This window comes from Microbacterium sp. AC145 (genome assembly GCF_979258505.1).
Map to the genome: position 1 here is coordinate 1752207 of NZ_OZ409859.1, position 228461 is coordinate 1980667.

General features: G+C 67.6%; 212 protein-coding genes, 1 tRNA gene and 1 riboswitch (2 of these 214 cut by a window edge). Of the genes, 92 read left to right on the forward strand and 121 right to left on the reverse strand.

Annotated features, from left to right (window positions below; all coding sequences use genetic code 11):
* From ACZZZN_RS08630 to ACZZZN_RS08660, 7 genes are all read left to right on the forward strand, one after another.
* A protein-coding gene (locus ACZZZN_RS08630) for a class F sortase (RefSeq protein ID WP_463504747.1) crosses the window boundary here: on the forward strand, positions 1-614 show its 3' portion. The gene continues 10 nt to the left of window position 1, outside the view; the window shows 614 of its 624 coding nt (coding positions 11-624); the start codon falls outside the window, past its left edge; the stop codon is at positions 612-614.
* 21 nt (positions 615-635) lie between these two features.
* Complete coding sequence (locus ACZZZN_RS08635) at positions 636-1427, forward strand: polyprenol monophosphomannose synthase (RefSeq protein ID WP_463504748.1); 792 nt, start codon at positions 636-638, stop codon at positions 1425-1427.
* A gap of 92 nt (positions 1428-1519) precedes the next feature.
* Entirely contained in the window at positions 1520-2530 is a 1011-nt protein-coding gene (locus ACZZZN_RS08640) for an HAD family hydrolase (protein WP_463504749.1), read from the forward strand.
* Positions 2527-3642: an AI-2E family transporter gene (locus ACZZZN_RS08645; RefSeq protein WP_463504750.1), complete on the forward strand. Its 1116-nt coding sequence runs from the start codon at positions 2527-2529 to the stop codon at positions 3640-3642. The genes ACZZZN_RS08640 and ACZZZN_RS08645 overlap by 4 nt, the downstream gene beginning before the upstream one ends.
* Positions 3639-4946 carry an ion channel protein gene (locus ACZZZN_RS08650; RefSeq protein WP_463504751.1) on the forward strand — a complete coding sequence of 436 codons (1308 nt, stop codon included), beginning with the start codon at positions 3639-3641 and terminating at the stop codon, positions 4944-4946. The genes ACZZZN_RS08645 and ACZZZN_RS08650 overlap by 4 nt, the downstream gene beginning before the upstream one ends.
* Positions 4943-5644 carry a potassium channel family protein gene (locus ACZZZN_RS08655; protein WP_463504752.1) on the forward strand — a complete coding sequence of 234 codons (702 nt, stop codon included), beginning with the start codon at positions 4943-4945 and terminating at the stop codon, positions 5642-5644. The genes ACZZZN_RS08650 and ACZZZN_RS08655 overlap by 4 nt, the downstream gene beginning before the upstream one ends.
* 73 nt (positions 5645-5717) lie before the next feature.
* Positions 5718-7346 carry a SulP family inorganic anion transporter gene (locus ACZZZN_RS08660; RefSeq protein ID WP_463504753.1) on the forward strand — a complete coding sequence of 543 codons (1629 nt, stop codon included), beginning with the start codon at positions 5718-5720 and terminating at the stop codon, positions 7344-7346.
* Here the strand turns inward: ACZZZN_RS08660 and ACZZZN_RS08665 are convergent.
* Together ACZZZN_RS08665 and ACZZZN_RS08670 are read right to left on the reverse strand one after the other, a co-directional pair.
* Positions 7343-9052, reverse strand: a complete 1710-nt coding sequence (locus ACZZZN_RS08665) for a SulP family inorganic anion transporter (protein WP_463504754.1) — start codon at positions 9050-9052, stop codon at positions 7343-7345. The two genes, ACZZZN_RS08660 and ACZZZN_RS08665, sit on opposite strands and share 4 nt — an antisense overlap.
* 15 nt (positions 9053-9067) lie before the next feature.
* Entirely contained in the window at positions 9068-9697 is a 630-nt protein-coding gene (locus tag ACZZZN_RS08670) for a hypothetical protein (protein ID WP_463504755.1), read from the reverse strand.
* 145 nt (positions 9698-9842) lie between these two features.
* Between ACZZZN_RS08670 and ACZZZN_RS08675 the strand changes: the two genes are divergently transcribed.
* Positions 9843-10676 (forward strand): mechanosensitive ion channel family protein, encoded by an 834-nt coding sequence (locus ACZZZN_RS08675; protein WP_463504756.1) that lies wholly within the window; start codon positions 9843-9845, stop codon positions 10674-10676.
* Here ACZZZN_RS08675 and ACZZZN_RS08680 read toward each other — a convergent pair.
* The 6 genes from ACZZZN_RS08680 to ACZZZN_RS08705 all read right to left on the reverse strand — a co-directional run bounded on the left by ACZZZN_RS08680 (position 10673) and on the right by ACZZZN_RS08705 (position 16451).
* The gene (locus tag ACZZZN_RS08680) at positions 10673-12031 is read right to left on the reverse strand and encodes a coiled-coil domain-containing protein (RefSeq protein WP_463504757.1); all 1359 of its coding nucleotides are present in this window, start codon (positions 12029-12031) and stop codon (positions 10673-10675) included. The genes ACZZZN_RS08675 and ACZZZN_RS08680 overlap by 4 nt on opposite strands.
* A gap of 25 nt (positions 12032-12056) precedes the next feature.
* Positions 12057-12731 carry a GAP family protein gene (locus ACZZZN_RS08685; RefSeq protein ID WP_463504758.1) on the reverse strand — a complete coding sequence of 225 codons (675 nt, stop codon included), beginning with the start codon at positions 12729-12731 and terminating at the stop codon, positions 12057-12059.
* A 25-nt stretch (positions 12732-12756) separates the two neighbouring features.
* Positions 12757-13113, reverse strand: coding sequence for an SHOCT domain-containing protein (locus ACZZZN_RS08690; protein ID WP_463504759.1), 357 nt, complete (start codon positions 13111-13113; stop codon positions 12757-12759).
* Between the two features lie 39 nt (positions 13114-13152).
* Entirely contained in the window at positions 13153-13545 is a 393-nt protein-coding gene (locus tag ACZZZN_RS08695; RefSeq protein WP_463504760.1) for a DUF6325 family protein, read from the reverse strand.
* Positions 13538-15211 (reverse strand): SulP family inorganic anion transporter, encoded by a 1674-nt coding sequence (locus ACZZZN_RS08700; protein ID WP_463504761.1) that lies wholly within the window; start codon positions 15209-15211, stop codon positions 13538-13540. The genes ACZZZN_RS08695 and ACZZZN_RS08700 overlap by 8 nt, the downstream gene beginning before the upstream one ends.
* A 109-nt stretch (positions 15212-15320) precedes the next feature.
* Positions 15321-16451 (reverse strand): AI-2E family transporter, encoded by a 1131-nt coding sequence (locus ACZZZN_RS08705; RefSeq protein WP_463504762.1) that lies wholly within the window; start codon positions 16449-16451, stop codon positions 15321-15323.
* A 130-nt stretch (positions 16452-16581) separates the two neighbouring features.
* Here ACZZZN_RS08705 and ACZZZN_RS08710 point away from each other — a divergent pair, with 130 nt between their 5' ends.
* Together ACZZZN_RS08710 and ACZZZN_RS08715 are read left to right on the forward strand one after the other, a co-directional pair.
* Positions 16582-16968: an SHOCT domain-containing protein gene (locus ACZZZN_RS08710; protein WP_463504763.1), complete on the forward strand. Its 387-nt coding sequence runs from the start codon at positions 16582-16584 to the stop codon at positions 16966-16968.
* 26 nt (positions 16969-16994) lie between these two features.
* Positions 16995-17417 carry a DUF6325 family protein gene (locus ACZZZN_RS08715; protein WP_463504764.1) on the forward strand — a complete coding sequence of 141 codons (423 nt, stop codon included), beginning with the start codon at positions 16995-16997 and terminating at the stop codon, positions 17415-17417.
* An 11-nt stretch (positions 17418-17428) separates the two neighbouring features.
* On the opposite strand, the gene ACZZZN_RS08720 is transcribed toward ACZZZN_RS08715, so the two are convergent.
* Positions 17429-18598: a helix-turn-helix transcriptional regulator gene (locus tag ACZZZN_RS08720; protein WP_463504765.1), complete on the reverse strand. Its 1170-nt coding sequence runs from the start codon at positions 18596-18598 to the stop codon at positions 17429-17431.
* Positions 18565-19878 carry a MalT transcriptional regulator family protein gene (locus ACZZZN_RS08725; protein ID WP_463504766.1) on the reverse strand — a complete coding sequence of 438 codons (1314 nt, stop codon included), beginning with the start codon at positions 19876-19878 and terminating at the stop codon, positions 18565-18567. The genes ACZZZN_RS08720 and ACZZZN_RS08725 overlap by 34 nt, the downstream gene beginning before the upstream one ends.
* 299 nt (positions 19879-20177) lie before the next feature.
* Between ACZZZN_RS08725 and ACZZZN_RS08730 the strand changes: the two genes are divergently transcribed.
* The 6 genes from ACZZZN_RS08730 (at position 20178) to ACZZZN_RS08755 (ending at position 25287) form a co-directional block, all read left to right on the forward strand.
* Complete coding sequence (locus ACZZZN_RS08730; RefSeq protein WP_463504767.1) at positions 20178-20891, forward strand: GAP family protein; 714 nt, start codon at positions 20178-20180, stop codon at positions 20889-20891.
* Between the two features lie 56 nt (positions 20892-20947).
* Entirely contained in the window at positions 20948-23290 is a 2343-nt protein-coding gene (locus ACZZZN_RS08735) for an arylsulfatase (RefSeq protein ID WP_463504768.1), read from the forward strand.
* Positions 23291-23381: 91 nt separating this feature from the next.
* Complete coding sequence (locus ACZZZN_RS08740; protein ID WP_463504769.1) at positions 23382-23663, forward strand: MarR family winged helix-turn-helix transcriptional regulator; 282 nt, start codon at positions 23382-23384, stop codon at positions 23661-23663.
* A complete protein-coding gene (locus tag ACZZZN_RS08745; RefSeq protein WP_463506570.1) occupies positions 23582-23809 on the forward strand; it encodes a transcriptional regulator, SarA/Rot family in 228 nt (75 codons plus the stop codon). Before ACZZZN_RS08740 ends, ACZZZN_RS08745 begins: the two co-directional genes overlap by 82 nt.
* Positions 23810-23834: 25 nt before the next feature.
* Complete coding sequence (locus tag ACZZZN_RS08750; protein ID WP_463504770.1) at positions 23835-24257, forward strand: organic hydroperoxide resistance protein; 423 nt, start codon at positions 23835-23837, stop codon at positions 24255-24257.
* Between the two features lie 49 nt (positions 24258-24306).
* A complete protein-coding gene (locus ACZZZN_RS08755) occupies positions 24307-25287 on the forward strand; it encodes a zinc-binding dehydrogenase (protein ID WP_463504771.1) in 981 nt (326 codons plus the stop codon).
* Between the two features lie 92 nt (positions 25288-25379).
* On the opposite strand, the gene ACZZZN_RS08760 is transcribed toward ACZZZN_RS08755, so the two are convergent.
* From ACZZZN_RS08760 to ACZZZN_RS08780, 5 genes are read right to left on the reverse strand one after another with little or no spacing between them, the layout of a single operon-like run.
* Positions 25380-26456, reverse strand: a complete 1077-nt coding sequence (locus tag ACZZZN_RS08760) for a DNA polymerase IV (RefSeq protein ID WP_463504772.1) — start codon at positions 26454-26456, stop codon at positions 25380-25382.
* Positions 26457-26516: 60 nt separating this feature from the next.
* A complete protein-coding gene (locus ACZZZN_RS08765; RefSeq protein ID WP_463504773.1) occupies positions 26517-26909 on the reverse strand; it encodes a DUF1304 domain-containing protein in 393 nt (130 codons plus the stop codon).
* 28 nt (positions 26910-26937) lie between these two features.
* A complete protein-coding gene (locus tag ACZZZN_RS08770) occupies positions 26938-27831 on the reverse strand; it encodes a CPBP family intramembrane glutamic endopeptidase (RefSeq protein WP_463504774.1) in 894 nt (297 codons plus the stop codon).
* Entirely contained in the window at positions 27828-28553 is a 726-nt protein-coding gene (gene trmB, locus ACZZZN_RS08775) for a tRNA (guanosine(46)-N7)-methyltransferase TrmB (protein WP_463504775.1), read from the reverse strand. The genes ACZZZN_RS08770 and trmB overlap by 4 nt, the downstream gene beginning before the upstream one ends.
* Before the next feature lie 43 nt (positions 28554-28596).
* A complete protein-coding gene (locus ACZZZN_RS08780; RefSeq protein WP_463504776.1) occupies positions 28597-29436 on the reverse strand; it encodes a DUF3097 domain-containing protein in 840 nt (279 codons plus the stop codon).
* Positions 29437-29558: 122 nt separating this feature from the next.
* On the opposite strand from ACZZZN_RS08780, the gene ACZZZN_RS08785 reads away from it, so the two are divergent.
* The 4 genes from ACZZZN_RS08785 (at position 29559) to ACZZZN_RS08800 (ending at position 33757) form a co-directional block, all read left to right on the forward strand.
* Positions 29559-31613, forward strand: coding sequence for a TPM domain-containing protein (locus ACZZZN_RS08785; RefSeq protein ID WP_463504777.1), 2055 nt, complete (start codon positions 29559-29561; stop codon positions 31611-31613).
* A gap of 52 nt (positions 31614-31665) precedes the next feature.
* Positions 31666-32409 carry a PspA/IM30 family protein gene (locus ACZZZN_RS08790; RefSeq protein ID WP_463504778.1) on the forward strand — a complete coding sequence of 248 codons (744 nt, stop codon included), beginning with the start codon at positions 31666-31668 and terminating at the stop codon, positions 32407-32409.
* Between the two features lie 68 nt (positions 32410-32477).
* A complete protein-coding gene (locus ACZZZN_RS08795) occupies positions 32478-33281 on the forward strand; it encodes an arginase family protein (RefSeq protein ID WP_463504779.1) in 804 nt (267 codons plus the stop codon).
* Positions 33278-33757: a Fe-S oxidoreductase gene (locus ACZZZN_RS08800; protein WP_463504780.1), complete on the forward strand. Its 480-nt coding sequence runs from the start codon at positions 33278-33280 to the stop codon at positions 33755-33757. The genes ACZZZN_RS08795 and ACZZZN_RS08800 overlap by 4 nt, the downstream gene beginning before the upstream one ends.
* Here the strand turns inward: ACZZZN_RS08800 and ACZZZN_RS08805 are convergent.
* The 3 genes from ACZZZN_RS08805 to ACZZZN_RS08815 are packed head-to-tail and all read right to left on the reverse strand — an operon-like array spanning position 33715 to position 35426.
* Positions 33715-34185: an SIP domain-containing protein gene (locus tag ACZZZN_RS08805; protein ID WP_463504781.1), complete on the reverse strand. Its 471-nt coding sequence runs from the start codon at positions 34183-34185 to the stop codon at positions 33715-33717. The genes ACZZZN_RS08800 and ACZZZN_RS08805 overlap by 43 nt on opposite strands.
* A 33-nt stretch (positions 34186-34218) precedes the next feature.
* Positions 34219-34953, reverse strand: coding sequence for a tyrosine-protein phosphatase (locus tag ACZZZN_RS08810; RefSeq protein WP_463504782.1), 735 nt, complete (start codon positions 34951-34953; stop codon positions 34219-34221).
* Positions 34950-35426: a carboxymuconolactone decarboxylase family protein gene (locus tag ACZZZN_RS08815; protein WP_463504783.1), complete on the reverse strand. Its 477-nt coding sequence runs from the start codon at positions 35424-35426 to the stop codon at positions 34950-34952. The genes ACZZZN_RS08810 and ACZZZN_RS08815 overlap by 4 nt, the downstream gene beginning before the upstream one ends.
* Positions 35427-35597: 171 nt before the next feature.
* Between ACZZZN_RS08815 and ACZZZN_RS08820 the strand changes: the two genes are divergently transcribed.
* The 6 genes from ACZZZN_RS08820 (at position 35598) to ACZZZN_RS08845 (ending at position 41631) form a co-directional block, all read left to right on the forward strand.
* The gene (locus ACZZZN_RS08820) at positions 35598-36527 is read left to right on the forward strand and encodes an alpha/beta fold hydrolase (protein WP_463504784.1); all 930 of its coding nucleotides are present in this window, start codon (positions 35598-35600) and stop codon (positions 36525-36527) included.
* Positions 36528-36620: 93 nt separating this feature from the next.
* Positions 36621-38132, forward strand: a complete 1512-nt coding sequence (locus tag ACZZZN_RS08825; RefSeq protein WP_463504785.1) for an ABC transporter substrate-binding protein — start codon at positions 36621-36623, stop codon at positions 38130-38132.
* Between the two features lie 19 nt (positions 38133-38151).
* Positions 38152-39099: an ABC transporter permease gene (locus ACZZZN_RS08830; protein WP_463504786.1), complete on the forward strand. Its 948-nt coding sequence runs from the start codon at positions 38152-38154 to the stop codon at positions 39097-39099.
* Entirely contained in the window at positions 39099-39965 is an 867-nt protein-coding gene (locus ACZZZN_RS08835; RefSeq protein ID WP_463504787.1) for an ABC transporter permease, read from the forward strand. The genes ACZZZN_RS08830 and ACZZZN_RS08835 overlap by 1 nt, the downstream gene beginning before the upstream one ends.
* On the forward strand, positions 39962-40822 hold the full coding sequence (locus ACZZZN_RS08840; RefSeq protein ID WP_463504788.1) for an ATP-binding cassette domain-containing protein: 861 nt from the start codon (positions 39962-39964) through the stop codon (positions 40820-40822). Before ACZZZN_RS08835 ends, ACZZZN_RS08840 begins: the two co-directional genes overlap by 4 nt.
* Positions 40819-41631: an ABC transporter ATP-binding protein gene (locus ACZZZN_RS08845; protein WP_463504789.1), complete on the forward strand. Its 813-nt coding sequence runs from the start codon at positions 40819-40821 to the stop codon at positions 41629-41631. The genes ACZZZN_RS08840 and ACZZZN_RS08845 overlap by 4 nt, the downstream gene beginning before the upstream one ends.
* 3 nt (positions 41632-41634) lie before the next feature.
* Here ACZZZN_RS08845 and ACZZZN_RS08850 read toward each other — a convergent pair whose 3' ends face one another.
* The 4 genes from ACZZZN_RS08850 to ACZZZN_RS08865 are packed head-to-tail and all read right to left on the reverse strand — an operon-like array spanning position 41635 to position 44733.
* On the reverse strand, positions 41635-42252 hold the full coding sequence (locus tag ACZZZN_RS08850) for an N-acetyltransferase family protein (protein WP_463504790.1): 618 nt from the start codon (positions 42250-42252) through the stop codon (positions 41635-41637).
* 4 nt (positions 42253-42256) lie between these two features.
* Positions 42257-42967 carry a uracil-DNA glycosylase gene (locus ACZZZN_RS08855; protein WP_463504791.1) on the reverse strand — a complete coding sequence of 237 codons (711 nt, stop codon included), beginning with the start codon at positions 42965-42967 and terminating at the stop codon, positions 42257-42259.
* 3 nt (positions 42968-42970) lie between these two features.
* Complete coding sequence (locus ACZZZN_RS08860) at positions 42971-43753, reverse strand: SDR family oxidoreductase (RefSeq protein ID WP_463504792.1); 783 nt, start codon at positions 43751-43753, stop codon at positions 42971-42973.
* A gap of 26 nt (positions 43754-43779) precedes the next feature.
* Positions 43780-44733, reverse strand: a complete 954-nt coding sequence (locus ACZZZN_RS08865; protein WP_463504793.1) for a DMT family transporter — start codon at positions 44731-44733, stop codon at positions 43780-43782.
* A gap of 32 nt (positions 44734-44765) precedes the next feature.
* Between ACZZZN_RS08865 and ACZZZN_RS08870 the strand changes: the two genes are divergently transcribed.
* The 3 genes from ACZZZN_RS08870 (at position 44766) to metX (ending at position 48150) form a co-directional block, all read left to right on the forward strand.
* A complete protein-coding gene (locus ACZZZN_RS08870; RefSeq protein WP_463504794.1) occupies positions 44766-45356 on the forward strand; it encodes a TetR/AcrR family transcriptional regulator in 591 nt (196 codons plus the stop codon).
* A gap of 140 nt (positions 45357-45496) precedes the next feature.
* Positions 45497-46819, forward strand: a complete 1323-nt coding sequence (locus ACZZZN_RS08875; protein WP_463504795.1) for a bifunctional o-acetylhomoserine/o-acetylserine sulfhydrylase — start codon at positions 45497-45499, stop codon at positions 46817-46819.
* A 122-nt stretch (positions 46820-46941) separates the two neighbouring features.
* On the forward strand, positions 46942-48150 hold the full coding sequence (gene metX / locus ACZZZN_RS08880; RefSeq protein WP_463504796.1) for a homoserine O-acetyltransferase MetX: 1209 nt from the start codon (positions 46942-46944) through the stop codon (positions 48148-48150).
* Here the strand turns inward: metX and ACZZZN_RS08885 are convergent.
* The 4 genes from ACZZZN_RS08885 to ACZZZN_RS08900 are packed head-to-tail and all read right to left on the reverse strand — an operon-like array spanning position 48147 to position 50800.
* Complete coding sequence (locus tag ACZZZN_RS08885; RefSeq protein ID WP_463504797.1) at positions 48147-48356, reverse strand: hypothetical protein; 210 nt, start codon at positions 48354-48356, stop codon at positions 48147-48149. The genes metX and ACZZZN_RS08885 overlap by 4 nt on opposite strands.
* Positions 48329-48769 carry an NUDIX hydrolase gene (locus tag ACZZZN_RS08890; protein ID WP_463504798.1) on the reverse strand — a complete coding sequence of 147 codons (441 nt, stop codon included), beginning with the start codon at positions 48767-48769 and terminating at the stop codon, positions 48329-48331. The genes ACZZZN_RS08885 and ACZZZN_RS08890 overlap by 28 nt, the downstream gene beginning before the upstream one ends.
* A gap of 9 nt (positions 48770-48778) precedes the next feature.
* The gene (locus ACZZZN_RS08895) at positions 48779-50014 is read right to left on the reverse strand and encodes an MFS transporter (RefSeq protein ID WP_463504799.1); all 1236 of its coding nucleotides are present in this window, start codon (positions 50012-50014) and stop codon (positions 48779-48781) included.
* Between the two features lie 9 nt (positions 50015-50023).
* A complete protein-coding gene (locus ACZZZN_RS08900) occupies positions 50024-50800 on the reverse strand; it encodes a helix-turn-helix transcriptional regulator (RefSeq protein ID WP_463504800.1) in 777 nt (258 codons plus the stop codon).
* Between the two features lie 49 nt (positions 50801-50849).
* Between ACZZZN_RS08900 and ACZZZN_RS08905 the strand changes: the two genes are divergently transcribed.
* Entirely contained in the window at positions 50850-51305 is a 456-nt protein-coding gene (locus tag ACZZZN_RS08905; RefSeq protein WP_463504801.1) for a DUF2000 family protein, read from the forward strand.
* Positions 51306-51324: 19 nt separating this feature from the next.
* Here ACZZZN_RS08905 and ACZZZN_RS08910 read toward each other — a convergent pair whose 3' ends face one another.
* From ACZZZN_RS08910 to ACZZZN_RS08920, 3 genes are read right to left on the reverse strand one after another with little or no spacing between them, the layout of a single operon-like run.
* Positions 51325-51651, reverse strand: coding sequence for a thiamine-binding protein (locus tag ACZZZN_RS08910; protein WP_463504802.1), 327 nt, complete (start codon positions 51649-51651; stop codon positions 51325-51327).
* A gap of 3 nt (positions 51652-51654) precedes the next feature.
* On the reverse strand, positions 51655-52908 hold the full coding sequence (locus ACZZZN_RS08915; protein WP_463504803.1) for a hypothetical protein: 1254 nt from the start codon (positions 52906-52908) through the stop codon (positions 51655-51657).
* The gene (locus ACZZZN_RS08920) at positions 52905-53741 is read right to left on the reverse strand and encodes an NAD(P)H-hydrate dehydratase (protein WP_463504804.1); all 837 of its coding nucleotides are present in this window, start codon (positions 53739-53741) and stop codon (positions 52905-52907) included. Before ACZZZN_RS08920 ends, ACZZZN_RS08915 begins: the two co-directional genes overlap by 4 nt.
* 56 nt (positions 53742-53797) lie before the next feature.
* On the opposite strand from ACZZZN_RS08920, the gene ACZZZN_RS08925 reads away from it, so the two are divergent.
* Positions 53798-54865, forward strand: coding sequence for an NADH:flavin oxidoreductase/NADH oxidase (locus ACZZZN_RS08925; protein WP_463504805.1), 1068 nt, complete (start codon positions 53798-53800; stop codon positions 54863-54865).
* Positions 54866-54934: 69 nt separating this feature from the next.
* Here the strand turns inward: ACZZZN_RS08925 and ACZZZN_RS08930 are convergent, their stop codons facing one another.
* The 3 genes from ACZZZN_RS08930 to guaB1 form a co-directional block, all read right to left on the reverse strand.
* Positions 54935-55996, reverse strand: coding sequence for a hemolysin family protein (locus tag ACZZZN_RS08930; protein ID WP_463504806.1), 1062 nt, complete (start codon positions 55994-55996; stop codon positions 54935-54937).
* A complete protein-coding gene (locus ACZZZN_RS08935; protein ID WP_463504807.1) occupies positions 55993-57309 on the reverse strand; it encodes a hemolysin family protein in 1317 nt (438 codons plus the stop codon). The genes ACZZZN_RS08930 and ACZZZN_RS08935 overlap by 4 nt, the downstream gene beginning before the upstream one ends.
* 109 nt (positions 57310-57418) lie before the next feature.
* Complete coding sequence (gene guaB1 / locus ACZZZN_RS08940) at positions 57419-58873, reverse strand: GMP reductase (RefSeq protein WP_463504808.1); 1455 nt, start codon at positions 58871-58873, stop codon at positions 57419-57421.
* Positions 58874-59033: 160 nt separating this feature from the next.
* Between guaB1 and ACZZZN_RS08945 the strand changes: the two genes are divergently transcribed.
* A complete protein-coding gene (locus ACZZZN_RS08945; RefSeq protein WP_463504809.1) occupies positions 59034-62714 on the forward strand; it encodes a multifunctional oxoglutarate decarboxylase/oxoglutarate dehydrogenase thiamine pyrophosphate-binding subunit/dihydrolipoyllysine-residue succinyltransferase subunit in 3681 nt (1226 codons plus the stop codon).
* A 77-nt stretch (positions 62715-62791) separates the two neighbouring features.
* On the opposite strand, the gene ACZZZN_RS08950 is transcribed toward ACZZZN_RS08945, so the two are convergent.
* The 3 genes from ACZZZN_RS08950 to ACZZZN_RS08960 are packed head-to-tail and all read right to left on the reverse strand — an operon-like array spanning position 62792 to position 65055.
* The gene (locus tag ACZZZN_RS08950) at positions 62792-64102 is read right to left on the reverse strand and encodes a GNAT family N-acetyltransferase (RefSeq protein ID WP_463504810.1); all 1311 of its coding nucleotides are present in this window, start codon (positions 64100-64102) and stop codon (positions 62792-62794) included.
* Positions 64103-64144: 42 nt separating this feature from the next.
* Positions 64145-64390 carry a zf-HC2 domain-containing protein gene (locus ACZZZN_RS08955; RefSeq protein WP_053095677.1) on the reverse strand — a complete coding sequence of 82 codons (246 nt, stop codon included), beginning with the start codon at positions 64388-64390 and terminating at the stop codon, positions 64145-64147.
* Positions 64387-65055 carry a sigma-70 family RNA polymerase sigma factor gene (locus ACZZZN_RS08960; RefSeq protein ID WP_463504811.1) on the reverse strand — a complete coding sequence of 223 codons (669 nt, stop codon included), beginning with the start codon at positions 65053-65055 and terminating at the stop codon, positions 64387-64389. The genes ACZZZN_RS08955 and ACZZZN_RS08960 overlap by 4 nt, the downstream gene beginning before the upstream one ends.
* Before the next feature lie 70 nt (positions 65056-65125).
* Here ACZZZN_RS08960 and aroA point away from each other — a divergent pair, with 70 nt between their 5' ends.
* The 3 genes from aroA to bcp are packed head-to-tail and all read left to right on the forward strand — an operon-like array spanning position 65126 to position 68001.
* A complete protein-coding gene (gene aroA, locus ACZZZN_RS08965; RefSeq protein WP_463504812.1) occupies positions 65126-66451 on the forward strand; it encodes a 3-phosphoshikimate 1-carboxyvinyltransferase in 1326 nt (441 codons plus the stop codon).
* Positions 66448-67518 (forward strand): ribosome small subunit-dependent GTPase A, encoded by a 1071-nt coding sequence (gene rsgA / locus ACZZZN_RS08970; RefSeq protein ID WP_463504813.1) that lies wholly within the window; start codon positions 66448-66450, stop codon positions 67516-67518. The genes aroA and rsgA overlap by 4 nt, the downstream gene beginning before the upstream one ends.
* Before the next feature lie 9 nt (positions 67519-67527).
* Positions 67528-68001, forward strand: coding sequence for a thioredoxin-dependent thiol peroxidase (gene bcp / locus ACZZZN_RS08975; protein WP_463504814.1), 474 nt, complete (start codon positions 67528-67530; stop codon positions 67999-68001).
* Between the two features lie 12 nt (positions 68002-68013).
* Here bcp and ACZZZN_RS08980 read toward each other — a convergent pair whose 3' ends face one another.
* Positions 68014-68397 carry a hypothetical protein gene (locus ACZZZN_RS08980; protein ID WP_463504815.1) on the reverse strand — a complete coding sequence of 128 codons (384 nt, stop codon included), beginning with the start codon at positions 68395-68397 and terminating at the stop codon, positions 68014-68016.
* A gap of 233 nt (positions 68398-68630) precedes the next feature.
* Here ACZZZN_RS08980 and ACZZZN_RS08985 point away from each other — a divergent pair, with 233 nt between their 5' ends.
* Positions 68631-68879: a WhiB family transcriptional regulator gene (locus ACZZZN_RS08985; protein WP_017203224.1), complete on the forward strand. Its 249-nt coding sequence runs from the start codon at positions 68631-68633 to the stop codon at positions 68877-68879.
* Between the two features lie 70 nt (positions 68880-68949).
* Here the strand turns inward: ACZZZN_RS08985 and ACZZZN_RS08990 are convergent, their stop codons facing one another.
* Complete coding sequence (locus tag ACZZZN_RS08990; RefSeq protein WP_463504816.1) at positions 68950-70431, reverse strand: sensor histidine kinase; 1482 nt, start codon at positions 70429-70431, stop codon at positions 68950-68952.
* A gap of 24 nt (positions 70432-70455) precedes the next feature.
* The gene (locus tag ACZZZN_RS08995) at positions 70456-70842 is read right to left on the reverse strand and encodes an Rv3235 family protein (RefSeq protein WP_463504817.1); all 387 of its coding nucleotides are present in this window, start codon (positions 70840-70842) and stop codon (positions 70456-70458) included.
* An 80-nt stretch (positions 70843-70922) separates the two neighbouring features.
* Here ACZZZN_RS08995 and ACZZZN_RS09000 point away from each other — a divergent pair, with 80 nt between their 5' ends.
* Positions 70923-71573 carry a hypothetical protein gene (locus tag ACZZZN_RS09000; RefSeq protein ID WP_463504818.1) on the forward strand — a complete coding sequence of 217 codons (651 nt, stop codon included), beginning with the start codon at positions 70923-70925 and terminating at the stop codon, positions 71571-71573.
* On the opposite strand, the gene ACZZZN_RS09005 is transcribed toward ACZZZN_RS09000, so the two are convergent.
* The gene (locus ACZZZN_RS09005; protein WP_463504819.1) at positions 71561-71839 is read right to left on the reverse strand and encodes a helix-turn-helix domain-containing protein; all 279 of its coding nucleotides are present in this window, start codon (positions 71837-71839) and stop codon (positions 71561-71563) included. The genes ACZZZN_RS09000 and ACZZZN_RS09005 overlap by 13 nt on opposite strands.
* Before the next feature lie 97 nt (positions 71840-71936).
* Here ACZZZN_RS09005 and ACZZZN_RS09010 point away from each other — a divergent pair, with 97 nt between their 5' ends.
* Together ACZZZN_RS09010 and ACZZZN_RS09015 are read left to right on the forward strand one after the other, a co-directional pair.
* Positions 71937-72560: an SAF domain-containing protein gene (locus ACZZZN_RS09010; protein ID WP_463504820.1), complete on the forward strand. Its 624-nt coding sequence runs from the start codon at positions 71937-71939 to the stop codon at positions 72558-72560.
* Entirely contained in the window at positions 72557-73795 is a 1239-nt protein-coding gene (locus ACZZZN_RS09015) for an AAA family ATPase (protein WP_463504821.1), read from the forward strand. The genes ACZZZN_RS09010 and ACZZZN_RS09015 overlap by 4 nt, the downstream gene beginning before the upstream one ends.
* On the opposite strand, the gene ACZZZN_RS09020 is transcribed toward ACZZZN_RS09015, so the two are convergent.
* Positions 73719-74945 carry a pyridoxal phosphate-dependent aminotransferase gene (locus tag ACZZZN_RS09020; protein WP_463504822.1) on the reverse strand — a complete coding sequence of 409 codons (1227 nt, stop codon included), beginning with the start codon at positions 74943-74945 and terminating at the stop codon, positions 73719-73721. The genes ACZZZN_RS09015 and ACZZZN_RS09020 overlap by 77 nt on opposite strands.
* A gap of 70 nt (positions 74946-75015) precedes the next feature.
* Complete coding sequence (gene secA, locus ACZZZN_RS09025; RefSeq protein WP_463504823.1) at positions 75016-77823, reverse strand: preprotein translocase subunit SecA; 2808 nt, start codon at positions 77821-77823, stop codon at positions 75016-75018.
* Between the two features lie 163 nt (positions 77824-77986).
* Between secA and ACZZZN_RS09030 the strand changes: the two genes are divergently transcribed.
* Both ACZZZN_RS09030 and ACZZZN_RS09035 read left to right on the forward strand, forming a co-directional pair.
* Positions 77987-78589: a PadR family transcriptional regulator gene (locus ACZZZN_RS09030; RefSeq protein ID WP_463504824.1), complete on the forward strand. Its 603-nt coding sequence runs from the start codon at positions 77987-77989 to the stop codon at positions 78587-78589.
* 61 nt (positions 78590-78650) lie between these two features.
* Positions 78651-79979 (forward strand): coiled-coil domain-containing protein, encoded by a 1329-nt coding sequence (locus ACZZZN_RS09035; protein ID WP_463504825.1) that lies wholly within the window; start codon positions 78651-78653, stop codon positions 79977-79979.
* Between the two features lie 79 nt (positions 79980-80058).
* Here the strand turns inward: ACZZZN_RS09035 and hpf are convergent, their stop codons facing one another.
* The 5 genes from hpf to mtrA form a co-directional block, all read right to left on the reverse strand.
* A complete protein-coding gene (gene hpf / locus ACZZZN_RS09040) occupies positions 80059-80715 on the reverse strand; it encodes a ribosome hibernation-promoting factor, HPF/YfiA family (RefSeq protein ID WP_463504826.1) in 657 nt (218 codons plus the stop codon).
* A gap of 93 nt (positions 80716-80808) precedes the next feature.
* Positions 80809-81498, reverse strand: a complete 690-nt coding sequence (locus ACZZZN_RS09045; RefSeq protein ID WP_463504827.1) for a ComF family protein — start codon at positions 81496-81498, stop codon at positions 80809-80811.
* Positions 81499-81603: 105 nt separating this feature from the next.
* Entirely contained in the window at positions 81604-83322 is a 1719-nt protein-coding gene (locus ACZZZN_RS09050) for an LpqB family beta-propeller domain-containing protein (RefSeq protein ID WP_463504828.1), read from the reverse strand.
* A complete protein-coding gene (gene mtrB, locus ACZZZN_RS09055) occupies positions 83319-85001 on the reverse strand; it encodes an MtrAB system histidine kinase MtrB (protein WP_463504829.1) in 1683 nt (560 codons plus the stop codon). Before mtrB ends, ACZZZN_RS09050 begins: the two co-directional genes overlap by 4 nt.
* Positions 85002-85008: 7 nt before the next feature.
* Entirely contained in the window at positions 85009-85689 is a 681-nt protein-coding gene (gene mtrA / locus ACZZZN_RS09060; RefSeq protein ID WP_463504830.1) for an MtrAB system response regulator MtrA, read from the reverse strand.
* Between the two features lie 96 nt (positions 85690-85785).
* Between mtrA and ACZZZN_RS09065 the strand changes: the two genes are divergently transcribed.
* The 5 genes from ACZZZN_RS09065 (at position 85786) to ACZZZN_RS09085 (ending at position 91402) form a co-directional block, all read left to right on the forward strand.
* Entirely contained in the window at positions 85786-87231 is a 1446-nt protein-coding gene (locus ACZZZN_RS09065) for a glycerophosphoryl diester phosphodiesterase membrane domain-containing protein (protein ID WP_463504831.1), read from the forward strand.
* On the forward strand, positions 87212-87853 hold the full coding sequence (locus ACZZZN_RS09070) for a DUF4129 domain-containing protein (RefSeq protein WP_463504832.1): 642 nt from the start codon (positions 87212-87214) through the stop codon (positions 87851-87853). Before ACZZZN_RS09065 ends, ACZZZN_RS09070 begins: the two co-directional genes overlap by 20 nt.
* On the forward strand, positions 87850-89043 hold the full coding sequence (locus ACZZZN_RS09075) for a DUF4350 domain-containing protein (RefSeq protein WP_463504833.1): 1194 nt from the start codon (positions 87850-87852) through the stop codon (positions 89041-89043). The genes ACZZZN_RS09070 and ACZZZN_RS09075 overlap by 4 nt, the downstream gene beginning before the upstream one ends.
* A gap of 127 nt (positions 89044-89170) precedes the next feature.
* Complete coding sequence (locus ACZZZN_RS09080) at positions 89171-90094, forward strand: AAA family ATPase (RefSeq protein WP_463506571.1); 924 nt, start codon at positions 89171-89173, stop codon at positions 90092-90094.
* The gene (locus tag ACZZZN_RS09085) at positions 90095-91402 is read left to right on the forward strand and encodes a DUF58 domain-containing protein (protein ID WP_463504834.1); all 1308 of its coding nucleotides are present in this window, start codon (positions 90095-90097) and stop codon (positions 91400-91402) included.
* Between the two features lie 15 nt (positions 91403-91417).
* Here the strand turns inward: ACZZZN_RS09085 and ACZZZN_RS09090 are convergent, their stop codons facing one another.
* Positions 91418-92410, reverse strand: coding sequence for a stage II sporulation protein M (locus ACZZZN_RS09090; RefSeq protein ID WP_463506572.1), 993 nt, complete (start codon positions 92408-92410; stop codon positions 91418-91420).
* 16 nt (positions 92411-92426) lie between these two features.
* Here ACZZZN_RS09090 and ACZZZN_RS09095 point away from each other — a divergent pair, with 16 nt between their 5' ends.
* On the forward strand, positions 92427-93257 hold the full coding sequence (locus tag ACZZZN_RS09095) for an RDD family protein (protein ID WP_463504835.1): 831 nt from the start codon (positions 92427-92429) through the stop codon (positions 93255-93257).
* Here ACZZZN_RS09095 and ACZZZN_RS09100 read toward each other — a convergent pair.
* Positions 93232-93438: a DUF3499 family protein gene (locus ACZZZN_RS09100; protein ID WP_463504836.1), complete on the reverse strand. Its 207-nt coding sequence runs from the start codon at positions 93436-93438 to the stop codon at positions 93232-93234. The two genes, ACZZZN_RS09095 and ACZZZN_RS09100, sit on opposite strands and share 26 nt — an antisense overlap.
* Positions 93439-93519: 81 nt before the next feature.
* Between ACZZZN_RS09100 and ACZZZN_RS09105 the strand changes: the two genes are divergently transcribed.
* Positions 93520-93945 carry a hypothetical protein gene (locus ACZZZN_RS09105; RefSeq protein WP_463504837.1) on the forward strand — a complete coding sequence of 142 codons (426 nt, stop codon included), beginning with the start codon at positions 93520-93522 and terminating at the stop codon, positions 93943-93945.
* A gap of 33 nt (positions 93946-93978) precedes the next feature.
* On the opposite strand, the gene ACZZZN_RS09110 is transcribed toward ACZZZN_RS09105, so the two are convergent.
* The 4 genes from ACZZZN_RS09110 to manA all read right to left on the reverse strand — a co-directional run bounded on the left by ACZZZN_RS09110 (position 93979) and on the right by manA (position 99827).
* The gene (locus ACZZZN_RS09110; protein WP_463504838.1) at positions 93979-95361 is read right to left on the reverse strand and encodes a DUF5719 family protein; all 1383 of its coding nucleotides are present in this window, start codon (positions 95359-95361) and stop codon (positions 93979-93981) included.
* Entirely contained in the window at positions 95358-98366 is a 3009-nt protein-coding gene (locus ACZZZN_RS09115) for a glycosyltransferase (RefSeq protein ID WP_463504839.1), read from the reverse strand. Before ACZZZN_RS09115 ends, ACZZZN_RS09110 begins: the two co-directional genes overlap by 4 nt.
* 79 nt (positions 98367-98445) lie before the next feature.
* A complete protein-coding gene (locus tag ACZZZN_RS09120; protein WP_463504840.1) occupies positions 98446-98763 on the reverse strand; it encodes a WhiB family transcriptional regulator in 318 nt (105 codons plus the stop codon).
* Positions 98764-98912: 149 nt separating this feature from the next.
* On the reverse strand, positions 98913-99827 hold the full coding sequence (gene manA / locus ACZZZN_RS09125; RefSeq protein WP_463504841.1) for a mannose-6-phosphate isomerase, class I: 915 nt from the start codon (positions 99825-99827) through the stop codon (positions 98913-98915).
* A gap of 308 nt (positions 99828-100135) precedes the next feature.
* On the opposite strand from manA, the gene ACZZZN_RS09130 reads away from it, so the two are divergent.
* The 4 genes from ACZZZN_RS09130 to ACZZZN_RS09145 all read left to right on the forward strand — a co-directional run bounded on the left by ACZZZN_RS09130 (position 100136) and on the right by ACZZZN_RS09145 (position 104552).
* Complete coding sequence (locus tag ACZZZN_RS09130; RefSeq protein ID WP_463504842.1) at positions 100136-101551, forward strand: O-antigen ligase family protein; 1416 nt, start codon at positions 100136-100138, stop codon at positions 101549-101551.
* A complete protein-coding gene (locus ACZZZN_RS09135) occupies positions 101548-102846 on the forward strand; it encodes an O-antigen ligase family protein (RefSeq protein ID WP_463504843.1) in 1299 nt (432 codons plus the stop codon). The genes ACZZZN_RS09130 and ACZZZN_RS09135 overlap by 4 nt, the downstream gene beginning before the upstream one ends.
* Before the next feature lie 99 nt (positions 102847-102945).
* A complete protein-coding gene (locus ACZZZN_RS09140) occupies positions 102946-103902 on the forward strand; it encodes a glycosyltransferase (protein ID WP_463504844.1) in 957 nt (318 codons plus the stop codon).
* A gap of 5 nt (positions 103903-103907) precedes the next feature.
* Positions 103908-104552 carry a hypothetical protein gene (locus tag ACZZZN_RS09145; protein WP_463504845.1) on the forward strand — a complete coding sequence of 215 codons (645 nt, stop codon included), beginning with the start codon at positions 103908-103910 and terminating at the stop codon, positions 104550-104552.
* 27 nt (positions 104553-104579) lie between these two features.
* Here the strand turns inward: ACZZZN_RS09145 and ACZZZN_RS09150 are convergent, their stop codons facing one another.
* From ACZZZN_RS09150 to rfbA, 9 genes are all read right to left on the reverse strand, one after another.
* Positions 104580-105314: an ABC transporter ATP-binding protein gene (locus tag ACZZZN_RS09150; protein ID WP_463504846.1), complete on the reverse strand. Its 735-nt coding sequence runs from the start codon at positions 105312-105314 to the stop codon at positions 104580-104582.
* Positions 105314-106105 carry an ABC transporter permease gene (locus ACZZZN_RS09155; protein WP_463504847.1) on the reverse strand — a complete coding sequence of 264 codons (792 nt, stop codon included), beginning with the start codon at positions 106103-106105 and terminating at the stop codon, positions 105314-105316. The genes ACZZZN_RS09150 and ACZZZN_RS09155 overlap by 1 nt, the downstream gene beginning before the upstream one ends.
* 44 nt (positions 106106-106149) lie before the next feature.
* Positions 106150-108054, reverse strand: a complete 1905-nt coding sequence (locus tag ACZZZN_RS09160) for a glycosyltransferase (RefSeq protein ID WP_463504848.1) — start codon at positions 108052-108054, stop codon at positions 106150-106152.
* 11 nt (positions 108055-108065) lie between these two features.
* Positions 108066-109202, reverse strand: coding sequence for a UDP-galactopyranose mutase (glf, locus tag ACZZZN_RS09165; RefSeq protein ID WP_463504849.1), 1137 nt, complete (start codon positions 109200-109202; stop codon positions 108066-108068).
* An 89-nt stretch (positions 109203-109291) separates the two neighbouring features.
* On the reverse strand, positions 109292-111331 hold the full coding sequence (locus tag ACZZZN_RS09170) for an acyltransferase family protein (protein ID WP_463504850.1): 2040 nt from the start codon (positions 111329-111331) through the stop codon (positions 109292-109294).
* Between the two features lie 104 nt (positions 111332-111435).
* On the reverse strand, positions 111436-113556 hold the full coding sequence (locus ACZZZN_RS09175; RefSeq protein WP_463504851.1) for an acyltransferase family protein: 2121 nt from the start codon (positions 113554-113556) through the stop codon (positions 111436-111438).
* Positions 113553-114968 carry a sugar nucleotide-binding protein gene (locus ACZZZN_RS09180; RefSeq protein ID WP_463504852.1) on the reverse strand — a complete coding sequence of 472 codons (1416 nt, stop codon included), beginning with the start codon at positions 114966-114968 and terminating at the stop codon, positions 113553-113555. Before ACZZZN_RS09180 ends, ACZZZN_RS09175 begins: the two co-directional genes overlap by 4 nt.
* Before the next feature lie 6 nt (positions 114969-114974).
* On the reverse strand, positions 114975-115973 hold the full coding sequence (gene rfbB, locus ACZZZN_RS09185) for a dTDP-glucose 4,6-dehydratase (RefSeq protein ID WP_463504853.1): 999 nt from the start codon (positions 115971-115973) through the stop codon (positions 114975-114977).
* On the reverse strand, positions 115970-116842 hold the full coding sequence (rfbA, locus tag ACZZZN_RS09190) for a glucose-1-phosphate thymidylyltransferase RfbA (protein ID WP_463504854.1): 873 nt from the start codon (positions 116840-116842) through the stop codon (positions 115970-115972). The genes rfbB and rfbA overlap by 4 nt, the downstream gene beginning before the upstream one ends.
* Positions 116843-116951: 109 nt before the next feature.
* Between rfbA and ACZZZN_RS09195 the strand changes: the two genes are divergently transcribed.
* From ACZZZN_RS09195 to ACZZZN_RS09205, 3 genes are read left to right on the forward strand one after another with little or no spacing between them, the layout of a single operon-like run.
* Positions 116952-119030, forward strand: coding sequence for a hypothetical protein (locus ACZZZN_RS09195; protein WP_463504855.1), 2079 nt, complete (start codon positions 116952-116954; stop codon positions 119028-119030).
* 39 nt (positions 119031-119069) lie between these two features.
* Positions 119070-119807 carry a glycosyltransferase family 2 protein gene (locus tag ACZZZN_RS09200; protein WP_463504856.1) on the forward strand — a complete coding sequence of 246 codons (738 nt, stop codon included), beginning with the start codon at positions 119070-119072 and terminating at the stop codon, positions 119805-119807.
* Positions 119804-120205 carry a DUF2304 domain-containing protein gene (locus ACZZZN_RS09205; protein WP_463504857.1) on the forward strand — a complete coding sequence of 134 codons (402 nt, stop codon included), beginning with the start codon at positions 119804-119806 and terminating at the stop codon, positions 120203-120205. The genes ACZZZN_RS09200 and ACZZZN_RS09205 overlap by 4 nt, the downstream gene beginning before the upstream one ends.
* 5 nt (positions 120206-120210) lie before the next feature.
* On the opposite strand, the gene ACZZZN_RS09210 is transcribed toward ACZZZN_RS09205, so the two are convergent.
* Positions 120211-121218 carry a glycosyltransferase gene (locus ACZZZN_RS09210; RefSeq protein WP_463504858.1) on the reverse strand — a complete coding sequence of 336 codons (1008 nt, stop codon included), beginning with the start codon at positions 121216-121218 and terminating at the stop codon, positions 120211-120213.
* 102 nt (positions 121219-121320) lie between these two features.
* On the opposite strand from ACZZZN_RS09210, the gene ACZZZN_RS09215 reads away from it, so the two are divergent.
* The 3 genes from ACZZZN_RS09215 to ACZZZN_RS09225 are packed head-to-tail and all read left to right on the forward strand — an operon-like array spanning position 121321 to position 124355.
* Entirely contained in the window at positions 121321-122292 is a 972-nt protein-coding gene (locus ACZZZN_RS09215) for a glycosyltransferase (RefSeq protein WP_463504859.1), read from the forward strand.
* Positions 122293-122302: 10 nt separating this feature from the next.
* Entirely contained in the window at positions 122303-123604 is a 1302-nt protein-coding gene (locus tag ACZZZN_RS09220; RefSeq protein WP_463504860.1) for a lipopolysaccharide biosynthesis protein, read from the forward strand.
* The gene (locus tag ACZZZN_RS09225; RefSeq protein ID WP_463504861.1) at positions 123597-124355 is read left to right on the forward strand and encodes a glycosyltransferase family 2 protein; all 759 of its coding nucleotides are present in this window, start codon (positions 123597-123599) and stop codon (positions 124353-124355) included. The genes ACZZZN_RS09220 and ACZZZN_RS09225 overlap by 8 nt, the downstream gene beginning before the upstream one ends.
* Here ACZZZN_RS09225 and ACZZZN_RS09230 read toward each other — a convergent pair.
* The 4 genes from ACZZZN_RS09230 to ACZZZN_RS09245 are packed head-to-tail and all read right to left on the reverse strand — an operon-like array spanning position 124270 to position 129486.
* Complete coding sequence (locus tag ACZZZN_RS09230; protein WP_463504862.1) at positions 124270-125427, reverse strand: acyltransferase family protein; 1158 nt, start codon at positions 125425-125427, stop codon at positions 124270-124272. The genes ACZZZN_RS09225 and ACZZZN_RS09230 overlap by 86 nt on opposite strands.
* The gene (locus ACZZZN_RS09235) at positions 125424-126560 is read right to left on the reverse strand and encodes an NAD-dependent epimerase/dehydratase family protein (RefSeq protein WP_463504863.1); all 1137 of its coding nucleotides are present in this window, start codon (positions 126558-126560) and stop codon (positions 125424-125426) included. The genes ACZZZN_RS09230 and ACZZZN_RS09235 overlap by 4 nt, the downstream gene beginning before the upstream one ends.
* A 54-nt stretch (positions 126561-126614) precedes the next feature.
* Positions 126615-127505, reverse strand: a complete 891-nt coding sequence (locus tag ACZZZN_RS09240; RefSeq protein WP_463504864.1) for a glycosyltransferase — start codon at positions 127503-127505, stop codon at positions 126615-126617.
* 49 nt (positions 127506-127554) lie between these two features.
* Positions 127555-129486, reverse strand: a complete 1932-nt coding sequence (locus ACZZZN_RS09245) for a DUF6541 family protein (protein WP_463504865.1) — start codon at positions 129484-129486, stop codon at positions 127555-127557.
* Between the two features lie 186 nt (positions 129487-129672).
* Here ACZZZN_RS09245 and ACZZZN_RS09250 point away from each other — a divergent pair, with 186 nt between their 5' ends.
* Both ACZZZN_RS09250 and ACZZZN_RS09255 read left to right on the forward strand, forming a co-directional pair.
* Positions 129673-130542, forward strand: coding sequence for an ABC transporter permease (locus tag ACZZZN_RS09250; protein ID WP_463504866.1), 870 nt, complete (start codon positions 129673-129675; stop codon positions 130540-130542).
* Positions 130526-131260: an ABC transporter ATP-binding protein gene (locus tag ACZZZN_RS09255; protein ID WP_463504867.1), complete on the forward strand. Its 735-nt coding sequence runs from the start codon at positions 130526-130528 to the stop codon at positions 131258-131260. Before ACZZZN_RS09250 ends, ACZZZN_RS09255 begins: the two co-directional genes overlap by 17 nt.
* Positions 131261-131275: 15 nt before the next feature.
* Here ACZZZN_RS09255 and ACZZZN_RS09260 read toward each other — a convergent pair whose 3' ends face one another.
* Positions 131276-132349, reverse strand: a complete 1074-nt coding sequence (locus ACZZZN_RS09260; protein WP_463504868.1) for a glycosyltransferase — start codon at positions 132347-132349, stop codon at positions 131276-131278.
* A 107-nt stretch (positions 132350-132456) separates the two neighbouring features.
* Between ACZZZN_RS09260 and ACZZZN_RS09265 the strand changes: the two genes are divergently transcribed.
* Together ACZZZN_RS09265 and ACZZZN_RS09270 are read left to right on the forward strand one after the other, a co-directional pair.
* A complete protein-coding gene (locus tag ACZZZN_RS09265; protein ID WP_463504869.1) occupies positions 132457-134217 on the forward strand; it encodes a DUF4012 domain-containing protein in 1761 nt (586 codons plus the stop codon).
* A gap of 143 nt (positions 134218-134360) precedes the next feature.
* Positions 134361-134939: a hypothetical protein gene (locus ACZZZN_RS09270; RefSeq protein ID WP_463504870.1), complete on the forward strand. Its 579-nt coding sequence runs from the start codon at positions 134361-134363 to the stop codon at positions 134937-134939.
* A gap of 213 nt (positions 134940-135152) precedes the next feature.
* Here ACZZZN_RS09270 and ACZZZN_RS09275 read toward each other — a convergent pair whose 3' ends face one another.
* The 6 genes from ACZZZN_RS09275 to ACZZZN_RS09300 form a co-directional block, all read right to left on the reverse strand.
* On the reverse strand, positions 135153-136607 hold the full coding sequence (locus ACZZZN_RS09275) for an LCP family protein (protein WP_463504871.1): 1455 nt from the start codon (positions 136605-136607) through the stop codon (positions 135153-135155).
* The gene (gene purE, locus ACZZZN_RS09280) at positions 136604-137071 is read right to left on the reverse strand and encodes a 5-(carboxyamino)imidazole ribonucleotide mutase (protein WP_463506573.1); all 468 of its coding nucleotides are present in this window, start codon (positions 137069-137071) and stop codon (positions 136604-136606) included. Before purE ends, ACZZZN_RS09275 begins: the two co-directional genes overlap by 4 nt.
* A 118-nt stretch (positions 137072-137189) precedes the next feature.
* Positions 137190-138368, reverse strand: a complete 1179-nt coding sequence (locus tag ACZZZN_RS09285) for a 5-(carboxyamino)imidazole ribonucleotide synthase (protein ID WP_463504872.1) — start codon at positions 138366-138368, stop codon at positions 137190-137192.
* Between the two features lie 28 nt (positions 138369-138396).
* Positions 138397-138951 (reverse strand): PH domain-containing protein, encoded by a 555-nt coding sequence (locus ACZZZN_RS09290; RefSeq protein ID WP_463504873.1) that lies wholly within the window; start codon positions 138949-138951, stop codon positions 138397-138399.
* 51 nt (positions 138952-139002) lie between these two features.
* Positions 139003-139776 carry a biotin--[acetyl-CoA-carboxylase] ligase gene (locus ACZZZN_RS09295; protein WP_463504874.1) on the reverse strand — a complete coding sequence of 258 codons (774 nt, stop codon included), beginning with the start codon at positions 139774-139776 and terminating at the stop codon, positions 139003-139005.
* Positions 139776-141059: a CDP-glycerol glycerophosphotransferase family protein gene (locus tag ACZZZN_RS09300; protein ID WP_463504875.1), complete on the reverse strand. Its 1284-nt coding sequence runs from the start codon at positions 141057-141059 to the stop codon at positions 139776-139778. The genes ACZZZN_RS09295 and ACZZZN_RS09300 overlap by 1 nt, the downstream gene beginning before the upstream one ends.
* Positions 141060-141137: 78 nt before the next feature.
* Between ACZZZN_RS09300 and ACZZZN_RS09305 the strand changes: the two genes are divergently transcribed.
* Entirely contained in the window at positions 141138-142211 is a 1074-nt protein-coding gene (locus ACZZZN_RS09305) for a glycosyltransferase family 2 protein (protein WP_463504876.1), read from the forward strand.
* A 6-nt stretch (positions 142212-142217) separates the two neighbouring features.
* On the opposite strand, the gene ACZZZN_RS09310 is transcribed toward ACZZZN_RS09305, so the two are convergent.
* Genes ACZZZN_RS09310 through ACZZZN_RS09320 form a run of 3 tightly spaced genes read right to left on the reverse strand, consistent with a single transcriptional unit; the run spans position 142218 to position 146558 of the window.
* Entirely contained in the window at positions 142218-143654 is a 1437-nt protein-coding gene (locus tag ACZZZN_RS09310) for a CDP-glycerol glycerophosphotransferase family protein (protein ID WP_463504877.1), read from the reverse strand.
* Positions 143651-144904, reverse strand: coding sequence for a CDP-glycerol glycerophosphotransferase family protein (locus ACZZZN_RS09315; protein ID WP_463504878.1), 1254 nt, complete (start codon positions 144902-144904; stop codon positions 143651-143653). The genes ACZZZN_RS09310 and ACZZZN_RS09315 overlap by 4 nt, the downstream gene beginning before the upstream one ends.
* Before the next feature lie 55 nt (positions 144905-144959).
* Complete coding sequence (locus ACZZZN_RS09320; RefSeq protein ID WP_463504879.1) at positions 144960-146558, reverse strand: S1C family serine protease; 1599 nt, start codon at positions 146556-146558, stop codon at positions 144960-144962.
* Positions 146559-146656: 98 nt separating this feature from the next.
* On the opposite strand from ACZZZN_RS09320, the gene ACZZZN_RS09325 reads away from it, so the two are divergent.
* Positions 146657-147859: an aminotransferase class I/II-fold pyridoxal phosphate-dependent enzyme gene (locus tag ACZZZN_RS09325; protein ID WP_463504880.1), complete on the forward strand. Its 1203-nt coding sequence runs from the start codon at positions 146657-146659 to the stop codon at positions 147857-147859.
* Positions 147860-147875: 16 nt separating this feature from the next.
* On the opposite strand, the gene ACZZZN_RS09330 is transcribed toward ACZZZN_RS09325, so the two are convergent.
* Positions 147876-148688 (reverse strand): carbon-nitrogen hydrolase family protein, encoded by an 813-nt coding sequence (locus ACZZZN_RS09330; protein WP_463504881.1) that lies wholly within the window; start codon positions 148686-148688, stop codon positions 147876-147878.
* A gap of 79 nt (positions 148689-148767) precedes the next feature.
* On the opposite strand from ACZZZN_RS09330, the gene ACZZZN_RS09335 reads away from it, so the two are divergent.
* A tRNA-Met gene (locus ACZZZN_RS09335) sits at positions 148768-148841 on the forward strand.
* A 133-nt stretch (positions 148842-148974) separates the two neighbouring features.
* Positions 148975-149565, forward strand: coding sequence for a hypothetical protein (locus ACZZZN_RS09340; RefSeq protein ID WP_463504882.1), 591 nt, complete (start codon positions 148975-148977; stop codon positions 149563-149565).
* Between the two features lie 111 nt (positions 149566-149676).
* Here ACZZZN_RS09340 and ACZZZN_RS09345 read toward each other — a convergent pair whose 3' ends face one another.
* Positions 149677-152574, reverse strand: a complete 2898-nt coding sequence (locus tag ACZZZN_RS09345) for a UPF0182 family membrane protein (RefSeq protein WP_463504883.1) — start codon at positions 152572-152574, stop codon at positions 149677-149679.
* Between the two features lie 46 nt (positions 152575-152620).
* On the reverse strand, positions 152621-153715 hold the full coding sequence (locus ACZZZN_RS09350; protein ID WP_463504884.1) for a YlbL family protein: 1095 nt from the start codon (positions 153713-153715) through the stop codon (positions 152621-152623).
* Between the two features lie 118 nt (positions 153716-153833).
* Between ACZZZN_RS09350 and ACZZZN_RS09355 the strand changes: the two genes are divergently transcribed.
* Positions 153834-155240: a zinc-dependent metalloprotease gene (locus ACZZZN_RS09355; protein ID WP_463504885.1), complete on the forward strand. Its 1407-nt coding sequence runs from the start codon at positions 153834-153836 to the stop codon at positions 155238-155240.
* Between the two features lie 785 nt (positions 155241-156025).
* Here ACZZZN_RS09355 and ACZZZN_RS09360 read toward each other — a convergent pair.
* Together ACZZZN_RS09360 and nudC are read right to left on the reverse strand one after the other, a co-directional pair.
* Complete coding sequence (locus tag ACZZZN_RS09360) at positions 156026-157747, reverse strand: ATP-dependent helicase (RefSeq protein WP_463504886.1); 1722 nt, start codon at positions 157745-157747, stop codon at positions 156026-156028.
* A complete protein-coding gene (nudC, locus tag ACZZZN_RS09365; protein ID WP_463504887.1) occupies positions 157744-158640 on the reverse strand; it encodes an NAD(+) diphosphatase in 897 nt (298 codons plus the stop codon). Before nudC ends, ACZZZN_RS09360 begins: the two co-directional genes overlap by 4 nt.
* Before the next feature lie 96 nt (positions 158641-158736).
* Here nudC and ACZZZN_RS09370 point away from each other — a divergent pair, with 96 nt between their 5' ends.
* Positions 158737-160026, forward strand: a complete 1290-nt coding sequence (locus tag ACZZZN_RS09370; RefSeq protein WP_463504888.1) for a phosphotransferase — start codon at positions 158737-158739, stop codon at positions 160024-160026.
* On the opposite strand, the gene ACZZZN_RS09375 is transcribed toward ACZZZN_RS09370, so the two are convergent.
* Entirely contained in the window at positions 159972-163418 is a 3447-nt protein-coding gene (locus tag ACZZZN_RS09375) for a UvrD-helicase domain-containing protein (protein ID WP_463504889.1), read from the reverse strand. The two genes, ACZZZN_RS09370 and ACZZZN_RS09375, sit on opposite strands and share 55 nt — an antisense overlap.
* Positions 163415-166648 (reverse strand): ATP-dependent helicase, encoded by a 3234-nt coding sequence (locus ACZZZN_RS09380; protein ID WP_463504890.1) that lies wholly within the window; start codon positions 166646-166648, stop codon positions 163415-163417. Before ACZZZN_RS09380 ends, ACZZZN_RS09375 begins: the two co-directional genes overlap by 4 nt.
* A 185-nt stretch (positions 166649-166833) precedes the next feature.
* Here ACZZZN_RS09380 and ACZZZN_RS09385 point away from each other — a divergent pair, with 185 nt between their 5' ends.
* Together ACZZZN_RS09385 and ACZZZN_RS09390 are read left to right on the forward strand one after the other, a co-directional pair.
* A complete protein-coding gene (locus ACZZZN_RS09385) occupies positions 166834-167058 on the forward strand; it encodes a DUF3107 domain-containing protein (RefSeq protein ID WP_463504891.1) in 225 nt (74 codons plus the stop codon).
* Positions 167059-167065: 7 nt separating this feature from the next.
* On the forward strand, positions 167066-167353 hold the full coding sequence (locus ACZZZN_RS09390) for a hypothetical protein (protein WP_463504892.1): 288 nt from the start codon (positions 167066-167068) through the stop codon (positions 167351-167353).
* 114 nt (positions 167354-167467) lie between these two features.
* Here the strand turns inward: ACZZZN_RS09390 and ACZZZN_RS09395 are convergent, their stop codons facing one another.
* A complete protein-coding gene (locus ACZZZN_RS09395; RefSeq protein ID WP_463504893.1) occupies positions 167468-168181 on the reverse strand; it encodes a ferritin-like fold-containing protein in 714 nt (237 codons plus the stop codon).
* 167 nt (positions 168182-168348) lie between these two features.
* Here ACZZZN_RS09395 and ACZZZN_RS09400 point away from each other — a divergent pair, with 167 nt between their 5' ends.
* Complete coding sequence (locus ACZZZN_RS09400; protein ID WP_463504894.1) at positions 168349-169866, forward strand: DEAD/DEAH box helicase; 1518 nt, start codon at positions 168349-168351, stop codon at positions 169864-169866.
* A 100-nt stretch (positions 169867-169966) separates the two neighbouring features.
* Here ACZZZN_RS09400 and ACZZZN_RS09405 read toward each other — a convergent pair whose 3' ends face one another.
* Positions 169967-170842 carry a PHP domain-containing protein gene (locus tag ACZZZN_RS09405; protein WP_463504895.1) on the reverse strand — a complete coding sequence of 292 codons (876 nt, stop codon included), beginning with the start codon at positions 170840-170842 and terminating at the stop codon, positions 169967-169969.
* Positions 170843-170931: 89 nt separating this feature from the next.
* Between ACZZZN_RS09405 and ACZZZN_RS09410 the strand changes: the two genes are divergently transcribed.
* The gene (locus ACZZZN_RS09410; protein WP_463504896.1) at positions 170932-171954 is read left to right on the forward strand and encodes an endonuclease/exonuclease/phosphatase family protein; all 1023 of its coding nucleotides are present in this window, start codon (positions 170932-170934) and stop codon (positions 171952-171954) included.
* 37 nt (positions 171955-171991) lie between these two features.
* Positions 171992-173413: an aminopeptidase P family protein gene (locus ACZZZN_RS09415; protein WP_463504897.1), complete on the forward strand. Its 1422-nt coding sequence runs from the start codon at positions 171992-171994 to the stop codon at positions 173411-173413.
* 79 nt (positions 173414-173492) lie between these two features.
* Here ACZZZN_RS09415 and ACZZZN_RS09420 read toward each other — a convergent pair whose 3' ends face one another.
* From ACZZZN_RS09420 to ACZZZN_RS09430, 3 genes are read right to left on the reverse strand one after another with little or no spacing between them, the layout of a single operon-like run.
* Positions 173493-174158: an alpha/beta hydrolase family protein gene (locus tag ACZZZN_RS09420; protein ID WP_463504898.1), complete on the reverse strand. Its 666-nt coding sequence runs from the start codon at positions 174156-174158 to the stop codon at positions 173493-173495.
* Positions 174158-174889 carry a DUF4870 domain-containing protein gene (locus ACZZZN_RS09425; RefSeq protein ID WP_463504899.1) on the reverse strand — a complete coding sequence of 244 codons (732 nt, stop codon included), beginning with the start codon at positions 174887-174889 and terminating at the stop codon, positions 174158-174160. The genes ACZZZN_RS09420 and ACZZZN_RS09425 overlap by 1 nt, the downstream gene beginning before the upstream one ends.
* A gap of 53 nt (positions 174890-174942) precedes the next feature.
* Positions 174943-175692, reverse strand: coding sequence for a YflT domain-containing protein (locus tag ACZZZN_RS09430; protein WP_463504900.1), 750 nt, complete (start codon positions 175690-175692; stop codon positions 174943-174945).
* A 111-nt stretch (positions 175693-175803) separates the two neighbouring features.
* Between ACZZZN_RS09430 and ACZZZN_RS09435 the strand changes: the two genes are divergently transcribed.
* Genes ACZZZN_RS09435 through ACZZZN_RS09445 form a run of 3 tightly spaced genes read left to right on the forward strand, consistent with a single transcriptional unit; the run spans position 175804 to position 178714 of the window.
* Positions 175804-177069: a magnesium transporter MgtE N-terminal domain-containing protein gene (locus ACZZZN_RS09435; protein WP_463504901.1), complete on the forward strand. Its 1266-nt coding sequence runs from the start codon at positions 175804-175806 to the stop codon at positions 177067-177069.
* Complete coding sequence (locus ACZZZN_RS09440) at positions 177069-177599, forward strand: DUF1003 domain-containing protein (protein WP_463504902.1); 531 nt, start codon at positions 177069-177071, stop codon at positions 177597-177599. Before ACZZZN_RS09435 ends, ACZZZN_RS09440 begins: the two co-directional genes overlap by 1 nt.
* Positions 177596-178714: an Mrp/NBP35 family ATP-binding protein gene (locus ACZZZN_RS09445; RefSeq protein WP_463504903.1), complete on the forward strand. Its 1119-nt coding sequence runs from the start codon at positions 177596-177598 to the stop codon at positions 178712-178714. Before ACZZZN_RS09440 ends, ACZZZN_RS09445 begins: the two co-directional genes overlap by 4 nt.
* A gap of 38 nt (positions 178715-178752) precedes the next feature.
* Here ACZZZN_RS09445 and ACZZZN_RS09450 read toward each other — a convergent pair whose 3' ends face one another.
* Together ACZZZN_RS09450 and ACZZZN_RS09455 are read right to left on the reverse strand one after the other, a co-directional pair.
* Positions 178753-179367, reverse strand: coding sequence for a hypothetical protein (locus ACZZZN_RS09450; protein ID WP_463504904.1), 615 nt, complete (start codon positions 179365-179367; stop codon positions 178753-178755).
* Positions 179364-179750 (reverse strand): twin-arginine translocase TatA/TatE family subunit, encoded by a 387-nt coding sequence (locus ACZZZN_RS09455; protein ID WP_463504905.1) that lies wholly within the window; start codon positions 179748-179750, stop codon positions 179364-179366. The genes ACZZZN_RS09450 and ACZZZN_RS09455 overlap by 4 nt, the downstream gene beginning before the upstream one ends.
* An 89-nt stretch (positions 179751-179839) precedes the next feature.
* Between ACZZZN_RS09455 and ACZZZN_RS09460 the strand changes: the two genes are divergently transcribed.
* The gene (locus tag ACZZZN_RS09460) at positions 179840-180475 is read left to right on the forward strand and encodes an O-methyltransferase (RefSeq protein ID WP_463504906.1); all 636 of its coding nucleotides are present in this window, start codon (positions 179840-179842) and stop codon (positions 180473-180475) included.
* An 84-nt stretch (positions 180476-180559) separates the two neighbouring features.
* Here the strand turns inward: ACZZZN_RS09460 and ACZZZN_RS09465 are convergent, their stop codons facing one another.
* The 3 genes from ACZZZN_RS09465 to dapE all read right to left on the reverse strand — a co-directional run bounded on the left by ACZZZN_RS09465 (position 180560) and on the right by dapE (position 183099).
* The gene (locus ACZZZN_RS09465) at positions 180560-180733 is read right to left on the reverse strand and encodes a DUF3117 domain-containing protein (protein WP_017203323.1); all 174 of its coding nucleotides are present in this window, start codon (positions 180731-180733) and stop codon (positions 180560-180562) included.
* Positions 180734-180829: 96 nt separating this feature from the next.
* Complete coding sequence (locus ACZZZN_RS09470) at positions 180830-182047, reverse strand: hypothetical protein (protein WP_463504907.1); 1218 nt, start codon at positions 182045-182047, stop codon at positions 180830-180832.
* Positions 182029-183099 (reverse strand): succinyl-diaminopimelate desuccinylase, encoded by a 1071-nt coding sequence (gene dapE, locus ACZZZN_RS09475; protein WP_463504908.1) that lies wholly within the window; start codon positions 183097-183099, stop codon positions 182029-182031. The genes ACZZZN_RS09470 and dapE overlap by 19 nt, the downstream gene beginning before the upstream one ends.
* Positions 183100-183163: 64 nt before the next feature.
* Here dapE and dapD point away from each other — a divergent pair, with 64 nt between their 5' ends.
* Complete coding sequence (gene dapD, locus ACZZZN_RS09480; RefSeq protein WP_463504909.1) at positions 183164-184117, forward strand: 2,3,4,5-tetrahydropyridine-2,6-dicarboxylate N-succinyltransferase; 954 nt, start codon at positions 183164-183166, stop codon at positions 184115-184117.
* 234 nt (positions 184118-184351) lie between these two features.
* Complete coding sequence (locus ACZZZN_RS09485) at positions 184352-185752, forward strand: DEAD/DEAH box helicase (protein WP_463504910.1); 1401 nt, start codon at positions 184352-184354, stop codon at positions 185750-185752.
* A 70-nt stretch (positions 185753-185822) separates the two neighbouring features.
* Here ACZZZN_RS09485 and ACZZZN_RS09490 read toward each other — a convergent pair whose 3' ends face one another.
* From ACZZZN_RS09490 to ACZZZN_RS09520, 7 genes are all read right to left on the reverse strand, one after another.
* The gene (locus ACZZZN_RS09490) at positions 185823-186302 is read right to left on the reverse strand and encodes an SRPBCC family protein (RefSeq protein ID WP_463504911.1); all 480 of its coding nucleotides are present in this window, start codon (positions 186300-186302) and stop codon (positions 185823-185825) included.
* A gap of 17 nt (positions 186303-186319) precedes the next feature.
* Entirely contained in the window at positions 186320-187639 is a 1320-nt protein-coding gene (locus tag ACZZZN_RS09495; RefSeq protein WP_463504912.1) for a citrate synthase, read from the reverse strand.
* Between the two features lie 145 nt (positions 187640-187784).
* Positions 187785-188897: a succinyldiaminopimelate transaminase gene (gene dapC, locus ACZZZN_RS09500; RefSeq protein WP_463504913.1), complete on the reverse strand. Its 1113-nt coding sequence runs from the start codon at positions 188895-188897 to the stop codon at positions 187785-187787.
* A 3-nt stretch (positions 188898-188900) separates the two neighbouring features.
* Complete coding sequence (fdxA, locus tag ACZZZN_RS09505) at positions 188901-189221, reverse strand: ferredoxin (protein ID WP_463504914.1); 321 nt, start codon at positions 189219-189221, stop codon at positions 188901-188903.
* Between the two features lie 9 nt (positions 189222-189230).
* Positions 189231-189674 (reverse strand): histidinol dehydrogenase, encoded by a 444-nt coding sequence (locus tag ACZZZN_RS09510; protein WP_463504915.1) that lies wholly within the window; start codon positions 189672-189674, stop codon positions 189231-189233.
* A gap of 60 nt (positions 189675-189734) precedes the next feature.
* A complete protein-coding gene (locus ACZZZN_RS09515; protein ID WP_463504916.1) occupies positions 189735-190049 on the reverse strand; it encodes an AzlD domain-containing protein in 315 nt (104 codons plus the stop codon).
* Positions 190046-190756 carry an AzlC family ABC transporter permease gene (locus tag ACZZZN_RS09520; RefSeq protein ID WP_463504917.1) on the reverse strand — a complete coding sequence of 237 codons (711 nt, stop codon included), beginning with the start codon at positions 190754-190756 and terminating at the stop codon, positions 190046-190048. The genes ACZZZN_RS09515 and ACZZZN_RS09520 overlap by 4 nt, the downstream gene beginning before the upstream one ends.
* Before the next feature lie 92 nt (positions 190757-190848).
* Between ACZZZN_RS09520 and ACZZZN_RS09525 the strand changes: the two genes are divergently transcribed.
* The gene (locus ACZZZN_RS09525; RefSeq protein WP_463504918.1) at positions 190849-191397 is read left to right on the forward strand and encodes a helix-turn-helix domain-containing protein; all 549 of its coding nucleotides are present in this window, start codon (positions 190849-190851) and stop codon (positions 191395-191397) included.
* A gap of 2 nt (positions 191398-191399) precedes the next feature.
* Here ACZZZN_RS09525 and ACZZZN_RS09530 read toward each other — a convergent pair whose 3' ends face one another.
* The 4 genes from ACZZZN_RS09530 to typA form a co-directional block, all read right to left on the reverse strand.
* Positions 191400-193040 (reverse strand): MFS transporter, encoded by a 1641-nt coding sequence (locus ACZZZN_RS09530; protein ID WP_463504919.1) that lies wholly within the window; start codon positions 193038-193040, stop codon positions 191400-191402.
* A gap of 33 nt (positions 193041-193073) precedes the next feature.
* Positions 193074-194087: a glutaminase A gene (glsA, locus tag ACZZZN_RS09535; RefSeq protein WP_463504920.1), complete on the reverse strand. Its 1014-nt coding sequence runs from the start codon at positions 194085-194087 to the stop codon at positions 193074-193076.
* Positions 194088-194219: 132 nt separating this feature from the next.
* Complete coding sequence (locus ACZZZN_RS09540) at positions 194220-195101, reverse strand: aggregation-promoting factor C-terminal-like domain-containing protein (RefSeq protein ID WP_463504921.1); 882 nt, start codon at positions 195099-195101, stop codon at positions 194220-194222.
* Between the two features lie 170 nt (positions 195102-195271).
* Entirely contained in the window at positions 195272-197185 is a 1914-nt protein-coding gene (gene typA, locus ACZZZN_RS09545) for a translational GTPase TypA (RefSeq protein WP_463504922.1), read from the reverse strand.
* A gap of 76 nt (positions 197186-197261) precedes the next feature.
* On the opposite strand from typA, the gene ACZZZN_RS09550 reads away from it, so the two are divergent.
* The gene (locus ACZZZN_RS09550; protein WP_463504923.1) at positions 197262-198071 is read left to right on the forward strand and encodes a CPBP family intramembrane glutamic endopeptidase; all 810 of its coding nucleotides are present in this window, start codon (positions 197262-197264) and stop codon (positions 198069-198071) included.
* Positions 198072-198098: 27 nt separating this feature from the next.
* Here ACZZZN_RS09550 and ACZZZN_RS09555 read toward each other — a convergent pair whose 3' ends face one another.
* The 13 genes from ACZZZN_RS09555 to ACZZZN_RS09615 all read right to left on the reverse strand — a co-directional run bounded on the left by ACZZZN_RS09555 (position 198099) and on the right by ACZZZN_RS09615 (position 214471).
* Entirely contained in the window at positions 198099-198662 is a 564-nt protein-coding gene (locus ACZZZN_RS09555; RefSeq protein WP_463504924.1) for a PH domain-containing protein, read from the reverse strand.
* A 2-nt stretch (positions 198663-198664) separates the two neighbouring features.
* Entirely contained in the window at positions 198665-200338 is a 1674-nt protein-coding gene (locus ACZZZN_RS09560; RefSeq protein WP_463504925.1) for a dipeptide ABC transporter ATP-binding protein, read from the reverse strand.
* Positions 200335-201279 carry an ABC transporter permease gene (locus tag ACZZZN_RS09565; protein WP_463504926.1) on the reverse strand — a complete coding sequence of 315 codons (945 nt, stop codon included), beginning with the start codon at positions 201277-201279 and terminating at the stop codon, positions 200335-200337. The genes ACZZZN_RS09560 and ACZZZN_RS09565 overlap by 4 nt, the downstream gene beginning before the upstream one ends.
* The gene (locus ACZZZN_RS09570) at positions 201272-202198 is read right to left on the reverse strand and encodes an ABC transporter permease (RefSeq protein ID WP_463504927.1); all 927 of its coding nucleotides are present in this window, start codon (positions 202196-202198) and stop codon (positions 201272-201274) included. Before ACZZZN_RS09570 ends, ACZZZN_RS09565 begins: the two co-directional genes overlap by 8 nt.
* 102 nt (positions 202199-202300) lie before the next feature.
* Entirely contained in the window at positions 202301-203938 is a 1638-nt protein-coding gene (locus ACZZZN_RS09575; RefSeq protein ID WP_463504928.1) for a peptide ABC transporter substrate-binding protein, read from the reverse strand.
* Positions 203939-204164: 226 nt separating this feature from the next.
* Positions 204165-206993, reverse strand: a complete 2829-nt coding sequence (gcvP, locus tag ACZZZN_RS09580; protein ID WP_463506574.1) for an aminomethyl-transferring glycine dehydrogenase — start codon at positions 206991-206993, stop codon at positions 204165-204167.
* Between the two features lie 61 nt (positions 206994-207054).
* Positions 207055-207432: a glycine cleavage system protein GcvH gene (gcvH, locus tag ACZZZN_RS09585; protein WP_463504929.1), complete on the reverse strand. Its 378-nt coding sequence runs from the start codon at positions 207430-207432 to the stop codon at positions 207055-207057.
* The gene (locus ACZZZN_RS09590; RefSeq protein WP_463504930.1) at positions 207429-208613 is read right to left on the reverse strand and encodes a glycine cleavage system aminomethyltransferase GcvT; all 1185 of its coding nucleotides are present in this window, start codon (positions 208611-208613) and stop codon (positions 207429-207431) included. The genes gcvH and ACZZZN_RS09590 overlap by 4 nt, the downstream gene beginning before the upstream one ends.
* A gap of 244 nt (positions 208614-208857) precedes the next feature.
* Positions 208858-208952: riboswitch (glycine riboswitch) on the reverse strand.
* A gap of 126 nt (positions 208953-209078) precedes the next feature.
* Complete coding sequence (locus tag ACZZZN_RS09595) at positions 209079-209915, reverse strand: ATP-binding cassette domain-containing protein (RefSeq protein ID WP_463504931.1); 837 nt, start codon at positions 209913-209915, stop codon at positions 209079-209081.
* Complete coding sequence (locus tag ACZZZN_RS09600) at positions 209912-210775, reverse strand: ABC transporter ATP-binding protein (RefSeq protein WP_463504932.1); 864 nt, start codon at positions 210773-210775, stop codon at positions 209912-209914. Before ACZZZN_RS09600 ends, ACZZZN_RS09595 begins: the two co-directional genes overlap by 4 nt.
* The gene (locus ACZZZN_RS09605; protein ID WP_463504933.1) at positions 210772-211707 is read right to left on the reverse strand and encodes an ABC transporter permease; all 936 of its coding nucleotides are present in this window, start codon (positions 211705-211707) and stop codon (positions 210772-210774) included. Before ACZZZN_RS09605 ends, ACZZZN_RS09600 begins: the two co-directional genes overlap by 4 nt.
* A 37-nt stretch (positions 211708-211744) precedes the next feature.
* Positions 211745-212740 (reverse strand): ABC transporter permease, encoded by a 996-nt coding sequence (locus ACZZZN_RS09610; protein WP_463504934.1) that lies wholly within the window; start codon positions 212738-212740, stop codon positions 211745-211747.
* 39 nt (positions 212741-212779) lie between these two features.
* Positions 212780-214471 (reverse strand): ABC transporter substrate-binding protein, encoded by a 1692-nt coding sequence (locus ACZZZN_RS09615; protein WP_463504935.1) that lies wholly within the window; start codon positions 214469-214471, stop codon positions 212780-212782.
* A gap of 246 nt (positions 214472-214717) precedes the next feature.
* Between ACZZZN_RS09615 and ACZZZN_RS09620 the strand changes: the two genes are divergently transcribed.
* The 7 genes from ACZZZN_RS09620 to ACZZZN_RS09650 are packed head-to-tail and all read left to right on the forward strand — an operon-like array spanning position 214718 to position 222095.
* The gene (locus ACZZZN_RS09620; RefSeq protein WP_463504936.1) at positions 214718-215434 is read left to right on the forward strand and encodes an NUDIX hydrolase; all 717 of its coding nucleotides are present in this window, start codon (positions 214718-214720) and stop codon (positions 215432-215434) included.
* The gene (gene nadA / locus ACZZZN_RS09625; RefSeq protein ID WP_463504937.1) at positions 215431-216768 is read left to right on the forward strand and encodes a quinolinate synthase NadA; all 1338 of its coding nucleotides are present in this window, start codon (positions 215431-215433) and stop codon (positions 216766-216768) included. Before ACZZZN_RS09620 ends, nadA begins: the two co-directional genes overlap by 4 nt.
* Positions 216765-218276 (forward strand): L-aspartate oxidase, encoded by a 1512-nt coding sequence (gene nadB / locus ACZZZN_RS09630; RefSeq protein ID WP_463504938.1) that lies wholly within the window; start codon positions 216765-216767, stop codon positions 218274-218276. The genes nadA and nadB overlap by 4 nt, the downstream gene beginning before the upstream one ends.
* On the forward strand, positions 218276-219127 hold the full coding sequence (nadC, locus tag ACZZZN_RS09635) for a carboxylating nicotinate-nucleotide diphosphorylase (RefSeq protein WP_463504939.1): 852 nt from the start codon (positions 218276-218278) through the stop codon (positions 219125-219127). The genes nadB and nadC overlap by 1 nt, the downstream gene beginning before the upstream one ends.
* A 4-nt stretch (positions 219128-219131) precedes the next feature.
* Positions 219132-220271, forward strand: a complete 1140-nt coding sequence (locus ACZZZN_RS09640; protein ID WP_463504940.1) for a cysteine desulfurase family protein — start codon at positions 219132-219134, stop codon at positions 220269-220271.
* A 46-nt stretch (positions 220272-220317) separates the two neighbouring features.
* Positions 220318-221265, forward strand: a complete 948-nt coding sequence (locus ACZZZN_RS09645) for a glycosyltransferase family 2 protein (RefSeq protein ID WP_463504941.1) — start codon at positions 220318-220320, stop codon at positions 221263-221265.
* 20 nt (positions 221266-221285) lie between these two features.
* Positions 221286-222095 (forward strand): SDR family NAD(P)-dependent oxidoreductase, encoded by an 810-nt coding sequence (locus ACZZZN_RS09650; protein WP_463504942.1) that lies wholly within the window; start codon positions 221286-221288, stop codon positions 222093-222095.
* A 37-nt stretch (positions 222096-222132) separates the two neighbouring features.
* On the opposite strand, the gene ACZZZN_RS09655 is transcribed toward ACZZZN_RS09650, so the two are convergent.
* Positions 222133-224175, reverse strand: a complete 2043-nt coding sequence (locus ACZZZN_RS09655) for an ABC transporter ATP-binding protein (protein WP_463506575.1) — start codon at positions 224173-224175, stop codon at positions 222133-222135.
* 179 nt (positions 224176-224354) lie between these two features.
* Here ACZZZN_RS09655 and ACZZZN_RS09660 point away from each other — a divergent pair, with 179 nt between their 5' ends.
* On the forward strand, positions 224355-225833 hold the full coding sequence (locus ACZZZN_RS09660; RefSeq protein ID WP_463504943.1) for a DHA2 family efflux MFS transporter permease subunit: 1479 nt from the start codon (positions 224355-224357) through the stop codon (positions 225831-225833).
* Between the two features lie 24 nt (positions 225834-225857).
* Here ACZZZN_RS09660 and ACZZZN_RS09665 read toward each other — a convergent pair whose 3' ends face one another.
* Positions 225858-226001, reverse strand: a complete 144-nt coding sequence (locus ACZZZN_RS09665; RefSeq protein ID WP_463504944.1) for a hypothetical protein — start codon at positions 225999-226001, stop codon at positions 225858-225860.
* Between the two features lie 93 nt (positions 226002-226094).
* Between ACZZZN_RS09665 and ACZZZN_RS09670 the strand changes: the two genes are divergently transcribed.
* Complete coding sequence (locus tag ACZZZN_RS09670; protein ID WP_463504945.1) at positions 226095-226676, forward strand: 1-acyl-sn-glycerol-3-phosphate acyltransferase; 582 nt, start codon at positions 226095-226097, stop codon at positions 226674-226676.
* Between the two features lie 3 nt (positions 226677-226679).
* On the opposite strand, the gene ACZZZN_RS09675 is transcribed toward ACZZZN_RS09670, so the two are convergent.
* Positions 226680-226907: a hypothetical protein gene (locus ACZZZN_RS09675; RefSeq protein ID WP_463504946.1), complete on the reverse strand. Its 228-nt coding sequence runs from the start codon at positions 226905-226907 to the stop codon at positions 226680-226682.
* An 81-nt stretch (positions 226908-226988) separates the two neighbouring features.
* On the opposite strand from ACZZZN_RS09675, the gene ACZZZN_RS09680 reads away from it, so the two are divergent.
* Entirely contained in the window at positions 226989-227543 is a 555-nt protein-coding gene (locus ACZZZN_RS09680; protein ID WP_463504947.1) for a DUF6328 family protein, read from the forward strand.
* 24 nt (positions 227544-227567) lie between these two features.
* Here the strand turns inward: ACZZZN_RS09680 and ACZZZN_RS09685 are convergent, their stop codons facing one another.
* Positions 227568-228110 carry a Dps family protein gene (locus ACZZZN_RS09685; RefSeq protein ID WP_463504948.1) on the reverse strand — a complete coding sequence of 181 codons (543 nt, stop codon included), beginning with the start codon at positions 228108-228110 and terminating at the stop codon, positions 227568-227570.
* 102 nt (positions 228111-228212) lie between these two features.
* Between ACZZZN_RS09685 and ACZZZN_RS09690 the strand changes: the two genes are divergently transcribed.
* On the forward strand, positions 228213-228461 hold the 5' end (the start) of the coding sequence (locus tag ACZZZN_RS09690; protein ID WP_463504949.1) for a GNAT family N-acetyltransferase. 288 nt of this gene lie beyond the right edge of the window; only the first 249 of its 537 coding nucleotides appear in the window; it begins with the start codon at positions 228213-228215; its stop codon lies beyond the right edge, outside the window.

Consider the following 228461-nt stretch of genomic DNA (forward strand, 5'->3'; position numbering starts at 1 on the left):
GCAGCGCGACCCGATCCGTCATCGCCGCGGGAGCACTCGCGCTCGCGCTGCTTCTGAGCGCCTGCGGTACGACCGACGCGGCCTCCTCACCGTCCGCGACGTCGCCGTCGAGTGACGCGTTCTCCGCCGGTGGCCTGCAGGATCCTTCGATCCCGGAGCCGGCGTCCGATGCCGCACCCCCCACCCGGGTACAGATCCCCGCGATAGGCGTCGACACGACGTTGGAGAACCTCGCGGTCGACGCGAGCGGACGCCTCGCCGCCCCTGCCGACTTCGACCTCGCCGGCTGGTACGCCGGCGGCGTCGCGCCCGGGCAGGTGGGCCCCGCGATCATCGCCGGCCACGTCGACTCCCCGACGGCCCCCGCCGTCTTCGCCGACATCGGCGCGCTGGCCTCGGGAGACGAGATCGTCGTCACCCTGGCCGACGATTCCGCGCTCACCTTCGTGGTCAGCGGCACGACCCAATCCGCGAAGGCCGAGTTCCCCACCGACGAGGTCTACAGCAACGTGCCCACGCCGGAACTGCGACTGATCACCTGCGGCGGAATCTTCGACTCCTCCACCGGCCATTACCTCGACAACCTCATCGTCTTCGCGGAACTCCGCGGCTGACCCCTGGCGAAAGGATCCACCATGAACGAGACACTCGTCATCATCCCGACCTTCAACGAGATCGAGAACATCGAGGCGATCGTCGATCGAGTCCTCGCATCAGCCGACGCCGACATCCTCATCGTCGACGACTCGTCCCCCGACGGCACGGGAGAGGTGGCCGACGCGCTCGCCGAGCGTCACGCACAGGTCAACGTCCTGCACCGCACCGAGAAGAACGGGCTGGGTGGCGCCTACCTCGCCGGCTTCGCCTGGGGGCTCGAGCATGACTACTGGGCGCTCGTCGAGATGGATGCCGACGGTTCGCACCGTCCGGAGGAGCTTCCCAAGCTCGTCGACCAGCTCATCGACCACGATCTCGTGCTCGGATCACGATGGGTCCCCGGCGGCAGAGTGGTGAACTGGTCGCGCCACCGCGAGGTGCTGAGCCGAGGAGGAAACCTCTACGCCCGCCTCGCCCTGGGTATCGACGTACGCGACTCGACGGGCGGCTACCGGGTGTTCAGCGCCGCGGCACTGCGCCGCATCGACCTCGCTCACGTCGCATCGCAGGGGTACTGCTTCCAGGTCGATCTGCTCTGGCGGGCACTGGAACGCGGTCTGCGCGTCGTGGAAGTGCCCATCACGTTCGTCGAGCGCGTGCACGGTGAATCGAAGATGAGCGGCTCGATCGTCTCCGAGTCGCTCGCTCTGGTGACCTGGTGGGGACTGCGCCGGCGGCTGACCGCGATCGGCCTGTTCCTGCGTCACGGCCGCAGGTTGGGCTCGGTGCGCGCCCTGTCGCATCGGATGCTCCCGCCCGTCCGCCCCTGAGGTGGGATCCTCCCGACGTCGACGTGCTCGTGGCACGCCCTCGCCCGAAGGGGGTGACTGGCCTGCCTCCGACATCTCCGCGCGGTGTCAGGATGGCGGTCGGACGAGCCGCGAGGCGCACGGGTATCGAGAGGATCGAGATCGCGATGGACGAGTCGGAAGAGCTGCGATCATGGCGTCAGGGTGGCGCACGCGCCGCCATCGAGGACTTCGTGTCGTCCGTGGTGGCCGGGCCCGACTCCGTGCCTCCGGAAGAGCGCATCGCCGTCTTCGACAACGACGGGACGCTGTGGTCGGAGAAGCCGATGCCGACTCAGCTCCACTACGTCGTCGAGCAGTGGCGGGTCGCCGCAGAGCTCGACCCTGACCTCGCCCAGAAACAGCCCTATCGTGCGGCCGTGACCGGTGACCTCGCCTGGCTCGGATCGGCCATCGACAAGCACTACTCCGGCGACGACTCGGATCTGGGCGTCATCCTTCAGGCCCTCGGTGGTCTGACCGACGGCGTCAGCGTCGAAAAGTACGCCGAGTCGGTCGCAGAGTTCTTCGCCACGGCGACACACCCTCTGCTGCAGCGGCCCTACGCCGACGCGGTCTATCAGCCGATGGTCGAGCTGCTGCGCTACCTCGAGCGGCATGGGTTCACGTGCTACATCGTGTCGGGCGGCGAGCGCGACTTCATGCGGCCGATGACGCAGAGCAATTACGGCATTCCGCCGGAACGCGTGATCGGCTCGGCGTTCGGCCTCGGTTACGACGCCGAGAAGGCGGTGGTGCGCTATGCGCCGTCTCTGGCCTTCTTCGACGACGGGCCCGAGAAGCCGGTGCGGATCTGGAGTCGCATCGGGCGTCGACCGCTCTTCGCGGCAGGCAACTCCAACGGCGACATGCCGATGCTCGATTTCGCCCGCCGTGGCCCCCGCCCCGGTCTCGCCCTGCTGATCCACCATGACGACGATTCCCGCGAGGATGCCCCGTATGACGCGGGAGCTGAGATGGCCCTCGCCGGTGCATCCGATGCCGGATACCTCGTCGTGAGCGTTCGCGACGACTGGAAGACGGTGTTCCCCGGGTCCCCCGGATCAGCCGCAGACGTGCCGTGAGCACCACGCGCACCGCCGGAACCCACGTCCTCGTGGTGCTGGCGTGCGCGACCGTCGCACTCGTCGGAGTCTGGCTGCTCCGAGACGTGATCGCTCCGCTCGCCGTCGCGCTGGTCGTGGTCGTGATCTGCAGCCCGGCGAGCACCGCGCTCGTGCGGCGCGGCTGGCCGCGAAGCCTCGGCGTGGCCGCGATCATCGTGCTCGCCTATTCTGTGCTGCTCGCGATGGGCGCGCTGGTCTGGCTCGCGGGAGTGCAGTTCGCCCAGTTACTCGGCGATCTCTCACCTGGCGGAGACCTCACGCACGTCGCGTCGCAGGTGGACAGCTGGATCGCTCAGAGCGCGGGAGTGCCAGGCGCTGACGGCGAGGATGCCGCACGCACCGTCGTTCCCGCTCTCGTCGCTCTCGCCGGTGGCCTCGGCAGCGCGGTCTTCGGCATCGCGGTCGCTCTCTTCCTCGTCTGCGCCTATGTGGTCGTGATGGCGGTGGATGCCGGGCGATACCAGAGCGCCTCGACCGTCTTCGGCGCTCGCAAGGCCGAGACGATCGCAAGGATCTCGCGACTGAACACGAACATCCGCCGCTACTACGTGGTGAACACCGTCTTCGGCGCCGTCGTCGCCACGATCGACGGCCTCGCGCTCTGGTGGCTCGAAGTACCTGCCCCCGTGCTGTGGGCCGTGCTGGCCTTCGTGACGAACTTCATCCCCAACATCGGCTTCGTCATCGGACTCGTGCCGCCGGCGATCCTCGCCCTCGCGGTCGGCGGGTGGCCGCTGCTGCTCGGCGTCATCGCCGTGTACTGCGTCGTGAACGTCGTGCTGCAGGTTTTCGTCCAGCCCGCGTTCGTGAGCGATGCGGTCGGCCTGAGTGTGACTCTGAGCTTCTTCGCCGTCGTGTTCTGGACGGTGATCATCGGTCCGGTCGGCGCTCTGCTCGCTGTCCCGCTGACGCTCCTGACACGCACGCTGCTTCTCGAAGGCAGCGACGACACACTCTGGCTGCGATGGGTCTCCGGAGACCGCGGCGCCCGCCCTTCACCCGAGACATCGATTCCCCACGTGGTCCGGCGCATCCCCCGGTACTCAGAGCGCGTCAGGCGGCCGCGATGACCGACGGAATGTCCGGTGCCGCGAGGGAGCTGCCGCCCTGGACCCTTCGTCGCCTGCTCATCCTGTCGCTGCCCTGCGTGCTGATCGGCGTCGTCTCCGCGCTGATCCTCTTCGGTCTCGACGAGCTGGCGGCGGTGCTCCAGAGAGCACTGTGGACGGGGCTGCCCTCGCTCACCGGCATCGCCCCGGACTCACCGTGGTGGATCCTCTCCGTCCTGACCCTCACCGGACTCGCGGTCGGGCTGGCGATACAGCTGCTCCCCGGGCACGGCGGCCGCGACTCGGCGACGACCGATCTCATCGCGCCGCCGCTGCCTCTGACCGCGCTGCCCTCTCTGACCCTGGTGACTGTGCTCGCCCTCGCCGGCGGGGTGAGCCTGGGACCGGAGAGCCCCATCATCGCCATCAACACCGGCATCCTCGTCGCCGCATTCGGCAGCCTGTGGCCGGGCATCTCCCGCGAGCTCATCGTGCTGGTCACCGCGGCCGGCACGATCGGGGCGCTGTTCGGTACGCCGGTCGCCGCTGCACTGGTCTTCACCGGGGTCGTCGGCTCGATGGCGACCGGAGCGCTGTGGGACAAGCTGTTCCTGCCGCTGCTCGCCGCCGGGGCAGGGGCCGTGACGATGTCGCTGCTGCATCATCCGGAATTCGCGGTGCCGCTTCCCGCCTACGACACCGTCGCTGTGATCGACCTGCTGAGCGCGAGCGTCATCGCGCTCATCGCCGCTGCCATCGGCATCGGCGCTGCGGCCGTGTTCCCCCTGCTGCACCGCGGGTTCCGGCTGCTTCGGCATCCGGTGCTGTATGTGACGCTCGGCGGTGCACTGCTGGGCGTGATCGGAATCATCGGCGGTCCGATCACCCTGTTCAAGGGGCTCGAGCAGACGGCCGCCATCACAGAGAATCGAGCCGACTACAGCGTCACCGAGCTCGCCGTCATCGTCGCGGTCAAGGTGGTCGCTCTGATGATCGCCGCGGCCGCCGGGTTCCGTGGCGGGCGGGTCTTCCCCGCTGTGTTCATCGGAACCGCGATCGGCGTGCTGGCGAACGCTGTGCTCCCCGACATCCCCGTGAGTCTCGCGATCGCCAGTGGGGTGCTCGGGATGGTGCTCGCCATCGCCCGTGACGGCTGGATCGCGCTGTTCATCGCCGTGGCCGTCACCGGCAGCGTCACCGTGCTCGCCGTGCTGTGCATCGCTGTGCTTCCGACCTGGCTCCTCGTGTCGCGCGCGCCCGAGATGCTGGTCCACACGCTCCCGGAGGTATCGCCCGCGCAGGTGCGACCGGAGCCGGCAGGATGAGCGGGCCGATCGTCGCCGCCCCGGACCCGGCGGATGCCGAGACGGCGCTGGATCGCTGGGAGTCGGCCGCGACCGTTCCCCTGACCGTGCTCGGCATCGGGTTCATCGTCGCCTACTCCGTGATCGTGCTCGCGCCCGAACTCCCCTCCTGGGTACGCATCATGCTCGCCGTCGAGATCGCGATCACCTGGCTCGCGCTGGTCGTCGACCTCATCGTGCGAGTGGTGCTCACCCCCACCGGTGAGCGCACGGCCTTCCTCGTTCACCATCCCGTCGAGGTTCTGTCGGTTCTCATACCGCTGTTCCGAGCGTTCCGCGTGGTCGAGCTCGCCCGAGGACTCCCCTATTTCCATCGCCGCACCGGCAGTGCGGTCCGGGCCCAGATCATCACCTTCGCCCTCGCCTACACCGTGCTGTTCGTTTACTTCATCTCTCTCGCCACGCTGCAGGTCGAGCGAGGCGCTCGCGACGCGACGATCGTCGACTTCGGCACGGCGATCTGGTGGGCATGCGTCACGATCGCCACGGTCGGCTACGGCGACACCTATCCGGTGACGGCACTCGGCCGCGTCTATGCCGTGTGTCTCATGATCGGCGGCATCGCGATCGTGGGCACCACCTCGGCCCTCGTCATCTCGTACATCGGAGATCGCGTGCGGCGGATCACGCACCGCGATGACGGTCGGGAAGAGATCTGACTCTCGTGCGCCCCTCGCCCGCAGCGGGTGACACCATGATGAGCGCTCTGCTCGCCGATGCCAGCATGAGCACATGAGCGACCACGTCACCCGGCGCACCCCGCGTACCCTCCTGCCGAGCATGGCGGGATACCGTCGGGAGTGGCTCGTGCCCGACGTCATCGCCGGCCTCGCCGCCGGCGCGGTCGTGGTGCCGCAGGCGATGGCGTACGCGACCATCGCGAATCTGCCCGTTCAGGTGGGCCTCTACACCTGCATCATCCCGATGCTCGTCTACGCGCTGCTCGGTGGCTCCCGCGCGATGAGCGTGTCGACCACGTCGACCATCGCGACCCTCACGGCCACGACACTGGTGTCGGCATCGGTCGCGTCGAGTGCCGAGGATCCTGCCGGGAGCCTCATGACCCTCGCGATGCTGGTGGGTCTGCTGCTGGTGGGCGCGAGGATGCTGCGTTGGGGGTCACTGGTCGAGAACATCAGTGCGGCGACCATCCTGGGGGTGAAGATCGGCGTCGGCGGAACCGTCGCCGTGGGGCAGCTTCCCAAGCTTCTCGGTGAGACCTCCGAGGTGTCGGGAGAAGGGTTCTTCCGCACCATCGAGGCGGCAATCGCGGCCTCCGCGAGCATCAACCTGCCCACCGTCGCTCTCTCGGTCGGGAGCCTGATCGTGCTCCTCGTGCTGAAGCGGTTCGCACCCCGGATCCCGGGCACACTCGTGGTCGTCGTCGGCGGCATCATCCTGGTCGCCCTCGCCGATCTCGATGAGAGAGGCGTGGCACTGATCGACCCCGTCCCCTCGGGACTGCCGACGCCCGGCCTCCCCGACCTCACCCAGATCGGGGCGCTCCTGCCCGGCGCCCTCGCGATCGCGGTGATGGTGTTCCTCGAGACCGCCGCCGTCGCACGCAGCATGCGGCGCATGACCGAGCCCGCGATCGACGCCGACCAGGAGCTCGTGGCCGTGGGAGCTGCGAACCTCGCCGGTACCTTCTTCACCGTGCTCCCCGCAGCCGGCGGATTCTCGCAGAGCGCCGTCAACCGGGATGCCGGCGCGAAGACCCAGTTGGCCACTCTCGTCACGGTCGCGCTCGCGCTCGTGGTGGCCCTGTTCCTCGGCCCGGTCGTCTCGCTGCTCCCCCAGGCGACTCTCGCCGCGATGGTCTTCCTCGCGGTGGCCGGACTCATCGACATCCCGATGCTCGTGCGGTGGGCACGCATCAGCCCGACGGACTTCTGGATCGCCCTCCTCGTGGCTGTGCTCGGTCTGACCGTCGGGCTGCTGGCTGCGGTGGCCGCCGGTGTGGCGCTGACGCTCATCCTCGTGCTCCGAGAGCTCAACATCCCGAAGCTCGACATCGTCGGAGAACGCGACGGACGCATTGCGATCCACACCGTGCGCGGTCTCTACACCGCCAACGCTCTCGCGTGCGAGCGGGCCATCATCGAGATCGCGAGCAGCCGGCCGGAGCCGATCCAGGTGGTGATCCTCGATGCCCTGCGCCTCGACATCGTCACCATCACGGTGCTCGACACGCTCGAGGACCTCGATCGTGAACTGTCGTCGATGGGGATCGCCCTGCACATCGCCGCGCTTCCGGAGCGCGCCACCTCGGTGGCGGTCAAGACGGAGTGGTATCAGCGGATGATCGCCGAGGGCCGCGTGCACACGAGCGTCGACGAGGCATTCACCGCGACGGACTAGACCTCCTCGGGTCGTCCTGCATCGTCGAGTCGGCGGCGCGACACCTCGGCGAGCGCGTCCTGCAGCGCATCGCCGAGTCGGGGTTGCTCGACGAAGATGTTCTCCTCGCCGACGACGGCGCGCACGCCCGTCGACGCGAGCTGCGCCTGCACACGGGGTCCGACTCCCGCGACCATCAGGGTGGCGCCGGCCGCCGCGAGCTCCTGCGCATAGGTGCGGATCATCGTGAGGAAGGTGACCCCGAGCTCGTCTGTGCCACGAAGACGGATAATCACGAATGCTCCGGGGCTGCTGTGCTCGGCATCCGGCAGCTGCTGTCGGAACGAGGGCGCCGAGGCGAAGAAGAGACTGCCGTAGGGGGTCAGCACGACTGTGTCGCCGGGCTCGAGGGTCGCCGGCGGATCCTGCTCGATCGGACGCCCGTTCGGCTCGTCGAAGACCCACCGCCGCACCCGCACGCGATTCGACTGCCGAGCGATCTGCAGCACGACGGCGAGCCCGACCCCGGCGAGCACGGCGTACTGCAGAGGGATCAGGAGCGTGAGAGCGAAGGTGACGAGGAACACCGCGATCTGCACGGCGCCTGTCTTGAACACCATGATGATCTGGTGCGGCTTGACCGTTCTCACCCCGACCAGGATCAGCAGGCCCGCGAGCGCCGGCATCGCGATGTACCCGATGAGCGGTCCGAGCAGGATCATGCTGAGCACCATCACGACCGCGGCGATGAGGTTGCCTGCGGCGCTCTGGGCACCGGCCGCGCGCGAGAGGGCCGTCGCCGACATCGACCCCCCGACCGGGATGCCCTGGAGCATTCCGGTCGCGATGTTCGCGATGCCCTGTCCGCGGAAGTCCGCGGAGGCGTCGGGATATCGTCCGTCCGGGTTCGGCATGGATCCGGAGATGGCCGCTCCCTGCACGAGACCGACAAGCGCCAGCGACAGCGCGGGGACGATGAGGACGAAGAACGTCGACAGATCGGGCAGCGAGAGCGAAGGAAGACTGCGGCCTGCATCCGCCACGTCTGCGATCGTCGCGACCGCGCCGTCGGGCATCACCACGGCGAGCACGGATCCGACGACGATCGCGACGACCATCGATAGGGCACCGAGCGGAGTCCGCTCGAGCACGAGGATCAATCCGATCGTCACAGCGCCGACCAGGACCGACCACCAGCTGATCTGCAGCACATTGGCGACGATGTCGACCACCCTGAGCAGGCGAGCGTCGGCATCGCTGTCGAACCCCGTGAAGTTCTCCAGCTGGCTGAGCACGATGTTGACGGCGACCGCATTGACGAACCCGATCAGCACGGCGGTCGGGATGAAGCGGACGAGACTGCCCAGCCGCGCGATGCCGAGCACCAGCATCACGATGCCGGCCATGACGGTCAGCATCGCCATCGCCCCCATGCCGTCGTCGCCATGCACCTCGGGCACATCGGCGATGATCACCGCCATCGCCCCTGTCGCCTGCACCGACATGAAGACGGATCCTGTCGCGAGCGCGCCGGCGAAGGTCCCGACGATGTAGGCGTTCAGACCCATCACGGGGTTCACCCCGGCGAGCAGCCCCGACGCGAGACCGTCCGGCACGCTCTCGACGCCCAAGACGATTCCGGCCTTCAGATCGCTGAGGATGGTACGTCGTGAGCCGAATCGACGCCGATAGCGCAGCCAGCGCTGTCGCATCTCCGCCCTCGTCATGTGCAGAGCCCGGGATCAGATCTTGATCGGGAAGGTCAGCAGGATCACGAACCCGACGAGGGCTATCACACCGCTCAGTGCGAGGAAGGTCCTGCGACGCCACACTGCGCTCTGGTGCTGCGACAACGCGGCGAAGAACAACACCAGTGCGAACAGCACCGTCAGCAGGGAGTAGTCGTCCCCGCGCTGATTGTTGGCGAGAGCCTCCTCGAACTTCGCATCCGCCCGCGCATTGAGTTCTTCCGCCTCTGTCGTGCCCGGGGGCACGTACTCCTCCATCACGAACGGTCCCTGAGCTGACCGGTCTTCGGCGTTCCACGCATCGAAGGCGACCGCGAACTCGGGACTGAAACGTTGTTCGATGAAATGCACCAGCTCCTGCCTGCCGTCCGCCTCCGCCAGCACCCACTCCGTGTAGATCGTGAGGTCGTACTGCCGAGCGGCCTGCGCTGTCGACTCCGCCGACGCCGCCTGCACCCGCGCGCTCGACGCCTGGCTGAAGGCGATCGACATCTCGCCGCCCCACTTCGACGCCTCGAAGCCGCACCACGCGGTGATGACCGCGGTGACCGAGAGCAGCACGACCGTGACGACGTCGAGGATCCGTGTGGCTCTCGTGCGTTCAGGTGTCGAATCGTCCGTCATGCGCCCATCTTCGACGCGAATCGCGAACGAATGCGCGAATGCTCACCCGCCACGGGTGACCGACGCGCTGCGGACGAGCATGTCTGCGGCACCCTGAACTCATGAGACGGAGCAGCATCGCCGCATCGCCGTGTGTGGTGCACCGGTGAGCATCGACGACCTCTTCCCCGGTGGCATCACGACCTTGCAGGTCGTGATGGCCATCCTGGCGGTCCTCATCGGCTGGCTGGCCTCGCATTTCGCGCGTAAGGGCGTGCTGAAGCTCGCCGCGCGCACCCCGGGAATCACCGACTCGGTCGCACAGCTCGCCGCCCGATTCACCCAGTACATGCTGCTGCTCGTCGGAATCGGCGTGGGCCTGGCCTTCCTGGGCGCGAACGTGCAGCCGCTGCTCGCGATGACGGCGATCGCCGTGGTCGTGCTCATCCTCATCCTGCGCGGTGTCGCCGACAACTTCGCGGCGGGGGTGCTGATCCAGTCTCGCCAGCCTCTCAAGCTCGGAGAGGAGATCAGCGTCGAGGGGCCGGAGGGACCGGTCCGCGGCATCGTCATCGAGCTCACCGGCCGCTCGGTCATCATGACCACTTCCGACGGCCGCACGGCCCATGTGCCCAACGCGACCCTGCTCTCCGAGGTGCTGATCAACGACTCTCGCCACGGCGCGCGTCGAAGCACCGTGCAGGTGCGGATCGCTCGCACGCCCGATCATCAGCTCGACGAGGTCATCGCGCTGCTGACCGAGACGACCGCGACCGTGCAGGGGGTGCACTCGCGCGAGCACGTCACCGTGCTCGTCGGGTCGGTGTCCCCGACCCGGTGGGTTCTCGAGGTGCGGTTCTGGCATCACCCGCTGCACGGCGTCGAGGTGCTCTCCGACTCTGTGGCCACTGTGTCGGCAGCGTTGGAGGCAGCAGGCCTGGATGCCGTCGTCACCGACAACCCGGGCGCCCCGCCCCTGACCGCCGCGGATCCGCTCTAGCTCACCGCCTCCGGTGCCCTGTCCGGCTCGGCCACCTCATCCGATCCCGGTTGCTGTGCAGGCGCCGCGTGCTCTTCCTGTTCCTGCGGTCGTCGCAGCAGCTCGACGAGGATCGCGAGGACGAGCAGGCTCACTCCCGCTCCGACGACAGCCCCGAAGGAGACCGGCCTGGATGCGATCAGCAGAGCCATCACCACCAGCACACCGACGATGAAGATCGGCCCGCTGAAGCGATCGACGCCGCGGCCGAACGCGCCCGTCGTCACCCCTCGTCGCTCCGCCGCTCTTCGTATGGCCGAGAACCCGCTCTCGACCAGCCCTCTGAAGGCGACGGCCGTTCGACCGGACCCCGCAAGCCACGCCCAGATCGCGACGAGCACGCCGACGAGCGCGAGGGCGGCGATCGTCCCCGCGAGCAGAGAGGTCAGCTGTTCGAACAGCGCGGTCGCGGCCGCGGCCGGCATGATCGAAGGGCTCACGGCGCGGATGAACACGCCGCGACCGATCCCCATCCCCGCCGTGAGAAGCAGGAACACGAGTGCGAAGCCGGCGCTCGTCCAGAAGAGCGCCCGCGGACGATCGCGCATCAGCAGCACGCCGGCGATGAGCAGGCCCAGCACGAGCCAGGGCAGCCAGAAGCCGCCGATGTCCGCGACCCGGTAGACCGTGCGCACCAGCACGAGGGCATCCGCCTGGGCGATCGGAATCGATCTGTCGATCTCGGGGATGACCTCGGCCAGGCCGATGCCCCGCTCAGACATCGCCTCCTTGACGCGGTCGATCACGACGCCGAGCTCGATCGTGACCGCGCCGTCGTCACCGAGCTGCACGGCCGTTCCGGGATCGTTCTGCAGGATGGCCGTGGCTCGTTCATGCGTGAACCGCAGAGACTGCGTCCAGATGTCGGCGAACTGGTCGGAACGCACCACGTCGTTCACGACGCCGTCGATGAGCGAGATCGCGCCGTTCGCAGCGGGTCCCTCGAGCAGGGTGAGCGCCGTGTCGGCCCGGGGTGGAAGCCCCAGAGACCGGATCCCGTCGAACACCTCGCCGACCACCGCCGAGATGTCGACCTGTTCATCTATCGCAGCGGTCACCTGGTCGGCGACGAAATCCTGAACGTCGGGGTCGGACGCGAGCGGCGCGAACGTCGCGACGAATCGCTCGGTGTCGACCAGCTGCAGCCGAGCCCACGTTCCCATCGCCGCGACCGGCGCGAGGACCACCGCCAGCACGAGGAGGATCGCGCCGACGACGCTCTTCCCTCGGAATCGCCGCGTCTTCACCGTGCGGAGTTCGTCGTTCTCTCGCTCGAGCGCCGCCAGGCGTTCGCGGAGCTCATCCAGTTCACTCATCCGAGCCTCCTCCGTGTCGCATCGCTCACCCGAACGCGGCGATGCCCTTACCGATGATGACGACGCCCAGCACGAGCAGGAGAACGGTCATGATCACCGCGTTCTCTGCCTGCAGCCAGTCCCGCATCCGTCCGAGCGGCGTCCTCAGCCTGTCGGATGCGACCAGATACCCGACCACCGGGATCAATACGGTCGACGACGCGAGCACCGTGTAGATCACCACGACGATGACCATGTCGCCGACGCCTATCCCCGCGCTGCCCAGAGTGACGCCGGCGCTCGCCCCCAGCAGCAGATTCTTCGGGTTGAGCGCGGCGAGCAGCAGCCCGAGGCCGAGCGCCGCGAAGAACGTCATCCCGTCGATCTGCGCCATCCACTTGGGCATCTCGGGATGTGCGCCCGGCTTCGGCCGTCCGCGCCATTGGCGCGCCGCCATGAGCAGCATCAGCACACCGAGAACGAGCTGCACCACACCGAGGATCGGCGAGGCGCCGTCGTCGGACTGGTCGGGAAGGATCGATGAGAGCGCCACGAAGAGCACGGCCACGATCACGATCCCCCCGAGCCATCCGACGAGAAACCCGACTCCCGTCGAGCGCGCACGAGGAGACATCAGCATCAGGATGCCGGCGATCACCGGCAACGGGCTGATGGCGATGCCCACCGCGAGCGGCAGCAGCTGCCCGATCACCTGGCCCATGAATGCTCTCCTCGGTCCGGATCCTCTAGCTCAACAGCTTCTGTTTCGCAGCGGCGAACTCGTCATCCGAGAGCACACCGGAATCATGCAGCGACGCGAGCTGCTGGAGCTTGGCGATCAGGTCGTCCCCGCCGGGGGCCGCTGCGGGTGCAGGCGCGGCAGGTGCGGGCGCCGCATACTGCGCAGCGGCACTCTGTGCGGCCGCATCGATCTGCGCCTGCTGCTGAGCGGCTTCGTACTGCTGCTGCTCGTACTGCCCTTCCGCCTTCTGCTGCTGGTGACGCATCGATGCTCCGGACACCGCGGATGCGGTCCCCGCCACCACTGCTGTTCTCGCGGCGAGTCCGATGAGTCCCGGACGGCCGAATCTTCTCAGAGGCATGTCACTCTCCTTCCTGTTCGAGGATGTCCATCATGGCGTTCACGACGGGAGCGGGGACGCGGTCGGTCCGCAGCACCTGTCCCCCGCCGTCGCGAGCTTCTCGGCCAGCGTCCGCGCGAACGCGAGCTCGAGCACGACGATGGCAGCCGAGCTCCCCGGGGGCACGGTCTCGGCGAGCATCTCGATGTCCTCGTCGCCGGCCAGTCCGGCTGCGAGCGGCTCGAGTTCGTTGAGGCCGGGAAGATCTCCTTCTTCAAGGTCGAAGATCTCGATCTCGCCGTCGTCGGACTTGGCGAGGACGACGATGTCGAGCAACCGCACCGTCCCCGCGCTCATGAGGTCGTCCAGTGCTCCGAAGATGCTCGGATCCGGATGCCTCCCCTCGAACCCGACGAGGTAGTACTCCACGGGTCCGTAGCGGAAATCATTCATCTCGTGTTCCTCTCTCTGACGGTGCGCGCTCGCTGAGCTCTTCGATCGCCGCACGATTGGTGTCGAAGACCCTCTGGTCGTCGAGGATCCCCAGCCTCGTGAGGCGATCTTCGGCCGAGGCGCGCAGACGACTGAACGACACGGTCACGTCGTGGGATCGCATGGATTCCATGAGGCTCTCGAACGATTCCGCCGCCGTCACGTCGGCGTCGGTGACCGCTTCCATGTCGATGACGAGGTGTCTCACGGCTCCCGGTCCCGGGGCTTCGACGGCCGAGCGCACCGCAGTCGCGAAGGCATCCGCGTTCGCGAAGAAGAGCGGCGCCGCCATGCGTACGACGACGATCCCCGGTGCTGTCATCGCGCCCGGCTGGGCGGCGTCGAGCAGCGATGCCGTGGGCCGATCGTCGTCGGCGAGCACGTCGATGGCCGGGCTCGACGCGCGGCGCGCCAGGTTGATGAGAGCGAGCACGAAGGCGATCAGGATGCCGGGGATCGACCCCACGAACAGGGTCACGAGGAAGCACACGGCACCGATGGCGAACTCGAAGCGATCGATCCGCCAGAGGGCAGCGAACTCCTTGATGCCCAGCAGCGGGAGGATCGCCACCCCGACGATGGCCCCGATGGCCGGCGACGGGATGTCCTCGAGGAGCCCGGTGCCGAACAGCAGGAGCAGCAGGGTGCCGGCGGCGAGCACCAGCGAGGGCAGCTGTGTGCGCGAGCCCGACTGATCCATCGCGGCGGTGCGGCTGGTCGACGACCCCACGGCGAAGCTGCCCTGCGCACCCGCGGCGATGTTCGCGACCCCGAACGCGAGCAGGTCGCGATTGGGCGACGTGCGGTAATGCCTCTTCTCGCCGTACGAGCGGGAGACCAGCAGCCCCTCGGCCGTCGTCACGAGGGTCAGCGCCATCGCAGACGGCACGAGCAGCAGCCAGGTCTGCCAGTCGAGCATGGGCCAGGTCAGCGTCGGCGCTCCAGCGGGCACTTCGCCGAGAACGGCGACGCCGCGATCGGCGAGACCGGTGGCGAGCACCAGCACTGTGGCGACCACCATCACGACGAGCGCCCAGGGCACCGCGCTCAGCAGGCGTCGTCCGAAGACGAGCACGGCCACGGAGGCCACGGAGATCGCGAGCGACCACGGATTCGTGGTTGCGAGTCCGCCGATGAGCCCGGCCACCTTGTCGACGAACTCTCCACCGGAATCGATCGAGACACCGAGCATCTTGGCGATCTGCGAGACGAGGATGTCGAGAGCGAGGCCACCGACGAACCCGACCAGGATCGGCTTCGAGAGGAAGTTCGCGAGGAACCCCAGTTTGAAGACGGCGAGCAGCACGAACATGACGCCGCAGATGATCGCCTGCGCGAGAGCCATGGTGGCGTAGTCATCGGACCCGGCCGCGGCGAGCCCGCCGATCGACGATGCGACCAGCGCAGCCGCTGCCGCATCCGGTGAAGCCACGAGCTGTCTGGAGGACACGACGAGCACATAGACGATCGTCGGCACCACGAGGGCGTAGAGTCCGGCGGTCGGAGGCAAGCCTGCGATCTGCGCATAGCCGATGTTCAGCGGGATGGCGATCGCGAGAAGCGTGACACCGGCGAGCAGTTCACGCACGAGATTGTGGCGAGTGACGCCGGCCAGCGGTCTCTGCACCTCGTCACCTCCGTGCTCGCGCCCTCATCTGCGGGACGATGTGCCCATGCTGGCATCGGCGCTGCGGGGCGTACGTCGCCGCTCACCCCAAGCGGGTGAAGCGCGCTGATCACTCCAGCGGCGCCGCGGTCTCGCTGTCTCGGCGCGGTATCCACACCTGACGGATGACGATCAGGATCGACGCCGTGATCGGGATCGCGACCAGCGCGCCGAGGAGGCCCAGCAGCGTCGCGCCGATCATCGCGCCGATGATCACGAGCACGCTCGGCACCGCGGCCGCTCGGCCCATCACCCTCGGTGTGACGATGTAGGCCTCGATCTGGATGTAGGCGAAATACGCGATGACGAAGATCAATGCGGCGATCGGGCTGACGAAGAGAGTCGCCACTCCTCCGATCACGAGAAAGACCAGCGAACCGATCATCGGCACGAGCGTGACGAAGAACGCGACGATGGCCAGCACCACGGGAGCGGGCGAACCGACGGCGAGCTGGAGGACGAGCACCACGGCCGCATTGATGGACGACAGCGTCACTCCTCCGGCCACCACTGCGCCCACAGACGAGGTCACCTCGTCGAGCAGTCTCGAGAAGGTGTCCCTCCGGTAGGCGGGCACGAGCCGAGCGGCCGACTCCTTGATGCTCTCGAGAGAGGCGACGAAGTAGAGCGTGAGCACCGCGACCATCACGAAGCTCGACACCGCTCCGATGACGCCGAAGCCTGCTTTGAGGACTCCGCCAGAGATGGTCAGGAACGACGACAGGGTCGTGAGCGATGCGAGCCCCTCCGCGATGACGGCCGACAGATCGACTCCGAGACTGCGCTCGAGATCGAGGTACCACTCGCTCTGCTGCATCGATTCGACCGTCTCCGGGGCGCTCGCCACCACTGCTGCGAGCTGCCGAACGGTCGCGGGTACGACGACGATCAGGATGACGACGACGAGGAGGAGGAACGCGACCGCGACGATCGCGACGCCGATCGGCCTACGCACGCCGCGACGCTCCAGTGCCCGTACCGCTGGGTCGAGGCCCAAAGCGAGAAAGGCGCCGAGGAAGATCGACATCAGCACCGTCGAGATGCCCGCGATCGTCGCCGCGAGCGCGAGGGCGAGGACAACGCCGAGTGTGACCACGAAACCGGAACGGAGCGGATGAGCCGGAAGCACACGCCACAGGCTTCCCCACCTCGATGGAGTCGGCGCCTCCGTCGGCGGATCCGGCACACGCGTCTCGTCCATGCGGGGACTGTAGCGAGACGTCAGCATGGCACGCGGTGTCAGCTCGCCCCGTCCGGGTGAGGTGCCGACGAATTCGACGATCCGCGGTGCCAATATCACCAGGGACAAAACTCAACGAGAGGAGTCTGCTGTGTCCATATGGGATAGCTTCTGGGCCATCATCTGGTGGTTCTTCTGGGCTTTCGTGTTCATCTCCTACCTGATGGTGCTCTTCAACATCGTCGCCGACCTCTTCCGCGACCACGCGCTGAACGGATGGCTGAAGGCGCTGTGGATCATCTTCCTCGTCTTCGTGCCCTTCCTCACGGCGCTCGTGTACCTGATCGCCCGCGGCAAGGGCATGGGCGAGAGGACGGCGTCGTCGATGCAGGCGCAGCAGCATGCGGCGGACAGCTACATCCGCAGCGTCGCAGGCAGCAGTCCGAGCGACGAGATCGACAAGGCCGCCAAGCTTCTGGCGTCCGGAACGATCACCGAGGCGGAGTTCGCGTCCATCAAGGCGCGGGCCCTGGCCTGACGACTGTGACTGGGGTGGTCGGAGCGATGCCTCGCGAACTCGGGGATGTGCAGATCCTCGTCGTGAGGATCGGCACCGACCGCCCCAGTCCTGCGCTGCTCGAATCGCTGTTGCGTCAGGTCGAGGGCAGCACGCTTCATCTTCTGGACTTCTTCCTCCTGCACCGCCGCACAGCCAAGGGATACGACCTGACGGAGGTGGACGAGGCGGAGTTCGCACTCGCCGGACTGTCGCTCCAGGTGCCAGGACTCATCGGCACCGACGATGCTCGCCGCATCGCGATGGACCTTCCGCTCGATTCGTGGGCAGCTGTCGTGCTGGTGGAGCCGATGTGGTTCACCCGCCTGTCCACAGACCTGGCGAGACTCGGGCACCCGCTGATCGACACCTTCGCCGTATCGGCCCCGCAAGCCAACGCCGTCTGGGACCGCGCGCGCCGTCGACGCTGACGCGGGTTCCGTCACAACGTGGTTCGTACGGCCTCGCGCCGCGACGACACCCCCAGCTTGCGATAGATCGACCGCTGGTGGGTCTTCACCGTGTTGATCGAGAGGCCCAACTCGCGCGCCACCTCGGGCAGGGTCCGAGAGGTCTGCAGCTGTCGGAACACGTCTTTCTCCCGATCCGACAAGGATTCGGCGAGCGCCCCGACGGCATCCGACGCGAGGCATCGCCCGATGAAGTCCTCGAACTCGGTGCCATGGTGCACGTGTTCGCTCAGCAGCCGCCGCACAGCGGTCTCGCGGTGCCCGAACGGCAGACGGATGTTCTCGCCCGATGCGACGGCGACCGCCGCCTCGCAGAGGTCGTGAGCCGTGTCGTGATCGCCTGCATGGCGACGCATCACCGCAGCAGTGATCAGGGTCGATGACTTGACGTACGACACCTCGGCGAAGATCCGCATCGCCCGCAGCATCTCCAGCGCCGCGGCGTAGTCGCCTCCCCTCCGGAGCACTCCGGCGAGCGCGACGCCGATGACGGGGAGATCCGGGATCGGCAGATGTCGACGGGCGATTCGCAGAGCACGTTCGCCGTTGCCCACCGCCTCCTCGAGCAACGCGATGGCGGACTCACGGAACACCGGCCAGGCGACACCGTGCAGCGTCTCGAGGGGGATGTCCTGGATGCCGATCGCCGCTCGCCGGCACGCGGCGGTGTCGGCTCCCTCCGCGGCGGAATACGCCAGCATCATGCGGGCGATCGCCGTGAAGGAGGGATCGTGCCCGCCGCCGAGGAGCACGGACTCGAACTGCCGCACCGCCTCACCGGTCTCCCCCGCCCAGTATGAGACGAATCCGGCCGCAGCGGCGGTGCTGCCCCCCGCGTATCCGACACCGGCCCGCAGCGTGGCGCCCGGCGCATCGATGCGCGCCAGCACTGTCGCAGCATCTCTGAAGCGCCCGGCCCAGGTCTGTCCGAAGGCGAGGTGCCCGAGTGATCGCTTCCACAGTCCGATGTCGCCCGATGCCTCGATCTCTCTGGCCGCGGCCGCGAAGTACTCGGTGGGCAGCGTCGGATTGGTGGGATAGCGGATCTCCGACCAGCCGATCAGATAGTTGACCGCTGCGCGATCGCCCAGGAGCGCGTCGGATGTCGTCAGCAGGGAGCGCAGAGTGGCGGCCGCCGACATGGCGTGCTCACGGTCATCGGCGACGAACAGCTGTGCGATCGCGAGGGTCGTGGAGCATCCTCCCCCGCACTCGAGTGCGTCGCCTCGGCGCGGTCGAGAAGCTCACGGGCGAGGTGGTGCTCCCCCAGCACATCCGTCGCGCAGGCCCGCACCGCGAGGATCTCGGCGTCGTCAGGGAAATGCCCCAGGAGAGCGGTGGAGACCCGCTCGACCTCTGCCGCGCACGCCCCCATGACCAGGCGCATCCACTGCCTCATGAACGTGACCCTCGCCTGGGTCGGCTGTTCTGCGAGCAGGGAGTGCGAGACCGATGCCAGCGGGTCGCTCGCCTCCAGGAACCGCGCCATGCGGCCGTGAACCTCAGAGAATCGACGAGGATCCTTGCGCGCGATCTCGACGCACTGACGTGCAAACGATCCGTGCCAGCGGTACACGAGCCCCTGCGGGCTGTCGAACCGATCGAGGAACAGTCCGAGCCTCACGCACTCGTCGAGCATCGAGCCTGCGTCGGCGCGCCCCGTCGCCGCGGCAGCGAGCTCGGGTGTGAGCTCGCGGCAGATGGCGGCGTCGAGCACGAACTCGACGGTCTCACGGGGAAGAGCGCTCAGCACATGGTCACGCACGTAGTCGCCCAGGAACGCCGACGCGGTCGTCGCATCCGACGACGGGCGGGCACCGCCGATCGCCATGAGCTTGACGGCGATGGGCCACCCGTGGGTCTCCTGCAGAATCGTCTCGGCGTCGAGACCATCCGCGCCGACACCCTCGAGCTGATCGATCTCGGCCCGGGTGAAGCGGAGCAGGTCGGCGCCGACGAACGCCCCGGGATCCGTCACACGCTCACGCGACAGGGTGATGTCGAGCAGAGTCGTTCCGACCAGCACGAGGCGCAGGTTGTCCGGCGGCTGCTCGGCGAGCATCCCGAGCAGACCGTCGCGCCAGTGCTCGCCCGCACGCTGGGCGTCGTCCACGACGAGATGCACGATCCCGTCGATGCCATCGAGACCATCGCAGATCTCGGCGTAGGCACGCAGCGGGTCAGCAGGACCCCGGGTGAGGAAGCGGGGCCGGCCCGCCCGCTCGCCGCCGACGATCAGCGCATCGACCACTCCCTGCGCCAGCACACCCGCGTCGGCATCGGCCGCGGTGAGCGCGAGCCAGTCGACACCGACACTGCCAGAAGCCCATTCGGCGACCGCAGTGGTCTTGCCGTAGCCACTCGGCGCGCTGACGACGGTGAGATGCCTTCCGCTCGACGCGTCGACCAGCGCGTCGGTCACCCGCTCGCGTCGTAGACCTCCCGGTTGTCGTTCCGGCGGGCGGAATCGCACAGCGGGCATAGGACGAGACAGGCGCGTGGGGGAGGCCATGCGCTCAACATAGCGATGGCCGGTATATCGGACAAGAGGTGCTTTTCAGCCATTGCGGCAAAGGGTGGGAGCGTTTCCACGTCGACTCGATGCGAAGGCCCTCACCCGCATGGGGTGAGCGACCCACCGCCGGCGACGTCGACGGTGCACTCTGAGATCAGCACACCGGATCATGCACAGGGGGTTCTCGATGACGGAGGAGGGCGGCCATGGGTGAGCTGCTGATCACCCTCATCCCCGTCGCGCTCGGGGTCGTGCTGAGTCCGCTCGCGATCATGGCCCTGGTGGCTGTGCTGCTCTCCCGTCGCGCGCGGGCGAACGGCATCGCGTTCCTGATCGGCTGGGTGGTGGGTCTCGCAGGTCTGCTGACGTTGGCGCTCTGGCTTTTCGGCGTCTTCGAGGTGCACGGCCTTCGCGAACCCCCGCTCTGGGTGCCGATCCTTCGCCTGGTCATCGGCCTGTTCCTCATCGGCGCCGCCGTCTGGGTCTACCGCAAGGGCGCCGTGCGCATCCGACAGATGGCAGCCGCATCGTCGCCCCAACAGGTCGTCGCTGCCGCCCCGCAGCTGCCGGGGTGGTTGCATGCGGTCGAGACGTTCCGACCGGTGCGCACCGGGTTCCTCGGACTCGCGCTCTTCGTGCTCAATCCGGTCGATGCATCCTGCGCCATCATCGCGGCGCTCGACATCTCGCTCGCCCAGATCGGCGGCGATGCCGTCTGGGTCGCCCTCGCCTTCATCGTCGTCGGCACGTTGCCGATCGCCGTTCCGGTGATCTATGTCGCCGTCCGCGGCGAGAACTCGCAACCGATGCTCGACTCGGCCCGCCGATGGGTGGCCGGCAACACCCATGTGATGAACGCCGCGCTGCTCCTGGTGATCGGGGCGCTTCAGTTGCAGAAGGCACTTTCGGCGCTGCTGTGACCAGTTTTTCAGACCGCTCGGGATCACCGCGTTCCCGTGACATGAAGGAGGCAGAGATGGTCCGTGATTTCCAAGGGAAGATCGAGCTCGACGTCCGCGATTCGCAGGCGGACTGGGATGCGTTCCTGCCCACCGCACCGCCACAGGGCTCGCCGAACGTGCTGGTCGTCCTCTACGACGACACCGGCATGGCGGCCTGGTCGCCGTACGGCGGCAGGATCAACATGCCCACGATGGACCGCCTCGCGCAGAACGGTCTGACGTACTCGCAGTGGCACACCACGGCGCTCTGTTCCCCCACCCGCTCGACGTTCCTCACGGGTCGCAACCACCATCAGAACGGATTCGCGACGATCTCCGAGTCGTCGACCGGATTCCCCGGATACAACTCGCACATCCCCGACTCGAACGCGACCATGGCGCACGTCCTCCGTGACGCCGGGTGGGCGACGTTCTGGGTGGGCAAGAACCACAACGTGCCGATCGACGAGTGGACGGCCGGCGCCTCGAAGAAGCACTGGCCGCTGGCGCAGGGGTACGACCGCTTCTACGGATTCATCGGCGGCGAGACGAACAACTGGTATCCCTCCCTCGCCGAGGACAACCACTACATCGATCAGCCCTACCTCCCCGAGCAGGGCTATCACCTCTCGAAGGACCTCGCCGATCAGGCACTGACGATGATCCGGGACGTCAAGCAGACCGAACCCGACAAGCCCTGGTACATGTGGTTCTGCCCTGGCGCCAACCACGCTCCGCACCACGCGCCCGAAGAGTACATCGACAAGTACAAGGGACAGTTCGACGACGGCTACGAGGCGTACCGGGAGTGGGTGCTCGCCCGGATGATCGAGCGGGGCATCCTGCCCGACGACACCGACCTCACCTCTCTGAACCCGATGCCGGACGGCACCTTCAATCCCACCGACGAAGTGCGTCCGTGGGATTCGCTGAACGACGAGGAGAAGGCGATGTTCTCGCGGATGGCAGAGGTCTACGCGGGCTTCAGCGAGTACACCGACGCGCAGGTGGGTCGCATCGTGGACTACCTCGAGGAATCGGGTCAGCTCGACAACACGCTGATCCTGTACTGCGCCGACAACGGCGCCTCGGGGGAAGGCAGCCCGAACGGCTCGGTCAACGAGGGGAAGATCTTCGGCGGGTACCCCGACGACGAGGCGGAGAACCTGCGGATGGTCGACAAGCTCGGCTCGCCCGAGACGTACAACCACTACCCCACCGGCTGGGCGGCGGCATTCTCCACGCCCTACAAGATGTTCAAGCGCTACACGTACCAGGGCGGTGTCTGCGATCCTCTGGTCATCCACTGGCCGGCCGGAATGCGGGCGCGCGGAGAGGTACGGCACCAGTATCACCACTCGACCGACATCGTGCCGACCATCCTCGAGGCGTGCGGCGTCGAGTTCCCCGACGTCTACAACGGCGTCGGCCAGACGCCATTGGCGGGGGTGTCGATGAAGTACTCGTTCGACGCGGCACCGGACGGCCCGACCGAGAAGCACACGCAGTACTACGAGATGCTCGGACAGCGAGGCATCTGGCACGACGGCTGGAAGGCCGTCGCCGTGCACGGCCCCATGGCGGGCACGAGCGGATTCGAGAACGACGAGTGGGAGCTGTACCACACGGATGTCGACCGCGCCGAGGCCGTGAACCTCGCCGCCGAGCATCCGGACCGGCTCGAGGAGCTCAAGGCACTCTGGATGGAGGAGGCGAAGGCGAACGACGTCCTCCCGCTCAACGACCTGCAGATCATCGGCAACCCGAAGGACTTCGAGACGTTCGTGGCGATGGAGTTCCATCAGCCGGCGCCGCCGTCCGGACGTTTCGTCTACTACCCGGGCACGACCGAGGTGCCCGAGAGATCTGCGGCGAACACGCACAACGTGTCGTACAAGATCGCCGCAGAGATCGAGTTCACGCCCGAGACCGAGGGCGTCATCTTCGCTCACGGATCACGGTTCGGCGGACACGCGCTCGTGGTGAAGGACGGCGAGGTGCACTATCTGTACAACTTCCTCGGAATCCCGCCGGAAGACCGCGTCTCGGCGCCGGCGCCGACCTCGGGGAGGCACATCGTCGGCGTCGAGTTCATCAAGGAGGGCATGGGCGAGCACCGCGAGGGTGTCGGACCGGTGAAGCTCTACATCGACGAGGAGCAGGTCGGAGAGAAGCGCATCCGCACCGTGCTCGGACACTTCTCGCTCTGCGGTGAGGGCCTGACGATCGGACGCGACAGCGCCGACCCCGTCTCGTTGCTGTACGGCTACGGCTTCGACTTCACCGGCGGAGAGATCGCCCAGGTCGTGTTCGACATCGCCGATGACGCCTATCTCGACCTCGAGGCGCATCTCGCCGCCGCGATGGCCAGAGACTGACGACGCGCGCGCACCCGGGATCTCGATTCCGGGTGCGCGCTCTCCGGGCGATTCGATTGTGCACAACCTAATCGCGTGCAATACTTATGTCATGGCCGTGACCGATGAGATGGTGTGCTTCTCGCTGTACTCCGCCGCCCGCGCGACGACGCAGGCGTACCGCTCTCTCCTCGCACCCTGGGGACTGACCTACCCGCAGTACCTCGTGCTCGCCATCCTCTGGATGGAGGGCGAGCAGACGATCGGTTCGCTGGGCGATGCCATGCAACTCGACTCCGGCACGCTCTCCCCCTGGTCCGCCGTCTCGAGCAGGCGGGCTACGTCGCACGAGCCCGCAGCTCGGCAGACGAGCGCGTCGTCACGGTGGGCGTGACCGAGGCGGGCGCCGCCTTGCGCTCGGAGGTCGCTCCGGTCCACACGACGATCGCCGCCCTCGCCGGCATGCAGGACGACGACCAGCGTCACCGCCTGATCACCGAGCTGCAGCAGCTCACCGCACGCCTGCAGCACGCCGATTGACCCCAACCCGGAAGGAGTCCACACGATGGACGCTCTCTACACCGCCGAAGCACTCGCCACCGGAGCAGGCCGAAACGGCCGCGTCACCACGGGCGAGGGGCGACTCGACCTCGACCTCGCCATCCCTAAGGAGATGGGCGGCAGCGGCGACGGCGCGAATCCCGAGCAGCTGTTCGCCGCCGGCTACGCCGCATGCTTCCACTCCGCACTGCAGAGCGTCGCCCGCTCGCAGAAGGTGAAGATCACCGATTCGTCGGTCGGCGCGCGCGTGCAGATCGGCTCGAACGGTGACGGCGGCTTCGGCCTGGCCGTGCAGCTCGAGGTCGTCATCCCCGACCTGCCTCACGAGCAGGCCCAGTCGCTCGCAGATGCCGCCCACCAGGTCTGCCCGTACTCCAACGCGACGCGAGGCAACATCGACGTCACGATCACGGTCTCCGACGACTGACCTGATCCACACCCGCATCCCCCACGACCGATCCCACAAGGAGAACATCATGCGCGCCCTCACCCACGACACCTTCGGCGATCCCGAGCAGGTCCTCACCGTTTCCGAGCGTCCGACTCCGGAGCCTGGGCCCGGCCAGGTGCGGCTGAAGATCGTCCTCTCCCCCATCCACAATCACGACCTGTGGACCATCCGTGGCACGTACGGCTTCAAGCCCGAACTCCCGGGCGCATCCTCGGGCACCGAGGCACTCGGCATCGTGGATGCACTGGGTGACGGCGTCGAGAACCTGACCGTCGGTCAGCGCGTCGCCACCGGCGGCACGTTCGGCGCGTGGGCGGAGTACGTGGTCGCGAACGCCGCCGGCCTCATCCCCGTTCCCGACTCGCTCAGCGACGAGAGCGCCGCGCAGCTCGTCTCGATGCCGTTCAGCACCATCAGCCTGCTGCAGTTCCTGGGAGCTGCAGAGGGCGACTGGATCGTGCAGAACGCGGCCAACGGCGCCGTGGGCCGCATGCTCGCCCAGCTGGGCGCTGCGCGTGGTGTGAACGTTATCGGACTCGTGCGCCGCGCGGCAGGCGTCGACGAGCTCCGCGAGCAGGGCATCGACAACGTCGTGGCCACCGACCATGACGACTGGCGCGAGCAGGTGGCGCAGCTGACCGGTGGCGCACACATCGCCTTCGGCATCGACTCAGTGGGCGGATCCTCGGCGGGCGACATCCTCTCGCTCCTGGGCGAGGGCGGCACGCTCGTCGCCTTCGGTGCGATGAACTCCCCCACGATGGAGATCGCCTCGGGCGACGTCATCTTCAAGCAGGCCACTGTGAAGGGCTTCTGGGGCAGCAAGGTCATCCAGACGATGGATGCCGCCACCCGTGGCGCCCTGTTCGGCGAGCTGATCCAGCGTGTGAGCGATGGCACCCTCACGCTGCCGGTCGCGGGTGTCTTCGATGCGGCCGACGCTGCAGACGCCGTGCGCGCCAGCAACACCGCGGGCCGCGTGGGCAAGGTGCTCCTGAAGTTCTGACGTGGCACGGCCGCCAGGGCGGGCCTCCCGCTCGCCCTGGTGGTGTCTGTCGGAGACATGCGGCGCGCAAGCGTGATGCCCGGCCACTCGGCTCAGATCCTCCCGCGCACAGGCGTGCGTTCTGTCGAGTCACCGCCGTCCGGCATCGCCATGTCGGCGCGGACGCCGAGCAGTCGCACCTCGCGGTCTCGATCGAGTGCGATGCCGAGCGCCCGAGCGGCATCGATGACCGCTGATCGCTCGGTCGTCGGCTGAGACAGCTTCCGACCGAACGTCCTCGTCTCGAACGGCGCATATCGCACCTTCAGATGCACGCGAACGACCGGGCGCCCTTCGGCGGCGCAGTCGTCGAAGGCGTGCCCCGCCAGATCCGTCAGAGCATCCTGCACCTCTGCCGGTGTCGTGAGGTTCTGCTGATAGGTCGTCTCGCGGCTGTGACTCCGAGCCACCCACGGAGTGCTGTCGACCACGGCCGGGCCGATTCCCGACCCGAGTCCGTGATACCAGACGCCCATCCGAGGTCCGAACTCGGCGATCAGCAGGTCCTCATCAGCGTCCGCGAGTTCGCGAACCGAGACGATGCCATGTGTGGCGAGCCGCTTCTGCACCTTCGGCCCCACTCCCCACAAGTCGCGGGTGGACTTGTCGCCCATCACCTCGAACCAGTTCTCTTCGGTGAGGCGGAAGATACCGCGCGGCTTGCCGAACTCGGTGGCGATCTTCGCCCGCACCCTGTTGTCGCCGATGCCGACCGAGCAGTGCAGCGCGGTCGCCTCGAGCACTGCGGCCTGAGCAGCGCGTGCCACTGCCTCAGGGTCACCCGTCGTCACGCCCAGGAAGCACTCGTCCCAGCCGATCACCTCGACCACGACTCCGGGCACCGTGCGCAGCGCCGACATCACCTCCGCTGAGGCGGACTCGTACGCCTCGTGGTCGACAGGCAGGAACACCGCATCGTCCGGAGCCTTGCGCGCGGCGATCTTCAACGGCATCCCTGATCCGATTCCGAACTCTCGCGCCCGATACGACGCCGTCGAGACGACGGCCCTCTCGGTGGGATCTCCGCGACCACCCACGATCACCGGGCGTCCCGCGAGTTCTGGCCTGCGCAGCACCTCGACCGCAGCGATGAACTGATCCATGTCCACGTGCAGCACCCAGTCGGCCATGCAACGAGTGTGGCCGGTGTCGCTCGAGTTGTCACCCCCGCGACGGAGCCGTCGTGCGTCTCAGCCGATCGATACGCCGATCGCGGTCGCTATCACGGCCAGCAGCGGCAGCGTGCCCTGCATCGCCGCCGCCCGCAGCTTCGACGAGTCGGAGAGCACCAGCACGAGCGCAGCCGCCAGCATCATGCCCGTGCCCGCGAAGACGAGCGTCAGTCCGATGGTCGAGAGACCGACGATCACGAGGCCCACACCGAGCAGCGCCGTGAGCGCCAAGAAGAGGTTGTAGAAGCCCTGGTTGAACGCGAGAGCCTTCATCGTGACCGCATCCGCCTCGCTGGCGACGCCGAAGATCTTCCTCGTCTCGGGCTCGGTCCACTTCAGCGATTCGAGCGCGAAGATGAAGACGTGGAACGCGGCGGCGGCCGCGGCGAGAACGAGTCCGACGATGAGCATGTCTCGATCGTATCGGCGCCGCGACCCGTCAGATCAGGAAGATCGGCAGCAGCCCAGGATTGTGGGCGTGCACGAGCACCGCGAAGACGACCGCATCGAAGAGCAGATGAACCGTCACGACATAGGCGAGCGAGTGCGTGCGCATGAAGATGAACCCCTGCAGCAACGCGAACGGGATCGTCAGCAGCGGGCCCCACTCGCGGTAGCCGAGTTCCCACAGGAACGAGACGAACACGATCATCTGCAGCACGTTGGCGAGCGCGTCGGGGAAGTGTCGGCGAAGCAGGGCGAAGACGGTGCAGATGAAGAACAACTCGTCCCAGATGCCGACCGCCCCCACTCCCACGAACAGTCGCGCGATGAGATCCGGAGAGTCGACCACGGGCCAGTTCTGGTAGACGCCGCTGGTGATGAAGTAGAACGGCAGGATCAGCCATCCCAGCACCAGCACCGCGACCAACCACCCCCACTGCAGGCGACCCCAACGACGATGCGCACGCCAGGGGAAGCTGATCGCGCGGTCACGGAAGACGAACCGCGACACCGCGTACGGCACCGCGACCGCGCCACCCAGAGCGAGCGTGAACCGCAGCATGGCGAGATTGTCGAGCTCTGCGGCGAGCGGGATGACGCTGACGATCAGCATGCCCAGCGCGATCAGCGAGAGATCGCGGGCGAGAGAAGGGCGACGGTCGAGACCATCTACCCGGGCGGTCTCAAGGCGGGCGCCCATGCTCGCCGTCTGATCGGGCACGAGAGTCTGGCGGCGCTCGATCAGCCAGGCGCTCCCGACACCGAGCGCGAGCAGCGCCCAGCCGAGCCACGGGATCTGCGCCACGAAGAACGTCGGCGCGGCGGCGCAGACGAGCAGCGCCGCGACGACAGCCGGTGTGGTCACCGGCGTGCGCTGCGCAGTGATCACGCGCGCGACTTCCGCCGATAGACGAGGTCGCGGATGTCGCGCCCCTTCGCGATCCCCTTGCGCTCGAACGCCGTCATCACGCGGCCGTCGAACCTGTCGGCCCAGACGCCGTCGAATGCGCGCTCGAACAGGGGATCGGCGTCGAGCACGTCACGCATCTGCAGGGCGTAGTCCTCCCAGTCGGTGGCGAGGCGCAGAAGGCCTCCGTCGCGGAGGGCGCGGGCGGCAGTGTCACCGAAACCCTGGCGGACGAGACGACGCTTGGTGTGCTTCTTCTTGTGCCAGGGGTCGGGGAAGAAGATCCAGACCTCGGCGGCTGCGGCCTCGGGCAGGTAAGAGGAAAGCACCTCCGGGGCGTTGGCCTCGACGACGCGCAGGTTTCGGGCTCCCTCTCGATCGGCGTCGAGCATCGTGCGGGCAAGGCCTGCACGGAAGACCTCGACGGCGAGGAAGTCGTCATCCGGCCGCGTCGAGGCGGCCGACACGATCGCGTGACCCTGGCCCGAGCCGATCTCGACGTACAGGTCGGCATCCCGCCCGTACTCCGCCGCCGGATCGAGACGTGCTTCCGGGTGCACAGACGTCCAGGCGACGTCTCGCGGGACATCGAGCAGGTAGTGCGGACCCAGCTCGTCGAAGGCGCGCTCCTGAGCGTCGGACATCCGGCCGCTGCGGCGCACGAACGACACCGGTTCGTCACGGAAGGTGCGGGGTTCGGGCATGCTTCCAGGGTAGTCGGCGGCGTCCCGGGCCACCGACCGACGATCAGGCCGGTGGTGCGGTGACGAAGTCGATGAGCTCCTCGACCCGCCCGAGCAGGGCAGGCTCCAGGTCGCGGTAGGTGTGGACCTTCGACAGGATGTGCTGCCAGGCGCGACCGGTGTCACCCTGCGTCTCGTACGGCCAGCCGAACGCCCGGCAGATCCCGGTCTTCCAGTCGGTGCCTCGAGGTATCTCTGGCCACTTCGCGATGCCGAGCGCTCGAGGCGTCACGCACTGCCACACGTCGACGAAGGGATGTCCGACGATCCGCACGTGGCGTCCATGCGGGCCGCGGGCGACCGCCTCGGCGATGCGCGACTCCTTCGACCCCGGCACGAGATGATCGACGAGCACCCCGTAGCGGCGCGACGCCGTCGGGGGCTCAGCGGCGAGCAGCTCGTCGAGCAGATCGACGCCCTGCAGGAACTCGACGACCACTCCCTCGACCCGCAGGTCCGCTCCCCAGACCTTCTCGACGAGCTCGGCGTCGTGCTTGCCTTCGACGAGAATCCGACTCGGCAGCGCGATGCGAGCGCGCTGGTCGGCGACCACCAAGGATCCGGATGCCGTGCGCCGCGTGCCCTGATCCTTGGCTGCGGGCGGAGTCAGGCGCACCGGAGACCCGTCGATCAGGAATCCTCCGCCGAGGGGGAAGAGTCGTTTGCGCCCGAGACGATCCTCGAGCTCGACATTGCCGCCCTGCACGCGCGTCACTGCCCCGCAGTACCCGTCCTGCGCGACCTCGACGACCAGGTCGAGCTCGGCGGCGACCTGTGGCACCGGCTTCGCCGCTCGTTCCCTCCATCCCGAGGCGAGCACATCGGATCCGTACCTGTCTTCCATGCTCTCCAGCGTATGTGTCTCCGCTGAGGGCGAACGGCTATCCCCGTGCGGATGCTGTCGCGTGTCGGAGTGTGTGCATAGACTCGTGACATGGGGCTCGGCTGCCGGTCGGAGGGAACACGATGAAGACACGGTGGCTGGCGCTTGCCGCACTGACCGTCGCTACGGCGACGGGAGTCCTTTCCGCATCCGCCGCTTCCGCGACCGACCCGGTCACGCTCGACTCCGGGTATGTGACCGACGATGCCGATGCCCTCAGCGCGAGCGAAGAGGATGCCGTCGAGGCTCGACTCCAGACTCTCAGCGACAACTCCTCGGCAGATCTCTTCGTCGTGCTCGTCGATGACTTCACGTCGCCGTCCGACAACGTGGCCTGGGCAGACACGGTCGCCGAGAACAACAACCTCGGCTCGGAGCAGTATCTGCTCGCCATCGCGGTCGACGGACGCAGTTACTACATCTCGGCCGCGTCCGACGGCCCCCTCAGCGACAGCAAGCTCGATGATGTGGAAGACAAGATCCAGGGCCTCGCCGCGCAGGAGGACTGGGAGGGCATGATCGTCCTCGCGGCCGATGAGATCGAGGGTGACGGCGGCGCGGGCGCTCTGCGAACCACGGTGATCGTGGTCGCGGTCATCGCGGTCGGCCTGGTCGTATGGCTCGTGATCGCGCTCGTTCGCCGCTCCCGTCGGAATACCGAGATCCGCAGGCGCGGGGCGATGCCGGAGAAGCCGGATCCGAATGATCCGTTCTCCACTCTCACCGACGAGCAGGTGCAGACGCAGGCGGGTGCCGCTCTCGTGCAGGCCGACGATGCGATCACCTCGAGTCGGGAAGAGCTCGGCTTCGCGGTCGCGCAGTTCGGCGAAGCCGCCACCTCTGCGTTCACCGGTGCCGTCGAGTCCGCCAAGGCCAAGATGTCGGAGGCCTTCGATCTCAAGCAGAAGCTCGACGATGAGGTCGAGGACACCGTCCACGACCGTCGTGCCTGGCATATCCGCATCATCCGGATCTGCGACGAGATCGACGACATCCTCGACGAGAACACCGAGGCGTTCGACGCCCTTCGCAAGATCGAGCAGAATGCCCCGCAGGAGCTCGAGCGGGTCAAGGCCGAGCGGGCCGCAGTCGCGCCTCTTCTCGCCGGTGCGGCCTCTGCCCTCTCGGCACTCGCCGAGATATACGAGCCTGCCGCCCTGTCGACCGTCGTCGACAATCCGGCACAGGCGCAAGAACGCGCGCTGCTCGCAGACCGTTCGATCGACGCCGCTGGGCAGGCGATCGCCGCCGGCAGATCCGGCGAAGCCGCTTTCGCGATCCGCACCGCCGAGCAGTCAGCAGCTCAGGCAGCCCAGCTGGTTCAGGCGATCACGGCCCTGGGGGCGGAGCTCTCCGGGATCGAGACGCAGGCGCAGGCGCTGATCACCGAGCTGCAGGCCGATATCGCGGCCGCGCAGCAGCTGCCGGACTCCGGGGGAACGATCTCCGCGGTCGCGGCCGCGACTCTGCGACAGCTGCAGCAGGCGCAGACGGCTCTCTCCGGAACGAATCGGAGCCCCCAGCGCGCGCTGGAGGCTCTCACCGCCGCGAACACCCAGATCGACGCCGCGATCGCGCAGGGAACGCAGGCCGTCGAACGCGCTCGACGCGCGCAGCAGATGCTCGAGCAGACTCTCGCTCAGGCGGACTCCGAGATCCGCGCAGCGCGCGAGTACATCGAGACGCGCCGCGGCACCGTCGGATCGACCGCGCGCACCCGGCTGTCGCAGGCCGAGAGCACTCTGACCCAGGCGCTCAGCCTCCGCTCGTCGAACACCGAGGCCGCGCTGACCGAGGCCGGCCGTGCACTCGATCTCGCTCGGCAGGCGGCAGACTCCGCCCAGGCCGACGTCGCCGCGATGAACCCGAGCCGATACGAGAACGCAGGGTGGGGCGGTGGCGGCGGAAGCGTCTACGGCGGATCCACAGGAGGCTCCGGCCTCGGCGGCGACATCCTGGGTGGCATCATCGGCGGCCTGCTGTCCGGCGGCGGCGGCGGAGGCGGCTCCTCCCGGCGCAGCAGCTGGCGTTCCAGCGGCGGCGGAGGCTTCCGCAGCTCCGGCTTCGGTGGAGGCGGCCGTTCCGGCGGCAGTCGTTCCAGTGGCCGCAGTGGCCGCTCAGGAGGGCGACGCTTCTGAACGACGCTATCCACCACAGACATCGATCACGACCCTCTGAAAGGAACACAGCATGACCAAGCAGTCCATCTTCGGACGTATCTCGACCCTCGTCCGGGCGAACATCAACTCGCTGCTCGACTCCGCGGAAGACCCGCAGAAGATGATCGATCAGCTCGTTCGCGACTACACCAACAGCATCGCCGACGCCGAGTCGGCGATCGCCGAGACGATCGGCAACCTCCGTCTGCTCGAGCGTGACCACGAAGAAGACGTCCAGTCGGCCACCGAGTGGGGCAACAAGGCCCTCGCCGCGAGCCGCAAGGCAGATGAGATGCGCACGAGCGGCAACGCCACCGACGCCGACAAGTTCGACAGCCTCGCAAAGATCGCCCTCCAGCGCCAGATCAGCGCCGAGCGCGAGGCGACCGGTGCCGAACCGCAGATCGCCGCGCAGACCGAGATCGTCGACAAGCTCAAGTCCGGCCTCAACGGCATGAAGGACAAGCTGGGCGAGCTCAAGAACAAGCGCAGCGAGCTGCTCGCCCGCGCGAAGGTCGCCGAGGCTCAGACCAAGGTCCAGGACGCCGTCTCGTCGATCAACGTGCTCGACCCGACCAGCGAGCTCGGCCGTTTCGAAGACAAGGTCCGTCGCCAGGAAGCGCTCGCACAGGGCAAGATCGAGCTCGCTGCGTCGAGCCTCGACGCGCAGTTCGAGAGCCTGGAGGACCTCGGTGAGCTCACTGAGGTCGAGGCACGGCTCGCCGAGCTGAAGGCCGGCGGATCCGCTCCCCGTGGAGCGATCGAAGGTTCCTGACCCACCAGACGGATGCCCCGGACGCAGAGCGCTCCGGGGCATCCGCTCTTTCCCAGCTGGAGGCACCCATGGTGCGATTCCTCGTCGTCCCGCAGTGGCAGGGATCCCCCGCCACTCGAGCGATGCTCCTCGTCGACGGCGCGTCCGCGATCGCGGGCGATCTGCCTCGCGCATCCACCACCGTGCTCGAGGTGCCCGTCGAGGCGGGTGAGTCGCTCGGCACCGGTGTGCGTCGGCTGAGCTCGCTCCTGCGCACCCGTGAGCAGGTCGCAGCCGCACAGACCTCCGACACGGTCGTGATCGGCGGCGACTGCAGCGTGACCGTCGCTGCGCTCGCTGCTCTGCCGGGCGGGACGGAAGACATCGCCGTCGTCTGGTTCGACGCACACGGCGATCTGCACACACCGGAGACCTCACCATCCGGCGCGTTCGCGGGAATGGCCTTGCGGGCGGTCCTCGGCGAAGGCGAGCCGCAGCTCGCGCTGTCACCGGGTGTGCCGCGAGAGCGGGTCATCGCCGTCGGCATGCGCAACCTCGACGATGCCGAGGTCGCGGCGCTCGACGGCATCGCTCAGTTGTCTGTCGAAGGGCTCGAGCGCATCGATGCGCTCGCCGAGGCGGTCGTCGCCACCGGCGCCCGCAGAGTCTGGGTGCACATCGACGTCGATGTGCTCGATCCCGCAGAACTCAGCGGCGTGTCGTCCGCGGTGCCGTTCGGGCTCTCCCCGGCCGTCGTGAGCGCGGCGATCCGATCGCTGCGCGAACGAATGCCTCTCGCCGGGGCGACGATCGCGGGCTTCGCGCCACGGTCGCCGGCGGATGCCGTCGATGATCTCGGCGCGCTGCTGCGGCTGGTCGGGGCAGTGGCATGAGCGAGGACTGGCGTCCGACCGCCGAGCGCCTCCTCGCGGAGGGGCGGCGCTTCGACCGCCGCATCCCCGCCTTCCTGCTCCGCTCCCCCGTCAGCCGCCTCGGATATCTGTGGGGCACAGCCGTAGGTTGGGTCTGGGGATCGCTGTGGAGCACAGGGCCCGTCGAGCGTCGCGCAGGGTTGTGGATCTTCCGCGGAATGCCTCAGTGGACGTTCAACCGCGGTGGTGTGTGCGTGGGCGGATGCTTCCTCACCGGCGACTCCCGACCGAGCGAGGCGGTGCTGCGCCACGAAGCCGTGCACAAGGCTCAGTGGTTGCGCTACGGCATCCTGCTGCCCGTGCTCTACTTCGTCGCGGGCCGCGATCCGCTGCGCAACCGCTTCGAGATCGAAGCAGGTCTGGAAGACGGCAACTACGTGCGCCGCAGCAGCGGTCAGCGGTCGGCTGACAGAAGCCCGAACCGCTCCGGAGCGTAGATGGTCGCGGGGTCGATCCCGAGCGTTCCGGTGAGGTGGTCGACGATGTCGGCGGTACCGAGGTAGCCACCGAGAAGCGTCACGTTGGTCTCCAGCTCTCCGTCGCACAGCATCTCGTCGGCCCAGGCACAGGTAGCCCGCGCCAGAGCCTGACCCTGCGAGCAGGCACGTCCCGTGCCGACGGCCCCCGACCGCTCTGCCCGAGCGAGCCACGTCACCGTCATTCGAGCCGGCGCATCGATGGCGCGGATGTCGACCGTCTCGGCGACCTCGATGAAGACCCGACCTGAGGCGCACAGCGGCAAGGTCGCCAGGAACGTCTCGAGCTCGAGCAGCGAGTTCTCGTCGGCCGTCACCAGGTGATGTGCACGGCGACGCGCCGCACGGCGCTCTGCGCGCGTGCCGCGGGTGTCGAGGAAGGTGCTCATGATGCTTTCATCGTACACCAGGCAAAGGGTTGCCTAACCTTCGTCGCGCCGTGAACTCTCCGTGGGCTCGACGAGAGCCTCGCGCAGAGCTGCGAGCTCGGCATCCGTCATGCCGTTGTCACGCAGATACCCGGCCGCCGACCCCCAGCGCGCGTCGACCCCCTCGAGCATGGCCCGCATCACCGGAGCGGGTGACTGCGTCGCGAGCGCGACGGCGTGCACGGCCTCCGGGTGCCGCGACCGGAGATAGGCGATGATGTTCCTCGACCTCTCGGGCGGCAGCTGCGATTCGGTGAGTGCGTAGTCCGCGATGATCGAGTCCCGGTCCGCGTCGACGGCAGCGAGCGCGAGGGCGACGGTCACTCCTGTGCGGTCCTTCCCCACCGTGCAGTGCACGAGAGTCGGATCTCCCTGCGCGATGATGCGGATCGCTTCGACGAGTCGATCACCGCTCTCCTCGAGAAGATGCAGATAGAGATCATCGAGGCTGGTGTCGCTCTCGAAGAACGAGCGCACGGATCCGAGGAACAACGGCAGGTGAGTCGTATCCGGCCCGGGGATCTCGGTCGGCTCAGCGGCGACCTCCTCTCCGTCGCGCAGATCGACGATGTGCGCGACCTGCCGACGGATCGCCTCTGCTCCCGCGGTGGTCACGCCCGAGAGCTGGCCGGACCGGAGCAGGACTCCGGATCGGATGCGGCCGCCGCGCGCCGACATACCGCCGACGTCACGGACGTTGTTGACTCCTTCGACATCGATGACGGTCACGCCTGCACCTGTCGCTCGCGCGGCGGCACGGGATAGCGGCCGGCGACCACGATGCGGTTGAAGGCGTTGATCGACACGCAGGCCCAGCTCAGAGCCGCATACTCCTTCTCTGTGAAGACGCTGCCGACGCGGTCGTAGACGTCATCGGAGATGCCCTCCTCCGAGATGAAGGTGAATGCCTCCGCGAGCTCGAGAGCGGCCTGCTCGCGTTCGCTGAAGACACCGCTCTCACGCCATGTGGCGATCTGCATGAGCGTGTCGGTGTCGAGCCCCGCCGCGAGCGCGCGATCGACATGAAGGCGGGTGCAGAAGCTGCACCCGTTGAGCTGCGAGCAGTGGATCATCACGATCTCTTTGAGCCTGTCGTCGATGCCGTTCTCGGCGCAGATCGAACCCACCGTCCGCGCGAAGGCGTCGAGCGCCTGGTAGGCGGCCGGCTCGGTCTTGGAGAGGTGCACTCGCGTCTCGCTCATGCGTCAATGATATTCCGTTGTGCGAGTAGGACGCTGACTGACCCGAAGCGGTAGTCGGATCAGATCGACAAGCGTGGAGTCGATCACTCGGCACATACTGCCAATCCGGTTGATACATTACTGAGCGTTTTGCTCTGGCATTTCCTGACGCCCCCTCCACCAGAGCAGAATATGCAGGTGGCGATCGACATCTCCGAGTTCAGCTATCTTCCCGCGCAGGCCGAGCGACTCGGAGTGAACCCTCCGAATGCTGAGCGTGTGACTCACCGGCTTCCCGACGGACGTCTCCTCAGCGCGATTCACTACGGCGCTGGAGCACCGCGCATCACCCTCCTGCACGGTGCAGGCCTCAACGCCCACACCTGGGACACCACGATCCTCGCCCTGGGCATGCCCGTACTCGCGATCGACCTCGCCGGTCACGGCGACTCGTCGTGGCGTGACGACGCGGACTACGCGCCGCGCAACCTCGCGGTCGACATCGCGGATGCGTTGGACGAATGGACCGATTCATCTCAGCTTGTCGTAGGTCAGTCGCTCGGCGGCCTCACCGGCGCTGCGCTCGCGGCCGATCGCCCCGACCTCGTCGCAGCGCTCATCGTCGTCGACATCACCCCAGGAATCGACACCTCCGCAGGACCCGCGGCGCTGCGCGAGTTCTATGCCGGTCCGACCGACTTCGAGACGCGCGACGAACTCGTCGACCGCGCGATGTCGCTGGGATTCGGCGGCACGCGGCCCGAGACCGAGCGTGGGGTCTTCCTGAACACGCGTGTACGCGCGGACGGGCGGATCGAGTGGAAGCACCACTTCGCGCACCTTGCCGCGCAGACGCTCGCCGCGCACGATGCAGGCGACGTCGCAGCACCCTCAGCGCTGAATTCGACCGGATGGGAGGATCTGGCGCGGACTTCGGGCCCGCTGACCCTGGTGCGGGCGGAGCGCGGGTTCGTGAGCGCCGAGGACGCCCAGGAGTTCGCGCGCCGGCTGCCCGACGCCCACGTAGTCAGCATCGACGCCACCCATAACGTGCAGGAGACCGCCCCGGTGCAGCTCGCCGCGCTGATCACCACCGCAGCATCCGAAGCATCCGCATTGTGACGATTTCTTCCGGAACAGCGCTCCCCCACCCCGTCCTTACCTAGGCTCGATCCAACGGCACACAGCATCTGCCGCACCGAGAGGAAACACTCCATGTTCCGACGCACGCGACGTCTCGCGCTGATCTCCGCGATCGCGGCGAGCGCTGTCATCCTCAGCGCCTGCACCAGCACGGCCGAGCCCGAGGCCACTGCCCCGGTCGGAGATCCCGACCCTGACGCCACGCTCCAGGTGGGGCTCGTGCTCGAGCCGACCAACCTCGACATCCGACGCACGAGCGGTGCCGCGCTCGAACAGATCCTGATCGACAACATCTACGAGGGGCTGGTCAGCCGTGACGAGGCGAACGAGATCGTTCCGCGCCTCGCCAGCGACTACGAGGTGTCACCCGACGGACTCACCTACACGTTCACTCTGAACGAGGGCATCACCTTCCACAGCGGCACGCCGCTCACGTCGGCCGACGTGGTCTCGTCGTACGAGGCGGTCCGCACCGATGCCACGCTGCAGGGCAACGCGGAGTTCGCCTCGGTCGCGCAGATCACGGCTCCCGATGCGGCTACCGTCCAGATCTCTCTCACCGCGCCGAACCAGAACTTCCTGTTCTCTCTGACCGGCCCTGCCGGTCTCGTCTTCCAGACGGGCGACACGACCGATCTCAAGAACGCCGAGAACGGCACCGGACCGTTCACCCTGAGCCGCTGGAACAAGGGCAGCGCCATCACCTTCGCACGCAACGATGCGTACTGGGGAGAGGCCGCAGGAGTCGCCGAGGTCGAGTTCCAGTACATCCCCGACTTCTCCGCGGGCGTGAACGCGGCCCTCGACGGCGGTGTGCAGGTGCTCACGGCCGTCGACCCGAATCTCGCTCCCCAGCTGGAGGACTCGTTCACGCTGACGACGGGACGCACGACCGACAAGGCGACCCTCGCATTCAACAACGCCAAGGCACCGCTGGACGACGTCCGCGTGCGGGAGGCGCTCCGACTCGCGATCGACCACGATGCGCTCGTCGAAGCCGTCGGCTCGGGCACGACGCTCTACGGTCCGATCCCCGAGCTCGACCCCGGGTATGAGGATCTCTCCGACGTGATCTCCTACGACCCGGAGAAGGCGAAGGAGCTCCTCGCCGAAGCCGGCCAGGAAGACCTGGAGCTGACGCTCACGATCCCCACTTTCTACGGGACGACCGTTCCCAAGGTGCTCATCTCCGACTTCCAGAAGGTCGGCGTCACCCTCAAGGTCGACTCGGTGGAGTTCCCGACCTGGCTCGAAGACGTCTACACGAACCACGACTACGACCTGAGCTTCGTGCTCCACGTCGAGCCGCGGGACTTCGGCAACTTCGCAGACCCCGCGTACTACTTCGGTTACGACAACGCCGAGGTGCAGGCCCTGTATGCGGAAGCGCTCGCGGAGGTCGACCCCGATGCCTCGGCAGACCTGCTGGCAGAGGCCGCGCGCATCGTCTCCGAGGAGCACGCGGCAGACTGGCTGTACAACGGCGCGACCCTCACGGCCGTGAGTCCCCTCGTCTCGGGCTTCCCTCAGGACTCGATCAACTCGCGCATCAACCTCGCCGACGTGACCGTCGCGGCAGAGTAGTGCCGGTGATCCACCGCTCGTGATCCGCTATGTGCTCGTCCGAGGAGCCCTGCTCATCGCAGGGCTCCTCGCGTCGAGCCTTCTCATCTTCCTGACCCTGCGGGTCTTCCCCGGCGACGTCGCACAGCTCATCGCCGGCACTCAGGCATCCCCTGCCGAAGTACAGGAGCTGCGCGAATCCCTCGGACTCGACCGGCCACTGTCCGCGCAGTACGTCGAATGGATCGGCGGGCTGTTCCGCGGCGATCTCGGCACATCTCTGCTCTCGGGAGCCTCGGTCGGTGAGGAACTCGTCGAGAAGGCGCAGGTGACCGTGCCCCTCGGCATCATGTCGCTCGCCATCGCCGTGCTCATCGCCGTGCCCTTCGGCGTCATCGCCGCACTGCAGCGAGGCCGACGCGGTGGCACGGCGCTCAGCGTCGGTGCGCAGACCTTCGCGGCCATCCCCGTGGTGTGGGCGGGCATGATGCTGATCGTCGTCTTCTCCGTGTGGCTCGGCTGGCTGCCCCCGCAGGGTTTTCCCCGCACGGGCTGGAGCACCCCGTGGCAGGCGATCGAATCGCTGCTGCTGCCCGCGCTCACGATCGGGATCGTCGAGGGGGCGATGCTGATGCGCTTCGTGCGCAGCGCGACTCTTCAGGCGGCGAACCAGGACTTCGTCCGTACGGCGGCCGCGAAAGGGTTGACGCGGAACAGGGCGCTGGTCTCGCACGGAATCCCCGCGGTCGGTCTGTCGATCGTCACCGTGCTGGGGCTGCAGGTCGCGGGGATCATCGTCGGGGCCGTCGTGATCGAGCAGCTGTTCAACCTTCCCGGCATCGGCCGCATGCTCGTCGCCGATGTGGGAACGCGCGACCTCGTGAAGGTGCAGAGCGAGTTGCTCGTGCTCACCGGATTCGTGCTGATCGTCGGCTTCGTCGTCGACCTCCTCCACCGCACGATCGACCCCCGGCAGAGAGAGTCCTGATGCCCCGCTGGCTCCACCGACTCTGGCAGACCCCGACCGGACGTTTCGGGCTCCTCGTCGTCGCGGTCGTCGCGATCACGGCAGTCGTCTCGCTGTTCTGGACCCCGTTCGACCCTCAGTATTCCGATGTACGCGCCCGGTGGACGGCGCCGGGCTGGCCGCATCTGCTCGGCACGGACGACACCGGTCGCGACATCCTGAGCGTGCTCATGGCCGGGGCGCGCACCACCGTCTTCGTCTGCGTCGGCGCGGGTGTCATCGCCACGTTCGTGGGCATCGCGCTGTCTGCGCTCGGGGCCCTCACCGCCCGCTGGCTGCGCGAGACGGTCGCGGTGCTCGTCGACATCCTCATCGCCTTCCCTGTTCTGCTGATCGCCATGATGATCTCTTCGGTGTGGGGTGGCTCTCTGTGGGTCGTGATCTGGGCGGTGGGGATCGGCTTCGGCGTCAACATCGCGCGCGTCACCCGCCCGGAGCTGCGTCGTGTGCAGCAGAGCGACTTCGTACTGGCAGCCCGCGCATCCGGACTCACGAGCGGCCAGAGCCTGATGCGTCACCTCCTGCCGAATGTCGCGCCGGTGTTCATCGTGCAGCTGTCGTGGTCCATGGCCGTGGCGGTGCTCGCCGAGGCCGGGCTGTCGTATCTCGGATTCGGAGCATCCGTGGTCGAGCCGAGCTGGGGGCTTCTCCTGTCCGATCTGCAGCGCTACATCGGTGTGCACCCGCTCTCGGTGATCTGGCCGGGTCTCGCGATCACCGTCACCGTGCTCGCCCTCAACCTCCTCGGCGACGGGCTGCGCGAGGCGACCGACCCCACCCTGCGGCATCGCGCCGCCGAGATCCATACCCCGGCGGTGGTCGCATGACGCACTCATCCCCACCCGCAGCCGACGGACTCCGGGGCCCGGAAGGCACCCGACCGCCGCGGGCAGAGGGTCTGCGGGTTCGCGATCTCGTCGTGCAGATCGACGGGCGTCGAGTCGTCGACGGCGTGTCCTTCGACATCCCCGACGGCAGCCGCTTGGGGCTGATCGGCGAATCGGGTTCAGGAAAGTCGCTCACCGCTCTCGCCGTCCTCGGGCTTCTTCCCGAAGGAGCTCAAGCCTCCGGAAGCATCCGCTGGAACGGCACGGAGCTCATCGGGCTCCCCGATCGCGCGCTCGCGAGACTCCGCGGCGACGAGATCGGGATCGTGTTCCAAGAGCCCCGCACGGCGCTGAACCCCATCCGCACCGTGGGGAGGCAGATCGCCGAATCGATCAGGATCCATGAGGGCATCGGCCGGCGTGAGGCGCGCGAGCGCGCGATCCAGGAAGCCGAGCGCGTGCGACTGCCCGACCCGACGACGATCGTCGACCGCTACCCGCACCAGCTCTCGGGTGGGCAGCGCCAACGTGTCGCGATCGCCATGGCCCTCGCCCGCCGTCCGCGTCTCCTCATCGCGGACGAGCCCACCACGGCCCTCGACGTCACCATCCAGGCCGAGATCCTCACACTGCTGCTGCGTCTCGTCGAGGACGAGGGGATGTCTCTCGCCTTCATCACCCATGATCTCGCCGTGCTCGCGCAGGTGGCCACCGACGGCGTGGTCCTCGAGCACGGACGCGTCGTCGAACATGCACCGGTGAGCACCCTGCTGAGCGCACCGGGATCACCCGTCACTCAGGGTCTCCTGCGCGACGCCACCGCCACGCTGTGGCGCCCACGCGGAGGCGAGAGATGACCCTGATCGAGGCACGCGGTCTCCGCCGCGACTTCGTCGTGCCGAAGCGCGCGGCCTTCGAGCGCACCCGCGTGCAGACCGCGCTCGAACCCACGGATCTCGACATCGTGGAGGGGTCGTCCGTGGGGATCATCGGGGAATCGGGATCGGGAAAGTCCACGCTCATCCGCCTGCTGCTGGGCCTTGACCGTCCGACGGCCGGGAGCGTCGTCGTCGACGGCCGAGCCGTGGATGCCTCGTCCTCAGCGAGGTCGCTGCACTGGTTGCGTCGCCAGACCGGCCTCGTCTTCCAGGATCCCTACGCGTCACTCGACCCGCGGATGACGGCCGCGCAGATCATCCGCGAGCCTCTGTGGGCGCTCAGCATCGAGGGCGATCATGCCGCGCGCGTCCGAGAGGTGCTCGCCGACGTCGGGCTCGACCCGGATATGGCCGAACGCTACCCGCACGAGTTCTCCGGTGGCCAGCGCCAACGCATCGCGCTGGCACGGGCCCTCGTGCATCGTCCGCGCATCCTCGTCGGAGACGAGCCGCTGTCCGCCCTCGATGTGACGGTGCGCGCCCAGATCCTCGAACTGCTCATCGAGCTGCGGCGCACGACCGATCTGACCCTCGTGCTCGTGTCGCACGACATCGGCGTGGTGCAGAACCTGTGCGACACCGTCGTGGTGATGAAGGACGGGAGCATCGTCGAGCGAGGAGCGACGACCGACGTGCTGCTCGATCCCTCGCATGCGTATACGAAGACACTGCTCGCGGCGATCCCGGTCATCCCCGCCACGGAGGCCGGAACGCAGGAGGCCGAGTAGGCGTCAACGCCCCGCGACCGAGCCGAACAATCTCCGTCGACGCGCCGGTCGCAGGGCCCGCCGCATGTACACGGTTCCGAGATCGCGGCCGAACTTGTGGCCGACACGCCCCATCCGTCCGGCTTCGACGAAGCCGAGCTTCGCATGCAGACGGATCGATGCCTCCGCCTTCGTGTCGCTGATGACCGCGACCATCTCCCGGATGCCGAGCTTCTCACACGCTTCGATCAGCGCCTGCAGCAGCGCGACCCCGAGTCCCTTGCCTCCTGCGCCCGGACCGAGATAGATCGAGTCCTCGACGGTGAACCGATAGGCGTTCTTCCCCGCCCACGGCTGCGCGAGTGCGTAGCCGATGACGACGCCCGTCGGCGAGACCGCGACGAGGAACGGCAGCCCCAGTCTGCTCAGCAGTGCGAACTTCTCGCGCCAGTAGGGGATGCTGCTGCGCCGCTCGTCGAGCGTGACGACTGAGTTGCTGACGAAGTGATTGTAGATCTCGCGGATGTGCGGAAGGTCGGCCGATCTGGCGGTGCGGATCGAGTACGAGAACACATCGGGCGCCGGCTGCGGGCGCAGATGGCGCGGCAGCACACGGCGAAGATCCCCGGGCTCGAACTGCATGCGCTCAGCTTACGGGCAGCTCCCCGGCTACGCGCCAGTCCACGGGCGCTGCTCCGAGACCCTGCAAGAGCTCGTTCGCCCGCGAGAACGGCCGCGATCCGAAGAACCCACGCCGGGCGGAGAGCGGAGACGGGTGCGCCGAGGTGATGACAGGCGTGGTCCCGAGCATCGGCTGCAGGTTCGCGGCGTCCTTCCCCCAGAGAATCGCGACGAGCGGCTGCTCCCTGGCTGCGAGAGCACGGATGGCGACCTCGGTGACCTTCTCCCACCCCCATCCTCGATGCGAGGCGGCCTCCCCCGGGCGCACGGTCAGCACTCTGTTGAGGAGGAGCACGCCCTGATCGCTCCATGCAGTGAGGTCACCATGAGGGGCGGGGGCGATGCCGAGGTCGCTCTCGCGCTCCCGGTAGATGTTCACGAGGCTGCGAGGAAGCGGGCGCACGTGACTGTCGACCGCGAACGACAGACCGATCGGATGGCCCGGAGTGGGATAGGGATCCTGTCCCGTGATGAGCACGCGCACATCGGCGAGCGGTCGCCGGAACGCTCGGAGCACCTTCTCCCCCGCGGGCAGATAGCCGCGTCCCTCGGCCTGCTCGGCACGCAGACGCTCGCCCAGGTCGGAGATGATGTCCTGCACAGGGGTGAGCGCCTCGGCCCAGCCCCGATCGATCGTGCCGTCGTCCGCGAGCTCCGCCAGGGTTCGGACGGTCATCGCTCAGTCGACCGGGCGCACACGCAGCGGACCACGGGCGAGCAGATGGTTCGCCGACTGCGCGACAGGACGCATCGTGACGAGGTCGAGATTGACGTGCGCGGGCGCGTCCAGTGCGTAGGCGATGACATCGGCGACGTCTTCGGCGAGCAGCGGGGCGTCGACTCCCGAATACACCGCCTCCGCGGCGACCGTGTCACCGCGGAGCCTGTTGAGAGTGAACTCCTCGGTGTGCACGAGTCCCGGTGCGATCTCGGAGACGCGGATCGGCTCGCCGTTGAGCTCCAGACGCAGCGCGTGCACGAGCATCGACTGAGCAGCCTTCGCGGCGTTGTACCCGCCGCCGCCCGCATACGCGACCTGCGCGGCCGTCGACGTCACGAAGAGCGTGTCGGCGTGGCCGTCGGCCGACGCAGCGATCCGCAGCAGCGGCAGCAGAGCCGCGACGAGGCGCTGGCTCGACAGCACGTTCGCGTCATACATCCACTGCCAGTCGTCGATCGAACCGTCCTCGACACGATCGGTGCCTCGCGCTCCGCCTGCGACCTGCACGAGCGCATGCACCGGCCCCGAGGCACGAAGCTCCTCGACGAGGGCTGCGACCGCGTCGGAGTCAGTGAGGTCGCACGCGACGGTCGATGCACCGGTCTCAGCCGACAGCGCGGCGAGCCTCTCTGCACGGCGAGCCACGCCGACCACATCCCAGCCCCGAGCCCTGAGCGCACGAACCGTCGCCTCCCCGATCCCGGAGCTCGCACCTGTCACCACTGCACGCCTGTTAGCCATGCGTCCACCGTACGATGTTCCGACGCTCAACGCGCCTCTCCCACCGCCGGGTCGCACTCTTCGGAGGTCGGCGACGCCGTGTGCCGTGCCCCTCTCTCGCCCACGAGGACGATTGCGACACCGATTGCGCAGAGCACGAACCCCGCGGCCGTGACCGCGCTGACGGGTTCGCCGAGCAGGATGCCGCCGGCGAGCGACGTGACCGGCGCGATCAGGAAGAGCAGAGCCTGCAGCACGGTGATGCCGACCCGCCGCAGCAGCCACCAGTACAGCCCGTACGCCGCGAGGGTCGGGAACACGGCCGTGAGCACGACCGCGAGCCAGAACGTGGCGGATGCGGGCGGCAGCAGCGTTCCCGTCGACGCGGTGATCCCGATGAGCAGCACGGCGGTGACCGTCACGTGCACGGTCAATGTGACGGCCACACTGCTCACGACCTGCGACCTCCGCTGCAGGAGCGTCCCGACGATCAGACAGCCCATCGCCACCGCCGGCAGCAGGTACGCGGGAGGATCAGCCGATGACGTGCCCAGTTGGGAGCGCACCACCAGAAGTACCCCGATCGCTCCGGTCGCGAGCCCCACCCATTGCGAGCCGCGAACCCGCAGCCCGAGGAGCGGCCCGACGAGAGCGGCCACGACGAGCGGCTGCACGGCGTCGATCAGAGCCACCGTTCCGGTTGCGATGCCGGCGGCGACCGCGCCGTAGACGGCGACGCAGTACCCGAACTGGGCGAAGAGCCCGATCGTGGCTTGAGCGCGCAGATCACGAGCGCTCACCGACCTCGACTTCCCCGAGACCACGGCGATGGTGAGCAGCACGACGGCCAACGGGGCGAATCGCCAGACGAGCAGCGTCAGCGGCGCGACGTCTGCGGTTGCGAAGGCGGGGATGATGAACCCGGAGCTCCAGGTCGCGACGAACGCCGCGGAGGCGGCGATCGTCAACACCACCCGAGGTATACCGATCTGTTTACTCATGCCTCGACTATACAGACTGGTATAGTCGAGGCATGAAGACGCCGCTTCCCGAGCTCGCGCCCCTCACTCCCGGAGCGCGACGCGTGCTCGACGCCGCGTCGCGGCTCTTCTACGAGCACGGCATCCATGCCGTCGGCGTCGATACGATCGCCGAGTCCGCGGGCGTCACGAAGAAGACGCTCTACGATCGCTTCGGTTCGAAAGAAGCCCTCGTGGTCTCCTACCTGCAGCACCGCGATGCCCGCTGGCGCGACCACGTCGCCGCCGTGCTGACCCAGGTTCCGGACCCCGGCCACGACCGGGTGCTGGCGATCTTCGACGCCGCGATCTCCTGGTCGGATGAGAACAGCCCGAAAGGGTGCAGCGCGATCAACGCCCGCGCAGAGATCGGCGAGGGGAACGACGATCACCCGGTGTTCCCGGAGGTCTCCCGCCAGAAGCTCTGGCTGCTCGACCTGTTCCACGAACTCTGCGCCGAGGCAGGTGTGCGCGATCCCCGCAGGATGGCGCAGGCGATGATGCTGCTCTACGAGGGCGCGATCGTCACTGTGGGAATGGCCACATTCGCTGAACCTTTCTCAGCCGCTCGCGCCTGGGCGGCTGTTCTGCTGGCGCAGGGCTGAGCACGCGGGCCTGCTTGCCCTGCGCATCCCGGGTTCATTACGTCACATTTCCCCTCGGCTGTTGACAACCCCCGATATTCCGTACTCTCGCTGCAACGGCATCAGTCGTATCGACCTTCCAACAGTTCCAGGGGGAACACATGTCCGCACCCGAGACCTGGCGTTTCGAGACCAAGCAGATCCACTCCGGCGCTGCTCCCGACCCCGTGACCAAGGCCCGCGCCACGCCGATCTACCAGACCACGTCGTACGTGTTCGACAGCGCCGACCACGCGGCGAACCTGTTCGCCCTGGCCGAGTTCGGCAACATCTACACCCGTATCCAGAACCCGACCCAGGATGTCCTGGAGCAGCGCCTCGCGGCGCTCGAGGGGGGCACCGGCGCCCTCGTCCTCTCCAGCGGCCAGGCGGCCTCGACGTTCGCGGTGCTGAACATCGCCCAGGCCGGCGACCACATCGTGTCATCGAGCTCGATCTACGGCGGCACGTACAACCTGTTCAAGTACACCCTCGCCAAGCTCGGCATCGAGGTCACGTTCGTCGAGAACCAGGACGACCCCGAAGAGTGGCGTCGCGCCCTGCGCCCGAACACCAAGCTCTTCTTCGCCGAGACCATCGGCAACCCGCAGATCAACATCCTCGACATCCGCACCGTCGCAGACGTGGCACACGAGGGCGGTGTGCCGCTGATCGTCGACAACACGATCGCCACCCCGTACCTGATCCGCCCGTTCGAGCACGGCGCCGACATCGTCGTGCACTCCGTCACCAAGTTCCTCGGCGGACACGGCACCACCATCGGCGGCGTGATCATCGACGGCGGCACCTTCGAATGGTCGAAGAACGTCGAGCGCTTCCCGGGCCTCACCGAGCCCGACCCCTCCTACCACGGCGCCAGCTACACCACGGCGGTGGGAGACCCGCTCGCCTACATCATCAAGGCCCGGGTGCAGCTGCTCCGCGACCTCGGTTCGGCGATCGCACCCCAGAGCGCCTGGAACCTCATCCAGGGCATCGAGACCCTGTCGCTGCGCATCGAGCGTCACGTGCAGAACGCCCAGGAGATCGCCGAGTGGCTCGACGGTCGCGACGACGTCGCATCCGTCAACTACTCGGGCCTGCCCTCCTCCCCCTGGTACGCCAAGGCGAACGAATACGCCCCCAAGGGCGTCGGCGCAGTGCTGTCGTTCGAACTCAAGGGCGGAGTGGAGGCCGGTCGCGAGTTCGTCAACAGCCTCTCGCTCTTCAGCCACCTCGCCAACATCGGTGACGTGCGCTCTCTCGTGATCCACCCCGCGTCGACCACCCATGCCCAGCTCACGCCCGAGCAGCAGCTCACTGCCGGCGTCACTCCGGGCCTCGTGCGACTGTCGGTCGGCATCGAGAACGTCGACGACCTCAAGGCCGATCTCGACGAGGCGCTTGCTGCGGCTCGCCGAGTGACGGAGGCTGCTCGCGCCTGATCCGGCACGACGTGCGACACAGAGGTGCCCCGGACCCCGGTCCGGGGCATCTCTGCGTTCCGCATGCCGCACGGCGGCGTAACCTTCGTCCGAGCCACGACCGACCAGGCGAGAATGGAAGCATGGACTGGCAGACGACTTCCGAGGACACGGTGCCTTCGGCGCCCGTGACGGAGGCCGACGTGCGTCTGCTCCGCGCACGCCCACCCGCGACAGGCGCGTGGCGCGACGGAGATCCCGCCGGTCACCGCCGATTCGCGTCGTTCGGTGCTTTCCGCACCGAGCGCGGATCTGAGCTCCCGGGCATCCGGCTCGCCTTCGAGACCTGGGGCGAGCTGAACGAGGCACGTGACAACGCGATCCTCGTGCTGCACGCCCTCACCGGAGACAGTCACGTGCGCGGCGAAGCCGGCGCAGGCCACCCGACGGCGGGATGGTGGGAAGACGTCACGGGCCCCGGAGCACCGCTCGACACCGACCGCTGGTTCGTGATCGCTCCGAACATGCTGGGCGGATGCCAGGGCTCGACGGGGCCTGCGAGCATCGCGCCGTCCGGGTATGAATGGGGCTCGCGTTTCCCCTACCTGACGATCCGCGATCAGGTCGCCGCGCAGGTGCGTCTCGCCGACGCACTCGGCATCGGCTCGTGGGCAGCGGTGATCGGCGGATCGATGGGAGGCATGCACGCACTCGAGTGGTCGATCATGCACCCCGAGCGGGTGGAACGGCTCGCGGTGCTCTCGTCTCCCCCGATCACCACTGCCGATCAGATCGCGCTCAACACCGTGCAGCTCGAGACGATCCGCATGGACCCCCGTTTCCAGAGCGGCGACTACTACGACCTCGCAGACGGCGACGGTCCGCACCGAGGACTCGCGCTCGCGAGGCGGATGGCGCTGCTCAACTACCGCAGCCCGATCGAACTCAACCAGCGATTCCAGCGCTCCTGGCAGTCCGATGTCTCACCGCTCGGGCACGGGGGACGATTCGCTGTCGAGTCCTACCTCGATTTCCACGGCAACAAGTTCACCCGGCGCTTCGACGCGAACAGCTACGTCACACTCGTCGAGGCGATGAACTCGCACGACGTGGGACGCGATCGCGGCGGTGTCGAAGAGGCCCTGCGAACGGTCACGGCGACCACGCTGGTACTCGGCATCGACAGCGACCGCCTGTTCCCCGTCGACGGGCAACACCGCATCGCCCGCGGCGTTCCCGACACCCTCGACGGCAACGAGGCCGTCGTGCTCACCAGCGACTTCGGCCATGACGGTTTCCTCATCGAGACCGAAGCGGTCGGGGGACATCTGCGTCGACTGCTCGCCACCTAGCAGCCGGCCGGCTCTTCGCTGACACGCCAGGGCAATGCCCCGGTGTCGAGTCGAAGCGACTCCCAGGCGAAGACGGTGCCGGTCTCGCTGTGCTCGACCCGGGTCGAGTAGATCTCCGCCGTGCCTGCCGCCTCGAGAGCGGCGCCGGCGCTCGCGAACCGGCTCAGCCGGTGCAGCGTCACCCACGTCGGGGGAAGAGGATCCACTCCCCCGACCCGTGTCGTCGCAGTGCCGCCTCAGGAGTGATCCACTCGGCATCCACGACCTCGCCGGCCGAGGGCGTGAGCGCAGCGTCTGCCGCCCTGGCGAGGAAGAACCACGTACGGATCCGCACGGGCGCTTCCGGCGGCGGCTGCCAACGCGACAGCGCCCGCAGAGGACCGTCGACCGAGAGGCCGACCTCTTCGAAGGTCTCGCGGATGCCTGCACGGCGGGCATCCTCCTGCTCCCCCTCGCCCGGCGATCTGTCCTGGACCTCGACCTTGCCGCCGGGGAAGACCCATGCCCCGGCGAACGAGCCGCGGTCCGGGCGCCGGATGAGGAGCACCTCGAAGCCGACGTCCCTCTCGCGCAGCAGCACGACGGTGCCGGCGACCGGGAGCTCGTCGGTGTCGCTCATCCCGTCACTCTACGGCGCGACGGTCGGGACCGACTCCGGGACTGCACGCCGGGCGTCGACCCGGTACGAGACCATCGCGATGATCAGACCTGCGACGGCGAGCAGCGCACCGGTCCATGACGGGGCCGTGAATCCCCATCCGGCCGCGATCACGACACCGCCGAGGAATGCGCCCAGGCTGTTCCCGATGTTCAGCGCCGAGTGGTTGAGCGCCGCGGCGATGGACTGATTGTCGCCTGCGACGTCCATCAGTCGCGTCTGGATCGTCGGGCTGAGGACCGACGACACGAAGCCGACCACGAACACGAGGACGCTGAGCGTGACGATCCAGAACGAGAGCGCGCCGAGCAGACCGAGCACGAGCGCCAGCGTCGCGAGCCCGATCAACAGCGTGCGTCGCAGATCGATGTCGGCGAGGTGTCCGCCGACGATGTTGCCCGCTGTCATTCCCAGCCCCATGAGCACGAGCACGATGGGCACCGCCCACTCCGGAGACCCTGCGACGTCGGTGACGAGTGGCGCGATATAGCTGTAGACGGCGAAGAAGCCCCCGAATCCGATCGATCCGATGCCGAGCGCGAACCAGACCTGAGGAATCCGGAACACTCCCAGCTCCTCCCGCATCGTTCGGCCGGGTGATCCGGGATGCTCCGGCACGAAGAACCCGATGCACACCGTCGCGAGTGCGAAGACGAGCGCGACCACCGCGAACGCCGTACGCCATCCGAACTGTTGACCGAGGAAGGTCCCCAACGGCACCCCCACCACGTTCGCGATCGTCAGACCGGTGAGGATGAACGCGACACCCTTCGCGCGTTTCCCCGGCCCCATCACGTCTGCCGCGACCAGGGCGCCGATGCCGAAGTAGGCGCCGTGCGGCAGCCCGGCGAGGAATCGCGACGCTCCGACCAGTTCGAACGTCGGCAGCACGACCGTCAGCGCGTTGAACAGCGTCAACGCCACCGCGAGGCCGATCATCACTCGATGCCGAGGAAAGCGCGCGACGAATCCTGCGATCGTCGGCGCACCCACGACCACGCCCAACGCGTACAGCGAGATCAGCCAGCCGGCCTGACTCAGGGCGTCTTCGGGGCTGGCCGCCCACTGCGTGGGGAGGAGTTCGGCCGCGATGTCGGGCAGCAGACCCATGACAACGAACTCGGTCATGCCGATGCCGAAACTGCCGATGGCGAGGGAGAGGAGCGCCCACTTCGCCGCACCCCTCGATTCAGTCGAGGGATTCACCCATCGATTCTACCGGTCGACGAACATCCCCGGTGTCGTGCCGAGCACCCGTCGGAAGTGACGCGTCAGGTGTGCCTGGTCGAAGAACCCCGCTTCGGCGGCGGCCGTGACCGGCGACGCGCCCTCGAGGAGCAGTCGTCGCGCGAGATCGATCCGCCGACTCAGGACGTACTGATGCGGTGCCAGACCGTATGTGTGCGAGAACGTCCTCGTGAGGTGGCTGGGGTGCACCCCGAAGCCGGATGCGACCTCGGCGATCGTGAACGACTCGGTGAAGCGCTCGTCGAGCAGCGAATGCACCCGGCGGGCGAGCGGTGTGTCGTCGGAACGGCGAGCGTCCGAGCCGAGATGCGCGAGAAGCAATTGCTGCAGCGCGAGGGTCCAATGCTCGGCGGCCAGGAGGTCGCCGGGATCTGCGAGCGCTCCGTGGATCCTTCCGGCGGCTGTCAGGGCCGCTCCCCGCTCCACCGTCGGCCGCGACACGGAGCGCGCGGCCGCGCGCTCCGGCAGCCACGAGCTGTCGAGATACACGACGCGCTTCCGGTAGATCCGCCCGTCGATGGCGGAGCGCCCGTTGTGAGAGATTCCCGGTGGCAGGATCGTCAGGGCTCCGGGGGCCGCGACATGCGACGTGCGACCCAGGTCGTAGGTGACCGCTCCCTCGTCCACGAGCATCACCGTCCAGCCGTCGTGCGCATGTGGCGGATATGCGTGATCGAACGCCGCGTGATAGACCTCGCGCACCGACGGCACGGCGGGGTGCCACGCACGAAGAAGTTCCGGCATGCAAGAAACGTACAAGACGATCCTGTGGCGGACGGACGATCGTGGATCCATGAGCACCGCGACAGTCCCCGCCACCCCTTCCGAAGGCTCCACGCGATTCGACACGAAGGTCGTGGTCCTGCTGAGCGAGGGCCTCGCAGCGTGGCAGGAACTCAATGTGACCGCGTTCCTGATGTCGGGGATCGCTGTGAGCTCGCCCGGCATCACCGGCGAGCCGTACCGTGACGGCGACGGCACGGTCTATCTGCCGATGCTGCGACAGCCTGTGCTCGTGATGACGGCAGATGCCCTGCGTCTGCGCGCCGTGCGCGCCAAAGCCACGGCTCGAGACGACGTGTCGATCGCCGTCTACACTCGTGAGCTGTTCTCGACCGGGCACGACGACGCCAACAGAGCCGCCGTCGCAGCCGTCGCAGCCGTCGAGCTCGACCTCGTCGGCGTAGCCGTACGCGGACCGCGCAATGCGATCGATCGGATGACGAAGGGGGCGCGGCTCCACGACTGACGCGCAGCAGCGCCGACCGTCAGTCGGCCTCGTCGATCGCCGTCTCCAGCCGAGCGATCTTGGCGTCCAGTTCTCCCGAGTAGCCGGGGCGGATATCGGCCTTCAGCACGAGCGAGACGCGGGATCCGAACGGCATCACCGCCTCGGTCGCACGTTTGACGACGTCCATCACGGAATCCCAGTCCGGCCCCTCGATCTCGGTGAACATGCTCGTGGTCCGGTGCGGCAGACCGGAGTCGCGCACCACACGCACGGCAGCCGCGACCGCGTCGTGCACGGAGGCGTCCGACCGTTCGGGCCCCTCGGCAGGGGTCCCGCTCGGCGCGACGGAGAAGGCGATCAGCATGGGTCACTCCCTGGTGTTCAGTGCGGTGGAGACGGTGGGGCGGGGCGTCGGCACACGGACGAGGGCCCGGATGCCGAGGACGAGTCCCACCACGAGCAGGATATTGCGGATGCTCAGAATCACGATGGGAAGGGTCTCTCCGTGAAGCAGCGCGTCGTATGTCAGCGGGTACACGAGGCAGGTCAGCGCGCTGAGTGCCAACACGATCGTCGCGGGCGCCGAGGCCCTCGTCCTATCCAGCACGAACCAGACGACCAGCGGCGCGATCAGCCAGGTCTGGAACTGCGGAGACCCGACCTTGTTCATCACGATCAACGAGAGAACCAGAGACAGCGCGAGGGGCGGGAAGAGACGCGAGAAGGATGCTCCCCGCATGGCCTTGATCGCCCCCATCCCGGTCACGACCACGACGACGACGACCATGAGCGGTGTCAGCGCGGCGGCGACGGCATCCGCTCCCGGCGCGCCGATCTGGAAGGTGAGGATCTCGAAGCTGTAGTCGATCGTCGCTGCGCCGCCGACGACGAGCCAGAGGAAAGGAGTCGCCGCGACCGCCTCGATCTGCAGCCCTCGCCCGTTCTGCGCTGCGAGGAATCCGAAGATCTCGGTGTCGGCCCCGAGCAGCAGGAGCGCCCCGATCGTCCCCGCGGTGACCGCGGCCGCGGTGAGGAGAACGCGCATGCGATGCCGCGAGGCGACGATCGCCGCGATGACGAGGGCGGCCGGCCAGATCTTGATCCACGCGCCGATCGTGAGCAGCGCAGCGGCGATCCCGGGGCGGCGAGTCAGCCAGAGCCCCCCGATCACCGCGAGCGGCACCGCGATCGCATCGATGCGGTACAGCGCGATCGGCCCGAGCAGAAGGATCGCGGCGATCCAGAACCACGCCCCGGCACGACGCGGCGGCGACGGCGCTCGCCCGAGCAGCACCGCGAAGGCGAGCGCATCGACCACGATGACGAGCACTGCCCAGGCGATCAGATACGCTCCCGAGGCGCCCATCGAGGCGACGAGCGGCAGCGACATCAGCTTCGCGAGCAGCATGGGCACGAGGGCGAGCTGCGGATAGACCCACGTCTGCGTGATCCCCACCACAGGTCCGCCGCTCAGTGCCGACGACGACCACGGCTCGTACACGAGCACCACGTCGCCCATCGGCTGGCTCGGGAAGATCCACCCGGCGACGGCGACGGCCGCGTGCACGACGATGAACGCACACCACAGGGTGACGACATGCGTCGTCGTTCGCCGGCTCACGCGAGCAGGTCCGCGATCGCGCGCGGGAGCGCCTCCGCGACATCGAGTGCGACGATCGGATGTCCGGGGCCGGCGTCGTCGCCGAGCGTCTCCGACGCGATGCGGGCGGCGTGTCCGTGCAACCATGCGCCCGCTGCCGCGACCTCGGCGACGGGTTCTCCCGGATTCGCGGCGAGAAGGGCACCGAGCACCCCGGCGAGCACGTCACCTGTGCCCGCGGTCGCCAACCACCCCGTGCCAGACGGGATCCGGATCACGGCCCCCTCGGCAGAGGCGACGATCGTCTCGGATCCTTTGAGCAGCACGGTCGCCCCGAGCGCGGCAGCCATGCCGGCAGCCGCCCTCGCCCTGTCATCCTCGGGGTGAAGACCCAGCCGGTCGCGCAACCGCTCGAACTCGCCGCCGTGCGGGGTCAGCAGCAGTGGTGCGGCCGACCCCGGCGCGAGATCCAGTGCACCGGCATCCACCACCACAGGCAGGTGACCGTCGAGGATGCCGCGCAGTTCGCGCGCGTCATCAGCGGTCCTCTGCGTCGCATCCGTCCCTGACCCGATCACCCACGCGCCCACCCTCGCGCCGTCGGCGTGTGCCGCCACGACCGTCTCCGGGCGGCGCGCCATGACCGCATCCGCTGCTCGTCCCTCGCCGATGTAGCGGACGAATCCAGCGCCGGCGCGCCACGCCGCCTCGACGCCGAGCACAGCGGCTCCGGGGTACGCCGACGACCCCGTGCGCAGTCCCACGACCCCCCGGGAATACTTGTCATCGGATGCCCCGGGCACTCGCACGAGATGCGCGGAATCGTCTCGGGACCAATCACGTGCGTCGGGCATGAGTCAACGTTAGTCGGCCGACCCTCGCTCCCCTGCGCGACGGTAACGTCGAAGGGGTGAGCATCCTCTTCTCTCCGGTGAGCATCCGTTCGACCACATTCCGCAACCGACTCTGGGTCTCGCCCATGTGCATGTACAGCGCCGTGGACGGCGTCGTGCAGGAGTGGCACCACACGCATCTCGCACAGTTCGCGTCCGGCGGGGCCGGGCTGATCGTCGCCGAGGCCACGGCCGTGGTGCCGGAGGGTCGGATCTCGCCGCGAGATGTCGGACTCTGGAACGACGAGCAGCGCGACGCCTGGGCACCGATCGTCGATGCGATCCACGCTCGCGGGGCAGCCGTCGGCATCCAGCTCGCGCATGCCGGTCGCAAGGCGTCGACCTGGTGGCCGTGGGCAGAAGAGCGCGGATCCGTGCCCGTCGAACACGGCGGCTGGACCACGACGGCTCCGTCGCCCGTGGCGTTCGACGGCTTCGCCCTCCCCGAAGAGCTCGACTCCGACGGGATCGACCGGGTTGTGGAGGCGTTCTCCTCGGCGACGCGTCGTGCTCTCGACGCCGGTTTCGACGTGATCGAGATCCACGGCGCGCACGGCTATCTGCTGCACCAGTTCCTGTCCCCGCTGTCGAACCGGCGAGAAGACCTCTACGGAGGCTCGCTCGAGAACCGCGCCCGCCTGCTGCTTCGCGTGGTCGACGCGGTGCGCTCGGTCGCGGGCGATGCCGTGCCCGTCTTCGTCCGCATCTCGGCGACCGACCATGCCGAGGGCGGATTCACCGAGCAGGAGGCCGCCGTCGTCGGCGGATGGGCGACGGAGCACGGAGCCGACCTGATCGACGTGTCGAGCGGCGGACTCGTCGCACACCAGCAGATCAGCGTGTTCCCCGGTTATCAGGTGCCGCTGGCCGAGGCGGTCCGTCAGGGCGGGCGCATCCCGGTCTCGGCGGTCGGCCTCATCACTGCCGCTGAGCAGGCCGAGAAGGTGCTGGACGAGGGATCCGCCGACGCGATCTTCGCAGGCCGCGAGTGGCTCCGCGACCCGCATTTCGCCCTGCGGGCCGCGCACGAGCTCGGCGCCGAGGTCACCTGGCCGCCACAGTACGAGCGTGCGCACTGGCGCTGACGCGTCGCGCCACACGCAGAGAAGCCCTCCGTCCCGAACTCGGCACGGAGGGCTTCGCAGTCTGACTCGTCAGTGCCCGCGGACTCGTCGCGTCGCGTCCTGCACCTCGCCGACCAGCTCCTCCAGGATGTCCTCCAGGAAGAGCACGGCGGTGATCGCACCGGTACGGTCGCGCACCTTCGCGAGGTGACGGCCCGCTCGTCGCATGACGGCGAGTGCGTCTTCGAGATCGGTGTCCTCCTGCACCGGAACCATGTGGTGGATCCGCTTCGAGGGCAGAGGCTCGAAAAGCCTCGCCGCAGCATCCGGACCGTCGGATGCTCGGAGGATGTCCTTGAGATGCACGTATCCGACCGGGAGGTGCTCGTCGTCGACGATCACGTACCGCGAGAAGCCGTAGCGCGCCACGGCCTTCTCGATGTCGTCAGGCGTGGTGGTCTCGGGAAGGGTCACGAGATCACTCAGCGGCACCGCGACGTCACGGGCCTTCTTGTCGGTGAACTCGACCGCGGCTGCCACGGCACCCACCGTGTCGGCGAGCACTCCTTCACGCCGTGACTGGTCGACGATCGTCGCCACCTCCTCGAGGGTGAAGGTCGAGGCGGCCTCGTTCTTGGGCTCCACCCGGAACAGGCGGAGGACGCCGTTTGCGGCGGCGTTGAGCACCCAGATGACGGGCATGAACGCCTTCGAGACCCAGACGAGTGGCGGAGCGAGCAGCAGCACCGCGCGATCCGGGATCGAGAACGCGAGGTTCTTCGGCACCATCTCGCCGAACACCACGTGCAGGAACGACACGACCAGCAGCGCGATGGCGAACGAGACCGCGTCGACGACGCCGTCAGACCATCCGAGAGCGTGCAGCGGAGCCGCGAGCAGGTGGTGGATGGCGGGTTCCGACACGTTCAGGATCAGGAGCGAGCAGATCGTGATCCCGAGCTGCGAGGTCGCGAGCATGAGGGTCGCGTGCTCCATGGCATACAGAGCGGTCTTCGCAGCGCGCGACCCCTGCTCCGCTCGTGGCTCGATCTGCGAGCGACGCGCCGAGATCACGGCGAACTCCGCACCGACGAAGAAGGCGTTCGCGATGAGAAGCACCACGAGCCATGCGATTCCTGCCCAATCGTTCATCGGGTCACCCCCTCATCCGCGCTTCTCTGACTCGATACGTATCGCACCCGATCGACCCGGCGACCGTCCATGCGCACCACTTGGAGGATGCCGGTGTCGAGCGGAACCTCGTCGCCGACGACCGGCACCCTTTCGAGCACGCTCATGACGTATCCGCCGACGGTGTCGTAGACGTCGCCCTCCGGCACATCGACACCCGCTCTGCGGCGCAGTTCGTCCGGCCGCAGTTCTCCGGGGAAGGTCACGCCGCCCCGTCCGACGACGACTCCGGCCCTCATCCTGTCGTGCTCGTCGGCCACCTCGCCGACGATCTCTTCGACGAGGTCTTCCAGGGTCACGAGCCCGGCGGTTCCGCCGTACTCGTCGACGACCACCGCGAGCTGGTAGCCACGCGCGCGAAGCTCGGTGATCAGGCTGTCGACGTGTGCCGTCTCCGGAACCCGCAGCGGTTCGGTCGACAGCGCGCCGACCGGAACCTCCGCGCGACGCTCACGCGGCACCGAGATGGCAGCCTTCAGGTGCACCACCCCGGTGATGTCATCGAAGTCGTCGTCGTATACCGGGAATCGGCTGTGGCCGGTGCGACGTGCGAGCTGAATCACGTCGTCGGCCGAATCGCCGGCCGCGATCGCGTGCATGCTCGGACGTGCCGTCATCACATCGGCCGCGGACAGACGAGAGAAGGTGAGCGTGCGATCGAGCAGAGTCGCCGTATCGGCCTCGAGCACGCCCGCGCTGGCGGAGCGACGCACCAGCGACGACAGCTCCTCTGCGGTACGGGCGCCGGAGAGCTCTTCCTTGGGTTCGATGCCCATGCTGCGCAGCACGCCGTTCGCGCTGCCGTTCAGCACGACGACGGCGGGCTTGAACACCGTGGTGAACGCGACCTGGAACGGCACGACCAGCTTGGCGGTCGCGAGAGGGAGGGCGAGGGCGAAGTTCTTCGGGACGAGCTCACCGAGGATCATCGACAGAGCGGTCGCGACCACCATCGCCACGACCGTCGCGATCGGAGCGACGGCTGCCTCGGGGAACTTCCAGGCGACGAGCGTCGGCCGCAGCAGATTCGAGAGCGCCGGTTCCATCGTGTAACCGGTGAGCAGTGTGGTGAGCGTGATTCCGAGCTGAGCCGCGGAAAGATGCGTCGAGGTGTGCCGCAGTGCGCCGATCGTCATGGCAAGCCGTGACTCGCCTCGTGCCTGACGTGCCTCGAGGTCGGCTCGGTCCAGATTGACCAGAGCGAACTCGCTCGCCACGAAGAGTCCGGTGCCGATCGTGAGCAGAAGCCCCACGCCCAACAGGATGTAGTCCATCAGTGTGTCCCCTCAGAGCTGAGGGGCGGGCGGTGGGGCGATCTACTGCAACTGGGAGGGTCGTCCATAGTGTCCCGATTCTACGGGATCACCGCGCGAGGCGGGATGCTCACCAGCTGACCGGCAGCGCCTTGCCCTCTTCGTAGCCGGCTGCCGACTGCAGGCCCACGAGCGCGCGATCGTGGAACTCCGCGACCGAGTCCGCACCGGCGTAGGTGAAGGACGAGCGCACTCCGGACGTGATCATGTCGAGGAGGTCCTCCACACCGGGCCGCAGCGGGTCGAGATAGATCTTCGACGAGGAGATGCCCTCGGCGAAGAGCTCCTTGCGGGCGCGCTCGTATGCGTCGAGGCGCCCGAAGCGGGCCTGTACGGCCTTGGTGGATGCCATTCCCCAGGATTCTTTGAAGATGCGCCCGTCCGGGTCGGTCTGAAGCTCGCCCGGCGCTTCGATGGTGCCCGCGAACCACGACCCGACCATGACCGATGCCGCGCCGGCGGCGAGAGCGAGGGCGACGTCGCGCGGATAGCGCACTCCTCCGTCTGCCCACACGTGTGCACCGAGCTCGCGCGCCGCCTGAGCGGTCTCGAGGACCGCCGAGAACTGGGGCCGCCCGACGGCCGTCATCATGCGGGTCGTACACATCGCACCGGGCCCGACTCCGACCTTCAGGATCGACGCGCCGGCCTCGACGAGGTCCTTGACCCCGTCGGCGGTCACGATATTGCCCGCGACTATCGGAATACCGGGATTCAATGCCGCGACGTCGGCGAGCGCCTTGAGCATGCCCTCCTGGTGGCCGTGCGCCGTGTCGACCACCAGCACATCGACGCCCGCCGCCACGAGCGCCCGCGCCTTGGCGGCGACGTCTCCATTGATGCCCACGGCAGCCGCGACCGCCAGCCGACCGTCGACGTCGAGAGCCGGTCGATACAGCGTCGACCGGAGAGCACTGCGCGCGCTCAGCGTGCCGACCAGGTGACCGTGATGCACGATCGTGACCATCTCGACACCGGCGTCGGTGATCACATCGAAGGCATGTCGTTCCGAGCCGATGTCGTCGGCATCGAGCGATGGCGTACCCGCGTGCACCAGGTCGCCGAGCTGCGCATCGGGCAGAGCTGTCGCCAGGCGCGTCGCCGGGAGGACGCCGAGGATCCGCTCCACCGAGTACGGCGCCTCCCCCACTGCGACGACCACACCGTGTCCGGAGGCGGCGGGGAGAAGACGCAGCGCATCGGCCACCGAGGCGCCCGGTGCGAGCACGATCGGGGTGTCCCACAGCACCGGCTGCGCCTTGACATCGCGGATCGCGGCGTCGAGGGCCTGCAGTGGCATGTCCTGTGGCAGGACACCGAGTCCGCCTCGCCGAGCGAGCACCGCCGCGAGGCGAGGACCCGTGACGGAGTTCATGTTCGAGGCGACGATCGGCAGCGTCGCAGGCGTTCCGTCCTGCGGGGCGAGGTCCACCTGCAGACGGCTGGTGACGGCCGAGCGGCGCGGAACCAGGAACACGTCTGAATAGGTCAGATCGACTGTGGGTGACTCACCGGAGAACTCCATGCCCCCACGCTACTCAGATCGGCTGTGCGACGGCACTCCGCTTGGACGATTGCCCGGGGAAACACGTTAGGCTTGGTGACCGAGAGTGTGCGGACCCGAAACGCATCCTGCGTCGCGGTGTGCACATGTGGAATTCAGCGATGAAAGAGGGCGATCGAGCGTGTCGAACCAGGTGACCGGCGTCGGGGGCGACGGGGGGTTCGGAGCCAATTCGTGGCTCGTCGAAGAGCTCTACGAGCAGTTCAAGGTGAACCGTGACTCCGTGGACAAGGAGTGGTGGCCGATCCTCGAGAAGTACCAGTCGGATGCCGCGTCAGGCACGACCGCCACCGCTTCTCCCGCAGCGTCTGCAGACCAGTCCGCTCATCCGGTGACCGCTCCCATTCCCGTGATCGGAACCCAGCCGGTCGCCAGGACGACGACGAAGCCGGCTGTGGCGGCGCCCATTCCCGCGCAGGCTCCGAAGCCCGCGGCGAAGGAGGCGGAGGACTCCGCCGAGGAAGACAAGATCACGCCGCTGCGTGGTCTCCCCAAGACCCTCGCCGCGAACATGGACGAGTCGCTGACCGTCCCGACCGCCACCAGCGTCCGCACGGTCCCCGCCAAGCTGATGATCGACAACCGCATCGTCATCAACAACCACATGTCGCGCACGCGCGGCGGCAAGATCAGCTTCACCCACCTCATCGGCTGGGCGCTCATCCGCACGCTCGACGAGTTCCGCAGCCAGAACGTCTTCTACGCCGAGATCGACGGCAAGCCGTCCGTCGTGGCTCCGGCCCACGTGAACCTCGGCATCGCGATCGATCTGCCCAAGCCCGACGGCACCCGCGCTCTCATGGTCCCGAGCATCAAGCGTGCGGACACCCTCTCGTTCAGCGAATACCTCGTCGCCTACGAAGACCTGGTCACCCGCGCCCGCAACAACAAGCTCACGGCCGCCGATTTCCAGGGCACAACGGTCTCACTGACCAACCCGGGCGGCATCGGCACCGTGCACTCCGTGCCGCGCCTCATGAAGGGCCAGGGCTGCATCATCGGCGCCGGCGCCCTCGAGTACCCGGCCGAGTTCCAGGGTGCGAGCGAGCGCACGCTCAACGAGCTCGCGATCGGCAAGACCATCACGCTGACCAGCACCTACGACCACCGCGTCATCCAGGGTGCAGGTTCCGGAGAGTTCCTCAAGAAGGTCCATGAGCTGCTCATCGGCCAGCGCGGCTTCTACGACGACATCTTCGCCGCCCTCCGCATCCCGTACTCGCCGATCCGCTGGAACCCCGACATCGCGGTCGATCTCGCCGAGCGTGTCGACAAGCAATCCCGGGTGCAGGAGCTCATCAACTCGTTCCGCGTGCGCGGTCACCTCATGGCCGACATCGACCCGCTCGAGTACGTGCAGCGCTCGCACCCCGATCTCGAGATCGAGAGCCACGGGCTCACCTTCTGGGACCTCGACCGCGAGTTCGTCACCGGCGGATTCGGCGGCCGCAGGGTCGCGAAGCTCCGTGACATCCTCGGCGTGCTGCGCGACTCCTACTGCCGCACCCTGGGCATCGAGTACATGCACATCCAGGACCCGGAGCAGCGTCGCTGGTTCCAGGAGAAGGTCGAGGTCAAGTACCAGAAGCCCGGCCACGACGAGCAGCTTCGCGTCCTCCGCAAGCTCAACGAGGCAGAGGCCTTCGAGACCTTCCTGCAGACGAAGTTCGTCGGCCAGAAGCGTTTCTCGCTCGAGGGCGGCGAGTCGCTCGTCCCCCTGCTCGACGAGATCCTCCAGGGCGCTGCCACCGCCGGCCTCGAGGGTGCGGCGATCGGCATGGCGCACCGCGGCCGCCTGAACGTCCTGACGAACATCGCCGGCAAGACCTACGGTCATGTGTTCCAGGAGTTCGAGGGAACCCAGACGCCCGGCAACCAGCGCGGCTCCGGCGACGTGAAGTACCACCTCGGCACGGAGGGAACCTTCGTCGCCGACGACGGGTCCGAGCTCCCGGTCTACCTGGCCGCGAACCCGTCTCATCTCGAGACGGTCGACGGCGTGCTCGAGGGCATCGTCCGCGCCAAGCAGGACCGCAAGCCGATCGGCACCTTCGCCTGGCTGCCGATCCTCGTGCACGGAGATGCCGCATTCGCCGGTCAGGGCGTGGTCGTCGAGACATTGCAGATGTCTCAGCTGCGCGGATACCGCACAGGCGGCACGATCCACGTCGTCGTCAACAACCAGGTCGGCTTCACGACTCTGCCCAACGACTCGCGCAGCTCGGTGTACGCCACGGACGTCGCGAAGACGATCCAGGCGCCCGTGTTCCACGTGAACGGCGACGACCCCGAAGCCGTCATCCACGTCGCGCAGCTCGCCTTCGAGTACCGCGAGCGGTTCCACCGTGACGTCGTCATCGACCTCGTCTGCTACCGCCGTCGCGGGCACAACGAGGGAGACGACCCCTCGATGACGCAGCCGCTGATGACCGATCTGATCCAGGCCAAGCGCTCGGTCCGCAAGCTCTACACCGAATCTCTCGTCGGTCGCGGTGACATCACCGAAGAGGAGTACGACGAGGCCAAGGCCGACTTCCAGAATCGTCTGGAGATCGCCTTCGCCGAGACGCACGCCGCCGAGACGGGCACGACGCCTGTCGTCCAGGAGGCCCCGTCTGCCGAAGAGCAGGTCGGCGCTCCGGAGGTCACCGGAGTCGCCAACGAGGTCATCCAGCTCATCGGCGACGCGTTCGTGAACAAGCCCGAGGGCTTCACCGTGCACCCGAAGCTGCAGCAGCAGCTCGAGAAGCGCCTCGACATGAGCCGCAACGGCAACATCGACTGGGGCTTCGGCGAGCTGCTCGCCTTCGGTTCCCTCCTCGTCGAGGGCACGTCCGTTCGGCTCGCCGGGCAGGACTCGCGTCGAGGCACGTTCGTGCAGCGTCACGCGACTCTGCACGACCGCGCGAACGGCCAGGAATGGCTGCCGCTGTCGAACCTCTCCGAGTCACAGGGGCGCTTCTTCGTCTACGACTCGCTCCTGAGCGAATATGCGGCGCTCGGCTTCGAGTACGGCTACTCGGTCGAGGCTCCCGAAGCTCTCGTGCTGTGGGAGGCCCAGTTCGGTGACTTCGTCAACGGCGCCCAGTCGGTCATCGACGAATACATCTCGGCAGCCGAACAGAAGTGGGGACAGCAGTCCAGCGTCACCCTGCTCCTCCCCCACGGCTACGAGGGTCAGGGGCCGGATCACTCGTCCTCGCGCATCGAGCGCTTCCTGCAGATGTGCGCACAGGACAACATGATCGTGGCGCGCCCCTCGACGCCCGCGTCGTACTTCCACCTGCTTCGCCGCCAGGCTTACGCGCGACCGCGCAAGCCGCTCATCGTCTTCACGCCCAAGGCGATGCTGCGTCTGCGCGGGGCGACGAGCCCGGTCGAGGCCTTCACTCAGGGCCGCTTCGAGCCTGTGATCGACGATGGCAGAGGCCTGGATCGCAATGCAGTGAAGCGCGTGCTCGTGCACTCCGGCAAGGTCCATTGGGATCTCAAGGCCGAGCTCGAGAAGAACCCGAACCCCGAGGTCGCACTCGTCAGGCTCGAGCAGCTGTACCCGACGCCGATCGACGGCCTGAAGGCCATCACCGACTCCTACCCGAACGCAGAGCTGGTCTGGGTTCAGGAGGAGCCCGAGAACCAGGGCGCCTGGCCGTTCCTCGCTCTCGCATTCGCGGACGTCCCTGGCGACCGTAGCTTCCGTCCGGTCTCGCGTCCGGCCTCGGCATCGCCCGCGACGGGTTCGTCGAAGGTGCATGCGGCCGAGCAGGCGAAGCTGCTGCGCGACGCTCTCACCCTGGGCTGAGCACCACCCGGCATACGAAGAAGGAGCCTCGACGAGACCGTCGAGGCTCCTTCTTCGTCTGTGCGGCGGATGGACGCTCAGTACCAGATGTCGAGCGCCGGGGCGGGGAAGGAGACGAACGCGCGGTCGAGTGCCTCGACGACATCCCGGTCGGCGACGATGCGCCCTGCGCCATGGAGCGACGAGGCTCGGACTGAGCCGGCGTACAGGATCGACAATGCCGAGACGTCGAGCTCGGCATCCACGTGCAGACCGTCGGCGGTGTCGACGGCATCGAGCGTCGGTGCGCCCTGAGCATCCACGCGCAGACGCCAATCGCCCGCGGTGAAGCCGAGCGGGTCGCTGACGCGGATGACCATGTCGAGCGGCGCAGAATACGTCCTCGCGGTGAGCGCGGTCGAGATGTCGAGGATCCGCAACCAGCCGTGATCATGAACGGTCTGCGTCACACCGCGAGGATCCTGCACGAGCCAGGGAAGCGCGTCGTCCAGCGGACGGAGGTCCGCGGTGACCTCGTCGACGAGATCATGCTGCAGGGCGAACCGCCAGAGCGCGGCCGTCGCCTCCGGCGTCTCCGCGACCAGCAGCCGGACGTCGAGCGTGAAACGGAAAGTCCCGCTGCCGTCACGGAGGACGATGGCCATGGCGCCGCGCACCTCGCCGTCCCGATCGAGGTAGCGGATCCCACGCACCTTCGCACCGTCGCTGTTGCCCGGTGCGAGCCCGGCGATACCCGTCCAGCGCGATGGCCATCCCGGAATCTGTCCGGAGCGCGCGCTCCGTGCACGCTCGTGCACAGTGCCGAGCGCCGTCGCGAGTGCCTCACGATCGACGTATTCGACGCGCCCGTCGACCGCGGGGCCCGCCCACCCGGCGCGGCGCGTGTCGACGGTGAACTTCGCCATGGGCAGCGCCGAGCCGAAGCCGTACCGCCCGTAGATCGTGGCCTCGGAGACGGTGAGCCCCGCGATCGGCACACCCGCGGAGACCGCGGACCGCAGCTCGCCCTCGAGGAGCGCCCTGGCGATGCCGCGACGGCGATGCGTGGCGGAGACGGTGACACCGCTGATGGCCCACATGGGCAACTCCGCACCGCCCGGAAGTGTCACGGGGGTCACCCACGAGTCGATGGTCGCGACCGGCATCGTGTCGGCCGCCGGGGTCTCGTACACACCGGTGTTCCGGCGTGCTTCGAAGGTCGGCTGGCCGAAGTCGAGTTCCTCCGCCGTCGGCTCGGCACCGAGGAACCCGCGCGTTGTCGCCCGCTGGAAGATCTCGGACCGAGCCTCATCGGCTGTGTCGACGACGCGATAGGTCAGCGATCCGGCGGCGAGACGCGCGGTCGAATCGGGGTCGGCAGGGATGTCGCGTGAGTCGATGAGCGTCATGCATCCACCCTACGGGCAGCTACGAGCCGTAGCCTGGCCGCGTCAGTGCTGAGCGGACTGGACCTCGCGAAGTCGCGCGAACACCTGATCGCGCAGCTCCTCGGGGGCAGTCTCCTTGCACGCGCGCGCGACCACCTCCGTGAGGGTCGTAGCCACGAGAGCCTCGTCACGACAGGACGGGCAGTTCTCGAGATGCTCACGGATCTCGGTGTGCTCGGTGTTGCACACCTCGTTGCGGAGGTACTCCTCGAGATCCTTGCGGGCTTTGTCGCAGCCGCAGTCGGTCATTTCTTGCTCCTCGGGTCGGCCGCGGAGATTCCCCGCTCCACGGCGTAGTCGGCCAGCAGCTCCCGCAGCATCCGCCTGCCTCGATGCAGGCGACTCATCACGGTGCCGATCGGCGTCTTCATGATGTCCGCGATCTCCTGATAGGCGAAGCCCTCCACATCCGCGAGGTACACCGCCAACCGGAAGTCCTCGGGTACGGCCTGCAGCGCATCCTTGACGACCGATGCAGGCATGTGGTCGATGGCTTCCGCCTCGGCCGAACGGCTGTGCGAGGCAGTGGTCGTGGTCGACTCCGCGCCGCCCATCTGCCAGTCCTCGAGCTCGTCGATCGTGCCCTGGAAAGGCTCCCGCTGCTTCTTGCGGTAGATGTTGATGTACGTGTTGGTGAGGATCCGGTAGAGCCACGCCTTCAGGTTCGTGCCCTGCGAGAACGTCGCCCATGAGCCGTACGCCTTCACGAACGTCTCCTGCACGAGGTCAGCAGCGTCTGCCGGGTTGCGCGTCATGCGCATCGCCGCGGCATAGAGCTGATCCATGAACGGGATCGCCTGTTCCTCGAATTCGCGCCGAGGGTCGCTGACCGTCTCTGCGGTTGCCGTGTCATCCATCACCGGCCAGTCTAGGCCGCTGAGGTCCACCGACTCGCGTTCCAGCATTGCGAGCATGCTCTCTCCTTCTCGTCGAGTGGACGCCGTTCTCTCTGGCGGACACTCGCGTTTACTAAGGTGGGAACCGATGAGCGCCAACAGGTATTCCCCCTCCCCTGTCCAGGGCGTCTATGTCGCGCCGTCCACCACCGACGCAGTCCACGCCACTGTGACGATTCCAGGGTCCAAGTCCCTCACGAATCGCGAGCTCATCATCGCCGCGATCGCCGACGGCCCAGGCCGTCTGATCGCGCCTCTGCACTCCGACGACTCTCGTCGCATGGTCGAGGCGCTGCGTGCACTGGGGGTCGGTGTCGACGAGGTCGACGGCGACGGGGAATTCGGTCCTGACCTCGTGGTGACTCCCGCACGGCTCGAGGGCGGCAGTACCGTCGATTGCGGTCAGGCGGGCACCGTGATGCGCTTCATCGCGCCGCTCGCGGGACTGGCTCTTCACGACGTCCACCTGACCGCTCACGAGAACGCACTGCATCGGCCGATGGGGGGTCTCATCAGCGCGCTGCGCGATCTCGGCGTCGACATCGACGACGAGGGCACCTGGGCGCTCCCCTTCACCATCCGGGGTCACGGACGCATCCGCGGTGGTCGTGTCGAGATCGATGCGTCCGCGTCGAGCCAGTTCGTCTCGGGCCTTCTCCTCGCAGCGCCCCGATTCGATGTCGGACTCCACCTGGTCCACACCGGCGATCGCCTTCCGAGCCTGCCCCACATCGACATGACGATCGAGGCGCTGAGCCGACGCGGCATCCGCATCGAGCGACCGGCCACCGGTGAGTGGCTGGTCGAGGCCGGCGTGCCCCGCGCGAAGGAGATCCACATCGAACCGGATCTCTCGAATGCCGCGCCCTTCCTGGCGGCGGCTCTGGTCACCGGCGGCTCCGTGTCCGTGCCGGGCTGGCCTGTGCATTCGACACAGCCCGGTGCTCTCCTGCCCGACATCCTGCAGGCGATGGGGGCCCACGTCGGGCGACACAGTGGCACGCTCACCGTGAAAGCGGGAACCGAGATCCGAGGACTCGATCTGGATCTGTCCGCCGCGAGCGAGCTGACGCCGACGCTGGTCGGGCTGGCGGCGTTCGCCTCCGGACCCACGACGATCCGAGGGATCGGACACATCCGACTTCACGAGACGGATCGCATCGCCGCCCTCATCGCAGACCTCCGCGCTCTCGGCGGCGAGGCCGAGGAACTGCCCGACGGCCTGCGGATCATCCCGCGCCCTCTGCACGGCGGGTCCTGGACGGCCTATCACGATCACCGCATGGCGACCACCGGAGCCCTGATCGGACTCCGCGTCCCCGGCGTCGAGATCGACGACATCGGCACCACCGCGAAGACCCTTCCGGAATTCACCCTCCTGTGGGAGCGGATGCTGCGGGGCGAATCCGCGTGAGCTGGCTCGACGACTCCGACGACCTCGACGGCGACTTCGAGGACTACGACGAGAGCAGCTTCCGCACCCGCCCCAACCCCAAAGCGAACCGCCCTCGGACCAAGCGTCGTCCCGCGCACGACGACGCACAGATCGGCCGTGTTCTCGGCGTCGACCGCGGTCGCTACTCCGTGCTGTTGGACGAGGGCGCACCCGACGAGCGCATGATCACCGCAGCGCGTGCGCGGGAGCTGCGTCGCAACCCGATCGTCACCGGCGATCAGGCCAAGGTCGTCGGCGACACCTCGGGCGACGACGGCACGCTCGGCCGTATCGTCGGCATAGTGGATCGCACGTCCCTCCTCCGGCGCAGCGCCGACGACACCGATCAGGTCGAGCGCGTCATCGTCGCCAACGCCGACCAGATGCTCGTCGTGGTCGCCGCGGCCGATCCCGAACCGCGCGCGCGGCTCGTGGATCGATATCTGGTCGCTGCTCTGGATGCGGGAATCCGACCGCTCCTCGTCGTGACGAAGACCGATCTCGCGGACCCGAGCGATTTCCTCGCTCATTTCGACGGACTCGATCTGCGCGTCTTCACGAGCGCGGAGGACGACATGCCCATCGATGAGATCGGCGCCGCACTCGTCGGACATTCGACCGTCTTCGTCGGCCACTCCGGAGTGGGCAAGTCGACTCTCGTCAACGCGCTCGTGCCGAGCGCACTCCGTGCCACCGGACACGTGAACCAGGTGACGGGACGGGGCCGACACACATCGTCGTCGACGGTCTCGCTGTGTTACGAGGGTCCGGCCGGCGCAGGCTGGGTGATCGACACCCCTGGCGTGCGCTCCTTCGGACTGGGACATGTGCAGCCCGAGAACATCCTCGCGGCGTTCACAGAGCTCGCCGAGATCGCCGAATCATGTCCGCGTGGCTGCACCCACCTCCCCGACGCTCCCGACTGCGCCCTGATCGAGGCAGCCGATCGAGGCGAGCTCACCGAGACGGGGCTCGCCCGCCTCGACTCTCTGCAGAGGCTGCTGCAGACGTTTGCAGACAAGGCGGAGCAGTCGCCCGGCCGATAGGCTGACGGGGTGACTGTGCGCTTGGAACCCGGAACCGCTGCCCCTGATTTCTCCCTGCTCGACCAGGACGGCGCCACCGTGCGTCTGTCGGATCTGCGCGGACAGAAGACCGTGCTGTACTTCTACCCCGCTGCGATGACGCCCGGATGCACCACGCAGGCGTGCGACTTCCGCGACAGCATCTCCTCGCTCCAGGGAGCCGGTTATCGAGTCATCGGGGTCTCCCGCGATGAGCCGAAGAAGCTGTCGGCGTTCCGTGATCGCGACGGGCTCACCTTCACTCTCCTCAGCGATCCCGACCATTCCGTCCACACCGCGTACGGCGCGTGGGGCGAGAAGATGAACTACGGCAAGCTCGTCGAGGGCGTGCTCCGCTCGACCTTCGTCATCGACGAGGACGGGACGATCGCGCTCGCCCAATACAACGTCAAGGCGACCGGACACGTCGCACGGCTGCGCAAGCAGCTGGGGCTCGACGTCTGAGCCGACCTCCCGTCAGTCGGCGGGGCGCTCGTTCTCGGCGCGAGTGCTCGCGATGAGCAGTCCGAAGCAGACGACCGCGGGCACACCTACTGCGACGGTGAACAGCCACGGAATCGGCTGAAGCGTCATCGACGCGAGCGCCAGTGCCACTGCGAGAACCTGGAAGACGACACCGCCTGAACGCGCCCACGAATGCCCTTTTCGCGTGCCGACAGCGAAAGCCACGAGAGCGATCGCTCCCAACACGGTGAGGACGATCAACGCGAGTGCGGTGGGCAGAGATGAGGCGTCGCCCGCGCCGAGTCCCATGAGTTCGATCAGTGCGAAGAGGACGAGCGCCGCGCCTTCCGCAGCGAGGACCGCTGAAGCCGCGAGCGCGAGGCCTGGTGAACGCACGATGTCTCCTGAGAATCGAATGAGAACGAGCGAAACCCTTGATTTCGCCGGTTTCATGTAACAGAATAGACAGCGTCATGTGCTCCCACAGCGGCGTGGGGCGGGCTTCGTGCCTGCATCACAAATGCGGGCATTCGTCCGCATCTCATACAGGGTAGCTGAACCCGATCAGCACCCGAAATCCGAGTACGTCGCGCTGCGACATCTCTTGAAATCCACACCGAGGAGCCCCCATGGACTGGCGCGACAAAGCCGCCTGCTTGACTGTCGACCCCGAGCTGTTCTTCCCCGTGGGGAACACCGGTCCTGCCGTCGACCAGATCGAGAAGGCGAAGACCGTCTGCGCCACCTGCACAGTGACCGAGATCTGCCTGCAGTACGCCCTCGAGACCAGCCAGGACTCGGGCGTGTGGGGCGGCCTCTCCGAAGACGAGCGCCGCGCTCTCAAGCGCCGTGCAGCGCGCGCCCGCCGCGCCTCCTGACGAACGACGAAGCGGCCCGAGACATCGTCTCGGGCCGCTTCGTGTGTCCGGAAGATCCGGAAGCGACGGACTACTTCGTGAGCCAGCGGAGCGGGATGTCGATGACCACCTCGGTGCCCTCGCCCTCGCTGCCGTGCCACTCGATGGATCCACCCAGCTCCCCCTGGATCAGCGTGCGGATGATCTGCGTTCCCAGCCCCTGACCGATACGACCCTCCGGAAGACCGAGACCGGTGTCTCGAACGGTCACACGGAGGTTCTCCTCAGTGCGGGCGGCATCGATCGTGACCATCCCCTCCTGTCCCGCGAGGCCGTGCTCGACGGCGTTCGTGACCACCTCTGTCAGCGCGAGCGCCAGCGGAGTCGCATATTCGCTCGGCAGAACGCCGAAACGGCCGGTCGACTGAGTGCGAGCGCGCGTGTTCGGCGCGGAGGCGACCTCCGCGACCAGCTTGAGGACACGATGGAACACCTCGTCGAAGTCGACCTTCTGAGTGAGCCCCTGTGCGAGTGTGTCGTGCACGACGGCGATCGAGTCCACCCGCCGCATCGCCTGGGTCAGCGCCTCACGCGCCTCATCGGAATGGGTGCGGCGCGCCTGGATGCGCAGCAGCGACGCGACCGTCTGCAGGTTGTTCTTGACGCGGTGGTGGATCTCCCGAATCGTCGCGTCCTTGGTGATGAGTTCCTGTTCCTGATGCCGCAGCTCAGAGACGTCGCGGCAGAGCAGGATCGCACCGATGCGTGTTCCGTGATCCTTCAGAGGGATCGCTCGCAGCGAGACCGTCACGCCTCGCGCCTCGATGTCCGTCCGCCAGGGAGCCCGCCCGGTGACGACGACCGGCAGCGATTCGTCGACCTGCCGCGACGGCGGCACGAGGCGTGTCGTCACTTCGGCGAGCGACTCGCCCTCGAGCTCGTCGTCGAAGCCCATCCGGTTGAAGGCCGAGAGCGCATTCGGACTCGCGAACGTCGTGATCCCGTCGACGTCGATGCGGATGAGGCCGTCGGACGCACGCGGAGCACCGCGTCGCGGTGAGGTCGGTGCAGCAAGGTCGGGGAAACTCCCGTCCGCGATCATCCTGAACAGATCGTTCGCGCACTCGTCGAACGTGATCTGCTGGCGTGATGGAGTGCGCGCCTCTCCGAGGTTCGTGTGACGTGTCACCACTCCGATCACGGACGGCGTCTGACCGCTCGGACGCGCGCTGACGATCGGCACCGCGCGGACGCGCGTCGGAGTCTCCTCGAACCAGTCCGGCGAGGATGAATCGACGATCTCGGCGGTGTCGAACGCACCCTGCACCTGCGTGCGCCACTGAGGACGCACCCGCTCACCGACGATGTCCCGATAGAACAGAGTCGCCGCGCCGCTCGGACGCGCGTGGGCCACAGCGACGAACGATCCGTCATCCGTCTGCACCCAGACCACGATGTCCGCTGAGGCGAGGTCGGCCAGGAGCTGGCCGTCCCCCGCGAGTCGATGCAGCCATTCGACGTCGTTGTCGGCCAGGAGGCCCTGGGCATGGGCGAGATCGCTGAGGGTTGACACCCCACCAGCCTAGAGCGACTCCGCTCAGAGTATCGCCAGCGACGTGGTCCGCCAGCGGCGGTCGAGCCCCTCCAGGCGGATCGCGACCGCCCGTGTGCGGCCTGGCCCCGCCACGACCACGACAGCCTCGACCTTGCCGTCGACCGGCTCGGTGACTCGGATCGAGAGGATCCTGAAAGTCGGGCGCGCAGGCGAGACCCCCCTCGCGCTGCGCGCCCTCGCCGACAGATTCGCCCTTGTCACAAGACTGCGGTACGCATCTTCGCTGAACCACCGGGCGAGCTGATCGACTTCTCGTACCCCCGCGAGCACCTCGAGCACACCCTGAGTGAGACTTCGCAGCAACGGTTGCGGATCCGGGAGCTCGGCGCGGGGCGTCTGCTGCGGTGCGAAATACTCATGAAGCGTCATCGGCGGCACTCTCGATCGGGTTGGACAGCGCCCAGTAGAGCACTCGGTCGGATGCCGATCCGGGGGTTCTCTGAAGGAATGTGGATAACTCGTACGCCGCCGAAGAGGTGGCCTACGGTAGGCGGGTGCACTGGGATCGACTGTTCGAGAATCTCGAAGGCCAATTGGCCGCCGAATGGGAGAGCGAGCGGGCTGCGCTCGACGCCGAATCCGAACGGCTGCGCATCTCGCGGCTCGAGCTGCGCACCCGACTCCGGATGCTCTGCGCGGCGTCGACTCCTGCGACCCTCGACCTCCCCGGACATCGGATCCGAACTCGACTGGAGTCGCTGGGGGCGGATTGGGTGGCCGCCGCCATGACGGACGGAGAGGGATCGTCATCGCGCGCGGTGCGTATCATCCCCCTGCACGCCATCATGGGGCTGAGCGTCGACCACGGCTTGCTTCTCTCGAGTCTCGACGAGAGCGAGTCTCCGCCCCCGTCGCTGCGTGAGCGCATGACCTTGGGGTTCCTCCTCCGGGACTTCGCACGACGCCGCGTGCCGGTGCGCATCATCGTCGTCGACGGGGCCGATTTGCACGGGACGGTCGATCGGGCAGGCGCCGATCATCTCGATCTCGCACTCCATGATCCGGGAACGGCCAGACTGGCGGGCGCGGTCCAGAGTTTTCGCATGCTGCCGTTCGCAGCCGTCGCCTCGATCCAGACCGTGGGCGCTCAGATGCCGTGAGCGTGCGACGTGCCCCAGACTTCGGGGAAGCTCGCCTCGTTGGCCTGTCGCCACAGCGCCATGCGTCGCGCTTCCTCGGACTGCTCGGCGAGGTAGTCGCTCAGGCTGCCCTCCTCCACACGCCAGCGGGCAGGTGTACCGAGCTTGGAGCCGCGAAGCCGACCTGCGCAGACCAGATCTATGACCTCGTCCACCTCGATGCACAGCAGCTCGGCCACCTGCGCGGGTGCGAGGAAGCGCTGGGCAGGCGTGGAGGCATCGGGCATGCATCCATTGTCTCGCGGCCTCACGAATGCATTCCGCACGTGAGCGCGCTGTGGATAACTCCCCCGGTCGTCACCCGATCTCTGTGACGATGACGGCATGGACTTGATGCCTCGCTCTCGACGTGCCTTCTGGGGTGACCTGCGCTTTCTGATCGGGATCGTATTGGTGGCCGCATCGATCGGCGGCGTGTGGCTCGTCGTCTCCTCGTCCACCGCCACGACTCCGGTGCTGCAGGCGAACAGAACGATCGTCACCGGGGAGACGCTCGTCTCGGCTGACTTCCAGGTGGTCGAGGTCAACCTCGGCGCAGCGACGAGCGGCTACCTCGCACCCCAGGATCTCTCACCCGGCCAGGTCGCCCGGCGCACCATCACCGATGGCGAGCTCCTACCGCGAACTGCGATGGCTGACGCCGACTCGGCCAGGAAGACCACGATCGTGATCGACAGCAACACCGGACTTCCCGCTGACCTCGCGGCCGGAGCGGTGGTGGAGATCTGGCATGCTCCGCCCCTCGACGACGGGCGCACGGCATACGAGGCTCCTCGGCTGCTCGTCGCAGACGTCGTCGTCGCCGCCGTCACGAAGTCCGAGGGCATGCTCGCGTCGAGCGGGGCGACGGCCGAAGTGGTGATCGATCGCACAGACGTCCCGGCCATGCTCGCGGCGATCACCGGAGGCTCCGCGCTGTCCGTCGTGCCGGTCGGGTCTTCTCGATGACCGCGGTGGTCGTCGCGGTTCCGGAGCCACGGGCTTCGGTCCTCGCCGCTGAGCTCGAGATCGAGGGGATCGAGGTGGTGGCGGTCGTGGGCCCCGCCTCGCTGCTGCCTCTTCCGGAAGGGATCGACGCCGCGATCATCACGGCGACGCGCGGGGTCCTGACTCCGGCGCTCGTGGCAGCGTGCGATCGTGCCGGCGTGCGGATCGTTCCGCTCGGCGAGGGCGAGAGCCGACTGCTCGGCCGCTACGGACTCATGAGCATGCTTCCCGCCGACGCCGGCGGATGGGAGGTGGCTGCGGCGCTGGAGGCCGATGCACCGCCCGCGACACCGCGGCCGAGCTCCTCCCCGCACCGCGTCGTCGCAGTGTGGGGGCCGGCCGGCGCACCGGGCCGATCGACTCTGGCGATCCAGCTCGCCGTCGAACTCTCGCGGTCGGGACGTCGGACCGCGCTCGTCGATGCCGACACTGTCGCCCCATCTCTCGCGTTGCTGCTCGGACTCAGCGATGACGAGCCCGGAATCGCCGCTGCCTGCCGCAGAGCGGAGCTCGGCGCGCTCGACGGTGCCGAGCTCACGCGTCTCGCCACGACTCTCGAGACGGGCGCAGGCTCCCTCGAGGTGCTCGGTGGGATCAACCGTCCGAGTCGCTGGCCCGAGCTCTCTGCGGACCGGCTCCAGGCTGCGCTTCGCGTGTGCAGGACCTGGGCGGAGGAGACCGTCGTCGACGTGTCGAGCGCATTCGACGCCGACGACGAAGCCACGTACGACCTGACCGGGCCCCGCCGTCACGCCGCGACGTCAGCGGCTCTGTCAGAAGCCGACGTGATCGTGGCCATCGCTTCGGCCGATCCTCTGGGCATCAGCCGATTCCTTCGTGATCATTCGGAACTCCGGCGGCTGACTGCTCCGACTCCGATCCGCGTCGTGGTGAACCGCCTGCGTCCCGGTCCGCTCGGCCTCGACGCACGCGGTCAGATCAGACGTACTCTCGATCGTTTCGCAGGCATCACCGATGTGTCCTTCCTGCCTTTCGATCAGCGTGCCACCGACGCCGCGCTGCTCCACGCCCGGCCGATGACCGACGTGACGCCACGCTCGTCATTCGTCGCCGCCGTGCGAGCAATCGCGCACGACCACTCCGCAGCGACCGTGACGGCTACTGCCGGTAGCTCGAAAGGAAGTTCCCGAGGCGCTCGACGGCTTCGGCGAGGACACGCGGCTCCGGGAGCGTGACGAGTCTCAGGTGATCCGGCGACGGCCAATTGAACCCTGTCCCCTGGACGAGCAGAATGTGCTCGGACACGAGGAGGTCGTACACGAGTTTCGCGTCGTCCCGGATCTCGTGGACCTCGGGGTCGAGCTTCGGGAAGGCGTACAACGCACCCATCGGCTTCACACAGGAGACTCCGGGGATCGATTCCAGACCTTCCCATGCCACATCCCGCTGTTCGTGCAGTCTGCCGGAGGGGGCGATCAACGCGTCGATCGACTGCACTCCCCCGAGCGCGGCCTGCACCGCATGCTGCGCGGGAACGTTGGGGCAGAGCCGAGTGGATGCGAGCAGGTTGATCCCCTCGAGGAACCCTTTCGCGTGAGACTGCGGCCCGGTGATCACCAACCAGCCTGAGCGGAAACCGGCGACCCGATAGGTCTTCGACAGACCGTTGAAGGTGAGACAGAGCAGGTCCGGTGCCAGTGTCGCCGTCGGGATGTGGGTCGCGCCATCGAACAGGATGCGGTCGTAGATCTCGTCCGACAACAGCAGAAGCTCGTGCTCACGCGCGATCTGCACCATGCCTGCGAGGACTTCGCGGGAGTACACGACGCCGGTCGGATTGTTCGGGTTGATGATCACGAGCGCCTTCGTGCGCGGGGTGATCTTCGACCTGATGTCCTCGAGGTCGGGCTGCCAGCCGTTGTCCTCGTCGCACAGATAGTGCACCGGTGTGCCGTCGGCCAGACTCGTCATGGCCGTCCAGAGGGGGTAGTCGGGCGCGGGAATGAGCACTTCATCCCCCTCGTCGAGCAGCGCCTGCATGGTCATCGTGATGAGCTCGGAGACCCCATTGCCGAGGAACACGTCCTCCGGGTCGAAGCGCGGGAATCCCTCGATCTCCTCGTATCGGCTGACCACGGCGCGGCGAGCAGAGACGATGCCTTTGCTGTCGCTGTAGCCGTGCGCGGTCGGCAGCGCGGCGAGCATGTCGTGCACGATCTGGTGGGGAGCCTCGAAACCGAAGATCGCAGGGTTGCCGGTGTTGAGCTTGAGGATCCGATGCCCCTCGGCCTCGAGCCGCGCCGCCTCGACGAGCGTGTTTCCACGGATCTCGTACAGGACGTTCTTGAGCTTCGACGACTGGTCGAAGTGGCGCGTTGGTGTCATTTCGCAAGCCTACAATGACGCGAAGAGGGGCTGATCCCATGGATCAGCCCCTCTTCGTGTCGCGCTGCGACTACTTCTTCTTCTTGCCCTGAGCTCGGCGCTGCTCGCGGTTTCCCGCGGGTGCGGCCGGGGCGTCGGTGCGCTGACCGAAGGCGCCGCGTGGGCCCTCTTCGACCTCTGCTTCCTCAGCCGGCGCAGTGCGCGCGGCAGCGGCCTGCCGAAGGCGATCGGTCGCCGCCTGCTGCACCTGCCCGCGATCGTTGCGAACTTCGACCTCGCCGGCATCATTGGCCGCGGAGTACTCGAGCCGCTGCTCCACTGCCCCCTCGGACAGCCCCTTCGCTTCGACCTCGGCGGTCTGCGAGTCGGCGGCGCGACGCACTTCGACCTCGAGGTTGTAGAGGTATCCGACGGACTCCTCCTTGATCTGCCCCATCATCGACTGGAACATCGCGTAGCCCTCACGCTGATACTCGATCAGCGGGTCGCGCTGGGCCATGGCACGCAGTCCGATGCCGTCCTTGAGGTAGTCCATCTCGTAGAGGTGGTCACGCCAGCGACGGTCGAGCACCTGGAGGACGACTCGCCTCTCGAGCTCGCGGGTCGCGGTCTCACCGAGCGACTCCTCGCGCGTCTCGTAGGCGATCTTCGCGTCGGACAGGAGCTCACGCGTCAGGCCGTCCGCCGAGATACCGCCCTTGCGGTCTGCGGCTTCCGAGACGACCTCGTCGATCGTCACGCTCACGGGGTAGAGGGTCTTCAGCTCGGTCCAGAGAGCGTCGAAGTCCCAGCTCTCGTTGTGGCCCTCGCCCGTGTGGTCTCGGACGACGCCGCTGATCGCGTCCTCGATGAAATGCTGGACCCGGTCGGCGATGTCGTCGCCCTGCAGGATGTGACGACGGTCGGCGTAGATCGCCTCACGCTGGCGGTTGAGCACGTCATCGTACTTGAGGACGTTCTTGCGCATCTCGGCGTTGCGCGACTCGACCTGCGACTGCGCGCTGCGGATGGCCCGCGACACCAGACCGGACTCGATCGGGACGTCGTCCGGGAAGTTGGTCCGCGAGAGGATCGCCTCGGCGGCACCCGACTGGAACAGGCGCATCAGGTCGTCGGTGAGGCTCAGGTAGAAGCGGCTCTCGCCGGGGTCGCCCTGACGGCCCGACCGACCACGAAGCTGGTTGTCGATGCGACGAGACTCGTGACGCTCGGTGCCGAGGACGTAGAGTCCACCGGCATCGATGACCTTCTCGGCCTCCTCGGAGACGACGCTCTTCATCGCCTCGTACGTCTCGTCCCAGGCGATCTCGTACTCCTCGGGAGTCTCGACGGGGTCGAGGCCCTTGCCCTTGAGCTCCTGGACGGCGAGGAACTCGGCGTTACCGCCGAGCATGATGTCGGTGCCACGGCCGGCCATGTTGGTCGCCACGGTCACTGCGCCGAGACGACCGGCTCGAGCGACGATCTCCGCCTCACGTGCATGGTTCTTCGCGTTGAGCACCTCGTGCTTGACGCCCTTCTTGGCGAGGAGCCGCGACAGGTACTCGCTCTTCTCGACGCTGACCGTGCCCACGAGCACCGGCTGCCCCGAGGCGTGACGCTCGGCGATGTCTTCGACCACCTGGGCGAACTTCGCCGTCTCGTTCTTGTAGACCAGGTCCGACTGGTCCTTGCGGACCATCGGCCGGTTGGTCGGGATGGGGATCACGCCGAGCTTGTACGTCGACATGAACTCGGCCGCCTCGGTCTCGGCGGTACCCGTCATTCCTGCCAGCTTGTCGTACAGACGGAAGTAGTTCTGCAGCGTGACCGTGGCGAGAGTCTGGTTCTCCGCCTTGACGGGCACAGCCTCCTTGGCCTCGATCGCCTGGTGGATGCCCTCGTTGTAGCGGCGTCCCACCAGGATGCGACCCGTGTGCTCGTCGACGATCATGACCTCGTCGTTCATCACCACGTAGTCGGTGTCCTTCTTGAACAGGGCGAGCGCCTTGATCGAGTTGTTGAGGAAGGAGATCAGCGGAGTGTTCGCGGACTCGTAGAGGTTGTCGATGCCGAGATAGTCCTCGACCTTCTCGATGCCGGGCTCGAGAACGCCGACCGTGCGCTTCTTCTCATCGACCTCGTAGTCGACGCCCGCTTCGAGCGTCCGCGCGATCTTGGCGAACTCCGCGAACCATCGATTCGCCTCGCCCGATGAGGGACCGGAGATGATCAGCGGCGTGCGCGCCTCGTCGATGAGGATCGAGTCGACCTCGTCGACGATCGCGAAAAAGTGCTCGCGCTGGACGAGATCCTCCTTGCGCCACGCCATGTTGTCGCGAAGGTAGTCGAAGCCGAACTCGTTGTTCGTGCCGTAGGTGATGTCGGCGGCGTACTGTTCACGACGCACGGCGGGAGTCTGACCCGAGACGATGATCCCGGTCTTCATTCCCAGCGCGCGGTACACGCGGCCCATCAGCTCTGCCTGGTAGCTCGCGAGGAAGTCGTTGACGGTGATGACGTGGACGCCCTCGCCGGCGATCGCGTTGAGATACGCGGGGAACGTCGCGACGAGCGTCTTGCCCTCACCGGTCTTCATCTCAGCGATGTTGCCGAGGTGGAGAGCGGCGCCGCCCATGATCTGCACGTCGTACGCGCGCATGCCGAGCGTGCGCTTCGCCGCCTCGCGGACAGCCGCGAACGCCTCGGGCATCAGCTGATCGAGAGTCTCACCGGCGGTGTAGCGGGCACGGAGTTCGACGGTCTCGTTGCGCAGCTCGTCATCCGTGAGCTTGGAGATGTCCTCTTCCAGTGCGCCCACGGCCTTCACCACCTGGTTCAGTCGACGGATGACCCGCCCCTCACCGGCGCGCAGCAGCTTCTCAAGAGGATTGGCCACAGATGTCATCTCCCTGTCGATGGTTCCGGCAGCGCCGCCGTTCGGGCGCCCACCAGGCATACCTTGTCATGTTACCGGGCCGTGACCTCCACGTCGCCTGCATGGCGCTCTCAGCGAACTTTTCCCGGTATGTATATATTGATCGTCGACACAGGAGGTCGACATGTCCGTTCGTCAAAGCCTGCTCTCGATTCTCGCGCAGGGACCCTGCTACGGATATCAGCTCCGCCACGAGTTCGACCGCCGTACCGGATCCGTCTGGCCGCTGAACGTCGGACAGATCTACAACACTCTGGAACGCCTCGAACGCGACGGACTCGTCGCACGAGGCGAGGCGGACGCGCAGGGTCACGTGTACTGGGAGATCAGCGACGCCGGCCGGGCCGAGGTCGTTCGATGGATGTCATCTCCGGTCGAGCGGGGACAGGCCACGCGGGATGAGCTCGCCATCAAGGTGGCGATCGCGGCGACGCTTCCGGGGTCGGATGCGTCCGCAGTCATCGCCACCCAGCGAGATGCGTCGTCGGAACACCTGGCGTCCCTGCGGCGCCTGCGCGCATCACGCGAAGACAGCGACCCGGAAGGCCTCGCGTGGTCGCTCGTGGTGGACTCGATGCTTCTCACAGCCGATGCCGAGCTGCGCTGGCTCGACCACGTGGAGGCACGCCTCGCGGAGCATCCGCAGCACGCGCTCACGCTGGGGCTCACCCCTGACCGCCCCAAGCGCGGACGCCCCACGGGCACGGGGAACGCCGCGCTCATCTGATGCGTTCGCCTGGAGCGGATGCACAGCCAGACGCCACTGCGGGGAAACTAGGATCAGACCTATGGCAGGCATATGGGGCAGACGCAAGCGTGAACAGGAAGCACTGGCGGCACAGGACGCCGATCTCGCACGCCGCGCCGAGCAGTCCCTGGTGGCGACTGATGAGCGCATCCGATCCACGTCCGACGAGCTCGTGTTCGCCGAGGCCGAGTTGGGCGAATCACTCACCGGCGATCTGCGCAGAGCACTCAGCGCCGTGCGCACCCATCTGCGTGAAGCCTTCCAACTGCACCAGCTCAACCACGACGAGATCCCGGACACTCCTGAGGAGCTCCGGACCCGCAACGCGCGCATCGCTCAGCTCTGCGAGTGGGCGCAGGATCTGCTCGATGAGAAGACCTCCGAACTCGCCGAGTCCATCGCGAAGGTGCGCCGGGCTCCCGAGATCATCGCGCAGGTCAGGGCCGATGCGGCGGCGTTGAGCCAGCGCATCCCTCACACGAACGATGCCGTGGCGCGGTTGTCCGAGCGCTACTCGGATTCGGCGATGCACCAGATCACGGCGAGCGCCGCCGAGGCCGAGCAGCTCATCGCGTTCGCGACCCACGGCGCCGACGTGTCGGAACGCCGCCGCGCCGCGAAGCAGAACGAGGAGGCGAACCTCGCCCTCGAGACCGCGACCGAGGCGACACGGCGGGCATCGTCACTGCTCGACGCCGTCGAGGACTTCGAGATCGAAGCGCTCCGAGCCGAATCGACGTTGGCAGAGGTCGTGGCAGATTCTCGGGGAGACCTCATCGCGGCCAGAACCGCACCGCAGACACCCGCAGTCACCTCTGCCGTGGCGGCCTTGCAGCACGCCCTCAGCGCGCTGAGCCCCGCGGGGACGCCGGGAGATCCGTTCGCCGAGCTCTCGCAGCTGCGCACGGCCAACACCGCTCTCGATGACGCGATCGCGAAGGCACGGCACCGCGAGGCGAACCCCCTGCCGAGCATCCAGCAGGTCCAGCACGCCATCGACGACGCCGATCGGCAGCTCGGTGTCGCCCGGGGTCTCATCGCCGGACATCGTGGGTGGATCGGTGCGGACGCGCGGACACGGTTGGCCGAGGCAGAACGACTCCGCGTCGATCTTTCGGATCTGCTGCCCGCAGAGGACACCCGCGAGCAGGCTCTCGGCAGCGCCCGTCGTGTGGCGCACCTCGCCTCAGAGGCCCTCCAGCTGGCTCAGCGCGACATCGATTCGTCTCGCCCTCGGGACGACGGCTGGGGTGGCGGCGGCAACGGCTGGGGAGGCGGCGGCCGCCGTGGCGGCGGCGGAGGCGACATCGCGTCGGGAATCCTCGGTGGCCTCGTGATCGGCAGCCTCCTCGACGGCATGTTCGACTGACACCGGGTTCGACTGACACCGGTTCACGAAGAGCGACGGCCCGACCGCACGGGGCCGGGCCGTCGCTCTTCGTATGAACTCAGGACGCGAGCGCCTCGGCAGGCGGGGCCTGCGTGCTCAGGGCGATGACGCCGTAATCCCATCCCTTGCGTCGGTAGACGACGCTGGGGTGATCGGAGCGAACGTCGACGAACAGGAAGAAGTCGTGTCCGACGAGTTCCATCCTGTCGACCGCCTCTTCGACGGTCATCCACTCCGCCTCGAAGCTCTTGGTACGGATGACGACCGGAGAGTAGATCTCCTCGTCGTCGTTCTGGACCGGCACGTTGCCGGTCGCGACGGCATGCAGCACATCAGCGGATGCGGGTTCGACGTCGATACCCTCGAGCGAGCCACTGGCCTTCTCGAAGTGCGCGCCTCGCGGATGCTGTCGACCGTCGACGCGCTTCTCCTTGGCACGTCTCAGCTGTTCGGACATCTTGTCGACCGCCAGATCGAGGGCGACGAACTTGTCGCTGTCGGTGGCTTCCGCTCGAACCACGGGGCCTTTGCCGATCAGCGTGAGTTCGACGGTCTCGTCGGGTACCCGGCCGTTCCGGTAGGCCCGATGCGTGACCTTGACGTCAATGCGCTGCGCTCGGGCAGCGAACGTCTGGACCCTGGCGATCTTCTCCTCGACAACGGTTCGGAAGCGATCGGTGATACCCACTCCGACGCCAACGATGCTTGTTTCCATTGCTGCCTCCTTGTCCCGGTCCTCCCGGCCAAGGGCGGACCGTGGTCGCCTTAGAACCCCCACCGTAGTCGGCCTGGGGACGGATGTCACGGGTCATTTGCTCCGTGTCTCCGATGTGTTCACGATGCGTTCGCTGTGGCGTGGTGTGACTGCCAGCACAGCGGCCGCCACCACGCGGTGGCCGCGGCTCTCCAGCGCGGCGGCTGCCTCGTCGAGCGTGGCACCGGTGGTCATGACGTCATCGACGACGATGACGCCGCGCGCGTCCCCGGCGTGTCGCGGGCGCATCGTGCCCCGCACGTTCGACACCCGTTGCGTCGCATCGAGACCTCGCTGATCTCTCCGCGCACTCTGCACGAGGACCCGATAGGGCACCTCCCCCGCGCGTCTGAGCAGCAGCTCCGGCACGCGGTACCCTCTTCGACGGAATGCGTGCCGAGAGGTCGGCACCGGCACGATCGACACCTGCTGCCGATCGCTCGCCGTCCGCAGGCGCGCGAGGTCGAGAGCCGCGGCGAGCGCGAGACCGAGCGGAGCCGCCACCAGAGTCTCCCCACCGTCCTTGAGCCTTCGGATGCAGCTCGCCGCCACGGACTCGAAGGAGAGCGCTGCGAACACCGGGAGCCCCTGGGGCGTGCTCAGCTCGCGCACGCTCGGTCGGATGCCCGCTCGACAACTGCCGCAGAGCACCGTCTCGGGGATCCCGCAGCCTGCACAGGTCGCCGCGAGAACGAACGAGAGCAGCTCAGACGACAGGACGTGGAGACGAGAGGAGCGGAGCACCCCCCGATCCTCCCCTGAGGCTGACAGCACAGAGCAACCCTCACTGTGTCCTGCCGATGCGGGTGAGCTTCTCGCGATCGCCCGTGGATGTGCAGAAAGCTCGGGTCAGCGTCCTGCGCGGGTGGCGAGGACGATCACTCCATCGGTGAACTCGCTCCAGGCCGACCCACTCCGCGCGTATACGGCACCCTCGGCGCCGAGCACCCGGATCCCGGCCGCCGATCGCGAGCCTGCGATCGACGCCGCCCCGCTCGGAGCGGACTCGATGGTGCCGGTTCCACCCACGATCTGCGTCCGGACGGCCCTGTCCTCCCGATCGACGAGGAGCCCCAACCTGTCAGACCCCAGCCATACCAGACCGGCTGCCGGGCCATCGAGCTGCGCCACGAGCTCTGTCTCGCCCAGGCGGGTCGGGATCCCGGAATCATCGCGCACGACGGCCGAGACGACGACCCACCGTTGACCACCGATCACCACGACGGCCGCCACCCGTGCACCATCGACCGCGACGCGGATGGCAGACACCTCCGAGGCCTCCGGCCAGGCATCGGAGATGGGATGGGACACGACGTCGTCACCGATGGCCAGAAGATCCGACGGGGCGTTCGCGGGCACCGACCACGTGTAGTCATAGGGGTCGAGGGACGGACGCACCAGGAGGGATCGAGGGTCCAACTCGTCGACGCGCCCGTCGCCCGCGATGTAGACATGCCCGTTCCCCAGCTGCAGCGCTGCGTGAGAGTCATCACCGGCGACGTCGATGGCGAGGATCGGCTGCGTGATGCCGAGTATCTCCTCGGACACTCCGGGGATCGGGGTGATCTGGTTGCCCACCACCGTGCCGAAGGCGCCCTCCTTCAACACGATCCCACCGCCGTCGGACGGTGTGTCGAGGATCTCGACCACGCCGGCCTCGAGAGCTCGTCCGTCGACGGTGAATCGGACCTGGTTGATCTGGACCCCTGCGCCTGCGAGAGTCTCCTGCAACTGAGTACGCATGCGGGCGAGCGTGGTCGCATCGAGGCTGAGCGCCGCACGGTTCAAGGCCACATCAGCGACCTGATCGACGTCGATGGGCACGGCATCACGTGACATCTGCACGTCGGGCGGGAACGCGCTCTGCACGGCAGGGTCGAGCCAAGGGCTCGGTGCACCGCCTATCAGCGACTGCGTGATGGTCGTGGCGATGGTGGCGCGCCGCGGGAACCACCGGACGTCCGGGACGAGCCGCTCCCAGGTCTGGTCGTAGTACTGGAGCGCGTAGTCCCCGTAAACCCGCGGGAATCGCGACTCATCGATGACGATCCCGTCCGGTGCCTCGGAGATCCGCCATTGCCCGTCGGTGAGCGTGACGACGAAAGCCGAGTTCGAAGCACTGACAGCCTGCGAGAAAGCCCCGGTGCCGTCGACGCTGGCGACCTGGTCGAACTGCACCCGCACGGAGGCGACGTCGCCGTCGCGGGTCTGCGCATCCTCGTCGAGATCAGAAGTGAAAGAGCGGGTGTCGGCGCTGACGTCGATGGAGACACCGGTGTTCGGGCGCCATGTCGAGGCCATCTCCGGCGTGAGGAACTCACGTGCCGTCTCCCAGTTGTCCGCCGGAGTGATCGCCGCCACCATGAAGCCCTCGACGATCGCAGCGGGTCCTGCGCCCTCGATGGGGCCCGAAGCGAGAGGAAGCAGGTCAGGGTCCTCAGGAGACGCGCCGAGCGCGAGCCCCGACTGCACGTCACCGGTCGTCGGCAGCCCCGTGCATGCGGTCACGAGGAGCAGGGATGCCGCTGCTGCGATCGCACCGAGCACACGTCTGACACGGGAGGTCATTCCAGGCTCCGTTCATCGAACAGCTCGGCGGGGAGATCCGCGAGGCGGATCGGCTGGGTCGCATCTCCGAGCTCCCCCAGTGGCTCCTGCGGCTCCAGCGCCACCGGAGAGGGACCGTCGATCAGGCCTTCGCGCCGGGGAAGGGTGAGGACGAAGTTCGTGCCCACGCCGAGTTCTGACCACACGCCGAGAGTCCCGCCGTGCAACATCGCGTCGCCGAGGGCGATCGAAAGCCCGAGCCCGGTACCGCCGATGGTGCGCTGCCTCGACGGATCCGCGCGCCAGAAGCGGTCGAAGACCCGTTCCGCATCGGCGGGTTCCATCCCGAGTCCGAAGTCATGGACCCCCGCGGCGACAGCATGCTGATTGCTGTCGACCGTCACCACGATCGGACGCCCCTCACCGTGCTCGATCGCGTTCCCGACGAGGTTGCGCAACACGCGGCGGACTCGGCGCGGGTCCATGTCGACCGGAGAGTATCCCCCGGGTGCGACGAGGCGCAGCTCGCTCCCGCGCTCGTCGGCGAGCGGCTTCATCTGCTCGATGATGTCCTCGGCGAGGTGGGCGAGGCTCGTGGCCTCCAGTTCCAGCTGCACGGACCCCGCGTCATAGCGACTGATCTCCAGCAGGTCAGAGAGCAGAGTCTCGAACCGCTGCACCTGGGTGTGGAGGAGCTCCGTCGTGCGAGAGGTGGTCGGGTCGAACTCGTCGCGCTGATCGTTGAGCATGTCTGCCGCGAGTCTGATCGTGGTCAACGGGGTGCGCAGCTCATGCGAGACGTCGGAGACGAAGCGCTGCTGCACGAGGGAGAGCTCTCCCAGTTCCTTGATCTGCGCTTCGATGCTGTCGGCCATCGCGTTGAACGATCGTCCGAGCGTCGCGATCTCGTCTTCGCCGTGCACGTCGATGCGGACCGCGAGGTCACCGGACGCGAGACGTGCACTGGTCTCGGCGGCTTCGACGATCGGTGTCGAGACCGAGCGCACGACGATGAACGAGATCACCGAGACGATCGCGACGAGACCAATCCCGGCGATCCAGAGGGTGCGCTGCACGAAGATGAGGGTGTTGTCCGCATCGGCGAGGTCATAGGCGAAATACACCTCGAAGGGTCCCGCCTCCGGCACCTGCAGCTGCTGTCCGACGATGATGCCGGGCACCGCACGTCCACCGAGGTCGAGGGACACGGACTGCCAGGACTGCCTGTCATCGAACTGCACGACCCGATTGCGAAGGGCTGGGCTGATGCTGTTCAGGCTGAGACCGGCCGTGAAGCCGTTGAGTGAGACCGCCTCGGCATCGGCATCGTCGACCCGGATGCCGGCGAATCCCTCAGCCGTCGAGTACCGGCGCAGATCGGCCTGGACGCTGTCCCACAGCTCCTGAAGCGCGACGGGGTCGTCGCTCAGAGCAGCGGAATCGAGCGTCATCTGGGCCAGGTTCACCGACCTGACAGCGTCTTCGAGAGCTTCGTTCTTGCGAGACTCGAACAGGTCGTTCTGGATGACGAGAGCCATCGTCACGCAGGTGATGAGAATGGCGGTGGCGGTGAGCAGGAGCGTGATGGTGAGAGTCCGGAAGCGCAAGGAACTGCGCCACAGGGCACCGAGCACCGTCGGCCAGCCTCGCCAGTCGCGAAGGACAGCGACCGCCGTGGTGGTCGCTGTCGTCGCGGCCATCGAGCGCCTAGCCCGCGCTCCCGGCGCGGTAGCCGACACCGCGGACCGTCATCACGATCTTCGGGTTGTCAGGGTCGAGCTCGACCTTCGCGCGGAGACGCTGCACGTGCACGTTCACAAGCCTGGTGTCGGCCTTGTAGTGATAGCCCCACACCTGCTCGAGCAGCATCTCGCGGGAGAAGACCTGCTGGGGCTTGGACGCGAGGGCGACGAGGAGCTGGAACTCCAGCGGCGTGAGGGCGATGGGCGCGCCGTCGCGGCGCACCTCGTGAGCATCGACATCGACCGTGAGGTCGCCGACGCGCAACTGTTCTCCGACCGTCTGCGGCGTCGGGCGAAGCCGGGTGCGGATGCGAGCCACGAGCTCTTTGGGATTGAACGGCTTGACGATGTAGTCGTCTGCACCGACCTCCAGCCCTCTGACCACGTCGGCCGTGTCGCTGCGGGCGGTGAGCATGATGACGGGAACCCCCGACTCCGCGCGGATCCGAGTGCAGATCTCGATGCCGTCCATTCCGGGGAGCATGAGATCGAGCAGCACGAGGTCCGGGCGCTGAGTGCGCCATTCTTCGACGGCCCGCGCACCGTCAGCGCAGAACACCGGCTCGAAACCCTCCGTACGGAGAACGATGCCGATCATCTCGGCCAGCGCGATGTCATCGTCGACCACAAGAATGCGTGAGGTCATAACTGTTACCTTATGGCACTCAGTACCACCTGCCCCATGTCTGCGCTCCGCCCGAGTGTTGTGACACGATGGGATCGCACGACGGAGGGAGTGCCGGTGACCGGCCAGACGTGGACCCCCGCCCCGAAGAAGGGCATCATCCCCCTGCATCCGCTGACCTTCGGGATGCTGCTGGGCAAGTCGTTCGCGGCGCTGCGCCACAATCCCAAAGTGCTCTTCGGATTCGGCGTCGTCATCCAGTTGGCGGTCGTCGTGCTCAGCGCGACGGTCATGGGCCTCGTGTTCGTCACGACCTTCACCAGACTCGATTCCCTCTCCCCTGCATCCGCCGACTTCGAGGCGGTGTTCGCCGGCACGATCGCGATGAACATCGTGGCCGGCCTCGCCGTCGGTATCGCGTCGATCGCGTTCACCGCTCTCATGCAGGGCGTGGTCGCAGCGGAGATCGGATTCGCCGCCATCGGTGTGAAGGCGTCGCTCGGCACGCTCTGGCGAAAGATGATCCCCTCGTTCTGGAGACTCGCCGCCTTCGCCTCGCTGTCCGTCATCTTCATCTTCGGCGTGATCGTCATCGTCTTCCTCATCATCGCCGGTTTCGTCGCCGGCGGCCTCGGCGGATCGGGAGAGGCGATCGCCGGCGTCGTGATTCTCGTGGTGCTCATCGTGATCGCCACGATCCCACTCGTGGTGTGGCTGACGACCAAACTTCTCCTGGTCCCCTCGATCCTCGTGCTCGAGCGAGCGACCTTCCGCGACGCGCTCGTACGCTCATGGCGGCTGACGCGCGGTCGTTTCTGGGTCGCCTGGGGCGTCACCTTCCTGATCGGGGCGATCATGGGGATCGCGATGCAGCTCGTCAATCTGCCGGCGTCGATCCTCGGGGCCATGTTCGGAAGCGTGCTCGCGCCCACAGGATCCATGGACACAGCGGAGATCGTCGGCTTCGTCTTCGCACTGCTGGCACCGCAGATCCTTCTGCTGGTGCTCCAGGCCATCACGCTGGTGGTGCAGAGCACGGCGGGCGCACTCGTCTATCTCGACAGTCGCATGCGATACGAGGGTCTGGATCAGGCACTCATCAGTCATGTCGAGCGCCGCGATCTGGGCTGGACGGATGCGCAGCTCGGCGACCCCTTCGTGGTCGACCCCGAGCGCGCCGTGAGCAGCGCACCCCCTCCCGCGCAGATCCCCGAGTGGGCCATGATGACCCAGGCCGGTCACGATCCCGGTCAGGCCTACCCTGCTCAGTCGTACCCCGGTCAGCCGTACCCGGCACAGCCCTATCCGGCACAGCCTCACCCGGCACCGGCATACCCCGGTCAGGCATACCCCGGTCAGGCATACCCCGGTCAGGCGTACCCCGGTCAGGCATACCCGGCACAGCCGCCGCAAGCCGCCCCCGGGTCGTACCCGGTCGCTCCCGGTGCGGTCACCCCACCGCCCCCGCCGGCTGCCCCCTGCCGCCTGCGGCGGCCTCGTGGGAGGCCCCGCAGTCACCGGAACCGGACCGTGACAGGTCGGCATGATCCTGCGCTTCGATGAGGGCCTGATCCCGGACGGCGATGAGGCTCGCCGATGGGCGGAGGAGGAACTCTCCAACCCGCGCTACGCGGAGGCGAGACCGACCTGGTTCGATCTGCTCGCGCGCGACATCGGACGCTTCATCGCCGATCTCTTCAATTCGGACAACAGCGCCGGCGTCGGCCCGTCTGCGCTCATCATCGTGTGCATCATCATCGTCGCAGCGCTCGTCGCGGCATTGATCATCTGGGGCCGTCCTCGTCGCTCGAGGGCGGTCCGCCGGCCCGGCGGGGCGCTGCTCGGCGCCGACGATGATCGCACCGCAGCGCAACTTCGAGCGGACGCCGAACGATGCGCCCGCGTCGGAGACTGGGACGAGGCCACGGTGCTTCGCTTCCGGGCACTCGCCAGAGGTCTGCTCGAGCGCGATCTCATCGACCCGACCCCCGGCGCCACCGCGCAATCGATCGCCCGCGAGATCTCGACGGTCTTCCCTGTCGAATCGGGCCCGGCGAGGTCCGCCGCCGCGTTCTTCGACGACGTCCGGTATCTGCGCCACCCGGCGACGCAGGAGAGCTATTCCGAGCTCGCGGCGACCGACGACCGGCTCGTCGCCGCCCGACCGGAGCTGGTGAACTCGTGACGGTCCTCGACGAGTTGGCGCCGTCGGCGTCCACCGCGGAGCACCCTCCGCATCGCCGACGGTTGAGGTCTCTCGCCGGCTGGGCGGTCGTCGCAGCTCTCGTGCTCGGAGGCGTGTTCGTCGCCACGCAGGTGGGAGTCCAGATGCCCGATCGACGTGGTTCACTCGACCCGGAGGGCGTCGGGGACTCCGGAACCATGGCACTCGCCCAGATCCTCAGGAACCAGGGCATCGACGTCGAGGTGCACCGATCACGTGCGGATGCGCGGGCAGCCCTGGGCGATGACGCGACACTCGTCATGGCCAACCCCTTCGCCCTGAGTGATGACGCTGTCCTGGAACTCGTCGAGCCTGCCGACCGGGTGGTCTTCCTCTCCTCGAGCACCCACCTGCTCTCTCTTTTCGATCTCGGCACGAACGCCTCGCCGGACTCCACAGCCGTCTCCGCCGGGTGCGATGTCCCCGAGTTCGCAGACGTCGGCAGCATCCGGCCCGACCGGCTGTTCGCACCGTCGGATGGGGTGGACGCATGCTTCGGAACCGACGAGGGCGCCGCAGTGCTCGTCGACGACGATGACGGCGCCACGCGCACGATCGTCGAAGGCGCCCGGTTGTTCTCCAACGCCTACCTTTCCGACGACGGCAACGCAGCTCTCGGGCTCGCTCTCCTCGGTCAGTCGGATCGCGTGGTCTGGTACGTGCCGAGTTACGCGGACTCGGACATCGAGGGCGAGATGCCTGACACCCTCGGCTCGCTCACACCGCCCTGGGTGACCCCGACCATCCTGCTGCTGATGCTCTCAGGCGTCGCCGCCGCACTGTGGCGAGGGAGACGCTTCGGGCCGCTCGTCGCGGAGACACTTCCCGTCACCGTTCGCGCTTCCGAGACGATGCATGGCCGAGCACGGCTCACCGCGAAGGCGGGCGACGCCGCGCACGCGGCGGAGGCGCTCAGAGCGGGCAGCCTGCGCCGTCTCGCTCGCCGACTCGGGCTTGCGGAACGAGCGAGACCGGAGGAGGTGGCCGATGCTGCTGCCGATCGGCTGCGCATCCCCCGCGGTTCGCTGTACGAGCTGCTAGCCGGACCGCTGCCCGGCGACGACGCCGCACTCGTCGACGCCGCCCGCCGCCTCAGCGAGCTCGAAAGCGCCGTCGACGCTTCGACCCACTCGTCTCGGGAGAGAGAATGACCGCCGGTGCGCGGCTGACCCGCGACATACCCGCACACCCACTGACCACCGACGTCCGCGTCAGAACGGAAACCGAGGACCTCACGTGACTCTTGAGAATCACACCGACGCCGAACTACGCAACGCGATGCACCGGGTGCGCATCGAAGTCGACAAGGCGGTCGTCGGCCAAGCGGGCACCGTGACGGGCCTGCTGGTCTCACTGCTCGCGCGCGGCCATGTTCTCCTCGAAGGGGTTCCAGGCGTCGCCAAGACGCTCGTCGTGCGCTCGTTCGCCCGCGCCCTGGGACTGGACACCAAACGCGTCCAGTTCACCCCCGATCTGATGCCGGGAGACGTCACCGGGTCGCTCGTCTACGACGCGCGCACCGGTGAGTTCGACTTCCGTGCGGGTCCGGTGTTCACGAACGTCCTGCTTGCTGATGAGATCAACCGCACCCCTCCGAAGACGCAGGCCGCACTGCTCGAGGCGATGGAAGAGCGGCAGGTCTCGGCAGACGGCCTGAGTCGCGCGCTGCCCGACCCGTTTCTCGTCGCGGCGACGCAGAACCCCATCGAACACGAAGGCACCTATTCGCTCCCTGAGGCGCAGCTCGACCGCTTCCTGATGAAGCTGGTCGTCGGCATGCCCGAACGCGATGCCGAGGTCACCGTGCTGCGCAAACACGCCTCCGGCTTCTCGCCCCGTGAACTCACCGGGGTTGAAGCCACGGTCACCGCCGACGAGATCAGGGCCGCACAGGCCGCGTCCGCTCGCGTCGAGGTCACAGACGACGTGCTCGGATACGTCGTCGACCTGGCGAGGGCGACCCGGCAGTCTCCCTCCGTCGAGCTCGGTGCGAGCCCGCGCGCCTCCACCGGGCTCCTCGCCGCAGCGAAGGCCTGGGCGTGGTTGAACGCCTCGTCCGCCGTGACTCCGGACCATGTCCAGACGATGCTCGTTCCCGTCTGGCGCCACCGCCTGCAGCTGCGTCCCGATGCGCAGATGGAGGGCGTGTCCGCCGATGCCGTCCTCACATCGGTCGTGCAGCAGACCCGGGTGCCGATCTAGGTGTTCGTCACCGGCCGCCTCGCTGTCGCAATCGCCGTCGGCATCGTTCCGCTGGTCCTGACCGGACTCGCGGGCTATCCGCCGTACCCCGTGCTCGGCGGGTGGATCGGCCTGTGCGTCATCCTCCTCGTCGTCGATGTGGCGCTGACACCGAGTCCGCGCAAGGTGTCGGTGACCCGTCGTGTCCCGGCGCGTGCGCGTCTCGGAGAGCTCGTGCCGGTCAGCCTCGCTCTTCACAATCAGGGCGCACGCACACTTCACGCGGTGATCCGCGATGCCTGGCAGCCGACCGCCGGCGCCGGCGATGAACGCCTGAGCGTCTCGGTGCCGCCCGGCGAACGTCGACGTGTGGCATTCCCGCTGCTGCCACGTCGTCGGGGCGAGCTCGCGAGCGAGTTCGTGATGATCCGCTCCCGCGGCCCGCTCGGCCTGGCCGGCCGCCAGTCCCGCCACCGCGTGCGAGGAGCGATCCGTGTGCTTCCTGCCTTCTCCTCTCGCAAACACCTGCCGACCCGGCTCGCCCGCCTGCGCGAGCTCGACGGCAACACGAGCATTCAGGTGCGCGGCCAGGGGACGGAGTTCGACTCCTTGCGCGAATACGTGCGCGGAGATGATGTGCGCTCCATCGACTGGCGGGCCACAGCGCGAGCAGGCACCACGATGCTGCGCACCTGGCGGCCCGAGCGAGACCGTCACGTCGTGATCATCATCGACACAGGGCGCACTGCCGCGGCCCGCGTCGGTGACGGCACCCGGGTCGATGCCGCGCTCGAGGCGTCCCTGCTGCTGGCCGCGCTCGCCGCCCGCGCAGGCGACCACGTGCATCTGCTCATGTTCGACCGCGTCGTGCGTGCTCGGGTCACCGGGATCGAGGGCGCCGCGCTGCTGCCCGCGCTGACCGACGCGATGGCGCCGGTGCACGCGCGCCTCGTCGACACCGATTGGCCGAGCGCATTCGCTGCGGTGCGCACTCTCACGAACCGCCCCGCGCTGATCGTGGTGCTCACCGCTCAGGACGCCGCGGAGTCGGCTCGAGGGTTCCTCGGTGCGTTCCCCGACGCGACTCGGGCGACGTCGATCCTGGTGGGCTCCGTCACCGACGACGGCATAGAGACCCTCGCTCAGCAGCGCGATTCACGCGAGGCTGTCTATCTGGCGGCCGCGGCGGAGCGGACGATGCGCGATGCGGAGAACGTCGCCGACGCGATCCGGCGGGCAGGGGGCGAGGCGATCGCCGCGGATCCCGAGTCGTTGCCTCCGCGCATCGCGGACAGGTACCTGGAGCTCAAGGCCGCCGGCCGACTCTGAGAGGTCGAGCGGCCGTCAGCCCGCGACGAGTCGTGGCGTGCCCGCCTCATACTCCGTCAGATCCCCTGTCTCCCCACGGCGATGCGCTCGTCCGCCGACGACGATCATGTAGATCAGGAAGACGCCGAGCGCGGCGGCACCGATGCCGATCTTGATCGGCCATGGGAGCGACCAACCGGTCACGAAGCCTTCCACCAGCCCCGCGAGGAACAGCGCGAAGACGAGTCCGATCGCGACGGTGGCGAGAGATCGCCCCTCCGCCGCGAGCGACTCACCGCGGGAACGAGCACCCGGTGCGACCCACGACCAGAAGAGATGCAGTCCGCCGGCCGCGGCGACGAAGATGCAGGTCATCTCGAGCATTCCGTGCGGAAGTATGTAGAGGATCATGACGTCGGCCTTGTCATGCGCGGCCATCACAGCGCCGGACGTGCCCAGGCCGATGGCATTCTGAACCAGAACGTTGATCGGCCAGATCCCGGTGATGCCGAAGAGCACGCACTGCAGCGCGATCCAGGCGTTGTTGGTCCAGACCATTCCCATGAACACCGCTGCGGGGTTCTCGGTGTAGTAGCTCGTGAAGCTCTCGTCGGCATATTGTGCCAGCGCGTCGGGCGGGCCGAGCGTGGCGACGAGCGCCGGATCGGACGAGATCCAGGCCGCGGTACCGACCGCCACCGCGATGAAGGCCAGGGCGATCACGAGGGTCGTCCACCGCAGGCGGTAGAGCGCCGCGGGCAGCTGCTGCGAGAAGAATCGCGCCGTCTGCGTGAGGATGCTGTCGGAAGCACCCGTGAGACGGAGCCGAGCGCGCACCAGGATCGTCGAGAGATAAGCGCCCTGTGGGGATTCCCCGACGGACGTCTTGATCTCGGCGAGATCAGAAGAAGCGGCGCGATATCGCACGATGAGTTCGTCGACGCCCGCACCGTCGAGGCGGGCACGACTGAGCTGATCCAACCGCTCCCACTCGGCGCGGCGTGCATCGGTCAGCGCATCGGCATCCACCTGATTTACTGTACTCATGTCTGCGCCGCTCGATACATCCGACGAGGTGCTGTCCGGCGAGGCCGTCGCGATCGACGTGCAGCCGATCGGCTTCGTACTCCGCGCGGCAGGAGCGATCATCGATCTGCTCGTCGGGCTCGGCGTGTTCCTCCTCACGCTCTTCCTGCGTGTCTGGCTGGCCGACATCGGAGTGCTCGACGAGACGACCGACCGGATCGCGCTCGTCGTGTCCATCGTCGTCAGCTTCGTCGTGCTCCCGATCACGATGGAGGTCGCTCTCAGAGGACGCAGCCTCGGCAAGCTCGCGGTCGGCGGACGCATCGTGCGCGTGGACGGCGGTGCCACGGGCTTCCGCCATGCATTCATCCGCGCCCTGCTGGGAGTGCTCGAGATCTACATGACGCTGGGCAGCGTGGCCGTGCTGGCTGGAGCTTTCAGCGCACGTTCGCAGCGTCTGGGAGACATGGTCGCGGGCACCTACAGCCAGCGGGTGCGGACGCCCCGTCTCACTGCCAGCGTGCCGGCGCTGCCTCCGCCGCTTGCCGGATGGGCGGAGATCGCCGACGTGGCACGACTCCCCGATCGACTCGCGCGACGGATCTCGCAGTTCCTCCAGAGCGCGCCACGCATGGTCCCGAGCGCTCGGGACCGCGTCGCGCGCGATCTTCTCCGAGAGGCGGCACCCTTCGTGTCACCGGTTCCGGCAGCGCCTCCGGAGCAGATACTCGTCGGAATCACGGTGCTGCGTCGAGAGCGCGAGCGACGAGCCCTCGATCTTGCGGATCACCGTGCCGAGCGACTGACCGGACGCCGCATCGGGATCAAGCCCGAAGCGCCTCGTGCCTGATCACCAACCAGCCGGCAGGGACTGAGAGCCGGTCGGAGTGCGGGGCACACAGATCATGCGCGTGCGGGTGTTGCGCGATCCCGAGCGGGCCGAGGGCCGCCATCTGGTCACCGTAGTCGTACGTGAGAGTCGCCACAGCCTCGCGGGAACAGCCCACCTTCGAGCAGAGTCTTCCGTCCATCCCCGTCAGGTTACGGCCCCATCGTCGCCGGGCTCGCACGCCGCGCCGCCCGCTCCCGGGTGCAGCACCTAGACTTTCGCTATGCCACGCCGTTCTCGCACCAGCGCCGCCCCACGCCGCGGGGCGCGTCACGGGCGACACGGCCGGCTCGGCCGCAGTGAAGTCGTCAGGCCACCGCTCGCCCCTCTCGACGGCCGGATCGACCGGTTCGATCTCACTGTCGGCACCGCGGTCGAGTTTCTCCGCGGAACCTGGCCCGAACTGCAGGACGTCCGATTCGAGATCGGCGCCATGCCGTCCTTCGACAGCGCGGACGAGGTGCCGAGATGGTACCTGGACCGCGAGAACCGCCGGATCGTCCTTTTCCGCCTGCCTATCGAACGGCTGTTGCCCCCGGGCCACGACGACGGTGCACACCGGCGGATGGCTATCGAAAGCGCCGTGTTCCGCGCCGCCGCGGAGTTCGTCGGTCGTGAGCCGTGGGATATCGACGGTCACGACCACTGACGCGGTCGAGTCGCTCCGCCTGAGGCTCTCAGATCACGGATAGACGGTGATGCTCTGCTGAGCACCGGCTGCCGGCGAGACCGGCCAGGCGGCCAACGAGCCCGGCGCGGTCATCGACACCTCGGCGTGCACCGGCCCCGTCGTGGCCACGGAATAGACGGTCTCCGTGTCGACGTCGACCGTCACCGACGAACCGGCCGGCACTGTGGCCTCGACCGGGTCGCCTCCGCCCGTCGGCTCTATCTGCACGATCACGTCCGACTCCTCGTCGTTCGCGAGGATCAGAGATGCGGCGGGCCCGGCGGGCACCGCGACGAGCACCGTGTCCTCGAACTCGGGCGCAGGCATCACCCAGGAGAAGTCGGACTGCGGGCCGGCACCGTCTTGGACACGGACTCCGGCCAGCACCGGCGCATCTGCATCCACCGCGACCGTGTAGTCACCGGGCGCAAGCTCCGAGAGCGACATCTCCAGCGGCTGCTCGGCGGTCAGTGCGACCGTGAACTCGCTGGCTGTACTCGTCTTGCCCACGGGACGCACGGTGACGACCGCCTGGGCGTCTCGCTCGGGTGAGAGAAGTCGGAGCACCGCCATCCTGGAGTTGTCTCCGTCGCTCTCGAAGACCTGCACTCCCGGGATCACCGGCCTCCGCTGCGGCGCCGCCACTGCGTCCTGCAGGTCGACACCGACCGGGTCGAGCGTGCGCGTCTGCGACGACTGGAGCACGGTGCGTACGGGCGCGCCCGTCGCAGTGACCCGAACCACCGGCAGGTCGGACCCGGATGCGAGCGACGTGAGCGGCACCGCGACCTGGGTCTCGGCCGGCACGATCACCGAGGTGGAGCCACGCACCGACCCGAAGGACACGAGTGACACGGTCGACGGCACTGCGCCGGGATTGGTGAGGACGATCAGATCTTCGGATCCGGTCTCGACGGTTCCCCCCACGAGCCACGACTCCGTGCTCGCCGGGCGGCACGGTGCCGCGGCGAAGCCGGACAGATCTGCCTCGGCGAGGCTCAGCGATTCGGTCGCGCCCACCAGGGGCGCGGTGCGCCCCTCGACCACACCGGTCAGTTTCTGCACCCCACCGCTGCCCTGGAGATCGTCGACGCTGAGCAGAGATGACTCCGGTGATCCGGCGGAGCCGTCGACCGTGAGACTCGGTGAGGCCGCGGGCTCCATCTGGAGAGAGTCGGCGGTGTTCCTGCCGATGGCCCGGAAGTCACCGTTGCACACGAGCACAGTGTCTCCCGGAAGCGGGGTGACGTCGGCCTGAGCGGCTTCATGAGTGATCGTCGGCCACTGCGCAGGGACGGCGACCACGATGCCCACGACACAGGCTGCCGCCACGACCGCCCCGGTGAGCACGCGCGCGCTGGTCGCGACGACCCGGAAAGCACGGGTATCGGTCATCGAATCTTCTCCTCGGTGCCGTCATCCGAAGCAGACGCGGGATGGCCCGCGGTCCCTTCGAGGGAATCGGACCCGTCAGTGTCCTCCTGGCCGGGTGAAGGATCCGAACGAGTCGGCTCCACCTGCCGATCAGCCGAATTCACCGCCCCGTCCGGGTGCTCGTCATCGAACTCGTCCACATGTCGGGGAAGCACGAGGGGTTCATCCGGAGCTCGACCGACGATCCGTGACCGCGCACGCGAGGCACGGCGCGAGGTCCTCGTCGGCATGGACAGCAGCAGCGCGGCGAGCACGAGGATCACCTGCAGTGTGACGACGAGCCTGGCCGTCGCCTGCTGTCCCCCGGAGAGCTGAGCCCGTTCTGCAGGGTCCTCCTCGAGCCGGTACAGCACGCCTCGGTCGGTCGTTCCCGCCTGCACGAAGCCCGCTCGCTGATCGAGCGAGGTCACCGCCGCCGTGTGCAGCGTTCGAGCACGATCGGACTCATCGTCGGAAAGCTCCGCCAGCAGCACATAGCCCACGCCGAGCTCTCCCAGTTCGGCGGCGCCGTCGAAGTCACGGGCAGAGAGAAGGTCGACGGCGAGGGTCGTGATGTCGGTGCCTTGGATCTCGGTGGCCGTGGACAGGACGGTCGTCTGGGCACTCAGCGTCTCGCTCGCCCCCCACGCGACCTCGGCGGAAAGACCACCGTCGTTCTGTGGGGTGAGGACCAGCGTGCCGATCGGGCGATCATCGACTGCCTGAGCCGCGATGTACGCCGGCAGCGACGACTCCGGGCCTTCGGTGAGGACGGAGCGCCCGAGGTGGAAGGCGGCGAGAGCGGGCACGGCGCACGCTGCGACGGCGAGAGCCGCGACAGCAGCACCGACGAGCCGCGCACGCGGCAGCGTCAGGGCGGTGTCGAGCGTGACGAGAGCCGCGCCGGTCACACCGATCCACGCGAGACTCAGTCCTGCGCCCGGCCAGATGGCGACTCCGGCGCCCTGGGCGAAGGACACGGTCACGCCGACCGCGAGGAACGCCGTGGCGAAACCGCTGACCGCCACGACGAGCAAGGTGATGCCGGCTCTCCACCGTGGTGCGACGGTGGAGACCAGCGCGAGCAGGGCGAGCGGCGCGAGCAGAACTCCCGCCCACGGAGCGAGCTCGGGTCCGACGACAGCCGCCCACCCGGCCAGGTCACCGGAGGGGAAGCCTGAGGCGAGCGCGAGCCGACCCGCGGCGTCAGCCGTGGCCTGGGGGCCCGCCCAGATCAGTCCGGGGTCGGCGAGCACCGCGATGAGGCTGCCGTGCGAGAGTTGCCAGATCACGAGAGGGGCGAAGAGCACCACTGCGGGCACCGGCACCCAGAGAAGCCGGGCGGCACCTCGGAATCGCGCGCCGCCGAGCGTGATTCCGAGAGCGATGATCCAGAGCACGAGCATCGCGGGGGCCAGGGACGGTGAGCACGCCGCCACAGCCGCGAAGAGCAGAGACGCGGCACCGGCCGCTCCCCATGATCTGTGTGCGACCACAGCGGCGTTGAACAGCCAGGGCAGGAGCAGGTGTACCAGCACGCCGGCAGGACGGCCGTCGACGAGCGCCGTCAGGAATGTCGGCGCGAGCGCCCACACGATGCCGGCGAAGATCCGCAGACCTGCACGATCGGTCACGCGAGTCGCCGCGAACCATCCGCCCAAGACGGCCAGAGGCAGCGCGAGTATCCAGAGCAGGACGAGTGAGAACGACGGGCCGGCCGGCCACAGCGAGCCGAGAACGGCGAGGACGGCCGAGAAGGGATCCGCCGGGCCCACCACGCCCACGCCGAGGCCGCGGAGGCCCCAGGCCGCGTCGTTCCAGAGTGCTGCGACGGTGGTGCGCAGTGGCAGCAGCCCTCCGCCTCCGATGACCGGCCACGCCAGCAGGCTGGTGAACGTCGCGATGCTCACCACGAGCGCCGCGAGGACCGCCCACGCCCCGCCACCGGAGAAGAAGTGCAACTCACTGGCCGCGCCGCCCTCGCTGCCGTGTCCGTCATCCAATCGACGGCGCAGGTAATGGTTGCTGACGCGAAGAGGCGCGATGCTCGACCAACTCGACGAGCGGAACGACGCGATGGTCCCTCGCGATCGTGCAATCGCTCCCACCCGCAGCATCACCGTGAGTGCGGCTACCCATTCGGGCGCGACGGCCTCAGGGCGTTTGCCGATGAGATGCGTGACCGATCGCCACAGCGCGAGCGGCAGAAGAGTGAGCCAGTGCAGCGGCACCGCCACCGCCGGGGCATAGGCGAGCCGCCGATGCAGCTGCGCGACGCGTGTGACGTATGCACGGCGGCCCCGCCCGGAGGGAAGCGATGCCGGTCCGTCCGGGGCGACAGAGACACGCGCCGACGGGACGAGGACGACTCGGCCTCCGCCCAACCGTGCGCGCACCCCCAGATCGAGGCCCTCGTCAGCCCCGGCGAGCGCGGGATCGGGCCTCAGATGCTCTCGGACTTCGCCGCGGATCAGGAGGCCGCGGACATCGGCAGCCAGAGCGTCGTCGCTCCCGTCATGCTGCCCCTGGTCCAGTTCGCCCGACGCGAGCTCCACGGAGCGTCCGAGCGCCGTCATGCTCACTCCGAGCGACACGATCTCTCGCTCGTTGTCGGTGTGCACGAGCTTGGGCGCGACGATGGCAGCGGATGGCGACCGCTCGAGCGTGCCGACGAGCCGTTCGAGTGCGCGCTGATGCGGTGCGGTGTCGTGGGCCAGCAGCCACACGGCGCTCCCCTGTGCCACTCGGGGAGCAGCCAGACCCACGGCATCCGCGAACGAGGTGCTGCCCCGCGCTTCGATGATCCCCTCGACAGTCGCCGCGACCGTTTCGCTCTCCCTGGCGGTCGTCGCGTCTCCGCACATCACCAGGGTGATGGATGCGGGCGGTGCGCTCTGGGACCGCAGTGCGTCGAGAGTGCGGAGGAGTTGCGCGCGAGCGGACGAACCGGGGCGCGCCACGATGATGGCATGAACTCGGGCTGGCATGGCGTCGCCAGCCTATGCGCGGTGAGCCGGGCGACGGGGCAGTGGATGCGGCGTGGCCGCGAAGCGGTGCGATCCGCTGTCAGCTCGCGCGGCGCTTGAGCTTGCGGCGTTCACGCTCGGAGAGACCGCCCCAGATTCCGAACCGCTCGTCGTTGTTGAGCGCGTACTCGAGGCATTCGCCACGCACGTCGCACGATGTGCAGATGCGCTTCGCGTCTCGCGTCGATCCGCCCTTCTCAGGGAAGAAGGCCTCGGGGTCAGTCTGCGAGCAGAGAGCGTCGCTCTGCCATGCGAGAGCGTTGTCGTCGTCCGACTCGGGCTTGCGAACCCCGGGAACACCGAGGCTGATGGGATCGACGAACCAGTTCTCCGGTACTTCGGAACGGTAACCCGTCATATCGATCTCCAACCCATTGTTCCGCCCCCTCGGCGGGCCGTGCATGACTAATTACACCCGTGTCATTCGCATCGGTCAAGTCGCGGATCGTAAACCCTCAATCCGGTCTTGAAGGTTCTTGACCCATTCGCGGCGTGTCGCGGAAGCTCTCAGACTCCGTGTCCGGCGCCGGGTGCGGCCACGAATGCCTCGCCCGTTCCCGTCAAGGTGACTTCATGCTCGTCGTCGGTCGCGAACACGGCCGTCCCCGTCTTGATCTCCATCGATTCCCCCCGTGTGCCGCGCACGCTCACCCGCCCCACGGTGGCGAGGATCATTGTCGGCCCCGAGACCGGCACGACGACGTCTGTGCCGGTGAGCGCCACGCGGCTCAGAGCGAAGTCGGAGATGGGCACCTCGTAGCGGGTGACCGGTCCGGCATCATGCGGTCGAAGCACCGGCACCTCGCCGGCGGTCGCATCGACGATCGACAGCAGCTCGTCGACATCGATGCGTTTCGGTGTGAGGCCACCGCGGAGCACATTGTCGCTCGCCGCCATGATCTCGACGCCGAGTCCCGAGACGTACGCGTGCAGAAGCCCGGCGCGCAGGAAGATCCCCTCGCCGCGGCGCAGCACGACGTGATTCATGAGCAGGGCCACGACGACCCCGGGGTCACCCGGGTAGGCATCCGCGATCGCAGAGACGGCGTGGAACGTGGAGGCCCACTCCCCTTCGTCCGAGGCTGCCGCACGCACCGCACGGATGACATCGTCGACCTCGGCCTGCACCTCGCCCGACAGAAGCCATCCGAGCGTGTCGCGCACGGCGTCGTCGCCGCGGGTCAGACGGTCCGTGAGAGCCAGGACTCCGGTGTTCTCGCCGAGGGCAGCGAGCAGTCTCAGAGTGTCCTCGACGGGCCGGAGACCGCTCAAGGACTCGAAGTGTTCACTCAGCGCCACGATCAGCTCAGGCTTGTGGTTGGCGTCGCGGTAGTTCCTCGCGGGGTCATCCGCATCGAGTCCTGCCTCGCGTGCCCAGCCCGCGCGTGCCTGATCGATCGTCGGGTGCACCTGGATCGACAACGGCGAGGCCGCCGCGAGCAGCTTGAGGAGGTAGGGAAGCGTTCCCCCGTCACGGCATCGAGGGTGCCCCCGCCGGACACGTCTGAGGGGTCTCCGGGATGGTCGCCGAACCACACCTCCGCCTCCGGGCCGGCGGCCGGAGCCCGGCCCTCCAATCCGGCGAGGAGGGTCTGCGACCCCCAGGCGTAGTCACGGGGCACGTTGGAGAGGCTGAGGAGCATGCCTCCAGCGTATGGGCACGCGACGGCTCGCCGCGGTCGAACCTGCGATCAGGTGCACCATCGGCGGCGCGCGGTAGCCTGAACGCGATGGCGCAGTACACGAAGCACCCCGTGTCAGCCCCTCCTCGCGCCCCCGAGCGCGAGTCGACGGGGCATCTGATGCTGCGCGGGTACATCATCCTGGTGCTCATCACGACGTTCGCGCACTCGGCCGTGTACAACTTCGTCGGCGAGATCGGCGCGATCCTCACGCTCGCCGCCTTCCTGCTCGCGACTCTGGCGATCGGCGTGCCGATGATCGCGCGCGGCAGACCGCAGCCCTTCGCATGGCGCCGGCTGCCGTGGGCCGCCACCGCCTATGCCGCCCTCGCGCTCGTCTCCGTCGCATGGTCGCAGTGGCGTGGAGCGACGCTGCTCACGTGGACCCTGTTCGCGACAGTCACGATCACCGCGCTGTTCATCGTGCACGTCCTCACCTGGCACGAGATCGTGCGGGCGCTCGCATCCGCGTTCAAGTGGATCCTCGGGCTGTCGCTGGCGCTCGAGCTCTGGGTCGCGCTGGTCATCCGCGGCCCGATCCTCCCGAACTTCTTCGTTCGCCCCGACGGCGAGATCGATTCCCACTGGTACTGGGTCCGCGGCAACCTGTTCGACGGCGAACGCATCCAGGGCATCGTCGGCAACTCCAATCTGCTGGCCATCATCAGCCTGTTCGCGATGATCACCTTCGGAGTGCTCTTCGCCTCCCGGGTGCGCTGGCGCACGACGCTCGCCCTCTGGGGCCTGCTCGCGGCCTACTTCTTCATCCGTGCGGGATCTGCCACGGCTTTCGCCTGCGCGGCGGCCGCCGTGGTGGTGCTCGTCGTCGCCGTGCTGATGCGACGCACGACCACTCCGGGCGGACGCACGCGGCTGTATGTGATCTCCGTCGGCGGCACCGCCGTGATCGGAGCGGCCGCCTGGCTCTTCCGGGAGCCCCTGCTGGGACTCCTCGGCCGCAGCAGCGACCTCACCGGGCGCTCGGACAAGATCTGGGAGAAGGTGCTCGATCGCGCCGCGGAGCATCCTGTGTTCGGCAACGGCTTCTCGAGCCCCTGGGTGCCCTTCGACCCGGCCTTCGCCGGCTGGATCGAGGATCACGGCATCACGGTCTTCCACGCCCACAACATGTGGCTCGACGTGCTGATGCAGCTCGGCGTGGTGGGGGTCGCACTGATGGCGGTCGCGTACTTCAGCCTGCTGTGGCGGTCATGGTTCTTCGCCGTCGACCGGCCGCGGTGGGATCTGCAGTCGGACCGCGGCTACTCGCCCCTCACCCTCCTCCCCAGCCTGTTCACGGTGGTGCTGCTCGTGCAGGGACTCACCGAGTCGACACCGATCATGCTGTGGGGATGGATGCTCCTCATCCTGCTCTCCTTCAAGATCAAGGCCGTGCCGCTGGTCGGAGTCGGTGAGCGCGAGCGAGTGATCGAACGCGGCGAGAGAGCGCGGCGGGTTCCGTGACGCCGGGACGCCGTCTCGGGCGGTTGCTCGGCTCTGCAGAGTTCGCACGCGCTTTCACCGTCACCGTCCTGGCAGCGGTCTTCGGGTCTTATCTCATCGAGAGCACGACCTCACGGGTCACCCTCGCGACGATCATCGCAGGGCTCTGCGTGCTCGGTCTCGGCATCCTCTGGGTGCGCCGCGCCGAGCTGTCCGCCCTGCGGATCGCCCCGTCGTCACTGCTCGCCTTCCTCGCCTGGGCGCTCGTCAGCCTGGTGTGGACGACCGACAAGAGCGACACACTGTTCGGCTGGCTCGAGCTCCTCTGCTTCGCCCTCCTCGCCATCACCGTCGGCCACGTCCGCGACACTCTGCAGACCGTCCGCGCTCTCGGCGACACGCTGCGCGCGCTCCTCGCTCTCTCTCTCGGGCTGGAGATACTCTCCGGAGTCCTCCTCGACATTCCCTTCGTATTCCTCGGCATCCAGGGCGATCTGGCGCTCGGCGGGCCCGTGCAGGGAATCTTCGGCAGCAGGAACATGCTCGGTTTCGTCACGGTCGTCGCGCTCATCACCTTCTTCGTCGAGTGGCGATCGCAATCGCTGAGCGCACGGGTCGCCGTGCCCTCGATGGGCCTGGCCCTGCTGCTCGCGTTCCTGTCGGCCTCGCCGACGGTGCTTGTGCTCGCTGCGGCCGTGGCCACGGTCGCGGCCGCGCTCATGATCGTCAGGCACGCTCCCCAGGAGAGACGGTCGCTCGTGCAGTGGGTGCTCGGAGTTCTGGTCGCCCTGGCACTCTCCGCGGCATTCCTGCTGCGGCACTCGATCATCGCGCTGATGAACGCCGGCTCCGACTTCTCGATCCGCGCGACCCTCTGGAACAAGATCCTCGACTTCGTCGCGCTGAAGCCGATCGAGGGGTGGGGCTGGTTCGGCTCGTGGGCGCGAGGCGAGTATCCCTTCACATTCATCAACTTCCAGCTCGGCGACCGGCATCAGAGCGCACTCAACGCCTACTTCGACGTGCTGTTGCAACTCGGTGCCGCAGGACTCGTGCTCTTCCTGCTCCTCGGCGGCGTGGCCCTCGTGCGTTCGTGGCTGGTGGCGAGCGTGCGTCGCTCCGTCGTCTATGCCTGGACCCCGCTCATGCTCGTCACCCTCGCTGTCGAGTCCATGTTCGAGAGCTTCACGATCGTGGGCGCCGGCTGGTTCATGCTCGTGCTGTGCGCGCTTCGAGCGGGACAGTCCCGGTCGTGGCGAGAGAACATCGACGCCGCGCACACCGGCGCGATCCCCACGCTCCGCTCCGAGCACTGAATCCCCCTCGCGCCCTCGGGGGATTCCGAAGCAAGCCAGGTAGGCTTGACTCAGCTCGCGGCGACCCGCGGGGCCCACTGCTTCCGGAGATCCCACCTCGTGACACATGTCCCCTTCGAACCGGCGTCCGCGACGATCGTCATCGTCACCTTCAACCGTTCGCATCTCCTGACCGGACTCCTCGAGAGCATCTCGGTGATGGACCCTGCGCCTGGGCATGTCGTGATCATCGACAACGCCTCGTCCGACGACACCACGGAGGTCGTCGATTCGTTCCGTACGCGCCTGTCCACCGAGCTCGTCTACCGGCGCCTCGAGACGAACACCGGCGGATCGGGCGGATTCAGCGAGGGCATGCGCACGGCCTACGAGCTCGGGTCCGAGTGGATCTGGATGATGGACGACGACGTCGAGGTGGTCCCTGACGGGCTCGCGAAGATGGGCAAGTGGGCACCGCGCTTCAAGAGCATCCAGGGCCGCCGCTACGACTACGACGGCAGCGAGTTCTACTGGCAGTACCGCATCGCCGAGCGCATGGGCATCCCGATCCCGTTCGCTCCCTCGGGATTCGATGCTTCCGGATACAAGGAGATGAACAGCGGATGCTTCGAGGGCATGTTCATCCACCGCTCGATCGTGACGCAGATCGGGCTGCCCGACCCCCGATTCTTCATCTACTGGGATGACCAGATGTACGGATGGCTCGCCTCCCGGAAGACGACCGCGGTCATCGTCGACGAGTTCGTCCTTCGCCGCACGCGTGAGATCAAGCAGTGGGACATGGGCATCCGCCACATGAACGCATCGAGCAACGCGTACCGCTTCTACATCATGCGCAACCGTGCGTACATCAAGAACTACTACCGCGTGCACCGCGTCTACAACCCCGTCCTCTTCGGGCTCGGCACCGCGATGACCTTCGCCAAGGAAGTCATCCGTCTGGTGTTCGTCGAACGCACCGTGCGAGGCACCAGCAACCTGTTCCGCGGTCTCCGGGAAGGCGGTCGAATCGGCCGCGATCGCTCCTGGCAGCCGATGGCTCCCCTGGAAGGCTGACTCAGATGACCGACGAGCAGCAGCCGGAACTCCGGTGGGCGCCCCTGCCGCCGAAGCCGAGCAATCGCGGACGTATCTGGCTGATCGTGGGGCTCACCGTCGCTGCGCTCCTCGTCGCTGCCGTGCTGCTCGTGTTCCTCCTGCCGCGCGGCAGTGCCCCGGCACCGGGTGCGACCGGCACGGCGTCGCCATCGCCGTCGGCCACGGCGTCGCCTACCGGAACCCCGACGGCGACGCCGTCGCCCACACCTTCTCCGACTCCGACCGAGACCGTGGCGCCGACGCCGACTCCGGAGCCGACCCAGACGCCGATCACGACTCCCCCGCCGCCACCGGATCCCAGCATCGGCGTCTTCCGCGACACGGTGCAGGGCTGGCTCGACGACGCTCTGACCGGTCTCGACATCGTGGGTGAGACGGGCGGCCAGGAGGCGGTCGACGTCGTCGACACCCTGCAGAACGACGCGCAGCGACTGTCGGAAGCGGCACCCCCGGCCTCGATCGAGTCAGACTGGCATGCCGCCGTGGCGACGTATGCCCAGGCGCTCAGCGAACTGCGGTCGGCGGCGGCCGGCGGCGGTGACTCGTCGGGCGCGGCCTCGTCTGCTCTCTCGGCAGCCGAGAGCGTGCGGAGCCTCGTCGGACTCTGACGAACCGCGGTTCGCGGGCGACCTGGCTCAGGAGTTGTAGTCCGCGTTGTACCGGTCGAGCACGTCGGCGATCGGCGCATCCAGCACGAGAGATCCCTTGTCGAGGTACAGACCGCGGGTGCAGAAGCGGCGCAGATCCCGCTCGTTGTGACTGACGAAGAACAGCGTCCGCCCCTCGGCGAGCAGCTCGTCGATGCGCTTGTAGCACTTGTCTCGGAAGGCCTTGTCGCCGACCGCGAGCACCTCGTCGACCAGCAGGATCGGCTCATCGAGCTGCGACACCACCGAGAAGGCGAGGCGCACCTTCATGCCGTTCGAGAGGTGCTTGTATGGCGTGTCTTCGAAGCCTGCGAGCTCCGCGAAGGCGATGATCCCGTCGTAGCGACGCGAGATCTCCTCCCGGCCCATCCCGTGGAGGCCGGCGGTGAGGCGCACGTTCTCTCGCACCGTCAGGTCGCCGACGAATCCTCCGGTGATTTCGATCAGCGGCGCGACTCCTCCGTTGACCGTGACGGTGCCTTCGTCTGCGAGCAGCACGCCCGCGACAAGACGCAGCAGGGTCGACTTCCCCTGACCGTTGCGACCGACGACGCCGATCGACTCCCCCGGCTGCACCGTGAAACTCACGTCACGCAGGGCCCAGAATTCGCCTGGTCGCGATCGTCGAGACGCTCCCGCGAAGAGATCCTTGAAGCTGCGTCTACCGCGACGATTGCGGCGGAAGCGCACGCCGAGTCCTGACACCTCGATGGCGGCCGGCATCACAGCTCCTTCAGTACGGGGCGTTCGAGCGATCGGAACGTCCAGAGTCCGAGCGCGAGGATGACCACGCACATCACTGCGCTGATCAGCACGGGCACCGGATCCCAGAGGTCGGGAAAGAATCCGACCCGGTACAGGGTGAAGATGCCGGCCAGCGGGTTGAAGGCACCGATCGTGTGGAAGGGATCCGGCAGGTCTCTGAAGCTGTAGATGACCGGTGAGGCATAGAAGAGCGCGCGGAGCACCAGCGCCGTGGTGCGCTCGAGGTCGGCGTAGAGCACGCACAGCGGCGCCACGAGGAGCCCCAGCCCCACGAGGAGCACGATCTGCATCACCATCGCGACCGGGAACCACAGCAGCGACCAGCTCACGGTCGCTCCGCTGAACACCGCGAACAGTACGAGCACGGGCAAGGAGAAGAGGAACTCGATCCCCTTGCTCAGCACGATGCGGTTGACCCAGATCGATCGGGGGATCGCCGTCGACTTCACGAGGCGTGAATCCTTGCGGAAGGCACGCGTGAAGTCGCCGACCGAGGAGTTGAACCACACCCACGGCAGCAGCGCGACGATGAGGAACACGATGTACGGGTCCTCACCGACGCTGCGCTGGAACACCTGTGTGAACACGAACCAGTAGATCGCGCTCATCACGAGCGGGTCGAGGATCGACCACAGGTATCCGAGGAAGCTCGTCGCGTAGCGGACCTTCAGATCGCGCGCGGACAGCAGCCACAGCGAATGCGCATATCGCCGGGGCGTACCGGGCTCCCCGACCGTCGAACCGCTCATGTGACTCCTGTGATCAGACCGCGCTACCCGTCCGCGGACGACGTTCAGCCCTGCTGGACGCTCTCGAAGGTCTTCCGCCACTGCTCGGGCGACGTGACCTTCGGCGTGCCGACCGCGTAGTCGGACGAGAGCTTCTTCCAGCGGCGGGCGAGCCCGAGGTTCAGTCGGATGCTCCGCCAGAGGAAGCGGTGCATCGTCGCCCGGTCCCGCTGGTACCAGGCGACGCCGAGGCCATCGGGCGAGGTGACGAGAGCGGAGTCGATATCGGCGAAGCGCCACCAGTTGATGTCCTGCGCGGAGATGATGCGCTCGGGATTGCGACGGCTGCCCGGGGACTGCTTGATGACGAGCTGGCGCACACCCACGCGCGCGGCGAGCATGAGCGCCGCGATCGGGTTCGTGGGCTTGCGCACGCCACCGAGGATCGCCACGGACGACCGTCGGATCGGCGGCAGCGCCGACAGATCCTCCACGACCTTGGAATCGATGTAGGCGGTGCGGAGCTCGCGGATCTCCGCCTGCTTGCCAGGAAGCATCTCGGGGAGCACCCCGGGGCCGCGCATCACGTCGCGCAGCGCCTCGTGCCGCAGGCGGACAGCCGAGTACTGCAGCATGAAGAGCAGCTTGATGTCGCCGAGGAAGGAGTGCAGGGGAAGGATGCCGCCGTTGGGCACGTGGGAGCGCAGGAGTCCCGTGATCACCCGGTTGCGGTGGATGAAGTACTCCTCCCAGGTGCGCGTGGGGTCCTTGTCGTGCCAGGCCATGTGCCACACCGCGACGCCAGGCAGGCAGACGGTCGGGTAGCCGTGCTCACGCGCGCGGAGCGAGTACTCGACGTCGTCGAACTTGAGGAACACCGGGAGCGAGAGACCGATCTCGCGCAGGATCGCGGTCGGGATCAGACACATCCACCATCCGTTGAAGTCCGCCCCCAGGTAGCGGTGCAGCTCAGGAGTGTCGCGGAGCGGCTCCTCGGCGAAGTCGTGGTCGTACTCGCTGGCACCCGACGGGCGCATCCAGGACTTCCGCTGGTCCCATACCTCGCCCTGCGTGTACAGGACGGAGCGGTCGTCGAGGTGGAGCATCCCGCCGCCGACGATCGTGGGCTTCACCGCGAAGTCTCCGAAGCGCACGGCTCTGACGATCGCCTCGGGTTCGGAGATGGCATCGTCATCGAGAAGGAGCACGTATCGGCTCTCCTCGGACGAGAGCGACTCGAGCATCGCCCGGGAGAATCCGCCCGACCCGCCGAGGTTCGGCTGACGAAGGATCTCGAGCTTGTCGCCGAGCTGGGCCGCCGCCTCGGCGAATCCGGGCTGATCGGAGACGAGGTCCGTGCCCTGGTCGACGACGATCACACGGTCGAGCACCTCGTGGACGTGCTCGTTCTGTCCCACGGCGATGATCTGGTTCAGGCAGTACGACGGCCGGTTGAAGGTCGTGATGCCGACGGTCGTCTTCCCGGGTGTCCATCCCTCGGGGATCGCCACCTGCCATTCGGCACTCACCAGCGTCGCGTCGGAGTTGCCGGCGGCGATGTCGAACCAGTACGAACCTCCGTCGATGAACGACGTGATCGGGAGGTCGAAGGCCACGGTCTCGTCGGAGAAGGACTTCGACGCGAGGGCGGATGCGCGGCCTCGGGCGCTCGACTTGTAGACCGAGATGAGGCCCTTGCCCTCGACGGTGGCGACGAGGCGCACCGAGCGGACCGTGGTCCCGTGCTGCCAGTAGCTGGCGGGGAACGCGTTGAAATACGTGCTCAGCGAGACACGGCGGTGAGCGTAGACCTTGATGCTGCGTCGTCCGACGATCTCGTACGCCTCGCCGGGCTGAGAACCGTCACCGGATCCGGTGTCGACGTAGAGGGCCGAGACCTCGGCGACGCCCTCGATCGGGAAGACCGTGTGGTTGACGGCGACGAAGCCGGTGCTGGTGTTCTCTGTCATTGCGATTCCCGTCAGGCCAGGTCGTTGTTCCACATCGACAGCGCGGAGCCGATGGCCATGTGCATGTCGAGGTACTGATAGGTGCCGAGGCGTCCGCCGAAGTGCACGCCCTGTTCCCCCTTGGTCAGCTCGCGGTAGGCGAGGAGTCCGGAACGGTCGGTCGGCGTGTTGACGGGATAGTAGGGCTCGTCGTCGCGCGTGGCGAAACGGGAGAACTCGCGCATGATGACCGTCTTGTCCTTGGGATAGCGGTCTTCGCGCTCCGGGTGGAAGTGACGGAACTCGTGGATCCGCGTGTACGGGACGCCTGCGTCGGCGTAGTTCATGACAGGCGTGCCCTGGAAGTCACCGGTGTGCAGGACTTCTTCTTCGAAGTCGAGTGTGCGCCAGGAGAGCTCGCCCTCGGCATAGTCGAAGTAGCGGTCGACCGGCCCCGTGTAGACGACGGGCACCTGACCGACGGTGGACTTCTTGTTGAGGGGCTGCGACTCGTCGAAGAAGTCGACGTCGAGCTTGACCTCGATGTTCTCGTGGTCGGCCATGCGCTCGATCCACGCGGTGTAGCCGTCGGTCGGCAGGCCCTCCCACCGGTCGTTGAAGTAGCGGTTGTCGTACGTGTAGCGCACCGGGAGTCGGCTGATGATCTCGGCCGGAAGGTCCTTCGGATCGGTCTGCCACTGCTTGGCGGTGTAGTCGCGGATGAACGCCTCGTACAGCGGACGGCCGATCAGGCCGATCCCGCGCTCCTCGAGGTTCTGCGCGTCCTTCGGGTCGAACTCGCCCGCGAGCTCCGTGATGAGTGCGCGTGCCTCGTCCGGCGAGTGCGCGGCGTTGAAGAACTGGTTGATCGTGCCGAGGTTGATGGGCAGGGGGAACACGACGCCGTTGTGGTTCGTGTACACCCGGTGCACGTAGTTCGTGAACGTCGTGAAGCGGTTGACGTACTCCCAGACGGTGGGGTTCGAGGTGTGGAAGAGGTGCGCGCCGTAGCGGTGCACCTCGATTCCGGTCTCCGGCTCGTTCTCGCTGTAGGCGTTGCCTCCGATGTGGTGCCGACGGTCGATCACCGTCACCTTTCGGCCTGCGGCGGCTGCGCGTTCAGCGATGGTGAGGCCGAAGAAGCCCGACCCGACGACGAGGAGATCCATTGATGCAACTTTCCTGATGCTGACCGACAAGACGTTCGGCGCACCTGCAGAGGCACGCGCCTCCACATTTTAGCTGGCGGGAGTTGCGATCATGCTGAGGGCAGGGCCACCTGGGCGGATTCGGCAAGAATTCGGTCGAGGAAAGGGGCGAGCGTGCGGGCATAGGTGCGGGAGAGATGGTTGTCGTCGATGTAGACCGCGATGTTGCCGATCGTGGCCTGGCACATGTCCCACGGGCAGAGCCACGGCGTGAAGTCGACCACGGTGATCACATCCGAGAAAGCCTCGGCGGGGTTCTCCTCGGCCAGCACCTCGTCTCTCGGTACGACACACGCCCGCGTGTCGTCTGCGGCGCACTCGTACATGTCGAAGGAGAACCGTGGGTTGTCTCGCACGCCGATGACCGGGATGTCGGCCTCTCGAAGGGCATCGACCGCCTCATCGATCCCGTCGAGCAGACGCTCTGGCTCATCGGCGTCGGCGCGTGTCATGACGATGTAGACCGCATCCGGTCGCACGTCGGCGGCGTAGTCGAGAGATGCCCGCACCCAGGGTTCGCACGACGTCTGCGACGCGTTGCGCGACTCCTCGAGGAGTCCCACGGTGCATCCTCCGCGCAGGAGTGTGAGCACCGCGAGATCCCGCTCCTCGGAGAGAGCGATCAAGGGCGCAGCGAGCTGCTGCGCGTGCGAATCGCCGATCACGAGCACTCGGGTCGCCGCGTCTTGCGCATCGACGCTCTGATTGCACGACCCCTCCAGCACGGTCTCGGAGGGTTCGAAGCGCCCCTCGCACGCGGGGCCCACCGCCGCCCACTCGGAGTCCAGCTCGGTCGGGAAGGGGATCATCGGAGCATCCGTACCCGCGATGTCGAGGGACACCTCGACCTGAGTCGCACCGGGGTAGTCCGAGTCGGCGGCGGATGCGGCGAACTCGGCCGCGCGGTTCTGCTCGCTCCACCGCCACCCGCCGGTGGCACCGGCGACGAGGATCGCCGAGGCCGCGACCACTGCGATCCCTCGGAGAGCCGTCGCCCGGTCATTGCGGGATGGTCCTCGAAGAGGTCGCTCGACACACCTCGACAGCAGCCGTGCCGCGAGGAACGAGAGCCCGATGATGAGCAGCCCCTCCCCCAGCCCCACGCGGTCGGTCTCGGCGACGACCATCCACATCACCAGGATCGGCCAGTGCACGAGATACAGCGCGTAGGCATCGCCCGAGAGGGAAGACAGCGGCTTGGACCCCAGGAGCGCCGCAGGTCCTGCACGGGTCGGCGCGGCACCCGAGACGATGACCGCGGCGGTGCAGAGAACCGGCCACAGCGCCAGGTACCCGGGAAAGCCACCCCGGACGTCGAGGACGATCCCGCACAGGACGATTCCCGCGAGCCCCACCCAGCCCAGCACGGCTCGCACGACGCCGTGGAGTCGGATGAACGGGACCAGGAGGGCGAGGAGCGAGCCGGCCGCGAACTCCCAGAGACGCGTTCGGGTGTCGAAGTAGGCGAATGCCTGGGCATCGCGCGTCTCGACGATCGAGAACCAGAGCGACCAGCCGAAGATGACGACGAAGATCACCACGAGAGCGGGCCGCACGAGGTGTCGCCTGTTCCGGAGGACGAGCGCCACCACTCCGATCAGCACCGGCCAGAGCAGGAACACCTGACCCTGGATCGACAACGACCAGAAGTGCTGCAGCGGACTCGTCTCGGCACTGTCCCTGGCGTAGTAGTCGACCTCGGAGAACGCGAGCTGCCAGTTCTCGACGTAGAAGAGGCTCGCGATGGTCTCGGTCCAGATCCTCGGCCACTGCGTCGGCGGCATGAACGCGTATGCCGCGGCGAGCACGGCGAGAAGAGTCACCGCCGCCGCGGGAACGAGGCGTCGGAATCGACGGCTCCAGAAGGATCCGAGCGCGAGGGGCGTGCCTTCGACCGCCCGCCGCGTGAGCGAGCCGGTCAGCAGGAAGGCCGAGATCATCAGGAAGACGTCGACCCCGCCCGAGACCCGACCGAGCCACACGTGGTAGACCACGACGAGCACGATCGCGAGCGTCCGCAGACCGTCGATGTCGGCGCGATAGCGCGTCGACACCGTCAGCGGCGTCGCAGCCGTTTCTGTCGTGGGCACTCCGAACACCTCGTTCAGACGTCGTCGGGCAGGGAGCGTCCGCCGCTTCGGGGCGTCGGGCGCTCTGCGTCGACAATATCCCAGTATTCCGGCATCCTGCTCGGTCAGGGGATGTCGCCCAGCGCCCTTTCCACCGATTCCCGCAGCCGACCGCTGAGAGTCACCGCATAGGCGCTGCTGAGGTGATCCGCATCGTAATAGACCGGCTCGCCACCGATCGCCGCGAAGCAGTCCTCCTCGTCGCACAGAAGAGAGGTCAGATCGACGGGCCAGACACCCGGCATCGACTGCTCGGCGGCGAGCATCACCGGATCGGTCGGCATCGCCGTCGTTCTGGGCACGGCGCAGTCGGCGGGATCCTCTCGGTTCAGCACCAGGCAGTCCAGATCGCGGACGTCTCCGTTCAGCGGCGTGTCCGCGATCGCGAGCACCGCGATGCCCGCGTCGGTCCATTCGCCCCACGTGCGCCGCAGGCCGTCCACGAACTGCTCGTCGTGCGTGTTATCACTTCCATCGTCGACCAGCTGCTGCCGAGCCGCCATCGAGGTCACGATGAGATCGGGCTTCTCGGCGACCACCACGTCGGTGAGTGCCGCCGCCCACTCGCGACAACGCAGGTAGTCACCCGGACCCCACGCCGAATCGAATCCGATGAACGCGACATCGGCAGGTGGGCACCCCGGGAACGAGCTGATCGTGAGGTGCCAGCCCTCGTCCTTCGCGATCGGGAAGAGCGCTGCCTGCCACTGCTCGGCGTGCGAGTCGCCGACCAACCAGACACGTGGGCCCCGGATGCCCTCCGAGAAGTCGCACTCGCGCGTCGTCTCGCGTCCGTCGATCACGAGCGCGCGGGTCAGATCGCCGCACTCGGGTGCGAGAGCGAAATACGCATCCCCAGCGGTCACGACCGGGTCAGCCACTGCGGCGGAGGGATCGCAGTCATCGTGCTCGGCGAGCGCTGCGGCGCCATGGCAGATTCCGCCTTCGGGTTGCCCCTCGTCGATCACCGCGCCTCGAGCAGATGCCGTGATGAGCAGCAGAGCCGCCACCAGAGCGACGACCACCATCATCGCCGCGCCCCCGAGATACGCCCGCGGAACGGGACGCCACCAGCCGGCGCGTTGCGCCGGGATCTCGATCCAGCGCCGGCTCCCCCACGCGAGCATGAGCGCGAGCGCGAGGATGCCGAGGCGAGACCACCACGACAGCGGTGCACCGATCGCGAACGGGGTCAGCACGATGAGTGGCCAGTGCCACAGGTAGAGCGAATACGACACGTCGCCGAGCCACTGCACCGGCCGTGCATCCGTGACGGCGGACACGGCCAGCAGCGGCGCGCGCCGCCCGGTGCCTGCGACGATGACGGCGGCTGTCGCTAGCACGGGAAGCAGGGCGGCGACGCCCGGATACGGCGTCTGCGGGCCGAAGACGCCCGCCGCCACGGCGATCCCGACGAATCCCGCGAGAGCGAGCGCTGAAGCCACGAGCGCGTTGAGGCGTCGGAAGAGTGTGATCGGGATCAGGGCGATCACCGCGCCGACGGCGAACTGCCACGCACGTGTGAACGTCACGAAATACGCCTGGGCGGGCGACGCCGCGGTGTAGATCACGGCGGCGGCGAACGAGAGCACCGCGACCACAGAGACGACGACGAGCACGAATCTTCTGCGTCCTCCGGGCGCTCCCCAGCGGGCTGCAGCCGCCGCAGCACCCACCACGAGAAGCGGCCACACCAGATAGAACTGCTCCTCGACCGACAGCGACCAGTAGTGCTGCACGGCGCTTGCTGCCGCGTTGTGGGCCGAATAGTTCACCGAGAGCGACGCGAGCGTCCAGTTCTCCACGTAGAAGACGCTCGCCAGGGACTGCATGGCGTTGTCCGCCCACCGCGTGAACGGCAGCAGCGCCCATACCCCGATCAGGGTGACGAGGACCACGAGGAGTGCCGCCGGCAGGAGCCGCCGGATCCGCCGTGCGTAGAACGCCGACAGGCGGACCCGGCCGGTCCGCTCCAGCTCCGAGAGCAGGTGGCCCGTGATCAGGAAGCCGGAGATGACGAAGAAGACGTCGACGCCCACGTACCCGCCGGTGATCTGCTCCGGCCACAGGTGGTTGAGCACCACGAGACCGATGGCGACGGCGCGGAGCGCCTGGATGTCGGTGCGGAACCTGCCGGTGCGCGCCGACACTCGAGAGATCGAGACCGCCGAAGCGGGCGCGGTCACGACCTCAGATACTCCTCGAGCTGCTCGCCCGCATCGCGCGGCGCGAAGCCGGTCGCTTCGAGCTTCGACAGATCCAGCACGCTGTTCAGCGGGCGGGGAGCGACGGGGCCCGTCGCACTCGCGAAGTAATCGTCCGTGCTCACCCCCGACACGCGGGAGCGGTCCGCACCGGTGATCGCGAAGATGTCGCTCGCGATCTCCTTCCACGTGCGCGCATCGCCTCCGCCGCTCACGTTGTACGTGCCGTACGGGGCATGCGTGTCGAGAAGGTGCAGGATCGCCCGAGCGATCTCGGATGCGAAGGTGAGCCGCCCTCGCTGGTCGTCGACGACCTTGGGATCGATGCCGCGCTCGGCGAGCGACGCCATGGTCCGGACGAAGTTCTTCCCGTCGCCGATCACCCAAGAGGTGCGCAGGATGTAGTGGCGCGAAGCCGTGCTCACCGCGAGGTCGCCTGCCGCTTTCGACTGCCCGTAGACGCCGAGCGGGCAGACGGAGTCATCCTCCCGGTAGGGGCGGTCGGCGCTGCCGTCGAAGACGTAGTCGCTCGAGACGTGCACGAGCGTGACGCCGAACTCCGCGGCTATGGCCGCCAGTCGGGCAGGGCCCGCAGCGTTGGCCTGCCACGCGTCGCGACGCCCGTCGGCGGTCTCCGCCAGATCGACGGCCGTGTATGCGCCGGCGTTGATGATCGCCTCGTAGTCCCGCCAACGGCGAGCAGCACGGATGTCCGCATCCCCGAGATCGAACTCCGCGCGCGTCGTCCATTCCACATGCGCGGCGTCGCCGAGCTCCTCGCGCAGCGCACGCCCGAGCTGACCGGATGCTCCGACGACGAGGACCTTCTTCGCGGCGATCGGCGTCACGTCGGCCAGTCGCGGGTGCGCGAGATCCTTCGCGGAGATCTCGACGTCCGAGAGCGGGATCGGCCACGCGATGGCGGCGGTCTCGTCGGCGAGGTTCAGGAACGAGTAGGACGCCTCGGGTGACCAGTGGTCGTTCACGAGGTAGGTGTACGCGGTGTCGGCTTCGAGGGTCTGATACGAGTTGCCGACCCCGCGCGGGACGAAGATCGCTTTCGAGGCGTCGAGCTCGGTGGTGAAGACCGCGCCGAACGTCGGGCCCTCTCGAAGATCGACCCACGCGCCGAAGATGCGTCCTGTCGCGACGGACACCCACTTGTCCCACGGCTCCGCGTGGATGCCGCGGGTCGTGCCGACGGCATCGTTGAAGGAGATGTTGTTCTGCACCGGCCCGAAATCAGGAAGGCCGAGTGCGGTCATCTTCTCGCGCTGCCAGTTCTCCTTGAACCAGCCGCGCGAGTCACCGTGGACCGGAAGGTCGAACACCACGAGACCCGGGATGCCCGTCTCGGTGACGCCGAGCTGTTTGCCGAAGTCGATGTCGCCCACAGTCGTCTACTGCCCCTTCGACGCGTAGAAGGCCTCGGTGGAGTCCTTCGACGGAGCCCACCACGACTCGTTGTCCTTGTACCACTGGATCGTGGCGGCAAGACCCGACTCGAAGTCCTCGAACTGCGGCGTCCAGCCGAGCTCCGTGCGGAGCTTCGTCGAGTCGATCGCGTAGCGGAGGTCGTGGCCGGCGCGATCCGTCACGTGGTCGTATGCATCGCGCGGCTGCCCCATGCCTTCGAGGATGAGTTCGACGACATCCTTGTTGTTGCGCTCGCCGTCGGCGCCGATCAGGTAGGTCTCACCGATGCGCCCCTTCTCGAGGATCGTGAGGACCGCAGACGAGTGGTCGTTGGCATGGATCCAGTCCCGCACGTTCTCCCCCGCGCCGTACAGCTTGGGGCGGATGCCGCGGATCACGTTCGTGATCTGACGCGGGATGAACTTCTCGACGTGCTGGTAGGGGCCGTAGTTGTTCGAGCAGTTCGAGATCGTCGCCTTGACGCCGAAGGAACGCACCCATGCCCGCACGAGAAGGTCACTGCCCGCCTTGGTCGACGAGTACGGCGACGACGGGTTGTACGGCGTCTGCTCGGTGAACCGCTCGGGATCGTCGAGCTCGAGGTCGCCGTACACCTCATCGGTGGAGATGTGGTGGAACCGACGGTCGTGGCGACGTGCGGCCTCCAACAGCGTGTACGTGCCGATGATATTCGTGTCGAGGAACGGACGCGGGCTGTGCAGCGAGTTGTCGTTGTGCGACTCTGCGGCGTAGTGCACGACGGCATCCGCTTCGCCTGTCAGCCGGTCGACGAGCTCGGCGTCCGTGATGTCGCCCTCGACGAAGCGCACGCGGTCCTCGGGCAGACCTGCGAGCGAGTCGCGGTTGCCGGCGTACGTGAGCGCGTCGAGCACGGTCACGTCATAGTCGGTGTTCTCGACGACATAGTGCACGAAGTTGGATCCGATGAATCCGGCACCTCCCGTCACGAGCAGGCGGGTCATGCGTTCCCTCTCTTGAGCAGATCCAGCAGGTAGGAGCCGTAGCCGCTCTTCACGAGCTTCTCGGCTCGTTCGCGCAGTTCGTCGTCGGACAGGAAGCCCTGGCGCCACGCGACCTCCTCGGGCACACCGATCTTGAGCGAGGTGCGTCGTTCCATCGTGCGGACGTACTCGGCAGCATCCGTCATCTGGTCGAATGTGCCGGTGTCGAGCCACGCCGTTCCGCGTGGCAGCACCTCGACCTGCAGCTTGCCCCGCTCGAGGTAGGCGCGGTTCACGTCGGTGATCTCGTACTCGCCGCGGGCCGAGGGCGCGAGGTTGCGCGCGATCTCGACGACGTCGTTGTCGAAGAAGTAGAGACCGGGAACCGCGTAGTTGCTCTTCGGCTGGGCCGGCTTCTCTTCCAGCGACACCGCGGTGCCCTCGGCATCGAACTCGACCACGCCATATGCCTCGGGCTCCGCCACCCAGTAGGCGAAGATGGCTCCGCCGTCGATGTCGCCGAAGCGCTGCAGTTTGTTGCCGAGGCCCGGGCCGTAGAGCAGGTTGTCACCCAGCACGAGGGCCACGCTGTCGTCGCCGATGAAGTCGGCGCCGATCGTGAAGGCCTGTGCGAGGCCGTCGGGAGACGGCTGCTGCGCGAAGGTCAGATTGATCCCGAACTGCGATCCGTCGCCGAGGAGCCGCTCGAAGTGCGCGGCGTCATGCGGGGTGGTGATCACCAGGATGTCCCGGATGCCCGCCAGCATGAGCGTGGACAGCGGGTAGTAGACCATGGGCTTGTCGTAGACGGGAATCAGCTGCTTCGACACACCCAGGGTGATGGGGTGAAGTCGAGTTCCGGAGCCGCCCGCGAGAATGATGCCTTTCACCCCAACATCGTGCCACATTCCGGCTGCGAGGTTCGGCCGAGCCGGATTCTTGACTTGCATCACATCAATCACAGTGGCATCATCTGTCCCTTTCCGTCACAATGGCAGAGTGACCCGCCCCACGTCCTCACGCTCTCGCCTGCGCGCGCTCATCGCGAGCACCGCCGCCGTTACCTTCGCCGTCTCGCTCCTCGTCGCGAGCCCGGCGAGCGCCTCGGCCCCCACGGCCGACGCGTCGGTCTCGGCCGGTGTCTCGACGGCAGCCCCCGCCGCACGCGCCGCAGCCCCCGTTAAAACGCTCATCACCGACGGCTTCCGCCCCGGCAAGATCATCTCGAACGAGGTGTTCTTCGACAGCTCCACGATGAGCGCGGCAAGTATCGACTCCTTCTTCCGGTCGAAGGTGGCGTCGTGCCGTTCCGGTTATGTCTGCCTCAAGGACTACCGCCAGAACACGCCGAACCGCGCCGCCGACCAGTACTGCAACGGCTATCAGGGCGCAGGCAACGAGTCCGCGGCCACCATCATCTACAAGGTCGCGCAGTCGTGCGGCATCAACCCCCAGGTCTTCATCGTGATGCTCCAGAAGGAGCAGAGCCTGGTCACGCACACGTGGCCGAGCGACTGGCGCTTCAGCATGGCGCTCGGGCAGGGCTGCCCTGACACGGCGCCGTGCGATCCCGCGTTCTCGGGCTTCTTCTACCAGATCTACGGCGCCGGCCGGCAGATGAAGATCTACACCGAGGGGCGTTACTTCACGTACTACGCGCCGGGCAAGACCTGGAACATCATGTACAACCCGAACAGCGCGTGCGGACGCGGCCCGGTCCACGTCGAGAACTCCGCCACCTCGGCGCTCTACTACTACACGCCCTACCAGCCGAACGCTGCCGCGATCCGTGCAGGCTACGGCTCGGGCGACAACTGCTCGGCCTACGGCAACCGCAACTTCCACAACTACTTCACCGACTGGTTCGGCAGCACGCAGAATCCCGCGTCATCGCTGGTGCGCGATTCGGGCTCGGGTCAGATCTTCCTGACATCCGGTGGCGTCAAGCACTACGTGACGACTCCGGCCGACCTCAACGTCCTGACCAAGAGACTCGGAGCCGTGCGGACGGTCAGCTCCGGGTACGTCGCATCCCTGGCCTCGGGCAACCGGTTCATCCGCCTGGTCCGTGATGCGCGCGACGGCGCGATGTATCTGCTCCAGCCCGACGGCACGAAGCATCACTTCGCCTCGGCGGCCCTGATCACGCGATACGGCATGCGTACCGACGACTACACGCCGCTCACTCCGGAGATCCTCGCGAAGTACCCCACCGGACAGCCGGTGGGCGACTACTTCCGGTCCGAGGACTCCCCCGACTACTACAAGTGGGAGAACGGTCAGCGTCGTCACATCGCCAACGGACTCGCCTGGCAGCTGGAGCGTGGCAAGGCGAAGGACTACGTGGCGGTCTTCCCCGCCGGCAACGCCGCCTTCCCGGCGCTCGGTCGGGCGTTCCTCGCCCCGGGGACTCTCGTGAAGGAGAACTCTCGCAACGAGGTGTACATCGTCGGCCAGGGAGCGGATCTCACGCACATCCCGAGCTGGGAGATGAGCGCGGATGCCGGAATCACCGCGTATCAGCCGGTCGTCAACGGCACCTTCGCCGGGTACAGCAAGACGACGGCACTGGCCCCGCTGTTCACGTGCGGCTCGCAGACGTTCGTCGTCGACGGCGGGAAGATCACCGCCGTCGCGAACCCGGGCCGTGCGGGGAAGGGTCCCACTCTCCCCGGTTCGGTCTGCGCGGTGCTGCCGCGCAGCGGCACCACATTCTCGAACCCGGTGTTCGTCAAGGGCCGAAATGCCGACCCCATCTACTCGCTCGAGAACGGACAGCTCCGGCACGTCCAGTCCGGCCAACGCCTGCTCGAGATCACCGGCGGCAACTCGCCGTACACCGCGACATGGTCGACCGCGACCATCGAGGCCTTCCCGAAGGGAACCCCGTATCTGCGTGAAGGGGTCTTCGTCACGTTCGGAAGCGAGACCGTCTACATGATGCGGGGTGGGCAGCTTCGCCACGTGCCCACGCAGCAGCTGCTCATCCAACTCGCCAACGGCCAGTGGCCGATCGAGATCATCAGGCGCAACTCGCAGGACCTCGCCCTCTACAAGGTGGGCGCGCCGCTCGGCTGAGTCACGGGAGCCAGGGAGCGATCCCCGTAGAATGAAAGCATGAGTTCGTCGCTGGACCGGGTCCTGGTCATCGTTCCCGCGTGGAACGAAGAGCGCAATGTCGGCAGAACCGTCGAAGAGATCCGCAGCGCGCTTCCGTCGACCGACATCCTGGTGGTCGACGACGGCTCGACGGACTCCACGGCCGAGGTCGCACGGCATGCGGGCGCGGACGTCCTCCAGCTTCCGTTCAATCTCGGCGTCGGCGGCGCGATGCGCGCCGGATACGTGCGTGCCCAGCGCGGCGGCTACGAAGCGGCGATCCAGGTGGACGCCGACGGGCAGCACAACCCCGTCGACATAGAGCGCATCATCGTGGCCCTCGACCACGCCGACATCGCGATCGGTGCTCGCTTCGCGGAGGTCGGCGACTACAAGAGCCGTGGCCCGCGCCGCTGGGCGATGGTCGTGCTCGCCAAGGTCCTCTCTCGCGTCGCGAAGACCCCTCTCACCGACGTGACGAGCGGGTTCAGGGCGGGGAACAGGCGGGCGATCGATCAGTACGTCCAGTACTACCCTGCCGAGTACCTCGGAGACACGATCGACAGCCTCGTCGCAGCTGTGCACACCGGGCTCACCGTCACACAGGTGCCGGTGGCGATGCGGCCGCGCATGCACGGGGTGCCGAGCCAGGGCTTCTTCGGCTCGACGGTCTATCTCATGCGCTCGGTGATGGCACTCGGTCTCTCGATCATGAGACGCCCCCAAGTCCGACGACACGACGGAGAACGCGCATGATGGTCACCGGAGCTATCGGCCTCGCCATCGTCATCCTCGGCGTCGTTCTGGCGCTGCTCCTCAAGCGTCAGCTCCGCGAGAAGTACGCGATCATCTGGCTCGTCATCGGACTCGCCGTGCTTCTGCTCGGCATCTTCCCGCAGGCGCTGCTGTTCATCACCGCCTCGCTCGGATTCCAGGTTCCGGCCAATCTGCTCTTCACGCTCGCGATCTTCCTGCTGCTCGCCGTCTCGCTCCACCTCTCCTGGGAGCTGTCCCAGGGCGAAGAGGAGATCCGTCGGCTGGCCGAGGAGGCGGCGATCGGGCGACTCGAGCGCGAGCTCCACGCCCAGCGGATCGCCGACCTCGAGCACGCGCTCGAAGAGCTGCGCACGCGCGACCGCCATCAGGGCGACTGATCTCCTCAGCGGACGTGACGCCGCACGAGTGCGCGTCCGCGCACCACCACCCCGGCGAACCAGCTGGCGAGGTATTCGACGCGGAAGCGTCCGACGACCTCGCCGTTCGCCACGGCATCCCGCAGAAGAGCATTCAACTCGCTGAATCCTCGGCGAGCCGAGAAATAGGGGACGAGCTCTGCGGCGGGCCCCGCCTCCGCGCCGATTCGCGCGAGAAGCGTGTCGGTGATCAGCTGACGCCAGCCGACATTGAGCCAGAACACCATACGTACCAGTGCAGCCGGAGTGCGGGACCCCTCGTACTTCTCGGCGAGTGAGAGGACGGTCCTGACCGACTGCATCGGTCGCACCGGCCCCGTCATGGCACTCGGATCTCCGAAAACGTTTGCGGCGTGCTGCACGTAGTCCTGCAACACATCCGGCAGCATCCGGGTGCCCCTGGCCGCGCCGGCGATCACCGCGAGCCAATGGTCGTGCGCCGCCGTGCGCGTCGACGCGACGGGGAACGGGAGCGCATTCGGCAGGATCTCGGAGCGGAAGACGAAGGCGGATCCGCTGAACTGATTGTTGAGCACGTTGGCGACGAGACCATGGTCGGCTCGCGACGTCTCCCCCAGCACCCGCCCGGACGGCTGCTCGACCAGCCGGGCCTGTCCGCTCACGAGATCCACATCCGCAAGGTGAGGCAGCAGCGTCTCGAGCTTGTGCGGGTACCACTCGTCATCCTGATCGCTCAGGGCGACCCATCGCGCACTGGGGTCGACGGCGCGGATGCCGTGCTCGAAGTTGAGGTAGAACCCACGACGACTCCCGTCGCCGACGACTCGGAATCGAGCATCATCGTCGGTGATCTCCGCGACGAGGGAGCGCACCGCGTCGAGGTCGCCGTCGACGGAGACGACGCATTCCCACGCGGTGACCGTCTGTGCGCGGATGGATGTCAGTTGACGGCGGAACAGCTCGGGATCCGGTTCATAAGCAGCGAGGACGATCGATCCGAATTCCTGACGCACGCCGAATCTCCCTCTGCTGACGACGCCCTCCAGTCTACGTGGCGGCACCTGTCAGCCCGAGCGGATAGTCTGTTTCAGTCGGGAGTAACGGAAAGGCGACGAGTGGAATCTGTCTGGGCGATCATCTCGACCTTCCGACCCGACGACGATCTTCTGTCGGCCTTCGACTCGATCGCGGCGCAGGTCTCAGGCGTCGTCGTCGTCGATGACGCGAGCGGACCCGAGTCTGCGGCGATCCTGTCTGCGCTGGCCGACCGGGGCGCCGTCGTCGAGTCGTTCGACGAGAACTCCGGCATCGCCGCTGCACTGAACCGCGGCTATGAGCGGGCGCTGCAGAACGGCGCGTCGAGGATCTTCTCCTTCGACCAGGACTCCCACATCGATGCCGGGTTCGTCGAGAGTCTCCTCGGCGCGCACGACACCGCGATCGAACGGGGCCATCGTGTGGGTCTCGTCGTGCCCGAGCACTTCGCCGACGTCCGACAGGCTCACGCCGAACTCGCCGACGGAACGCTGTTGGCCAAGAACATCATCCAGTCCGGAATGCTCGTCGACGCCGACGTGCTCCGAGGCATCGGCCCGCTGCGTGCGGATTTCTTCATCGATCTCGTGGACACCGAGTTCGAGCTCCGGACCCGCGCCGAGGGGTATCTCACGATCGCAGCGCCGGGTGCCGCTCTCTCTCACCAGCTCGGGCGGCAGTATGCACGGCTCCTCTTCGGGCGACCGGTGAGCCTGCCGGGGCTCCCGCCCGTGACCACCTTCAGCACGCCGTTCCGATACTTCTATCGGGTGCGCAATCGCATCATCCTCAATCGCCTGTACCTGCGGACCGCACCGGGTCAGATCGTGCGCGACTCCGTGATCGACCTTCTGCATTTCGTCAACGCGCTCCTGGTGGCACGTCCCCGTGGCGCCTTCGCCCGCGTGCTGCGTGCCGGAGTGAACGCCGGAATCAAGACCCGCATGGGACGCATGCCGTCGGCCGTCGCAGATCTCGCTTCACAGGTCTCCTGGAACGCACCGCTGGTCGACGGCGGCGTGCTCGGCGCCGCTCCGCAGGGTGATCGATGAGGCACGCACGATGAAGGCTCCGCGTGGTCTGGTCGCGCTGCGCAGACTCAGCGGGTTCACGGTGTCGGTGGCGATCACGGCGATCATCAGCGTCGCGGCGATCCCGACCCTCATCACTGCGCTCGGAGCGGCGACCTGGGCTCAGATCGGAGTGGCGCAGACGTTCGTCCAGTTCGCCGCGATCTTCGTCGGCTTCGGCTGGGGCGCCACGGGTCCGGCGCTCGTCGCGAGCACCGCGCGATCGCGGCGACACGCCCTCTTCAAAGAATCCGTGCGATCCCGCCTGATCCTCGCACTGATCGCCGCGCCCCTGACGTTCGGCATCCTGACCGTCATGCTGCGCGGAGACATGGTGATCGCGGGTCTCGGCACGATCGCCTACCTGCTGCCCGCTCTCGGCGGCACATGGTTCTACGCCGGTGCCGCACAGCCCGCGCGACTGCTGCTGCAGAACACCCTGCCCACCGCACTCGGCACGATCGCCGGCATCGTCGCGGCCCACGTCACGCACCAGGCCTGGTCCTTCCTGCTGCTGCAGGCGGTGGGCTCACTCGTCGCCGCGATCTGCGACACGACGTACATCTGGAGACACACCCGCCGCGTCGCCGACGATACGGAGGTGCGGTCCACCCGCACCGTCCTCGCTTCGCAGAAGCATGCCGTCATCACTTCGGGCACCAGTTCGCTGTATGTCACCCTCCCGGTGATCGCCATCAACTGGTTCCTCGGCGAAGGGCCGGCTCTCGCGACGTACCTGATCGCCGATCGCATGTTCCGCTTCGCCTCGATCGCCTTCCTCCCCATCCAGCAGTTCTTCCAGGGCTGGGTTCCCGAGGTGCCCTCGGACTTCAGCCGTCGCGCCCGCATCGCGACCGTCGCCGGCATAGGCATCGGTGCCGTCGGCGGTGCGTGCATCGCTTTTCTCTCCCCCGTCTTCGGGCCGATTCTCGGCGCGAGCGAGATCGACGTCCCGCTCAGCGTCAGCGGCCCTCTGGGAATCGCCTTCGTGGGCATCGGCACGACCGCTGTCGTCGGATACGCCTGCCTCGTCGCTGTCGGGCGCACACGCGCTCTGGCGGTGAGCACGGTCGTCGGTGCGCTCGTCGGCGCTCCTCTCATCCTCCTCTCGGCCTGGGCCGGCTCCCTGTTCCTGGTCGCCTGCGCCGTCGCCGTGTCCGAGATCTGCGTCGCCGCCTATCAACTGCTCGCCCTCCGCTCGTCGCTTCGCTCGGGTGCGCCTCTGATCTCCGGGGTCGACGATACGGCGACGGTGCTGCCCCCGCTGAACCGGTCTGAGGAGTCAGATGTCTAGTCCCCGTACCGTCAGCGTCTGCATGGCCACATACAACGGGTCCCGATACGTCGCCGAGCAGCTCTCGTCGATCCTCGCCCAGCTCGGCGACGGCGACGAGATCGTGGTCGTCGACGACGCGAGCGCCGACGCGACGGTCGAGATCATCCGGGGCATCGGTGATCCGCGCATCCTGATTCATCGCAACGACCGCAACCTCGGCTACGTGCGATCATTCGAGCGAGCGATCTCGCTCTCGACCGCCGACGTGATCGTGCTCTCCGATCAGGACGACATCTGGATCGACGGGCGCCTCGAGGCCCTCGTCGCAGCAACCGATGCTCACGCCGTCGTGGCCTCCAACCTGAAGCTGCTGGACTCGCACCGGCCGCTCACTTCACCGCTCACCGGACGCCCGTGGCTCCTCTCCGCCGCGGATGACGGCAGACGTCTGCGCAACGAACTGCGCATCCTCGCCGGCGACGCCCCGTACTTCGGATGCGCGATGGCTCTGCGCCGTGACGCACTCGAGCTGGTGATGCCGTTCCCCGATTACCTGCGCGAGTCGCACGACCTGTGGATCGCGACGGCTGCGAACGCTGCAGGACAGCTCGGGCATCTCGAACAGGCCACTGTGCTGCGCCGCGTGCACGACGACAACGCATCGACGTCGCGCCCTCGCGGAATCACCGCTGCTCTGCGCTCCCGGGCACTGCTGCTCCGCCTGTGGGGCGAGGCCCGTCGACGGGCGAGACGACTTCCGCGGCGGTGACCACGGGTGCGGCCGAGGGCTTCTTCGCTCCACGCGCCAGACGGATGAAGTGGCGTTCCACGAACATCCAGCTCGCCCAGCCGAGCAAGAAGGTGACCACGGTCGTGATCGCCAGGTAGACGCCCATTCCGAACGCCGCTCCGCCGAGGATCACCACGAGCTGCTGCACGGGCCACGCGTAGATGTAGAAGCCGTACGACACGTCGTTGCGCGCGATCCAGGCCGGCTGAGGGATCACCGTCGAGAGGTACAGGAGCGCGTAGCCGATGAGCGGGGCGGCGATCGGCCCTCCGGCGATCGGCACGAACACCATCAGGACCGCAGCGACCGGGATGCTGAGGATTCCGACGAGCGGAACGATCCCCCACCGCTGCACGACGAGGTAGATCAGCGACCCGCCGAGGAAGTACGGCAGCAGCCGGGTGAACAGTCCGAAGTCCCCGTCGAGACCACCGGTGATCCCGTTCGCGTACGCGATCCGCACGAGCACGGAAGCCGCCCAGAGCACCGCGACCACCGAGATCGACTTGCGATAGACGGCGAGGCCCCCGAGCACCCAGACCGTCAGGTAGCAGAGGAACTCGAAGTACAGAGTCCAGAGCGAACCGTTCCAGGTGTTCGGGTAGGGCACGTCCGACAGCGACGAGCCGATCTGGTAGTAGTCGATGTGGAGGAAGAAGTTCCCCCAGATGTACTCGAGCGGCGTCGGTGCGGTCGTCAGATAGCCGGCCAGGGTTCCCTGCGTGAGCAGCTGGGCGAGCGGGCCGAAGACCAGGGCCGTCACGAGCAGACACACGACGAAGGCCGGGATGATGCGTGCGATCCGGTGCAACAGGAATGTTCCCGGATCGCTGCGGAAGCGCGAGCGCGTGATCAGGAATCCGCTGATGACGAAGAAGCCGATCACCGCCCATCCGCCGAGGTTCTCGCCGTTGAACCCCGGGCTGTCCGAACGGCCCACCACGTAGTAGCCGTGGGCGAACAGCACGAGGAACGCGAGGATCAGCCGGAACAGATTGAGGCTGTTCTCCCGATACGGGAACTCCGTCGAACGGAGCAGCGATCGTCTCACTTCAGGAGATTCCGCTTGCTCATCTCGTCGAGCGACCGCTGGTATCCGTCTTCCTCGACGGGCTCCGACAGGACCCACTGGACGAAGGCGGTGACGCCCTCCTGGAACGAGACGCGCGGCGTGAAGCCGAGGGTCTCGGCGAGGTGCGAGGTGTCGGCGACGTTGTGACGGATGTCTCCGAGACGGTAGTTGCCGGACACGCGCGTCGGCACATCCTTGCCGAAGGCAGTGAAGAGTGCGGACACGACCTCGTTCACTGTCGTCGCGACACCGGATCCGACGTTGAACGTCTCCCCCGCGGCTCGCGGGTCGGTGGCTGCGAGGAAGGTGGCCTCGACGATGTCGTCGATGTAGACGAAGTCCCGGCTCTCCTCTCCGTCCTCGAAGATGTTGATCTCCTTCCCCTGGCGGATCAGGGTGGAGAAGATCGAGAGGATCCCGGTGTACGGGTTCTTCAACGACTGACCGGGGCCGTAGACGTTCTGGTATCGGACCGAGGTCCCTTCGATCCCGATCGTCGGCGCCACGGTCATCACGAGTGATTCCTGCATCTGCTTGGTGATGCCGTAGACCGAGGAAGGATGAAGCAGCGCGTTCTCGTCGGTGGGCACCAGTCGCAGCGGTCCCGCGCCTGAGACGTGCACATCGAAGTCACCCGCGGCCATGTCCGCGTCGGCTCGATGGCCCGGATACACCTGACGTCCGTCTTCGGTGACGTAGGCACCCTCTCCGTAGATCGACCGCGACGACGCGATGACGACCCGACCGACCGAGTGCTCCTCGTTCGCGAGGATGTCGAGGAGCTTCGCCGTTCCCCCGACGTTGGCATCGACGTAGCGGTCGATCTCGTACATCGACTGCCCGGTGCCGGTCTCCGCGGCCAGGTGCACGACGATGGTGGCGCCGGTGAGCGCCGATCGCAGGTCGTCCTTCGAGGTCACCGTGCCGACGATGACATCGGCGATGCCGTCGAGCGAACGCAACAGGGGCGAGGTCTGCTCGGGGTCTTCCCCGTGCACCTGCGGGATCAGCGAGTCGAGCACCGTCACCCGGTGACCGTCCCGAGCGAACCGCGCCGCGAGCCGGGTGCCGATGAAGCCTGCGCCACCGGTGATGAGCACGTGTTCGGACATACGGGAGCCTCCTGCAGGTGTATCGGCGCGGCGATCCGGCGCGCCGGTCTGTGATCAGACGGCGAAGATGTGCGCCAGCGTCGATTGTAGCCCAGCGCGGTTCCCGTGCCTGATGACGCCGGGGAGCTCCGTGACGGCGTGCAGTCGCGACATGATCCGGGCGCGGGCGGTGGTGCTCGTGCGCCGCCACCTCTTGTCCTGCGCCAATCCGCGGGCGATCGCGTAGTACGCGCGCTCGTCGCGGAAGCGACGTCCGTCGAGCAAGGTCTTCTGAGACGCACTCGAGCCGTGGCGTCGGTAGGAGAACGCCAGCTCGGGCACATAGGCCAGGGAGCCGCCCTCGAAAGCGATGTCCATGAGCAGGGCGAGATCCTGGATGATCGGGAGCCCGTCCCGGAAGTCGATGCGCTGCAGCGTCTCGGTCCGGAATGTGAGGGACGGCCAATAGAGCCAGTCGCCGCGGATGAGGCTGGTCGCCATGCGCTCACCGGCGAGGAGGGCGATGCCCTCGCCGCCGCGAGGGGCCAGCAGCCCCTGCTTCACCCGGTCGACGAGAGGGCGGATCACCGTCCCGGTCTCATCGATCACCTCGACACCCGGCTGGATGACGTCGACGTCCGGCAGTCGCTCGATCACCCGCTTCACGAGTCCCACGTAGTTCGGGTGGAGCAGATCGTCGCACCCGAGGATCGTGATGTGCGAGGTCGTCGCGCGACGGATCGCCTCGCGGTAGTTCTCGGTGATCCCGAGGTTGGTCTCGTTGCGGAGGTAGGTGATGCGCTCATCATGGATGCCCGCGAAGTACTCCGGCACCGATTCGTCGGGATAGCAATCGTCGATCACGATCAGACGCCAGTCCTCGTCACGTTGCGCGCGCACGGAATCGACGGTCTCCCTGAGGAGAGCGGGGTCCCCCCAGAACGGTACGAAGATCTCCAGGGTCATGCTCTTCCCTCCTCACGAGCGCGGGATCCGCGGTCGTCGTTCGTCGCACTCATCCGCAGAGCACGACCTTGTACAGCACGGCATCGCCGATCTGATCGACCTTCTCGACGGACTCCGACGTCCGCAGCCGATCGAGGCCCTTGTACGGGTGCTTCCCGTCGTTGATCTCCTGAGTTCCGAAGTCGAGGACATACTCCACGCCGAGGTCGTCGATCGCTGCGCACACCTCCGCCGATCCGGGACGAGCGGAGTCGAGCCGGTCCAGCAGCACGGACATCTCCTCCGTGATGTCCATGAGCGTGTGCGGCATGACCACCTGACGGTCTGCCATCGCGTACGCCAGGGCGGTTCCGGTCCAGGGGCTGCCGAGGATCACGGCGTCTTCGGGCACTTCCTCGTCGAGCCGTTCGATCAGTGCCAGTTCATCCGACGTGAGCAGCGGCGACTCGTCTGTCGTCGCGAACGAGCCGTGGGCGCTCGCCACGGCCTGACGCATGGTGCCGACCTGAGGGATCAGGACGAGAACGAGCACTGCACCGCCCGCAAGGACGGCACGCCGGAGACCGGGCCGCGGGATCCTTGCGGCCCACCGCGTCGCGATGGTCCACAGCTGTGCACCGCCGACCGCGGCCAGAGGAACCCATGCGATCGCCAGAAGGGCGGCGAGCCGCGGGGCGTTGTTGTACCAGGCGCCTGTCAGGATGTCCCGCTGAACCAGATACGGCAGCCCCGAGACGACGATGTACAGTCCGGCTGCCGCGGCGAAGAAACCGACTGCGATCCAGTCCGTCGTCGACCGGCGGCGCAGGCAGACGACGAGTCCGGCGATCACGAGTGTCGCCACGACGAGATTGACGGGACCGAACCAGACGGATGCCGTCAGCACTTCCCCGACAGCCTGCCCGACAGTCTCGGTCGGCAGCCACGAGCGAGCGTCGATCGGTGGCCGGAGCACATACCAGGCTGCCAACACCACGACCGCGTACACAGCGGCGCACACCGACGACACGACCTTCGCCCGCTTCGACGTGTGGGAGGAAAGCAGGCGGATCCACAGCACCAGGAGCACGACCGTCGTGAACACGAGAAGCGCCACGAACCCGCCCGGATGTGCGACGGCGATGGCGGGGATCGAGCCGAGCGCGCCGACGACGAACGGCCAGCGCTCACTCCAGGATGCCCGCGTGCTCGCAGCGACGATGAGTGCGAGCGGTACGCCGATCATGCTCAGCGACATCATGTAGGGGAAGAGGACGCCATAGTCGACGAGCAGCAGCGGGAACGCCGGGATCGCGACGCTGATCGCCGCGGCCACCACCATCTGCGCGGTCGAGGACCCGACGAGGACGCGCGTGAGCAGCAGGATCGAGACCGGCCAGACGAACGCCGCGAAGAAGATCATCACCGCATTGGAGACGATCGGGATGCTCGCGCCCGTCAACTGCACGACCAGCGACGCGACCGCATGCCACCCCGACGGATAGAAGGGCAGGCCACCGGTCGCGGCGCTCGTCATCGATCCGATCGTGAGCGGTGACACGGACCCGGTGTCGAGCGCGTAACGGATGGCGTTCAGGTGGAAGATGTTGTCGAAGGTCTGAGAGATGTTCTCGGGGCCGCCGATCACGACGACCAGCTGCACCACCACGACGATGACCGCCGCGATGACGGCGAGGAACGCGGGGCGGCCGAGACGGGCATCGACGCGCAGCGCCGAGGCGGAGAACCACGGCATGAACCGCAGGACCACCGCGATGGCTGCGATGATCGCCGTGACCGCGAGAACCGGCAGCACACCCCAGGTGAGACCGACGATGGGGGCGGCCAGAGCCGCGAGGACCACGATCGCGGTGCCGGCGGGCGCGGCCAGTGCCCACGCCATATGACCCCGTGCGCCGAGCAGCAGAGCGACCAGCAGTCCCGGGACGAGGACGATTCCTGCGGTGACGAGCACGGCCAGACCGAGGTCGATCCATCCCATGTGCGCAGCACCCTTCTCGTCCTGTGACCGTATGTCGGTCGCCGGCGTCGATCCTATCGAGGTTCGCCTGGGCGACCGCCGACACACCGCGAGTGGCCGCGATGAGCTCGGCGACAGCACGAGAACCTATGATTGGTGAGGCGTTCCACCCGAACCGGACGTCTGACGGAGGTGACGAGAACGCCCGTGTCTCACACATCAGTACCCGATGAGCTGCGACTGACCCAGCCCGGCGGGAGTACCGGACTGCTCGATGTCTTCCGCCGTCGGTATCTTCTCAGCCTGATCGTCCGCAAAGAGGTGGGCATCCGCTACCGGGGCTCCGTGCTCGGGTGGCTGTGGTCGTACGTCAAGCCGCTGATCCAGTTCCTCGTCTTCTTCTTCGCTCTCGGTGTCTTCCTCCGGCTGAACGACAGCATCGAGTACTACCCGATCTATCTGCTGTCGGGCATCACCGCGGTGACGTTCTTCAACGAGTCGTTCTCCAACGCGACGAGATCACTCGTCGACAACGCCGCGCTCATCAAGAAGATCTACTTCCCGCGACAGATGTTCCCGGTCGCGAGCACCATGGTCGCGGCCATCAACACCGTGCCGCAGATCATCGTCGTGGTCGTCATCGCGCTCTTCTTCGGCTGGACTCCCACGGTCGTCGGCATCGGCGCGCTCCTGCTCGGTCTCGTCATCATCGCGCTGCTCGCGACCGGCCTCGGTCTGCTCTTCGGCGCGATCAACGTCACGTTCCGCGATGCGCAGAGCTTCGTCGAGATCATCGTGATGGTGTCGGTGTGGGCATCGCCCGTGATGTACCAATGGCAGATGGTGCAGTCGAAGGTGCCCGAGTGGCTCTTCCAGCTCTATGCGCTCAACCCGATCACCGGCGCCGTCGAGCTCTTCCACTACGGCATCTGGCATGCTCTCGATCCGGCCAACGCCGAACCTCTGCCGTCGCTGTGGGTCCATTCCCTCATCGCTCTCGCCGTGTCCATCGTCATCCTGATCATCGGCGAGATCGTGTTCCGCCGTCTGGAGGGTCGCTTTGCCCAGGATCTCTGACGCCCCTCGCATCCTCGTCGAGGACGTGCACAAGCATTTCAAGCTCCGCCACACCCACTCCATCAAGGAGACGTTCGTGGCGGCGATGCGGCGCAAGCCGCTCACCACCGACTTCCAGGCACTCGACGGCGTCTCGTTCGAGATCGATGAAGGCGAGGCCGTGGCTCTGCTCGGCTTCAACGGCTCCGGCAAGTCGACCATGCTCAAGCTGATCTCGGGAGTGCTGCGTCCGGATGAGGGCCAGGTGCGCACGAGAGGCCGCGTGGCCGGCCTCATCGAAGTCGGGGCGGGCTTCCACCCTGATCTCTCCGGGCGCGAGAACATCTTCCTGAACGCCGCGATCCTCGGAATGTCGAAGCAGGAGACGAAGGACCAGTTCGACTCGATCGTCGAGTTCAGCGAGATCGAGAAGTTCATCGACACGGAGGTCAAGCACTACTCCTCCGGCATGTTCCTGCGCCTCGCGTTCTCCGTCGCCATTCACACGCACGTCGATGTGCTGCTCATCGACGAGATCCTGTCGGTGGGAGACGAGCCTTTCCAGCGAAAGTGCCTCGCCCGGATTCGCGAACTGCACGCCCAGGGCAAGACGCTGGTCGTCGTCAGCCACGATCTGAACATGGTCTCCGACCTGTGCGAGCGCGGAATCCTCCTCCAGGACGGCAAGATCCGCTACGACGGTCCGAGCAAGGATGCTGTCGAGCTGATGCGTCTGTGACGGGCCCCGCGGGCCTCACAGGTCTGCGTGCAGTCCCCATACGCGCTCTGCGGCTCCGAGCCAGGAGAACGCCCGTGAGCGATCCGCGCCGAGAACGCTGAGCCGGCGCGCTCCGTTGCCGAGCGCATCGACGACCGCATCGGGGATGTCTGCAGCGCCGACGATCGCTCCTCCGTCGGCGATGACATCGCGGTGCACCCCGCTCTCGACCGCGATCACCGGAACACCGAGAGTCATCGCTTCGACGACGCGCCAGGGCCACGCCGGCACGCTGCTGGTCGCGACCAGCGCAGAAGCTCCGGCGAAGACCGCAGCCCGATCGTCGCGCGAGAGAGTGCCTCGCATATGGGCCCGCGACTCGGGCAGGCCTGCAGCGGCCGCGATCTCTGCGAGCCGTGGCTCGGCACCGTCCGCGACGTCCAGGACCACGGCATGCACACCCGCCGCGACCGCGCCGCGGAAACCTGCCTCCAGAGTCCGCTCCGACCCGGTCAGCACGAGATAGGCGGCCGGCAACGACAGCGCATCACGCCGCCGACCGGCGTCGAGAGGAACGACGAATCCCGTGGGCGCGGCACCTGCGATCACTCGGATCCGGTCGCCGAGCCCCGCGATCTCGGCGAGTCGTCCGGCCATCGCATGCGAGGGGACCACCACGGCGTCGGCGTGCTTCACCGCGCGCTTCAGCATGGCTCGCTGCCAGGACACCGCGGCTTTGGAGAGGGAGTCCGGAGCGTCCCAGGCGAGGAGGTCCCAGGCGGTGACCGTCGTCTGGTCGTGATCGTGGACACGATCGTGCCGGACGAGAGGTGCCATCAACGTCGACGAGTGGATGAGCCCGCCGCCGACGCCCTGCGCCAAGCCGAGCTGCCAGGAACCCGCCAGTTCACGCCGCGCCAGCGGCAGCCTGCGCACCCCTGCCAGGCCCTCGACGGACGGCTCCGATCCCGCAGGCACGATCGCTTCGACGACGCATCCGGCCGGCGCCGTCTTCACGAGACCTTCGACGAGTTCCATCGACGCCGACGCCTGATCCGGATCGATGACGTGCGTCAGCTGATCGAGGACAACACGAAGCCGAGCACTCATGCGACAACAGTAGTCGCCGGAGGGTCGGGATCAGCGCAGCGTCGCGGCGCGCGAGCGGATCTGCAGCCGGACTACGCCGATATCCCGCTTCATGCTTGAATGCTCACGTGAGTGACGGACGTATGCCCGTGGAACGCCGGTGGCTGCGATGGACCATCGGCACGATCCTGACCCTTCTTCTCGTGGCGATCGGGTGGGTGAGCGTGCGCGGCATCGGAGCGGTCAACGATCTGCAGCAGGTCGCATCGTCCTCGTCCGAGCTCAAAGCGGCGATCGGCGCGGGCGATCTCGACGGCGCGGCGTCGCTCGCGGAGAGCATCGCCCATCACGCGGAGTCCGCCCACGGACTCACCTCAGATCCGGTCTGGCACGCCTTCGGAGTCATCCCCTGGCTCGGGCCCAACTTCACAGCCGTCAGCGAGGTCGCGGAGATCGTCGATGACATCGCCGGCGACGCACTCGTTCCTGTGCTCGACGTCGCGGGCGAGCTGGACCTCGCGAGCCTCGGCTTCTCGAACGGCGCCATCGATCTCGCTCCGTTTACGAGCATCGAGCCCTCGCTCGCCGATGCGAGCGCAGCCTTGACGGCCGCGGAATCGCGGGCACTGCGCATCGACGCCGACGGGACACTCCCGCCCCTCGCCGATGCGGTGCGCGAGATGCGCACCACGGTTACCGAGGCGGCGACGGTCGTCGGCTCCCTCCACGGCGCAGCCGCTCTGCTCCCGAGCATGCTGGGAGGAGAGGGTCCACGCGATTACGTCATCGCGATGCAGAACAACTCCGAGCTTCGGTCTTCCGGCGGAATCATCGGAGCGATCGCTCTGCTGCATGCCGAGGGCGGTCGGATCAGTCTCATCCAGCAGGCCTCGACCCTGGACTTCCCCGTCCTCGAGCAGGCGGTTCCGCTCAGCGAATCGACCACCGCACTCTTCGAGGACCGTCCGGGCCGCTATCTGCAGAACATCACGAGCATCCCGGATTTCACCGAGGCTGCGCCGCTGATCGCGAGCCGCTGGGAGCAGCGCTTCGGAACACCTGTCGATGGCGTGATCGCGGTCGACGCGGTCATGACCAAGCACCTGCTGGCCGTCACCGGGCCCCTCCCCTTCGGACCGTTCACCGCGGACGAGGATAACGTCGTGAGCATCCTGCTCTCCGAGATCTACGCCACCGTGCCCGATCCTGCGGTGCAGGATCAGATCTTCGCGCAGGCCGCCAGCTCACTGTTCGGCGCCGCGCTCTCGGGCGGGGACCCCCGGAAGCTCGTCGGAGCGCTGGCGACATCGGCCGAGGAGGATCGCATCCGAATCTGGAGCGCGCACGACGAGGAGCAGCAGCTGCTCGCGGCGACGAGCCTCGGGGGCGCGTTGCCCGTCGACGATGCGGAGTCCCATGTCGGCGTGCTCATCAACGACACCACCGGCGGAAAGCTGGACTACTACGCCGACGCCGAGATCTCGACAGCGATCGGCGTGTGCGACGGCGAGCCGACGACGCAGGTACGCGTGACCTGGACCAACGGCGTCACGACCGACCTGGCGGCCTCGCTCCCCCCGTACGTCACCGGAGGAGGGTACTTCGGGGTCTCGCCGGGATCGCTGCGCACGCTCGTCATGATCTACGGCCCCGAGGGCGCCACACCGTCGCACATCGATCGTGACGGCGTGGAGGACCCCGTGCAGACCGCGCTCCTCGAGGGTCGCACTGCGGTGCAGCATGACGTGCTGCTCGCCCCGGGGGAATCCACGACCATCACCGTCGAATACACCGGCGACGGCGCCGGAGAGCGCCTCACCGAGGTCGAACACACCCCGATGGTCGGGACGCCTGAGATCACCCATGAAGAACTGCGTTGCGCATCGTGACTTTGGTTCCTCGATGATGTAGTGTCATCCCCACTGGGGAATATCTGGGCTCAGTAATCCTGTCGTGGGGACAGGATGAGCCCACACAGTCGGACGCAGGGGTGTGTCCGGGTGTGATTCCGCGTGTATTTCTGGGGAGAATCATGCTGAAGAAACTGGCTGCAATCAGCCTTGCTGCCGGCGCGCTCGTGCTCATGGCACCTGCCGTCGCCACTGCCGCACCGGCCGAGTCCGACACGTATGCGGACACGCCGCGCGTCGCACTCGGTGACCCGATCATCGACATCTGCGAGGTATCGACCGTCGTCTTCGGCGAGGGATACTTCCAGCCGTCCGAGAACGTCGGCGTGTCGGTGTCGGGTCTCAATGCCGGAGCCTCTGCGGTCTCGGGAAACACGGCTGCTGCCGACGGCAGCCTGATGGTCACGTTCCGACCGCCTGCCGATGGCGAGGGTTCATACTCCCTCGCGTTCAGCGGCACCCGGTCGTACACAGCGACGATCACCGTGTCCCACGGGCACGATGCAGCCGTGAGCTGTGACCACGATCCGGCGGTCGCTGCCGCCGGAAGTGAGCTTCCGCTCACAGGGGGAGGACTCGAGCTGGCTCTGACCGGTGGAGAGGTCTCTCCGTGGATCCTCGGTGGCGGCGCAGCCGCTGTCGTGGCGGGCGGCGCTCTCGTCGCCACTGGAATCGCGCGCCGCAACAAGCAGCGCGCCTAGGTCAGGCTCCCGCCACGTGCGGGGGTCGGCTGGACGACGGTGATCCCTCCCCCTCCGATCACCGTCGTCTGGCGACTCCGGTGCTTCACCGGAGGCCCACGGCCGCGCCTCACTCTCTCGAGGCACGGCCGTGGGCTTATCTGCTGCCAGCAGCACGCACGCAGGTGCCAGGACGATCCGCCTTCGCCGATCGTCCTGTCGGTGCCTGTCCGATCAGGGGGTCGGCGTCGGAGTAGGAGTCGGCGGATGCAGCGACTGCTGGATCAGCGAATGGATGTACGCGTAGTCAGGGCTGAGCTCCTCCACACCGTTGTCCGGTGTGAGCTCGATGGTGGTGACCTGCTGCTCTTTGGCCTTCGTCATGAGCTCGAAGAACTCAGGGAGCTTGTCCTGCGGCAGGTCGGTGCTGATGAGCGCCGTGCCGGCGGCCGCGACCTCGTTGAACCGGGTCAGCACCGTCTGCGGCGTGAACTGGGCGAGGATCGCCTCCTGCAGCTCCCGTTGGCGCTTCATCCGATCCCAGTCGCTCGTGGTGTAGCGCGAACGCGCATACCACTGCGCGGTGTCACCGTCCATGATCTGCTCGCCGGGCTCGATCCATCCGATCGCCCAGGCGTCGACATCATAGGGATCCGTCCCCTCGGGCGGCCCGCCCTTCGGGAGGCGCTCCGTCGCGGTGATCGTCACTCCCCCGAGCGCATCGACGAGGGCGGCGAAACCGTGCATGTCGACGAACACGTAATAGGGGATCTCGATTCCGAGCACACCTTCGGCAGCGTCCTTCGTCGCCTCGATACCCGGATCTGATCCGTTCGCGGTGGCGTCGGGATAGAGTCCCGTCCCGTTGTCGTCGCGGCAGATCTCGGCGGCGTTGCGGATGTGGTTCATCCAGCCGTTCCATCCGCATGCGCTCGACTGGTGGCCTTCGAAGCCGTTCGGGTACAGCGCCTGCATCGGGCTACCGTCGCTGAACGGTGCATTCGGCAGCTCGCGCGGGATGCCGGTGATCGTCACAGCTCCCGTGTCGGCGTTGACCGAGACGACGGAGATGCTGTCGTATCTCATCGAATCGCGGCCCTCGCCACTGTCCGCACCGAGCAGGAGGATGTTGTAGTAGCCGTCGCTCGGCGGGAGACTCGGGCCGCTCTGTCCGAAGATCGTGCTGATCGTGTTGCGTGCCGAGCCCACGATCGACGCGGCGTAGGCCGTGCCGCTTCCCACGAGACCGAGGATGAGCAACGCGACGAGCGGAATCGCCAACCTCGACGGTCCAGGCACCTTGACCAGTCGAACCAGGCGCAATGCGTCGAAGGTGAGGACGATCCACAGCACGACGTAAGCGATCAGTGCGACCTGGATCACGGTCAGGACCGCCGCAGAGAAGAACCCGCCGCCCACCGTCAACCACAGGAAGAACGGGCGGGCGAAAAGCGCCACACCGGCAGCGACGATGACCAGAAGCCACGCGATCAGAGTGGCGGCGAGTCCGAATCGGCCGAGTCTCCGATTGCCGGCCAGAGCCTGGGCAGATCCGGGGATGAAGACATTGAGCAGCACCAGCCACCAGCCGCGCTTGACCATCATCCCGCCGTCTGCGGAATCGGGATGCCGGAGCGGTCTCGTCTCGATGATCGGTCGCGCCGCACCGCGCGGCGGCGCAAGGGTCACAGCGACCCCTTCAGCCGTTCGTTCTTCTCCTCGACCTGCGCTTCGAGGTCGAGAGCGTAGGTCTCGACCCGATCGGCGAGGTCGGCATCGGAGGTGCCGAGAATTCGTGCGGCGAGGATGCCCGCGTTCTTGGCCCCGCCGATGGACACTGTCGCGACAGGGATTCCTGCGGGCATCTGCACGATGGAGAGCAGCGAGTCCATCCCGTCGAGGTAGGCGAGCGGTACGGGCACGCCGATCACCGGGAGCGCCGTCATCGAGGCGAGCATCCCGGGAAGGTGAGCTGCTCCCCCAGCGCCCGCGATGATGACACGGATGCCGCGAGCACGGGCTTCGCGTGCATACTGCATGAGCTTGTCCGGCGTGCGGTGAGCCGACACGACCTCGACCTCATGTGGAATGGCGAAGTCCGTCAGCGCCTGGGATGCGTCGCTCATCACGCGCCAGTCGGAGTCGGATCCCATGACGACCCCGACGAGGGGCGTGGCGGAGGAGTGCAGTGGCTCAGTCACCCACTCAGGCTACGGTCTGGTGCTGGGAGAAACCCCGAACGGCACGCCTCTCATCCAAGCCTTTCGCAACTCAGTCGAAATGCGATGCGGCCGCGCGTGCCACATAGACGGCGTCGTCGAGGTCGTCTCCCGACACGTTCACATGACCGACCTTGCGACCGGGTCGCGGATCCTTGCCATACGTGTGGATCTTCGCGCTGGGGTGATCGGCCATCGCGGCCGCGAAGCGCTCGCCGAGAGAGCCTTCCTGAGGTCCACCGAGAATGTTCACCATGACCGACCACGGAGCCCGGGGCGCCGGGTCTCCGAGCGGCAGATCGGCCACTGCTCGAAGATGCTGCTCGAACTGTCCCGTCACCGCGCCGTCCTGGCTCCAGTGGCCGCTGTTGTGGGGGCGCATCGCTAGCTCGTTCACGAGGATCCGCTCGTCATCGGTCTCGAAGAGCTCGACCGCGAGCATGCCGGTGACCGCCAGCCCTTCGGCGATGGACCGCCCGATGCCTTCCGCGACCTGAATCAGTCGATCGGTCGCCGCCGGCGCCGGCGCGATCACCTCGGCGCAGACCCCGTCGCGCTGAACCGTCTCGACCACGGGATACGCGACGACCTGACCGCTGGGGCGGCGCGCGACCTGCTGCGCGAGTTCGCGCACGAACGGCACGAGCTCCTCGACGAGCAGGGCTTCGTCGTCGTCGAGCGCAGCGAGCCAGTCCTGCGCATCGGTCGCCGAACGCACGACGCGCACTCCCTTGCCGTCGTATCCACCGCGCGGCGTCTTGACGACACCGCGGCCGTCATGTTCATCGAGGAAGGCCTGCAGCTCATCGGCATCTCGCACGGCAGCCCAATCGGGCTGAGGCACACCGAGCTCAGCCAGCCGAGCGCGCATGACCAGTTTGTCCTGAGCGAACTGCAACGCCTCCGGCCCGGGATGCACAGCCACGCCGTCGGCGACCAGTGCTCGAAGCACCGACTGCGGAACGTGCTCGTGATCGAAGGTGACGACGTCGACATCCTTCACGAACTCACGGACGACCTCGATGTCGCGATAGTCGCCGACCGCGGTCGCCGCGAGTTGCGCGGACATTCCGGCATCCTCTGCGAGCACCCTCAGATCGAGTCCCAGCTCGACCGCGGGAGCGATCATCATCCTGGCCAGCTGACCGCCACCGATCACCCCAACACGCAGCGCCATGTGCGCCTCCATTCGTCCCGACCATTCTCCCGTATCCGCGCGCGCACCGCTCACCCCTGCCCGTCGAGACGAGTGTGGAAGGTCAGAAGCCGTCCGTGGAGTCCTGACCCGACTGCGCGTCGCGGTGCGCGAGGATCTGGCTGACCTCGATCTGATCCGCCAGAGCCTCATGCACGAGCGTCACGTTCGGCACGTTCGCGAGACGCAGCGGCGCGTCGACCCCGTTCGACAGGGTGATCGTCCCGACACCCCACATCCGCTGCACGATGCCACGGCGCACGCCGATGGTGTAACCGCGGGCGTGTGACATCTCTCGGCGGTTGCGCGCTCCGAGCCCGTGGTTGACGATGACCCTGCGGGTCGTCATGGTCGTCGTGCGCGAGTACCAGATCGTATAGGGCACCACCACGAGCAGCAGCAGGGCGGCGCCCGACGCCGCAAGCAGCATCCAGTTCTCGAACGGCGCGGGAAGGTTGTCGAAGAAGTACGCCGTCGCCCCGAACACGGCGATCAGCACCAGTGCGGACCAGAACAGGCGACGTGCATGGCCTCGGAACCGCGCGATGAGCAGCTCTTCGGTGGGCACACCGGGTGGTGGCATCATCGGCCGGCCGCCGAGGGTCACGGGCTGGGTCACCCCTCCATTGTGCCCGCCGCCGCCGACATCCCGTTCTGCGCGCCGGGCGTGTCAGCCTCGTGTCGGCCGAACATGCACCACATCTCCGGCTGAGATGGGGTGCATGACTCCCCCGGCGCGCACGACGAGTCGTCCCTCGGCGTCGAGCGCGACCGCGGTCCCCTCGAGAGTGCGACCTCCAGGGAGCGAGACGACGACGTCCTGGCCGAGCGTGCCGCACCGTGCGCTCACCCCCGCGCGGAGTCCGCTGGCATCCGCATCCCCTGCCGCCACGAGTGCGCCGAGCGATCGGTCGAGGTTCTGCAGGTAGAGGGCGAGAAGGCGGTCGACATCCGCCTCGATTCCGAGGACGGCGAACGATGTCGCCGTCGGCACCGGGAGCTGCTCCGTCGTCATCGTGGTGTTGATGCCCGTGCCGACGATCACGGCGTCGGCTGCGGCCTCTGCGAGGATCCCGCAGATCTTGAATCCGTCGACGAGCACATCGTTCGGCCACTTCACCGAGACTGCCCGATCAGCGACCTGGTCGGCCACGGCGTCCGCCATCGCCAGGCCCGCAGCGAGCGGGATCCATCCTCGCGCCTCCACCGCGTCCGGCAGTCGACGCAGCAGCACGGAGACGGCGAGCGACGCCCCGGCCGGGGCTGTCCATCGACGGTCGAGTCGGCCTCGACCGGCAGTCTGATTGCCGGTCAGCAGCACCGACAGATGGGGCCACGCATCTGCGTCCACCAGCAGATCCCGGAGCGCTGCGTTCGTCGAACCGACCTCCGCCATGACTTCGACGTGCGAAGCGATGGCTCGGACGCGAGGAAGGGCGGACATCAGACCTCCTCGTCGTCGATCTCGTCGTCGTCATCGTCCTCGTCGCCACGGACGGCGCCGACCTCGTGCGCATGCCAGTGGTCCCACTCGCTCATGAGGTGCTCGATCGCTGCGTGGAACTTCTCGGTCGCCACCCCCTCGGTCGTGTCACCGAAGTAATGCCTGACCCACATGCGCAGACGGGCCGTCGCCGCCTCGTCGGCGCGGACGCGTTCGACCTCGCCGACGATGGCGGAGGAGGATTCGGCGTCGAGCCACTCGCAGTCCGAGAGGTAGCCGTTCATGTCGACCGACGCGCGTGCGTCCGCCGGACGGGTGATCAGCAGAGGCTTACCGACAGCGAGACGGTCGTAGACCATCGCCGAGATGTCGACCACGGCGACGTCGGCCGCAGCCAGCTGCCAGCCGAGTTCGGGGCCGTGATCATAGATGTGCTGCGCTGTCCGGTCCGCGGCGTTCGCCGCGGAGATGGCGGCGACGATCCGCTTGTGGGCTGCCCCGTACTCGTGATCGACCACTCCGCTGCGAGGGTGCGGCCGATAGATCACCCGGTGGCGCCCCGACGCGATCAACGCTGCGACGAGCGCCTCACCGTGAGTCGCGATCGAGCCGTAGTGGGCACTCGGCCGATCCCCCTCCCACGTCGGCGCGTAGAGGACGACGGTCCGCTCATCGGGCGTGTAGGGAAGGCGACCCGAATAGTGATCGGCCTGCGGACGACCGATCTCGAGGGTGCGCCGGTCGATGTCATAGTCCCACAGGGTCCGCGACAGCCGGTCGCGGGCCGCCTGACCGGCGACGAACGCGTAGTCGTATGCCTTGTACTGGTTGGTGGTCATGTACATCTTGTCGGACTCGCCGTGGTTGATGAAGACATGCCACCGCCGGCCGTAACGGAACATCTGGAAGTTGCGCGTGTTCTGGTTCACGTAGAGCACGACTCGGATGTCCTGCGTGGCGATGAAGCGCTCGAGATCTCGCACCGTCGGGACGAACGCGACCGGCGGAGCATCCTCATCCAGGAGTTTGTCGGCCCCCGTCGCCGAACGGGAGAGTACGACAACGGGCCAGCGCTTCGCCAGCTCGGCCAACGGGCGGTACCACTGACGCATCTGATACATGTTGACCGCGCCGTCGGCGAAGTACACAGCCACCTTGTACTGCCCCGGCTGATGCGGTTCATTCTCGGCGAGACGCCGCCGAACCCGCTGCACGGCGGTCCGCGAGGCGAGCGCCCGCTTCAGCAGACGGTAGGCCTTCTTCGCATCCGACACAGCACCCATCCCTCCAGGATACCGAGCACCTCGCCGACGTACCGTCTCATCAGCGAACGTCCGACGAGCGCATGCCATGATCGTCATGTGCCCCACGACGACTTCCCCTCCCCCGAGCCCGGGGTGTCGTTCGTCATGCCGGTGCTGAACGAGCGGGCTTACCTGGAGCACGCCGTCGCTTCGGTGCTGGCGCAGGAGCTCGACATGCCGGCTGAGCTCGTGCTGGCACTGGGGCCCTCCTCGGACGGCACGACGCAGCTCGCTCAGCGACTGGCGGCCGGCGACGAACGCATCCGCCTGGTCGACAACCCCGCCGCGCACATTCCCGTCGGGCTCAACGCCGCGATCCGAGCCAGCCGATATGCCACGATCGTCCGCGTCGACGCCCACTCGGAGCTCTCTCCCGGATACGCCGCTCGTGCGCTCGAGACCCTCGCGCGCACAGGGGCCGCCAACGTGGGCGGCGTGATGCACGCCGAGGGGCGCACGCCGTTCCAGAAGGCGGTCGCCCGGCTCTACAACTCCCCCGTCGGACTCGGCGGCGGTGCCTACCACGGTGGCACCCAGGAGGGCGAGGCCGAATCGGCCTACCTCGGGGTGATGCGCCGCGAGGTGATCGACGAGGTCGGACTCTTCGACGAGACGATCCGGCGCGGTGAGGACTGGGAGCTCAATCTCCGCATCCGGCAGGCGGGGCATCGGGTGTGGTTCGACCCCCAGCTCTCGGTGACCTATTGGCCACGGGAGAGCTGGATCCGACTCGCACGGCAGTTCCGCGCCACCGGCGCATGGCGTGGAGAGCTCGTCCGGCGGTTCGGCCGCAGCAACGGCATCCGATACTTCGCTCCCCCGGCTCTCGTCGTGCTGGTCGGACTCGCCGTCGTGACCGGGATCCTCCAGGTGACGGGCGTCGTCACCGGATGGGTCTCCGCGCTGCTGTCGCTGATCGTGCACCTGCCGATCCTGCTCTACCTCGTCCTCGTCATCGGCGTCGCGAGCCTTCCCGGCGGTGGGGGTCCGCGTCAGCGGCTGTGGACTCTCCTCGTTCTCCCCACCATGCATCTGTCCTGGGGACTGGGTTTCATCGGCGGCGTGCTGCGCGGTGCGCGAGACACGGTCGACGCGTCACGATTGGGCACGCAGAACACGCCTCTCCCCTGATCGCGTCTATCGCGTGAGGTAGCCCTGATCGAGGATTCGGGCGACGACGCGCTCTGCTGCATTCCCGTCGTCTCGCCGGTTGAACTGAGCCCGCCACGCCGCGTAACGCGCAGCGAACGTCGCTTCATGCGCCTCATCGGCCAGTGCCGAGACGAGCTCGTCCTGGGTGCGCACGAGGGGCCCTGGCGCGCGGCTGGCCAGATCGAAGTAGAAGCCACGCAGCTCTCCCCGATAGTGGTCCAGGTCGGGGACGAGGAAGTACAGCGGCTTGCCCGTCACGCTGAAGTCGAACATCACGGACGAGTAGTCGGTGATCAGTGCGTCGGCGGCCAACAGCAGCTGAGCGGTCTCCGGGAATCCGGTCACGTCGATGACGCGTGCACCCCCGCGATCCCGCCCCGTGTCGATCGTTCGCGAATGCCCACGCACCAGGACGACCGAATCGGTCTGCTGCGCGAGCGACTCGGGGTCGATGAAATCGACCATCTCCTTGCGATCATCGCGCCAGGTGGGCGCGTAGAGCAGCACGCGCTCGCCTTCCGCGATGCCGAGGGCCGCCCGGATCGCCGATCCGTCTCCGCCCACGAGCGCGTCGTTGCGGGGGTATCCTTCGACCCAGATCGGCCTGCCGAAGAAGGCATAGGCCTTGCGGAGTATCCGCTCCGCATAGGTGTTCTGCGCCAGGAGGACATCCCAGCGTCGCGACTCCTTGACGACCGCCGCCATCCGCCGCGGATCGAAACCCGGCCGATGCAGTGCGAGTCGCTTCAATGGTGTGCCGTGCCAGGTCTGAACGACCTTCTGCCCCGGCTTGCGAGCGAATCGTCTCCTCAGCCAGTCGTTGACGATCAGGAGCCTCGCTGCAGCTCGTGCGCGCCACCACTCGGGGCTGCCCTCGACCACGGCCACGGCGCCCTCCGGCACTTCGACCGAGAGGTCGACGACACTCCAGTAGCGCACCACGTCGGGGGCCGCCACGGCGAGCGCACGGTCGATCGCCCGCGGGTTGCAGCCGACGCTGCGGCCGTAGAAGCTCTCGAAGAAGACCGCGTTCTCGGTGCCTCCCGGATGCGAGACGTATCGCCCCTCGAGTGTCGACTGCCCCTCCGGGGTCTCGTACACCGGATCGATCGGAGCCGCGATGTGCGCGACGTCGGAGTCCACTGCGATGCGCACTCCGTCGAGAACCGTGGGCCCGACGGAGAGACCCGAGAGGTCGACGCCGGGAATACGGATCTCGTACGCGCCCATGGGAAGCGGCAGCTCAGGACCGCCCCACCGTGCCGCCCGCAAGGGGAAGGTCGCCTTCCAGGTCTTGCCGCCGCCCGTCACGCGCGCGGCGACGCGGGCACGGGGGCCCACGAGTTCCGCGGCACCGGGACGCGGCCCTGATCCCGTGATGATCAGCGTCTCTGCCGCCTCATCGATACGGGCCGTGGTCATGCTGCTCCCTTCGGCGCGGGGATCCCCCGCGCGCGGATCGTCTCGTACACCCGTCGGGTGTTGCGCCCGTCTCGGAACGCATGCATCTCCGCGCTGAGCGTAGCGGACCTCGCGGACGCGGCTGCGAACGCCGCGTCATGGTCGAACAGTGCGACGAGCTGCGTGAGCAACGCTTCCCAATCGCGTGCCGGGTCATCGCCGGCCACATCGTCGAAGCGTCCGTAGAAGCCTCGAGACTCGGCATAGGCCTCCGCATCCGGTGCGAGGAACAAAACCGGCATCGCGAGCAGCCCGACGTCGTACGCGAGCGACGAGTAGTCGGTCACGAGCACGTCGACGGCTGCGAGGGCAGGCGTCACATCCGGAATCAGACCCGACCCGAGCGACCGCACCCGGTTCGTCGGCAGTGGCGGTGAATACCCACCCGCACCGAGGGGATGCGAACGCACCAGCAGGATGGCATCGTGCTCCTCGAGCACCGCGACGATCCGCACCCACTGCTGCGCGGTCGGCACCGCGGGGTCTGCGGCTCCGTCGCGCCACGTCGGCGCGTACAGGATCGTGCGTGTGCCCGGTGACAGCTCTCCGACTGCATCCTGCAGCCGCTCGGCCGCACGGGCACGCCTTGTGGCGGGCGAGCCGATCGAGAGCACATCGACTCGGGGTTCACCGGTCACGACCACCCGATCATCGCCGAGAGCGAAGGCCGACTCGAGGCGGCCTCGCGCGCGATGCGACGCTGCGGGGAGCACCCGGATGCGCTGCGCGGCGGCGCGGTAGAACAGACCGATGAGCCGGCGCAGCACGGGCGCGCCGGGAACGTCGGGAACCTGGAGCGTGGCAGGCGAATCCAGACCGATGCGCTTGAGCGGGATGCCGTGCCACAGCTGCACCACGAACGCGCCGGCGTTCGCATACCGGTTCACGTCCCCCAGACCGTGCGTCACGACGATGACCCCGGCCCGGGCCGTCACCCACCACCCCCGCAGTCCGGCCTTCGGCACCGTGCGGATGCCGAGCGCCACCGCATCGCGTTGCTCGCGCTCCGACGACGTGAGCCACACCGTGTCGTGCCCTTCGGCCTCGGCGAGTCGCTGCAGCGCGAGGGCTCCGTCGCCGATCCCGGCGCCGCATCCGAACACCCAACGGGTGCCTCGCGGAACGAGCGCCGTTCCGAGTCGTCCGGCGAGGTAGAGCGGAATCCTGAGCAGCTTGGCCGCATTGCCGGAGCCGAAAGAGAAGGACGCCACCCCGCGAGCCTATCGCGGGGTGGCGTCCTCGACGGTGCACCTGGTCTGACTGTCGTCAGCCGGCCAGGGTGCCCAGAGTCACGTCGATCTCGTATTCCTTGCCACCACGGACATAGGTGACGGTCGCATCGCTGCCCCCGGCCGCCGCGCGCACCTGCGCGGTGAGGTCGGTGGCGCTCGTGACGGGCACTCCGTTGAACGCCGTCACGACGTCGTTCGCCTTGAGGCCGGCCGCGGCGGCCGCTCCGCCGTCGGACACGTTCGCGATCAGCGCGCCGGCGACCTCTGCGTCCTCTGCGCTCGCAGCGTCCTGCACGGACGCACCGAGCAGACCATGTGTCGCAGCGCCGTCGGCGATGATCTCCTCCGAGACGCGCTGAGCGACGTTCGAGGGGATCGCGAACCCGATGCCGATCGACCCGGACTCCTCGGAGCTTCCCGAACTGGCGATCGCCACGTTGATGCCGATGAGCTCGCCCTTGCTGTTCACGAGAGCGCCACCGGAATTGCCGTGGTTGATCGCGGCATCCGTCTGGATCACGGCGATGGAGATGGACTCCGACGTCGGCTGCGACGTGTTGCCGGGCAGGTCGAACTGGAAGGGTCCTTCGCTCTGACCGTTCTCGGGCGATTCCTCCTGCTGGGGAGCATCCTCCGAAGACGAGTCGGGCAGAGCAGCCGATGCGATCTGGATGCTGCGGTTCAACGCGCTGACGATGCCGGTCGTGACCGAGTTCGAGAGACCGAGCGGCGCGCCGAGCGCCACGGCAGTGTCGCCGACGTTCAGTGCCGAGGAGTCGGCGAAGTCGATCGGCGTGAGGTCGGTGGCGTCGGTGAGCTTGATCACGGCAAGATCGTAGAGCGGGTCCGTGCCGACCACGGTGGCCGCGAAGATGCGACCGTCAGAGGTCGTGACCCTGATCGAGGGATCGGCGACGGCGCCACCGAGGGTGACGACGTGCGTGTTGGTCAGCACGTATCCGTCGTCGCTGATGATGACGCCCGACCCGCTGCCGGCCTCGCTCGACCCTGCGACCTCGATCGTCACGACAGACGGAAGTGCTGCGGTCGCGACGGCCGTCGTCTCGTTGACGGAACCGGGGTTGTTGACGGTCACGGTCTCAGGCCCCTGAGCGACACCGGTCGAATTCTGGTTCGAGATGCCGTTGAGGATCGCGCCGCCGCCGAAACCCGCGACTCCGCCCACGAGGGCTGCGGCGACCACGATCGCGGCGAACTTCACCCCGGCGCGAGGCTTGTCCTTCGCCTTGGGGGCACCGGCAAGGGGATCTCCCCCGAGCCCGGGCTGAGCAGCGGTGTGGATGCCGAAAGCGGCGCCCTGTGCCGTCGCGGTCCCCTCTGCCGCGGCCGGCGCGACGGGGGCCTGGGGTGCCGCATACGGCGACTCCGGGCGAGGCGGGGCGGCGATCGGATGCTGCGCGGCTGCGACCGCGGTCGCGGCGCCGGGCACGGCGGGCGTCGACGTGAACGTCGGCGGCACCTCGTGCCCCTGGCCCGCGTTCGTCACGGCGGCGCGGGGGGTCTCGGCGGCGGCGTGGGGCGTCGAACGGTCGACGGTCTCTGCTGCCTCGGTGGACGGCACGGCGTCGTGCGACGCGGGTACCGAGTGGTCCTGGGTGCTGTCTTCGTTCATGGTGTGCTCCTTCAACAACGCCCCTTCAGAGTGACGTGTGTATCTGTGCGTTTCGTATGGCGAAGATGAGTTTCCCCTATGGCCTTAGCCTGTTCTTCATGAGTGTCATCCCCGGCGCATGGCGGCGCACGGCAGCGGGAGCCGGTCTGCTCGCATCCGACGGAACCGTCGCACCCACCATCTTCGCAGAGATGTCGGCGGCGGCGGCCAGAACCGGCGCGATCAATCTCGGCCAGGGGTTCCCCGATGAGGACGGACCGGTCGAGGTTCTCGACGCGGCTCGCAGCGCGATCGCGTCCGGGGCGAACCAATACCCGCCGGGTCGTGGGATCCCCGACCTCCTGTCGGCGATCAGCGAGCACCAGAAGCGCTTCTACGGTCTCGACGTCGATCCCGACACCGAGGTGATCGTCACGGCCGGCGCGACCGAGGCGCTGACCGCGACGATCCTCGCGCTGATCGATGACGTCGATGACGAGGTCGTCGTCTTCGAGCCCTATTACGACTCGTACGCGGCGGCCGTCGCGCTGGCCGGGGCTCGCCTGCGCACCGTTCCTCTGCGGGCGCCCGATTTCCAGCCCGACCTCGATCGTCTCGCCGAGGCGGTGACCGATCGCACGCGCATCATCCTGGTCAACGACCCGCACAACCCCACCGGCGCAGTCTTCGACCGAGACGTGCTGACCGAGATCGTCCGTCTCGCCGAGAGACATGATGCGGTGATCGTGACGGACGAGGTGTACGAGCACCTCGCCTTCCGGGGACCGCACACTCCGATCGCCACGCTTCCGGGGGCAGCCGAGCGGACCCTGACGATCTCGTCCGCCGGCAAGACGTTCTCGACCACCGGATGGAAGATCGGGTGGGTGCACGGCCCTGCTCCCCTCATCACGGCTGTGCTCACGGTGAAGCAGTATCTGACCTACGTCAACGGGTCCCCGCTGCAGCCGGCGGTCGCTGTCGGGCTGAGGCTCGACGACGCGTACTTCACGCAGGCGGCCGCTGCACTCGCCCGGAAGCACGGGGTCCTCGGCGCAGGCCTCGAAGCCGCCGGGTTCACGGTCTTCGCCCCGCAGGGCGGGTACTTCACAGTCGCGGATGCGACCGAGCTGGGAGGATCGGACGCGGCGGCGTTCTGCCGCGCGCTTCCGGCGCGCTCAGGTGTCGTCGCGATCCCGCTCACGGCGTTCGTCTCCGAGGCGCATCGAGGCGACGTCGCGGGTCTCTTGCGGTTCGCGGCGTGCAAGCGGGTCGACGTCCTCGAAGAGGCCGCCCGACGCCTCGCCGCCACGAGCTTCTGACTCGATCGGCGGCGCGTCAGCGCGAGACCACCGCGTATCGGCGCACGCGAAGCGAGGGGTTCGTGTCGCGCACGCGATCGATGGCCGACCTCTCGACAGCCGCGACCGCGATCCCCTCTGTCGATCCGACTCCGGCGATCACCACCCCCTGGGGGTCGATGATCTGCGAGTGCCCCACACCGATGGGCGCCGGGTGATCAGCGGCGACGACATACGTCGTGTTCTCGATCGCTCGCGCGGCGAGAAGCACAGTCCAGTGGTGCTCCTTGAGGGGGCCGCGCACCCATTCCGCAGGGACCACGAGCGCATCGGCCCCCGCATCGACGAGTGTGCGAGCGACCTCCGGGAACCGCAGGTCGTAGCACGTCATGAGCCCGAACCGGATGCCGGCGACATCGAAGGTGGCGGCCCCGAGCTCACCCGCCTCTATCCAGTCGGACTCGGTCTGCCCGAAGGCGTCGTACAGATGCTGCTTGCGGTAGGTCGCGAGTATCCCGTCCCCACGCACCGCGACGAGAGTGTTGTGCACGTGCTGCGCATCGGAGGCGCGCTCGACCAGCCCTGCCACGATCACGACACCGTGATCCGCCGCGAGCGCCGTGAGCGTCGACACGAAGTCGCCGTCGAGCGTCTCCGCGTTCGCAGCGAGGGTCTCATCCATCGGGTTCACGAAGTAGCTCGCATACTCGGGGAACACGATCAGCCGCGCGCCACGTGCCGCGGCATCCGCCGTCATGGCAGCGATTCGGTCGCGATTGTCCTCTCGTGACGCCGTCGGCGCGAACTGGCAGACGGCGACGGGAACGGCGGCGGATGCTGTCTCGGTCATGCTCACATCCTTCCCCATGCGCCGCCCTGCGGCCTCGATTCGCGCCCTCCTGATTCCCGTGTTAGGCTATAAAACGTGCCGCGGGGTGGAGCAGTTCGGTAGCTCGCCGGGCTCATAACCCGGAGGTCGCAGGTTCAAATCCTGTCCCCGCAACGAGAATGCGACACACGAAAGGCCCTTGATCGGGAGAAATCCTGATCAGGGGCCTTTCGCATGTGTGCCTCCGGATGTCGTCGAGCGGCACGCGCGGTACTGTCGACGGGCACCGACGTCCCGGAGGCCGATCATGACGCAGATGCCCGACAGCGCCACGCGGAATCGTCCCGCACCGACATCCGGCTCCTCGCGGCCCGCGCTCATCGGCATCTGGACCGGCGCCGCGGCGCTGCTGCTCTCTGGCGCACTGATCGCGCTCCTCTACCCGATCACCGGGCTGCTCCCCGTCGCCGTATCCGCTGCGGCGCTCTCGACCGTCGCTCTTCTCCTGGGATTCCGCGCGACACGCGCTCACCGGCCTCGCGAAGCGATGGCAGCGATCATCGTCGCAGCGGTGGCACTCGTCGTCGATCTCGTCCTGATCGTCGTGATGGCCGTCGGCGTCCTCGGCGGCAACGGCCTCGACCAGGTCGAGGTGCGCGCCACGGGCGGCCCCTCATTCACCGTGTCGTATGCCGATGACACGCAGTCGTACGACGAGGAATGGGCTTCCAGCGGCTGGAAGAAATACACCACGACCGGTGACTCGGCCGAGATCGCAGTCACCGCACCCGACGACGACATGGATTCGACCGTGAGCTGCCAGATCCTGTGGAACGGCGAGCTGGTCGTGGAGCGGAGCGGCGTCGGGTCAGTCACCTGCCGCTACGACGCGAACTGATCGATCCGCCCTCCCCCTCGGCGTCTTCCCTGGCGGCGATCGGATCCTGCCCTGAGACGACGGATGCCGCACCTCGAGAGGTGCGGCATCCGTCGTCGTCTTCTCAGGAAGTCACTCCCCCGTATCGGGTTCCAGTCCGAGCAGCGTGTTCACGGCATCCGTGAGCCGCTTGTCAGCCTCGGCGAACTTGGTCAGGTCACCCTCCTTGAGAGCGGCCTCACGATCGGTGAGCGCCTGCTGTGCTGCCGCGAGCGCCTCGGCCTCAGCGTCGGTCGGCACGGTGGGCTCGGTCGGCACCTCTCCGGTATCCGGATCGGGCTCTGCCGGCTCGACCTGATCGTCTCCACCGGTCGCTCCGGAGTCACCGCCGAACAGCGTGTCGAGCGCCGCGGTCAGGGTGTCCTCGAACGCGACCTTGTCACCGAACGCCACGAGGACCTTCTGCAGTCGAGGCAGCTTGGTGCCTTCCGAGGACTGCACGTAGACCGGCTGGACGTAGAGCAGGCCACCGCCGACGGGAAGCGTCAGGAGGTTTCCGTAGAGGACTTCGGACTCACCCTGCTGCAGCAGGTTGAGCTGCGGCACCACGGCCGTGTCCGAGTTGTACGTGTTCTGCACCTGACCCGGGCCAGGCACTGTCGTGTCGGTGTCGATCTCGAGCATCCTCAGCTGCCCGTAACCCTCAGCCTTGACGCCTGCCTCGGATCCTGCGTCGGAGTCGACGGCCAGGTAACCCATCAGCACATCGCGGTTGCCGCCGCTGCCCGACGCCGACGGGATGAACGTCGAGAACATCGAGAACCTCGGGGAGTCCTGCCCGGGCATCTGCATCGTGAGGTAGTACGGGGGCTGAAGCACCGCGTCGCTGCGCGGGTCGTTCGGGGTCTGCCAGCGGTTGTCCTGCTGTGCGAACGAGCCCGCGGTGTCGATGTGGTAGATCCCGAGGACATCGCGCTGGACCTTGAAGAGATCGGTCGGGTAGCGCACATGGCTCATCAGGTCGGACGACATGTCGCTGACCGGCTTGAGCGTCGACGGGTAGATGTTCTGCCAGCTCTGCAGCACAGGATCCTCGTCGTCCCAGGCGTACAGGGTCACCGATCCGTCGTAGGCGTCGACCGTGGCCTTGACCGAGTTGCGGATGTAGTTGATCTCGTCGATGGCGAGAGTCGGCGACGGAACATTCGAGTCGGCGATCGCTTCCGACAGGCTCACGCTCGTCGAGTACGGATACGTCGAACTGGTCGTGTAGCCGTCGATGATCCAGACGACGCGTCCGTCGACCACGCTCGGGTAGGGCTCGCTGTCGAGCTCGAGGTACGGCGCGACCTTCTGCACACGCGTCTTCGGGTCGCGGTCGTAGAGGATCTGCGAGTCCTCGTTCACCAGGTTGGAGAACAGGATCTGCTCCGACTGGAACTTCAGGGCGTAGAGGAGCTTCGTGAACGTGTTGTCGATCGCCGGTCCGCCCTCGCCCTCGAACGTCGTCTTCGTCTCATTCGAGCCGTCCTTGCCACGCGGGTAGTCGATCTCGACCGGATCGGTGCCCTCGGGTGCTCCGACGATCGAGTACTCGGGCGAGTTCTCACCGAAGTAGATCCGCGGCTCGAACTCCTCCTGCTCGGTGAGGAATCCCGCGGACGGGATGCCGCGCTCGAGGAAGACCGGCTCGCCGTCGCTCGTGCGCTGGTTGCCCGCAGCGACCACCAGGCCGTAGCCGTGCGTGTAGACGGCTGCCCGGTTGTTCCAGTTGCTGACGTCGACGCCCTCCATGTCGAGGTCGCGCACGGAGACCACGGTGTCCTGCACCTCACCGTCGATCTCGTAGCGGTCGACGTCGAGGTTCTCCTGGAACTGGTAGTACCCGCGGTACTGCTCGAGCTGGCGCACAGCCGGGCTGATCACGGCGGGGTCGACGATGCGGATCGAGGCGGTGGTCTCCGCGTCTTCCCGCAGCTGTCCGGCTGCGGCGTCGGTCTCGGCCTCGAACGGCGTGGTCTCGAGGTCGGCGACGCCGTATGCCTCCTTCGTGCCGTCGATGTTCTTCTGGTAGAACTCGGCCTGGTAGGCGTTCTGGTTCGGGCGCACCTGGAAGGTGGTCACAGCCCACGGGAACCCGACGCCCACGACCAGCGAGGCCACGATGAGCAACGCGGTCGCCGCGAGCGGGAAGCGCCAGCGGCCGATGACGGCCGTGACGAAGAAGAGGATCGCCACGAGCGCGGCGATGATCGCGAGGATCGCCAGGCCCGGGATGGTCGCATTGACCCCGGTGTAGGCGGGACCGACGATGCGGTCATCCTGCGCGAACAGCGTCTTGTACCGGTCGAGCCACAGGCTGGCCGCCTGCACCAGCAGGTAGAGACCCGCGATGACGGCGAGCTGGATACGGGCAGGCTTGGAGATGCGCAGCTCGCCCTGGCCGATGCGGACCGAGCCGTACAGGTACGAGACCAGCGCGGTCACGATCAGGGTGAGCAGCAGCACAGCCGACACGAACGCCAGGAGGATCGAGTAGAACGGCACCGCGAACATGTAGAACCCGGTGTCGAGACCGAACTGCGGGTCGACAGCGTCGGTGGCGACGCCGTTCGCCCACAGCCAGACCGTCTTCCACTGGCTCGCGGCCGAGAAGCCGGCGAACAGGCCGAAGAAGATCGGCATGCCCCACATGGCGAGACGACGAAGCGGCTCGATGACCTCCTGGTACCGGTCGAGCTGCGAGCTGAGCCGCACGTACACGGGGCGCAGACGGTACGCGAGCTGGATCGCGACGAACAGCGGCACCGCCATGCCGAGGAATCCGACGACGAACATCACCGCCGTGGCGAACCACTGGGTGGTGAGAACTCCCTCGAAGCCCACCTGGTCGAACCAGAGGTATTCGGTGTAGAACGACGCGAACACGAAGAAGACGGCGATCAGCGCGGCGATGATCGCCAACGAGATACCGAAGATTCTTCGCGAGGTTCGGGGAGTGGCCGGGTTCGGTGCAGAAGTCGAGGTCACCCTTCCATCCTAGGCACCCCTTACTGTGCTGCGGCTGTCATCCCGGTCACGGCGAGGTCACGACGTCGCAGCTCGGAAGGGATTCGACGTCGCCGCCGTCGGCGATCACCTCGAGAGCCTCCAGCGAGTCGTCGAGGGTGGCGGTGCGGATCACCGTGAGCCCGTCCGGCACGTGCCCGACGACCTCGTCGCAGTTCGACTCCGGCGCGAGGAAGAAATCCGCGCCGGCGTCGCGCGCACCGTAGAGCTTCTGACGGATCCCCCCGATCGGGCCGACAGTCCCGTCGGCTTCGATCGTGCCGGTGCCCGCGATGTTCTCTCCCCCGTTGAGCTCGCCCGGAGTGAGCGTGTCGACGATGCCCAGGGCGAACATCATGCCCGCGCTCGGCCCGCCCACGTTGTCGAGCTGCAGGGTGACATCGATCTCGAAGTCGTAGTCGGTGCGCAGAGTGACGCCGATCAGCCAGGTGGTCACGTCGCCCTCGACATTCTTCTCGGGTGCGATCTCGACGTCCTGCTGCTCGCCGTCGCGCAGCACCGTGAGCATGACCGGGTCTCCCCCGGCATCCTGGATCGCCTCCCGGAGCTGCTTCGCAGAATCGACCGGAACTCCGCCGATGGCCGTCACGACGTCATCGGTCTCGAGAGCGCCCTGAGCCGGCGAGTCCTCGAGCACGTCGACGACAGTGACTTCGGCGCCCGTGTCGTACCCGAGCGCGTTCAGGGCCGCCGCGGTCGCCTCGTGCTGGGAGTCGACCATGAGCGTGGCGTTGCGCTCGTCCCGCTGCTCTGTGGTCACCCCTGCGGGGAAGACCGAGTCGAGCGGCACGACCGCCCGCGAGCGGTCCATCCAGGCGAGAGCGAGCTCGAACCAGCTGGGCGTGCGCTCACGGTTCCCCACGACCTGCACCGTGGTGAGGTCGAGCGTGCCCGCGGTCTCGAACGTCTCCGCGCCCTCGATGTTGATCAACGGCACCTGCTCGCCGTCGGCATCCGCCGCGGTGCCGAGTGTGTCGTACACGGGCCCCGGTCGCTGGATCACGTAGGGCGTCGGCAGGAAGGTCAGGACGACGAGCGCGACCAGCGCGACGACCAACGCCCAGACTCCCAGTCCGAGCCGCACGGGCCGGGTTCGATCCACAGGGTTCCTCCGTCGTTCGCGGGCGGCGTACAGCTATCTGTCCGCGTTCGGGGTCTCGCGGCCGCTCCTGTGACTAGCGTAGAGGCCACGGCTTCAGACGTGCTGAGAGGCGACAGCGATGGCAGACAACGACCCGACCCCCGAGGACTTCGAGGAGTTCCTCCGACGAATGATGTCCGGCCAGGGAGCCGGCGACATCGATCCTGAGGCGCTGCGCGATGCGCTCTCGGGAATGGACGGGCTCCAGCTCGATCCGGCCATGATGCAGACGATCATGGCTCAGCTTCAGGGCGCCTTCGGCGGTGACCCCTGGGAGAACTCGCTCCGACAGGCACTTCACATCGCCAACCGCGACGGTCTCGGCATCGACGACGGCTCGCGGACCTCGTTGACGGACTCGTTCGCGCTGGCGGATCTGTGGCTCAGCGAGGCCACCACCATCTCCGAGCTCGCGGATTCGCCCAAGGCGATGACCCGAGGCGAGTGGGTCGAGGCGACCCTGCCCGTGTGGAAGGAGATCGCGGAGCCCGTGTCGACGAGCATCGCCGACGCGTTGACCAGTGCGCTCGACACGCAGGTCCCGGAAGACATGCGGGGCCTCGTCCAGGGCGCGGGGAAGCTCATGCGCGGACTCGGCGGTTCCGTGTTCGCGGCGCAGTTCGGTCAGGTGCTCGGCAATCTGTCACTCGAGGTCGTGTCCGGCGGCGACGTCGGCATCCCCGTGCTCCCCGCCGGAACCGCGGCGGTGATCCCGCAGAACCTCACCGCCTTCGGCGAGGGACTCGAGATCCCCGAAGACCAGATCACGCTCTATCTCGCGACCCGCGAACTCGCATACGCGCGACTGTATCGGCACGCCAAATGGCTGCATCTGCACGTCATGGCGCAGATCACCGACTTCGCGCGTGGCGTGACTGTCGACGTCGACGCACTCGAAGACGTCGCGAGTCGACTCGATCCGTCGAACCCGGAAGAGCTCCGCGCGGCGATCGAGGGCGGTGCGCTGCTTCCTTCGCAGAGTGAAGCCCAGAGCGAGGCCCTGGCGCGACTCGAGAACCTGGTCGCCACGATCGACGGTTGGGTCGACGTGGTGACCGCACAGGCGACCTCCCGTCTTCCCGACGGTGCCCGCATCGCCGAGGCCGCACGTCGCCGACGTGCGGTGGGAGGCCCTGCCGAAGACGCGCTGGGTGCGCTCGTGGGTCTGAAGCTGCGACCGCGTCGGTTGCGGGAGGCCTCCGCGATGTGGCAGGCGGTGACCGACGCCGTCGGCACCGAGGGACGCGACGCACTCTGGGACTACCCGGATCTGATGCCGACGCCCGAGGACATCGACGACCCGACGGCGCTCGTCGCACGGTTGCAGGCGACCGCTCGCGGCGAGCAGCCGGCCGCGGACGAGTTCGACGAAGCACTCGCACGTCTGCTGGACGGAGACGACTTCTCCGGAAGCGGCTCCGACGCCACCGACCACCCGCGCGACCAGGACGAGGAAGACGGCCCAGGGGGCGACCGACCGGTGTGAGCCGGCGGTCCGATCGACGCGAGTTGTCCACGGATGCTGCGGAGACGCCCAACGGGGGCGCCGAGATCCGCAGAATCGAGGGATGTCTCCGCTGACGCCCAGGATCCTCACCCGCCTCGACCCCGACGTGCCGCTGCTGTGGCGCGACGGCGAGACGTTGCAGATAGGCATCGAGGGAACGCTTCGCATCCCCGCATCGGCTCCCTGGGTCGAGTTGCTCGTCGGTCGGATGGCGGCCGGGTTCCGGCGGGGCGCGTTCGATGTGGTGGCGCACTCGGTGGGAGCGCCGCGCGGCGAGGCGCGCATGCTTCTCGCTCGCCTGGAGCCGCTGCTCGTCGATGACGCTCCCCCTCCACGCGCGGCGTGGGTGGAGACCATCGACGTTCTCGACGCTCGGTGCGAGTACCGGCTGCGGGAAGCGCTGGCAGACGAGGGCGTCGCGCCCGGCGCGCGAACCACGGCCGAAGACATCGGTGTGGTGCTGGTGGAGGGTGCGGCGGCCGCGCTGCAGTTCGCCCGCTATCTCCGCGACGACACTCCGCATCTGCCTGTGGCCCTGGAACGAGGCCGGACGACGGTCGGTCCGCTCGTCGTGCCCGGCGAGACGCCGTGCCTCTCCTGCCGCGACGAGCATGAACGAGATGGCGACCCGGCATGGCCCCGGATGCACGCCCAGCTCATCGGCAGACCGGCCGGTCCGATCAGCGTCGCCCGCATCGCCGATGCGGCTCGGCTCGCCGCGCGACTCCTGCTCACGGATTCGCAGGCGGGGTCGTTCGTCGAGGTCAGCGCCGACGGCCGCCACGAGTGGCGTTCGGTGACATTTCACGAAGAATGCCGGTGCCGCGAGATGTGGTCCCTATCTCTGCCAGGAACCGCGACGGCGCCCGCTCTCCTCGCCCTGCAGAACGAGACCACGACACCGCGAGGGTACGCGCAGCCCGCGTGACGCCGACGTAGGCGAGTCGGCGCTCTTCGTCGATCGCCTCGAAGCCCGTCGCATAGGAGATCGGCAGCGATCCCTCCGCCCACCCGGCGAGGTGCACGTGCGGCCACTCCAGTCCCTTCGCCGCGTGCAGGGTCGACAGCGTCACCGTGCGCATCGCCGGTTCGTGCTGATCCTTCGCGCGGGCCATCAGCGTGTCGCTGAACGTGCGCAGATTCTCGTCGGGCCCGGCCTCTTCGGCGAGACGCAGGATCGCCCTCCGCGCCTCCCATCCGTCCCGCTGAGCACCACCGGCCGCCGGCGGTTCATCGGAGAGGCCGAGTTCGCGGAGCACTCGCTGGACTCCGGGGAGGAATCCGTGCTCCGTCGGCGCGACCGCGGCGGCTCTCAGCGCGAGGATCGCCTGACGCACCTCGGGCATCGCGAAGAATCGCGTGCCGCCCAAGACGGACGTCGCTATCCCCTCGCCCGCAAGCGCCTGCTGCAACACCGCGGACTGGGCATGTGCCCGGTACAGGACGGCGATGTCGGCGGGCGAGGCTCCGGCTTCGATGCGTGCGGAGATCGCCGCAGCGATGCCCGCAGCCTCTTCCTGCTCGGTGTCGTATGCCGTCACGATCGGCGCCTCGGCGTTGAAGGTCTCGCGCGCGGGCACGAGCTCGAGTGCGCCGGGTCGATCATGCATCAGGGCGTTGGCCGCTTCGAGGATCGGCGCCTGCGAACGGTAGTTCGTCTCCAGCCGCACCACCGTGGCATCCGGGTGACGACGCTCGAACTCGAGGAGGAACCGCTGCTCTGCTCCCGCGAAAGAGTAGATCGTCTGGCTCGCGTCTCCGACGACGCAGATGTCTTTTCGGTCTCCCAGCCACAGCTCGAGCAGGCGGTTCTGCAGCGGCGAGACGTCTTGGAACTCGTCGACGGTGAAGTGGCGGTACTGCTCGTGGACGGATGCGGCGACACGCGGTTCCGCCTCCAGCATGCCGGCGCAGGCGAGCAGCACGTCTTCGAAATCGAGCTGGTGCCGCTCGTCTTTGAGTGCCTCGTATCTCTGCTGCAGCTCGGCGAGCTGCGGCAGATCGATTCCCGTCACCGAACGACCGAGCGCCGCATGCTGGTCGATCGAGAGCATCGAGACCTTGCGCCACTCGATCTCCGACGCGATGTCGCGGAGCGTGGCGGTGCTCGGACGCATCCGCATCGCGTCAGCGGCCTGCCCCAGCATCCGGACCTTGTTGTCGATGATCGAGGGCGCAGGCGAGCCCGCGAGCGTCGGCCAGAAGAAGTTGAGCTGTGCGAGTGCGGCGGCATGGAACGTGCGCGCGGCGACTCCCTCGACCCCGAGAGCCCTGAGCCTGCCGCGGAGCTCGCCCGCCGCCTTGGCCGTGAACGTCACGGCCATCACCCTGGACGGGGAGTATGCGCCGGTGTCGACACCGTGCGCGATGCGGTGCGTGATCACACGAGTCTTGCCGGTTCCGGCCCCCGCGAGAACGGCCACGGGTCCTCGCAGGACCGATGCCGCCTCGCGCTGTCGATCGTCGAGGGCTTCGAGCGCGCTCACGCGCGCTCCTCGAACCACGACACGATGAGGGCGCGGGCGATGGAGGCAGGGCCGGGCAGACCGACGGGACCGTCTCCGGCGAGGGCGGACCCGATCTCGTCGCGGGTGAACCACCGCACGTCGATGATCTCCTCACCGTCCGGGCGCAGCTCGTGGTCGTCGACGGCCACCGCGCGGAAACCGAGCATCAGCGACCGTGGGAACGGCCACGGCTGCGACGACACGTAGCGGAGGGACGCGAGGCGGACTCCGGATTCCTCCTCGAGCTCACGGTGGACGGTGGACTCGAGGGACTCCCCCGCCTCGGTGAAGCCCGCGAAGCAGGAGTACATCCGCCCGCCCCAGTTCGCGTTCGCGCCGAGCAGCAGTCGCTCGCCGTCGGAGCTCTCGACAGCCACGATCACCGCGGGATCGGTGCGCGGGAAGTGCTCCCGCCCGCACACGAGACAGTGCCGCGACCATCCGGCCTGGCGAAGCTCCGTCGCTCCGCCGCAGGCAGGACAGAACGGCGCATCGCGCAGCCAGCCGCCCAGCGCCAGCGCTTCGATGAGAAGCTCCGTGTCTTCGGCGCTCAGACGCGCGCCCAGGTCGCGCAGCCCGAGCCAGGTCTCGTCCGGGGACGTGTCGACGGTGTCGCCTTCGGGTGGCAGCACGGCCAGCAGGAGTGCGACGCCATGGGCGTCGCGTCCGAGAAGCGCCCACGTGGCGTCCGTGATCTGCGAGGGCGGCACCCGGAGCAGCGTGGCCGCGTCGAGGTCGCCTCCGGCTATGCGCACCCTGCCGCCACGCACGGCGATCACTCGTGTGGCCTCGTCGAAGCGGAGCCGGTCGATGACCCCCGGCTCGGTCCGGAGATCTGCGGCTCGGTCGAGGGACGTGTTCTTCGCGGTCATCGGCTCCCTCTCTCACGGGCGTGGCGGAAGCGGGACCGCCCCTGCGTCCACCTACCCTGGGGGATGGGACGCTCTCCATTCACTCTAGCCGCGGCGGTGACTGCCGCACTGCCCGGCGCGGAGGTCACGGGTGCTCGCGCCCTGTCGTCCGACGCGGACGGCCGCTTCGACTCCGCAGTCGCCACGCTGGCCGACGGGCGCGAGCTCGCCATCCGTGTCGCTGAGGATGACGAAGCCGCGCGCGAGCTGGCAGCGGAAGCCATTGCGCTCCGCGCACTCACTGCCGGCGCACGGGCCATGCTGCCCTTCCGCGCGCCCGGCTACATCGGCGAGACCCGCCTGGGTGATGCGCCCGCGCTGGTCACCGAGCTGCTGCCCGGTTTCCAGATCGACGCGGCGCTGGTGCCCGCAGGGCGCGGGGCCGCGGAATCGATGGGAACAGCGATCGCGGCCGTTCATGCGCTGCCGATCTCAGTGGTCCGCGGCGCCGGACTCATTGCGCGATCTGCGCAGGAGAGCCGGGACGAGCTCGCCCGCCTGATCGACACCGCAGCGGCCACCGGGCGGGTTCCCGCCCGATTGACCGTCCGCTGGCGCGAGGCGGTCGACGACGACGAGCTCTGGCGCTTCGAGTCCACCGTGGTCCTCGGCGGAGCGCAGGCCGCTTCGTTCGTGTTCGCGGACGAGTCCGACCGCGGCCCGGAGGTGACCGGCGTCCTGGGATGGCATTCGCTGTCGGTGGGCGACCCCGCCATCGATCTCTCCTGGCTGTCCACAGCACCGGATGCGGCAGCCGATGTGCATGCGGCGTACACGCGTTCGATGGATCGCGTCTCCGATCCGGCCCTGGAGGTCAGGGCGCGCCTGCTCGCGGAACTGGAGTTCGCGCGGTGGCTCGTGCACGGCGATTCTCTGCGCCGCACCGACATCGTGGACGACGCGGCAGCCCTGCTCAAAGCACTCGCCGACGGCCTGCACTCGGACGACCTCTCGGTCATCGCCTCGCGCGACACGGACGTGGATTCGGCGATGGACGCTCTCGACCGTGTACCGGCAGCGGCTGCCGCCGGAGCCGACACGTCGATGCAGACGGATGCCTACAACCCCGAGGATCTCTGGCATGGCCCCGACGGCGATCTGACCGACGACCTGACCGCAGCGACAGAGGCAGCTCGACGCGCTCAGGTCGGTTCGCTCGAGACGGAGGATCTCTCGGGAGTTCGCGCGTCACGGGTGCACAGCGAGCACGACGGATCCGGAGACGAAGCGCTACCCGCGCCCGCGGCCGCCGATGAGGATGACTCCGCATCGGAATCGCCGGAGGATGAGGCTCAGCGCGCCGCTCGCGCCGCACTCCAACGCTGGAAGAGCTCGAGCTCGGAGTAGACCCTGTCACCGCGGATGACGAGATCGTCGGCCACGTAGTACAGCGCCACGTCGATCTCGTCGAGCGGTACACCGAAGCGCCGGTGATAGGCGAGACGGTAGAGCGCGAGCTGCAGCATCCGCTCCTCCCGCTCCGCAGGAGTTCGCGGCGCTTTGCCTGTCTTCCAGTCGACGATCTCGATGCGACCGCCTCGGTCTTCTCGCCGGTAGACCGCATCGAGCTTGCAGATAACGATGTGGCCCTCGCCCGAACTCGTGCCGCCACCCAGGGCGAAGTCGATCTCGATCTCGACGGCGATCGGTTTCAGGCCACCCCATTCGCTGCGCTCGAAGATCTGCTGGAGACCGCCGAGATCCTCGGCGTCAGCAGGAGAGACCTCTGCGCCGCTGGCATCCGCTCCGAACGCGGGATCGTCCTCATCGATCTCCCAGAGAGCCTCGTCGACGCGATGCCCGACACCGACCAGTTCACTGCGTCGCTCCACCCAGGCATGGAACAGCGTGCCCAGCCGGGTCTGGCGGTAGGGCCGCTCGGGCATCGGACGCACGATCGATGACAGCGTGCCACCGAAGTCCGTGACGTAGTCCTTGAAACGAGAGGCGGGCACACGGGTGGGAGGCGGTGCGTCCGTACCCCGCAGCCGCGCCGCCCGTTCTGCGAGCAACCGAGTCAATTCGGGAGAGGCCACCGGGTCGCCTTCGGCCGCCGCGCGGACCGATGCGGCGGCATTCTCGACCGCAGTGCGACGCGCACCGAGCGGATCGATGGGCCACGAGAGGGTAGCGCCGGGGCCTTCGTAGGGATTGAGGTCAGGGTCGACGTCGTCGATCGTCCGCGCACCGCTCGCCTCGATCGCCTCGAGCAGGTAGGGACTCGGCGCTTTCGGCTGCTTCTGTCCCGCCCAGTGCGCGCCCGTCAGGAGCAGGTCGCTGCGCGCCCTGGTGACGGCGACGTAAGCGAGACGCCGCTCCTCCTCCTGCTGGTACTCCCGGTACGAGTCCTTGAACACCGTGAGTGCGCCCGGCGCCGTCTTACTCCTGCTCGTGAGCGAGGCGATCCCGGCCTTCAGCCGCTTGGCGGGGTCGAGCTCCTCATCGGACGGCGGAAGCCAGCTGAACGTCGGCAATGCCGCGCTGTCGCCGCGCAGAGCGAACGGCAGCACCCCGAAGCCGAACCACCCCGCCGTGTCCGTCGGACGCGAGGGGAGTTCACCCTCGACCATGCGGACGACGGCGACCGCATCCCATTCGAGGCCCTTGGATCCGTGGATCGTCAACAGCTGCACCACTCCCGGCTCTGGCGGCTCGGGTCGCGGGACCAGCTCGTCGGTACTCTCGGCCTTGTCGAGCCACGCCAGGAGGCTGGAGATGGTGCCCCGCTCGTCGGCCGCGAGGAAGGTGCGCACCTCGTCGGTGAAAGCCCGCAGTTGAGTCGCCGCGATACGCGCGGGGCCCCTCGTCTCGTTCGCCGCGAGCTCGATGTCGAGGCGCAGCTCGAGCTCGATGAGCCTCAGGAGGTCGGGAAGCGGCAGCGATGAGGCTCGGCGAAGGCGTTCGAGCATCTCCCCCGCCGCGCGTATCCGGGCCCGGCCCTCGGGTGAGATCCGCGCCAGGAGGCGGTAGTCGTCGCTGAGCCCGCGGAGCACGTCGACGGCGTCGACGATCGAGAGCGCCTCATCGGCACCGCGCGATGCGCGGATGCGCTGCCGGAGCTCGTCGTCGAGCGGCAGCAGTCCGCTGTCCCGCCGGGAGAGCTCTGCAGCGAGTTCCTGCAGCGCCGCCATGTCGGCGACCCCGACGGCGAATCGAGGTCCGACGAGGAGTCTGATCAGCGCAGATCCTGCGGTGGGGTCGTGCAACACCCGCAACGTGGAGACGACGTCGACGACCTCGGGTGTAGCCAGGAGACCGCCCAACCCCAGGATCCTGTGCGGGATGCCCTGCGCGGCGAGCGCCGCGGCGAACGTCTGCATGTGGCGTTTGGACCGGAACAGGACGGCTCCGGTGTGCGGCTTCGCGCCGTCGTCATGTGCCGCGCGTCGCGCCGCGAACCACTCGGCGACTTCACGTGCCTCGTCGTCGACCGTGAGCGGGAAGCGGATCTCGACCGTGCCCTCTCCCGCCCCAGGACGCGCCTCGAGCGGTGGCACGTCCAATCCAGGTCGGCGCAGCGGGCCGAGGACCCGATTCGCGATGCCGAGGATGCTCCGGTCGTTGCGCCAGCTCGTCATCAAGCTGTAGTTGCCGACCGTCTCCTTCTCGGAGAAGGTCCGCGCGAAGGCATGCAGGTTGTCTGCGCTGGCGCCGCGCCAGCCGTAGATCGACTGGTGCGGGTCTCCCACAGCCATCACGGCGGAATCGCGGAAGAGCCGGGCGAGGAACTGCGTCTGGATCACCGAGGTGTCCTGGTACTCGTCCAGGAGCACCACGCGATGCTGCTGTCGCAGTTCGTCACGCACATCGGGCGAGGATTCGACGATGTCGTAGGCGCCGCTGACCTGATCGGCGAAGTCCAGCACACCGCGGCGCTCCTTCTCCGCGATGTACTCACGCACCAGGACCGAGAGCGCCGGCAGGGCCCGCAGGTTCGCCGTGACTGTCGAGATGTCGGCATTGCTCCGATACGGCTCGAACGCGTCGGCCTGACGCAGCGCGATCCGATCCGCGCGTTCCAGATCCGCTCGGTGATCGAGCGAGTCACCCGCCAGTCGCTGGACCGCGTCGACCACACCGGCCACCGACCGGTCGATCTCCTCCAGCTCCGGCAGGTCGGCGCGGAGAACGATGTCCCGCGCGAGCATCCACGACGCGGCCTGGCTGAGCATGGCGACGTCGGAGTCACGGCCGATCCGTGCCGCGTGCTCCCGTACGATGCCGTCCGCGAACGCGTTGTACGTCGAGACCTTGGGGCGGATCAGCAGATCCTCGACGCCGGGCGGGATCGCCTCGCCCGCTGTTCCGTAGCGTTCTGCGAGTTCGTCGAGCACCTGAGACCTGACGACCTCCCGCTGACGGGCATTCGCCGCTCTCGACACGCGATCGAGCGCGCCACTCGCCACGATCTCGGGCAGATGCGGCAGGAGTCCCCGCCTGCCGTACTCGTCGATGAGCGCGAGCCGGACGCCGATCCGCTCCGCGAGCTCACCGGCGGCCTTGCGGGTGAAGGTCAGCCCGAGGATCTCATCACGCCGCACGTGTCCGTTCGCCACGAGCCAGACGACGCGTCCCGACATGGTCTCGGTCTTGCCGCTCCCCGCCCCTGCGACGACGAGCGCGGGCGCGGGCGGTGATTCGATCACCCGCTGCTGCGCCTCGGTGGGTGCCGGGAGCCCGAGCGCTGCGGCGACGTCGAGGGCGGAGATGCCGTTCCCCGCACCGGTCCAGGCGGTCACGCGCTCACCGCGGCGACGGTGTGGATCCGGCACGGCTGCACTCGCCACTGCGTGTCCGCGCAGTGCGATTCGACGTGCGCGGTGAAGCTCGACGCCGACATGCCTCGAGCGGCCTCCGCGATCCGGCCGAGGAAGTGCACGCGCTCGTCTCCGGCGAGAGTGTGCTGATGCGCGACACGGAAATCGCTGCCTGCCAGTGTCTTCGCCACCAGGACGAGGCGCGCTCCGGCGAGCGCCGCCGGGTCCGCGCCTGCGATGAGTCCTTCCTGCACGGCCACCTGGTAGGCCGCGAGCTGGGCGTGGTCTGCGACCTTCTGCTCGCTCTCGGGCTCGTATTTGCCCGTCTTCAGATCGACGACCACAACGCGCTCTCCGTTCTGCGCGTCTGCCATGCGGGTCCATTTCTGCCCTCGGGCCTTCGCATGCTCGCCGCCGCCGGGCGCGTATGCCTCGACCCTGTCGATGAAGCCGTGCACGATCGCTTCATGGGGGTGGGATTCCCCGTCGGTGCTCGCTGCTCGCGCGGTCGGCGGCGTACCGGCTTCCTCGGGGATGTCGACGGCGAAGCGGAATTCGACCTCACCGGCGATCACACGGCCACCGTCCGCCGCGACGTCCGAGAGATAGCTGTGCAGCCGATCGATGTAGAGCTCAGCCCGGCGGCGCTCTTTGCGTCCGATCCACGCCGTCTCGAAGTCGAGCTCCGGCCAATGCTCGGCGAGGACGTCGCGCAGGCGCTGCAGCTCACCATCTGGAACCTGCTCCATCGCCTCGTGGATGATCGTTCCGATCCCCGCAGAGGGCGGCATGACGGTGTCGCCCCCGAGCGCGGATACGGCCCAGTTCAGCTCGCACTCCTCGAAGGACTCCATCCGAGAGGGCGACACGCGCGCGGCCTCGACGGTCAGGTCGTGCAGGGGCGCATCGGTCGACGGCGGCGTCACGCCGTACCATTCGGCGGGATTCGCACCGGGCACGCGCTCGCTCGCGAGCACTGCCAGCTGGGAGGCCGCATGCTCGCGCGCGGGCGCGGAGCTAGACGATGTCAGCACGCGACGGTGGCGGGCGACGAGCCCCCGCAGAGTGAGGGGATGCTCGGCCGACGCGTGCATCTCGGGCGGATCGGGCACCGGGAGGAAGGCGAAGAACGGGCTCGGCGTCATGTCGTCGTCGTCGACGGCGGTGATCAGGAGTCGCCGACGTGCCCGCGAGATCGCGCGCACGAAGAGGCGCAGCTCGTCGTGCAGCGCCCCTCGACGTCGGTCGAGCACATCGATCGGCTGCTCGACCGTTCCGGTGCGGGCCGCGAGCAGCGCGTCGGCGAGCCTCCAGGTCTGGAGCATTCCTCCGCGGAGCCGCACGTTGGGCCAGACACCGTCCTGAACCCCCGCGACCACCACTGTGTCGAATTCGGTACCGAGAGCCGTCGCCGGAGTGAGCAACGTCACCCGTCCCGGTCGATCGGGACTGGAAAGCGAGTCCTCCGGCACCTCGCTGTCGAGGATGTCACGGACGAACACCTCGGGCTTCTCGTTGGGCGTCCGCTCGACGAACCGCTTCGCCGCACCGAACAGGGACACGAGCGCGTCGAGAGCCCTCGCGGTCTCGGACCCGCTCGCCTGCAGCGACATCTCCCGCCAGGCGACCTGCAGCTTTCGGCCGTCGACAGCGCGGGACTGGTCCCACACTCGCCAGAGGAGATCGTGGATCGTCTCGCCTGCGGCCGCGCCCTCGGCCACTTCGGCGATCGTCTGCGCGAAGCGCGCGGCCCTGCGAGACTCCTGCGAGTCGATCAGGTCGAGGTGCGCGGGCGAGGTCATCGCCTGGCGCAGCAGCTCTCGCGCCGGCGTGGAGCCGCCGTGTTCGAGCTCGATGTGGCGCAGGCGTGCTCGAAGGCGGCGCAGTCCGATGGCGTCCATCCCTCCGAACGGAGTGCGCAACGACTCCTCCCAGTCCTGGGACGAGCGCTCATCGGGTGCGGTGAGGGCCAGCCGCACGATGCCGACGATGTCGCGGACGATCGCCTCACTGCCGAGCGGCCGCTGCACACCGGCGGCGCGTGTCGGGATCTCACGGGCCGCCAGCTCGGTCTCGAGCTGAGTCACCTGGCGGGTGTCGTGCGCGATGACGGCCATGCGGTCCCACGGGACATCGTGTGTCAGATGCCATTCGCGCATGACGCCCGCGATGCGATCGAGCTCCTCATGAGGCGACGGCGCCACGAAGGTGCTGACGGCTGCTGTCGCTCCGCGCTCCTCCGGCTCGGCAGGGACCGGGGCACGCCGATGGTCGACACGACCGGACGCACCGATCGCCTGCGTGACCGTCCGCGTCAAGGTGGTGAGTGCTGCGGCCTGTCGGTGCGGGCCGTCGAGCACGTGCACCTCGCCGAGCTCGGTCGCGAGCCGTGAGAACAGCTCAGGGCTCGCGCCTCTGAACGCTCCGGAGGAGATGTCGGGATCACCGAAGGCGAGAACGGCGATACCGCGGGCTCGGAGGGACTCGACCACTGCGACGCCACCCCTCGTGAGCTCCTGAGCATCGTCGATCAGGACAGCTCTGAGATGGGCGAGAGGGCCGAGGGCCGAGGCATCTGCCGTGCGCAGGATCGCACTGGCCTCGGCGAGCAGGTCGGCGGCATCCCGATGCGCTGAGCGGGCCAGATCGAGAACCGCCCGGTACTCGACGAGGAAGTCGGCAGCAGCAGCCCACGCCGGATCGCCGGCCGCGCGGAGTTCGGGCGGCTGTGCGCCGAGCTCGACGCATTCCGCGAGGAAGGCCCGAAGCTCGGAGCGGAACCCCTTGGAGGAACGGACCGACGGGCTGAGCGCCTCGGGCCAGGCGATGCGCCCGTCTTCGGCGTCACCTGCGAGCAGCTCGGCGATGATGCGATCCTGATCGGCACCGGTCAGCAGCGCCGGAGGTTCGGCTCCTGCACGGACCATCGCTCCACGAACGACCTGGAAGGCGAACGACCCGAGCGATCGGGCGAGCGGACCGGGGGTCGCCTGACCGATCCGCACTCCGATCCGATCGCGCAGAGCCGTCGCGGCCTGTCTGCTGGGCGTGAGCACGAGGAGTTCTTCAGGACGGACCCCGCGGGAGTCGAGCAGATGCACGACGCGCTCGGTCAGGGTGCGGGTCTTGCCGGTTCCCGGTGCGCCGATGATGACGCCGGATGCCGTGACGCCAGCGCCGATCACGGCGTTCTGGGCGGCATCCTCTGTCATGTCCTCCACGCTACTGGGGCGCACGGACATCATCGGCCGGGCGGTGCCGCAGGTGCTGTGCGCTCACGGCGAAACCGGCCGCTCGGCCGATCCGAGGGCGTCGCCGCCCGGTAGAGTTGGGCGCAGTCGTCGACCTCTGTGGTCGACTCGACCACAGCATCGTCGACTGGAAAACAGGAGTACGCGTGGAAATCCGCATCGGCATCATCAACACCGGCCGCGAGCTCAGCTTCGAGACCGCATCGAGCGCGGACGAGGTCCGCACGCAGGTCGCATCGGCCCTCGAGCAGAGCACCTCACACCTGAACTTCTCCGATGTGAAGGGGAACTCGTACCTGGTTCCCACCGCGAACCTCGCGTACATCGAGCTGGGCACCGAGGAGTCCCGTCGCGTCGGCTTCTTCGCCTGACACCGCGATGTACATCCTTCTCGCGCTCATCGGGGCGTGCGCGCTCGGCATCGCCGCCCACTTCATGATCGGTGGCCGAGAACTGCGCGGAGTCGCACTGACGCCCGCGATCGCCACGGCTCTGGCCGCTGTCGTCTACACCGGGCTCCAGTGGTCGGGTGTCGGCGAGGACAGCATCTGGCTCTGGCTCGCCAGCGTTCTGGGCGCGGTCGTCGTGGCCGCTGCGCTGACCGTCGCTATCGTCGCGCTCCGTCGCCGGTCCGACGCCACGGCCAAGGCCGCACTCGGCATCTGACCGCTCGTGGACGAGCCATCAGCTGATCGGAGTCTCGTTCGGCGTGATGATTCGGCGCCTCGAGCGGATGCGCGCGCAGGCGGTCGAGCGGATGCGCGCGCAGGCGGTCGAGGTCTAGGAGGCCAGCCCCATCGCGTCCATGCGCCGCGCATGCGCTCCCATGAGCTCGGTGTAGACGAGCTCGACGCGGTCTTCGCTCATGGCGGCGAGCTCGGGCTGCCGGAGAGCCGACCGGCAGACGAGGATCGTGTCGCCGACCAGGCGACGAGCCCACATCGAGAGCAGCGAGCGCCACTCGCCGTCGCCGTCGATCGTCTCCTGGATGATCGCGACGATCTCGTGCCGAGCATCGTCTTCGCTGAGGATCTCCGCCACGCGCTCGCCGGTCTCGCCATAGCTCGACGCGAGCGCGAAGTAGAAGTCGTCGAGCATTCCCGCCGTGATGTAGACGGCGAGGAGGGTCTCGCGCGGGCGCGCACCGATCGTCTTGCGGCGGAACGCGTCGAGGTTCTCCCGGAACGGGAGCATGAGCTGGGTGGGATCGTCTCCGCGCTCGGCGATCAGATCGACGATCGCCCTGTGCTTCGTCAGTGCGGCGCCGGCAGCACGTGACAGCGACTCCTTCTCGGACAGCTCCGGTGTCGCCCTGATCAGACGGGTCAACGTCTCGAAGTAACCGAGTTGCAGGTACGCCGCCTGCCCCAGGAACCGGGTGAGCTCGGGGGCGAGTTCGGCGAAGTCGACGCGCGTCGAAGTGCCCTGCTCCCCGCGACTGCGCAACGTCATCGTCCGGCGGGGCGCCCTACGCTTCCAGAACCAGTTCACCACGGGGTTCACAATACTCGGGCGACGCGCCCCTTCCGGGCGCGACCACCCCCTCGGGTAGGCTGGTACTGTCCCCGCCGTCGGAGCGGGGCCCGCGCCTGTGGCACATGAGACGGCGTGGATCCGTGAAACGGGCGATCCTCGCAGGTCGCCGGACAGGCATCTGAACATTGACTACCTTCGCTGATCTCGGAATCGATCAGGACATCATCGACGCTCTCGCCTCCAAGGGCATCGTCGATGCGTTCCCCATTCAGGAGCAGACCATCCCCCTCGGCCTCCCCGGCCAGGACATCATCGGACAGGCCAAGACCGGAACCGGAAAGACCTTCGGGTTCGGCATCCCCGTCGTTCAGCGACTGGGGCTCGACCCCGAGCACGGCGTCAAGGCGCTCATCGTCGTTCCGACCCGTGAGCTCGCGGTGCAGGTGTACGAAGACATCGACCTGCTCACCAGCAACCGTTCCACCAGCGTCGTGGCGATCTACGGCGGCAAGGCCTACGAGGGCCAGATCGACCAGCTCAAGGCCGGCGCGCAGATCGTGGTCGGCACACCGGGGCGCCTCATCGACCTGGCGGGCCAGCGCCTGCTCGACCTCTCGAACGCCACCGAGGTCGTTCTCGACGAGGCCGACAAGATGCTCGACCTCGGCTTCCTCGCCGACATCGAGAAGATCTTCCAGAAGGTCCCCGCCGTTCGTCACACGCAGCTGTTCTCGGCGACGATGCCCGGCCCGATCGTCGCCCTGGCGCGCCGGTTCATGTCGAACCCCATCCACATCCGCGCGACCGACCCCGACGAGGGGCTCACGCAGGCGAACATCAAGCACCTCGTCTACCGCGCGCACTCGCTCGACAAGGACGAGATCATCGCCCGCATCCTGCAGGCCGAAGGCCGCGGCAAGACCGTGATCTTCACGCGCACCAAGCGCGCAGCCCAGCGTCTCGTCGACGAGCTCGGCGATCGCGGCTTCAACGTCGGTGGCGTGCACGGCGACATGGGGCAGGACCAGCGCGAGCGATCGATGGCTGCGTTCAAGGCCGGCAAGAAGGATGTCCTCGTCGCGACCGACGTCGCGGCACGCGGTATCGACGTCGACGACGTGACCCACGTGATCAACCACACGATCCCCGACGAGGACAAGACGTACCTGCACCGTGCGGGCCGCACCGGACGCGCGGGCAAGACCGGAATCGCCGTGACCTTCGTCGACTGGGAGGACCTGCACAAGTGGGCGCTGATCAACCGCGCTCTCGAGTTCGGGCAGCCCGACCCCGTCGAGACCTACTCGTCGAGCCCGCACCTGTTCGAGGACCTCGACATCCCCGCCGGCACCAAGGGTCGCCTGGTGAGCGCACCCAAGGCCGAGCGGCCCGCACGGACGCCGCGACCCGAGCGCGCTGCGGATGCGGCTGCAGAAGCTGCTGGCGAGAGCGGAACCCGTCGTCGTCGCCGTCGCCGCAGTGGCGAGGCACCGGTGGGTTCGACCTTCGCGGAGGGCGTGTCCGAGACGGCGACCGCCGACTCTTCATCGGCCCCCGCCGCCGACCGCAGCGCTGAGGGCGCCGGCACGCACGACGGTGCCGGCAAGGAGCACCACGACGGCAAGCCTGCACCCGCACGCCGTCGCCGTCGCCGTCGCGGCGGATCCGGCGCCGCCGGTGCCGCGCCCGTCACCGGCGCCTGACGGACACCCGGAGCCTGACGAACGATTCGATGGGGCGGATGCTGCTGCGAGCAGCATCCGCCCCATCGTCGTGAGCGGCACACCTCGCGCCCGCGCCCACTCACGCGTAGGTGGGCACCGACCCCGTCGCGCGGTCGATGAGTCGTGCCACCATCTCATCGGTGGTCGTGTTCTCGCCGGGGAGATTCGGCTTGCCGGCACCGTGATAGTCGCTCGAACCCGTGACGATCAGATCGTGTCGGGCGGCGAGCGTGTGCAATGTCCGTTTGCCCGCTTCCGTGTTCTCGCGGTGATCGATCTCGAACCCGCCGAGACCGGCCGCGATGAGCCTCTCGATGAAGGGCACCGGCATCATCCGGTCGCGTCCAGCGGTCACCGGATGCGCGATGACGGCCACTCCCCCGGCGTCGGTGATGAGTCGCACCGCCGTGATCGGGTCAGGAGCGTAGTGCGGCTCGTAGTAGCCCTCACGCGGATGAAGGATCCCGTCGAACGCCGCCGTGCGATCGGCCACGATCCCTCGCGCCACCAGCGCGTCGGCGATGTGCGGGCGTCCGACCGTCGCATCCGGGGTCGTCTGGGCGACGACGTCGTCCCAGACGAGATCGTAGTCACGACCGATGTTGCGCACGATCCGCTCGGCACGACCGACACGGTCTCCTCGGATCCGCTCCGTCTCGGCTCCCAGCGCGTCATCGCGCGGATCGAAGAGATAGCCCAGCACATGCACGCTGCGCCACTCGTGCTTCGCGGACAGCTCCATCCCGGGGACGAAGGTCATGCCGAGCTCGACGGACTGCAGAGCGGCCTCCTCCCATCCGGAGGTGCGATCGTGATCGGTGAGTGCGAGCGTGCGAACGCCATGCGCGTGGGCCTGCCGCAAGACCTCCGCGGGCGTCTCGGTGCCGTCGGAGTGGTTGGAGTGCAGGTGCAGGTCCGCCGGACCTGTGAAACGGTGGGATCGAGCGACGGCCATCTTCCGAGAGTACCCACGCCTGGGAGGAACGGGGGCGCGCGCCGTGCCGGGGCAGGGTCTTCACAGCGAGGACTTCTAGTCTGGAGGCGATGCTTCGACTTCTGGGGATTCTCTTCACCGTGCTGCTCTCGATCGCCACGGCGATCGTCGTGTGGCCGCAGTTCTTCCATCTGGAGCAGACGTACCCGTTCGCGCAGATCGTCGCCGCTCGGGGTGTGGTGCTCGCGGCGTACCTCGTCATCGCCGTGCTGGCGATGCTGCTGCTCTTAGCCAGACCACTGCGCGGGTTCGCGGCGTCGGTGCTGATCGTCGCGTTGCTCGGCGCGGGTGCGACCGGAGTGATCGGGATGCTTCGCGGATTCGGGTCCGGGCCCCTGCCCGCGGCCACCGACACCAGCGTGCGGGTCCTGACCTGGAACACCGCGGGCGACAATGTGTCCGCTCCGGAGATCGCGCAGCAGATCCTCGATCAGGGCGCGGACATCGTCGCGCTCCCCGAGACCACCGAGGCGGTGGGCGAGCAGATCGCGGTGATGCTCCGCGAGCAGGGCCATCCGATGTGGGTGCACCACGTGCAGTTCCAGCCCGACGTCGTCGACGGTCCGAAGTCATGGCACACGACCGTCCTCGTCTCGCCCGATCTCGGTGAGTACTCCGTGATCGAGTCGTCGGAGGACGGCTCGAACAACACCGGTTCCGTTCCCAGCGCCGTGCTCATGCCCATCGACGGCTCCGGCCCGACGATCGTCGCCGTGCACGCCGTCGCACCGCGCGAGGAGGACATGGACCAGTGGAGCAGCGACCTGCGCTGGATCGCCGATCAGTGCCCCGAAGGCGACGTCATCCTTGCGGGAGACTTCAACGCGACGGTCGATCACATGGCCGGTCTCGGAGTCGGCGGCGGTGACATGGGCTACTGCCGTGATGTCGCTTCGCGGACGGGCAACGGCTACAGCGGAACGTGGCCCAGCTCGCTGCCGGCGCTGCTCAGCACTCCCATCGACCACGTCATGGCCTCCCCGAACTGGACGCCGACAGGCTCCGTCGTGATCGATGACGCCGGCGGGAGCGATCACCGCGGAGTGGTCGTCCAGCTCGAGCCTGCCGGCTGACCCAGCGCCGGGATCCCGCAGGTGACAGACTGGTGGGATGAGCACCGCAGACCGCGACACGATCGCAGAACCCTCCGTCGAGATCCCCGTCGAGAGCACCACCACGAACCGCAAGCAGCCCTTCCCGCAGGGGTTCCTCGACACGATCTCCATCGGCTGGGCGGAACGCACCGAGACGCTCCCGGCACCGCGAGCGCAGGCTCCGTTCGCCGCCGAGCGTCGTGCCGCCGTGTCGGCGGCCTTCCCCGGCAAGCGGCTCGTGATCCCCGCGGGGTCGCTCAAGCAGCGGAGCAATGACACGGACTACGTGTTCCGCGCGCATTCCGCCTTCGCGCATCTCACCGGCTGGGCCTCCGACTCCGAACCGGACTCGGTCCTCGTCTTCGACCCCACCGGCGCCGGCCACGATGTCACCCTGTACTTCCGGGAGCGCGCGGACCGCACCACCACGGAGTTCTACGCCGACGCCACGGTCGGCGAGTTCTGGATCGGCCCACGCCCGTCGCTCGCCGGCGTCGCCGCCGACCTCGCGGTCGCCACCGATCATCTCGACCGGTTCGCGCCCGTCGACGGTGAGCTCGTGCTCGATGACGATGCCGACCTCACGCGCTTCGTCTCAGAGCTGCGTCTCGTGAAGGACGACTTCGAGATCGCCGAGATGCGCCGCGCCGTCGACATCACGGCGCAGGGCTTCGACGACGTCATCCGCTCTCTCCCCGACGCCGTCGCGCACGCCCGCGGCGAGCGCGTCGTCGAAGGGGTGTTCCACCGCCGGGCCCGCGAAGACGGGAACGGCGAGGGCTACGACACCATCGCGGCCTCCGGCCCGCACGCCTGCTACCTGCACTGGACGCGCAACGACGGCACCGTCGTCCCCGGTGACCTGATCCTCGTGGATGCCGGCGTCGAGGCCGACAGCTATTACACCGCCGACATCACCCGTACTCTGCCGGTCTCCGGCAGGTTCACCGAGGTCCAGCGACGGGTCTACGAGACGGTGCGGGAGGCCGCAGACGCCGCTTTCGCCGCCGCGCGGGTCGGAGTGCGCTTCCGCGAGGTGCATGAGGCCGCCATGCGGGTGATCGCCGCCCGTGTCGCCGAGTGGGGTCTGCTGCCCGTGACGGCCGAGGAGGCCCTCGACGCGGATGCAGGCGGGCAGCACCGCCGCTACATGGTGCACGGAACCTCGCACCACCTCGGTATCGACGTGCACGACTGCGCTCAGGCGCGCCGCGAGATGTACTACGACGGGATCCTCGCGCCGGGCATGGTGTTCACGATCGAGCCCGGCCTCTACTTCCAGATCGACGATCTGACCGTGCCTGCGGAGTATCGCGGCATCGGTGTGCGCATCGAGGACGACATCCTGATGACCGAGGACGGACCGGTCAACCTGTCGGCGGGGATCCCCCGCACCGCAGACGAGGTCGAGGCCTGGATCTCGCGCGTCCAGGGCTGACCTCACCGGATGAACGACGGTGAGTGCGACACTCACCGAAGAGACCGCTGCTCGACCTGTCGGGCAGCGGTCTCCGATATCAGCCGTCCGTCGCCGCGGTGCGGGAGAACTCCGCGACGATCGGGGCGAGGGACGCGCCGATCTCGGATGCCGGCGCCTTGCAGCCCTTGACCTCGAACGTGTGACCGCCGCCCTCCACCCAGACGACCCTCGCGTCTTGGCAGGATGCGACGACGTCTTCGAACTGCGACACAGGCTGAATGAACGCATCGTTCGTCCCCTCGACGAACAGTTGCGGGACGGAGATCGACGGCAGATGCTCCGCCCGTGGTTTCTCGGGTCTGCCGGGGGCATGCAGGGGGTATCCGAGGTAGACGAGGCCGTCTACGACGAGCCCTTCGGCCACTGCCATCGAGGCCATCCGCCCGCCGTACGACTTGCCTGCGGCCCAGACGGCAGCCGCTGGATGCTGTTCACGCGCGAACTCCACCACCGCCTGCCAGGTCGCGATCGCGTGCGTCGCCGGTCCCGGCATCCGCCGTCCCTGCTCGACGTAGGGAAAGTTGAAGCGCAGCGTCGAGAACCCGAGTTCGCCGAGCGCGCCGGCGAAGCCGGTGAGGAAAGGATGGTCCTTCCCCGCACCCGCGCCGTGGGCGATGACGACCGTCTCGCCGTTCGCCCCCGGTGCCCAATCAGCCGACACGATCGCCGAACCGGTGGGCAGCTCGACGGCGATCTCGGCCATCAGGCGCGGAGGTAGGGAATCGCGAACGGCACGCGCATGACCTTGCCCGCAGAGGCCTTGACCATGCCCATGATCACGAGAACCACATGCAGCAGCGAGACCGCGAAGTAGAGCGTGATCGGGATGCCGATCGGGAAGAAGCCACTGGAGGGCGAATCCGATGTCAACGTGGACAGGATCACGAAATGCGAGATGAGCAGCCCCGTCGACACGAGCAGGTAGGTGAGCCCCCAGTTCAGCGCTGTGCGCGCGTTCTCCCGCGCCACACCGCCGAACCGACGGGATGCCCCGCCGCTCACCGCCATCGCGATTCCGGAGGCCAGTCCGCCCACGAACGGGAACGGGATGACGATCAGAAGACCCAGCGCCCAGGGCAGGAGCCCACGTGGAGGCGCCGCGACGGGATACGAACCGGCCGGATAGACCGGTGCCGGGTATCCGGGAGCCTGCGGCGGAGCATAGGTGGGCGCCGGCTGCTGTTGCGTCACGTACCCCGGAGCCTGGGGTGGGGCGTACGTGGGCATCGGCTGCTGCGGCGTCACATGACCGGGAGCCTGCGGCGGAGCATACGTCGGCGCCGGCTGCTGCCGCGGCGCAAATCCCGGGGCCTGTGGCGGCGCGTAGGTGGGCGCCGGCTGCGGGACCACATAGCCCGGTGCCTGCGGCGGCGCGTACGGGTTCTGAATCGGAGCGTTCGCGGCGGCGCTGCGCGGCGTGGGTGCCGGTGGCACGACGGTCTCCTCGGACGTTGCGTCGGAAGACGGATCCTGCTGGCGGTCGACCATCAGGCGGTCCCTGCCGGTTTCGGGGGAACGCCCGGTGACGCGGGATCCGTGGCGTCCGTCGGCGGCACGACCGGGTCTGCCGGCCGGGGCGGGGCGACGGGCTCAGCCGGCGGATTCTGGCCGCCTCCCAGCGGAGGCGTCGGCGCCGGACCCGGAACAGGGTCACTGCCCGGGGTCGGCTCCTCCGGGACGGGCGGCGTGGCGGCGCCGGGAGTGCCCGGCGTGATGCGCTCCCCGTATCGCGGCGGCTCGTCGAGATTCACCGGTGCGCGCACCGGAGCGGGCTTCGCGGCACCCAGCGCGAGCCTCGCCTTCGCGAGCGACCCGGCCTGCACGCGAACCTCGTAGTGGTCCGCTGCGAACTGGGTGACGCTGGCGAAGTCCCGGCGACGGCGCACGATCGCATAGGTCACGAGGCTGAGGAGCATTCCCAGCGCGACGCCGATGAACACGAAGCCCACGAACAACTGGATCGGGACCTCGGGATTCCCGATCACGAGGATCGCGGAGAGGAACAGGCCGATCAGCACACCGTTGATGGCTCCGGAACGCGCGGCCGCAGCGTAACCGAGCCGACCGGTGATGCGCTCGACCGTTCGAACGCTCTGCCCGACGATGGCGATGTCGCGCGCCGGGACGTCTTCAGCGATCAGCTTCGACACCGTCTTCTGCGCGCCCTCGTAATCGCGGGTGGAGGCGACGATCTCGCCCTCATCGCGGCTGTCAGCTGGACGGTTCAGCATGCTCATCCCGCCATTGTTCCATGTCCACCGATGAGCGGCCCGCGAACCGGGCCCGCCCGCGCTCGCTCACCCCCGCCGCGAGGCCTCTTCGCAGGCCCCGCGCACTACGCTGGACAGGTGAGCACACAACGGGTATTCGCCGCGCGGCTGGCAGGCTGCGCCGTCTTCGACCCCGTGGGCGACCGGCTCGGCAAGGTCCGTGACGTCGTCATCGTGTATCGAAGTACGGCGGCTCCGCGTGTCATCGGCCTCGTCGTCGAGATCCCCGGCCGCAGGCAGGTGTTCCTGTCGATCGGACGGGTGACCTCGATCCGCGCAGGGCAGGTCATCAGCACGGGGCTCATCAACGTGCGCCGGTTCTCACCCCGAGCCGGCGAGGTGCGGGTCCTGGCCGAACTGCTCGGACGACGGGTGAGCCTGGTCGACGGCAGCGGTACCGCGGTGATCGAAGACGTGGCGATCGAACCCAACCGCCTCGGCGAGTGGGCCGTCAGCCAGCTCTTCCTCCGCCGCCCGAAGACCAGTGCGTCACCGTTCGCGAAGGGCCCGACCACGTTCGCCGCCTGGAGCGAGGTCGCGGAGCAGCACTCGCCCGGCGAGTCGCAGTCGGCAGAGCAGCTCGTCGCGTCCTATTCGGAGCTGCACGCCGCCGACCTGGCGAACACCCTGCTCGACCTGCCGCAGCAGCGCATGATCGAGGTCGCGGAAGAGCTCTCCGACGACCGTCTCGCGGATGCCCTCGAGGAGATGCCCGAAGACGAGCAGGTGCACATTCTCGATCGTCTCGGCGACGAGCGTGCCGCAGACATCCTCGACCAGATGGAGCCTGACGACGCAGCCGACCTCCTCGCCCAGCTTCCGCCGAACCGCCTCGAACAGCTGCTCGAGCTGATGGAGCCGGAAGAGGCCGAGGATGTCCGGATGCTGCTCCGCTACGGCCCCGACACGGCCGGTGGCTTGATGACGCCTGAGCCGATCATCCTCTCCGCCGATGCCACGGTGGCCGAGGCTCTCGCCCTGATCCGTCGGCACGAGCTGCACCCGGCTCTCGCTGCGGCGGTCTTCGTGACTCTGCCGCCCTTCGAGACGCCGACCGGCCGACTGCTCGGCATGGTGCACTTCCAGCGGATGCTGCGCTACCCGCCTCATGAGCGACTCGGCGCCATCATGGACGACAGCCTCGAGCCGGTGCACGTCACGGCGTCCGCCGCCGAGGTCGCCAGGATGCTGGCGAGCTACGACCTGGTGTCGCTGCCGGTGATCGACACCGCGCACCGCCTGGTCGGCGCGATCAGCATCGACGACGTGCTCGACTATCTGCTCCCCGACGACTGGCGCACGCATGACAGCGACGAGCCGACCGTCTCGAAGGAGGTGCGCTGATGGCCCGCTCCCGCTCGCCCCGGCTCGACGCGCCTCTGGGCCGCGGCACTTCTCGCCAGCGGTCGACATCGCGCGACCGATTCGGGCGCTTCACGGAATGGGTCGCCCGCGCCATGGGCACCCCCGCGTTCCTGCTGATCCTCACCCTGTTCTGCGTGCTCTGGATCTGCTGGAACACGCTGCTGCCCGATCACCTGCGCTTCGACGATGCCGCCCTCGGCTTCACGGCCCTCACCCTCATGCTGTCCCTCCAGGCGTCGTATGCCGCACCCCTGATCCTGCTCGCGCAGAACAGACAGGATGACCGCGACCGGGTGCAGATCGAGCAGGATCGTCAGCGCGCCGAGCGCAACCTCGCCGACACGGAGTACCTCGCACGCGAGATCGTCGCCCTGCGCATGTCGCTGGAGGAGCGCAACAACCAGGTGGTGACTCGGGACGTGCTGCGTCAGGAGCTCAAGGCTCTACTCGCCGAGCTGGGTGAGTCCGACGACGATGCCCGCGAGTCGCCCCGGCGATCGTCATCGTGAGCGCGGCCGAGGCCGTGCGGGCAGCCGTCGCTGCCGTCACCGACCCTGAGCTGCGCCGTCCGATCGGCGATCTCGACATGGTACGGGACATCTCGGTCGAAGCAGGCAGAGCCGACGTGTCGATCGTCCTGACCATCGTGGGCTGCCCTGCCGCGGCCCGGATCGAGTCCGATGTGCGCGCCGCTGCCGCATCGGTGCCGGGCATCAGCGACGTGCAGGTCGACGTCGGCGTGATGACTCCGTCCGAGCGCAAGGCACTGACCGAGAAGCTCCGCGACGGTCGCGCTCCGCGCCAGATGCCCTTCGGCCCCGATTCCCTCACTCGCGTCATCCTGGTGTCGAGCGGCAAGGGCGGCGTCGGCAAGTCGACGGTCACGGCGAACCTGGCAGTCGCACTCGCCGAGCAGGGCCTCGCGGTCGGACTCGTCGATGCGGACGTCCACGGATTCTCGATCCCGGGGCTTCTCGGAATCGCGGCCGGCACGCAGCCGACCCGGATCGACGACCTCATGCTGCCGCCGGTCGCATACGGGGTGAAGACGATCTCCATCGGCATGTTCCTGCGCGACGGCGAGGCGGTGGTCGCCTGGCGCGGTCCGATGCTCCACCGAACCGTCCAGCAGTTCCTCACCGACGTCTTCTTCGGCGACCTCGATGTGCTGCTGATCGACATGCCCCCGGGGACCGGCGACATCGCGATCTCCATCGGACAGCTCCTGCCCCATGCGGAGGTGCTGGTCGTCACGACTCCGCAGGCGGCCGCCGCCGACGTCGCGATCCGCAGCGGCCTCGTCGCACGCCAGACCGGGCAGCGCGTGATCGGCGTGATCGAGAACATGGGTCCGTTCACGCTGCCCGATGGGTCGGTGATCGACCTCTTCGGTTCCGGCGGCGGCGCCGCGGTCGCCTCAGCTCTCTCCGAGCCGCACCCGGTGCCCCTGCTCGCGTCGATCCCGCTCAGTCCGGCGCTACGAGCGGGTGGCGACATCGGAGCCCCGATCGTGATCGGCGACCCTTCCGATGCAGCTGCCATCGCGATCGATGGACTGGCACGCGCTCTCGCGGGCCGTGGCCGTGGGCTGTCCGGGCGCCCGCTTCCCCTCTCCCTCGGCTGACGCGGGATGGATGGCTCTGCTGACGGCAGGAAGCTGGGCTAACGACTGGGCCGCGCCCCGGGCCGGGTGACCAGCCGACGCAACAGGATGACGAGCGGGATCAGCACCGCCAACGGCGGACAGAGCACGGCACAGAAGACGAGAACGGCGCCGATCGAGAAGTCGTTGGAGCCGGTCCGCCCGAGCCCGATGTCGCCGGTGCCGAACGAATCGCCCGCCACGAGGAAGTCACCGTCGTAAGTGTCGAGGGAGTCCACGCAGCGCACCAGATGCGCTCCGGCCTGGATCGCCGTGACCTGAGAGCGCTGCTCGAAGCCCCGGCGGGGCGTCATCCACCACAGCAGGTCGTCCCAGCCCAGAGAGGCGCCGCGGGCCTGCGGTACCTCCCCGCCGTCGGGCGCGGTCACCGTGCACTCCAGCGTCCCGAACGTCGCAGAGCGCCCGCTGGCCCAGATCCCGACCGTCTCCCCCGTCGCCAGCTCGATCGACGTCGAGCTCCCTATCGCTACGGGCTCGGCCACCTCGACCGTGCGAACGATCGGGAACACCCACAGCGTCCAGATCAGCACCGACACGACCGCCGAGACCCCCGCCCCGATGAATGCCGTCCGATCCTTCGCCTTCAGCCGTTCGACCGAGCGGGCCTCCGTCACGTGGCTTCGAGGTCGAACGGGGGCGGATTCGCGACCGAGAACTCCGGGCGCGTGCGCACCGGACGCACGGGGGCGACGGACGGCTCCGCGACGACTGTGGAGGCCTGGGTCGCAGCGGCGGCGGGAGCATCCTCGAAGAGCGCATCCCGGATGATCCGACGGGGGTCGTACTGACGCGGGTCGAGCTTTCGCCAGTCGACGTCGTCGACCTCGGGGCCCATCTCCTCGCGTACCCGGGTCTTGGTGTCGCGCAGGAACTCTCCGGCACGCCGAGCGAGCTTGGCGACGCTTTCTGCATAGCGAGGCAGCCGCTCAGGTCCGACGAGAAGAACGGCGACCAGACCGATCAGCAGAATCTTCTCGAATGAGATCCCGAGTTCCATCTGCCCAGGCTACCGCCGCGCCTGCCTCCTTGCCGCGCACCGAGCACATACGCTGAGACAACACACACCTCAGTCGGGAGAACAGGGCAATGAGCGAGAACGATGCGAACGCACGTTTCCTCCGAGAATCCATCGTGGAGCCGTCCACGATCGCACGCGCTCGCGCACACGCCGTCGAACTCGGCGCTGCACCGGTGAGCCCGATCGTCGGGTCTCAGATCGCCGTTCTCGCCGCCGCGACGAACGCCCGCTCGATCGTCGAGATCGGCACCGGCGCCGGCGTCTCCGGGCTGTGGTTGCTGCGCGGAGCGCCGGGGGCCGTCCTCACCTCCATCGACAATGAGCCGGAGCACCTCGCGGCCGCACGTCAGGCATTCGCCGACGCGCGAGTGCCCGCGACCCGCGCTCGCTTCATCAGCGGGCGGGCCGCCGACGTACTTCCGCGCATGAACGAGTCCTCCTACGACATCGTGCTGGTCGATGCTGACCCCGACAATGTCATCGAGTACGTCGAGCACGGCCTGCGCCTCGCCCGTACCGGGGGCATGGTGCTGGTACCACGAGTACTCGCCGGCGGACGCGTCGCCGACCCCGTCCAGCGCGATGCAGTCACTTCTGCGTACCGGTCGCTCATTCAGGAGACCCAGGAATCGGCCGCCGTGCTCGCCACGGTCTCGGCGTCGGGAGAGGGTCTGCTCCAGCTGATCCGCGTCGCCGAGTCCTGATCCCTGCACCGGACATGAAGAGGGCGACGGATCGGTGATCCGTCGCCCTCTTCTTGTATCCGCTCACGGCGGATGGGATGTCGATCAGGCCGGCGCCACGACGGCTGCCAGCACGTCGTGGAGTTCCTTCGCCTCTGCGTCGTTCACGGACACGACCAGTCGGCCGCCGCCTTCGAGGGGGACGCGCACGATGATGAGTCGCCCTTCCTTCACGGCCTCCATGGGTCCGTCGCCAGTCCTCGGCTTCATCGCTGCCATCGTGGGCTCCTTTTCCTCCGGTGGTATGCGATCAGTTTATCGGGTGTTACCCGAACCTGGATGTCCCCTATGAAGAAATGCATCAAGCCTTAACATTCACGGCACCTGCCAGAACGTGTTGCCGAGGGCATACATGTGGTGGATCCATGCCCATTGTCCGATGAGACATGCCGCCAGAACACCGATCCGCCACATGCGGGAGCGCGGCACCGCGACGGCTCCCCACAGCGGACTCAGGGGCAGCAGCAGTCGGAAAGTGCTCGACTGCGGGAAGAACACCGCCAGAAGGTAGAGCAGGTAGCTGGCGCTCCACAGGCGCAGGTCTGGGCCGAGGCGTCGCACCTGCGGGACGATGAGCAGCGCCGCAGCGGCTGCACCGACGAGGACCACGAGGATCACCGGCCCCAGCGCGGCAGGCAGGCCCCACTGCGCGAACCAGAACTGCGCTGCCTGCACCCACCCTTCGAAGGGCACGAACCCGGTCGCTCCACCCGCGATCCAGTTGCGACGCCAGGAGAGCTCGGTCGCGAGGTACGCGCCGGGGTCGCCGGTGGCGAGTCCCGCGATCGCCTGCCAGGCGAAACCGCAGGCAGTCGCCAGCGCACCGAGGGCGATGATGTGCGCGACGTCAGGCCCGCGGAGTGGCTCCTGACCCCGCCGAAACCACCTCAGGATGCCGTGGAGGCCGAGGAACAGCGCGAAGGCGAGGACTCCCGGTCGGGTGAACGCCATGACGGGGACGACCGCGTAGAGCCACACATATCGACGGCGAACAGTGAGATCAAGGGCAAGGAAGAGCAGCAGGAGGAAGAGCGTCTCCGCATAACCGACCTGGAACATCGCGGCGAGGGGGCCCGATGCGAAGAACACGACCGCCCACATCGCAGCCGATCGACCGACACGGTCCCGAAGCAGACGGTGGAGCGCCAGACACGCCAGGTACCCCGCGATGAAGGAGAGCAGGAACGCTCCGACGCCCCACGACCCGAACGGCATGCCGAGCAGTTTCGCCGCATATGCGAAGACCGGCATGAAAGCCCACGCGTTCTCCGCCACCTCTCCCGAGTCGGTGCGCGGAAGCGTGCTCGGATACCCCTCTTCCGCAACCAGCCAGTACCACTGGGCGTCCCATCCGAGGACGAAGTCGACGAGCCCCGGATCCGCCCCGAAGCGCGAGAGCGAGGTCGACTGCGTCGCCGCACCGATCATCAGCACGGTCGTCACGGCGCGTGCCGCGAGATAGATCAGAGCGATTCTGAGTGCCAGGGGCAGCTGGGCCCAGCGGCGCGCGAGCGTCAGCGCGACGTCAGCCATGAGCGGAGTCCTCGCTCGACGGCGTCGATCTGCGTGAGAGGCACCCGCTCCTCGTCGTGGTGGGCGAGATGAGGATCACCAGGACCGTAGTTGACTGCGGGGATGCCGAGTGCCGAGAACCGCGCGACGTCCGTCCACCCGTATTTCGGGCGCGGCTCCGCCCCCACGGCCTGCACGAACTGCTGGGCGATGGGTGCATCGAGGCCAGGGCGGGCACCCTCGGCCGCGTCGGTGATCTCGACATCGAAACCGGCGAGCAGATTGCGGATGTGCGCTTCGGCGTCAGCGGCGGACTTGCTGGGAGCGAACCGGTAGTTCACTTCGACCTCGCACGCATCGGGGATCACGTTGCCGGCGACCCCGCCGCTGATGCGCACGGCGCTCATGCTCTCGCGATACAACAGCCCTTCCACGGGCACCTCCCTGGCTCGGTACTCGGCCAGGCGAGCGAGGATGGGCGCTGCTCGGTGGATGGCGTTCTCGCCGATCCAGGCACGCGCCGCGTGGGCGCGCACGCCCGAGGTTCGCACGATCGCGCGCATCGTGCCGTTGCATCCGCCCTCGACCTCGCCGTTCGACGGTTCGCCCAGGATCGCGAAGTCGGCCTCGAACAGATCGGGTCGCACCGCGGCGAGCAGGGCAAGCCCGTTCTTCGATGCCTCGACCTCTTCGTTGTCGTACCACATCCAGGTGATGTCGACCGAAGGATCGGTGAGCTCGGCGGCGAGCTTCAGCTGCACGGCGGTGCCGCTCTTCATGTCCACGGTTCCGCGACCCCAGAGATACGCGGCGCCATCGATCTCGACCTCCCTGGTCGGCAGATTGTCGTTGATCGGCACGGTGTCGATGTGCCCGGCGATCGCCACACGCTGGGCGCGTCCGAGGTTCGTGCGGGCGACGACCGTGTTGCCGTGGCGGATCACCTCGAGATGCGCATATGCGGAGATCGCCTGCTCGATGGCATCCGCGAGCGGCTTCTCATCACCCGAGACGCTGGGGATGTCGCAGATCGCGCGCGTCAGTTCGACGGAGGAGGCTGTCAGATCGAGCATGCCCCCAGCCTACTTACCCGACATCTGGACCGTCGCCCTGCCCTGGTCGCGATACCGTGGAGGCATGACTGAGGCGCGCACCGTGTGGGGTACCGGACTTTCGACGATCGCCGGCGACGGCACCGTTCTGGACGCCTGGTTCCCCGAAGTGCACATCGAAGCTCCGTCGGCCGGCGATGCCGCTGCCGCGCTCGTCACCCTCGATGCACTGGCAGGGCCCGACGAGCGCCGCAACGTCACGGTGGAGACGGTGCAGCTTCAGATCGACCTCGATGCAGCCCCCGCATCGACCGTCGACGCCTACCTGCGTCTGCACGCGCTGTCGCACCTGGTCGTGCGCCCGAACGAGCTCAACCTCGACGGCATCTTCGCCCACCTGCCGAACGTGGCGTGGACCAACGCCGGCCCCGTGCGCCCCGACGACGCGGCTCGACTGCGTCCGCTGCTGCAGCGCGCCGGCATCCAGGTGCAGGGGCTCGACAAGTTCCCCCGACTCACCGACTACGTGCAGCCCGCCGGGGTTCGCATCGCCGACGCGTCGCGGGTGCGCCTCGGCGCTCACCTCTCCCCCGGCACGACGGTCATGCACGAAGGGTTCGTGAACTTCAACGCGGGGACGCTCGGTTCGTCGATGGTCGAGGGACGCATCTCACAGGGTGTCGTCGTGGGCGATGGCAGCGACATCGGCGGCGGTGCCTCGATCATGGGCACGCTGTCGGGTGGCGGCGCGCACCGCGTGTCGATCGGTTCTCGCACGCTGCTCGGGGCGAACGCCGGCATCGGCATCTCTCTCGGCGACGACTGCGTCGTAGAGGCCGGCCTGTACGTCACGGCCGGCACCAAGATCGTGCTCGTCGACGGCCCCGTCACCGCAGAAGGAGCGAAGCCGACGGTCAAGGGCGGCGAGCTGTCGGGCCGGAGCGGACTGCTCTTCCGACGCAACTCGCTCAGCGGTGCGGTCGAGGCGGTGCTCCGCTCGGGTGTCGGTGTCACTCTCAACGAGGCGCTCCACGCCTGACCACGTGACCACGACTCGCTGAGACGCAGCGCGTCCCAGGCTTCTCCTGGTGGCGCGTGATAGTCTCGGTGCGACGCTTCTCGTGAAGCGAGACGTCTGCGTCGTCGACACGCTCCCGCACCACTTGCCTGGTTCTGGCCTTTTCGAACGGCGAAACGATGCGCGATCCCGCGCCGTCGCCCACCTTCCCGCACCCGGCCTGATGGTTCGTGCGTGCATTCTCGGAGATACTGCATGACTTCCTTCCTCGATCTCGGCGTGCCCGCCGACCTCGCCGCCGTCCTCGCACAGGACGGCAAGACCGAGGCGTTCGCGATTCAGCGCGACACGCTTCCCGATTCCCTCGCGGGCCGCGACCTGCTCGGCCGTGGCCGCACCGGCAGCGGAAAGACGATCGCGTTCGCGCTTCCCCTCGTCTCCCGACTCTCGGCGTCTTCGCGCAAGAGCCGCCCGAACCACCCCCGTGGCCTGGTGCTCGCACCGACCCGGGAGCTCGCCACCCAGATCGCCGCGACCATCGCGCCGCTCGCCGAGGCCAAGGGCCTGCGCGTCACCACCGTCTTCGGCGGCGTGAGCCAGCGCCCGCAGGAGCAGGCCATGCGCAACGGCGTCGACATCGTCGTCGCGTGCCCCGGCCGCCTCGAAGACCTCATGAAGCAGCGGGTCGTGCAGCTCGACGCCGTGGAGGTCACCGTGCTCGACGAAGCCGACCACATGGCGGACCTCGGGTTCCTCCCCGGCGTCACCCGCATCCTCACCGCCACCCCCGCCGGTGGGCAGCGTCTGCTGTTCAGCGCGACCCTCGACCGCGGCATCGACACGCTCGCGCGTCGGTTCCTCTCGAACGCCGTGAGCCACGAGGTCGATGAAGAGAGCGTTCCGGTCGGCGAGATGACGCACCGCGTGCTCGTGGTCGACTCGACCGACAACAAGACCACCCTCGTGCGCGACCTCGCCTCCGGCACCGGTCGCCGCATCCTCTTCACCCGCACCAAGCACCAGGCGAAGAAGCTCGCGAAGCAGCTCACCGCCGCCGGCATCCCTGCCGTCGACCTGCACGGCAACCTCTCGCAGAATGCGCGTGAGCGTAACCTCAGCGCCTTCTCCTCCGCACCCGAAGACGGCGGAGTGCGCGTGCTCGTCGCGACCGATGTCGCCGCGCGAGGCGTGCACGTCGACAACGTCGACCTGGTCGTCCACGTCGACCCGCCCATGGAGCACAAGGCGTACCTGCACCGCTCCGGTCGCACCGCTCGTGCGGGAGCCGCAGGAACGGTCGTCACGGTCGTACTGCCTGAGCAGCGTCGCGACGTGAAGGACCTCCTCCGCAAGGCCGCGATCACCGCCGCCCTCGAGCCCCTCACCTCGGATGCCGTCACCGAGCTCGTGCCCGAGCGTGCACCGCACGTGCGTCCGGCGCCCGTGCAGCAGCAGCCGCAGCGCCAGGCCGCCAAGCAGCGTCCGGCCGGTGGCGAGCGGAACTCCGCCGCCAACCCGCCGTCGCGTCGCAGCCGTCGCCCCCGCTCCGGTCAGGGTGGTCAGGGACAGGGTGCGCAGGCTGGATCCCGTCAGGGCGGTGGGCAGTCCCGCTCCGGCGGCCAGGGCGGCCGCGGTCGCAGCTCGCAGGGCCGCTGACCCACACACGACAGAGCGGGTGCGTCGATGCTCAGGCATCGACGCACCCGCTCGTGGTTTCCGGCCGCGATCAGCCCGCGGTACGCCGCACTGCTGCCAGGACCTCAGGGTCGGAGCATCCGCGCACGAATCCTGCCAGGCGGCGTCGGATCTCGAACCCGAGAACGCGCTCGCCGATCCATTCGGCGATCGGAGCGATCCATGCCGGGCGGCACGAGAAGTTGTACTTCCACACAGCGAGCGTGCCCTCCGGCACCTCGGTGAATCGCCAGCCGCCGCCGAGCTTGGTGAAGAACCACGGCCCGGTCTCCATCACCATGCCGACGTTGCGCGGCGGTGAGTACGACACGTACCGGCTCACCATCGAGAAGCCGAAGCGCTGGCGCGTGAAGGTGCGCACGTCCTTGGCCGCGACATCCGCACCGTCGAGGAAATGCTGCGCGCTGATGAACGGATCCCAGCGTCGGCGCACGGCTCCGGTCGTCTGAGAGACCGCGAAGGCCGTCGCCGGGTCCACCGGAACGACGGCCTCAGCGGTGACGACGGGCATCGTGCGCCTGACCGGCGTCAGCGCGTCTGGAAGGTGCGCTCCGGGGACCCCGTGTAGAGCTGCTGCGGGCGACCGATCTTCGTCTGCGGGTCGAGCTGCAACTCACGCCACTGCGCGAGCCATCCGGGCAGTCGCCCGATGGCGAACAACACGGTGAACATGCGCGTCGGGAAGCCCATGGCCTTGTAGATCACGCCGGTGTAGAAGTCGACGTTCGGGTACAGACGACGCTCCTTGAAGTAGTCGTCGGCGAGGGCGAGCTCCTCGAGCTCCTGAGCGAGATCGAGCAGCGGGTCGGTGACGCCGAGCTCTGCGAGCACTTCGCCGGCCGCTTCCTTGACGAGCTTGGCGCGGGGGTCGTAGTTCTTGTAGACCCGGTGCCCGAAGCCCATCAGCTTCACGCCCTCTTCCTTGTTCTTCACCCGCTCGACGAAGCGCGAGACGCTCTGACCGGAGTCGCGGATCTGACCGAGCATGGTGAGCACGGCTTCGTTCGCCCCGCCGTGCAGGGGGCCGGAGAGCGCCTGGATGCCCGCGGAGACCGAGGCGAACTGGTTGGCACCGGTCGACCCGACGAGGCGCACGGTCGAGGTCGAGGCGTTCTGCTCGTGGTCCTCATGCAGGATCAGCAGAAGCTCGAGCGCCTTCGACATGACCGGGTTGACCTGGTACTCCTCGGAGTGCACACCGAAGTTGAGCTTGAGGAAGTTCTCCACGAATCCGAGGGAGTTGTCGGGGTAGAGGAACGCCTGTCCGACGCTCTTCTTGTGCGCGTATGCCGCGATGACCGGCAGCTTGGCGAGCATGCGGATCATGTTGAGCTCGACGTGCTCGGGGTTGTGCGGGTCGGTCTGACCCTCGTAGTAGGTCGAGAGGGCGGCCACCGCAGAGGACAGCACCGACATCGGGTGCGCCGTGTGCGGGAGCGCCGAGAAGAAGCGCTTGAGGTCCTCGTGCAGCAGCGTGTGGCGACGGATCTTCTCGTCGAACTCTGCGAGCTCGGCAGCCGACGGAAGCTCTCCGTAGATCAGGAGCCAGGCCACTTCGAGGTAGCTGGTGTTGCCGGCGAGCTGTTCGATCGGGTATCCGCGATAGCGAAGGATACCCTTGTCGCCGTCGATGAACGTGATGTCCGACTTGGTGGATGCCGTGTTGACGAATCCGTAGTCGAGTCCCGTGTACCCGGTCTGACGGGTCAGCGTCGAGAAGTCGATGCTGTCGTTCCCCGCCGTGCCGCGCACGAGCGGGAATTCTGCGGTCGTATCACCGATCGTCAGCTTCGCCGTCGCCTGCTGCTCTGCCGCTGCGCTCACGCGGGCCTCCTCGTGGATGTTCATCAAAGCCGGATGTGGCGATGTCACGGCGCTGTGCGCCGGGCCGAATCGAGATCATCGATACACGACCGAATCGCCTTTACAGCCTAGTAGGCACACCGGCCTACTGTGACATCAGACAAAAGAATGGCAGCGGTAGGGAGGGAACCTACAGAGCCTGCGCGTGCAGGCGACGAGCCCCCTCGGCGATCCGTTCGGACGGAGCGGTGAGGGCGAGACGCACGTGCTGGCTCGAGTACGGGCCGTAGAAGGGGCCAGGGCCCGCGAGGATGCCGAGATCGGCGAGCCGCGCGATGCTGACCCACGCGTCCTGCCCCTCGGTGGCCCACAGGTACAGACCCGCCTCTGAACCGTCGATGCGGAATCCTGCTGCCTCGAGCGCGGGACGCAGGGTGTCGCGCCGGTGCCGGTAGAGCTCCTTCTGCGCCGCGACATGCTCGTCGTCTCCGAGGGCGACGACCATCGCGTGCTGCACGGGCTCAGGCGGCATCAGACCGAGGTGCTTGCGCGCCGTGAGCAGTTCACCGACGATGCGCGCGCATCCGGCCACGAACGCCGCTCGGTATCCGGCGAGGTTGGACTGCTTGCTCAGCGAGTACACGCTGAGCAGATTCGCCCTGCTGCCTTCTGTGACGCGCGGGTCGAGAATCGACGGGATCGCTTCATCCGCCCACGGCCCGTCCCACCCCAGCTCGGCATAGCACTCGTCGCTGGCCAGCACGGCGCCGATCTCGCGGGCGCGACGCACCGCAGCAGCGAGCTCGTCGACGGTCCAGGTGCGTCCGTCCGGGTTTCCGGGAGTGTTGATCCAGATGAGCTTCGCGCCCTCGGGCCACTCGGCCGGATCGTCGGCCGCCAGGGGCGTGGCGCCGACGACGCGTGCGCCGACCTCGTAGGTCGGGTAGGCGATGCGTGGATGCACCACGATGTCGCCCTCCCCCAGGCCCAGGAGCGTCGGCAGCAGAGCGACGAGCTCCTTCGAGCCGATGGTCGGGAGTACGTTGGCGACCGTGAGATCGGACACGCCTCGACGGCGTGCGTACCAGTCGACGATCGCCTCTCGCAGAGCCGGGGTTCCGACCGTCTGCGGATACGCATGAGCGTCGGTCGCCTCGGAGAGCGCCCTGCGGATCAACTCAGGAGTCGGATCGACCGGCGACCCCACGGAGAGATCGACGATGCCCTGCGGATGCAGAGCCGCACGCTCTCGGTAAGGGACGACCGCATCCCATGGATAGTCGGCCAGGTCGCGGACGCTCACGGACTAGTCGCCCTGGGGCGGCAGCGCAGCGATGACCGGATGATCGTGCGCGATGACACCGACCTTGGCGGCACCGCCGGGGGATCCGACTTCGTCGAAGAACTCGACGTTGGCCTTGTAGTAGTCCTGCCATTCGTCGGGCAGGTCGTCTTCGTAGTAGATGGCCTCGACGGGGCAGACGGGCTCGCAGGCACCGCAGTCGACGCATTCGTCGGGGTGGATGTACAGCGAGCGTTCGCCCTCGTAGATGCAGTCAACGGGGCATTCGTCGATGCAGGCGCGATCCTTGACATCGACGCACGGAAGGGCGATCACATACGTCACCCCCTCAGTCTACGACTCGCGAACGCCGCCATCTCCCAGGGGCGCGCTCGCGGGAGCCGAAGACGGCCTCTCGTGCGCGGCGGTCGTCTGGATCTGCATTCGCGAGAGCGACGGCCAGGCGACGGCGAGGAGGACGAGACCGGCGACGAGGTAGATCCAGATGCGGCCGCTGAGAGTGTCCTGCACGACGACCGAGCCACCGGGCCCGACGCCGGAGATGAGCACGACCATACCGACCATGCCGAGCCCCGCGGCGAGCGTCGCGCCTCGATCGTGGGTGAGCGAACGGATCGCGACGAGAATCGCGCCGCACGCCACGGCACCCACGATGAGCCCGACGGGAACCGGGCCCCACATCAGACTGTGGCCGATGGTCCCCGCGACGCCGAAGACACCGCCGACCAGGGCCGCAGCGATCCAGGAGAGCACCCGGGAGATCCATCCGATACGCACGAGACGATCCTACGCGCGCCCGGCCGAGGCCGTGTCACGCGGCCACGCGGCCGCACCGATTCAGGCGGCGAGAGCGAAGAGACGAAGAAGCGCAGCGACTGCCGCCGCGGCGACGACCACCACGAGGAACGGCTGTCTGAGCCACAGCAGCCCCGCTGCGACGAGCAGCGCCGGCACTCGCGCGTCGACCATGACCGCCTGCCCCGCACCCACCGTCTGCACGGCGACGAGGGCAGCGAGCAATGCGACTGTGAGCAGGTCGGTCACGCGGGCAGGACGCGGCTCTTCGAGCACCGAGGGAGGAACGAGGTAACCGACCGCCTTGAGGGCGAGGCAGATGACGGCGGCGAGGAGTACAGCACTCCAGACGCTCACGACGCCTCCCCCTTCGCCTCCGGAACCGCGCCGGCTTCCCGGCCCCACCAGTTGAACCAGCCGACGACGATCGCCACGATCGCGGCGACGAGAACGGGAAGGCCGGGCATGATGAACGGGGTCAGAGCAGCAGCGACGACGGCCGCCGCTATGCCCACCACGATCGCCTGACGCTCTTTGAGTCTCGGCCAGAGCAGCGCGAGAAAGGCCGCGGCCGCCGCAGCATCCAGGCCCCAGGCCTTCGGGTCGCCCAATACGTCTCCCACGAGCGCGCCGACCAGGGTGGTGATGTTCCAGCCGAGGAAGATCCCGACACCGGTGACCCAGAACCCGACCCGGCGCAGTCTCGGGTCTCCTTGAGCGATCGAGACGGCCGTCGACTCGTCGATCGTGAAATGCGCGGCTGCGACGCGGCGAGCGCGAGACGTGCCGACGATGGGCGACATGCGCATGCCGTAAGCGACGTTGCGCACGCCCAGGAGCCCGGCCGAGGCGATGGCGGAGGGAAGTGCGGCGACCCCTCCCGCGGCGAAGACGCCGACGAACGCGAACTGCGAGCCGCCGGTGAACATGAAGAGACTGAGCACGCACGTCTGCCAGACATCGAGTCCGGACGCCACGGCCAGTGCGCCGAAGGATACTCCGTACGCGCTTGTCGCGAGAACGACTCCGAGCGCCTCGCGCCAGACCTCACGCTCGGCGCTCACGACAGACCGTTCGATGAAGTGAACACACGCTGATCATTCTGAACATCACCCGGAGGATAGTCAAGCGAACGATCGTTTGACAGGATGAACACATGGAGGAACTACGAACGCGCATCGCCCGCACGCTGCGTCGAGAACGCGAAGCTGCCGGAATCTCCGTCTCGGAGCTCGCTCGCCGGGCGGGAATATCGAAGGCGACGGTCTCGCAGCTCGAGTCAGGCTCGGGCAACCCCAGCGTCGAGACCCTGTGGGCGCTGGGAGTGGCGCTGGATGTGCCGTTCGCCGTTCTCGTCGATCAGCAGTCCAACGCGCCCACGCTCATTCGCGCGGATGCTCTCGCCGGGGTCCCGTCAGCCGCTGCCGCATACAGCGCGACGCTGCTCTCGGCGAGCCCGCCGGGAGCACGCCGTGATGTGTACCTCATCCAGGGGGAGCCCGGCGATCCGCGCCGCTCAGCACCCCATCACGCCGGGACGACCGAGCACGTCATCATCGTGTCCGGCCAGGCGCACGTCGGCCCCGTGGGCGAGCCCGTGCTGTTGAACCCCGGCGACTACCTCTCGTACCCGGGCGACGCCGCGCATGTGTTCGACGCGACCGAGCCGCACACCAGCGCGGTCCTCATCTCCGAGCTGCGCTGATCTCACTCAGCACCCGAAGCGGGCGAAGGATCGGGGATCTCGTCGGGCTTGTAGCGCGGCAGCCTCGATGCGGGCAGGATCGCCACAGCGCTGATGCCCGCGAGGATAAGCAACCCGAGACGAAGCGTGCCGAGTCGGGCCTCCTCGTTCACGGCCACGGCCGCGTCCACCTCTGCGGGCGTCGCATCGGTCCCCTCCAGCACGGCACGCAGATCATCGTTGCTGACGAAGTTCACGGCATCGAGGTCGACCTGGGCCACGAGGTCCGGCGGCAGCTCGGGATTCTCCACCACCGCACGGCCGATGCTCAGCCCGAGCAACGACACCAGGAGCGCACCGGCCAGCGCGGTGCCCACCGCCGAAGCGAGATTCTGCGTCGTCCCACGCAGCGAGCCGACGTCGCCTGCCAACTCCGCCGGGGCGGAGGTCACCAGGACGTTGAACACGAGCGTGACTAGAGCACCCTGACCGATGCCGAACACGACGAGGCCGAGGATGGTCGGCAGCGTCTCCCAGTTGTTGTTCACCACGAAGGAGAGCCACACGAGCGCTGCAGTGGTGAGGATGAACCCGAAGATGCCGATCACCCTCGGCGGATACCTCTTGTAGAAGCGCACCACCAGGGTGGCCGTGATGAACACCGTGAGGTTGAACGGCATCATGGCGAGCGACGTGTCGAACGGCGTGCGCCCCTGCACGATCTGGATGTACAGCGGAATCGTGAAGTTCACACACGCCTCGAGCGCGACCACGATGAACATCGCGTAGACGGCTGCTCGCTCCTTCGACGAATCCAGCACACTCAGATCGATGAGCGGCACCTTGCCCTCGGCCATCCGCCTGCGCGTCCACAGGAAGAAGCACTGGCCGAGAACGACACCCACGAATATGAAGAGCGGGGCAGGCGAGAGCCCGAGGATGCTGAAGGGCGCCGCCTCGGTCGCAGTGATCGCCCCCCATCCGTTGAGGTTGTTGAATCCGAGCGTCAGGAGCACGATCGCGGCGCCGATGAGCAGGGACGCCACGAGATCGATGCGGATCGACGCGTCACCGCGATCGCCGCGGAGAGTGAAGCTGAAGGCGAAGACGATCACGGCGATGCCGAACACGATGAAGAACATCGGCCGCCATCCGACGAGCGTGCCGAGCGTGCCGCCGATCAGGAATGCGGTCACCCCCGAGATGGCGCGAGCCGATCCGATCGCGCCGATCGCGGTGGCCTGCTGCGTGCCCCGGTAGTTCTCCGCGATCAGCGCCACGATCGACGGCACGATGATGGCGGCCGCCGCACCGGCGACGGCCTGCCCCGCGATCGCCCAGCCGACGCTCGGCGCGAAGATCATAAGCACCGCTGATGCGGCGAAGAGCACGATGACCACGCGGAAGATGAGCACCCACCCCACCCGCTGGCCGAGCTTCGCACCCGTCATGACGAGTGCGGCCACGGCGAGCCCGTACATGACGATCGTGGTGCTCGCGACGGTCGGCGGCACACCGAACTCGTCGACGATGCCGCCGAGGGATATCGGGAGAGCCGCCACGTTGAACGACATCAGCACCTGGGCGAGGAAGAGACTGACCAGCGGCATCCAGGATGCTGTCGTCGACGTGGACGTGGATGAAGAGGGAGCGGGAGTCGTCATTGCGGTGTCCTCTGAACGAGTGCCTGTCGGAGGTCAGTTGTCGGCGCGCGCCGGCACCGCCGGAGCCGAGGCGAAGAGATTCAGGCCGAGCGATCGCGAGAGATGCCCGATCGCGAGCTGGGAGCGCACCGAGTTGCCCGCGTGATCGAGCCGAGGCGAGAAGCCGGCCACGGCCCCCTTGCCGGGCGAGACGGCGACGATCCCGCCGGCCACCCCGGACTTCGCCGGCAATCCGATCTCGAACAGCCACTCCCCCGAGCGCTCGTACAGCCCGGTCGAGGCCACGACCGCGAGCGTGTCCCGGCACACGTCAGCCGAGACCACACGTTCACCGGTGATCGGATTCACCCCGCCGTCAGCGAGGGTCGCGCCCATCACCGCCAGATCGTGAGCCGTGACGCTGAGCGCGCACTGACGTGTGTAGACATCGACGACCTCGTCGGGGTCGCCCTCGAGCCGCCCATAGCTGCGCAGCAGCCGCCCGATCGCACGGTTGCGGTCGTTCGTCTCGGCCTCGGACGAGTACACGACCCCGTCGAGGCTCAGCGGTCGCCCTGCGAATGCCGAGAGTCCGTCTCGGAGGCGCTCCCACTGCTCGACGGCGGTGCTCCCGGGCATGAGTGCCGTGGTGGCGATCGCCCCTGCGTTCACCATCGGGTTCATGGGGTGGCCCCCGTTGAGCTCGATCGCGATCACCGAGTTGAACGGCAGACCGGTGTTGTTGACGCCCACCAGTTCCCGCACACCCTCGTGACCGTGTTCCTCGATCGCGAGCGCGTAGACGAACATCTTCGAGATCGACTGGATCGAGAAGCTGTGCAACGCGTCCCCGGCGTCGTGCAGTCCACCGTCCGACTCGATGAGAGCGAGTCCGAAGAGCTCCGGATCGACCTCAGCGAGGACGGGGATGTAGTCGGCTACTGCTCCGCTCGACTCCCCCGCATACAGGCGGTGAGCCTCGCGGACGAGTTCGTCGACGCGCTCCCACCCCGGGAGCCCGCCGGTCGAGACGGCCTGCGTGATGCCGGTGAGCGCAGCCGGGTCCATTCGTCCTCCTCAGAATCGACGACGCCCCAGCCATCTCCGCTCACCGTAACGGCACAGAAGGCCCCCTGCCTAGAGCAGGGGGCCTTCATGCCGAAATACTGGTGCGCTCGCGGCGCGAGAGATTCCGTCGGATCAGTACCAGTTCACGGCCTGCGAATGCGACCAGGCGCTGCAGGGGGTGCCGTACACCGACGAGATGTAGCCGAGGCCCCAGGAGATCTGGGTGGCAGCGTTGGTCTGCCAATCGCTGCCGGCCGAGGCCATCTTGCTGCCCGGAAGCGCCTGCGGGATGCCGGTCGCTCCGCCGGACGAGTTGTACGCCTGGTAGTTCCAGCCCGACTCCTTCGTCCACAGCGAGTTCAGGCACGAGAACTGGTCGTCGCCCCAGCCGTACTGGCTGGACGCCATGCTTCGTGCCGTCGACTTCGCCCCGTCGACCGTGTTCGCCTGCGCGAGCGCTTCAGCCGCGGCCGCCGCTTCTGCGGCCGCCTGCTCGGCGGCGGCCTTGGCCTGCTGTGCCGCGTCGTACGTCGACTGCAGCGCCGCCGTGTTCGCCACGACCGCCTCGGTGCCGATGACGGTGTATGCCTCGAGACTGCTGAGCTCTCGTTCGCTCAGGGAGTCGCGGTCGGAGAGCTGCCCGATCCACGCCGTCAGGTCCTGGGTCTCGACGGCGGCGGGGGCACCGGCCAGATCGATCCCCGAGGACGCGACCTCGGCGGTCTTCGCGTCGGCTGCAGAGATCGCATCCTTCGCGAGCTTGATGGTGATCGCGGAGTCATCGACGGTCTTCTGCAGCGGGTCGGCGCCGGTGACGAGGGCTGCGACATGGTCCACGGCGTCGGGCAGCTCGGCGGCGGCGGCGGGAGCCGCGACGATTCCGAGCGTGAGGGCAGCCCCGAGGACGCCACCGGTCACAGAACCGAGGATCCAGCGGGAGCGGCGGGATTTCGCAGCGGCACCAGCGGATGCCGCCTCAGAGGCGCGCCGAAGCGCACGGGAGTTATGAAGCATGAATCGACTTTCGGGTCGTCGTGCGCCCGTCACAGGACCCTCATCGGGAGTCGGCCCCAGGCGCAAGGTAACGATTCTGCAACATATGACCTGAGTGAAACATGAGAAAGGGGCCCTGCATCGCTCTCAGGCGATGCAGGGCCCCTTTATCGAAGCCGGCGTGGGACGACTCAGGCGTTGGCGTCCTGACGCTTCAGGCGTGCCGTCTCGCGGGCGCGGGTGTTCGCATCGAGGTTGACCTTGCGGATGCGCACGACCTCGGGCGTGACCTCGACGCATTCGTCGTCACGAGCGAACTCGAGGCTCTCCTCGAGCGTCAGCTGACGCGGGGGCGTCATCGACTCGAAGGTGTCGGAGCTCGCCGCACGCATGTTGGTGAGCTTCTTCTCCTTCGTGATGTTGACGTCCATGTCGTCGGCGCGGGAGTTCTCGCCGATGACCATGCCCTCGTAGACCTCCTGCGTCGGCTGCACGAAGAACGACATGCGCTCCTGCAGGGCGATCATCGCGAACGGAGTGACGACACCCTGGCGGTCGGCGACGATCGAGCCGTTCTGACGGGTCGTGATCGAACCAGCCCACGGCTCGTAGCCGTGCGAGATCGCGTTGGCGATACCCGTGCCGCGCGTCGTGGTGAGGAACTCGCTGCGGAAGCCGATCAGACCGCGCGAGGGGACGATGAACTCCATGCGCACCCAGCCGGTGCCGTGGTTGGTCATGTTCTCCATGCGGCCCTTGCGGTTCGCGAGAAGCTGCGTGATCGCGCCGAGGTGCTCTTCCGGCGTGTCGATCGTGAGGTGCTCGAACGGCTCGTAGGTCTTGCCGTCGATCTTCTTCGTGACCACCTGCGGCTTGCCGACGGTGAGCTCGAAGCCCTCTCGACGCATGTTCTCGACGAGGATCGCCAGTGCGAGCTCGCCGCGGCCCTGGACCTCCCAGGCGTCGGGACGCCCGATGTCGACGACCTTGAGCGAGACGTTACCGATGAGCTCCTTGTCGAGACGGTCCTTGACCATGCGAGCGGTGAGCTTGTGGCCCTTGACCTTGCCCATGAGCGGCGAGGTGTTCGTGCCGATCGTCATCGAGATGGCGGGGTCGTCGACCGTGATCGCGGGAAGCGGGCGCACATCCTCGGGGTCGGCGATGGTCTCACCGATCGTGATGTTCTCGAAGCCGGCGATGGCGACGATGTCACCGGGGCCTGCGGACTCGGCCGGGTAGCGCTCGAGTGCACGGGTCTTGAGCAGCTCGGTGATGCGTGCGTTCTGGTGCGTGCCGTCAGCACGGACCCAGGCGACGGTCTGGCCCTTCTTCAGCGTGCCGTTGAAGACGCGAAGCAGTGCGAGGCGCCCGAGGAAGGGGCTGGAGTCGAGGTTGGTGACCCAGGCCTGCAGCGGGTGCTCGTCATCGTACGCCGGAGCGGGGACGTGCTCGAGGATCGCCTCGAACAGCGGCTCGAGGTCGTCGTTGTCGGGCAGCGAGCCGTCGGCGGGGCGGTTCCGCGATGCGGCGCCGGCGCGACCGGAGGCGTAGACCACCGGCACGTCGAGCAGAGCGTCGACGTCGAGGTCGGGCACATCGTCGACGAGGTCGGACGCGAGACCGAGCAGCAGGTCGTGAGCCTCTTCCTCGACCTCGGCGATGCGAGCGTCGGGGCGGTCGGTCTTGTTGACCAGGAGGATGACGGGGAGCTTCGACTCGAGTGCCTTGCGCAGCACGAAGCGGGTCTGCGGGAGCGGGCCCTCGCTCGCGTCGACGAGCAGCACGACGCCGTCGACCATCGACAGGCCGCGCTCGACCTCACCACCGAAGTCGGCGTGGCCGGGGGTGTCGATCACGTTGATCGTGATCTCCTTGCCGTCCGCGTGCTTGCCCTTGTAGGTGATCGCCGTGTTCTTGGCGAGGATCGTGATGCCCTTCTCACGCTCGAGGTCGTTCGAGTCCATCGCGCGCTCATCGACGTGGGCGTGTTCACCGAACGAGCCGGTCTGGCGGAGCATCGCGTCGACGAGGGTGGTCTTACCGTGGTCGACGTGCGCGACGATTGCGACGTTGCGGAGGTCAGAGCGAAGGGCGTGCGCCATGCAGATGTCCTAAAGAGTGTGGGTTTTTGCCGAGAAGCCGACGTTCCAGACTATCGTATGTCGCGAATCCGTTCCTGTGCGCCGGAAGTACGATCATGATCGTGACCGTCTCCGACCTCTCCCCGCCCCCTCACGCGCGCGCATCTGGTGGGAGATCGCCATCGTGCTGGCGCTGGGACTCGGGCAGTCTGCCGTGTACGCGATCGTGCAGCTCGCGTACCGGCTCACGGATGACACACCGTTGGCCGATCAGACGGCGAGCCTGAATCCGTCCCGCAGCGATCGAGAGATCTTCGACCTGATCTATCAGGTCCTGTCGATCGGGTTCTCGCTGGTACCTGTGCTGCTGGTCTGCTTCCTGCTCTGGCAGTCGTCGAAGCCGCATCTCGGTCGGCTCGGTCTCGACGGCACCCGTGTCGGTGCTGACATCGGACGCGGCGTCCTGCTCGTCGCGGCCATCGGCATCCCCGGGCTCGGGCTCTACCTGGGCGGAAGAGCCATGGGGCTCTTCGTCGCTGTGGACCCCTCGGGCGAGGGCGCGCACTGGTGGACCGTGCCGATCCTTCTCCTCGCCGCGGCCCGTGCATCACTGCAGGAGGAGTTCGTGGTGCTGGGATATCTGTTCGCGCGCCTGAAGCAGCTCGGGTGGGGTCCGTGGACCATCATCCTGACGACGTCGCTGCTGCGCGCGAGCTATCACCTGTACCAGGGCCCAGGCGCGTTCATCGGCAACTTCGCGATGGGCCTGCTCTTCGGCTGGCTCTTCATGCGGACCGGTCGGCTCATGCCGTTCCTCGTCGCGCATTTCCTGATCGACGCGACCGTGTTCGTCGGCTATCCGTGGGCCGCGAGTGCGTTCCCCGCACTGTTCGGGCTTCCGGGCTGAGACGGCCCCGGAAACGCGCGTCGGCGGTCAGGAGCCGGCGATGAGGACCGACGCCACAGCCCAGACCACGATGACGGCGAGGGCGATGAGCGCCGGAGAGTCCCAGGAACGACGAATCGGAGCATCCGCGCTAGCGGGTGCGGACTGCCACCGATCACGGATGTCGGTCAGGTCGCGGAGTCCCGCCGGGGCCTTGGCCTCGTCATCGCCGGTGGTGGCGCGTCGCACCGGACGCGCCCGCGCCGGCCCGCCGTAACAGGAGAGGTCGGTGCCGTCGTCGAGCGAGAACAGCAGCTGCCAGCGGAGGTCGATGTCGCGCACGCGGCTCCAGCCGAAGGACGTGCGACGCAGCATGTTCTGCACCGTCGCTCCCTCACCGTCGACGCGGACGACCGAGACGAAGGTGATCTCGTACACGACCCAGAGCCCGAGCAGCACCCACGGGGCGAGCAGGAGCATCTGCCCCCAGCCGGCTCGCACGACTGCGTCGCCGAGCAGGAACAGCGCGAGCAGGGAGCACAGCACGAGGGAGACAGGCCCGGAGGCCGCACGGAATGTCCGCGCGGCCTCCGGTCGAGGGTCGGTGCTCACTCTCAGTGACCGCCGAGGGTGATCGACGCACCCGGGATCGCCTTGAGCAGACGATCCGTGTACTCCTGCTGCGGGTTCGCGAAGATCTCGTCGACAGTTCCCTGTTCGACGATCTTGCCCTTCTCCATCACGCACACGAGGTCGCTCGACACACGGACGACGGCGAGGTCGTGCGTGATGAACAGGTACGTGAGCCCGAGTTCCGACTGGAGCTCGGCGAGCAGCTGCAGCACCTGGTCCTGCACGAGCACGTCGAGCGCCGACACGGCCTCATCGAGGACGATGATGTCGGGCTTGAGCGCGAGAGCGCGGGCGATGGCGACACGCTGCCGCTGTCCGCCCGAGAGCTCATTCGGATACCGAGTGGCGAGCACGCGCGGCAGCGACACCTGGTCCAGAAGCTCCTCGACGCGTTCGCGGCGCGACGCACCGTCGCCCACTCCGTGGATCTGGAGCGGCTCGGCGATCGTGTTGCCGATGTTGCGCAGCGGATCGAGCGACCCGTACGGATCCTGGAAGACCGGCTGCATGCGCCGGCGCAGACCGAACGCCTGGGCGTTCGACAGCTTCGACACATCCTGGCCGTCGATCTCGATCGTGCCACTGGTGGGCTCTTCGAGCTTCAGCACCATCTTCGCGACGGTGGACTTGCCGGAGCCCGACTCTCCCACCAGCGCGAGCGTCTTGCCGCGAGGGATCTCGAAGGACACGTTGTCGACCGCCCGGAATGCTTCGCTGCGGAAGTTTCCCTGACGGATCTTGTAGTCCTTGGTGAGTCCTGCCACACGCACGGTCGGCGGGGTGGCGGAGAGGTCTTCGAGCGTCTCGATCCCCCGGTCCTCCACCACAGCCTGGATGCGCTGCGACGCCACGCTCGGCGCTGCCGACACGAGACGCTTGGTGTACGGGTGCTGCGGGTTCTCGAGGATCTCGCGGCTCGGACCGGCCTCGACGATGTTGCCGCCGTTCATCACGATGATCTTGTCGGCACGCTCGGCAGCGAGGCCGAGGTCGTGCGTGATCAGGAGCACCGAGGTGCCCTTGTCGCGAGTGAGCGAGGCCATGTGATCGAGGATCACGCGCTGCACGGTCACGTCGAGAGCCGAGGTCGGCTCGTCGGCGATGAGCAGCTTCGGGTCGGCCGCGAGGCCCATCCCGATCAGCGCGCGCTGACGCATGCCACCCGAGAACTGGTGCGGGAACTGGTGCAGACGCTTCTCGGCGTCGGCGAGCCCGGCCTGCTGCAGAACTTCGACCGTGCGCGCCTTGGCGGCGTCGCGACCCCGGGCGATGCCGTTCGCACGGATCGCCTCCTTGACCTGGAACCCGATGCTCCACACCGGGTTGAGGTTGGACATCGGGTCCTGCGGCACGAAACCGATGTCCCGACCGCGCACGGCTTCGATCTCACGACGGCTGAGCGTGGTGAGCTCGCGACCGTCGAGAGTGACCGATCCGGCAGTGACCTGGCCCGTGCCGGGGAGCAGGTTCACGATGGCCGTGGCCGTCGTGGACTTGCCGGAACCCGACTCGCCCACGATCGCGACGGTCTCGCCGGGCATGATGTCGAAGCTGACTCCGTGGAGGACTTCGCGCAGGCCCTCCTGCGTGCGGAACGCGACGGTGAGGTCGCGAATGCTCAGCAGCGGGACCTGTTCGGTGATTCGCTCGCTCATCGGCGTGCCCTCGCCTTCGGGTCGAGGGCGTCTCGGATGAGCTCGCCCAGGGTGACGAACGCCAGCACCGCGAGGGTGAGGGCGATCGACGGATAGATGAGGGCCATCGGCGCGACCCGCAGCGATGCCTGCGCCTTGGCGATGTCGTTACCCCACGACATCACGTCACTGCCGAGACCGACCCCGAGGAACGAGAGCGTCGCCTCGGCGACGATCGCTGCCGCGAGTCCGAGAGTCGACACCACGAGCAGCGGTGCGATCGCGTTCGGGACGACATGGTTCAGGAGGATCTTGAACTTCGACTGGCCGAGCGCCTGGGACGCCATCACGAAGTCGGCCTGTCGCACCCGGAGCACTTCGGCTCGAACGACTCGCGCCGTAGAGGCCCACGCGAATGCGCCGATCGCGAAAGCGAGAGTCCAGACCGAACGTGCATCCCGGAACACGGTCATCACGACCACGGCCGCGAGGATGTACGGGATCGCGAAGAAGATGTCACCGATGCGCGACAGCAGACCGTCGAGCCATCCTCCGTAGAAGCCCGCGAGGGCTCCCATGATCAGGCCGAGGACCGACGAGATCACCGTGGCGATCAGGCCGACCGCCAGCGACGTCTGGGATCCCCAGACGATGCGCGCGTAGATGTCACAGCCCTGGAAGGTGAACCCGAGCGGGTGGCCCGCGGTCGGGCCGCCGTTGCTGTTCGACAGCTGGCAGTCGTCGTTCGGCGGGGTCGCGGTGAACAGAGTCGGCCACAGTGCCATCACGAGGAAGAAGAGCGCGAGGGCGATGGAGAACCAGAACAGCGGACGGCGACGCAGGTCGAACCAGGCGTCCCTCCAGAGGTTGCTGGGCTTGTCCGAGATGCGAACGGCATCGACGGCGATCGACTCGGTCTCGACCGGGGCGACGTAGTGCTTCTGGTTGGTGGGATCAGGCATAGCGAATCCTCGGGTCGAGCAGACCGTAGAGCAGGTCGATGAGAAGGTTCACCAACACGTACAGGATGACGAAGACCGTCACGAACGAGACGACCGTGGGTCCCTCGCCGCGCTGGATCGCCTGGAACAGCGTGTTGCCGACGCCGGGCACGTTGAAGATGCCCTCGGTGACGGTCGCGCCGACCAGCAGCACACCGAAGTTCGTCGCGGAGTTGGTGATGACGGGGATCAGCGAGTTGCGCAGCACGTGCACGGGGAGCACGCGGCCCCGCGACAGACCCTTGCTGTAGGCGGTGCGCACCCAGTCCTGGTTGAGCGTGTCGATGACGGAGCTGCGCATCAGACGCATGCTGACGGCATAGAGGCTGAAGCCGAGCACGATCGCCGGGAGCCACAGGCCGCCCCAGTCATTGTCGGCTCCGACTGTGGGCTTGAACCACCCGAGCTGGATCGCCAGGAAGTACTGGGCGAGGAACGCCACGACGAAGATCGGGATAGCGATCGCGACGAGGGCGACGACCAGCGATACGTTGTCGAACAGCTTGCCCTTACGCAGCGCCGAGATCGTTCCGATGATGATCGCGAGCACGAACTCGATGGCGATGGCCATCACTGCGAGGCGTCCGGTGACGGGAAGCGTCGCGGCAAGGACGTCCGACACCGGCCGACCGGAGTAGGTGGTGCCGAGGTCGCCCTGGAACACACCGGTGATGTAGTACCAGTACTGCACGAGGAACGGCTCGTTCAGGTGGTACTGCTCCCGCAGCTGCTCGAGGACCGCCTCATTGGGGGTCTTGTCCCCGAACAGGGCGAGGATCGGGTCGCCGGGCATGGCGAACACCAGAAAATAAATGAGCAGGGTGGCTCCGAAGAAGACCGGGATCACCTGCAGTAGACGTCTCAGAATGTAACCGAGCATCCGCTTGTCCCTTCTTTGAGGGGAAAGAAAGTGAGGCGAACACAGCCTGTGAGGCGGTGACGAAGAATCGTCACCGCCTCACAGGTGAAGTGCCGTCAGACTTTACTCGCCGGCCTTCGTGATCTCGTAGTACAGCGGAACCGAGTTCCAGCCGAACGTGACGTTGTCGACGTTCTCGCTGAAGCCGCCGGTCACGTTCGAGTACCACAGCGGGATCGCGGGAAGATCCTGGAACAGGATCTCCTGCGCCTTGGTGAAGTCCTCGATCTGTGCGTCGGCGTCCGGGTTGCTGATGCCGGCCTCGATCGTGGAGTCGAACTCGGGGTTCGAGTAGTCACCGTCGTTCGAGCCAGCACCGGTCGCGTAGAGCGGTCCGAGGAAGTTGTACAGACCCGGGTAGTCAGCCTGCCATCCCGAACGGAATGCCGTCGTGACCGTGCGGTCGTTCACCTTGGTGCGCAGGTCCTGGAACGTCGGGTACGGGTCGCCCGATGCTTCGATCCCCAGCGTGTTCTTGATGCTGTTGCTCACCGCGTCGACCCAGGCGTCGTGCCCACCGTCGGCGTTGTAGGCGATCTTGAAGTCGCCGTCCCAGGGGGCGATGGCGTCGGCCTCGGCCCACAGCTCCTTCGCCTTCTCGGGGTCGTAGTCGAGGACCTCGCTGCCGGGGACCGAGTCCGACCAGCCATCGATGACCGGCGACGTGAAGTCGGCTGCCGGGGTGCGCGATCCCGAGAAGATGGTCTCGGTGATCTCTTCGCGGTTGATCGCCATCGACAGCGCCTGGCGGCGCAGCTGGCCCTCTTCGCCGCTGAAGTGCGGGAGGGACTGTCCGATGGTGAACGACTGGAACACGGCCGACGGCTGGTTCACAGCGCGGTCGCCGAGCTCGTCGGCGAAGATCGCGAGCGAGTTCGTCGGGATCGCGTCGATGACGTCGACCTCGTTCGACAGCAGGTCGGCGTACGCAGCTTCCTGCGTGGCGTAGAACTTGATGGTCAGACCACCGTTCTGCGCCTGGCGTCCACCCTCGTAGTCGTCGTTGCGGACGAGGTCGATCTGCACGTCATGCTGCCATGCGTCGTCGCCGTCGATCATGTACGGACCGTTGCCGATCGGGTTCTGTCCGAATGCCTCCATGTCCTCGAAAGCGACATCGGGGAGCGGGTAGTACGCCGAGTAGCCGAGACGCAGAGCGAAGTCGGAAGCCGGCTTGTTCAGCGCGATCGTGAAGGTGTAGTCATCGACCTGCTTGAGACCGGTGAGCTCGGAGTCCGTCTCGTAGCTGAAGCCCTCGATGTCCTCGAAGAAGTAGCTGGAGTAGTGGGCGTTCGAGAGCTTCGCGCCCTCGTTCCATGCCTTGATGAAGTTGTCGGCGGTGACCTCTTCACCATCGGTGAAGGTCATGCCCTCCTTGAGCTTCACGGTGAGGTTCTGCGGGTCCTCGGTCGTGATCTCCTCAGCCATGTCGTTGACCGGGGCGCCTTCGGCGTCGTAGTAGATCAGGCCGGCGAAGATCTCGTCGAGGATCTTTCCACCACCCACCTCGTTGGTGTTGGTGGGGATGAGCGGGTTCTCCGGCTCCGAACCGTTCGTCGTGATGATGGCATCCGCGTTGGCATCGCTGCCGGCGTCGCCGCCACCCTCGTTGCCGCTACCACCGCTCGCGCAGCCCGCGAGCGCCAGGGCGCCGATCGCGAACAGCGCGGTGCCCGCAAGGGCGATCTTGTTGCGCTTCACTTGTGTCCTCCTGTGGACGGGAATTCATCAGACTGCGCGCTCATAATCGAGCACGTAGGGATAGTTGAGCGTAACCCGGGTCTCAGCGGTCGGCGCACTCGGCTAATGAACTGTTACTCAGTGGTGACCATCTGTAATCTCGCGGAAACATGCGGAAATGCACGGAAACGAGCGACGGCGTCGCATCCGGGATGGATACGACGCCGCCGCATGACGCATGCTCGATTCAGGCGAATGCCTCGATCGGCGGGCAGGCGCACACCAGATTGCGGTCTCCGTAGGCCTGATCGATGCGGCGCACCGGCGGCCAGTACTTGCCTGCGATGAGCGCGTGCACCGGGTACGCAGCATCCTCCCGCGTGTAGGCGTGGTTCCACTCCCCCGCGATCAGCGAGACCGCGGTGTGCGGCGCGTTGACGACCGGATTGTCGTCGGCGGGCCAGCGCCCGGCGGCGACGGCGTCGGCCTCTGCCTTGATCATGATCATGGCCTCGATGAAGCGCTCGATCTCGCCGAGGTCCTCGGATTCGGTCGGCTCGACCATCAGCGTTCCCGCGACCGGGAACGACATGGTGGGCGCGTGGAAGCCGTAGTCGATCAGCCGCTTCGCGACGTCGTCCACCGTGATTCCGGTGGCTTCCTTGAGCGGACGCAGGTCGAGGATGCACTCGTGCGCCACCCGCCCGTTCTCGCCGGTGTAGAGCACCGGATAGTGCTCTGCGAGGCGAGCCGCGATGTAGTTCGCCGACAGCACGGCCGCTGCGGTCGCGTGGCGGAGACCGTCGGCCCCCATCATGCGGACGTACGCCCAGGAGATCGGGAGGATGCCCGCCGATCCGTAGGGAGCCGCCGAGATCGGGCCTCCCTCGAAGACGAATCCGCCCGCATGCTCCGCCCGCTGCGCGAGGGCGTGCGAGGGCAGGAAGGGAGCGAGGTGCGCCTTCGCGGCGACAGGCCCCACCCCTGGTCCGCCGCCGCCGTGCGGGATCGCGAACGTCTTGTGCAGGTTGAGGTGGGAGACATCGCCGCCCAGGTCGCCGAACCGCGCGTAGCCGAGCAGCGCGTTGAGGTTGGCACCGTCGACGTACACCTGACCACCCGCGTCGTGCACGGCGGTGGTGATCTCGACCACGTCCTGCTCGTAGACGCCGTGTGTGGACGGGTAGGTGATCATCAGCGCCGAGAGCTCGGCAGCGTGCGCCGCGATCTTGGCGCGGAGATCCTCGAGGTCGACATTGCCCAGTTCATCGCACGCCACGACCACGACCTTCATGCCCGCGAGTACGGCGGACGCCGCGTTGGTGCCGTGCGCCGACGACGGGATCAGGCAGACCGTGCGCTGGTCGTCACCGTTCGCGAGGTGATATCCGCGGATCGCGAGGAGACCGGCGAGCTCGCCCTGCGATCCCGCGTTCGGCTGCAGCGAGACGGCATCGTATCCGGTGACCTCTGCCAGCCAGGACTCGAGCTGGTCGATGAGCTCGAGGTATCCGGCGACATCTGACGCCGGCGCGAACGGGTGGATGCCCGCGAACTCGGGCCAGGTGATCGATGCCATCTCGGTGGCAGCGTTCAGCTTCATCGTGCAGGACCCGAGCGGGATCATGCCGCGATCGAGCGCGTAGTCCCGATCGGCGAGGCTCTTGAGATACCGCATCATGGCGGTCTCACTGCGGTGGGCGTGGAAGACGGGGTGCGTCAGATACTCGTCCTGACGGTGGAGTTCCTCGGGCAGGGCGCCGGCCGCGCCGATCCCGAAGAACCCGAACGCACGCTCGCGCTTGCCACCGAACACCTGTGCGACGCGGTGCAGATCGGCGACGGTGGTCGTCTCGTCGACTGCGATGTTCACCGTGTCTGCATCGTTCGCACGCAGCAGGATGCCGTCGGCATGCGCCGTCTCGACGATCTCTGCGGCGCGACCCGGCACGCGAGCCCTCAGCGTGTCGAAGAACGCATCGTGCACGACCTCGACGCCCGCATCGACGAGCCAGTCACGCAGCAGTGCGGCCTTCGCTGCGGCTTCGGCGGCGATCGCACGAAGGCCCTCGGGGCCGTGATAGACGGCATACATCGAAGCCATCACGGCCAGAAGCACCTGGGCGGTGCAGATGTTGCTCGTCGCCTTCTCGCGGCGGATGTGCTGTTCACGGGTCTGCAGGGACAGCCGGTAGGCGGGCTTGCCATCGGCGTCGACCGAGACTCCGACCAGACGACCGGGCAGCTGACGCTCGAGACCGGCACGAACCGCCATGTACCCGGCGTGCGGGCCGCCGAACCCCATCGGCACACCGAAGCGCTGCGTCGTGCCGACCGCCACGTCAGCGCCGAGCGACCCGGGAGACGAGATGAGCGTGAGGGCGAGAAGATCGGCGGCGACCACCGCGAGACCGCCGGCGAGGTGCGCCGCGTCGATCACGGCGCTCGGGTTCCAGACGCGTCCGGACGCGGCGGGATACTGCACGAACACACCGAAAAGCTCAGCGGGGAGTTCCTCCCCCGCCGCGAAGTCGACCGTCACGAGCTCGATGCCCACGGCCTCCGCGCGGGCTGCGAGGAGCGCGGCGGTCTGCGGGAAAGCATCGGCGTCGACTGCGAACACGTTCGATCGCGTCTTCGCGGCGCGCCGGGCGAGCAGCATCCCCTCGACGACCGCCGTCGACTCGTCGAGCATCGACGCATTCGCGGTGGACAGACCGGTGAGTTCGGCGACCATCGTCTGGAAGTTGATGAGCGCCTCGAGACGCCCCTGGGAGATCTCCGGCTGATACGGGGTGTAGGCCGTGTACCAGGACGGGTTCTCGAGCACGTTGCGCTGGATGACCTGCGGGGTGATGGTGCCGTAGTACCCGAGACCGATCATCGGCCGGTTCACCGTGTTGCGCGCGGCGAGCGCCCGCAACTCGTCGAGGGCCTCGGTCTCGCTCGCGGCGCGCGGGATCACGGAATCATCGGTCGCGGCGGTGTAGATCGACGCCGGCACCGACTGGCGCATCAACGCCTCGACCGGACTCCAGTCCGCAAGGTCCGAAGCCACACCCAGCGCGTCGAGCATCTGACGCTGGGCGGCAGCGGTGGTTCCGATGTGACGATCGGCGAATGAGGTCACGGGTGGATCAGCCTTCCGTCAGGGCGACGTACGCGTCGCGGTCCATGAGGCCGTCGAGGGCGCCGTCGGCGACCGACACCTTGATGAGCCAGCCGGCCGCGAACGGCTCGGCGTTCACGAGCGACGGGTCATCGACCACGGCGTCGTTGATCTCGACGATCGTGCCCGAGACGGGCGCGTAGAGCTCGCCCACCGACTTGGTCGACTCGATCTCGCCGACCACGGATCCGGCGGTCACCTCGGTGCCGACAGCGGGCAGCTCGACGAAGACCACGTCGCCGAGCTTCTCGGCCGCATAGTCGGTGATGCCGATGGTCGCGGTGGCACCGTCAGCAGCGATCCATTCGTGCTCGTCGGTGTAGTGGAGCGCATTGAGGTCGGTCATTTTGTCCTCCGATAGAAAGGCAGGGCGGTCACGGTCGCGGGGATCCTGGTCCCCCGCACATCAAGGAATACTGCGGTTCCCGCCGCAGCGGAAGACGGTGCGATGTAGGCCATCGCGATCGGATGCCCGAGGGTCGGGCTCAGTGCGCCGCTGGTGATCTCACCGATGGCGGTTCCGTGCTCGTCGACCACGGAGTAGCCAGCGCGTCCGGCACGCTTGCCTTCGGCGGCGAGACCGACGAGCACCGGAGCATCGGACGCGGCATCCACCGCTCCCTTGCCGACGAAGTCCTCTTTGTCGGACACGACCACCCGCCCGAGTCCGGCCTGCGACGGCTTCGTCTCGCGGGAGAGCTCATGGCCGTACAGAGGCATACCGGCCTCGAGCCGCAGGGTGTCGCGCGCGGCGAGGCCGGCGGGGACGAGTCCGTGGGGCAGGCCCGCTTCGACGAGTGCGTCCCACAGAGCCGGGGCGTCGGCGACCCGCACGAGCAGCTCGAAGCCGTCTTCGCCGGTGTAGCCGGTGCGAGCGAGCAGCAGCGGCGCACCGAGGAACGTCGCGTCGGCCCAGGCGTAGTACTTCTGCTCCGCCCACGGCGTGCCGAGGTCGGCGATCCCCGCAGTCTCGGAGACGATCGCCTCGGAGGCCGGGCCCTGCACCGCGAGCAGTGCGTACTCGTCGGAGACGTCTTCGACGTCGACGCCTCTGTCACCGATGAACCCCGCGAAGCTGCGCTCCTCGCCGTCCCCCCTGGCCGGCATCTCGCGCTCGAGGATCGAGGGGAACGAGCGGACGCGCGATGCGAAGGCCGCATCGACGAATCCGCGGTTGCCCGCGTTCGCGATCACGAGGAAACGATCATCCGCGAGCCGATAGACGATGACGTCGTCGATGATGCCGCCGTCTTCAGCCAGCATCAGCGAGTACTTCGCCTTGCCCACGGCCATCGCAGACAGCCGGCCGGCGAGCGAGTAGTCGAGGAAATCTGCTGCGAAGTCCCCGGTGATCAGGAACTCCGCCATGTGCGAGATGTCGAAGATGCCTGCAGCCTGTCGCACCGCATGGTGCTCGGCGAGGTCAGACGTGTAGCGCACCGGCATCTGCCAGCCACCGAAGTCGGTGAACGACGCGCCGAGCGCCTCATGGCATTCGCGCAGTGGGGTGTAGCGAGGGTCGGACATGGAGTTCTCCCGGGCTGGGTCGGGCGGAACAGCGACGCTGCTCCTGGGAACTCCCCCTCTGTCATGGGCCTGAGAGCTTCGCCCAGAGACTGGGCTTTCACCGTCGGCGGATCACGGGCGAATGCGGATGTGGAGACGCGCGGGGAGACCCACGGGGCCCAACTCACCAGGGTTTCGGCTCGGGCGTGGACGCCCTCGCTCAACCCGATTTCTTGCTTCGCTCGAAATCGCTTTTCAGAGTGGCCGGAACCGCGCGGTACGCGTACCTGAGAGATTGGCGGGGAGGCTTGCTCCTTCGGTGCCCGGCTGCGTTCGCCGGGGCTCTCCCGCGTGGGTCATTCGGCCTATCTTCAGTTGTGGCATCAGTCTAGCGGGTCGATGTCGTCACGACAGGCGATGTTCCGGTCGCACTTCGTGTCGCGCGAGCGGATGGCTGGCGACAGGAAGTGCGACCGGAACGGATGCTCAGCGGCCGGCGAGCTCCGCACGCACCTCGTCACGGAGGCGACCGAGGTTCTCGGGTTCGGGAGCCGCCCCCAGCAGCGTCTTCGTGTACTCGTGCTGCGGGTTGAGGATGACCTCGTCGGCGGGGCCTCGTTCGACCACATCGCCCTTGTAGAGCACCATGATCTCGTCGCTGAAGTGCCGAGCCGTCGCGAGATCGTGCGTGATGTAGAGCACCCCGAGGTTCTCCTCGCGCTGCAGATCGGCCAGCAGGTTCAGCACACCGAGGCGGATCGAGACATCGAGCATCGAGACCGGTTCATCGGCGACGATGAACCGCGCTCCCGGAGCGAGCGCCCGCGCGATGGCCACACGCTGCCGCTGACCACCGGACAGTTCATGCGGACGGCGTTCGGCGAAGCTCTCGCCGGGCGACAGCCGCACGCGCTCGAGCAGCTCGATCGCCCGTGCGCGGACCTCGGCACCCGAGAGCTTCGGGTGGTGGAGCCTGATGGGCCGCTCCAGGTGATGGATGATCGTGTGGAACGGGTTCAGCGAGGCGAACGGATCCTGGAAGACCATCTGCACCTGCGAGCGATACTCTTCGACCGCGCGGCCGCGCATCCCCGAATCCTTGCCGTCCAGCAGGATCTGTCCGCTCGTCGGCGTCTCGAGCTTCATCAGCATCCGAGCGATGGTCGACTTGCCCGACCCCGATTCGCCGACGAGGGCGACCGTCTTGCCCGCCTCGATCGTGAACGAGACGTCTTTGACGGCGTGAAGGACCGAAGTCTTCAGCCCTGCGCGCAGAGTGAAGTCCTTCACGAGGTTGCGGGCTTCGAGGGTGGGAGCGCTCATCGGATCTCCTCCTGGCTGGGCTGGTTGCCGGTACGGACGAAGTCGCCGCGCTCTCCGGTCAGACTCGGGAAGCTCGACAGCAGCTTCTTCGTGTACTCGTGCTGAGGGGTGCGGTAGATCTCCTCCGCCGTGCCTTCCTCGACGATCTGCCCCTGAAGCATCACGGCGATGCGGTCGCTGATCTCGATCAGCATCGGCAGATCGTGCGTGATGAAGATGACCGCGAAGCCGAGCCGCTCGCGCAACCGCATGATCTCGCGGATGATCCCGCGCTGCACGACGACGTCGAGCGCCGTCGTGGGCTCGTCCATGATCATGACCTGAGGATCCAGCGCGAGGGCCATGGCGATCATCATGCGCTGGCGCATGCCGCCCGAGAGCTCGTGCGGGAAGCTCGTCAATCTCGAGGGGTCGACTCCGACGAGCGTGAGCAGCTCCTCGGCCCTGGCCTGCTTGTCCTTCTTGGACATGCCAGGGCGATGGGTGTCGAAGATGTCGAAGATCTGCGCTTTGACGCTGATGACCGGGTTCAGCGAGTTCATCGCCCCCTGGAAGACCATCGAGATCTTGTCCCAGCGGAACGCCCGCAGCCCTTCACCGTCGAGCCCCACGACGTCGATGTCGTGGCCGTCGCGGTCGTGGAGCACGATCTCACCGCTCGTCATGAGCGCGGGCGCTTTGAGCAGCCGGTTCATGCCGTAGGCGAGTGTCGTCTTGCCGCACCCCGACTCGCCAGCGAGTCCGAGGATCTCTCCGCGGTTGAGGGTGAGAGAGACGTTGCGGACGGCCTTCACAGGCGGATCCACCTCGTACTCGATCGACACGTTTCGTGCAGTGAGCACGGCATCCGGAGCGCTCATACCGCGACCCCCTTCGTCTTGGCCGCCTTGCGCACACGCCGTGCGGCGTCTGGCGCGTTACGCAGCTTGGGGTTGATGACCTCGTCGATCGCGAAGTTGATGAGCGAGAGACCCGCGCCGAGCAGGGCGATCATGATTCCCGGCGGCACGAACCACCACCACGCGCCTCGTCCGAGAGCCTGGCCCGACTGCGCATCGTTGAGGATCGTTCCCCAGGTGATGGAGGAGTTCGGGCCGAGGCCGAGGTAGGAGAGTCCGGCTTCACCGAGGATCGCGAAGATGATCGCGAAGAGGAACTGCGCGGTGAGCAGCGGCAGCAGGTTGGGCATGATCTCGACGAGGATGACCCGCAGCGACCGCTCGCCTGCGACCTTCGACGCGTAGACGTAGTCACGGGTGCGCAGTGATCGCGTCTGCAGTCGAAGCACGTACGCGGCACCGGCCCACGACGTGATGCCGAGCACGAACGCCACGAGCTGCCAGCTGCGCTGCGGCACGAACGAGGAGATCACCATCACCAGCGGCAGGCCGGGAATCACGATCATCACGTTGGTCAGCAGGGCGAGGGTGTCCTCGCGCCATCCACCGAGGTACCCGGCGAGGACTCCGAAGACCAGGGAGAGGAGGATGGCGATGCCACCGGCCACGACGCCGACCAGGAGCGACCCCTGAGCGCCGATCGCGAGCTGGGCGAACATGTCATTGCCGAGTTTGGTGGTGCCGAGCCAGTGCTCCGGTGAGGGGGGAAGCAGCGCCGGATTGTCGGTGCTGCGGGGGTCCTGCGAGAAGATCGGCGCGATGATCGCGAACAGCACGATCGCGATCACCAGGCTCGCGCCGACGATGAACTTCGACGACGAGGTGGGCAGGACGCGCCGACGCTTGCGGCCGCGCTGAGTCGCAAGCGAGATCGTGCTCGCGGGCTGGGTCATGGGCTGATCCTTCGTGGTCAGCACTGTGTTCTCGGTGTCAGACATTCTGGCGAGCCCTCGGGTCGATGAAGCCATAGACGAGGTCCATGATGAAGTTGGCGGCGAGCACCGTGATGGTGATGACGAGGAAGAGCCCCTGCATCAGGGCGTAGTCGTTGTTCGTCACCGCTTGGAACATCAGCTTGCCGATACCCGGATAGGTGAACACCTGCTCCATCACGATCGACCCCGCGACGACGAAGCCGAGGGTGATCGAGAAGCCGGCGATCGACGGGATCGCGGCGTTGCGGGCAGCGTACGTGGTCATGATGCGGCGAGGACGGAGTCCCTTCGCCTCGGCCGTGAGCACGTAGTCCTCGGACATCGTCTGCACCATCATGTTGCGCATCCCGAACATCCAGCCACCCACCGACGAGATCACGATGGTCACGGCGGGAAGGATCGCGTGCGAGAGCGCGTTCGTGAAGAACGCCCACGTCGGTTCGGGTCCGTCGGGGAACTCGAAGACGTCGTAGCCGCCGAAGATCGGGAACCAGCCGAGGCCGACGGCGAAGATCGAGACGAGGAGCAGCGCCATCCAGAAGTACGGGATGGACTGGAGCACGGTGGTCGCCGGGATCAGATGGTCGACCCAGGTTCCGCGCTTCCACCCCGCCCACGCGCCGAGGCCGACGCCGAGGATGAAGGAGATCACGGTCACCGTGCCGACGAGGATGAGCGTCCAAGGCAGAGCTTGGCTGATCAGCTCGCTCACCGGCGTGGGGAACTTGGTGACGGAGACGCCCAGGTCGCCCTGGAACATCCGCCCCCAGTACGCGATGTACTGGTCCCAGAGAGACGAGTCATCGCCGCCGAGAAGCAGCTTGATGTTGCGGATCGTGGTCTCGGAGACCTCGCCGCCCGCGCGCTGCATCTTGGCGATCATGATGTCCGCCGGGTTCCCCGGCATGAGCCGGGGAAGCAGGAAGTTGAGTGAGATCGCGGCCCACAGCGTGAACGCGTAGAACCCGATTCTTCGTGCATAGAACTTCATGTCACTGACCTTGCTTCCTGCTCCCCCGACCCCATGTGCTTAGTTCGCCGGCTCGAGCTGCGTCAGGACGTAACCCGCTGCGATCGCACCCCAGGACGGCGGGAAGGCGTAGAGGTCCTCCTCCGTCGGCCACCCGGTGAAGTCCTTCGTGTTATAGAAGGTCTGCGTAGCGTTGATCACGAGCGGAATGTAAGGCAGATCGCGGACGATCTCGGTCTGGATCGTGCCGTAGAGCTCCTTCTTCTCCGCCTCGTCGTTCGTGCTGATCGCCGCCTGGATGGCGGTGTCGACGACCGGGTTGCTGTAGCGGCTGAAGTTCCAGCGACCAGCGGGCACCTCGGTGCCGACCGGGCTGGTGGACTCGACTGCCGTGCCACCGAACCAGTCGCGGTAGATCTGGAACGGGTCGGCGACGGACGTGCCGACGACGCCACCGACGATGAGCTGGAAGTCGCCGCCCTGACGAGCGTCGGAGAACTCCTGCCACTGCACTGTCGATGCGGTGATCTTGATGCCGGCAGCCTCTGCCTGCTCGGCGATCAACTTGGCGGCATCGTTGTAGTCGGTCCAGCCGTCGACCGAGATCAGGCTGAGCTCGAGCGGCACACCGTCCTTCGCGTAGTAGTCGCCGTCCTTCGTGTATCCGGCGGCCTCGAGGATCTCGCCCGCCTCGTCGGCGTTCGCCTCCTGGGGGCTGACCTCGTTCGCGGAGTCCGCGACCCACTTCTCATCGCGCGGCAGCAGTGCGAAGGTCGGTGAGATGTCGCCCGTCAGACCGACGAACGCCTTGTCCTTGATCGCGGCGCGGTCGATGGCGACATTCAGTGCCTGCCGAACCGCGACATCGGTCTGCGGACCGGCGCAGCCGAGCTCCGTGTTCGAGCAGGTGTAGAGGACGGTCGGGTCCTGAGGCGTGTTGATCCAGTCGATCGCCCCGTTGCCGGTGACGTCGTCGGGGTTCGGGATGAACATTCCGGTCCAGTCGAGCTGACCGGCCGCGAGCAGGTCCTGAGCTGTCTGGTTGTTGTCGACGGCGATGTACTGGACCTTCTTGACTCCGAGGTCGTCGGCATCGCGGAAGTTCTCGTTGGCGACGAGCGTGTATGACTCGCTCGTCGTCTTGTCGACGACGTAGGCGCCGGAACCGACCGGCTCCTCGTTGGCGAAGTTGGCGAAGTCGGTGACCTCCGACCACACGTGCTCGGGAAGGACGTAGGTCGAGCCGAGACGCTGGAACTCGGTCGTGTACTGCGCGGTGGTGTAGGTGAGCACGACCGTGGTGTCGTCAGTCGCCTCGGCCGAGACCAGACCGTTGCCCTCGGGGTTGTTCGCCTCGTACGAGAAGGAGAAGGCGACATCTGCCGCGGTGAGCGGCTCTCCGTCGCTCCACTTGAGGTCGGGCTTGATGGTGATCGTGATCGCCGTGCCGTCTTCGTTGTACTCGAACGAGTCGCCGATCAGACCGACGGGCTCGGAATCGGCCGTCTTGTTGAAGAAGAACAGCGGCTCGTAGATCGGTCCGAGCGCCCCGTGGAGCACGGTCGGTGCGAACGGGTTGTAGTTCGCAGTGATGGGCGTCTGGCTGCCGGCCCAGACACGAAGAGCCCGGTCGCTGTCGCCACCGCTCCCCTCATCGCCGCCGCCTGCGCCACAGGCCGTCAAACCCAGGGCGAGGACGGATGCCCCCGCCACAGCGGTGAGCGCGATCTTGCGCCTTCCGTTACGGATCATTCTGTATTTCCTCTCGGTGCTGCACTGCAGGAGGGATCTCCGGATGGAGCCGAGTCCCGGAGGTGGGACTCGTGACAGATCCCAGGGAAAGGGATTTGTTAGGACAGTAACCTAACAAATCCCTTTCCGGGCGACAAGAGTTCAGAACACCGGCATATAACGTTTCGGCTTCAGGAACGGTCGCGTCACACAGGTGCGCTAAGAGTCACGATGACACTAAGATCGGACCAGGAGGTTAAGGTACCTATGACTCAAAGTTCGAGCATCGACGTCGCCGTGTCGACGGTGATCCTCACGCTGCGTCGCACAGACGACGGCTCTGCGGTGCTCGCGCTGCCCCTCGTGCTCCGCACCCGCGAGCCGTTCGCCGACCAATGGGCGCTCCCCGGCGGATGGCTGACTCCGACCGAATCGCCGGTCGACGCCGCCGCCCGCACGCTCGCCGAGACCACGGGCCTCACCCCCAGCTACCTCGAGCAGCTCTACGCCTTCGGTGCCGTCGACCGCTCCCCCACGCGCGTGGTGTCGATCGTCTACTGGGCGCTGCTGCGCCATGACGAGGTCGACGCGCAGAGTGCAGCGCACCGGGCATCCGGTCTTGCCCCCGAGAACGTGCGCTGGTTCGACCTCGATGACCTTCCACCGCTGGCCTTCGACCACGGCAAGATCGTCGACTACGCGCTCTGGCGCCTGCGCAGCAAGGTCGGCTACAGCCGCGTCGCGCACGGCTTCCTGCCGGCCGAATTCACTCTCGCCGACCTCCGAGAGGCCTACGAGGCGATCCTCGGCAAGCACCTCGACCCGGCCAACTTCCGCCGACAGGTCGAGTCCGCCGGCAACCTCCTCCCCACCGATCAGTTCCGCACCGGCAGTCACCGCCCCGCCCGCCTCTACCGCTACAACACCGATGTCGAGCTGGCCGATCACGGCCCGCTCGGCCCCGAGGAAACGAGCACCCGATGAGCATCACCTTCGTTCCGACCCCGGCAGTCCAGCCCCTCGACGCGTCCGTCGACCACGCGATCCAGTCGATCGTGTCGGGCGCATCGACCGATGAGACCTGTACGACCGACCTCGCCGTCGGCCCCTGGGACTTCGACACGCGCCCCGGCTACGGCCCCGGGTCGTCGATGGGTGACGTCATCCCGACCGGAGCGCCGCGACAGGGCGAACTTCCGGCGGAGTATCGCGAGGCGAGCGAAGACGAGCTCGACGAGCGCATCCGCCTGGCGAAGGCGACCCTCGGTGATCGTGCCGTGATCCTCGGACACTTCTACCAGCGCGAGGAGGTCGTGCGGCACGCCGACTACGTCGGCGACTCGTTCCAGCTCGCCACAGCCGCGAAGGACAGAGCAGACGCCGAGGCGATCATCTTCTGCGGCGTGCACTTCATGGCAGAGACCGCCGACCTGCTCTCCGGCCCCGACCAGGCTGTGATCCTGCCCAACCTCGCCGCCGGATGCTCGATGGCCGACATGGCCGACATCGATCAGGTCGAGGACTGCTGGGAGCAGCTCGCCGATGTCCTCGGCGATCTCGACGCTCAGGACGAACACGGGCGAGTGCCGGTGATCCCCGTCACCTACATGAATTCCTCTGCAGCGATCAAGGGCTTCGTCGGCAGGCACGGCGGGATCGTGTGCACCTCCTCGAACGCGCAGACGGTGCTCGAGTGGGCGTTCGAGCGCGGTCGACGGGTGCTGTTCTTCCCCGACCAGCACCTCGGCCGCAACACCGCGAAAGCGATGGGCGTGCCCCTCAAGCAGATGCCGATGTGGAACCCGCGCAAGGCGCTCGGCGGCTCCACTGCGACCGACCTCGTCGACTCCCGCGTCATCCTGTGGCACGGGTTCTGCTCGGTGCACCGGCGTTTCACCGTCGGGCAGATCGATCAGGCGAGAGCCGAGCACCCCGACGTGCGCGTCATCGTGCACCCGGAATGCCCGATGGACGTCGTGGACGCTGCCGACGAGGCGGGCTCCACCGATTACATCCGGCGGGCGATCGCCGCCGCGACCGAGCCCACGACCTTCGCCATCGGCACCGAGATCAATCTCGTGCGTCGCCTGGCCGCGCAGTTCCCGCAGCATGAGATCTTCTGCCTCGACCCCGTGGTCTGCCCGTGCTCGACGATGTATCGGATCCACCCCGGATACCTCGCCTGGGTGCTCGAGGAACTCGTGGCTGGGCGGACCCCCAATCGCATCACGGTGACGCCCGATGTCGCGGACCCCGCCCGCATCGCGCTCGAGCGGATGCTGGCCGCCAAGCCTCCGGTGGCAGCGGGCGCGCGATGAACGTGATCGTGGTCGGGTCGGGCATCGCCGGGCTCACCGCGGCACTGCACGCGCACGAGCACGGACACTCCGTGACCGTCGTGACGAAGGGAGCGCTCGGCGACGGCTGCACGGGATACGCGCAGGGCGGCGTGGCCGGATCATACGGCCCCGGCGATTCTCCCGCCCTGCACGCCGCAGACACCCTGACCGCCGCCGCGGGACTGGCCGATGCCGCAGCGGTCGAGGTGCTTGTCGAGGGCGCCGGAGCACGGATCGCCGAGCTGATCGCGCGCGGAGTCGCCTTCGACCGCTCCGCGGACGGTGCCCTGCTTCGTGGTCGCGAAGCGGCACACGGTCGGGCGCGCATCGTGCACGCGGGTGGCGACGCCACGGGAGCCGCGATCGCACGCGCTCTCATCGCGGCCACCCGAGCGGCTGCCGTCACCGTCGTCGAGAACGCGTTCCTCCTCGACCTCGTCGTGACCGGCGGTGCGGTGCGCGGCATCCGGATCCTGCTCGACGACGCGTCGAACCTTCTCGACGCCGACGCCGTGATCCTTGCGACCGGGGGCGCCGGCCACCTCTACGCGCACACCACCAACCCCGAGGGGACGACTGGTGACGGGATCGCCGCGGCGATCCGGGCCGGTGAAGCGATCGCCGACCTCGAATTCGTGCAGTTCCATCCGACGGTCCTGGACAGAGGGACGGCTTTCCTCGTGTCGGAGGCCGTGCGCGGCGAGGGGGCGACCCTCATCGACGACGAGGGCCGCCGCTTCACTTTCGACAGTCATCCCGACGGAGAGCTCGCACCGCGCGACGTCGTCGCGAGAACCATCGCACGTCGCGCCGCGGCCCAGGGCGCACCGGTGCGGCTCGACGCGACGATGCTCGGCGCCGAGACGCTCCGCCGCCGCTTTCCGACGATCGATCGCGTGACCAAGGAGCGCGGGTTCGACTGGTCGGTCGCTCCGATTCCCGTCACGCCGGCCGCACACTATCTGATGGGCGGCATCGTCACGGACATCGATGGACGGACGTCCATCCCCGGCCTCTTCGCCGTCGGCGAGACGGCCCGCACCGGAGTCCACGGCGCGAACCGGCTCGCCTCCAACTCGCTGCTCGAAGGTGCAGTGTTCGGCGCACGCGCCGCCGCAGCACTCGAGTCGGAGTGGCCGGCCGCCTCGCACCGTCAAGGGACGACGCCCAGCACCTCCGACCCCTCACCGGACGCGCGGAGCATCCCGCCATTCGCCCGTTCCCACACCGGAGTGTTCAATCGGATCGAGCTGCAGCGGCTGATGTGGGACGAAGTCGGTCTTCTCCGAACCTCGGAGGGCCTTCGGCGCGCTCACGAGACGATCGCGGCCTGGGCGGCGCAATCTCGCACGTTGCGCACCGTCGCCGATCACGAGGATGCCAACCTGCTGACGCTGGCCGCCGCGACGACCTCCGCCGCCCTCGGCCGCACCGAATCGGTGGGCTCGCACCACCTCGAAACCGCTTCCGTCTTGGAGACCGTCTGATGCTCACCCCCGCCATCATCTCCCGCGTCGTCGGTGCCGCCCTCGAAGAAGATGCGCCGTGGGGAGACCTCACCAGCTCGGCGCTGCTGCCCGCCGGCGCCACCGCGACCGCAGACCTCGTGGCGCGGGAGCAAGGCGTCTTCAGCGGTGGCGACGTCTTCACCGCCGCATTCGCCCTCACCGACCCGACCCTGCACGTCGATGTCCATGTCGGAGACGGAGACGTGTTCTCAGCCGGAGACGTCCTCGCCTCTGTCGCAGGCACGGCCCGCAGCATCCTGACCGCCGAGCGCATCGCGCTCAACTTCACGCAGCGCATGAGCGGAATCGCCACCATCACCGCGGCATACGTCCAGGCGGTGGAGGGGACGCACGCCCGGATCTCCGACACGCGCAAGACCACGCCGGGGCTGCGGGCGTTCGAACGCCACGCCGTCGTGAGCGGCGGCGGGCACAACCACCGGTATTCGCTGTCGGATGCGGTCATGGCGAAGGACAACCACCTCGCAGTGCTGAAGCGCTCGGGCGTCGACCTGTCGATCGCCCTCCGTGAGGCTCTCTCGCGTCTGCCCCACACGACCCACGTCGTGGTGGAGGTCGACCGCCTCGACCAGATCCCGGAGGTTCTCGACGGGGGCGCGCACACCGTGCTGCTCGACAACTTCTCGCTCGCTGATCTGCGCGAGGGTGTCGCGACGATCGGCGAGCGGGCCCAGGTGGAGGCCTCCGGCGGCGTCACACTCGAGACCGTCGGCGCCATCGCCGCGACCGGAGTCGGGGTGATCTCGGTCGGTGCGCTCACCCACTCGGCTCGCGCCCTCGATCTCGGGCTCGACGTGCGGATCGACTGAACCGATGATCTACCTCGACCATGCCGCCACGACTCCGGTGCACCACGAGGTGCTGGAGGCGATGGCCCCGTACCTGACGGGTGTCTTCGGCAACCCGTCGAGCCACCACACGATAGGCGAAGCCGCGGCGAGCGCCCTCGAGGGCGCTCGCTCGCGCGTCGCGCAGTCGCTCGGCATGCGTACGGGCGACGTCATCTTCACGGCGGGCGGTACCGAGGCGAACAACCTCGCGGTCAAGGGCATCGTCCTGGCCGCACTCTCCTCGCGACGACGGCATCTCGTGGTGTCTCCGATCGAGCACGAGTCGATCCTCGAATCCGCCGAGTACCTGCGGCGCTTCCACGGCGTCGAGGTGGCCCACGCACCCGTGGATCGGACGGGCCGGATCGACCCGGAGGCACTGCAGAGCGTCGTGCGCGACGACACCGCGCTCGTCGCACTGGGTCATGCCAACAACGAGATCGGGACGATCCAAGACCTCCCGGCACTGACGGCCGTCGCGCACGCCGCTGGGGTGCCGGTGCACGTGGATGCCGTGCAGTCGGCGGGATGGCTCACGCTGACGGGATCGGGGGCGGATGCGATCGCGATCGCCGGTCACAAGCTCGGCGCGCCGAAGGGCATCGGAGCCCTCGGCGTCCGCGGGCGCGTGCCGTTGGAACCCCTGCTGCACGGGGGCGGGCAGGAGCGAGGACGCCGCTCGGGCACCGAGAACGTCGCGGGTGCCGTCGGACTCGCAACAGCCCTCGAGCTCGCCGACGCGGAGCGTGCGGCCACCGCTGCCCGAGTCGGAGCCATGACTCACCGCTTCATCGACAGCGTGTGCGCACTCGTGCCCGCGGCCTCGGCCACCGGTGATCCGCTCGCGCGGCTGCCAGGCACCGCGTCGTTCACCTTCTCGGGCGTCAGCGGCGAGGCCGTGCTTCTCGAGCTGGAGCGGCGGGGGGTCGTCTCATCGAGCGGCTCGGCGTGCGCAGCAGGCAGCGACGAGCCCTCGCACGTTCTGCTCGCGTGCGGCATCGACCCGGACGTCGCTCAGACCGCGGTGCGTTTCACGTTCGGTCGCGAGGCGCTGCCGGACGATGCCCCCGAACGCCTTTCGGCGCTCGTCGCCGAGGCGGTCAGCAGCGTCCGCGACATGTGATCGGGCTGCGCGTCTGCGAGCAGCGACTCGGCCATAGACTCGGCTGGTGACCGCCGCATCCCCGCTCGTGACCGTGATCATCCCCGGACGCGACATCGCCGGCTTCGCTCCTGACGCGCTCGATTCGCTGCGGTCTCAGACCGAGCAGCGCTGGGCCGCGATCCTCGTCGACGATGGGTCGCAGGACGACACCGGCGCGATCTTCCGGGCCGCGGCGGCGGAGGATCAGCGATTCCGGTTCGTCGCACACGAGGCTTCGCGCGGACTCGGTGCGGCCCGAAACGTCGCACTGGACCTCGTCGACACCCCGTTGGTGGGCTTCCTCGACGGCGACGACGAGCTGACCCCCACCGCCATCGAACTGCTCACACGTACCCTCTCGGAGAGCGGAAGCGACTTCGTCGCCGGCGCGTATGTGCGCACTCGATTCGACGGTGAACGATACGTGCCCGGGCGGGTGCAGCCCTGGGTGTCTGCTGCCACGGATCCGGAGCGGCTCGGCACGACCATCCACGAACATCCGCACGCCGGTTCCAACATCGTCGCCTGGTCGAAGATCAGCCGAACCGAGCTCTGGAACGATCTGCGCTTTCCTGAAGGGGTGGCGTACGAGGATCAACTCGTCGCGCAGACGATGTACACCCGGGCACGCGCCTTCGACGTCATTCCCGACGTCGTGGTGCGCTGGCGACTCCGGGCCGACGGCACATCGATCACTCAGGGCAAGGCGCAGCTCCCCGTGCTGCGCGATTACCTCGGCGCACTGCGTGGCGGCATCCGGATCCTGCACGAGGCTGGCGCGACCGATGCCGTCGTCGCGAGACTCGGCCTGATCCTGGCCATGGATCTCCCTTCGCTGGTCGAGATCGCGGGCACGCATCCTGATCCGGAGTACGCGGAGGTCGTATCGTCCTTCGTCGCGGAGCTGGAGTCTCTTCCCGAGTACGATCGCGTCCGTCCCGACCCCACGATCACCGCCGCGCTGGCCTGGTGAGCGAGAAACCCAGGAGCCTCATGAGCGACCACCCCGCCACTCACGACCACGACCTCACCGCCGAGTATCTTGCGGGGCTCTTCTCGCTCACAGGACGCACGGCCCTGGTCACGGGTGGCAGTTCAGGCATCGGACGAGGTATCGCGACCGCTCTCGCCAAGGCAGGAGCGTCGACCGTGATCATGGCTCGGGGCGAATCGCGGATCGTCGCGACCGTGCAGGCACTGACGGATGCCGGATGCACCGCCGCCGGCGTCGCGGGCGACCTCAGCACTCGTGACGGCATCCGCGCCGCTGCGGACGCCGCCGTCGTTCCGTTCGGCGACCCGGACATCGTCGTTCACTCCGCAGGTATCAACATCCGCCCGCCGTTCACCGAGATCACCGAGGCGGACTGGGACGCCACCATGACCGTGAACGCGCTCGCGCCCTTCCTCCTCGGTCAGAGTTTCGCGACCGGGATGGCTGAGCGCGGATACGGACGGCTGATCCACATCACCTCGCAGCAGGCGCATCGCGCTTTCGTCGGCAGCGGCGTCTACGGAGCATCCAAGGGCGCTGTGGAATCGCTCATGCGCTCCGAGGCCGAAGCATGGGGCGGCACAGGGGTGACGAGCAACTCCCTGGTTCCCGGGTTCGTGCTGACTCCGCTGAACGCACGGCTGCAGGAGGATCCGGAACAGATCTCCGCACTCGCGGCACGCACGATGATCGGACGGAACGGAATCCCGTCGGATTTCGCGAGTGCGGCGGTGTTCCTCGCCGGCGCGGGCTCGTCGTATGTGACAGGGCAGTCGATCTTCATCGACGGCGGCATGTCGGTGCACTGACCTCGAGGTCGCTCACGCAGGGTCGCTGCGGCAGTGCTCACGCCTCCGCGGGATAGACCCGTTCGTCGGGCCGCGGAGAATCCAGCAGAGGAACCGGCGCGGTGAGTGCTGCGACGGCATCGGCGCCCGCAGAATCCTCCGGGGCACGATCGGCACGGCGATGCGACAGTGCAGCCGCCACGCCGCCGGTGACCGTCGCTTCGATCACGGTCTCGGTCTCGATCACCCGCGACGCGGCGACCTGCTGGGCAGCGAGCTCGGCATACAGACCACCGTGCGCGAGCAGCTGCGCGTGGGTTCCCGATTCCACGATCTGTCCGGCTTCGAGCACGTGGATCGTGTCGGCCCCGATCACCGTCGACAATCGGTGGGCGATCGTCAGGGTGGTGCGCCCCTTCGCCGCCTCGTCGAGCGCCTCCTGCACGACACGCTCCGACACCGTGTCGAGTGCCGAGGTGGCCTCATCGAGCAGCAGCACGGGCGGATCCTTCAACAGCACGCGCGCGATCGCGATGCGCTGCTTCTCACCTCCGGAGAGCCGGTAGCCCCGCTCGCCGACGACCGTGTCGTAGCCGCCCTCGAACCCCGCGATGATGTGGTGGATGTTCGCCGCGGTGCACGCCGCGATCATCTCCTGCTCGGTGGCGCCCGGCTTGGCGTACATCAGGTTCTCGCGGATCGTCGCGTGGAAGAGGTAGGTCTCCTGAGACACGATCCCGACGTTGTCGATGATCGACTCCTGCGTGAGCGAGCGCACGTCTTCGCCGGCGAAGAGCACGGCGCCGCCGTGCGCTTCGTACAGTCGAGGAGCGAGGTAGAGGACGGTGGTCTTCCCGGCTCCCGAGGGGCCGACGAAGGCGACGTGCTGGCCGGGCTCGGCGACGAACGACACACCCTGCAGCGTGGGACGCGCATCCGGCGCCGCATCCGGGTAGCGAAAGACGACGTCGCGGAACTCGATGCGGCCGCGTGGCCCCGGCGCTGCATCGACCGCCATCGCATCAGGGGCATCCCGGATCTCGGGAACCAGGTCGAGGTACTCGAAGATCCGGGCGAACAGCGCCGACGAGGTCTGCAGATCGAGGGACACCCTCATGAGCCCCATGAGCGGCTGAAGCAACCGTGCCTGCACGGTCGTGAAGGCGACCACGGTTCCTGCCGTGATCGCGCCCGATCCGCCGGCGATCAGGTAGCCCGACACCAGGTAGATGACTGCCGGAACACTCGCCATGAGCACCTGCACGACCGCGAAGAATCCCTGGCCGCTCATCGCCCTGCGCACCTGCAGTGTCACCTGGTTGCGGTTCTCTGCCTGGTATCGCGCGGATTCCGTGCGCTGCCGGTTGAACGCCTTCGACAACAGCATCCCCGACACGCTCAGCGTCTCCTGCGTGATCGACGTGAGCTCGGAGAGCGACTCCTGAGTCTCGCCGGCGATGCGCGCCCGCACCTGCCCGACGCGGCGCTGCACGACGATCAGGAAGGGCATCAGGACCACCGCGATCAGAGTCAGCCGCCAGTCGATCAGGATCATCGCGACGAGCGAGGCGATGACCGTCACGACGTTGCCGAGGATGCTGGTCACGGTGTTCGTCAGCACCCCGGAGACGCCGCCGACGTCGTTCTGCAATCGCGACTGGATGACGCCCGTCTTCGTACGCGTGAAGAATCCGAGCTCCATCGCCTGCAGGTGCTCGAACAGTCGGACCCGCAGGTCGCCCGTGACGCTGTTGCCGACGGTCGAGGTGAGCCAGGTCTGCCCGACCCCGAGCACGGCGGAGAGCAGGAAGAGTCCCACCATCGCCGACACGAGCCGGATCAGCACATCGAGTTGCGGGCCACCGCCGTCGACGGGGAAGAGCGCGTCATCGAAGATGCGCTGCACGATGAGCGGCGGGATCACCGCGATGCCCGCGCCGAGCACCACCAGGATGCCCGTGAAGACGATGCGCCACTTGTACGGCCTGAACAGCGCGATCACCCTCGCACCGAGTCCGCTGATCCGAGGCGCGTCGGCGTTGAGGCGACGCTGCGTGTCTTCATCCACGCGGCGGAACCCGCCGCCGTGCATCCCACCCATGCTCATTCAGTCAGCGTAGCCAGGGTCGCCGACGCCGCGGCGCGATCTGCGGGATCCCACTCCGCCGTCAGCCGATTCGTCCGGATCCGGAATGAAATGTCGGAACCTGTGGTTACGCTGAATTGTCCCCGCGCACTCGCGCGCTCCCTCCCCCTTCTTTTCAGTGCCTAGGAGGCCGCATGTCTGCCGTCGACACCGGTTCGATCACCACACCTCCCGCGACAGCCCCCGGCGAGATCCCCCGCAGTGACATGCGTGTGATCTGGCTGCTGCTCGTGGCGGCCTTCGTCGCCATCCTCAACGAGACGACGATGGGGATCGCGATCCCGCATCTCAACACCGACCTCGGCATTCCACCGGAGCTCGGCCAGTGGTTGACGAGCGCTTTCATGCTGACGATGGCCGTCGTGATCCCGACCACCGGCTTCATCCTGCAGAGGTTCACCACCCGACAGGTGTTCATCGCGGCGATGACGGCGTTCTCGGCCGGCACGCTCGTGGCGATGGTCGCCCCCGGGTTCGAGGTTCTGCTCGCGGGTCGTGTGATCCAGGCGGCAGGCACCGGCATCATGATGCCGCTGCTCATGACCACGATCATGAACGTCGTGCCGCCGCAGTCGCGCGGTCGCATGATGGGCCGCGTCGGACTCGTCATCTCGCTCGCTCCCGCCATCGGCCCGACGCTCGCCGGCGCCGTGCTCGAGACACTCAACTGGCGTGCGCTCTTCGCGATCGTCCTGCCGATCGCCATCGTGTCGCTGCTGATGGGCGCGAAGTGGATGACGAACCTGGGCGAGACCCGCGCCGTTCCGCTCGACGTCATCTCCATCCCGCTCGCGGCACTCGGCTTCGGCGGCATCGTCTTCGGCCTGAGCCAGTTCGGTGGGCACGGGGGCTCCGGCGAGGTCGTCGGCATCACCTCCCTGGTCGTCGGTGCTGTCGCGCTCGCGCTCTTCGTCTGGCGTCAGCTCGTGCTGCAGCGCGTCGACGACGCACTCCTCGACCTCCGGGTCTTCCGCTCGGCCAACTTCACGTTCTCCGTCATCATCATGACGATCCTCGCACTGTCGATGTTCGGCACCTTGACCCTGCTCCCCCAGTACCTGCAGAACGTCGCCGGGCTCAATGCGCTCCAGTCAGGCCTCATCCTGCTGCCGGGCTCGGTGCTGATGGGCCTGCTCGGCCCGATCATGGGTCGCGTGTACGACGCGCGCGGCACACGGCCTCTGCTCATCCCCGGGACGATCTTCGTGTCGGCGGCGCTGTTCTACTACTCGACCGTGGGTGAGCACACCGTGTGGTGGGTGCTGATCATCGTCCAGGCCGTCATGTCGGTCGGACTCGCCATGTCGTTCACGCCGTTGTTCTCCGCCTCGCTCGGGTCGTTGCAGCGTTCGCTGTACTCGCACGGGTCCGCGGTGCTCAACACACTCCAGCAGGTCGGCGGCGCAGCAGGCGTGGCGGTGCTCACCGTGACCTACTCGGCGATCCTCCACGCAGGAGAGGCAGAAGGACTCGAAGCCGCAGCGGCCGGGGCACCCGGCGCTCGCACGGCGTTCCTCATCGCTGCGATCATCTCGCTCGCTGCGGTCGCGCTGAGCGCGTTCGTCCGCAAGCCCGCTGACGATGTCGCCGGCGGCATGCACGCCGGACACTGATCGCCGCAGCGGCGGCGGACTGCTCTACTGCGTCTTGGGCGCGGGGATGTGGCAGACGCCGCCGCTGCAGTAACCGACGGAGTCGTTCTCGAGCAGGTTCAGAGCATCCGGAATCGGCTGAAGCACGGTGGGTGCTTCCTGCTCTACGGAGTCCTGTGTCTTGGCCATCCCTCGATGCTACGCCTCCGGCGAGCGGATGGCGCCGGAATCGACACGCCGATCGACAGCGACACGACAGCTGTGCTCCCCTACGGTTGACGAGTGCTCAAACGACTCGCCGCCCGACTCTATTGGACGTTCAGCCGCTGGACCCTCACCGCCGAGGGAACCCCGACGCGACCGACGATCCTGATCGGCGCGCCGCACACCTCGAACTGGGACTTCGTCCTGATGCTCGCCATCGCGTGGCACCTGCGCATCGAAGTGCACTGGCTGGGCAAGAGCAGCCTCTTTCGCGGGTGGCGCGGTCCGATCATGCGGGGCATCGGCGGCATCCCCGTCGATCGGGCGGACCCTGCCCGCGTCGTGAACGACGTCGTCACGCAGGTCCACTCGGGAAGCGTGTTCGGACTGGTGATCACGCCTGACGGCACCCGCGGGGGCAACGAGTACTGGAAATCGGGTTTCTATCGCATCGCGCGCGAGACAGGCATGCCCGTCACACTCGGATTCGTCGACCGCACCACCATGACCACGGGCCTCGGCCCCACACTCGACCTGACGGGTGACGTACCCGCCGACATGGATCGGATCCGCGCGTTCTACGCCGACAAGTCGGGACTTCGCCCCGAACGGCGAACCGTTCCTCGACTGCGCGAGGAACAGCCGACTGACGAGAGCTGAGTATCACGAGTCGGCGGAGTCGTCGGCGTCGATCTCTGCACGGGTCTCCGAACGGGCGTAGTCGAGGTCCTTCTCCGTGAGGGTCTCGGCCATACCCACCACGGCACCGGTGATCGTCCGGATCTCCTCGCGTGTTCTCTCGCTCAGATGGGGCGCGGCATCACCGAGGACATCGACTCGCGCCTCGAGTGACAGCTGCGGCCACCATTCGCGGATCGGTGGGAGCGTCATCCTGGGCTCCCTGCAGACGAGGACGGACAGAGGAGCGCAACCGGCTGGACAGGATTCGACGGCTGGCACGAGACTGATCGCATGGACCCAGACGACCGAGCAGTACGATCCGCCGAGACCGACGACCGGCGAGACGGACGCGATGAGACGCGGAACGAGCGCGCCGACCGCAACTGGGAGGAGCTGCTGCAAGAGCTGCGGGTCATGCAGACAGGAACGCAGATCCTCACCGGGTTCCTGCTGGCGGTGGCCTTCACTCCGCGGTTCGAGGACATGGACGTGTTCCAACGAGATGTGTACGTCGTACTCGTCGCTCTCGCGGCACTGGCCACCATCCTCGCGCTCGCGCCCGTGGGCATGCATCGGGCACTGTTCGGCAGCAGCCGCAAGCCCGAGCTGGTGCGGGTGGCGGCGCGGATAGTCAAGATCGATCTCGTGGCGATCTCAGCGCTCACGATCGGTGTCACGACCCTCATCATCGACTTCACCGTCGATCGTGCTGCCGGACTCATCGCACTCGTCTCTTCTCTCATCGGAGTTCTTCTGCTCTGGCTCGTGCTCCCGCGCATGGTTCGGCGGGAGGCGAATCAGCGGCGCAGAGTGACGAGCGGGAAGCGATCGCCCGGCGAGGAATGATCCGGGCGACCGCGAGCTCCTACGTCAGCGGCCCGCCGGGCTACGATTCTCCGCGCTGACCATCCAGGCGAACTGCTCGAGGCTCTCGATCACGGCGTGCAGGATGTCGGCTGACGTCGGGTCCTCTTCGTCGACCGCGTCGTGGACCTCGCGGATGGTACCCACGACGGCGTCCAGACGCGCGGTGATCAGGTCGATCGTGTCGGTGGTCGACACCTCGCCCGCCGGGAAGGCCGGCAGCGACGTGGTCTCGACGATCGTGTCCGTGCGACCGTCGGGAATCGCGTGCAGCGCACGCATCCGCTCTGCGACCGTGTCGCTGAAGGTGCGCGCGGCGTCGATGATCTCGTCGAGCTGCCGATGCGTGTCACGGAAGTTGCGGCCGACGACGTTCCAGTGCGCCTGCTTGCCCTGGAGCGAGAGCTCGATGAGGTCCACGAGAACGACCTGCAGGTTCGACGCCAGAGTCGCAGATGCAGTGAACCCCTTCTCCGCGTTCTGTCGTCTGGTCGTCTTCGCGCCGCGCTTCGCCGTGCCGGTGTTCTTCGACTTCGTGTTCTCAGCCATGGTCGTCCTCCTCGTGTCCGATCTGCGACGGTACGTCCGACGACACCTCGACACCGAGGGGGTTGACAGTGCAGACCTCCGCGTCCGATCGTTGCGCAGGTTATGACGACACCGAACACGCACGAACACGACGACGACACGACTTCCGCTGTGGTGATCAGCCCGATCACGGAGGCGGATGCCGGCGAGGTGCTCACCCTGCAGCGCGCGGCCTTCGTCTCGGAGGCCCAGATCTACGGCTCCGCCGACATGCCCCCGCTGACCCAGACGCTGGCGGAGGTCGAGGCAGAGCTGCGCTCGGGTGACGGGTTGACCGCTCGGTTGCGCGGGCGGCTGGTCGGTGCGATCCGC

What these genes read in the sequence shown, in the direction of transcription:
- ACZZZN_RS09325 (WP_463504880.1), top strand. Translation starts at nt 146,657, where the DNA reads ATGAGTGTCATCCCCGGCGCATGGCGGCGCACGGCAGCGGGAGCCGGT.
- ACZZZN_RS09405 (WP_463504895.1), bottom strand. Translation starts at nt 170,842, where the DNA reads ATGGCCGTCGCTCGATCCCACCGTTTCACAGGTCCGGCGGACCTGCAC.
- ACZZZN_RS09540 (WP_463504921.1), bottom strand. Translation starts at nt 195,101, where the DNA reads ATGCTTCATAACTCCCGTGCGCTTCGGCGCGCCTCTGAGGCGGCATCC.
- aroA (WP_463504812.1), top strand. Translation starts at nt 65,126, where the DNA reads ATGAGCGCCAACAGGTATTCCCCCTCCCCTGTCCAGGGCGTCTATGTC.
- dapD (WP_463504909.1), top strand. Translation starts at nt 183,164, where the DNA reads ATGACTGAGGCGCGCACCGTGTGGGGTACCGGACTTTCGACGATCGCC.
- ACZZZN_RS09665 (WP_463504944.1), bottom strand. Translation starts at nt 226,001, where the DNA reads ATGGCCAAGACACAGGACTCCGTAGAGCAGGAAGCACCCACCGTGCTT.
- ACZZZN_RS09525 (WP_463504918.1), top strand. Translation starts at nt 190,849, where the DNA reads ATGGAGGAACTACGAACGCGCATCGCCCGCACGCTGCGTCGAGAACGC.
- ACZZZN_RS09070 (WP_463504832.1), top strand. Translation starts at nt 87,212, where the DNA reads ATGATCCTGCGCTTCGATGAGGGCCTGATCCCGGACGGCGATGAGGCT.
- ACZZZN_RS09455 (WP_463504905.1), bottom strand. Translation starts at nt 179,750, where the DNA reads ATGGAACTCGGGATCTCATTCGAGAAGATTCTGCTGATCGGTCTGGTC.
- ACZZZN_RS08755 (WP_463504771.1), top strand. Translation starts at nt 24,307, where the DNA reads ATGCGCGCCCTCACCCACGACACCTTCGGCGATCCCGAGCAGGTCCTC.
- nudC (WP_463504887.1), bottom strand. Translation starts at nt 158,640, where the DNA reads ATGACCGCGAAGAACACGTCCCTCGACCGAGCCGCAGATCTCCGGACC.
- ACZZZN_RS08650 (WP_463504751.1), top strand. Translation starts at nt 3,639, where the DNA reads ATGACCGACGGAATGTCCGGTGCCGCGAGGGAGCTGCCGCCCTGGACC.
- ACZZZN_RS09330 (WP_463504881.1), bottom strand. Translation starts at nt 148,688, where the DNA reads ATGACCGAGACAGCATCCGCCGCCGTTCCCGTCGCCGTCTGCCAGTTC.
- ACZZZN_RS09410 (WP_463504896.1), top strand. Translation starts at nt 170,932, where the DNA reads ATGCTTCGACTTCTGGGGATTCTCTTCACCGTGCTGCTCTCGATCGCC.
- ACZZZN_RS09020 (WP_463504822.1), bottom strand. Translation starts at nt 74,945, where the DNA reads ATGACACCAACGCGCCACTTCGACCAGTCGTCGAAGCTCAAGAACGTC.
- ACZZZN_RS08665 (WP_463504754.1), bottom strand. Translation starts at nt 9,052, where the DNA reads ATGACGAGGGCGGAGATGCGACAGCGCTGGCTGCGCTATCGGCGTCGA.
- ACZZZN_RS08655 (WP_463504752.1), top strand. Translation starts at nt 4,943, where the DNA reads ATGAGCGGGCCGATCGTCGCCGCCCCGGACCCGGCGGATGCCGAGACG.
- ACZZZN_RS09200 (WP_463504856.1), top strand. Translation starts at nt 119,070, where the DNA reads ATGAGTTCGTCGCTGGACCGGGTCCTGGTCATCGTTCCCGCGTGGAAC.
- ACZZZN_RS09120 (WP_463504840.1), bottom strand. Translation starts at nt 98,763, where the DNA reads ATGACGGGTTACCGTTCCGAAGTACCGGAGAACTGGTTCGTCGATCCC.
- ACZZZN_RS09440 (WP_463504902.1), top strand. Translation starts at nt 177,069, where the DNA reads ATGGCCCGCTCCCGCTCGCCCCGGCTCGACGCGCCTCTGGGCCGCGGC.
- ACZZZN_RS09130 (WP_463504842.1), top strand. Translation starts at nt 100,136, where the DNA reads ATGGCGCAGTACACGAAGCACCCCGTGTCAGCCCCTCCTCGCGCCCCC.
- nadC (WP_463504939.1), top strand. Translation starts at nt 218,276, where the DNA reads ATGCTCACCCCCGCCATCATCTCCCGCGTCGTCGGTGCCGCCCTCGAA.
- ACZZZN_RS08690 (WP_463504759.1), bottom strand. Translation starts at nt 13,113, where the DNA reads ATGCCTCTGAGAAGATTCGGCCGTCCGGGACTCATCGGACTCGCCGCG.
- ACZZZN_RS08735 (WP_463504768.1), top strand. Translation starts at nt 20,948, where the DNA reads ATGGTCCGTGATTTCCAAGGGAAGATCGAGCTCGACGTCCGCGATTCG.
- ACZZZN_RS09035 (WP_463504825.1), top strand. Translation starts at nt 78,651, where the DNA reads ATGGCAGGCATATGGGGCAGACGCAAGCGTGAACAGGAAGCACTGGCG.
- hpf (WP_463504826.1), bottom strand. Translation starts at nt 80,715, where the DNA reads ATGGAAACAAGCATCGTTGGCGTCGGAGTGGGTATCACCGATCGCTTC.
- ACZZZN_RS08800 (WP_463504780.1), top strand. Translation starts at nt 33,278, where the DNA reads ATGAGCGAGGACTGGCGTCCGACCGCCGAGCGCCTCCTCGCGGAGGGG.
- ACZZZN_RS09100 (WP_463504836.1), bottom strand. Translation starts at nt 93,438, where the DNA reads ATGGACGGAAGACTCTGCTCGAAGGTGGGCTGTTCCCGCGAGGCTGTG.
- ACZZZN_RS08865 (WP_463504793.1), bottom strand. Translation starts at nt 44,733, where the DNA reads ATGAGTAAACAGATCGGTATACCTCGGGTGGTGTTGACGATCGCCGCC.
- nadB (WP_463504938.1), top strand. Translation starts at nt 216,765, where the DNA reads ATGAACGTGATCGTGGTCGGGTCGGGCATCGCCGGGCTCACCGCGGCA.
- ACZZZN_RS08960 (WP_463504811.1), bottom strand. Translation starts at nt 65,055, where the DNA reads ATGCTCGCAATGCTGGAACGCGAGTCGGTGGACCTCAGCGGCCTAGAC.
- ACZZZN_RS09005 (WP_463504819.1), bottom strand. Translation starts at nt 71,839, where the DNA reads ATGCCCGATGCCTCCACGCCTGCCCAGCGCTTCCTCGCACCCGCGCAG.
- ACZZZN_RS08995 (WP_463504817.1), bottom strand. Translation starts at nt 70,842, where the DNA reads ATGACGCTTCATGAGTATTTCGCACCGCAGCAGACGCCCCGCGCCGAG.
- ACZZZN_RS08660 (WP_463504753.1), top strand. Translation starts at nt 5,718, where the DNA reads ATGAGCGACCACGTCACCCGGCGCACCCCGCGTACCCTCCTGCCGAGC.
- ACZZZN_RS08720 (WP_463504765.1), bottom strand. Translation starts at nt 18,598, where the DNA reads ATGTCGGCGGCCGCCACTCTGCGCTCCCTGCTGACGACATCCGACGCG.
- ACZZZN_RS08820 (WP_463504784.1), top strand. Translation starts at nt 35,598, where the DNA reads ATGCAGGTGGCGATCGACATCTCCGAGTTCAGCTATCTTCCCGCGCAG.
- ACZZZN_RS09390 (WP_463504892.1), top strand. Translation starts at nt 167,066, where the DNA reads ATGTACATCCTTCTCGCGCTCATCGGGGCGTGCGCGCTCGGCATCGCC.
- ACZZZN_RS08815 (WP_463504783.1), bottom strand. Translation starts at nt 35,426, where the DNA reads ATGAGCGAGACGCGAGTGCACCTCTCCAAGACCGAGCCGGCCGCCTAC.
- ACZZZN_RS09615 (WP_463504935.1), bottom strand. Translation starts at nt 214,471, where the DNA reads ATGATCCGTAACGGAAGGCGCAAGATCGCGCTCACCGCTGTGGCGGGG.
- ACZZZN_RS09420 (WP_463504898.1), bottom strand. Translation starts at nt 174,158, where the DNA reads ATGGCCGAGATCGCCGTCGAGCTGCCCACCGGTTCGGCGATCGTGTCG.
- ACZZZN_RS09320 (WP_463504879.1), bottom strand. Translation starts at nt 146,558, where the DNA reads ATGAACGAAGACAGCACCCAGGACCACTCGGTACCCGCGTCGCACGAC.
- ACZZZN_RS09650 (WP_463504942.1), top strand. Translation starts at nt 221,286, where the DNA reads ATGAGCGACCACCCCGCCACTCACGACCACGACCTCACCGCCGAGTAT.
- ACZZZN_RS08670 (WP_463504755.1), bottom strand. Translation starts at nt 9,697, where the DNA reads ATGACGGACGATTCGACACCTGAACGCACGAGAGCCACACGGATCCTC.
- ACZZZN_RS09680 (WP_463504947.1), top strand. Translation starts at nt 226,989, where the DNA reads ATGGACCCAGACGACCGAGCAGTACGATCCGCCGAGACCGACGACCGG.
- ACZZZN_RS09675 (WP_463504946.1), bottom strand. Translation starts at nt 226,907, where the DNA reads ATGACGCTCCCACCGATCCGCGAATGGTGGCCGCAGCTGTCACTCGAG.
- ACZZZN_RS08890 (WP_463504798.1), bottom strand. Translation starts at nt 48,769, where the DNA reads ATGAGCGACACCGACGAGCTCCCGGTCGCCGGCACCGTCGTGCTGCTG.
- rfbB (WP_463504853.1), bottom strand. Translation starts at nt 115,973, where the DNA reads ATGACCCGCCTGCTCGTGACGGGAGGTGCCGGATTCATCGGATCCAAC.
- typA (WP_463504922.1), bottom strand. Translation starts at nt 197,185, where the DNA reads ATGGCGCACGCCCTTCGCTCTGACCTCCGCAACGTCGCAATCGTCGCG.
- ACZZZN_RS09495 (WP_463504912.1), bottom strand. Translation starts at nt 187,639, where the DNA reads ATGAACATCCACGAGGAGGCCCGCGTGAGCGCAGCGGCAGAGCAGCAG.
- ACZZZN_RS08640 (WP_463504749.1), top strand. Translation starts at nt 1,520, where the DNA reads ATGGCGGTCGGACGAGCCGCGAGGCGCACGGGTATCGAGAGGATCGAG.
- ACZZZN_RS08950 (WP_463504810.1), bottom strand. Translation starts at nt 64,102, where the DNA reads ATGACGCTCATCGACTCACGCGACATCCCTGCCGACCCCGATTCGACC.
- ACZZZN_RS09300 (WP_463504875.1), bottom strand. Translation starts at nt 141,059, where the DNA reads ATGGGTGCTGTGTCGGATGCGAAGAAGGCCTACCGTCTGCTGAAGCGG.
- trmB (WP_463504775.1), bottom strand. Translation starts at nt 28,553, where the DNA reads ATGCCCGAACCCCGCACCTTCCGTGACGAACCGGTGTCGTTCGTGCGC.
- ACZZZN_RS09430 (WP_463504900.1), bottom strand. Translation starts at nt 175,692, where the DNA reads ATGAGCATGCTGAACCGTCCAGCTGACAGCCGCGATGAGGGCGAGATC.
- ACZZZN_RS09050 (WP_463504828.1), bottom strand. Translation starts at nt 83,322, where the DNA reads ATGACCTCCCGTGTCAGACGTGTGCTCGGTGCGATCGCAGCAGCGGCA.
- ACZZZN_RS09245 (WP_463504865.1), bottom strand. Translation starts at nt 129,486, where the DNA reads ATGGGATGGATCGACCTCGGTCTGGCCGTGCTCGTCACCGCAGGAATC.
- ACZZZN_RS08740 (WP_463504769.1), top strand. Translation starts at nt 23,382, where the DNA reads ATGGCCGTGACCGATGAGATGGTGTGCTTCTCGCTGTACTCCGCCGCC.
- ACZZZN_RS08935 (WP_463504807.1), bottom strand. Translation starts at nt 57,309, where the DNA reads ATGGACTACATCCTGTTGGGCGTGGGGCTTCTGCTCACGATCGGCACC.
- glsA (WP_463504920.1), bottom strand. Translation starts at nt 194,087, where the DNA reads ATGGACCCGGCTGCGCTCACCGGCATCACGCAGGCCGTCTCGACCGGC.
- ACZZZN_RS09465 (WP_017203323.1), bottom strand. Translation starts at nt 180,733, where the DNA reads ATGGCAGCGATGAAGCCGAGGACTGGCGACGGACCCATGGAGGCCGTG.
- ACZZZN_RS09115 (WP_463504839.1), bottom strand. Translation starts at nt 98,366, where the DNA reads ATGCCAGCCCGAGTTCATGCCATCATCGTGGCGCGCCCCGGTTCGTCC.
- guaB1 (WP_463504808.1), bottom strand. Translation starts at nt 58,873, where the DNA reads ATGGAGTTCTCCGGTGAGTCACCCACAGTCGATCTGACCTATTCAGAC.
- ACZZZN_RS08765 (WP_463504773.1), bottom strand. Translation starts at nt 26,909, where the DNA reads ATGCTCATCGTCGGACTCGTTCTCGCCGCGGCCGCCGCCGCGTTCCAC.
- ACZZZN_RS09105 (WP_463504837.1), top strand. Translation starts at nt 93,520, where the DNA reads ATGCCACGCCGTTCTCGCACCAGCGCCGCCCCACGCCGCGGGGCGCGT.
- ACZZZN_RS08900 (WP_463504800.1), bottom strand. Translation starts at nt 50,800, where the DNA reads ATGCCGGAACTTCTTCGTGCGTGGCACCCCGCCGTGCCGTCGGTGCGC.
- glf (WP_463504849.1), bottom strand. Translation starts at nt 109,202, where the DNA reads ATGGATCTCCTCGTCGTCGGGTCGGGCTTCTTCGGCCTCACCATCGCT.
- ACZZZN_RS09010 (WP_463504820.1), top strand. Translation starts at nt 71,937, where the DNA reads ATGGACTTGATGCCTCGCTCTCGACGTGCCTTCTGGGGTGACCTGCGC.
- ACZZZN_RS09260 (WP_463504868.1), bottom strand. Translation starts at nt 132,349, where the DNA reads ATGAGTGCTCGGCTTCGTGTTGTCCTCGATCAGCTGACGCACGTCATC.
- ACZZZN_RS08870 (WP_463504794.1), top strand. Translation starts at nt 44,766, where the DNA reads ATGAAGACGCCGCTTCCCGAGCTCGCGCCCCTCACTCCCGGAGCGCGA.
- ACZZZN_RS08930 (WP_463504806.1), bottom strand. Translation starts at nt 55,996, where the DNA reads ATGAACGATTGGGCAGGAATCGCATGGCTCGTGGTGCTTCTCATCGCG.
- ACZZZN_RS09030 (WP_463504824.1), top strand. Translation starts at nt 77,987, where the DNA reads ATGTCCGTTCGTCAAAGCCTGCTCTCGATTCTCGCGCAGGGACCCTGC.
- ACZZZN_RS09490 (WP_463504911.1), bottom strand. Translation starts at nt 186,302, where the DNA reads ATGCCCGTCGTCACCGCTGAGGCCGTCGTTCCGGTGGACCCGGCGACG.
- ACZZZN_RS09560 (WP_463504925.1), bottom strand. Translation starts at nt 200,338, where the DNA reads ATGAGCGAGCGAATCACCGAACAGGTCCCGCTGCTGAGCATTCGCGAC.
- ACZZZN_RS08825 (WP_463504785.1), top strand. Translation starts at nt 36,621, where the DNA reads ATGTTCCGACGCACGCGACGTCTCGCGCTGATCTCCGCGATCGCGGCG.
- ACZZZN_RS08985 (WP_017203224.1), top strand. Translation starts at nt 68,631, where the DNA reads ATGGACTGGCGCGACAAAGCCGCCTGCTTGACTGTCGACCCCGAGCTG.
- ACZZZN_RS09110 (WP_463504838.1), bottom strand. Translation starts at nt 95,361, where the DNA reads ATGACCGATACCCGTGCTTTCCGGGTCGTCGCGACCAGCGCGCGCGTG.
- ACZZZN_RS09080 (WP_463506571.1), top strand. Translation starts at nt 89,171, where the DNA reads ATGCACCGGGTGCGCATCGAAGTCGACAAGGCGGTCGTCGGCCAAGCG.
- ACZZZN_RS09595 (WP_463504931.1), bottom strand. Translation starts at nt 209,915, where the DNA reads ATGAGCGCTCCCACCCTCGAAGCCCGCAACCTCGTGAAGGACTTCACT.
- ACZZZN_RS09015 (WP_463504821.1), top strand. Translation starts at nt 72,557, where the DNA reads ATGACCGCGGTGGTCGTCGCGGTTCCGGAGCCACGGGCTTCGGTCCTC.
- ACZZZN_RS08750 (WP_463504770.1), top strand. Translation starts at nt 23,835, where the DNA reads ATGGACGCTCTCTACACCGCCGAAGCACTCGCCACCGGAGCAGGCCGA.
- mtrA (WP_463504830.1), bottom strand. Translation starts at nt 85,689, where the DNA reads ATGACCTCACGCATTCTTGTGGTCGACGATGACATCGCGCTGGCCGAG.
- ACZZZN_RS09155 (WP_463504847.1), bottom strand. Translation starts at nt 106,105, where the DNA reads ATGAGCGGTTCGACGGTCGGGGAGCCCGGTACGCCCCGGCGATATGCG.
- ACZZZN_RS09640 (WP_463504940.1), top strand. Translation starts at nt 219,132, where the DNA reads ATGATCTACCTCGACCATGCCGCCACGACTCCGGTGCACCACGAGGTG.
- ACZZZN_RS08760 (WP_463504772.1), bottom strand. Translation starts at nt 26,456, where the DNA reads ATGGCCGACTGGGTGCTGCACGTGGACATGGATCAGTTCATCGCTGCG.
- ACZZZN_RS09220 (WP_463504860.1), top strand. Translation starts at nt 122,303, where the DNA reads ATGAAGGCTCCGCGTGGTCTGGTCGCGCTGCGCAGACTCAGCGGGTTC.
- ACZZZN_RS09095 (WP_463504835.1), top strand. Translation starts at nt 92,427, where the DNA reads ATGTCTGCGCCGCTCGATACATCCGACGAGGTGCTGTCCGGCGAGGCC.
- ACZZZN_RS09605 (WP_463504933.1), bottom strand. Translation starts at nt 211,707, where the DNA reads ATGACCCAGCCCGCGAGCACGATCTCGCTTGCGACTCAGCGCGGCCGC.
- ACZZZN_RS09590 (WP_463504930.1), bottom strand. Translation starts at nt 208,613, where the DNA reads ATGTCCGACCCTCGCTACACCCCACTGCGCGAATGCCATGAGGCGCTC.
- ACZZZN_RS08805 (WP_463504781.1), bottom strand. Translation starts at nt 34,185, where the DNA reads ATGAGCACCTTCCTCGACACCCGCGGCACGCGCGCAGAGCGCCGTGCG.
- ACZZZN_RS09380 (WP_463504890.1), bottom strand. Translation starts at nt 166,648, where the DNA reads ATGACAGAGGATGCCGCCCAGAACGCCGTGATCGGCGCTGGCGTCACG.
- ACZZZN_RS08790 (WP_463504778.1), top strand. Translation starts at nt 31,666, where the DNA reads ATGACCAAGCAGTCCATCTTCGGACGTATCTCGACCCTCGTCCGGGCG.
- ACZZZN_RS09660 (WP_463504943.1), top strand. Translation starts at nt 224,355, where the DNA reads ATGTCTGCCGTCGACACCGGTTCGATCACCACACCTCCCGCGACAGCC.
- ACZZZN_RS09685 (WP_463504948.1), bottom strand. Translation starts at nt 228,110, where the DNA reads ATGGCTGAGAACACGAAGTCGAAGAACACCGGCACGGCGAAGCGCGGC.
- ACZZZN_RS09655 (WP_463506575.1), bottom strand. Translation starts at nt 224,175, where the DNA reads ATGGGTGGGATGCACGGCGGCGGGTTCCGCCGCGTGGATGAAGACACG.
- gcvH (WP_463504929.1), bottom strand. Translation starts at nt 207,432, where the DNA reads ATGACCGACCTCAATGCGCTCCACTACACCGACGAGCACGAATGGATC.
- ACZZZN_RS09485 (WP_463504910.1), top strand. Translation starts at nt 184,352, where the DNA reads ATGACTTCCTTCCTCGATCTCGGCGTGCCCGCCGACCTCGCCGCCGTC.
- nadA (WP_463504937.1), top strand. Translation starts at nt 215,431, where the DNA reads ATGAGCATCACCTTCGTTCCGACCCCGGCAGTCCAGCCCCTCGACGCG.
- ACZZZN_RS08795 (WP_463504779.1), top strand. Translation starts at nt 32,478, where the DNA reads ATGGTGCGATTCCTCGTCGTCCCGCAGTGGCAGGGATCCCCCGCCACT.
- ACZZZN_RS08785 (WP_463504777.1), top strand. Translation starts at nt 29,559, where the DNA reads ATGAAGACACGGTGGCTGGCGCTTGCCGCACTGACCGTCGCTACGGCG.
- metX (WP_463504796.1), top strand. Translation starts at nt 46,942, where the DNA reads ATGGACTGGCAGACGACTTCCGAGGACACGGTGCCTTCGGCGCCCGTG.
- ACZZZN_RS09160 (WP_463504848.1), bottom strand. Translation starts at nt 108,054, where the DNA reads ATGACAGAGAACACCAGCACCGGCTTCGTCGCCGTCAACCACACGGTC.
- ACZZZN_RS09310 (WP_463504877.1), bottom strand. Translation starts at nt 143,654, where the DNA reads ATGACCACGGCCCGTATCGATGAGGCGGCAGAGACGCTGATCATCACG.
- ACZZZN_RS08955 (WP_053095677.1), bottom strand. Translation starts at nt 64,390, where the DNA reads ATGACCGACTGCGGCTGCGACAAAGCCCGCAAGGATCTCGAGGAGTAC.
- ACZZZN_RS08835 (WP_463504787.1), top strand. Translation starts at nt 39,099, where the DNA reads ATGCCCCGCTGGCTCCACCGACTCTGGCAGACCCCGACCGGACGTTTC.
- ACZZZN_RS09355 (WP_463504885.1), top strand. Translation starts at nt 153,834, where the DNA reads ATGGCAGACAACGACCCGACCCCCGAGGACTTCGAGGAGTTCCTCCGA.
- ACZZZN_RS09340 (WP_463504882.1), top strand. Translation starts at nt 148,975, where the DNA reads ATGACGCAGATGCCCGACAGCGCCACGCGGAATCGTCCCGCACCGACA.
- mtrB (WP_463504829.1), bottom strand. Translation starts at nt 85,001, where the DNA reads ATGGCCGCGACGACAGCGACCACCACGGCGGTCGCTGTCCTTCGCGAC.
- ACZZZN_RS09295 (WP_463504874.1), bottom strand. Translation starts at nt 139,776, where the DNA reads ATGTCCGCCCTTCCTCGCGTCCGAGCCATCGCTTCGCACGTCGAAGTC.
- ACZZZN_RS09620 (WP_463504936.1), top strand. Translation starts at nt 214,718, where the DNA reads ATGACTCAAAGTTCGAGCATCGACGTCGCCGTGTCGACGGTGATCCTC.
- ACZZZN_RS08875 (WP_463504795.1), top strand. Translation starts at nt 45,497, where the DNA reads ATGTCCGCACCCGAGACCTGGCGTTTCGAGACCAAGCAGATCCACTCC.
- ACZZZN_RS09270 (WP_463504870.1), top strand. Translation starts at nt 134,361, where the DNA reads ATGCTGAAGAAACTGGCTGCAATCAGCCTTGCTGCCGGCGCGCTCGTG.
- ACZZZN_RS08905 (WP_463504801.1), top strand. Translation starts at nt 50,850, where the DNA reads ATGAGCACCGCGACAGTCCCCGCCACCCCTTCCGAAGGCTCCACGCGA.
- ACZZZN_RS09235 (WP_463504863.1), bottom strand. Translation starts at nt 126,560, where the DNA reads ATGTCCGAACACGTGCTCATCACCGGTGGCGCAGGCTTCATCGGCACC.
- ACZZZN_RS08780 (WP_463504776.1), bottom strand. Translation starts at nt 29,436, where the DNA reads ATGGAAGACAGGTACGGATCCGATGTGCTCGCCTCGGGATGGAGGGAA.
- ACZZZN_RS09470 (WP_463504907.1), bottom strand. Translation starts at nt 182,047, where the DNA reads ATGGCTGACGTCGCGCTGACGCTCGCGCGCCGCTGGGCCCAGCTGCCC.
- ACZZZN_RS09570 (WP_463504927.1), bottom strand. Translation starts at nt 202,198, where the DNA reads ATGCTCGGTTACATTCTGAGACGTCTACTGCAGGTGATCCCGGTCTTC.
- ACZZZN_RS09240 (WP_463504864.1), bottom strand. Translation starts at nt 127,505, where the DNA reads ATGACCCTGGAGATCTTCGTACCGTTCTGGGGGGACCCCGCTCTCCTC.
- ACZZZN_RS08845 (WP_463504789.1), top strand. Translation starts at nt 40,819, where the DNA reads ATGACCCTGATCGAGGCACGCGGTCTCCGCCGCGACTTCGTCGTGCCG.
- gcvP (WP_463506574.1), bottom strand. Translation starts at nt 206,993, where the DNA reads ATGCTCGACGCGCTGGGTGTGGCTTCGGACCTTGCGGACTGGAGTCCG.
- ACZZZN_RS09610 (WP_463504934.1), bottom strand. Translation starts at nt 212,740, where the DNA reads ATGAAGTTCTATGCACGAAGAATCGGGTTCTACGCGTTCACGCTGTGG.
- ACZZZN_RS09225 (WP_463504861.1), top strand. Translation starts at nt 123,597, where the DNA reads ATGTCTAGTCCCCGTACCGTCAGCGTCTGCATGGCCACATACAACGGG.
- ACZZZN_RS09205 (WP_463504857.1), top strand. Translation starts at nt 119,804, where the DNA reads ATGATGGTCACCGGAGCTATCGGCCTCGCCATCGTCATCCTCGGCGTC.
- ACZZZN_RS08685 (WP_463504758.1), bottom strand. Translation starts at nt 12,731, where the DNA reads ATGGGCCAGGTGATCGGGCAGCTGCTGCCGCTCGCGGTGGGCATCGCC.
- ACZZZN_RS08840 (WP_463504788.1), top strand. Translation starts at nt 39,962, where the DNA reads ATGACGCACTCATCCCCACCCGCAGCCGACGGACTCCGGGGCCCGGAA.
- purE (WP_463506573.1), bottom strand. Translation starts at nt 137,071, where the DNA reads ATGGGATCCGACTCCGACTGGCGCGTGATGAGCGACGCATCCCAGGCG.
- ACZZZN_RS08730 (WP_463504767.1), top strand. Translation starts at nt 20,178, where the DNA reads ATGGGTGAGCTGCTGATCACCCTCATCCCCGTCGCGCTCGGGGTCGTG.
- ACZZZN_RS09150 (WP_463504846.1), bottom strand. Translation starts at nt 105,314, where the DNA reads ATGCCGGCCGCCATCGAGGTGTCAGGACTCGGCGTGCGCTTCCGCCGC.
- ACZZZN_RS08855 (WP_463504791.1), bottom strand. Translation starts at nt 42,967, where the DNA reads ATGACCGTCCGAACCCTGGCGGAGCTCGCGGACGACGGCACGATCGAT.
- ACZZZN_RS08680 (WP_463504757.1), bottom strand. Translation starts at nt 12,031, where the DNA reads ATGAGTGAACTGGATGAGCTCCGCGAACGCCTGGCGGCGCTCGAGCGA.
- ACZZZN_RS08635 (WP_463504748.1), top strand. Translation starts at nt 636, where the DNA reads ATGAACGAGACACTCGTCATCATCCCGACCTTCAACGAGATCGAGAAC.
- ACZZZN_RS09530 (WP_463504919.1), bottom strand. Translation starts at nt 193,040, where the DNA reads ATGACGACTCCCGCTCCCTCTTCATCCACGTCCACGTCGACGACAGCA.
- ACZZZN_RS08910 (WP_463504802.1), bottom strand. Translation starts at nt 51,651, where the DNA reads ATGCTGATCGCCTTCTCCGTCGCGCCGAGCGGGACCCCTGCCGAGGGG.
- ACZZZN_RS08920 (WP_463504804.1), bottom strand. Translation starts at nt 53,741, where the DNA reads ATGCCCGACGCACGTGATTGGTCCCGAGACGATTCCGCGCATCTCGTG.
- ACZZZN_RS09565 (WP_463504926.1), bottom strand. Translation starts at nt 201,279, where the DNA reads ATGCCTGATCCCACCAACCAGAAGCACTACGTCGCCCCGGTCGAGACC.
- ACZZZN_RS09415 (WP_463504897.1), top strand. Translation starts at nt 171,992, where the DNA reads ATGAGCACCGCAGACCGCGACACGATCGCAGAACCCTCCGTCGAGATC.
- ACZZZN_RS09600 (WP_463504932.1), bottom strand. Translation starts at nt 210,775, where the DNA reads ATGAGCGCTCCGGATGCCGTGCTCACTGCACGAAACGTGTCGATCGAG.
- ACZZZN_RS08850 (WP_463504790.1), bottom strand. Translation starts at nt 42,252, where the DNA reads ATGCAGTTCGAGCCCGGGGATCTTCGCCGTGTGCTGCCGCGCCATCTG.
- ACZZZN_RS08705 (WP_463504762.1), bottom strand. Translation starts at nt 16,451, where the DNA reads ATGGACGAGACGCGTGTGCCGGATCCGCCGACGGAGGCGCCGACTCCA.
- ACZZZN_RS08860 (WP_463504792.1), bottom strand. Translation starts at nt 43,753, where the DNA reads ATGGCTAACAGGCGTGCAGTGGTGACAGGTGCGAGCTCCGGGATCGGG.
- ACZZZN_RS08695 (WP_463504760.1), bottom strand. Translation starts at nt 13,545, where the DNA reads ATGAATGATTTCCGCTACGGACCCGTGGAGTACTACCTCGTCGGGTTC.
- ACZZZN_RS09145 (WP_463504845.1), top strand. Translation starts at nt 103,908, where the DNA reads ATGACCGACGAGCAGCAGCCGGAACTCCGGTGGGCGCCCCTGCCGCCG.
- dapE (WP_463504908.1), bottom strand. Translation starts at nt 183,099, where the DNA reads ATGCTCGATCTGACAGCCTCCTCCGTCGAACTGACGCGCGCGATCTGC.
- ACZZZN_RS09460 (WP_463504906.1), top strand. Translation starts at nt 179,840, where the DNA reads ATGAGCGAGAACGATGCGAACGCACGTTTCCTCCGAGAATCCATCGTG.
- ACZZZN_RS08715 (WP_463504764.1), top strand. Translation starts at nt 16,995, where the DNA reads ATGCCTCGCGAACTCGGGGATGTGCAGATCCTCGTCGTGAGGATCGGC.